At 62.8% G+C, this 170532-nt stretch carries 130 protein-coding genes and 2 tRNA genes; 75 read left to right on the forward strand and 57 right to left on the reverse strand.

Translation table 11 applies throughout. From position 1 onward, the window contains the following. Positions 1 to 716 precede the first annotated feature (716 nt). The 10 genes from HY962_03385 to HY962_03430 all read right to left on the reverse strand — a co-directional run bounded on the left by HY962_03385 (position 717) and on the right by HY962_03430 (position 18827). Complete coding sequence (locus HY962_03385) at positions 717 to 1832, reverse strand: site-specific DNA-methyltransferase (GenBank protein ID MBI5645950.1); 1116 nt, start codon at positions 1830 to 1832, stop codon at positions 717 to 719. Between the two features lies 1 nt (position 1833). Beyond that, positions 1834 to 3513: a HEAT repeat domain-containing protein gene (locus HY962_03390; GenBank protein MBI5645951.1), complete on the reverse strand. Its 1680-nt coding sequence runs from the start codon at positions 3511 to 3513 to the stop codon at positions 1834 to 1836. 478 nt (positions 3514 to 3991) lie between these two features. Further along, a complete protein-coding gene (locus HY962_03395) occupies positions 3992 to 5065 on the reverse strand; it encodes a hypothetical protein (protein MBI5645952.1) in 1074 nt (357 codons plus the stop codon). Between the two features lie 6 nt (positions 5066 to 5071). Then, positions 5072 to 6061 carry a PorV/PorQ family protein gene (locus tag HY962_03400; protein ID MBI5645953.1) on the reverse strand — a complete coding sequence of 330 codons (990 nt, stop codon included), beginning with the start codon at positions 6059 to 6061 and terminating at the stop codon, positions 5072 to 5074. Between the two features lie 11 nt (positions 6062 to 6072). After that, complete coding sequence (locus HY962_03405) at positions 6073 to 8868, reverse strand: TonB-dependent receptor (GenBank protein ID MBI5645954.1); 2796 nt, start codon at positions 8866 to 8868, stop codon at positions 6073 to 6075. 515 nt (positions 8869 to 9383) lie between these two features. Continuing rightward, complete coding sequence (locus HY962_03410; protein ID MBI5645955.1) at positions 9384 to 10874, reverse strand: hypothetical protein; 1491 nt, start codon at positions 10872 to 10874, stop codon at positions 9384 to 9386. Between the two features lie 13 nt (positions 10875 to 10887). Further along, positions 10888 to 14019 carry a M4 family metallopeptidase gene (locus tag HY962_03415; GenBank protein ID MBI5645956.1) on the reverse strand — a complete coding sequence of 1044 codons (3132 nt, stop codon included), beginning with the start codon at positions 14017 to 14019 and terminating at the stop codon, positions 10888 to 10890. A gap of 59 nt (positions 14020 to 14078) precedes the next feature. After that, positions 14079 to 14555, reverse strand: coding sequence for a hypothetical protein (locus HY962_03420; GenBank protein MBI5645957.1), 477 nt, complete (start codon positions 14553 to 14555; stop codon positions 14079 to 14081). 8 nt (positions 14556 to 14563) lie between these two features. Then, positions 14564 to 16699, reverse strand: coding sequence for a T9SS type A sorting domain-containing protein (locus HY962_03425; protein ID MBI5645958.1), 2136 nt, complete (start codon positions 16697 to 16699; stop codon positions 14564 to 14566). 28 nt (positions 16700 to 16727) lie between these two features. Further along, positions 16728 to 18827: a hypothetical protein gene (locus HY962_03430; GenBank protein ID MBI5645959.1), complete on the reverse strand. Its 2100-nt coding sequence runs from the start codon at positions 18825 to 18827 to the stop codon at positions 16728 to 16730. A 500-nt stretch (positions 18828 to 19327) separates the two neighbouring features. On the opposite strand from HY962_03430, the gene HY962_03435 reads away from it, so the two are divergent. Further along, a complete protein-coding gene (locus HY962_03435) occupies positions 19328 to 21460 on the forward strand; it encodes a protein kinase (protein ID MBI5645960.1) in 2133 nt (710 codons plus the stop codon). Between the two features lie 159 nt (positions 21461 to 21619). Further along, complete coding sequence (locus HY962_03440; protein ID MBI5645961.1) at positions 21620 to 26611, forward strand: protein kinase; 4992 nt, start codon at positions 21620 to 21622, stop codon at positions 26609 to 26611. 96 nt (positions 26612 to 26707) lie between these two features. Here HY962_03440 and gdhA read toward each other — a convergent pair whose 3' ends face one another. Further along, complete coding sequence (gene gdhA, locus HY962_03445; protein ID MBI5645962.1) at positions 26708 to 28048, reverse strand: NADP-specific glutamate dehydrogenase; 1341 nt, start codon at positions 28046 to 28048, stop codon at positions 26708 to 26710. A 319-nt stretch (positions 28049 to 28367) separates the two neighbouring features. On the opposite strand from gdhA, the gene HY962_03450 reads away from it, so the two are divergent. From HY962_03450 to HY962_03535, 18 genes are all read left to right on the forward strand, one after another. Beyond that, positions 28368 to 29045: a metal-dependent hydrolase gene (locus tag HY962_03450; GenBank protein MBI5645963.1), complete on the forward strand. Its 678-nt coding sequence runs from the start codon at positions 28368 to 28370 to the stop codon at positions 29043 to 29045. Between the two features lie 78 nt (positions 29046 to 29123). Next, a complete protein-coding gene (locus HY962_03455) occupies positions 29124 to 29990 on the forward strand; it encodes a glycosyltransferase (protein MBI5645964.1) in 867 nt (288 codons plus the stop codon). Beyond that, entirely contained in the window at positions 29987 to 31810 is a 1824-nt protein-coding gene (locus HY962_03460; protein ID MBI5645965.1) for an ABC transporter ATP-binding protein, read from the forward strand. The genes HY962_03455 and HY962_03460 overlap by 4 nt, the downstream gene beginning before the upstream one ends. Positions 31811 to 31822: 12 nt before the next feature. Continuing rightward, positions 31823 to 32998, forward strand: a complete 1176-nt coding sequence (locus tag HY962_03465; GenBank protein ID MBI5645966.1) for an O-antigen ligase family protein — start codon at positions 31823 to 31825, stop codon at positions 32996 to 32998. Beyond that, complete coding sequence (locus HY962_03470; protein MBI5645967.1) at positions 32995 to 33759, forward strand: glycosyltransferase family 2 protein; 765 nt, start codon at positions 32995 to 32997, stop codon at positions 33757 to 33759. The genes HY962_03465 and HY962_03470 overlap by 4 nt, the downstream gene beginning before the upstream one ends. Positions 33760 to 33805: 46 nt before the next feature. Next, positions 33806 to 34018 carry a hypothetical protein gene (locus HY962_03475; protein MBI5645968.1) on the forward strand — a complete coding sequence of 71 codons (213 nt, stop codon included), beginning with the start codon at positions 33806 to 33808 and terminating at the stop codon, positions 34016 to 34018. Between the two features lie 48 nt (positions 34019 to 34066). Next, positions 34067 to 35911, forward strand: coding sequence for a HAMP domain-containing protein (locus HY962_03480; GenBank protein MBI5645969.1), 1845 nt, complete (start codon positions 34067 to 34069; stop codon positions 35909 to 35911). Next, positions 35908 to 37233 carry a sigma-54-dependent Fis family transcriptional regulator gene (locus tag HY962_03485; protein MBI5645970.1) on the forward strand — a complete coding sequence of 442 codons (1326 nt, stop codon included), beginning with the start codon at positions 35908 to 35910 and terminating at the stop codon, positions 37231 to 37233. The genes HY962_03480 and HY962_03485 overlap by 4 nt, the downstream gene beginning before the upstream one ends. A gap of 288 nt (positions 37234 to 37521) precedes the next feature. After that, positions 37522 to 37878: an STAS domain-containing protein gene (locus tag HY962_03490; GenBank protein MBI5645971.1), complete on the forward strand. Its 357-nt coding sequence runs from the start codon at positions 37522 to 37524 to the stop codon at positions 37876 to 37878. 33 nt (positions 37879 to 37911) lie between these two features. After that, positions 37912 to 38640, forward strand: a complete 729-nt coding sequence (locus tag HY962_03495) for a MotA/TolQ/ExbB proton channel family protein (GenBank protein ID MBI5645972.1) — start codon at positions 37912 to 37914, stop codon at positions 38638 to 38640. A gap of 27 nt (positions 38641 to 38667) precedes the next feature. Beyond that, on the forward strand, positions 38668 to 39129 hold the full coding sequence (locus HY962_03500) for a biopolymer transporter ExbD (GenBank protein ID MBI5645973.1): 462 nt from the start codon (positions 38668 to 38670) through the stop codon (positions 39127 to 39129). 10 nt (positions 39130 to 39139) lie between these two features. Then, positions 39140 to 39637 (forward strand): biopolymer transporter ExbD, encoded by a 498-nt coding sequence (locus tag HY962_03505; protein ID MBI5645974.1) that lies wholly within the window; start codon positions 39140 to 39142, stop codon positions 39635 to 39637. A 16-nt stretch (positions 39638 to 39653) separates the two neighbouring features. Next, on the forward strand, positions 39654 to 40406 hold the full coding sequence (locus HY962_03510) for a TonB family protein (GenBank protein MBI5645975.1): 753 nt from the start codon (positions 39654 to 39656) through the stop codon (positions 40404 to 40406). Positions 40407 to 40609: 203 nt separating this feature from the next. Further along, on the forward strand, positions 40610 to 40825 hold the full coding sequence (locus HY962_03515) for a hypothetical protein (GenBank protein ID MBI5645976.1): 216 nt from the start codon (positions 40610 to 40612) through the stop codon (positions 40823 to 40825). Then, positions 40818 to 41738 (forward strand): substrate-binding domain-containing protein, encoded by a 921-nt coding sequence (locus HY962_03520; protein ID MBI5645977.1) that lies wholly within the window; start codon positions 40818 to 40820, stop codon positions 41736 to 41738. The genes HY962_03515 and HY962_03520 overlap by 8 nt, the downstream gene beginning before the upstream one ends. A 4-nt stretch (positions 41739 to 41742) precedes the next feature. Then, the gene (locus tag HY962_03525; protein MBI5645978.1) at positions 41743 to 43395 is read left to right on the forward strand and encodes a tetratricopeptide repeat protein; all 1653 of its coding nucleotides are present in this window, start codon (positions 41743 to 41745) and stop codon (positions 43393 to 43395) included. A gap of 93 nt (positions 43396 to 43488) precedes the next feature. Further along, positions 43489 to 43890, forward strand: coding sequence for an energy transducer TonB (locus tag HY962_03530; protein MBI5645979.1), 402 nt, complete (start codon positions 43489 to 43491; stop codon positions 43888 to 43890). Positions 43891 to 44015: 125 nt separating this feature from the next. Next, the gene (locus HY962_03535) at positions 44016 to 45026 is read left to right on the forward strand and encodes a hypothetical protein (GenBank protein MBI5645980.1); all 1011 of its coding nucleotides are present in this window, start codon (positions 44016 to 44018) and stop codon (positions 45024 to 45026) included. 176 nt (positions 45027 to 45202) lie between these two features. Here the strand turns inward: HY962_03535 and tsaA are convergent, their stop codons facing one another. Next, entirely contained in the window at positions 45203 to 46024 is an 822-nt protein-coding gene (gene tsaA, locus HY962_03540; protein MBI5645981.1) for a tRNA (N6-threonylcarbamoyladenosine(37)-N6)-methyltransferase TrmO, read from the reverse strand. Positions 46025 to 46327: 303 nt separating this feature from the next. Between tsaA and HY962_03545 the strand changes: the two genes are divergently transcribed. Continuing rightward, the gene (locus HY962_03545) at positions 46328 to 47275 is read left to right on the forward strand and encodes a magnesium transporter CorA family protein (protein ID MBI5645982.1); all 948 of its coding nucleotides are present in this window, start codon (positions 46328 to 46330) and stop codon (positions 47273 to 47275) included. 207 nt (positions 47276 to 47482) lie between these two features. Next, positions 47483 to 48184, forward strand: coding sequence for a T9SS type A sorting domain-containing protein (locus HY962_03550; GenBank protein MBI5645983.1), 702 nt, complete (start codon positions 47483 to 47485; stop codon positions 48182 to 48184). A 6-nt stretch (positions 48185 to 48190) separates the two neighbouring features. Here the strand turns inward: HY962_03550 and HY962_03555 are convergent, their stop codons facing one another. The 4 genes from HY962_03555 to HY962_03570 are packed head-to-tail and all read right to left on the reverse strand — an operon-like array spanning position 48191 to position 51715. After that, positions 48191 to 48964 carry a 4-oxalocrotonate decarboxylase gene (locus HY962_03555; protein ID MBI5645984.1) on the reverse strand — a complete coding sequence of 258 codons (774 nt, stop codon included), beginning with the start codon at positions 48962 to 48964 and terminating at the stop codon, positions 48191 to 48193. Then, the gene (gene dmpG / locus HY962_03560; protein ID MBI5645985.1) at positions 48961 to 49986 is read right to left on the reverse strand and encodes a 4-hydroxy-2-oxovalerate aldolase; all 1026 of its coding nucleotides are present in this window, start codon (positions 49984 to 49986) and stop codon (positions 48961 to 48963) included. The genes HY962_03555 and dmpG overlap by 4 nt, the downstream gene beginning before the upstream one ends. Next, positions 49983 to 50933 (reverse strand): acetaldehyde dehydrogenase (acetylating), encoded by a 951-nt coding sequence (locus tag HY962_03565; GenBank protein MBI5645986.1) that lies wholly within the window; start codon positions 50931 to 50933, stop codon positions 49983 to 49985. The genes dmpG and HY962_03565 overlap by 4 nt, the downstream gene beginning before the upstream one ends. Beyond that, complete coding sequence (locus tag HY962_03570) at positions 50930 to 51715, reverse strand: fumarylacetoacetate hydrolase family protein (protein MBI5645987.1); 786 nt, start codon at positions 51713 to 51715, stop codon at positions 50930 to 50932. The genes HY962_03565 and HY962_03570 overlap by 4 nt, the downstream gene beginning before the upstream one ends. 266 nt (positions 51716 to 51981) lie before the next feature. Here HY962_03570 and HY962_03575 point away from each other — a divergent pair, with 266 nt between their 5' ends. Next, positions 51982 to 54819 (forward strand): hypothetical protein, encoded by a 2838-nt coding sequence (locus tag HY962_03575; protein MBI5645988.1) that lies wholly within the window; start codon positions 51982 to 51984, stop codon positions 54817 to 54819. Positions 54820 to 54899: 80 nt separating this feature from the next. Here the strand turns inward: HY962_03575 and HY962_03580 are convergent, their stop codons facing one another. Continuing rightward, positions 54900 to 55886, reverse strand: a complete 987-nt coding sequence (locus HY962_03580; protein ID MBI5645989.1) for a malate dehydrogenase — start codon at positions 55884 to 55886, stop codon at positions 54900 to 54902. A gap of 162 nt (positions 55887 to 56048) precedes the next feature. On the opposite strand from HY962_03580, the gene HY962_03585 reads away from it, so the two are divergent. After that, the gene (locus tag HY962_03585) at positions 56049 to 56588 is read left to right on the forward strand and encodes a hypothetical protein (GenBank protein ID MBI5645990.1); all 540 of its coding nucleotides are present in this window, start codon (positions 56049 to 56051) and stop codon (positions 56586 to 56588) included. Between the two features lie 24 nt (positions 56589 to 56612). Here HY962_03585 and HY962_03590 read toward each other — a convergent pair whose 3' ends face one another. The 3 genes from HY962_03590 to HY962_03600 form a co-directional block, all read right to left on the reverse strand. Then, positions 56613 to 58133, reverse strand: coding sequence for a hypothetical protein (locus HY962_03590; protein ID MBI5645991.1), 1521 nt, complete (start codon positions 58131 to 58133; stop codon positions 56613 to 56615). A 70-nt stretch (positions 58134 to 58203) separates the two neighbouring features. Further along, positions 58204 to 58608 carry a hypothetical protein gene (locus HY962_03595; GenBank protein MBI5645992.1) on the reverse strand — a complete coding sequence of 135 codons (405 nt, stop codon included), beginning with the start codon at positions 58606 to 58608 and terminating at the stop codon, positions 58204 to 58206. A 68-nt stretch (positions 58609 to 58676) separates the two neighbouring features. Next, positions 58677 to 59186 carry a histidine phosphatase family protein gene (locus tag HY962_03600; protein ID MBI5645993.1) on the reverse strand — a complete coding sequence of 170 codons (510 nt, stop codon included), beginning with the start codon at positions 59184 to 59186 and terminating at the stop codon, positions 58677 to 58679. A gap of 205 nt (positions 59187 to 59391) precedes the next feature. Between HY962_03600 and HY962_03605 the strand changes: the two genes are divergently transcribed. The 7 genes from HY962_03605 to HY962_03635 all read left to right on the forward strand — a co-directional run bounded on the left by HY962_03605 (position 59392) and on the right by HY962_03635 (position 73782). Beyond that, complete coding sequence (locus HY962_03605; GenBank protein MBI5645994.1) at positions 59392 to 62346, forward strand: TonB-dependent receptor; 2955 nt, start codon at positions 59392 to 59394, stop codon at positions 62344 to 62346. Between the two features lie 45 nt (positions 62347 to 62391). After that, positions 62392 to 65637, forward strand: a complete 3246-nt coding sequence (locus HY962_03610) for a T9SS type A sorting domain-containing protein (protein ID MBI5645995.1) — start codon at positions 62392 to 62394, stop codon at positions 65635 to 65637. Positions 65638 to 65649: 12 nt separating this feature from the next. Further along, positions 65650 to 66735 (forward strand): PorV/PorQ family protein, encoded by a 1086-nt coding sequence (locus tag HY962_03615; GenBank protein ID MBI5645996.1) that lies wholly within the window; start codon positions 65650 to 65652, stop codon positions 66733 to 66735. Positions 66736 to 67154: 419 nt separating this feature from the next. After that, on the forward strand, positions 67155 to 70358 hold the full coding sequence (locus HY962_03620; protein MBI5645997.1) for a choice-of-anchor D domain-containing protein: 3204 nt from the start codon (positions 67155 to 67157) through the stop codon (positions 70356 to 70358). A gap of 14 nt (positions 70359 to 70372) precedes the next feature. Beyond that, on the forward strand, positions 70373 to 71152 hold the full coding sequence (locus HY962_03625) for an outer membrane beta-barrel protein (protein ID MBI5645998.1): 780 nt from the start codon (positions 70373 to 70375) through the stop codon (positions 71150 to 71152). Positions 71153 to 71164: 12 nt separating this feature from the next. After that, entirely contained in the window at positions 71165 to 72991 is a 1827-nt protein-coding gene (locus tag HY962_03630; GenBank protein MBI5645999.1) for a PD40 domain-containing protein, read from the forward strand. Next, positions 72988 to 73782, forward strand: coding sequence for an SDR family oxidoreductase (locus HY962_03635; GenBank protein ID MBI5646000.1), 795 nt, complete (start codon positions 72988 to 72990; stop codon positions 73780 to 73782). Before HY962_03630 ends, HY962_03635 begins: the two co-directional genes overlap by 4 nt. 638 nt (positions 73783 to 74420) lie before the next feature. Here the strand turns inward: HY962_03635 and HY962_03640 are convergent. Then, positions 74421 to 76547 carry a T9SS type A sorting domain-containing protein gene (locus HY962_03640; protein MBI5646001.1) on the reverse strand — a complete coding sequence of 709 codons (2127 nt, stop codon included), beginning with the start codon at positions 76545 to 76547 and terminating at the stop codon, positions 74421 to 74423. 127 nt (positions 76548 to 76674) lie between these two features. Here HY962_03640 and HY962_03645 point away from each other — a divergent pair, with 127 nt between their 5' ends. Continuing rightward, positions 76675 to 78684: a peptidyl-prolyl cis-trans isomerase gene (locus tag HY962_03645; protein ID MBI5646002.1), complete on the forward strand. Its 2010-nt coding sequence runs from the start codon at positions 76675 to 76677 to the stop codon at positions 78682 to 78684. A gap of 33 nt (positions 78685 to 78717) precedes the next feature. Here the strand turns inward: HY962_03645 and HY962_03650 are convergent. After that, positions 78718 to 78791: transfer RNA gene (locus HY962_03650), tRNA-Pro, on the reverse strand. 67 nt (positions 78792 to 78858) lie between these two features. Further along, entirely contained in the window at positions 78859 to 79467 is a 609-nt protein-coding gene (locus HY962_03655; protein ID MBI5646003.1) for a sigma-70 family RNA polymerase sigma factor, read from the reverse strand. 145 nt (positions 79468 to 79612) lie between these two features. Here HY962_03655 and HY962_03660 point away from each other — a divergent pair, with 145 nt between their 5' ends. From HY962_03660 to HY962_03695, 8 genes are read left to right on the forward strand one after another with little or no spacing between them, the layout of a single operon-like run. After that, positions 79613 to 80416, forward strand: a complete 804-nt coding sequence (locus HY962_03660; protein MBI5646004.1) for a TIGR00282 family metallophosphoesterase — start codon at positions 79613 to 79615, stop codon at positions 80414 to 80416. A 2-nt stretch (positions 80417 to 80418) separates the two neighbouring features. Beyond that, positions 80419 to 81306: a bifunctional methylenetetrahydrofolate dehydrogenase/methenyltetrahydrofolate cyclohydrolase FolD gene (folD, locus tag HY962_03665; protein MBI5646005.1), complete on the forward strand. Its 888-nt coding sequence runs from the start codon at positions 80419 to 80421 to the stop codon at positions 81304 to 81306. Positions 81307 to 81358: 52 nt separating this feature from the next. Further along, the gene (locus HY962_03670; GenBank protein MBI5646006.1) at positions 81359 to 82474 is read left to right on the forward strand and encodes an alanine dehydrogenase; all 1116 of its coding nucleotides are present in this window, start codon (positions 81359 to 81361) and stop codon (positions 82472 to 82474) included. 54 nt (positions 82475 to 82528) lie between these two features. Next, positions 82529 to 83842 carry an acetyl-CoA hydrolase/transferase family protein gene (locus HY962_03675; GenBank protein ID MBI5646007.1) on the forward strand — a complete coding sequence of 438 codons (1314 nt, stop codon included), beginning with the start codon at positions 82529 to 82531 and terminating at the stop codon, positions 83840 to 83842. Between the two features lie 2 nt (positions 83843 to 83844). Continuing rightward, positions 83845 to 84672 (forward strand): hypothetical protein, encoded by an 828-nt coding sequence (locus HY962_03680; GenBank protein ID MBI5646008.1) that lies wholly within the window; start codon positions 83845 to 83847, stop codon positions 84670 to 84672. Between the two features lie 5 nt (positions 84673 to 84677). Further along, positions 84678 to 86279 (forward strand): PD40 domain-containing protein, encoded by a 1602-nt coding sequence (locus HY962_03685; protein ID MBI5646009.1) that lies wholly within the window; start codon positions 84678 to 84680, stop codon positions 86277 to 86279. A gap of 18 nt (positions 86280 to 86297) precedes the next feature. Continuing rightward, entirely contained in the window at positions 86298 to 88394 is a 2097-nt protein-coding gene (locus HY962_03690; protein MBI5646010.1) for a VWA domain-containing protein, read from the forward strand. 2 nt (positions 88395 to 88396) lie between these two features. Beyond that, positions 88397 to 90457, forward strand: coding sequence for a VWA domain-containing protein (locus HY962_03695; GenBank protein MBI5646011.1), 2061 nt, complete (start codon positions 88397 to 88399; stop codon positions 90455 to 90457). A gap of 5 nt (positions 90458 to 90462) precedes the next feature. On the opposite strand, the gene HY962_03700 is transcribed toward HY962_03695, so the two are convergent. Beyond that, complete coding sequence (locus tag HY962_03700) at positions 90463 to 91095, reverse strand: RNA methyltransferase (protein ID MBI5646012.1); 633 nt, start codon at positions 91093 to 91095, stop codon at positions 90463 to 90465. Positions 91096 to 91212: 117 nt separating this feature from the next. On the opposite strand from HY962_03700, the gene HY962_03705 reads away from it, so the two are divergent. Next, a tRNA-Met gene (locus HY962_03705) sits at positions 91213 to 91288 on the forward strand. 238 nt (positions 91289 to 91526) lie between these two features. Continuing rightward, on the forward strand, positions 91527 to 92954 hold the full coding sequence (locus HY962_03710; protein MBI5646013.1) for a hypothetical protein: 1428 nt from the start codon (positions 91527 to 91529) through the stop codon (positions 92952 to 92954). Positions 92955 to 93080: 126 nt separating this feature from the next. Here the strand turns inward: HY962_03710 and HY962_03715 are convergent, their stop codons facing one another. Both HY962_03715 and katG read right to left on the reverse strand, forming a co-directional pair. Next, the gene (locus HY962_03715; GenBank protein ID MBI5646014.1) at positions 93081 to 93509 is read right to left on the reverse strand and encodes a DUF1801 domain-containing protein; all 429 of its coding nucleotides are present in this window, start codon (positions 93507 to 93509) and stop codon (positions 93081 to 93083) included. Between the two features lie 125 nt (positions 93510 to 93634). Further along, on the reverse strand, positions 93635 to 95827 hold the full coding sequence (gene katG, locus HY962_03720) for a catalase/peroxidase HPI (GenBank protein ID MBI5646015.1): 2193 nt from the start codon (positions 95825 to 95827) through the stop codon (positions 93635 to 93637). Positions 95828 to 96088: 261 nt separating this feature from the next. Between katG and deoC the strand changes: the two genes are divergently transcribed. Genes deoC through HY962_03735 form a run of 3 tightly spaced genes read left to right on the forward strand, consistent with a single transcriptional unit; the run spans position 96089 to position 97888 of the window. Next, entirely contained in the window at positions 96089 to 96832 is a 744-nt protein-coding gene (gene deoC / locus HY962_03725) for a deoxyribose-phosphate aldolase (protein ID MBI5646016.1), read from the forward strand. A 15-nt stretch (positions 96833 to 96847) separates the two neighbouring features. Further along, positions 96848 to 97402, forward strand: coding sequence for an SPOR domain-containing protein (locus HY962_03730; GenBank protein MBI5646017.1), 555 nt, complete (start codon positions 96848 to 96850; stop codon positions 97400 to 97402). Then, positions 97403 to 97888 carry an SPOR domain-containing protein gene (locus HY962_03735; GenBank protein ID MBI5646018.1) on the forward strand — a complete coding sequence of 162 codons (486 nt, stop codon included), beginning with the start codon at positions 97403 to 97405 and terminating at the stop codon, positions 97886 to 97888. It abuts the gene before it with no gap. A 19-nt stretch (positions 97889 to 97907) separates the two neighbouring features. Here HY962_03735 and HY962_03740 read toward each other — a convergent pair whose 3' ends face one another. The 11 genes from HY962_03740 to HY962_03790 all read right to left on the reverse strand — a co-directional run bounded on the left by HY962_03740 (position 97908) and on the right by HY962_03790 (position 111239). Continuing rightward, complete coding sequence (locus HY962_03740; protein ID MBI5646019.1) at positions 97908 to 99596, reverse strand: Ig-like domain-containing protein; 1689 nt, start codon at positions 99594 to 99596, stop codon at positions 97908 to 97910. Further along, positions 99586 to 101160, reverse strand: coding sequence for a hypothetical protein (locus HY962_03745; GenBank protein MBI5646020.1), 1575 nt, complete (start codon positions 101158 to 101160; stop codon positions 99586 to 99588). The genes HY962_03740 and HY962_03745 overlap by 11 nt, the downstream gene beginning before the upstream one ends. Then, positions 101157 to 102167 carry an endolytic transglycosylase MltG gene (mltG, locus tag HY962_03750; protein MBI5646021.1) on the reverse strand — a complete coding sequence of 337 codons (1011 nt, stop codon included), beginning with the start codon at positions 102165 to 102167 and terminating at the stop codon, positions 101157 to 101159. Before mltG ends, HY962_03745 begins: the two co-directional genes overlap by 4 nt. Next, positions 102151 to 103191 carry a tRNA (adenosine(37)-N6)-threonylcarbamoyltransferase complex transferase subunit TsaD gene (gene tsaD, locus HY962_03755; protein ID MBI5646022.1) on the reverse strand — a complete coding sequence of 347 codons (1041 nt, stop codon included), beginning with the start codon at positions 103189 to 103191 and terminating at the stop codon, positions 102151 to 102153. Before tsaD ends, mltG begins: the two co-directional genes overlap by 17 nt. A gap of 8 nt (positions 103192 to 103199) precedes the next feature. Beyond that, complete coding sequence (locus tag HY962_03760) at positions 103200 to 104525, reverse strand: DUF4921 family protein (GenBank protein ID MBI5646023.1); 1326 nt, start codon at positions 104523 to 104525, stop codon at positions 103200 to 103202. 102 nt (positions 104526 to 104627) lie between these two features. After that, positions 104628 to 104822 (reverse strand): 30S ribosomal protein S21, encoded by a 195-nt coding sequence (gene rpsU, locus HY962_03765; protein MBI5646024.1) that lies wholly within the window; start codon positions 104820 to 104822, stop codon positions 104628 to 104630. Positions 104823 to 104948: 126 nt separating this feature from the next. Next, positions 104949 to 106139 carry a PLP-dependent transferase gene (locus HY962_03770; GenBank protein MBI5646025.1) on the reverse strand — a complete coding sequence of 397 codons (1191 nt, stop codon included), beginning with the start codon at positions 106137 to 106139 and terminating at the stop codon, positions 104949 to 104951. Positions 106140 to 106263: 124 nt separating this feature from the next. Beyond that, positions 106264 to 108324, reverse strand: coding sequence for a hypothetical protein (locus HY962_03775; protein ID MBI5646026.1), 2061 nt, complete (start codon positions 108322 to 108324; stop codon positions 106264 to 106266). Beyond that, positions 108324 to 109328, reverse strand: a complete 1005-nt coding sequence (locus HY962_03780; protein ID MBI5646027.1) for a GNAT family N-acetyltransferase — start codon at positions 109326 to 109328, stop codon at positions 108324 to 108326. The genes HY962_03775 and HY962_03780 overlap by 1 nt, the downstream gene beginning before the upstream one ends. A 10-nt stretch (positions 109329 to 109338) precedes the next feature. Continuing rightward, positions 109339 to 110211: a hypothetical protein gene (locus HY962_03785; GenBank protein ID MBI5646028.1), complete on the reverse strand. Its 873-nt coding sequence runs from the start codon at positions 110209 to 110211 to the stop codon at positions 109339 to 109341. Positions 110212 to 110219: 8 nt separating this feature from the next. After that, a complete protein-coding gene (locus HY962_03790; GenBank protein ID MBI5646029.1) occupies positions 110220 to 111239 on the reverse strand; it encodes a hypothetical protein in 1020 nt (339 codons plus the stop codon). Positions 111240 to 111487: 248 nt separating this feature from the next. On the opposite strand from HY962_03790, the gene efp reads away from it, so the two are divergent. From efp to radC, 8 genes are all read left to right on the forward strand, one after another. Then, complete coding sequence (efp, locus tag HY962_03795) at positions 111488 to 112048, forward strand: elongation factor P (protein MBI5646030.1); 561 nt, start codon at positions 111488 to 111490, stop codon at positions 112046 to 112048. 33 nt (positions 112049 to 112081) lie between these two features. Then, positions 112082 to 112570 carry an acetyl-CoA carboxylase biotin carboxyl carrier protein gene (accB, locus tag HY962_03800; GenBank protein ID MBI5646031.1) on the forward strand — a complete coding sequence of 163 codons (489 nt, stop codon included), beginning with the start codon at positions 112082 to 112084 and terminating at the stop codon, positions 112568 to 112570. Positions 112571 to 112620: 50 nt separating this feature from the next. Beyond that, positions 112621 to 113961 carry an acetyl-CoA carboxylase biotin carboxylase subunit gene (gene accC, locus HY962_03805; GenBank protein ID MBI5646032.1) on the forward strand — a complete coding sequence of 447 codons (1341 nt, stop codon included), beginning with the start codon at positions 112621 to 112623 and terminating at the stop codon, positions 113959 to 113961. Between the two features lie 44 nt (positions 113962 to 114005). Then, positions 114006 to 114383: a glycine cleavage system protein GcvH gene (gene gcvH / locus HY962_03810; protein MBI5646033.1), complete on the forward strand. Its 378-nt coding sequence runs from the start codon at positions 114006 to 114008 to the stop codon at positions 114381 to 114383. A 121-nt stretch (positions 114384 to 114504) separates the two neighbouring features. Further along, positions 114505 to 116049: a glutamine-hydrolyzing GMP synthase gene (gene guaA, locus HY962_03815; GenBank protein MBI5646034.1), complete on the forward strand. Its 1545-nt coding sequence runs from the start codon at positions 114505 to 114507 to the stop codon at positions 116047 to 116049. A 7-nt stretch (positions 116050 to 116056) separates the two neighbouring features. After that, positions 116057 to 116929: a tetratricopeptide repeat protein gene (locus HY962_03820; protein MBI5646035.1), complete on the forward strand. Its 873-nt coding sequence runs from the start codon at positions 116057 to 116059 to the stop codon at positions 116927 to 116929. Positions 116930 to 116931: 2 nt separating this feature from the next. Then, positions 116932 to 118680, forward strand: coding sequence for an ABC transporter substrate-binding protein (locus tag HY962_03825; protein MBI5646036.1), 1749 nt, complete (start codon positions 116932 to 116934; stop codon positions 118678 to 118680). Positions 118681 to 118707: 27 nt separating this feature from the next. Beyond that, positions 118708 to 119400, forward strand: coding sequence for a DNA repair protein RadC (gene radC / locus HY962_03830; protein ID MBI5646037.1), 693 nt, complete (start codon positions 118708 to 118710; stop codon positions 119398 to 119400). Here radC and HY962_03835 read toward each other — a convergent pair. The 9 genes from HY962_03835 to HY962_03875 form a co-directional block, all read right to left on the reverse strand. Continuing rightward, on the reverse strand, positions 119395 to 120699 hold the full coding sequence (locus tag HY962_03835; GenBank protein MBI5646038.1) for a replication-associated recombination protein A: 1305 nt from the start codon (positions 120697 to 120699) through the stop codon (positions 119395 to 119397). The two genes, radC and HY962_03835, sit on opposite strands and share 6 nt — an antisense overlap. Before the next feature lie 10 nt (positions 120700 to 120709). Next, entirely contained in the window at positions 120710 to 121528 is an 819-nt protein-coding gene (locus HY962_03840) for a hypothetical protein (protein MBI5646039.1), read from the reverse strand. A gap of 9 nt (positions 121529 to 121537) precedes the next feature. Beyond that, the gene (locus HY962_03845) at positions 121538 to 122116 is read right to left on the reverse strand and encodes a sigma-70 family RNA polymerase sigma factor (protein ID MBI5646040.1); all 579 of its coding nucleotides are present in this window, start codon (positions 122114 to 122116) and stop codon (positions 121538 to 121540) included. 81 nt (positions 122117 to 122197) lie between these two features. Beyond that, the gene (gene holA, locus HY962_03850) at positions 122198 to 123265 is read right to left on the reverse strand and encodes a DNA polymerase III subunit delta (GenBank protein ID MBI5646041.1); all 1068 of its coding nucleotides are present in this window, start codon (positions 123263 to 123265) and stop codon (positions 122198 to 122200) included. Positions 123266 to 123280: 15 nt separating this feature from the next. Further along, positions 123281 to 124102 carry an undecaprenyl-diphosphatase UppP gene (gene uppP / locus HY962_03855; protein ID MBI5646042.1) on the reverse strand — a complete coding sequence of 274 codons (822 nt, stop codon included), beginning with the start codon at positions 124100 to 124102 and terminating at the stop codon, positions 123281 to 123283. Between the two features lie 25 nt (positions 124103 to 124127). Then, complete coding sequence (locus HY962_03860) at positions 124128 to 126314, reverse strand: bi-domain-containing oxidoreductase (protein MBI5646043.1); 2187 nt, start codon at positions 126312 to 126314, stop codon at positions 124128 to 124130. A 71-nt stretch (positions 126315 to 126385) separates the two neighbouring features. Next, positions 126386 to 126871: a hypothetical protein gene (locus HY962_03865; protein MBI5646044.1), complete on the reverse strand. Its 486-nt coding sequence runs from the start codon at positions 126869 to 126871 to the stop codon at positions 126386 to 126388. Positions 126872 to 126936: 65 nt separating this feature from the next. Further along, positions 126937 to 127587 carry a zf-HC2 domain-containing protein gene (locus HY962_03870; GenBank protein ID MBI5646045.1) on the reverse strand — a complete coding sequence of 217 codons (651 nt, stop codon included), beginning with the start codon at positions 127585 to 127587 and terminating at the stop codon, positions 126937 to 126939. Further along, a complete protein-coding gene (locus tag HY962_03875) occupies positions 127562 to 128128 on the reverse strand; it encodes a sigma-70 family RNA polymerase sigma factor (protein ID MBI5646046.1) in 567 nt (188 codons plus the stop codon). The genes HY962_03870 and HY962_03875 overlap by 26 nt, the downstream gene beginning before the upstream one ends. Positions 128129 to 128322: 194 nt before the next feature. On the opposite strand from HY962_03875, the gene HY962_03880 reads away from it, so the two are divergent. The 9 genes from HY962_03880 (at position 128323) to HY962_03920 (ending at position 140508) form a co-directional block, all read left to right on the forward strand. Then, the gene (locus tag HY962_03880) at positions 128323 to 130356 is read left to right on the forward strand and encodes a PAS domain-containing protein (protein MBI5646047.1); all 2034 of its coding nucleotides are present in this window, start codon (positions 128323 to 128325) and stop codon (positions 130354 to 130356) included. A 16-nt stretch (positions 130357 to 130372) separates the two neighbouring features. Continuing rightward, entirely contained in the window at positions 130373 to 131785 is a 1413-nt protein-coding gene (locus HY962_03885; protein MBI5646048.1) for a sigma-54-dependent Fis family transcriptional regulator, read from the forward strand. Between the two features lie 79 nt (positions 131786 to 131864). Beyond that, entirely contained in the window at positions 131865 to 133943 is a 2079-nt protein-coding gene (gene metG, locus HY962_03890; GenBank protein ID MBI5646049.1) for a methionine--tRNA ligase, read from the forward strand. A 2-nt stretch (positions 133944 to 133945) separates the two neighbouring features. After that, positions 133946 to 134464 carry a hypothetical protein gene (locus HY962_03895; GenBank protein ID MBI5646050.1) on the forward strand — a complete coding sequence of 173 codons (519 nt, stop codon included), beginning with the start codon at positions 133946 to 133948 and terminating at the stop codon, positions 134462 to 134464. A gap of 100 nt (positions 134465 to 134564) precedes the next feature. Further along, complete coding sequence (locus HY962_03900) at positions 134565 to 137084, forward strand: NTP transferase domain-containing protein (GenBank protein MBI5646051.1); 2520 nt, start codon at positions 134565 to 134567, stop codon at positions 137082 to 137084. 37 nt (positions 137085 to 137121) lie between these two features. Then, positions 137122 to 137592 carry a PTS sugar transporter subunit IIA gene (locus HY962_03905; GenBank protein ID MBI5646052.1) on the forward strand — a complete coding sequence of 157 codons (471 nt, stop codon included), beginning with the start codon at positions 137122 to 137124 and terminating at the stop codon, positions 137590 to 137592. 164 nt (positions 137593 to 137756) lie between these two features. Then, complete coding sequence (locus HY962_03910; GenBank protein ID MBI5646053.1) at positions 137757 to 138152, forward strand: hypothetical protein; 396 nt, start codon at positions 137757 to 137759, stop codon at positions 138150 to 138152. 4 nt (positions 138153 to 138156) lie between these two features. Next, positions 138157 to 138990, forward strand: coding sequence for a prolipoprotein diacylglyceryl transferase (locus HY962_03915; protein ID MBI5646054.1), 834 nt, complete (start codon positions 138157 to 138159; stop codon positions 138988 to 138990). A 72-nt stretch (positions 138991 to 139062) separates the two neighbouring features. Beyond that, entirely contained in the window at positions 139063 to 140508 is a 1446-nt protein-coding gene (locus HY962_03920) for an insulinase family protein (GenBank protein MBI5646055.1), read from the forward strand. Positions 140509 to 140661: 153 nt separating this feature from the next. On the opposite strand, the gene HY962_03925 is transcribed toward HY962_03920, so the two are convergent. Both HY962_03925 and HY962_03930 read right to left on the reverse strand, forming a co-directional pair. Continuing rightward, on the reverse strand, positions 140662 to 140925 hold the full coding sequence (locus HY962_03925; GenBank protein MBI5646056.1) for a hypothetical protein: 264 nt from the start codon (positions 140923 to 140925) through the stop codon (positions 140662 to 140664). 274 nt (positions 140926 to 141199) lie between these two features. Then, entirely contained in the window at positions 141200 to 144838 is a 3639-nt protein-coding gene (locus HY962_03930; GenBank protein MBI5646057.1) for a T9SS type A sorting domain-containing protein, read from the reverse strand. 250 nt (positions 144839 to 145088) lie between these two features. Here HY962_03930 and HY962_03935 point away from each other — a divergent pair, with 250 nt between their 5' ends. Both HY962_03935 and HY962_03940 read left to right on the forward strand, forming a co-directional pair. Then, positions 145089 to 145883, forward strand: coding sequence for a biotin--[acetyl-CoA-carboxylase] ligase (locus HY962_03935; GenBank protein MBI5646058.1), 795 nt, complete (start codon positions 145089 to 145091; stop codon positions 145881 to 145883). After that, the gene (locus HY962_03940) at positions 145880 to 147079 is read left to right on the forward strand and encodes a cysteine desulfurase (protein ID MBI5646059.1); all 1200 of its coding nucleotides are present in this window, start codon (positions 145880 to 145882) and stop codon (positions 147077 to 147079) included. The genes HY962_03935 and HY962_03940 overlap by 4 nt, the downstream gene beginning before the upstream one ends. Here HY962_03940 and HY962_03945 read toward each other — a convergent pair. From HY962_03945 to HY962_03970, 6 genes are all read right to left on the reverse strand, one after another. After that, a complete protein-coding gene (locus HY962_03945; GenBank protein MBI5646060.1) occupies positions 147034 to 147957 on the reverse strand; it encodes a Ppx/GppA family phosphatase in 924 nt (307 codons plus the stop codon). The two genes, HY962_03940 and HY962_03945, sit on opposite strands and share 46 nt — an antisense overlap. Before the next feature lie 9 nt (positions 147958 to 147966). Beyond that, positions 147967 to 148839: a 50S ribosomal protein L11 methyltransferase gene (gene prmA, locus HY962_03950; protein ID MBI5646061.1), complete on the reverse strand. Its 873-nt coding sequence runs from the start codon at positions 148837 to 148839 to the stop codon at positions 147967 to 147969. Positions 148840 to 148878: 39 nt separating this feature from the next. Continuing rightward, positions 148879 to 149889 carry a M28 family peptidase gene (locus HY962_03955; protein MBI5646062.1) on the reverse strand — a complete coding sequence of 337 codons (1011 nt, stop codon included), beginning with the start codon at positions 149887 to 149889 and terminating at the stop codon, positions 148879 to 148881. Positions 149890 to 149964: 75 nt separating this feature from the next. Next, positions 149965 to 152985: a hypothetical protein gene (locus HY962_03960; protein MBI5646063.1), complete on the reverse strand. Its 3021-nt coding sequence runs from the start codon at positions 152983 to 152985 to the stop codon at positions 149965 to 149967. A 67-nt stretch (positions 152986 to 153052) separates the two neighbouring features. After that, positions 153053 to 156028 carry a T9SS type A sorting domain-containing protein gene (locus HY962_03965; protein MBI5646064.1) on the reverse strand — a complete coding sequence of 992 codons (2976 nt, stop codon included), beginning with the start codon at positions 156026 to 156028 and terminating at the stop codon, positions 153053 to 153055. A 49-nt stretch (positions 156029 to 156077) separates the two neighbouring features. Then, positions 156078 to 157139, reverse strand: a complete 1062-nt coding sequence (locus tag HY962_03970; protein ID MBI5646065.1) for an ABC transporter ATP-binding protein — start codon at positions 157137 to 157139, stop codon at positions 156078 to 156080. A gap of 245 nt (positions 157140 to 157384) precedes the next feature. On the opposite strand from HY962_03970, the gene HY962_03975 reads away from it, so the two are divergent. From HY962_03975 to HY962_03985, 3 genes are read left to right on the forward strand one after another with little or no spacing between them, the layout of a single operon-like run. Further along, positions 157385 to 159025, forward strand: a complete 1641-nt coding sequence (locus HY962_03975) for an acyl-CoA carboxylase subunit beta (protein ID MBI5646066.1) — start codon at positions 157385 to 157387, stop codon at positions 159023 to 159025. Further along, positions 159022 to 159702, forward strand: a complete 681-nt coding sequence (locus HY962_03980) for a hypothetical protein (GenBank protein MBI5646067.1) — start codon at positions 159022 to 159024, stop codon at positions 159700 to 159702. Before HY962_03975 ends, HY962_03980 begins: the two co-directional genes overlap by 4 nt. Positions 159703 to 159711: 9 nt before the next feature. After that, positions 159712 to 161076 (forward strand): sigma-54-dependent Fis family transcriptional regulator, encoded by a 1365-nt coding sequence (locus tag HY962_03985; protein MBI5646068.1) that lies wholly within the window; start codon positions 159712 to 159714, stop codon positions 161074 to 161076. A gap of 26 nt (positions 161077 to 161102) precedes the next feature. Here HY962_03985 and HY962_03990 read toward each other — a convergent pair whose 3' ends face one another. Next, positions 161103 to 161393 carry a DUF4296 domain-containing protein gene (locus tag HY962_03990; protein MBI5646069.1) on the reverse strand — a complete coding sequence of 97 codons (291 nt, stop codon included), beginning with the start codon at positions 161391 to 161393 and terminating at the stop codon, positions 161103 to 161105. Between the two features lies 1 nt (position 161394). Between HY962_03990 and HY962_03995 the strand changes: the two genes are divergently transcribed. Then, complete coding sequence (locus HY962_03995) at positions 161395 to 162303, forward strand: DMT family transporter (GenBank protein MBI5646070.1); 909 nt, start codon at positions 161395 to 161397, stop codon at positions 162301 to 162303. Here HY962_03995 and HY962_04000 read toward each other — a convergent pair. Further along, the gene (locus HY962_04000) at positions 162300 to 163622 is read right to left on the reverse strand and encodes a hypothetical protein (protein ID MBI5646071.1); all 1323 of its coding nucleotides are present in this window, start codon (positions 163620 to 163622) and stop codon (positions 162300 to 162302) included. The two genes, HY962_03995 and HY962_04000, sit on opposite strands and share 4 nt — an antisense overlap. After that, complete coding sequence (locus HY962_04005) at positions 163619 to 165184, reverse strand: TldD/PmbA family protein (GenBank protein ID MBI5646072.1); 1566 nt, start codon at positions 165182 to 165184, stop codon at positions 163619 to 163621. The genes HY962_04000 and HY962_04005 overlap by 4 nt, the downstream gene beginning before the upstream one ends. Before the next feature lie 75 nt (positions 165185 to 165259). Here HY962_04005 and HY962_04010 point away from each other — a divergent pair, with 75 nt between their 5' ends. The 7 genes from HY962_04010 to HY962_04040 are packed head-to-tail and all read left to right on the forward strand — an operon-like array spanning position 165260 to position 170345. Next, complete coding sequence (locus HY962_04010; GenBank protein MBI5646073.1) at positions 165260 to 165532, forward strand: acylphosphatase; 273 nt, start codon at positions 165260 to 165262, stop codon at positions 165530 to 165532. Positions 165533 to 165537: 5 nt separating this feature from the next. Beyond that, on the forward strand, positions 165538 to 166017 hold the full coding sequence (locus HY962_04015; GenBank protein MBI5646074.1) for a 2-C-methyl-D-erythritol 2,4-cyclodiphosphate synthase: 480 nt from the start codon (positions 165538 to 165540) through the stop codon (positions 166015 to 166017). A 4-nt stretch (positions 166018 to 166021) separates the two neighbouring features. Continuing rightward, a complete protein-coding gene (locus tag HY962_04020) occupies positions 166022 to 166648 on the forward strand; it encodes a DedA family protein (GenBank protein ID MBI5646075.1) in 627 nt (208 codons plus the stop codon). Between the two features lie 4 nt (positions 166649 to 166652). Further along, positions 166653 to 167249 carry a phosphatase PAP2 family protein gene (locus tag HY962_04025; protein MBI5646076.1) on the forward strand — a complete coding sequence of 199 codons (597 nt, stop codon included), beginning with the start codon at positions 166653 to 166655 and terminating at the stop codon, positions 167247 to 167249. Between the two features lie 15 nt (positions 167250 to 167264). Further along, positions 167265 to 168896 (forward strand): apolipoprotein N-acyltransferase, encoded by a 1632-nt coding sequence (gene lnt, locus HY962_04030; GenBank protein MBI5646077.1) that lies wholly within the window; start codon positions 167265 to 167267, stop codon positions 168894 to 168896. After that, on the forward strand, positions 168893 to 169924 hold the full coding sequence (locus tag HY962_04035; protein ID MBI5646078.1) for an aminotransferase class I/II-fold pyridoxal phosphate-dependent enzyme: 1032 nt from the start codon (positions 168893 to 168895) through the stop codon (positions 169922 to 169924). The genes lnt and HY962_04035 overlap by 4 nt, the downstream gene beginning before the upstream one ends. Before the next feature lies 1 nt (position 169925). Beyond that, positions 169926 to 170345: an acyl-CoA thioesterase gene (locus HY962_04040; protein MBI5646079.1), complete on the forward strand. Its 420-nt coding sequence runs from the start codon at positions 169926 to 169928 to the stop codon at positions 170343 to 170345. Positions 170346 to 170532: the final 187 nt, after the last annotated feature.

A 170532-nucleotide genomic window follows, 5' to 3' on the forward strand; every position in this document is an offset into this window, starting at 1 on the left:
TGGCAAGACGCCGATGCAGACCTTTCTCGATTCCATACCGCTTGCAAAAGAAAAACTCCTCGATACATTACCAACATCTTTTGAGTCTTCGAATAAGACAGACCAACCTACCGTCTGTCAGGTCTAATCGTAGCTAGTACACGTGATGAGAGCAGCGTTTGTCAGCGTTGAAATGCTGCTTCCAAGTTGCTGTACACCGGTCGTGCAACGCGGACACCGTGTCAGGGAGGTGGGAGAGTCGGTTGCCTGTGGCGGAGCACGGGATCATGTCATCGGACTGTATTTCTTCCGACAGGGAGCGTGTGTCGGCAGATTGTGACACTGTGCGCACTGCCGTGGAATGTGTACTCCGCTCAGTATATCACGGAACCGGCCAGTGCAACAGACGTTTGTTACGTGCGGAATCCGTTCCGTTCAGAGGGGAGGGTGTTTTGCCGGGCTTGGTGGAAGGGATGTGCGGGGCACTCTCTCTGCATACATATTCAAACAACCGTTCGTCGCTTTGTATTGCTGCATTGTCACCCACGCCGCGCTGTTTCGCTTCATACATGCACCGATACTACGATGCAGCCCGTCTTTTGATTCCATCACCCTTGATCTCATTCAAGATCAGGGTCGTAATTCATCAGGCCCCATCATCAGGGTTGTACAGTTGGGGTTGGCCGCGACATCAATTTGGGTGATGATACGTGCCCAATTAAATCAAACGTCAGCCTTCACGCTGGCGGTTTACCGCGCCGCCTTCTTGTAGTGCTTTGTCGTGCTTGATACTTTCCCTCTTCCTCAAGCAGCACCATCTGTCTTGTTTCTTCTTGGGTGGCAATCAAGTCAACTCGTGTCACCTTTGCGTTGGATCCATTCGCTAGATTGCATACCACGTCTTCAAGGATAACGTTGGCGTCATCCGACGCCAAAGCTGAGAGAATCCTTCGAACGACCTCGACCGGTCTTCCCTCAAGAAAACGGAATACCGAGGCCACCAAATAGTCTCTGCGTAGATCGAACGTCATCCATTTGCGACCCAGCGCCTCTGCGGTAAAACCTGTTGTATTCGATCCCCCGAAGATGTCAAGCACCGTATCCCCTTCGTTCGTTAACATCTTGATAAAGAATGCCGGCAATTCTGCTGGAAACCGCGCTGGATGTCGTTCCAGACCGAATTCCTTACACAGCCAAAGATAGGATGAATTACTGTCGGTATTCGGGATACTCAGCAGATTCGACGGTATCGCGCCGCCGTTATCCTTACCGAAACCGGCGCTAATGTCGTGCCCTGATGGGCGCTTCTTCGGTTGATAGAAGCTTTCAGGGTCTTGAATCAGTTTCTTCATTCTGTCGGAGTACGGTGCGAGCACTTTCCGAACGTCAGCCTTTGGGAAGTCGGTCTTACTGAACCACCAAATCGTATTGACGGAGTCTTTTGCGCGAATCTTCCGCTTGTTCACCCACTCGATGGGAGAGGGGAGTTTTGCCGGATTGAACCAATAGAAATCCTCGGCTAAGTGAAAACCCACTTCGTCGCAAAGCGTCAGTAGCACTCGAAAATTGTATAGCGAACGAGATGGCACCCCTGCGCGATACGCCCCTCCAAGGTCAAGTACAAAACTTCCAGTCTGTTTCAGAACCCTGAAAACTTCCTTGGCGAATGGCACGATCCACGCCACATACTCGTTCTCCTCAACATTCCCATACGATTTCTGCCGCCTCAGTGCAAAAGGAGGTGAGGTCATCACAAGATCGACGCTTTCGTCTTGGAGTTCACCCATGAGCGCGAAAGCGTCTCCTACAACGGCACGACCATATCGGGTAGTGTATAATGGTTGGGATTGCATCCTAAACCTCGGTCAGCCCATCAACCCAACTATCCAGAATCTGCCATAGAACGCAGGCAGCGAAATAGACCTCTGGATCGGACTCTTGGATAGCTTCAATATCGCTCTTGGAAAATCGGGCCTTGCCGTATCCAAGAATGTAGCTGATCCATCTTCTGAGATTTGCATCCGCAGATACGATCACGGAGTTCAAATCGAAACCGCCTGATCTAGCGAGGACCCATGAAATGCCGTCCCTCTGGTCAGGTGAGCATTTCCTGAGCAACTCGGCGACACTGTCGACTTGGGGCCCCGTGATTTTGAGTAGCGCTCTGGCTGCCTCCGTCTTCACGTCAAGTGCATTCGAGTTGAATGCGTCCACCAGTGCGCTTGCTGCAGTGCGGGTGGCACATTGTCCAAGTGCCCAGGCCGCACCTGCGCGCAGTTCTTCATCTCTCGTTGCATCGCGTAAGATCTCGATAAGGAGGTTCTCGCTCCTGATATTCGGAATTTCAGAGATGACAATGACAGTTTCCAATTGAGTCTCAAGGGGGACATCCAGCACTGCACTGCGCAGCTTACTCTCGATGAACGCCCATCCTTCGGGATAGTTATGTGCAGCAAGTGCAGCAGCTGCCTCAAGTTGTACGTAGATGTCTTCTTCGGCGTGGATAATTCTGCCCGCTAGTGCAGGACGTGCAGACAAGTAACCTCGGTAGCGTAATGCCTTGGCGGCGGCATAGCGCTCGCTCAAGTTGATACTGGTGAGCTTGGCTACGAAAAAGTCTTCATCAACCGAGGAAGGGCGGGCAACGGCGACTGCTACTGGAACAGCGGCTGCAACGATCTGGTTTGATTCTACCGTATCCCCAACACGCACCTGCGGCTCCAGCGTGTTCTCCCCTTTGTTACGAACCAACTGAACGGTCTGAATATGTCCAGTAGGAGAATGTGTCAACCTGATTCGCTTTTCCGACACCTCGGTCACAGTTGACGGCTGGTTTGCTATTGCAGCCGTCCAAATTACGCGGATTTCTGAACCTTCCTCAACCCCCTTCGGCGTAGTGATGGACACGCGCTTTTGAGTAAATGCGTCGCGTAAGTCCTTTACCTTTACGAACTGTACCGGTGAGACGCGTGTCACATCGATGGGGGACTCGGCGCTCTGCTGGAAGACGACAATCGAAACGAAGTCATCGTCGCGCATTCCCGCATCCCACGCGCGCTTCGGGTCTTTCAGCGAGTGGGACATCGAAATTTCCGGCTTGGTCTTGCCTCTGGATTCAAAACGCAGTCCCGTCTGGAGGCATAAAATGTCGGGTACACGGACGCGTTTGATCTTGATCTTCTTCCAAATCTTAAAGCCGGTCGAGCCGCGTTCCAACTCAATCGGCTTAAAACCAAGCTCCTTCAGGCGGTCTATTGTTGCATTCGTCCCAGCGGCACCCACTGCAAGTTTTCTTAGGAAGCTATCATCACTCTTGAAGTTTGCCGCCACCATACCCCCTGCACTCTCGTATTCTTGCCTGTAGTTTCGTTGTGTTATTTTTTTCGCGTGATCGCGGTGAAAGTCATGACAACCATATCCGTGTGGTTTATCCCTGTAGACACACGTCAAAGTGTCAGCAGACGCGAAACGCAGCACCACAGCACCTTGATACGATGGCTCACCTACTTCGATCGTTTCGAGGAAGATAGCCACAGGTGCTCAAGTCCTTCGATTCGATGTTCCGAATCTATGGACGAGTTTTGTTGTTTACAATGCCACTGTGAGAAATAATCGAGTCAGCGAAACGGCCTGCGAAACGCGGGGTGATTGATTCATCGTCTTCCCCCGCCCGCGCACCTGCGGCGCTTCGGGGGGCAGGCCTTCTGAACTCCCAACTCAGCAGTATCATCGCGCTTTCCCGCTAGCGGGACTCAGCGAGACACTACTTAGATGTGCCGCTCCGTCTTCCCAGTACCCAGTTCCCAGTACCAAGTACCCAGTGTCGTCGCACTTTCCCGCTAGCGGGACTCAGCGTGACACTACTTAGATGTGCCGCTCCGACTTCCCAGTACCCAGTGCCGTCGCACTTCGACTTCGCTCAGTGAGACACTACGTTGCTGTCTCGCTCTCCCATGTCCGAACTCCGAACTCCCAACTCCCTACTCCCAACTCCCCACTCCCGACTCAACAGCTAGCGCAAATCGGTCGAGAGAATGAACCGCAGTATCCGATTGTTCTGTGTATCTGCGACGTAGAGCGTTTTGTCGAAGACGGCGATGCCTTCGGGGGCGTTGAACTGTGTGCGGCCACCGAAGGCCTGTGTGATAAAGCCGGAGGAGTTGAAGCGATACACGCTGTCGGTTTCGGCGTCAACGACAAAGACGTTGCCCGCGGCGTCGACGGTGATGTCCTCGGGGCGTTTAAAGAGGGCGGGGCGCAGGAAGTCGATGGCGCCGTCGCGCGCGGGGGTGTAATACGATTCCCATTGCGACACGTCGCCGGTGGTGCGCATGGTGATCCACTGCGCGCGGAACAACGCGTTGCTGCCGCGTTGTGTGAAGAGGAAGTCGCTTGTGCGCCGCGGGAAGGTGGCCAGGGCCGTGGGGCGTGTGATGGCGGTAAGGCCCGTGCCGTCCACATTCAGCAGCGGCCAGGTGACACGTGGCTGCAACACACCGTTTTTATCGAAGAGCAACACGGCATCGTCGGGATCGACGATGCTGCTGTTGTTCGGTCCGGTGCGCGCCACGTAGAAACTGTTGTCGGCCAGCACGCCGATGCCCGTGTAGCGGCGCTGCGGCGCGAGCGGATCGAAGTACAGCCGTGTCACCGCCGCGCGGGTGATGTTGTGTGAGGCCGCAACCATATCGAGCGCGTACACGGCGCCGAAGGTGACGGTGGCGCCGTCCACCAGCGTGTCGAACTCCGCACACACCAGCAGGCGCAGGCGGTAATCCTGCGCCATCGCCACGGGATTCCGTATTTCGCGCGACGCGCCTATCACGGCGCCCGCAAGATCCATCATCACGATACGGTTGTTGCCCGCGTCACACACGTACAGGAAGGGCTCGCGGCCGGCCAGCACGTCGGTGGGACGGTTGAAGCCGGTCCACACGGGCTGCTGCAGCACGTAGGAGGTGTCGCCGTACTGCGCGCCCGGTTTGGTTTCCCCGAGGTCGTCGAGTTCGAAGGGATCGCCGCATCCTGTGCCGAGGGCAAGCAGGAGGCAGACGGCGGGGAGCAGTATAGGGGAGTATCGGCGCATCGTGGCTCAGAATCCGAGTGTCAGGGAAAGCCGGTGCACCGCGTCGAGCGTCTCGTGTGCGGTGAAGGCGTAGTCGAAGGCGGCGCGTGCAAAACCGACGGAGGTGGACATACCCGCGCCTAGGGCGAATTGTTCCTCGTCCACATTGATCTTGTAGCCGCCGCGGAGGTGGAAGAGTTTGCCCCAACTGTACTCGAGTCCCAGCGACACGTTCTCGCTGTTGTCGTTCGGGTGATTGAGCTGCACGGAGGTGGTGAGGCGGTGTGTGTCGTCCTCGTAGGGCTCGAACGCAAAACCGATGCGGAACAGGGTGGGCGGCGAAAATTCCTGGAACGACGACACCGGCGCGCCGCGCTGTGGTGTCACGGTGCCTTCGGGCGACACGTTGCCGCCGAAATTGGTCACGGCGACCGAGAACCGTGTGCTGCCGAGTCCGGTGTGATAGGCGGTGCCGAGATCCAGCAGCACCGCGCGTGTGTGCAGGCGGTCGATGGTCTCCTCCACATAACGCACCGTCGCGCCGAACGAGAACTGCTGCGTGAGCGCGCGCGCGTAGGTGAGTCCCACGGCCATGTCGCCGTACGAGAAGTAACGGCCCGTGCCGCCGGGTTGTGTCTCGGTGGTGATCTCCATGTCGTCGGTGGAAAGCGAGGTGAACGACACACCGACGGCGTCGGCGGACGACAGACGGTACACCGCGCCCACAAACGCGTGACGCAGATCGACAAACCAGGAGGTATGGGAGAAATGGACCTGATTCTCGGCGATGTTGGCGATGCCGGCGGGATTGTAGTGCAGCGCCGTCGCGTCGTCCACCACGGCCACGGCGGCTTCACCCAAGGCCGCGGCGCGTGCGCCGACGCCGATCTTGAGGAATTGTAACGACGAGATGCCCGCGCGCTGTCCGCCGAGCAGGGGAATGACCTGCGCGCGCGTGGGGGCCGCGGCGCAGCACAGGCACACGAGAAGGACGGGGAGGATGTGTCTACGTTTCATGGGCGCCGGCGTCAGAAGGTAAGGGAGAATCCGGCGCGGATGTTGCGCGGCGCGAGGTAACGGGCCGTGTTGTACGGATACGGATTCAGCGGGGCCTGCAGATCGGGGTACAACGGATCGTTGTACGAGCCGGGAGTCGGATCGCCGTATTCGTAGGCGCGGCCCGTCACGGGATTGATGATGGTCGGATTCTTGCGGTCCAGCAGATTCGTGATCTCCACCTGCAGCGCCAGATCGAGTCCCCACACACGGATACGTTTCTCGAGATTGACATCGATCCAGAACCAGTCGTCACCCACAGCGCCGTTGAGCCGCGAGCGGTCGCGGTCGTACACGGGACGTCCGCTCAAGGGATCGGTACCGATCTGCAGTTGCGGCGTGTAGCGTTTGCCGGACTGATAGAACAGCCGCACATACAGCGACACATCGTCCAGCCCCGCTACGCCGAACAGCGGTGCATCTTTTGCGACGAGGAAGTTCGTCCACAGCGAGGCCTGCAAGGGACGGTCCCAAATCACATAATCTTCCTTGATCGATTCCTCGAGATCGCCACGCTGCACCAGCGCGCCCTCGTCGGCCGAGGAACTCTTGCCCGTCGCCAGCGAATAGGTAAGCGACGCGCCGCCGCGCAGCCAGCGGCCGATACGTTTTTTGTACTCGGCCTCCATGCCGCGTGTGCGCGCGTAATCCTGATTGACATAAGTGATGTACGATCCGCCCGCGAAGCGGCTGCTCGTGATTTTTGCGGAGCGGGTGGACACGTAGTCGAAGATGTCGCGATAATACGCGGTGAGGGTGAACACGTCGTTTTCGGTGAACTGATTGCGCAGACCCAGTTCATACGACACGGTGGTTTCGGGATTCAGATCGGGATTGCCGAATTTCTGGAAGGTGGATTTGGCGGACACCGGATTGAGTTTTGCGTACACAAACTGCGGCCGCGGCAGCTTGGTGAAATGTCCGTACGAGAAAAACAGCGTCTGATTGTCGCTCACGGGATGCGAGATGCCGAGGCGCGGACTCACACGCGCCTTGAAGCGGCGGCCGAAGAGTCCGAAGGTGTTGTCCATATACGAATCGCGCACGCTCTGCGGTATCGTCACGACGTCGGGATTGGCCACCGCGTCGTCGACAAATTTGCCCGGCATCCACCAGTCGAGCCGCGCGCCCACGTTGAGGATCATGCCGCTGAAGTTGATGTTGTCCTGCGCGTAGAAGGCGCCGCGCGCGGGATACACTTTGTACACGTCGTTGTTGAGTCCGAGTTCGCCGATCCACGGTTTGTAGATGTCCACCACCTGCATCTCGCCGAAGGTGGCCTCGAGACCGGCCTTGAACTTGTTCTTTTCGGTGAAGGCGCTGGTGTAATCGCCGCGCAGGGTGTATTCCTCCACATGGTGATCGTGCCAGGTGAAACCGTTGCCCGTGTCCCAGAAGCCGTCGCCGGGAATCACACCCACGGTGTCGCGGTCGAGGTTGTAGTATTCGACGGGGAAACGCACGAGGTCGCGCGGTTCGGTGTACGAGCGCCAGTCCTTGCCGTTTGCGTCGGCGCGCAATTGCGTGAAGAAACGGCTGAAGCGGATCTCGTAAAACGACTTGGTGTCGATGGTGTGCGTCCAGCTCAGTGAATGGAAAATGGTGTTGTGTGTGTACGTGTTGGCGCCGTCGAGGATGTTGACAAATTCGTAGGGGAAGCCGGGGCTGGGTTCCACGTACTCGAGATTTGTCTGCAGCGACTGCGAGTTCTGATTGATGGAGACGGACTGGTTGTACGAGTAACGCAGCTTCATCGTCGGCGCGACGGCCCAGGTGAGTTTGCCGAGCCAGTACCAATTGTTGTCCTGCCGCGGCGCAAATCGTGTGCCGCCGAATATCGACGAGTTGAGCTGCGACGCGGTTGCGACGCGGTAGGCGCCCGTTTCACGTCCGCCCGATATCACGGGCACGAGGCGTGTGAAACCGTCGGAGAGTCCGGAGTAAAAGCTGGTGAAGAACGAGAGTGTGCCGGGCAGATCCACACCGATCGCGGGCAGCAGTGTGCTGGTGATGGGTTCGGGTCCGCTGAGTGTTGCCTCGCGTATGTCGGTGTTCCAATTCGAGCGCGAGTCGCTGTTGAAACCGAGGTCGTCGCGTTTCCACGAGAAGGAGCCGCGGTAGCGGTCGCTCGCGTCGCGTGTGGTGACGTTCACGACGCCCGAGGTCGCCTGTCCGAACTCGGCGTTGAAGCCGCCGGTCATGACTTCGATTTCCTCGATCGAGGCCGCGCTGAGCTGCAGGCCGAAACCCGTGCCCGCGAGCGGATCCTGCACCGACACGCCGTCGAGCAGAAAGGCCGCCTCGTGTGAACGTCCGCCGCGAATGTGGATCTCATTGTCCGATTTTACTACGCCCGTCTGCTGCGACACGACGTCGGTCACGTTTTCTATCACCGCCACCGCGATGTCGTCGGCCGATACGGTGCGGGAACTCGAGGTCTGTTCGATGTCGAGCAGGGGTTTCTCGCCGATGATCACCACTTCCTCGCTGAGCGACAGCATGGTCTCCTCGAGCGAGAAGTCGATACGTGTGGCCTTGCCCGCGCTCACCGTCACGCCGGTCTTCTGCACCTTGGTGTATCCGAGCAGCGACACGTCGAGTGTGTATTGCCCCGGATTCATGTCGCGTATCGTGTAACTGCCGTCCACCTTGGTCGAGGCACCGTAATAGGTGCCCTTCACGAGCAGGTTCACTCCGATCAGCGCCTCGCCCGTCTTTGCATCCCGCACTGTTCCCGTGATCGATCCCTTTTGCGCGTAGAGCGGCATCGCGAGTGCGAGCGCGAGTATGATGAGCAGGGGGAGTAGGGAGTGGGGAGTGGGGAGTAGGGAGTTGGGAGTAGGGAGTTGGGAGTGGGGAGTGGGGAGTAGGGAGCGGAACAACGACCCGGTGTCTCGCTGAGTCCCGCTAGCGGGAAAGCGCGACGGCACTGAGGAGTTGGGAGTTGGGAGTAGGGACGAGGGACGAGGGACGGGGGAGCGGAACAACGACCCGGTGTCTCGCTGAGCGAAGTCGAAGCGCGACGACACTGAGGAGTGGGGAGTGGGGAGTAGGGAGTGGGGAGTAGGGAGTAGGGAGCGGAACAACGACCCGGTGTCTCGCTGAGCGAAGTCGAAGCGCGACGACACTGAGGAGTGGGGAGTTGGGAGTAGGGAGTGGGGAGTAGGGAGTAGGGAGCGGAACAAGGACTGAGTGTCTCGCTGAGCGAAGTCGAAGCGCGACGTGGACGCTGTGTCTCGCTGAGCGAAGTCGAAGCGCGACGTGATTTGATTGAGGCAGCGTTTCATCGGGCGCCGAACTCCTGGGTGAAGATGCGCGAGATGACGTCGCCGGTGTTGCCGAGGCCGTCGAAACGATTGAGCGGTATGGAGAACAGCACAAAACGTTTGTCGCCGCTGCGTACGGCAACGACGGGATTGCCCTGCCAGCGTGTGTCGCTGCCCAGCCGGTACAGGTTCCGCGCGTTGATCTTGCGCGAGAGTCCGCGCACAAACGCCACGGGCTGTCCGCGTGTGTCGCGCTTGAGCTGTGGATAGCCGGGCGATTCGGTATCGGGCTCGAGCGGCGTGTTCATCGGAATGAACTGTATGGGCACGGGCGCGATGCTGTCGACCGGTGTGAAGTCGGTGATGCCTCCGCGCGGATCGACGGCGCTCTCGGGAAACGACGCCGTGTACAGCACGGTTCCGCCGGCCTGCTGATACTGCGGCAGCGAGAGCTGCGCGAGGTCGAGCGTGGGATTGTTGTCGCTGTACCAGATCACGTGTTTAAAGAGTTTCAAGGTCTCGATGAAGGTCGGATTGATGTAGGGCGGCACGTTGACACCCTTCTTTGTGGATGTCGCGCCCGCGCGCACGTCCAGCACGTCGGCGTTGCGGAAACGTCCGCCGAGCAACGTGTCGGTGATGGTGCGGTAGAATTGTCCGGTCTCGTCGATGGGACCGTAATCGTCCACGATAAGCAACTCGGTGCGTGGGAGGCGGACCTGCCACACATCACCCTCCGCGGGCATACGCACGATGCGGCTTTCGGCGCCGGCGATATCGACGGCCTTGATGTAGAACACGTTTGCGCCCTCGCGTATGCCGTCACGCGCGAAGAGGGTGAGGAAGGTCTGCGAGCGTGGCAGCGTCTTCCACGATGCGGCCGCAACGGTGTCGTTCAACGCGTAGCGGTATTCGCGTATCGATTCGTCGCCGTCAAGATCGGTGCCGGTCCACGCAAACGATGCCACGGGAAATGTGGTGTCGGGCACATCGGATCCCTTCACAAACTGCACCACGGGCGGAGAGTTCCGCACGGGGATACGCAGCTCGGCGGGTGTCGGATCGGCGAGGCCGAGATCGGTGAACGATTCGGCTGCATCCCTCACGCCGTTTTTGTTTGTGTCGCTGTACGGTTCACCCGGATCATACACGCCGTTGCCCTGATCGTCCACCGCGCGCACGCGGAACACGTAGGCGCTGTCGGTGCCCGAGAGGGTGAGGGCAAAGACGCTGTCGTTTTTTGTGGTGAAGCTCCATGTCGCGCCGTCGAGACTCACGAAGTAGCCGCGCACGAGGCCGTCGGGATCGTCGCCCCACCAGTGCAGGTGCTGCCTGCTCGGCGTGGTGCGTAATGTGCTGTCGGGCACAAGCGACAGATGTGTCTCGGGCGCCAGATTGTCCGCGCCGGGTCCGCCGGGTGTGTCGGTGCACGACACCAACAGCAGGGCGCAGCCGAGTGCGAGCACTAGCTGCCGCATGGTGACTGTGAAGGGTGCAGTGTGTGTCACGTCCGCTCCCGCGTCACTGTGCAAGCAGCATGTGCAGTGTGGAAACACCCTTAGCGTTGCGCAGGCGCGCGATGTAGAGTCCCGAGGCGCAGGCGCGGCCTGACGCGTCGGTGCCGTCCCACTGCACGATGTGTGTGCCTTCACTCACCGTGCCCGAAAGCAGCACCGCGATTTCGCGTCCCATCACGTCGTACACACTCAGGCGTACATCACCCGCGCTCGGCGCTGTGAATCGTATCGACGTGGACGGGTTGAACGGATTCGGGTAATTGCCTTCAAGGATCCATGTGCCGCGTGCCGGAGCCGTTTCACCGATGGCGCTGGGCCGTAATCCGCGGCGGTACCAGATCGGATAGATGCCCGAGGGAACAAAACCCTGCGGCGCGCCCAGCGCCGTGACACGGTCGGCCGCCACATCCACGGTGTAAATGGAATCACGTCCGCTGCTCGACAAGGCGCTCGACGAGAACGACACGACGCGGTCGTCGCCGCGATACGACGGCGTGCCGGGTTCTGTGTGTGCGACGCGCGCGATGAGGCTTACCTCGTCCGTGAGCAAGTTTGCTGCTGCGATAGCACCTTCGTTGCTGCCGTTGTCTTTCGCGTCGAAGACGATCACGTTCTGCGAATTGCGCGCAAACGTGGCGTTGCCGAGATCGATGCCCGTCTCCTGCGGGAACAGGCGATAAATAGTACCGGATCCGAAACTCGTGTTTTTGGCATCCCACACCGACAGGAGGTTGATCTCCCAGAAACCGATGGGCGCCGTGCCGACGGTGATTTCGTTGTACACGTCGTACAGCAGCGAGGTGTTGTCGGGACTGAAGTCCATCGCGTCGGGATATTTCGCCACGTCGGGGAGTCCCTCGCCCGAGTATGTCGGGCAGTACAGAGTGAACTCGCGCGCGTCGGGTGTGGCCGCGCCCAGATCGATCACGTAGATGCTCGGTTCCTGCAGCAGCGAGGTGAGCGCAAGCAGGCGCTTGTCGCGGCTCAGCGCCAGCGAACCCCAGATGCCGCTGCTGTCGATGATCTGTTCGTTCGGGGCAGCCGGATCCAGACTCACCGCGCGGATGTTGCCCTCGAAGTCGATAAACACCGCGACGCTGCCGTCGTCGGCGACGGACGGCCGCGAGAAAACGGGCGTGCTCGAGATGGATGTAAAATCGCTCGGTCCCGCGGGCGGCTGTACCGTCCACAGGTACACAGGATCACTGACGTCGGTGCTGACAAAGAGCAGACGATCCGCGCCGTTGACGGGCGGAAGATCCGCCGGCGGACGTGTGCCGCTGCCGTCCACGATGCCGACCTGATCACACGCAGCCGCACACGCGGCGCTTTCGGGAGATCCCGTGCCGTGCAACTCGTCGGCGCTGCGTATGAGGGCCAGGCGGAAATCGACAAAACGCGACTGCATGGTGAGTTTGGTCGTGAGGGCGCGGTACAGGATTTTTTCTGCCTTCTCCCTGCCTATCGATTGCGATAGCAGATATGCCGCGTGATTCGGGATGCCGCTGTTCACATGTACGCCGCCGTTGTCCTCGGCGTCCGACAGTACCACAAATTCGTTCATGTGTTTGGGCTGCCAGGCGGGCGAGCCGCTCGAGGCGCCGTTGTGCGGGTCGGCCATGTCGCGCAGCGCGCCCGAAGGGTATGGCGTGCCGGTGCGGACCACGTCCTCGCCGATGCGCCAGTCGTCGCGGTCCACCATCGCGGCGAACATGTCGCTGAAGGCCTCGTTGAGGGCGCCGGACTGGCCGAGATACATCAAGCCCGCGCTGTGTTCCGTGACGCCGTGTGTCATTTCATGCGCCGCAACATCGAGTGCTCCGGCGAGCGGCTTGAAGGTGGCGCCGCCGTTGCCGTACACCATCACGCGGCCGTTCCAGTAGGCATTTTCCATCGGCTGCCCGTTGTCGGTGGCATTGACGATCGAGATGATCGTGCTGCCGCGGCCGTCGATGCCGTTGCGGTTGTGCGTGGCGCGGAAGTACTCGTAGGTGTCGCCCGCGAAGGCGTGCGCCGACACGGCCGAGGCATCGGTCCATGTGTTCGAGGCCGAGGTCACGTGACGGACGGAGGCGAGGTCGGTGTTCTGCGCGTCGAGTGTGAGAATGGCGCCCGCGGGTCCGTCGGGTATTGTGCTCTCACCCGCGCGGTACATGGGCCGCGAGGCGTCCAGCATGTAGTAGTTGCCCTGATGCAGATACACATCGATGTCGCGGGTGCGTCCGAGCAGATCCGTGGCGCTGCCCTTGGCCGGACCATCGGCGCACGCGGCATTGTAGCGCAGCAGCACGCGGCCGTCGAGCGCGTCGACAAACACGATCCAGCGCGACGAGGCGGTGGGCGTGAATTCCACCTCGTAGGCGAGCGCCGCGGCATCGGAGGCCTCGCGCGCAAAACAGACGAGCCGTGCCTCGTGTTCAAAGCCGGGTGTGTTGGCCCCCGGCAGCGAGTTGTGCGCGGTCACCATCGCGTTGTACCGTGTAAGCGCGGGTGTGACGGAACACACGGGCGTGGGCCGCGTGCGTCCCATATACAGCACCAGGTCGCCGCGCGCGCTGAACTGCAGCACGGCCTCGGAACCCCACACGGCGACGCCGTTGTGATACTGCGCAAAACGCGCGTGGGACGCGCCCGATTCATCACGCGTGAGCGAGAGAAGACGGAATTCGTCGCTCGCGGCGTTCAACCGGAACAGTCCGGCAAAATCACTGAAGAACTGCGCGGCAACCGCCTCCACATCCGCCTCGGCGGCCTGCGAGTATCCACGCGCAAGCACGGGGGCCGCGATGCTGATGGGCAGCGCGCCGCGCTCGTCCCACGACACGCGCAGTCCGGCCACACGTCGCGCGATGCCGTCGTAGGCGAGGATCTGCGCGGGCGTGAGTCCGCGCGCCGCGCGCAATTCCGGACGCCGCGAGAGAACCTCCGACGATCGTGTCCATTCGCGCAGCGAGGCGCCCACCTTCTCCGCGGCGGCCGCATCGGCGGTGCCGTGAAAGGCCGCGCGGCGCTCCATGATGCGGCGTTTAAATGCCGCCGGCTGCTGGGCGGGCACGGAGGCGGCAAACGTCGCGAGCAGTGCCAGGATCAGGCCCGGCCGCGCGGATGCGAGGAAACGAAGGATGTGTGTGTACATGTCGGTGTCTCTCCTCGGCGGACGAATCCGTCCGGCACGTCTATCGGATAAAACGGTCTTTAATTCTGTTGTGTGTGCGCGGCGAGTGTGGAACGGAGCCGTTCCACCAGCGGCCGCAGCGGCGCGGGGACGGTGTCGGGATCACTTTCCGTTCCCGGCCAGGACCAGGTGTACACCCGCTCGCCGCGTTCGATGGTCAGCGTGGTGGTCATGTTTCCCGTGTCCGCAAGACGCAGATCAAATATGCCCGCGCTGTCGATCAGCGACGTCAGTGCGCGCAGCTCGTCGGTGTGCAGGCGTCCGGCCGGACGCACGGCGTCCTTCTTGCCGTACAGGCCTTCCCACCGCGTCACCACACCCCGCGCGTCGATAACCGCGCCCGTGTGCATGCCCGAAAATCCTCCGCCTGTCGAGAGGCCGACGACGTACGGGCTCGCGTAGTCATCCGCTCCGCGGGTGCCGTGGCATGCACACGCGGCCATCACACAGGCGACGGCCGCGGTGCATATGCCCAGGACAAAACGACGATACGGCATGTCGCCGGTCAGCGGATGATCAGCGATCCGCGCAGCAGCGCGGAACCGGCGAGAAGCTGGTAGTGATAGACGCCCGGCGCGAGCGACGCGGTGTTGAAGGGCACGCTGTACTGGCCCGGACGCGTCTCACCCTCGAACAGTGTGACGACGCGGCGGCCGAGCGCGTCGAACAGCGCAAGGGAGGCGCTGCCCGTTTCCGCTGTCTCGAAACGCAGCGTCGCGACTGATCCGGCGGCGACGGGATTCGGATAGCTCGCGTGTAATGTGGCGCGTGCGGGGCTGGCCGGTGTGTACGAGATGCCGGTCACGCCGTCGAAATCGCCCGCGTTGCGCGGCTCGAGTTTGTAGTTGCCGAAGTTGAAGAACATGATGCCCGTCAGCGAGGCAAGGCGTGTGCCTTCCTTCAACAGTGTGAGCGTGGTCTTGCTGGAATCGGTAGTGTACACTTTTTTCCACGAACCGAAATCGTCCACACGCATGTCGCCGCTGCCGTCGGTCACGAGGAATTCGCCGAAGTTGCTCCCGGCGGGTGCGTCGGCATTACGTGCGGTGACGGTGAGCGTCGCGAAGCGCACAAGCATGCCTTCCCACTGTTCGGCGTCCGGCGTGCCGTCGGTCACCACGCCGCTGCGGAAGGCGCCGGTCGTGAGATTCACGGGTGCGGGCACCGCCGCGGTGCCGTGTTTGGTCACAACTGTCGCGTCGATGATCGCGGTGTTGCCGTTGGTGGCGCTGCTGTAGCCCTCGGCCACCTTGCCGCTGACGGTCACGTCCTCGCCGAGCGCGAGTGCGCGGATGGCCGCGTCGCCGCGCACCATGATGCCCGACCAGGGGGCGGTGTCGTCCATGATGTACACGAGACTGAGCGATGTCGAGTCGGCTGCCGACACGACGGTGCCGCGCACGCTCACGGTGGCGTCGAGACAGCCCGGCGCGCCGTCGCTGTACGGCGTGTACTGGATGTCGCGGATGCGGGTCGCGCCGTTGCGCACGATGAAGAACGGACGCGCCTTCGCGCCGGCTGCGGGATACAGCGCCGATTCATTCTTGTCGTCGGTGGCTTTGAGGGTGTACCAGATTACCGCACCGTCGGCCTGCGCCGGAATCTTTCCCGTCGCGAGTTTGCTGGTGGCGTCCCATGTCATCGTTACTTTGCCCAGACTCGTCGCGCCCTGGCCGTACTCGAGTTCGGCCGTGGCGATGCTGCCGCCCGGACGCGCGGTCTCGACGGTTGCCGTGACGGTCACTTCCTGCGAGGAGGTCGGGATGCCGATGTCGCGCTTCAGACCACGGATGGTCGGCGGGAAACTGCCGAGCACGATGTCGCCGGGATAGATCGGGGCGATGACGATGCCCTGGCCGGAGCTGGTGATGACGCCGCGGATGTAGGTGAGCTGTGTGCCCGCGGGAGGCGGTGCCCAGTTCGGATCGAATCCCTGTGAACCACCGCGGAAATACACGCTCTGATCGTACACGCCGATCGAGTTGCCCTTGCCGTCGGTGACTGTCCACGTGTAGCGTCCGGTCGAGGTGTTTTTTGTCACCGTTCCGACGCTCGCGTCCTTGATCACCACATACGCGCCTTCCCACTGCTGCGATGCGGGAATGAAGGCCTTCGGGTCGCCGTTGACGAGGTCCGTGATCTTGATCTCTGTCGGTTCCGGACGGCGCGGTTTGGTGTCGAGCACCTCCACCTGGCGGTCGGCATTCCACGAGGCGATCTTGCCGATCTCGAACTGTGTGGTCGAGAAATACTGTGTCACAACACCCGTGATGCGCACCACGAAGCCCGTGTCGACGGCCGTGAGCAGCGTGCTTGCGGAGGCGACGGAGTCGGACGCGCGCACGTTGAGGCCGCTCCATGCGCCGCCGTTCTCATCGACGATATACATCGTGTTGGCGTTGCCGAGAGCAAAAAGCAGCGGACCGCCCGGGCTGATGCGCGGCGCGGCGATCACGATGCCGGTCACGGTGACGGTGTCGCCGACGTACAACGAATTCTGTTTGCCCGCATTGAGCGAATCGTCGGGAACGTACTGCAACTGTTTGATGGTGAGTGTGTCGGAACGGAGCTGCGCAGAGGTGGTGAACGTACCTGCGAAGCACAGGACCGCGGCGAGAAGAAGACCGGCGCGAAGTTTCATGGAGTTTCCTGTGTCGTTGTCGTGAGGATTATTTGATGATTGCGAATTTTCCGCGGGTGATGTCGCCCGTGTCGAGATTTTTGACGGTGAAGAGGTAGAGGCCCGTTGCGACGGCCTGATCGTTGTCGGTCACAAGATCCCACGCGTGTTCGCCGCCGGCCAGAATCTGTGTGCCGTCGGCGTAGCGCGAGAACCACTGCACGTCCGATCCGGTATACGTTGCCGCATCGTGCGACAGCGTGCGCACCAGATCGCCCGCGAGCGTGTACACGCGTATCTCGGCGCGCGCGGGGAGATTGGCAAAGTAGATTTTCCGCTGCCGCTCGCCGCCGCCGTCCCACACGGCATTGGCGTAATAGGGATTCGGATACACGCGCGGTTCGCGGCCTGCGGCGTCGGCCGGCGTGGTGCCGGGGAAAATGCGCCGCGCGTTCTGCAGGCGGCTGCTCTCGAGACTCTCGACGTTGTTTGCGGGATCGCCGCCGTCGAAGGCCGTGACCGAATAGAGGTACTGCCAGCCGTTGAGTTGATTGGGAATGTGGAATCGATACCAGTACTCGCGCGGATCACCGTCGAAACGTATCGGCGCGGGCAGACGTACGGCGCCGAAACCGGTGTTGTAGAAGACGGTGTTGCCGGGCGTGTCGAATTCTCCGATCAGGACCAGCTTATCGCTTAATGCTCCTCCCGCGGCAAGATCCGCTCCGGCGTTCGAGCGGTAGATGCGGTAGCCCTCGAAATCACGTTTCCCCGAAATCGGGTCGACCGAGGACTCGGCGTCGCGGTCCCAATACACGGTGACGCTGCGGTCGCCGGGAACAACACGCACGTGCGGGGCTGTCGGCGGGGCAGGGAGCACAAACCGTGTCAGGCGGCCGTCGCCGTCGAGGTCCTCGCCCGGATCAAGCGTGTTGTTCCGGTTCTTGTCCTCGCCGTCGTAGGCCTGCTGCGCAAAGGTCCATGCACGCATGAGATTCACCCGCGCGTTGTCGGTGTCGAGCGCGGTTGCCTCGGCGCCGTATTTCTTCGCGCAGATCACCGCGTACACAATCTCGGTCGATTCGCCCGGAGCCAGCGAACGGAAGGGTCCGGTGGAGAGAAGCACCGAGCGGTTCGAGGGCGACTTGAGTCCGGGCAATTCCGACGCCGGCAGCGGCACACTCAGTTTTTCATAGCGCTCACGATCGGTCGCGGGCGAGAAGTAGAGCGGATCGGTGGTGTTGCGGAACTGCCAGGTGTTGAAGATGCCGTTGCTGCCCGGCGAGCCGCCGGGGAGGGTTTGCAGCGGCGTGCTGCCCAGCAGCGACAGGCCGATATACGAATCGGTGAAACCAGGATCGCCGTCGACGTCGAACTCGTACGCGAGGCGCGCCGAATCGATGTAGCCGTTGCCGCCGCGCGCAAAGTACGCGCTGCCGCGCGGAGGACTGATGTTGGTGTTCCGCACGACCATGTCGAGCCAGATGCCCGTGTACACGCTGTCAAGCTGTGTGGTCCCGGTGTTGCGCACGATGTAGCGCAGAAGGACAAAATTCTCCGCGAATGAGAAATTCCACGCATAGGCCTCGAGCCGCACTTCCACACCGAGAGGATTGTCGTGATCGGGTATGGGGGTGCTTGTGCCGGGCACCACGGTATTCGAATCGGTGAAGACCGCCACAAGATCCTGATGGCTCACAGCCGTCGTGCTGTAATAGCGTGAATCGGGCAGGGTGGATCGTTCCTCCATCCTTGCCCCGGGTGCGTTGGTGAATTCGAATCCCGCGGCAATGTCGCGCACCGAACTCACGTCCACCGCGCCCGTGCTGACGAAGGGTCCGCGTCCCGCCTTGAAGGCGCCGATCCAGAAACCGCCCTCGAAAATGTGCTCGATACCCGATCCGGCCGGGTATTCGCAGTTCGGCTGCTGCGGCCAGCGGTTAAAACCGTGTCCCAGTGTGCCGAAGTTCGACAGAGTCAGGCGCAGATTGCCCACGTTGGTGAAATGGGATTCGTCGTCGTCGAGGGCCTTGCGCAGGCCCGAGGGACGTCCCTGTTGTGCGTGCAACGTCACCGCTGCAAGCAGCAGCAGGACGGGCAAAAGGGCGGCGGCACGGCGCCGGAGGGGTGTCGTTGGTTCTGGAATCAAGGAACTGATATCGGAGAGAAAAACGGAGGTTGCATTCACGTGTTTCGAAGCTGAAAGCTATACACAGGGGGGCTGAAAAACAAGGCGGGAGAACGGTGAATCACCTCAATTATACTTCCTCACTCCGGCTCCCTGTCCATCGCCGCCGTTTACCCTGATTCGACGCGGGCGGCGCGAACCGCCGAAATCAGCACAAAGGGTGAAAAATATTCAGCGGCACAGGTCCGGCGCCTGTTCACGATCGTTTCGGCTTGAAATACCTTGCGAAAAAATCGGCCGTATAAGCTCAAAGAAAATAAGACGCATTTCATGTCCGAATATTACAGAATTGTGTGTTCTTCTATACGACGTAATCTTTGGTACGGGAATTGAAGCAAACGGTGGTGGTTTGGGTTCACATTTTGCAACAACGGAGACGGGCAGTTCCGCGTCGAATGCTTCAACAAGGCCTCATAATATCAGAATTGTTTACACTTCTTGAGCGCCAGCATGGTGGCAGAATGGCCGAGGTGTGGCAAGCGAAGGAGGGGGATGCCTGTGTCGCGTTGAAGTTTTTTGAACCCGGGAAAGAACTCGATCCCGTCGTGCTGCAGTTGCTCGCGACGGAATTCCTCTCGATGACCATCAAACATCCGAACGTGCTCATGCCCCAGGGGGCTGCGATGCACAACGATATGCCCTATCTGCGCATGCCGTACATGTCGCGTGGATCACTGCGGGCGTATCTCCGCACCCGGACTGCACACAAACGTATCGGCGAAGATCAGCTCGTGCGTGTGCTGGGCCAGATGGCGGCGGCCGTCTCGTTTCTGCATAAAAATTCCTTTGTGCATCAGGATATCGCGCCCGAGAACATCCTGTTTACTGACAGCGGACACCTGGTATTGACGGATTTCGGGATCAGCCGCATCCTGCACAACATGTTGGGACACGACCTGGGTCCGAACCGCATCTTCCATCCGGCCTACGCCTCGCCCGAGCGCTTTGTCGCCACGTCGGCCACCTCCGCCGACGACATCTTCTCGATAGGGGCCATCATCTATGAAATGTGCACGGGACGGCCGCCTTGGGGCGACGACGGCGGCGCGGCACTGCTCGAGGACGAGACGGCGCCCTCCGTGCCCGGCGAATATTCGGATGATCTTATCGGAATTGTGGAGTCCTGCCTCAGCCTGCGTCCCGAGAGCCGCCCCGTCGCGGCCGACCTCGAACGCTGGGCGGAGGAGTATCCGCAACGTATGCGCGCGCTTCAGACGAAGTCCCACGGTGCGGTGCACGGATCCGAACACACACGCGCGCGCGCGGGCAGGCAGGCGGAACAGGCGCAGAAGCCGCGCACGACCTCCGTGGCGGCGTCGGAAGCGGTAGCGACCGGCGCGGCGCAGACGGCACGCGAAAACCATACGCCTGCGATGGAACATGGCACCCGTGAAAACGCAAGCGCGCGAGTGGAACAGGAAGAGGCGGCGCGTCTCGCGCGGGAGGCCGACGACAGGAAGTCCGTGATCGATTCCGTCCGCAAGGCGCGAGAGGAGGCGGAACTGCGCCTGCGCCAGGATCTCGAGCTGCAGCTCAAATCGGAGTTCAACGACCGGCTTCAGGCGGTTCTGAGCGAAGTGCACACACATGTGGAAAAGCGCGTCGGGGAGGCGGAGCGCAGCGCGCGCGAGGCGATGGCGCGGGCGGAACGCGCGGAGAATGAGATGCGCGCGCGCGAGGCGAACGAGCGGCGCATGCGCAGCGAACAGCAGCGGCAGGCGCGGGATGCGTCCGTGCGCAATGCCGCGCTCGAGGCGGAGCGGCGCGCGCGGGAGGAGTCCGAGAAGGTTCGCCGCGCGGAGGCCGAACGAAAGGCGCGCGAACTGTCGGCAAAACACACGCGGGAAGAGGCGGACCGGGTTGCGCGCGCCGAGGCCGAAAAGCAGCGCCGCGCCGAGGCCGAACGACTCGCGCGCGAGGAAGCGGAACGACAGGCGCATGCGGAGACCGAACGCCGGCGGAACGAGGAGAAGATCCGCGCCGAGCGCGAGGCCGCCGTAAAGCAGGCGCGTGTGCAGGAGGAGGAACGCGCGCGGGCCGAGGCCGAGAAATGGGCGCGCGAGGAGGCCGAACGACGTCGACGGCTGGACGAGGAACATGCCGCACGGGTCCAAGCCGAACGGCGCGCCAGGGAATCCGAGGAAAAACTCGAGCGTGAACGCGAACTCGCACGCGTGCGCGAGGACGCGGAACATCGTGCCCGGGCCGAGGCGGAACGGACGCTGCGCGAGGAACTCGAACAGTCGCTGCTGCCGGTTTTGCAGGAGCGCGCGCGGACCGAGGAACGCGCGAAGGCACGCGAGGAGTATGAACAGCGCCTGCGCGAGCGGGAAGAGCAGTGGCTGCGGGAAAAAACCGACATCCTGCTGCGCGCGAGACAGGAACGCGCGGCCCGCGATGCCGAATCGCTGCGTGTAATGTCCGAACTTGAACGCCGCGTGGCGGAGGCGGTGGCGCTGGTGTTCCGTGAAGAAACTGAACGTGTGCTGCTTGCGCTGCAGAAACACGAAACCGAGGCGTCCGACGACGTACGCCGCATGGTCGAAACACGTCCTGTCCCGCCGCTATTGTCGGAGTCCCGGCCCTCCGCGTGAGAGGCGGACGAAGTATGTGCACCGCCTCGGGAAACGGTGCGAAGTTTGTTGGAGCAGATTTTGAAGGATTTGCAACGAGACTGTGATTTGGGCCTGTCCGGACCTTGCGCGGGCACTATCTTCAATCAGGATATGAACACGGTGAATAGCTGAGAACTCATGGATATCAAGGCGGGATCATTGTTCGCGAATCGTTTCCGGCTCCTCGAGAGGATCCCGGGAGGGAATCGCACGCAAGTCTGGCGCGTGGAGGACGCGAAAAAGAGCAATGCGGTGTTTGCGCTGAAGCTCTTCGAATCAGACAAGGAACTCGATCCGGTCATCGTGCAGCTTCTGACAAACGAATTTCTCTCGATGTCGCTGAAGCACACGAATCTGCTCATGCCCGCGAGTTTTGCCGCCTCCGGCAGTGTTCCGTATCTGGTTCTTCCCTATATGGAAAAAGGTTCGCTGCGAGGCCAGCTCCAGCGGTCGCCCGCGGGCGGCCGCGTGGGTGAAAAACAGATCGTACCCTTCCTTGCACAGATCGCCTCGGGACTCGCAGTCCTGCACAAAAACAACTTCGTGCATCAGGATATTGCGCCCGAAAATATTTTTCTCGGAGAGGGGGGCGTGTTCCTTCTCGGCGATTTTGGCATCAGCCGTATCCTGCACAACACGCTGTCGCATGAAGTGGGTCCGAACAAGATATTCCACATCGCATACGCCTCACCCGAGAGATTCATCTCGCGTTCCGCGAATCCGCCCGACGACATTTTCTCCGTCGGTGTGGTGCTGGTGGAGATGGCGATGGGCAAGGTGCCTTTCGACGGACAGGGCGGCAAACCGATTCTCGAGGAGCAGGAGCCGCGGAAGTACCTCGATCTGAGCTTTTCGGATGAGTTTATCGAGATTGTGCAGTCGTGTCTGCAACGTAATCCCGACAAGCGTCCCACCGCGGCGGAACTCGAGAAGTGGGCGTTGTCGTTCACGCCACTGAGTCCGGAGGAACTACGTGCCGCGCGCGCGGAGAAGGCGCGGAAGGAGAAGGAGGCCGAGGAAGCCAAGGCCCGTCGCGCGGAGGAAATCAAGAAACAGACCGAATTGCAGCGCAAGTCGAAGGAGGATGTCGACAGGCGCATACGCGAGGCGGGCGAGAAAAAGGCCGCGAAGTCAAAGCCGCAGAAGACGCTGGCGGACTACGTTCCAGGGGCCGCGGCGGACGTCGCCGCCGAGAAGGAACAGCGCGCGCGCGAGGAAGCCGCCCGGAGCGAGCAGGAACAGAAGGCGCGCGAGGAGGCCGAGCGCAAGCTCCGCGAAGCGACTGAACGCGCGATACGCGAGGAGACCGAGAAGAAGGTCCGCCAGGAAACGGAACGCGCCCTGCGCGAGGAGGCCGAACGCCGCGCGCGCGAGGAGAAGGAACGGCGGGCACGCGAGGAGGCCGAACGCAAGGCACGGGAGGAATCGGAACGGCAGCAGCGCCGCGCGTTTGAAGAGCAGTTGAAGAAGGAACTCGACTCGAAGCTGCAGGAGGAACTCTCGCGCATTCGCAGCGCCGCCGAAACGCAACTGCAGGAAGCGGAGCGTCTTTCGCAGGAACTCGCGGAACAGCGCGCACGCGCCGAGGCGGAACGCAAACACCTCGCGGAAGAACAGCAGCGCCTGCGCGACGAGGCCGAACGCAAAGCCCGCGAAGAAGCGGAACGACAGGCCCGCGAAGAAGCGGAACGACAGGCCCGCGAAGAAGCGGAACGTCACGCACGTGAAGAAGCGGAACGCCAGGCCCGCGAAGAAGCGGAACGACGGGCGCGTGAAGAAGCGGAACAACGGGCGCGCGAAGAAGCGGAACGACAGGCGCGCGAAGAGGGTGAACGACAAGCGCGCGAAGAGGCCGAACGACGGGCGCGCGAAGATGCGGAACGCCAGGCGCGCGAAGATGCGGAACGCCAGGCGCGCGAAGAAGCGGAACGTCAAGCGCGTGAAGAAGCGGAACGTCAAGCGCGTGAAGAAGCGGAACGCCAGGCGCGCGAAGAAGCGGATCGCAAGGCGCGTGAAGAAGCGGAACGACTAGCGCGCGAAGAAGCGGAACGCCAGGCGCGCGAAGAAGCGGAACGACAGGCGCGCGAAGAGGCCGAACGACAAGCGCGCGAAGAAGCGGAACGACAAGCGCGCGAAGACGCCGAGCGTCAAGAGCGGGAACGTGCTGAACGGCGGGCACGTGAGGACGCCGAGCGTGCGGAGCGTGAGGCCGCGGAGACGCGTGTGCAGGAAGAAGCGGCACGCACGGCAAGGGAAGCGGAAGAACGCAACGAGGCCCAGTCGGCCATGCGCCGGGCGCGCGAGGAACTGGCGCGCCTGGAAAAGGCGGAGGCGGAACGACGCGCACGGGAGGCCGAGTCCATGCACGTTCGCGAGGAAGCCGACAGGCGCCTGCGTGAAGAGACGGAACGTCGTATTCGTGAAGAGATGGAGAAGAAACTCCGCGAGGAAGCGGAGGCGCGCGCGCGGGTGGAAATGGAAAAACGTCTGCACGAGGAGACGGAACGCCTGCTCCGCGACGAGGCCGAACGCAAAGCGCGTGAAGAGGCCGAACGCAAAGCGCGTGAAGAAGCCGAGCGCAAGGCGCGCGAAGAAACCGAACGCGCGGCACGCGAAGAAACCGAACGCAAGGCGCGTGAAGAAGCCGAACGCAAGGCGCATGAAGAAGCCGAGCGCAAGGCGCGCGAAGAGGCCGAGCGGTGGGCGCGTGAGGAAGCCGAGAAACGTGTGCGCGAAGAGGCCGAGAAGAAGGCAAGAGAGGAAGCCGAGCGGCTCATGCGCGAGGAAATTGAACGCCGCGCGCGTGAGGAGGCCGAGAGAATTGCGCGGGAGGAGACGGAACGCCGGCTGCGCGCGGAATTGGAAAAACGTGACGCGGAGGAGCGTGAACGGCGCGTCCGCGAGGAGGCCGAAAGGCGGCAACGCGAGGACGAGGAACGCCGCGCGGGCGAGGAGCAGGCGCGACGTCTCCGCGAGGAGATCGAGCAATCGATCCGGTCGGAACTGGAACAGCGCTTCTCGGCGGAACTGAGCCGCGTGCGCAACGAGACCGAGGAGCGGGCCCTGCGCGAGGCACAGCAGCGCGAGAAGGAACATGCGGAACTCGTCGCGCGTGAAGCGGCGGAGAAGGAACGTCTTGCGCAGGAGGCCCGGCGGGCCAAGGCCGAGGCGGAACGCCTGGCGCGCGAAACCGAACGTCTTGCGCGGGAGGAGACCGAACGTGCGCGGCGGGAGGAGGAATTGCGGGCGGCTATCGCGGAGACCGAACAGCGCATTCGCGAGGAACTCGAGGCCCGGCTGCGCGACGAATCCCTGCGCCGCGCGAAACTCGAGGAGGTCCGCTCGGCCTCGCCTCTCGCAACAGGCGCGCTGCCCGAGGATCTGGTCGCCTCCATGCAGCGCGACACGGCGCGGCTGCGCGAGGAATTGGAGGCGCAGCTCCGCGGCGAGGTGCAGCGCGAACTCGATGTGAAACTCGCCACACTCGCGCCGGTCGAGGTGCCCGTCCATACAAACGGACATGGTCACGAACCTCCGGGTCCGCCGCCACCGTCAGGGACGGATGCCGGCATGCAGGCGCTGCTCGACCAGATACAGCGGTCCACCGCGATTGTACCCGGACTGCCCGCGACCACGGCGCCCTTTGCTCCGGCCGAACTGCACGCGATGCAGGCGGAAGAAGCGGCTGCGAAGGTCGAAGAGCCGCGACGCAGGAAGGCGCGCAGCGAGGCGCCGAACGACGAACAGCGACGCGAGCGCCAGACGCTGCTTGCCGACGACACGCCGCTTCCGCCCAGCCCCTTCGACTCGCGGAACTGGCAGCGCGGTATCAAGATCGCCATCACGCTGGTGACCGTGGCCGTCATCGGATTTTTCTTGTACGGCGAACGCGATGTGTTGATGGATTCGAGACAGGTCGTGCGCCTCGGCGCCACCGCCGATCAGCGCGACCTCGCGGAAGCCATCGCCCGCGCGTGGCTGACGGAACGCGGAGTGCCTGCCCCGCGGTCGGCGACAAACGACGACGGCTCGCTGCATCTGGAAGGCGCGGGCGCGGCCGACTCGGTGTTTGCCGTCGATGTGCTCGCGCTGGCGGACGATGCATTTTATCAGACAAACGGATCCGATATCGACTTCCTGTTTGCGGGCGGACTCTCGTCCGGCGACGCGCGGCTGGTCGCGGCCACGCCGGAACTGTTCGACTACCAGACCGTACTCGGACTCGATGCCCTTGCCGTTGTGGTGCATCCCGCACAGAAGATCGACGCCATCGACGCCGGACAATTAACCGCCATCGCAAAGGGCGATGTGCGGGACTGGTCAGATCTCCGCGCGAAGCGCGGCCCTGTGACACTCTATCTGCCGGAGCGCGGCACATTCACCGGCCAGGCCATCGCGGCGCTGTTCCCCGAGTGGGGTGATGCCGCGGGCACACGTGTGAATGGCGACGCCGCGGTGCTCGATGCGGTGCTTGCGCAGCCGGGAGCCATCGGTATCGTCCGTATCAAGGATGCCGCGCGCGCCAGGATCCTCGCCGTCGGCGGCTTTGGTTTGGAGCCGGTCGCTCCCGATCCGGCACGTGTGCGGCTCGGACTCTATCCGCTCGCCGCCTCGCTCAGCGCGTACAGGCATACGGGTGCGCGTTCCGAGACCGCCGATCGGTTCCAGCGTTTCCTCGCGGGTGACGCGGTGCAGGAACTGGCCGCGGCGAGAGGTTTCATCGATCTGCGTCTGCGCGAAGTGCCGGACAACGGCCGCGCCGTGAAGGGCGCCTTCGCGGATGCGACACGTGGCGCGCGGCGGCTTGGAGCCGATCTGCGCCTGCGTCCCGGCGCGTCGGATTTCGACGCGCTGGCGCGCGGCGACATCGAGCGCCTTGCGGCCTACGTCCGGTCGCATCCCGGTGAATCGATTCTGCTCTTCGGATTCTCCGACGCGATGAGCGCGGCGGAGACGGAAAAGCTCGCCTCGGAGACGCTTGCCCGGAAAGCCGCGGGCCGTCTGAAGGAACTCGGCGTGGACGCCGCAGCCGCCGAGGGATACGGAACGTTGCGCGCTGTGGCGCGGGACGACGCGGCGGGCGGCCGCGACCGCAACAGACGGGTCGAGATCTGGATCACGCGCCGCTGAGCGCGCGGGAAGGCGGGGGAGAGGCCCAAATGAAGATCGGCCGGTCCGGAAATTCCGGACCGGCCGATGCGGTATCCAACACGAATGGTTCGCGGCTTACACGATGCCCTGCGCCATCATGGCGTCGGCAACCTTCACGAAGCCCGCGATGTTCGCGCCGTTCACGTAGTTGCCCGGCGTGCCGTATCGCGCTGCTGCGTCGATGCAGGCCTTGTGGATGTTGATCATGATCTGGTGCAGGTGACGGTCCACTTCTTCCGCCGACCAGGTCATGCGGATGGAGTTCTGCGTCATCTCGAGACCCGAGGTCGCAACACCGCCCGCGTTTGCCGCCTTCGCCGGACCGTACAGAATGCCGGCATCCAGGAACACCTTCGCGCCGTCGGGTGTGGTGGGCATGTTCGCGCCTTCACACACGCAGTAGCAGCCGTTTGCAAGAAGCGTCCTGGCATCGTTCTCATCGAGTTCGTTCTGCGTGGCGCAGGGGAGTGCGATGTCGCATTTCACTTCCCACGGACGCTTGCCGGCGACAAATTCCACACCGAAACGCTCGGCGTACGGCTGCACGATGTCCTGATTTGACGCGCGCAGTTCGAGCATGTAGTCGATCTTCTCGCCCTTCACTCCGTCGGGATCGAAGATGTAGCCGTCGGGACCGGAGAGGGTCACGACCTTCGCGCCGAGTTCGCCGGCCTTGATCGCCGCGCCCCAGGCCACGTTGCCGAAACCGGAGACCGCGACCGTTTTGCCTTCGAACGACTTGCCCTGCGACTTCAGCATTTCGTCGGCGAAGTACACAACGCCGAAACCGGTCGCTTCCGGACGGATGAGGCTGCCGCCCCACGTGATGCCCTTGCCGGTCAACACGCCTTCGTACACGTTGCGGATGCGCTTGTACTGCCCGAACATGAAGCCGATTTCCTGGCCGCCCACACCGATGTCGCCCGCGGGCACGTCGGTGTTTGCGCCGATGTGACGGTAGAGCTCGGTCATGAAGCTCTGACAGAAACGCATGATTTCATTTTTCGATTTGAACTTCGGATCAAAATCCGAACCGCCCTTGCCGCCGCCCATAGGAAGCGTCGTGAGACTGTTCTTGAAGATCTGCTCGAAGCCGAGGAATTTCAGAATGCTGAGCGTAACACTCGGGTGGAAACGCAGACCGCCTTTGTACGGACCGATGGCGCTGTTGAATTCGATGCGGTAGCCGCGATTGACGCGTACTTCGCCGTTGTCGGCCACCCAGGGCACTCGAAACATGATCTGACGCTCGGGCTCGACCATTCGATCGATGATCTTCGCTTTGCGGTACTCGGGGTGCTGGTCCAATACGGGGACCAAGGATTCGACGACTTCCTGAACTGCCTGGTGGAATTCCGCTTCGTTCGGGTTTTTCGCTCTGACTTCGGCCATGAAGTCATTGACAAAGGTCGACATGGATGTCCTTGAGGTTGTTGAATGAGGTGGGACGTATCGGATAGATCGTGTTCAATCCATCGTACAAATGTAGCAGAAACCGTCGTGAAAAACAAAGTAAGTCGTGAAATAATTCCCGAAACGGGCGCGGGATCGTCTGCTGACGGGGTAATACGGCGTTGTCGTGTTGCGCGTGCTCAGGATATTTCCTCCAGTCCTGGTAAATAGTGCGATTTTTCGCGCAAATATCCTGTGTGATATACGGCGGTATGCCGCGTGGCAGTTTGTAACTCTGCCGCGTATGGACGAAATTTTCACCTCATACAATTCAGGAGATCGTATGCCCACCCTGCGCTATTTCAGCCATTCGTCCTTCGCGCTTTCCGACGGGAAATACACCGTGCTGATCGATCCGTTCTTCACCGGCAATCCGACCTGTCCCGTGCGCGCCGAGGATGTGAGAGCCGATTTTATTGTGCTGACACACGGGCACGGCGATCACATCGGTGACGGCTTCGCCATCGCCAAACGCGACGGAGCGACGGTGATCGCGGTGAACGAGCTGGCGAATTTTGCGGCGGAGGAGGGGTGCAGCGCGCACAACATGCACATCGGCGGCGCGTATACCTTCCCCTTCGGCCGGGTCAAATTCACCATCGCGCATCACGGTTCGGGAGCGCCGGACGGCCGCTACATGGGCGAACCCGCGGGTGTGGTGCTCAGCATCGGCGGACGCACGGTGTATCATACCGGAGACACAGGTCTTTTTCTCGACATGCAGCTCATCGGCAAGCGCGACGCAGTGGACGTGATGCTGCTGCCGATCGGCGACAACTTCACGATGGGCATCGACGACGCGCTTGTTGCGGCCGAGTTCGTGCGTCCGCGCCTGGCCATACCGATGCACTACAACACCTTCCCGGTGATCAGCGCCGATCCGCATCTCTTCGCCTCGCGCGCGAAGGAGGAGGGCATCGACGCCCGCGTACTCGAGTACGGAGAGACGATCGAACTGTGACGCGGCGCCGTTTTGCCGCGCCGCACAAATCCGCTAGATTGGAAGGATGTTTCTTCAACACACCATAGCGGCGTATCCGTGAGCGGCGGACGCGGGGAAAAGACGGCGCAGTCGCTGTCGCTGATCGTCGCGGTGTACAACAGGCCCGACGCTCTGCGTCTCGTGCTCGCCGCCTGCGCGTTGCAGACCCTGAAGCCCGCGCAGATCGTCATCGCGGACGATGGATCCGGACCCGCAATTGCGGAAACAGTATACGACGCCCGCAATCAATATATGCTCGACATCACCCACGTACGCCACGACGATCTGGGCTGGCGCAAAAATCGCATCCTCAACGACGCCGTGCGTGCGGCGGCGCGCGACTATCTCGTGTTCATCGACGGCGACTGCGTGCCGCACCGCCGCTTTTTCGAGGATCATGCCGCCGCGAGCGCACACCGCACCGTCGTCTGCGGACGGCGCGTGGAACTGAGTCCCTCGTGGACAGCGCGTATCACCCTCGACACAATACGCAGCGGCGCGTATCAGCGCATCGGACCGGCGGCACTGTGGGAGGGAGTCCGCGGCCGCGCGTTGCGTCTCGAAGACGGCCTGCGCCTGCCTCTGCTCGCGCGGCTCGCGCATCGCGGTGCGCGCGGCATGCTCGGCAGCAATTTCTCGCTCTGGAAAGAAGATCTCGAGTCCATCAACGGCTTCGACGAAGAGTATGCCGGACCCGGCTGCGGCGAGGACTCCGACGTCGAGTACCGACTCGGCCTCGCGGGTGTCGCACCGCGTGTGGTGCGCCATCGCGCGATCCAATACCACCTCTGGCATCCGCGCGGCGTGATGTCGGAACAGTCGATCGCGCGTTTCGCCCGCGTGCGCGCAGAGGCGCGCGCCGTATGTGAACACGGGCTCGCCGAACGCCGTGTCCACGCGGCGCGCGCGGAGGAGCAGGCGTGAAAAACGTCGTCCGCATCGTCCGCTATCTGAAGCCGTACAAGCGCAACCTTTCGCTTGCCTCGCTCTCGATGTTCCTCTTCGTCGTGTTCAACATGGCGACGGTGGTGCTGATCATCCCCTTCATCAATGTGCTCTTCGACCGCTCGGCGCCCGTGGTGCGTCCCATGCCCGCGCTGTCGCTCGACACCTTCCGTGAATGGGCGCTGACTGGCCTGAGCAATCTGCTGGCTTCGAGCGATCCGGTCACGGCCCTGAAATATCTGTGCGGTCTTATCGTTCTGAGTTTCGTGCTCAAGAACATCTTCCATTATCTGCAGACCTGGTTCATGGGGCCGGCCGAGCACGGCATCGTGCGCGACCTGCGGCAGCAGCTCTTCGAACATCTGACGAAGCTGTCGCTCAGCTATTTTTCGGAGGAGCGCAAGGGCGTGCTCGTGTCGCGCATCGTCAACGATGTGAAGATGGTGAACGACTCGGCCATCGCCGTCGTGAACAGCGTGTTCCGCGATCCGCCGCAGATCATCACCTACACGATCATTCTGTTTGTCATCGACTGGAAGCTCACGCTGCTCGTGCTCGTGATGCTGCCCGTGACGGGATTCATCCTCGCAAAAATCGCGGAGAAACTGCGCCGTGAAAGCGGGCGTCTACAGACGGCCATGGCCGACATCACCGCCGCTCTCGACGAGGCGCTCACGAGCATGCGCATCATCAAGGCCTTCCGCACCGAGAAGCTCGAAACCGAACGCTTCCGCGTGCACAATCAGAATTACTACCGCACCTACGTGGGCATACTGCGCCGCAGCGAACTGACCTCGCCCATCACCGAGACCATCAGCGTGCTGGTCGTGGTGATCATACTGTGGTTCCTGGGCGAATCGATTCTGAAGGGCAGGGGAGGCATGACCAGCGGCGTGTTTGTGGCCTACATTTTTGCGATGCTGCAGATGATGCAACCGCTGAAATTTTTCGGGCAGATGATCAGCAGTCTGTCGCAGGGTCTCGCGGGCGCGCAGCGAGTGTTTGCCGTGCTCGACATTCCGCCGCGCATCGTCGATGCGCCCGGCGCCACCGCCATCGAGCGCTTCACGGGGAGCATCGAATTTCAGGACGTGCGTTTCCGCTACGACACGGGCGACGAAGTGCTCGCAGGGGTGACACTCGAGATACGCGCGGGTCAGACCGTCGCCGTCGTCGGACCGAGCGGCGCGGGCAAGAGCACCCTGGTCGATCTGGTGCCGCGTTTCCACGACATCACGGGCGGGCGCATCCTGATCGACGGCCGTGACATCCGCGACGTCACCGTCTCATCCCTGCGCGGCCTGATGGGCATCGTCACGCAGGAGACCTTTCTCTTCAACACCACCATCCGCGAGAACATCGCCTACGGCATGCCCGACGCGACACTCGACGATGTCGTGGCGGCGGCGCGCGCGGCGAACGCGCATCAGTTCATCATCGAGTCGGCCGAGGGCTACGAGACTGTGATCGGCGATCGCGGCGTGAAACTCTCCGGCGGTCAGCGCCAGCGCATTTCCATCGCGCGCGCGATACTGAAAAATCCGCCGATCCTGATCCTGGACGAGGCCACCTCGTCGCTCGACACCGAGTCGGAGGTGCTCGTGCAGGAGGCGATAGAACACCTGATGGCGGGACGCACCTCGATAGTGATTGCGCACCGGCTGTCCACCGTGCAGCGCGCCGATGTGATCTACGTGATCGACGCGGGGAAGGTGGTCGAAAGCGGATCACATGCCGAATTGATGGAGCGCGCGGGCGGCATGTACCGGCGGTTGTACGAACTGCAGTTCCTCGTCTAAGCGGACGGCGCGATGGTGCTCGGGACACTCGACAGGAAACTTGAAGCGGCGCTGTGGATCTGCGTCGCGGCCACCCTCGCCACGCTCATCTTCTCCACGGCGTTGAGTCAGGCGGGCGCCTCGCTGTCGGTGCTGCTCTGGATCGGCCTTGCGGCGCGCGGCCGTGTCACGTATCCGCCACGAATGCTTGTGGTGCCCTTCACCGCGCTGTACCTGACGCGTGCCGCGAGCATCGTCTTTTCCGTTGTGCCGGACGAGAGTGTGCGGCTGCTCTACACCGAAACGGTGTTCGGGATTTTTTTCTTCGCCGTGTATTCGGTGCTTGCATCCAGGACGGAAGCGCGCAGCATTCTCCTTCTGCGCATCCTGACCGCTGCAGGCGCGGTCGCGGCGCTGGTCGGTCTCGCGAGATACATCTTCGTCGAAGCCACGCGCATCACCTCCACCACCTCGGGGTACTACACACTGGGTATGTTCCTGCTGGTGGTGTTGCTGCTGCTGCTCGCCGTCGGACCGTCAAAACGCCTGCTGCCGCACCCGGCGCTGTGGTGGATTTCGAGCGGACTGATGTTCGCGGGCATTGTCTTCACGCAGAACCGTATACACATGGCCCTCGCGGGTGTGGCGGTGCTCGGATTTTCGCTGCGGCGTTCGCCGTGGATGGCGCTGGTCTTTGTGGCGCTTGCGGCCGGCTTGTATTTCGCCAGCCCTGATTTCCTGCGGCAGGCGGGGGAACGGTCGATGGCTCCGGGCGCGATGTCGGGCCGCGAGGTTTTATGGTCCACCGCGTGGGATATGGCGGGCGACAGACCCCTGACCGGCTACGGGCCGCGCAGCTTCCGCAGCATATTCCCGCGCTTCGACGATCTGGCCGACAAGGGTGTGGGAAGCTGGCACAACGACGCGATTCAGGCCTATATGGACAGCGGCGCCATGGCCCTCGCCGCGATGCTCGCATTGTACGCCGCGGCGTTCGTTGGTTTTGTGCGGGCGTGGAGGCGGACCCGCGACGGACACACACGCGACGTGCTGCTCGGCAGCGCCGCAGCCATTGCCGCCTATTTGCTCGCCGGTGGAATATTCGACGTGCTGCTCTCGCTGCTGTTTTTCACCGTGCTCGCCATCGCCGCGGCAGCCGCGCCGCCTCTTGATGCCGACGCGCGCACCACATCCTCGGAGGCCGCATGAACCCTGTGTCGGTAATTGTGATCGCGAGGGACGAGGAGCGCAATATTGCCGCATGCCTGGAAAGTGTCGCCTGGGCCGCGCAAGTGATAGTGGTTGTCGACGACCGCAGCACCGACGCGACCGCCGAACTGGCTCGGAAGAGCGGCGCCGACGTGTATGTGCGCCCGTGGCTGGGTTACGCGGGAATGAAGTCCGCCGCTTTGCAGCACGCCTCACACGAATGGGTGCTGTGGCTCGACGCCGACGAGCGCGTGCTGCCCGAACTCGCGCGCGAGATTGACACGGTGCTCGCAACATCACCTCCCGAGACCGCATTCCGTGTTGCGCGCCGCGCGTATTTCCTCGGGAAATGGATACGCCACTGCGGCTGGTATCCCGGCCATGTGACCCGCCTGTTCCGGAAATCACACGCGCGCTTCAGCAGCTCGGCCGTGCACGAGCATCTCGAGGTGGACGGTCCTATCGGCACACTGCGCAACGACTTGCTGCACTTCACCGACGACGATCTCGAGCACTATTTCGAGAAACTCAACCGTTACACCTCACTCGCCGCGCAAGAGCTTGTGGAGGCCGGCCGCCGCGTGCGCGCGCGGGACCTGCTCCTTCGGCCCTGGGCCATCTTTGTGAAAATGTACGTGCTGCGCGGCGGTTTTCTGGACGGCACACACGGCTATCTGCTCTCGCGCCTGTCCGCCGCCTATGTTCTCACCAAGTACGCCAAGGCCTGGCAGTCGCAGCGTGACGCCGGGACAGGGTCATGACTCCGCGGGCCGGGCACTCACAGAAAATATCAGACACACCGCTCCGATGTCCAACGAGAAAGATCCTCGCGTCCTCCGTCCGCCGTTTCCAAACGCCGAGGCGATTCCGCCCCATTGTGATTTTTCCTGCCAGTACGCCGCCTTCGGCGATCCCTCCGCCGTGGGCGCCTGCAGGCGCGATGTGGGCGTCTGGTGCAAGGCGGCGATGCGGTACAACAACAAACACGCGCGCTGCCTGTTCGGGGGCGAGACGCGCTGAGAGCGGGGCATTTCCCGCTGGTCCGCGAAAGCGCTACCTTGCCGTGTCATGAGAAGTCTGCGAATCAAGATCGGCCTGGGATTTTTTGTGATCGTGGGCATCAGCATCGCGACCGGAGTGCTTGTGCTCGTGAACGTGCAGGCGCTGCGCGACGAGATGGAGCGTGTGACACGCACGCGCTACGGCGCGCTCATCGCGGCCGAAAACATGGTGAAGGCGGTGCAGCTTCACGAGAGCGCGCATTTCACGATGCTCGTGCAGGACGTGGACATGGGCCGCATGATGCTCAACGAGAACCGCGACCGCTTCCTGGCGTGGTACGACCGCGCGTATCGCTCGAGTGTCGAGACCGACAGGCCCACGCTCGACAGTCTCTTTGCCACGTACCGCGACTATCTGGGCACCGTCGATTCGCTGCAGGTGATGATCGAGGCGCACCGCCCGATGGCTCTGCTGCGCGACTTTCAATTCTTTGTGATACGACCGCTGGCGGAGCGGCTCAAGGAACTGTCGTTCCACGTGCTCGATCAATCCCAAAACGCGATCGTGCGCGCGAACCGCGAAGCCGAGGAAAGCGCCAAACAGTCGGCGTTTATCATCATCGGCGCCGCGGCCATCAACCTCGCGCTGAGCCTGATCGCCGCGCTGTCAACCACACGCACCGTCGTGCGGCCGCTGCTGCGGCTCACCAATTCCGTCCGCGCGATAGGCAGCGGACGCCTCGATCAAAAAATCGACGTCAGCTCGAACGACGAGATCGGCGTGTTGAGCGTCGAATTCAATAAAATGACCGAGCGGCTTCGCGCCTTCGAACAGCTCAACATCAACGCGATCATCTCCGAGAAGACACGCGGCGAGGCGATACTCGAGAGCATCAGCGATCCGATCATCGTGACAAACGAGGCGGGCGCGGTGCTGCGCATGAACCATGCGGCGCGCGCGCTGGCCCTGCTAGATGCGGGGACCGACGTCACCACACGTCCGCTCGCCGACGTGCTGCCCGACGAGTCGTGGGCGCGGCATATCGGACCGCATGAACCCGAGCGGGATCCCTCGCACGAGGACCTTGTGCAGCTCGAACACGATGGACACGTCTCGTACTATCGTCCCGTGCGCCGCGCGGTGAAAGGCGGCGGGGGCGCCATGGCGGGTGTGGTGACCCTGTTCCAGGACGTGACGCGGTTCAAACAGATTCAGCAGATGAAGTCCGATTTTCTCGCGGCGGTCTCGCACGAGTTCCGCACGCCGCTGACCTCGATATCCATGACCGTCGACATCCTGCAGCAGGGGCTGCTGGGCCCCTTGAACGAGCGGCAGACCGACCTGCTCGAGGGTGCAAAGACCGACACCGAACGCCTGAAAAAACTGGTCGAAGAGCTGCTCGCACTCTCGAAGCTCGAGTCCGCGCGCGGCAGTGTGGCCGCGGCTCCGGTCTCGCTGCGCCGTGTGGTCGAGGATTCGCTGCGTCCGTTGCGCCACCCCGTCGCCGAGAAGGGTCTCGACGTTCGTGTGGAGATCGACGACACAGTGCCCGACGTGCGCGGCGATTTCCAGCAGCTCTGCTGGGTGTTTGTCAACCTGCTCAGCAACGGCGTGCGCTATTCGCCCGCGGGAGGGCTGCTGCGCGTGTCCGCCCGCCGCGAGGGGCGTCACGTGCTGGTGGCCGTCGCGGATCAGGGCCGCGGGATTGCGGCCGAGGATCTCGAATCGATCTTCGACAAGTTTGTGCAGATCAAGCATCCCGACGATGTGACGCCCGGCAGCATCGGTCTGGGCTTGACCATCGCGCGGCAGGTCGTCGACAATCACGGCGGACGCATCTGGGCCGAGAGCACGCCGGGCGCGGGCAGCACCTTCTGTTTCACGCTGCCCGTCGCGGAGGAGGGAGCATGAGCGCCGACAGGCCCCTGGTGCTCGTCGTGGACGACGAGGTGAATATCCTCAAGACCATCGGCATCAGTCTCGACGCCATCGGTTACGACTGCGTGCAGTTCTCGCGGCCGCAGGACGCCGTCGAGGCGCTGCGCATCCGCCGTTTCGACCTCGCGTTTGTCGATCTCAAGATGGCGCCCATCGACGGCATGCAGGTGCTCGACGAGATCATGACACATTCGCCCACCACCACCGTCGTGATGATGACCGCGCACGGCAGCATCGACAGCGCCATCGCGGCCGTGCGCAAGGGCGCGTTCCACTACCTGCAGAAACCGTTCGACCTCGCCGAGCTGCAGCTCTTCGCGCAGAAGACGCTCGAGCATCACCGGCTGGCGATGGAGGTGCACGACCTGCGCGAACAGCTCGAACAGCGCAACGACGACGAGGAACTGATCACACGCAGCCGCGGCGTGCGCGAGCAGCTCGACCTCGCCGCGCGTGTCGCCGACAGCACGATGAGTGTGCTTATCGAGGGCGAGAGCGGCACGGGCAAGGAACTTGTGGCCTCGTACATCCATCGGCGCGGCAACCGCGCCGACAAACCCTTTGTGCGTGTCAACTGTGCCGCGCTGCCCGAGCAGCTTCTCGAAAGCGAACTCTTCGGCCACGTGCGCGGCGCCTTCACCGGGGCGGTGCGCGACCGCGAGGGGCGCTTCGAGGCGGCGGACGGCGGCACAATCTTTCTCGACGAGATCGCCGAGCTGTCGACGGCACTGCAGGTCAAACTGCTCCGCGTCCTGCAGAACCGCGAGTTCGAGCCCGTGGGCACGAATCAAACGCGCCGCGTGGATGTGCGTGTGATCGCCGCGACAAACCGCAATCTCGACCAGGCCCTGAGCGAGGGCAGCATCCGCGAGGATCTCTTCTACCGCCTGAATGCCGTGCGCATCAAACTGCCGCCGCTGCGCGAGCGCCCCGAGGATATCCCGCTGCTGGTCCAGCATTTTCTGAACCGCTTTGGTCCGGAAAAGGCCATTCGTGTATCGGACGACGCGCTGCGCGCCCTGCGCGCGTACCGGTGGAGCGGGAACGTCCGTGAACTCGAACACGTGATCGAGCGCGCGGTGCTGCTCGCCGTCAACGGGCTCGTCGATCTGACGCAGTTGCCGCCGGAAATCCAGGAGCACGCGAACCAGGTGGCGCCGCTGTCGCTCGAGGAGATGGAGAAGCAGCACATTCGGCGTATACTCGCCACCGCGCGCGATTACGACGAAGCAGCCCGCATCCTGGGTATCGACCCGGCCACCCTGTGGCGCAAAAGGAAAAAATACGGATTGTAGACGGCAGCGCGGAGTGTGCCCCCATTGCATTTTGCACGGCACCATAACCGCTGTAATATCAACGCTCTGGACGCCATGGGGGAGTACGGCCGGAAAGGGGATTGCATTTTGCACGATGGGACCGTTTCCAAGCGGAAAAACCTGCGTTTTTTCGCTGATTTAGGCAAGAATTTATGGCCCCAGATTTGAAGTGGTGCAGGTGGAGCGGGTCGACAGCCCGCGCCGCACAGCCCCGAACAAGACGATACAGAGTTTCAACGTCGAACTCATCTATAGAGGAGCCACATCATGGCAATCAAATCCACAACGTTCAACAATCTTCAGATTGCGGTGCTCGAGCCGCGCGGATCGATCATCGGAGGGGACGAAACCGACGAGCTGAAGCAGAAAGCGAAGGATTTCCTCGATCAAGGGAACAAGAAGCTCATCCTCGATCTCTCGAACGTGACGTACCTGAACAGCTCGGGTATTGGCGCGGTCGTGAGCATCCACACCGCGTACGCCAAAGCGGCGGGCAAGGTGAAGGTGTGCGGCCTTGACAAGGGCGTCAAAAACGTGTTCGTGATCACCAGTCTGACCCGCGTCATCGACGTCGAGGAGACCCGTGACGACGCATTGAAAAACTTTGAAGTCGAAATTCAATAACTACTCCCATTTCACCATCCGAGGTAGAGACACATGAAACAGTCACTCTTTATCACGCTCCTGCTGATCTTCGCCTTTGTCGTCGCAACGTTGATCTTCATGTTCGCGCTGCCCGATTTCATCAAGGACGGCGGTCCGCTCGTCATCGCGCTTATCGCGCTCACAATCATGGTCGTCGCGTTTATCCTCGAACGCGTGTTCTCGCTGCGCAAGGCCCAGGGCCGCGGCTCCCTCACCGCCTTCCTGAAGAAGGTCCAGACGGAAATCAACGCCGGCAACATCGACGCCGCCATCGAAGCATGCGACAAGCAGCGCGGTTCCTGCGCCAACGTGCTCCGCACCGGACTCGAGCGCTACAACATGCTCCATCTCGCCGGCAAGCTCCATGAGGAGAAGGAAGTGATGGAAGACGTGCAGGGTGCGATCTCCGAAGCGATGATGCTCGAAGTGCCCCTTCTTGAGCGCAACCTCGTCGCCATGTCGACGATCGCCTCGATCGCAACCATGGTCGGTCTGCTCGGCACCACCATCGGTATGATCCGCTCGTTCCGCGCGCTCGCGAATGCAGGCGCCCCGGACGCGATCCAGCTCTCGATCGGTATCTCCGAAGCTCTTATCAACACCGCGGGTGGCCTTATCGCCGCCATCGCCGGCATCGTCGCGTACAACTTCTTCACGACGAAGGTCGACAATTTCACGTACATGATCGATGAAGCCAGCTACTCGATCATCCAGTCCCTCGCAATCCGCGGCAAGAAATAATGCGGCCTCCGCGCAAGTGAGGACCCAATGGTACGCAAGAAAAAACGCATCAGCATCAAGATCGACATGACGCCCATGGTGGACGTGGCGTTCCTGCTGCTGACATTCTTTATGCTCACTACGCAGTTCAAGGCGCCCGACGACGTGCAGCTCATCCTGCCCTCGTCGCACTCCGCCTTCAAACTGCCGGAGACCGACGTCATGGTCATCTCCATTGAGAAAAACGGCAAAATCCACCTCGGTGTGGACTCGCCGAATGTCCGCGTAAAACTCTTCGGTCCGGCCGGCGTGAAGACGCTGAGCGCCGAGGTCGATGTGAAGGATCTCCCGAACCTCCTGATCCAGGCCCGCATGGCGAATCCCAAGCTGCGCACTGTGATCAAGGGTGACAAGGAAGCCCCGTATGGTCCCGTCGAAGACGTGATGAACATCCTGCAGAAAACCAAGATCACGCGGTTCAACCTCGTGACCGATCTGGAACGCACCTGAGGAGACAGCCATGGCAGACGTCGAAGTAAAAGAATCAGCGGCCGCGAAACGCGGCGGTAAAAAGAAAAAACATCGGATCAATATCCGCGTGGATATGACCCCGATGGTGGACGTGGCGTTCCTCCTCCTGACGTTCTTCATGCTGACCACCGTGTTCAGCAAACCTCAGACGATGGAGATCAACCTTCCGCCCGACGCGGAGACCAAGGTCGAAGTCGCCGAGTCCAACCTCCTGACCCTCCGTGTCGATACTGACGGCGTCATCTGGTTCAACACCGGAACGGACGAGGTGAAAAAGGTGGAGTTCAAGAATCTGCGCGCCCTTCTCGTCGAGCGTATCCGCGCGAATCCCAAACTGATCACCCTGATCAAGGTTGACCGCGACGGGAAGTACACGATGATGGTCGACATCATGGATGAATTGAACCTCGCGAACATCACCCGCTTCACCCTTGCGCCGATGCTGCCGGAGGACAAGGAAATGATCAAGAAAGCCAAGACGGCATAAGGAAGGAGTGTGGGTTATGGCACAGGACGCATTTGTCATAAACACCGGCCCGTACGGCGGTGTCGACCTGAAGAGGAACTACCAGAAATACATGTCCTTCGCACTGTTTCTCGCCGCGCTGTTCCACATCGTCGGCGTGAGCGGATACTGGCTGACCATCTGGCTGACCACCGAAGACGAACCCATGATGACGGTGCGCATTCTCAAGTACAGCGAGCTCGGTCCTCCGCCCTCGCTGACGAGTGATGCGCCCGCCGTCGCGGTGTCGGGTCCGGCCGTGAAACCGACCATCGGTATTCCGGTGCCGGTGCCCGATGCCGAGGTGAGTCCGGAACAGACCATCGCCACGCAGGCCGAACTCGGCGCGATGTCCGCACCGGGCGACGGCACGGGCGCGGGCGGCACCCAGATCACGCAGGATCTCAAGATCGATGAATCGGTCGCGAAGGACTTGCAGCTCGACGCCGAGCCCGAGGACTTTGTCGCCTACGAGAACGAGCCGACGCCGGTGAAACAGGTGCAGCCCAAGTACCCCGACATCGCGCTCCGCGCGGAACTCGAGGGCACCGTGTACCTGAAGGTGTGGGTCACGAAGGAAGGCAAGGTCAAGAAGGCCGTGGTCCTAAAAACGGACTCCGAGGTCTTTAATCAGTCGGCCATCGACGCCGCGATGCAGTGGGTGTTCACACCCGCGTTGCAGCAGAAGAAGCCGGTGGACGTGTGGGTTGCGATTCCGTTCCGTTTCCGTCTCAAGGACGCGGGCAGGTAATCGCGCGTATGTATCCGAGGAAGGGCGCCGTTCCGTCCGTCGGGACGGCGCCCGGCCCGGAGCAAAAAGGGGACAGGCCGCGTCCCTGATTCAGGACAGCGCAGCGTTGATACACCCCGGAAACGTCCGCAGCGGCCTTGTGGACGCGGATACGGCCGGGCGCCATCCGGGCACGGTGTTTGCGACTCGATACGTGAAGCAACATGGCACAGAGCAGATTCCATAGGACATTCGGTTACTCCCTCGCGGTGATCACCGCGGCCACGGCCGTGGTCATCATCACGGGTTTCCTTCTGCCGGACGGAGTACCCTCGCAATTCCGCATCATGTTCGGCGTGGTGTTGTTCCTGCTCGCCGGCTACCGTGCCGTCATCACCTATTTTCAATCCCGCCAGACGGACCGAGGCAGCCATGAATAATCCGCGCATTCTTCCGGCGCTCGCAGTGCTGGCCGTGCTCGTATTCGCCGCCGGCTGCGAGGAGCGGAAAAAGGACGAGACTCCGACGAGCGGCAAGCTGCAGATACTTGCCTGCGAGTCGCAGTCCGAAATCATGCGCGAGCAGGTGGATCAGTTCTCGCGCCTGTATCCTCAGGCCGCGCTGCGTATGCAGACGACATCGACACGCGACGCCATCGTGCAACTGCTGAACGACAGCGTGCGGCTCATCTGCGTCGACCGCGCCCTGAACGACGAGGAACGGGCCGTGGTCGAGCGCGCCGACATCGACATCGAACAGGTGCATGTGGCGCAGGACGCCCTGGCGTTTGTCGTGCATCGCGACAATCCGGCCACGCGTATTTCACACGCGTCGATACGCAACATCCTCGCGGGCAATGCGCGCGACTGGAAGGAGATTCCCGACTCGGAAGGCAGGGGGCGCATCCTTCTCGCGACGACGGGCCGCAACTCTGGCACCTTCGAGCTGCTGACCCAGCGGTTTTTCCCGGGCGATTCGCTGCCCAAACTTTCCCATATCGGCAAGACCCAGCGCGACGTGCTCGACTTCGTGCTGCGCAATCCGCGCGCGCTGGGAGTGGTGTCGGTTGCCACCGTGCGCGACACGTCGCTGCCGTTCCGCGTGCTCCAGGTCGAGCATGTCGATTCGGCCACGAGCACCATCTCGTACGTGCGCCTGCATCAGGCCAACATTTACCAGGGAACCTATCCCTATCAATATCCGGTGTACGTGTATTATTCCTCGCGGAAGGTCGGGCTCCCGACCGGGTTCAGCACCTTCATCGCGAGTACGCCGGGACAGAAGATATTCTTGAACGCGGGTCTCGTTCCCATGAGGCAACCCGTTCGATTGGTTCAACTACGTGAGGAGTAACGTCATGAAAGCACTTCGCTGGATCATTGCCGCCGGGCTGTTCTGCATTGCGCTGCCCGCGATCGCGCAGGTCGATCTGCAGCGGCTTTCGGATCTCGTGCGCGTCGGTCGCGCGGCCGAAGCAGTGCCTGAACTGCAAAAATATCTCGGCACCAATCCCAAGAGTGTCGACGCCTGGTCGATTCTCGGCAGGGCATTCATACAGCTCGAGCGCCTCGACGAGGCCGCCACGGCGGGCAAACAGGCGATCGATCTCAACGACGAACGGCCCGAGGGCTACATCGTCATGAGCCGCGTGCAGGTGCTGCAGAAGAAAAACGCCGACGCCTACGCGACACTTCGCACGGGCCTCAAGAACAAGAAAAACGATCCCTCGCTGCAGACCGAGATGGGCTTTGTGCTGCTCGCCATGGATTCGCTGAGCCAGGCCGTCGTCGTGTTCACGCGGGCGAAGGACAACGATCCGAAAAACATGCGCGCGGTCGAGGGACTCGGCGATGCCTACATGCAGCAGAACATCCCGACCATGGCCGCGCTGCAGTACGAGCAGATCATCGCCGTCGATTCGCTCGACGCCGAGGTGAACTACAAGCTCGCCAGCTCCTACATGAAGGAGAAGCGCTACGGTGAGGCGGCGCTCGCCTACGAGCGTGTGCTCTCGCAGGACAGCACCAATCAGACGGCGATCCTCAACCTCGCGAAGCTCACCTTCGCGGCGGGTCAGTACGAGCGTTCCGCGGGGCTGTTCAAAAAGCACCTCGAGCGCAAGCCCGACGACAAGGACATGCTGCCGATCTACATGGAGGCGCTCTATCTCAGCCGGCAGTTCGAGCAGGTGCTCGCCGTCGCCGAACGCGTGCTCGCCAACGATCCCTCGAACGTGAAGGCGCTGCGTCGCGCGACGCGCGTCTCGTACGACATGAAGAATTGGGAAAAGGCCATCGGGTATCTGGGCCGTCTTGAAAAGCTCGATTCACTCACGCTCGACGAACTGTACCAGTACGGACGCTCGTACATCGAACTCAAGAACGACTCCCTCGGCGTGATGCAGCTCGAACGCATCATCATGCGCGACCCGAAGCAGGACCGCGTGCTCGGCGAAATCGGCGCGGGCTACATGCGCATGAAGAAGTTCGACCTGGCAGCGGACGCTTTCGAAAAGCGGTACAAGCTCGATCCGAATTCCACGGGTTCGATATTGAACTACAGTCTGTCGTGCATGCAGCTCGGTCGTTGGGAACAGGCCCGTGTCGCACTGCGCCAGGTTACCGTGCAGAAGCCCGACTACCTGCCCGGTCATCTGAATCTCGGCCGCTGCCTCTCGCAGATGGACTCGCTGAAAAACGCGGTGCCCGTGTACGAGACGGTGCTGACGCTCGGCGCGGCCGATCCTGAGAAGTTCAAGATGGAACTTGCCGAGGCATACAAGATGATCGGCGTGTACAACCTCATCAACAAGGCCTACGAGAAGGCGCTGCAGAACCTGAACAAGTCGATTCAGCTCAGGGACGATGATGCGCAGACCCACTTGTGGAAGGCGCAGACACTGCAGAACCTCAACAAGAAGGATGAGGCAGTGAAGGAGTACAAGAAAGTGCTCCTGCTCGATCCCAAGAACAAGGAGGCGAGGAAGGGCCTCGAGGTTCTCGAAAAGTAACCGCGACCGCCGCAGCCCCCCGAGCGACACGCCGGGGGGCGCGTTATTTTCCGTCTCCCACAAAACCGCCCACATTTATTCTGGAGGCCTGTGATGAACACACGCCGCGTGACCGCCATTGTCCTTCCGGTGCTGTGCCTGCTCGTTTGTCTGTCGATACAGGTGCGTGCACAAACCGATACGTCAAAGTCCGCCTCCGGCGCCCCCGACTTCGATACACCGCCGCGCGTCACCATTCAGGCCCCCGCCACCTATCCGCCGCAGGCGTTGAAGGACGGCACGGAGGGCACGGTGTACGTCCAGGCCGTGATCACCGAGAAGGGCCGCGTGCAGTCGACCACGGTGTTGAAGACCGAAGCCGAAGTCCTCAACGACGCCGCCTGCGCCGCGGTGAAAAACTGGCGCTTCACTCCCGCCACCAAGGACGGGAAAAACGTCGCGGCAACCGTCACCATTCCCTTCAAGTTCAAATTGAACAAGGACGGATCGAAGTAGGCGGCGGCTGAACGCAGCTTCCGCGTGGCGCGGCGCGGGAGCGGTCCGCGCGCGTTTTTTTTCCTCCCGCGTCGTATCTTTCGTTTTCCCGTGACTCATCCATCCACTTTCAACCCGACCCGATCATGAAATCTCTTCGTACCGCCGCGCTGTCCCTCCTCGCGCTCCTCGTTGTCGCAGGTTGCGGCAAGAAGGCGGAGCCCGTCAGCATCGCCGCCTGGGACCAGTACACGGATCCCTATTACCGCATTTCGTTCAGCCATCCGCAGGGCTGGAACGTCAGTGCCGACGGCAGCATTTTCAAGGTCTATTCCTCGCAGGAAGCGGCCGAGAAATTCTTCGATCCGTACTCGAACAAAAAGGACGGCGTGGAAATCGTCGTCGGTCGGGAAAAGCTCGACACGCTGCAGACGCTCGAAGGGTACATGAACGCGTACAAGGAAGAGCGCACAGCCGCGCAGTTCCTGGTCAAGACCGTCGAGCCGAAAAAGCTCGAGGACTTCGACGGCATGATGATCGTGTACTCCGGCGCGTACACTAAGGAGAATAAAGTCACAACCGCCCGCGTGGTGACGATTCAGGATTCGACGATGTACTACGTGCAGTACTCGGGCTTCAACGAACTGTACGATTCGTACAAGGTCGTGTTCGACTCGCTGCTGGCGTCGGTGCGTTTGCCCAAACCGAAGAGCGCGGCCGAGACCGCCGACCCGAGCATCCCGTCGTCGGAGTTCGACACCTTCGACAACTTCGCGGTGAAGTTCCAGTACCCGAGCAACTTCGACGTGGCCACGCCGCGTCCGAAGGGCGAGAACACCTTCTCGGCCGAAGTGAAGGGTATGCGTCAGGATTGTTCGATCCGCATCGACATTTTCCCCGCGAAGGGTCTGTCGGTCGAAAAGGTCTTCGAGCAGAATGAGAAGTTCTACCGTGCGACGGGCAAGGGATCGTCGACCATCGACGGTCTGAAGGCCCCGTATCTCAGCTACGCGCCGATGAAGGGTGTGGACAGCCGCGCATACTTCGTCGTGAAAAACGACAAGGTGATCCGCACCATCGTCAACTACCACTCGCCGATGAAAGCCCAGTTCCTGCCGGCCTTCGAGCGCACCGTGCAGTCGATGAAAATCAAATGACGGTTGGAATGGTAGATGGTAGATAGTAGATGGTAGACGGTAGTTTCGGAGACGGAAGTATACGTGCCGTGTCACCTTGAGTCCCGCGAAGCGGGAGAGGGTGGAACGGCACGATACTTTGATAGTGAATCCCCCTCCTCCGTTCCTCCCTGTGCAAACGTGCACCGAGCGGAGAACTACTCACCGCGCCAGGCGATGAAGGCGCGGTGGAGCTGTTTGTCGGCGTACGGATCGTCAGCGTCCGGCGCGAGTTCGGCGGCGGTATAGCCCGAGCGCACACCCAATACTGTGACGAGGCGCGCGGGCTCGTCGATGTGATACACGATGCGCCAGGTGCGGTAGGCGATGGCATGTGTGGCATCGGTGAGACCATATAGCCCCGGGGCCGCGGTGATGCGCTTGCGGCGTGTGTTGTGCGGATCATGCCGCAACTGCACGTCGATGAATCCCGCGAGATTGATTCCGGCCTCCGCGCGGATCCATGCGATCTCCGTTTCGGCCGCGGAGTCGAGCCGCAGATCGTACTGTTCGTCGAGCGCGTCGCGCACCCAGGCCGTGCCCGCGTCGGGAAAGGAATCCGCGTAGGGGAGGTACGGTTTGACATCGAGCACCGGCGTGCCGTCGAGCAGGTCGCATTCGCTGACGCGCAGAAGCAGGCCGTCGCGGCCCTCGACACGCACGCAGGAAAGTCCGATTGGATTCGGCCTGTACGGAGCGCGCGTTGCGAAGACGCCCACCTTGTCGCTGCGGTGGCGCGGCACACGCACCTTCGGGCGCCAGCCCGTATTGCGGTGGAACACATACACGATCCACAGACGCTCGAATTGTTCGAGTCCCTCCAGCGCCTGCTCGAAATTTCGATGCGGCGCGAACTCGATCACACCCCCCGCGTCCCGCGCCAGCACTCCCTGCCGTGGCGTTTCGTAGCGGTACCTGCGCTCGCCGTGAAACACGCCGACCGCCTCGAAGTGTATCACCATGTCCGCCCGTTCCTTCATGCCCCAAACTCGCCCCCCGCCGCATGGGAAACAAGGGAGTAGGGAGTGGGGAGTGGGGAGTAGTGAGTAGTGAGTAGGGAGTTTTTCCTCCTGTCTCCTTTCTCCTGTCTCCTCACACGATCTACGCAGATCCATCTACCCTCTACCTATCTACCAACTACCATCTACCGATCCACCGATCCACCGATCTACCCGCCTTGTTCATTCAACCAAGAAGATCGATATTACACGATTCCTCCCGTGAGTGTCCGCGCAGTCCGGGCACTCGAATCCCCCCACCTTGTCGTATCGGGAATTGACGCGATGATCGAATTCTTCTACTCCTCGGAAAGCGAGCGCTTCACGCCCATCGAGCAGATCCGCAAGGGCTGCTGGATAGACATGCTCGCGCCGACGGAAACGGAACTGCAGGAGATCTCGCGACTGCTCGAGGTGGAGCTCGATTTTCTGAAGGATCCGCTCGATTCCGAAGAACGCTCGCGCGTGGAATTCGAGGAGGGACAGATGCTGCTTATCTTCGACATCCCCATCGTGGATTTTTCGGGCGAAGGCGAGGCGACGGACTTCACCATCGAAACGCTGCCGCTCGGCGTCATTTTTCTTCCGGACCACATCATCACGGTGTGCCTGAAAAAAACGCCGATCATCGAGGAATTCAAGATGAACCGGATCAAGCAGTTCAGCACGCGGAACAAGAACCGCTTCCTGCTGCAACTGCTGCAAAAGACGGCCACCTACTACCTCCGCTATCTCCGCCATATCAATCGCAAGACGGAGGAAAACGAATTCAAGCTGCATCAATCCACCAAAAACGCGGAACTCTTCGAACTCCTCAACCTCGAAAAGACGCTCGTGTATTTTACCACGTCACTCCGCTCGAATCAGAACGCCATACGGCGCTTGACGCGTTCGCGGCTGTTCCATTGGACGGAGGAGGATGAGGAACTGCTCGAGGACGTGACCATCGAATTCGATCAGGCCATCGAGATGACGCAGATCTACAGCAGCATCCTCACCGGCCTCATGGACACCTTCGCCTCGGTGATTTCGAACAATCTCAACATGGTGATGAAGCTGCTCACGTCCATCACCATCGTGCTCGCCATTCCCACCATGATATCGAGCTTCTTCGGCATGAATGTCGGGCTCCCGATGCAGGACCATCCGTTCGCGTTTCTCGGGATTATCGGCCTCACCATCGTCCTTGTCGCGGGCGCCGTGTTCTACCTGAATCGGAAAAACTTGTTTTAATTGTGGGATAATACCTGCTGTCTTCTGGGAAGGATGGCGAGGGATAAGAGCTTGCTGTATAACGAATTACGTTGCGCAGTTCGAGTCCGTTGTAGGATGCGGTCCGAATTTTGCTCTTGAAACGCAGTATCCAATTGTACAGATTGTGTGATCGGCACGCTTCCGTCCGGAAGTCCGTATTACGCATGTAGACAAGGAGAGGAAACGATGCGGGCGATGATACTGGTTTGCTGCCTGATGTGGGTGTACACGGCGGCCGCGCAGGAGAAGGAATATCTCGAAATCTCGATCTTCAACGACAGTGTGGTGGTGGCGAATGTCAATGTGTACGAGAACTGCGCCGCGCGTTTCGACGTACGGGTCGATACCACCGAGACGGGATTTTTAATCACACAGACCGACACCGTACGCGAGAAGATGCGTTGCATGTGTGTGTTTCGGATCGAAACGGTTTTCCGCGGACTCGAGCCCGGGATGTACCCCGTGCGTGTACGGCGGCAATACCTGACGAAGTACGGCTACCCCGCGGATTCGCTCCGTTTTATTCAGGACGGCACCATCCTCGTCTCGTCACGGCGCCTGGCGCGGTCCATCGACTCGCGGCAAGGTCCGTGTACTCCGCTCGGTCTCGATCCTGTGATCACACCGCGGGCGCCGGTGCTGACTGTGCATCCGAATCCTGCAACAGATTTTACGTCGCTTCAGGTAACCCTGTCCGAAGCGCGTCGTGTTGATGTGACCTTGTTCACGGTGGAGGGCGCGCGGATCCGCAGCCTGTATTCCGCTGAGTGCACGGGCGGATCCACCACGATATCACTCGACACGGGCATGCTGCCCGCGGGTGCGTATTATCTGGTGGTGGAGAGCGGCGACGGAATCAACGCGGCGCCGTTACACATCGTCCGTTAAACGCGCCTAACGCGCGGCGAGCGCGATGTGGCCGATGCCGCCGAAGGTGGCCGACACGACATCGCCCGGCGCGACGGGCACTGCTTCGGTGATGCCACCGGTGAGAAGTACAAAGGACGGCGGCAGTTCCACGCCATGCTCCGCAGCGAGGTTCAGCACAAAGGCCGCCGAGGCGAAGGGGCTGCCGAGCACCGCGCCGGGTGTGCCCGTGTGCACGATGTCGCCGTTCTTGCGCAGCACCACACCCGCGAGGTTCAGCTCGTCGAAGGGGAGCGGCTGCAGATCGGGCGACACGATATACCGGGAGGACGAACAGTTGTCCGCAAACACGTCGGCGGCGGAGAACTTGAATTTGCGATAGCGGCTGTCGATCACCTCGAGGGCGGGGGCAAACGCCGACGCGGCGAAGGCGACATCCACCGCCGTCATGCCCGGCGTGTAGTCAAAGTTGTGGAAAAAGAGCGCAATTTCCGGTTCGACGCGCGGGTGAATCAGTTCGCTGCACACGATGGAGTCTTCGCAGCGCATGAAGGGCAGCAGCGTGCCAAAACCCGGCTGGTCGACACCCATGGCCTTCTGTTTCGCCGCGCTGGTGAGCGCGGCTTTCAGACCGACAAGCGGCTGATCGTAGAGCGCGACCAGCGCGCGCTGAATGCGGTAGGCGTCGGCCGTGCCGAGCGCGGGCCATTCGGCGATGAGCGGATCGATGTCGCTGCGTGAGCGTTCGGCGTCGTGCAGACGACGCGCGGCGTCCTGTATCTGATCGGGCGTAAGTGTCATGATGCGTCCTTGTTTCGGGAGAGTTCCACGGCTACGTCGAGAATCATGTCCTCCTGGCCGCCCACCATGCGCCGGCGGCCGAGTTCCACGAGTATGTCGCGCGCGTCGAGGCCGAAGCGTTCGGCGGCGCGCTGCGCGTGGAGGAGGAAGGAGGAATAGACGCCCGCGTAGCCGAGCGAGAGGCTGCGTCCGTCGATGCGCACCGAGCGTCCGGCGCGCTCGAGCATGGGGCGGACGAGTTGGTCGGCGGCGTCCATCAAGGCGTAGAGTCTGCATCCGGTCTCGAAGCCCTCGCGTTCGGCCACGGCGGCGAACACCTCGAGCGGCGCGTTGCCCGCGCCCGCGCCGAGTCCCGCCAGCGAACCATCGATGCGGGTCGCGCCGTGCCGGGCGGCGATGATGGAGTTGGCGACCCCGAGGCCGAGATTGTGATGCGCGTGATACCCGACCTGGCACGACAGGCGCTGCCGCAGCGCATCGACACGATCGGCCGCGTCGCCCATGAGCAGGGCGCCGGCCGAATCGACCACGTACACACAGTGTGCGCCGTAGGATTCCATCAGCGCGGCTTGCTCGGCGAGTGCCGCGGGGGGAATCATGTGCGACATCATGAGGAAACCGACGGTGTCGAGTCCGCGCCTCACCGCGTACCGTATATGCTGCTCGGCGATGTCGGCCTCGGTGCAGTGCGTCGCGATGCGCACGGTGCCGATGCCCCAGTCCGCCGCGCGCTCGAGATCGTCGATGGTGCCGATGCCGGGGAGGAGCAGGGCGGCGAGCTTCGCGTGTTGCAGGACGCCCGCGACCGACACGATGTATTCTTCCTCGGTGTGTTTCGAAAAGCCGTAGGTGAGGGCGTTGCCACCCAGCCCGTCGCCGTGCGACACCTCGATGATGTCGACACCCGCGTCGTCGAGCGCGCGCGCGATGGCGAGCATGTCGTCGAGTTCGAAGCGGTGCGACAGTGCATGCATGCCGTCGCGCAGCGTCACGTCGCTGATGATGAGCCGCTGTGTGGTCATGGCTGCGCTCCCTCCGCGCCGCGTCCCGCGCCGGCGAACAACTCGCCCGTGCGCAGCGCGGCCGCGGTCATGATGTCGAGATTGCCCGCGTAGGCGGGCAGGTAATGCGCCGCGCCTTCCACCTCGAGCAGCACGCTCACCTTGAGGCCGCGCAGCGTCTCGCCGCCGGGCAACACGACGGGCGCCTGTTCAAGATCCTCGAAGAGGGGAGGCGCCACAAACCTGTAGCCCGGCACATAGGCGCGCAGGGCCGCCTCCATGTCGGCGAGCGAGGAGCGGATGGCGGACTCGTCGCCATCGGGCACAACGGCGTACACGGTGTTGCGCATGATGCGCGGTGGTTCGGCCGGATTCAGGATGATGATGGCCTTGCCGCGCGCGGCGCCGCCCACGCTTTCGAGCGCGCGCGCCGTGGTCTGCGTGAACTCGTCGATGTTCTGGCGTGTGCCCGGACCCGCGCTTTTGCTCGCGATCGAGGAGATCATCTCGGCATAGGTCACGGGCGCGGTGCGCGAGATGGCGTACACGATGGGAATCGTCGCCTGCCCGCCGCAGGTGATCAGGTTTACGTTTTGTGCGTCGAGATGCGCGCCGAGATTCACGGCGGGCACGATGGGCGGACCGACCGCGGCGGGAGTCAGATCGATGGCGGTCTTGCCATGCGCGGCCAGTATGCGCGCGTGCGCGTGATGCGCGGCCGCCGAGGTTGCGTCGAACACGATATCGATGGAATCGAACAACGCGGCGTCGGCGAGCAGGCCCTCGAGTCCACCATGCGTCGTCGCGACACCGAGACGTTCCGCGCGCGCGAGACCTTCGGACGCGGGATCGATGCCCGCGAGCGCCCGCAGCGACAGCGACCCGCGGCTGCGCAGCACCTTGATCATCAGATCGGTGCCGATGTTGCCGCTGCCCAGAATGGCGCAGCCGACGGACGCGGTGCTCATGCCTCGAAGCGCGCCGCGACGATGCCGAGCGTCTGCATGTGCATCTCGATCCAGTCGCCCGCTGCGGGTATCACCGGCGCTGCGAGTCCGCCCGACAAGATGACGTCGCCTGCGCGCAGCATGCCGCCGTACCCGCGCAGCGTGTTGGCGAGCCAGGCGACGGCGGCAACCGGATTGCCGAGGCAGGCCGCGCCCGCCGCGGTGGATATCAGCGCGCCGTTGTGAAAAAAGCTCATGCCGATGTGGCGCAGGTCGAGTCCGTCCACCGGTGTCGCAGTACCGCCCAGCACAAACATGCCGCTCGAGGCGTTATCGGCGATGGTGTCGCCGAGTGTGATGCGCCAGTCGGTAATGCGGCTGTCGATGATCTCGAGGGCCGGCATCACGAAGGCGGTGGCGCGCAGCACGGTGGCTTCGTTCACGTACGGGTCGTCGAGATCCCGGTCCAGCACAAATGCAATTTCGCCTTCTACCTTCGGCTGTATGAGAGCGGAGAGGGGCACGGGCCGGTGTTCCGGCACATGCATGGTGTCGAGCAGCACGCCAAAATCGGGTTCGTCGACGCCGAGCGCGGTGCGTATGGCGGCCGAGGTCAGGCCGATCTTTTTTCCGACCACTCGCGCACCCCGCGACTTGCGGCGCGCGATAAAGGCGTCCTGCACCGCGTATGCCGTCGCGAGGTCGAGCACGGCGCCGCGCGCGCTCAGGGGCTCGATGGGCTGCCGCGCCCCGAGGGCCTGGTCGAGTTCTTCGGCGTACTGTTCCACACGCTGTGATGTCATGCGCTGCTGTCCTTTCGGTGATCCGCTGCCGCGGAATTCTTGGTCGGAGGAAACGTAAAATGTACGATTCCGCTGCGTTTTTCCCAACTGGATAGCGCGTGTCAGGATTTGCGGCGTAGCGTGGTCACAGGCGGAAAGCAGCGCCGACATCCACCGCGGATCCGCGTCACGTACCCGCGCCGCGGATGCGCCGTCGCACCCGCGGACAGTTGCGAATGAGACCGCGGCGTCCCATTTTCCGCCGTCAATCCTATATCGGAGTTCCCATGTCCCATCTACACGAGAGGTTCCGCCGCGCACGCACCGCGTACGCTCTTGCCCTTTTTGCAGCGCTGCTTCCCGTCGGAATCCATGCGCAGCCGTCGCAGTGGACCCTGACCGGACCCGGCGGCGGAGGCGCCTTTTACCTGCCCAGCATCAGCCCGCACAATCCCGCCATACAGTACGTGGGCAGCGACATGAGCGGCGCCTACCGCAGCGTCAACGCCGGTCGATCCTGGACGATGCTCCCGCATACACAACTGCAGGGAGGCAACACGGGCGCGCGCGTGGCGTTTACGAGTGATCCCGCGGTGCTCTACGCCGTGACCACCGCGCACGACCTGCGCGTGCCGGTGAAAAGTCTTGACGCGGGACAGACGTGGTCCGCACTCGCATCGGATCCGACGGGCGGCGGCGTGTACAGCATCTGGGCCGACCCCGCCTCCACGCAGCGTGTGCTGCTGTCGGACTATACGCGGCTCTATTTTTCGAACGACGGGGGCGCGACATTCTCGCAGAAGTTTTCGAGCAACACCAACGGATCCGGCTGCCATATCGGCGGCGTGCACTTCGAGGGATCGAACATCTGGATCGGAACAAATGCCGGACTGCTGCTCTCGACGAACAGCGGACAGACGTTCGCGCTGACCGCGGTGAGCGGCATACCAGCGGCACAGTCCATCGTGTCGTTCGCCGGCGGTTCCTCCAACGGCATCACACGGTTTGTCGCCGTCACGCTCGGCGTCAACGACGTGTACGCGGGTGTGACAGGGGCCGAGTATGCGAACTTCGAAGACGTGTACGTCCTGCAGGCGGGTCAGAATACATGGATCCCGGCGAACAATGGGATATCCGGAGCCGATTATCCGTTTTTTGCGGGCATGGCCTCGAACGACGCGAACATCATGTACCTGGCCGGAGGCAGCGACGGCAACGCCCCCATCGTGTACCGCAGCACAAACGGGGGACAGGTCTGGACGCCGGTATTTCTGACGGGAAACAACCAGAACATCAACACCGCGTGGTGCGGTTCGGGCGGCGACCGCGCATGGTCCTATCCGGAATACGCACTCGGATTCGCGGTGGGGCCGCGTGATGCGTCGACGCTGATGTTCACCGACCTCGGCTGCGTCCACGTGAGCAGCAACGGCGGGCAGTCGTGGGCGCAGGCCTATGTCGATCCGCGTGATGAAAACCCGGCGGGTTCGCCGACGCCCACAGGCCGCGCCTACCGCTCCAACGGACTCGAGGACACAAGCGTCTGGTGGCTTGCGTGGACCGATCCGCAGAAAATATTCGCCGGGTACACCGACATTCGCGGCGTGCTCTCCACCGACGGCGGCGTGAGCTGGTCGTTCAACTACACGGGACACACCAACAACACGATGTATTGCGTGGTGAAACACCCGGGCAGCGGAAACCTGTACGCGGCCACATCGTCGATACACGACCTCTATCAGAGCACGTATCTGCAGGATTCACGCATCGACGTGGGCGCGGGGCGCGTGCTGTTTTCGACCAATGGCGGCAGTGTCTGGCAGACGCTGCACGACTTCCAGCATCCCGTGGTGTGGGTCGCGCTCGATCCGGCGAATCCGAACCGTCTCTATGCCTCCGTGGTGCACAGCAGCGCCGGCGGCATCTACGTGTCGAGCAACATACAGCTCGGCGCGGCGTCCACCTGGGCGCGGCTCGCATCACCTCCGCGGACGCAGGGGCATCCGCTCGCGATACATCTGCTGCGCGACGGTTCGCTGCTCTGCACGTATTCGGGCCGGCGCGCGGGCAGTCCTCTTGCGTTCACCAACAGCTCGGGTGTGTTCCTGAGCAGCGATGGTGGCGCAACATGGAGCGACCGATCCGGACCATCGATGGTGTACTGGACGAAGGACATTTCCATCGATCCCGCCGACGCGACACAGTCCACCTGGTACGCCGGTGTGTTCGGCGGCTGGGGCGGTCCGCCCAACGGTCTCGGCGGCCTGTACAAAACAGTGAACCGCGGCACGACATGGATCAAGGTGTTCGACAACAACTACGTGGAGGGCTGCGCCTTTCCGCCCGCGCAACCCGGCGCGATGTACGTGATGACCGAGCAGGACGGGCTCTGGCACACGACAAACCGGAACGCCGCAACACCCGTGTTCACGCAGCTCGCGGCCTTTCCGTTCCGCCATCCGCTGCGCATGTTTTTCGCGCCGCTCGATTCGACCGAGATGTGGGTGACCACGTTCGGCGGCGGGTTGTGGTACAGCGGCGGGCAGAAGGTGCCCGTGGAACTCACGTCCTTCGCCGCGACGGCCGAGCGCGAGGGCGTGCGGCTGCGTTGGACCACGGAATCGGAAACGAACTGCCTTGGCTTCGACATCGAGCGCCGCGTGGCTGCGGAAAACGGCGTGGCGCCCGGAGCGTGGATGGTCTGCGGCGCGCGCGCGGGACAGGGCACAAGCACGGCGCGGCACGACTACGAGTACTTCGACAACACCGCGCCCGGCGCCGGGTTGCTCGACTATCGCCTGAAGCAGATCGACGCCGACGGCGCGTTCCAGTACTCGCGCGTTCTCACACTCGCGCGTGAAGCACCTCTGGATTTGCGCATCCGCCACGCCGAGATACACAACCGGCGCGTCGTGGAACTCGTGCTCGAAGCACCGTTCGATGCCACCGTCACCATGCGCCTCGTGGCTCTCGACGGACGCGTGCTTGCACAACAGACCGTATCCTGCAGGACGGGAATTCAGACGCTGAACATGCCTCTGGGCACGGCCACGTCGGGAGTCTACATCGTGACCGCGGAGGGCGGCGGCCGCGCACATTCGACACGTGTCGTGCTGACGCAGTAAAGGCCTGCTTCACAGAACCGCTATAAAACAGGAACGCCCCGCAAGACGGGGCGTTCTTGTGAGCGGGATGGACGCGGGAATTATCCGAGCAGATCGGCCACCACGGTTTTTTCGTCGCGGAGTTCCTGCAATGTCACGGCAATCTTGCCTTTCGCATACTCGCTGAGCGGCAGACCCTGCACGATCTCGTAGTTGCCCGCGCCGTCGTAGCGGACGGGGAAGGAGAAGATGAAGCCCTCGTCGATACCGTAGCTGCCGTCGGAAGGCACGGCCGCGGAGACCCATTCGCCGGCGGGTGTCGCCGTGATCGAGGCGCGCACATGTTCGATGGTTGCATTGGCTGCCGACATGGCCGAGGAGCTGCCGCGCGCATTGATGATCGCCGCGCCGCGCTGCTGAATGATCTTGATGAAGTCGCCCTGCAGCCACGCAGTGTCGGTGATCACGTCGGTAAGCGGCTTGCCGCCAATACGCGCGTTCTCGACATCGGGATACATGGTGGCCGAGTGGTTGCCCCAGATCGCGACATGCGAAAGTTCCGTTGTGTCGACGCCGGCCTTTTTGGCGAGCTGCGCGACGGCGCGGTTCTGATCGAGACGTGTGAGGGCGCTGAAGCGCTCCTTCGCGACGCCCTGCGCGTTCGCCATCGCGATAAGCGCGTTGGTGTTGCAGGGATTGCCGACCACCACCACGCGCACGTCCGACGCCGCCTTGCTGGCGATCGCCTTGCCCTGGCCGACGAAGATCGGACCGTTGTCCTTGATCAGGTCGTTGCGCTCCATGCCCTTGGTGCGCGGTTTCGAGCCGATGAGCAGCGCCCAGTTCACGCCCTCGAAGGCCGTTTCGGTCTGATCGGTGAGCACCACGCTGTCGAGCAGCGGAAAGGCGCAATCCTCGAGTTCCATCGCGACGCCTTCCAGCGCGCCCATCGCGTGCGGAAGTTCCAGCAGACGCAGTGCGACGCGTGTGTCGGGTCCGAACACCTGTCCTGATGCGATGCGCGGCAGTATCGCGTATCCGATGGCGCCCGCGGCGCCGGTCACTGCTACATGTACGGTCTTGGCCATGACGATCCCGTTCCTCGTGAAATGTGAAAGTAATCCGTGAAGTGGAAGAGAAGAATATCGCTTCAATAGCGATCAGTAATGTAGGGATTTCCGCAGAACGATGGAAGAGGCCGCGGCGGCGGGGATGTTCCGAATCACCGGGGAATTGCGCACCTTGCGCGCATGAGTGCTTCCGATCACATTGCAGACGGTGCGACCATGCGGCGACACGTGATGCTGCTGTCCCTGCTCGTCCTGACCGCGGCGGCCTGCCTCGGCTGCGGCGGCGGAGCGGACGCCGAGGCGGTGAAAACCTATGCCGACAACACGCTCCCGCCGTTGCGCGAGAGTCTGAACGCGGCGCTGGAACGGTACGACAACGTCTCCGGCGGAAATTTTGTGGACGAGGCCACGACCTACGAGACCGTGCGCGACATGATTCTTCCCGGTTTGAAGGAACTTGTCCTGCAGGCCGAAGCGGTGCATCCCGCCACGGCCGATGTCACGCGTGTGCACGATTCGTTCCTCGCCGCGGTACGCCGCTATGTGTCGGCCTTCCAGCTCTTCCTTCTCTCACTCGATCAACAGAACATGGCCAACACGGCGGTCGCCCTCGAGGAACTCGAGGAGGCGCACATTCTCCGGCGCACGTTTGAGCAGCGCTTCGAGGATGTGTGTGGCGAATATGGGATAGTGCTTGGAGCCCCCGCACCCGCGCGTTGACGCCGCGGCGGCGCCGCCCAAGGATCAGAGCGGCGGCAGCAGAATTGTTGCGGAACCCAGCCCGGCGCTTTCGAGCGTCACATACAGCATCAGACGGGAAACGGTGCCGCGTGTGATGGATACTTCGTGCTGTCCCTGCGACGGCACACCGACGGAGCGCGCAAAAACAAGACGCCCGAGCGCGTCATACACCCGAACCTTCGCCTCACACGCGCGCGGCGCTGTGAAACGGAGGATGGCCGCGCCGCGGGATCCGGAGGGACGCACACTCTCGATCCGGAAGCCGCTTCCGCCGGGAGCCGGCGGCGGCGTGGCGTCGGTGCGCAGCAGCATCGCCCGCACGGCGGTACCGGTGGGCGACAATGCGTTGAGCACGATGTTGCGCGCCGCGACACTGTCGGCGGTGCGGAAGGCGGCGGCGGGGGGCAGCGCGCGTGTGCGTGTGTCGTATTCCACATAGCCGTAGAAGAAACGCATCCAGAACAGCGAGGCGAAGTCCATTCGCGTCAAGTGCGCGAGACCGTGTATCAGTTCCGCAAACTGTATGTCGAGCGGACTCCAGAAACTGAAGATGTCGCGCGCGAACACGTCGGCCGCCGTGGCGGCGGGTCCGCCCAGTTCGCTGTCGCGGACCTTGTACAGCCAGGATTCACCGAGGACGAGACGTTTGTTCGCGCGCGCGACGAGTGCCGCGATGTCGGCGACACGTTCGAGCACGAACTCGCGCTGAATCGGATATACGTGCAGGTCTATGTAGTCGAGCGACGTCTCCTGCGCGAGGCGTCGGCAGAACACCGGATCGTCCCACGTGCCCGCGCCCGCGCCCAGTTTCACGTTACCGCGCTGCACGGAATCCGTTATCGTGTGCACGATTCCGAGCACGGTCTCGACCGTGAAGGGGAGTCCCGTGTTCATCTGCATCGTCTGCGGTTCGTTCTCGATGGTGAGATAATCCGGACCGATCGATCCGATAATATCCCTGACCATGCGGATCTTGTCGCGCGTGTATTTCTCTATGGTGAGGCCGCTGTAATCGACGGGAAGACTGCTGAAGGCGGGATTCGGGAAAATGGTCTGCGCGCCGATATGCAGGGACATGCCGCGGCTGCGCACTTCCTGCGCCACCCGGCGGTAGAAGTCCAGATACTCGGCCGCGCGTGGAAACTCCGGAACGAGGATGGGGTAATCGACGGCAATCGAAATACCGCGAAAGCCCATGTCCTTGAGCCGGTCGAGTGTGAGTGTCACGCCTGTCATGGTCTGCGGCGCGAGCAGTGCCTCTCCGCGGTTGCTGTTCGCGACCAGCAGTTCCGTCGCCCAGGTCACCGGATGTGTTGCGCCCGCGCGCCGCGCGCTCACGGCGCTGTCGAGTGCCGCGAGCTGTGCGTCGAGTTCGTCGTACATGGCGCGGTATTCAGCGGGCACCTGCGCCGCGGATGAAGGGATCGCGCCGCTCTGCGCGTGCAGCGCAACAGGAAGCAGAAACAGGACGGCAACGAGAATGCTCGAGGTTCGCGCCGCGGCGTTGGCGCAACGCGGTCCCAAGACGGTTGCTGCGACAGCGTGCTCGAAAGTGAGACCCAGGATCCGCATCGTGAGGTACGTATGACAGGTGTTACCTGTCGCCCCGGCGTTCGCGGAAACGCTCGCGGCTCTTTTCCCGGATCTCCTCTTTCACCTTTTCGAAGGGCTCCTTCTGCGCCTCGGTGAGGTGCACCGCGATCGAATCGTACATTGCCGCGCTGCGTGTGCGCATGGATTCCATCATGGCCTCGCGGTCGCCGCGCAGCGCCTCGCGGTCGGCGCGCAGTTCCTCCTGCCAGCGTTCGATGATCTCCTTCACCTTTGCGCTCTGATCGTCGCTGAGCGAGAGGCGCTCCTTCATCAGATCGAGCATCTCCTGCGCGCGTTGCGACCGACCGCCGCCGTCGGGCTGCGCGAGCAGGGGGCGGGAGAGAAGCACGCTGAATACCAGCGCGGCGAGGACAAAGAGAGCGGTGTGCAGCGTTTTTCCAGGCATGGGTGCTCCGGCGAAAGGTGAATACAGGACTGCGTGCTCCCTTGAAGACACACGCGCGCCGCGCGGGTTTAATCCATCCCGTGACGCAACTGACGCGGGGAGGTCCAGAACTGCAGCGTACAGCCCCCTGGCTGCGCCGCCTCACGCCATGTCGCGGCGGTGCTGCCAAGACAGGCAACGGCGCAGGTGGGCATGTGCCGCGGCGGCTCGCTGGTGAGCACGGCCGAGGCGTCGCCGATGCCCGGACTGTGCGCGACAAGCATGATGGTGTCGACAGTGTCGGGACATGCGGCAACAGCGGCAAGAATGTCGGCGGCAGGTGCGAGATACAGCGAGGGCAGTGTGTGGATGCGGGCGGCATCCACCGACATGGCGTCCGCCAACGCCTGCGCCGTGCTTGTTGTGCGCACGGCGCTGCTGGCGAGGATAAGATCGGGGCGAATGCCGCGGGCGAGCAGGTGCGCTCCCATCGCCGGCGCATCGTGTGCGCCGCGGGAATTCAGAGGACGGTTGTGATCCGAACCGTCGAGGTTGTCCCACGCGGATTTGGCGTGGCGCACGAGCAAAAGTTTCTTCATCGGGTGTGGGGTAGAGCGCCCGTGGGCGCGGTGTCTCGCGTAAATATACGAAAGAAGCGGGCGCACGCTGCCAGGTCGTGTTACCTTTCCGCGGCTCTCGTGTCTTGCATGTGAGAACGCGATCAAGGCGCGGGACAGGGGACGCAGGACCCGCGCGTCATTCATTCACCATTCCTCATCATCGATGTATGCTGTGGAGGACGTCATGCACATCCGTGTACCAGGGTGTATTCTGTTCATTGTCCTGTTGACCGCCGTTGCGGCGGCGCAGACGGGAAAAATTTCGGGAAAAGTTTTTGACGACGAGACGGGTGATCCGATCTGGGCAGCCAACGTCCGAGTCGAAGGCACCTCACGCGGCGCTTCCACGGGCCAGGGAGGCGAATTTGTGATTCTCGACGTGCCCGTCGGCAAGGTCACGCTTGTTGTGACACACGTCTCGTATCAGAAGATGACCGTGCGCGACGTGCTCGTGAAAAGCGGCGAGACGGCCTTCCGCGAAGTGCGCCTCTCGACAACCGCCAAAACCGTCGACGAAGTTGTGGTCGTCGCCGTACGCCCGCTCGTGGATCCGGGGCAGGCCACAGGCAAGGAGACGCTCACGATGGAGGATATCGAGAACCTCCCAGTGCGCAGCATCGAGGGGATCATCGGCATGCAGGCCGGTGTAGTCGCGACAGGCGGCGGGCTCAGCATACGCGGCAGCCGCACCGATGAAACCGGGTATGTTGTGGACGGGTACAACGCGAGCAATCCGCTGTTCGGCGGGCGCACGGTGAGCGTGATCAACAATGCCATCGCCGAAATCAACATGCAGGCCGGCGGGTACTCCGCCGAACACGGCGGCGCGAACGCGGGACTCATCGGCACCACGACACGCACGGGCGGCCCGCGCCTGCGCTTCGAGGCCGAAACGTACACCGACCATTGGGCGGAACCGGGCAACAAGACACTCGGCACATACAGCACGGGCAGCAGCGTGCATGTGCTCACGGCGGGTGGTCCGATCGTGGGTCCGCTGCGCTTTTTTATCGCCGGCCAGAACGCGTTTTCACGCACGCCGGCATCCGGTTTCCAGCTTCCGTACAATCTCACCGACAAGTACGACGCGCTGCTGCGCAACACGCCGGCGCATGCGCTGCTCTCGCCCGAGGAACAGGCCAAGCCGGGCATCTTCGATCCGCAGCTCGGCTCCTCTGCGAAAAAAATCGACTACCGTTTCCCCGGCGGCATGCTTCTCAACGCCGCGAGCGAGTCGTGGACCTTCAACGGCAATATCACCGCCGACCTGGGCAACGTGAATCTGCGCGCGATCGGTTCCTACGCCTTCTCGAGCGGCAGGGGCGGCGCGGGACTCACGACGCGTGAGAACGAGCGGCGCGCCTCGCTGTCGGAGAGCGAGGATTACAGCGCAACGATGAAGCTGACGCATTTTCTTTCGACAAACACCTTCTACGAATTGTCCGCCGTGTATCTCGGAAATTTTGCCGTGACGATGGACAACGATCACCGGCACAACATCTTTTCGTACGGCGATTCGATCGCCAACGCGCAATACGGCTATCAGTTCCGCGCGGACGGCCTGCCGCAGCTTGCGTCGACGCTGTTCGGCGCGAATTTCACGCCGTTCGGATCACCCATGGCCGGCTACGGGAAAACCCGCTTCACGTCGATGCAGGCGAAGCTGAACCTCCTGCACCAGATCGGGAACACGCACGAGATCAAGACGGGCGGCGAAGTGGTCACGTACAGCATTCGCAGCTTCGGCATCGACGCCTTCGGCCTGAAGAACTTCATGCGTGAAAATCCTGATGCCACCGCCCTCGAAATAGCGGGAAGCGCGGGCACGAACTACTACGGCTACGACATGTACGGCAGGGAAGTGGATAGTGGACCCGACGGTCCGAAAAGGCCGGTGTTCGGATCCTTCTACGCGCTCGACAAAATCGAGCTTGCGGATCTGGTGCTCAACGTGGGTGTGCGCTACGATTACATCAACACCGCGTCGAAGGAATTTGTCGATCCGCACAACATCAAGTTCACGAGCGAGGGGCTTGTGGATCAGAGCGAGGCGAACATGAAGTCCGTCGCCGCGTCGCACACGCTGAGTCCGCGCCTCGGCTTCTCGTTCCCCGTGACCGAGCGCACGGTGTTTTATGCGCAGTACGGCGTGTTTGTGCAGCAGTCCCGTCTGCGCGACATCTACCTCGGCAACGCGGTGATTTCGAGCAACCTGAAGGGCGGGTACGCGGTGTCCGCGCCCGTCGGTTTCGGCCTGCGCCCCGAGCGGACCACGCAGTACGATTTTGGTTTCCGTCAGCAACTCGGCGAGAATCTCGCCTTCGATATCGGCGCATATTATCGCGACATCCGCGACCTGATTCAGCAGCGCCAGATCACGGCCGCGCCGGGCGCGGAGCATCCGGCGTATTACGCGTGGGTGAACGGCGACTTTGCCACGACGTCGGGCGTCTCGCTGCGCATCGACGTGCGGCGGGTCGAGCGCGCGCAGGTGTCGGTGGATTACACGTACGCCGATGCCCGCGGCACCGGGTCGAGTCCGTCGTCGGCCTTCCGCGCGCTGTGGCTCTCGCCCACCGAAACACCGTTCCTGCCGAAGTATCCGATGCTGCTCGACTTCGACGTGACCCACAAGGGTTCGATGAATCTCGACTACCGGTTCAGGGCCGACGATGGTCCCGCGATCGGCGACATCTACCCGTTCGAGCGTATGGGATTGAACCTCGTGTTCGCGTTCAACAGCGGCAGACCGTACACACGCGTCAACGAGTTCAGTTTCGGCGACCGCCGCACGCCGGTCGAGGCGATCAACTCGTCACGCACGCCGTGGACGTTTCAGCTCGACGGCCGTCTCGACCGCTCGTTCCGCGTCGGACCTGTCGACCTCAACGTGTACCTCTGGGTCGTGAACATTCTCAACACCAAGAACGTGACCGGCGTGTACGCGACATCCGGCAGCGCGAACGACAACGGCTTCCTCTCGACCGACGAGGGGCAGAACCGCATCGCCAACTACAGCCGGTACGGTGATGTGTTCGGCGAGTTGTACAAGGATTTCTACTACCAGTCGTATCTCATGAACGCGGGCGTGTATGGCGCGCCCCGCAGAATTTACCTCGGTCTCCGCGCCACGTTCTGAGACGCAGCGAGTCCTCCATCCAGCGATAGCACACCAGGAGCCATCATGATACGTATCACACCGTTTCTCCTGTCCGCGCTGCTTGTGTTTCCGCTTGCTGCCGCGGCCGAAAATCCGGAAGGCCCCCAGAAGGGTGGCCTGTCGAAAACCCTTTCGAACGACCAGTGGGACTTCATTTCCGTCAACAACATCCTGATGTGGATGTCGAACAACGGGCGTATGTCGCACAATCCGCTGTCGGATCAGTCCGGCTGCGAATGGCCCAAGCGCAGCGCGAAGTACGTGATCTTCACCGACGGCATCATCTGGGGCGGGAAGATACAGGGTCAGCGGCGCGTGGGCGGCGCCACGTACAATGCGGGCCTGCAGGCCGGGCCGATACTGCCCGACGGCAAGGCCGCCGATCCCAGCGATCCGCGCTACCGCATCTTCAAGATTCAGCGCGTGAATGCCGAGCAGTTCGCGGCGCTGTCGGCCGCGGATCAGCAGCGGCTGCAGAAGGACTTCGTGGAATGGCCCGCGGGTCCGCCTCCCGGTGGATCGGGTGCGCCGTGGCGCGACAGGAACGGCAACGGCATCTACGAGCCGAATTTTACGGACTGGCTGCAGTACGGCGATTCGACACGCAGCGACATACCGCTGCTGCCGGGCGACGAGAACATCTGGTTCGTGTCGAACGATCTCGACTCGCGCCGCACCGTGAACCTCTACGGATCACCGCCCATCGGTATCGAACTGCACACGCTGGTGTGGGCGTACAAGCGCACCGGACCACTTTCGAACATCGTGTTCACGCGATACACCATCATCAACAAGGGCACCGACGATCTGCTCGAGGCGTATTTCTCGAAATGGTCCGATCCCGATCTCGGCGACGCGTGGGACGACTTTGTGGGTATCGATACAACGCTCAGCCTGGGTTACGCCTACAACGGTCTCTCGAAGGACGAAGTGTACGGCGTGCCGCCCGCGGCGGGATACGATTTCTTCCAGGGGCCGATCGTGCCCAGTCCGGGCGATTCTGCGCGATACAATTTCGGCATCCGCACGGGTGTGAAAAATCTGGGCGTGTCGAGCTTCGCATTTTACATCAACGGCAGTTCCGTGTACCGCGATCCCGATCTGAAGGATCCTGCGGGAGCGGAGCAGATGTACAACTACATGCAGGGGCGCCTCTACAACGGAAGGCAGTATGTGGATCCCACCACCGGGCAGATCGTGCGCATGTGCCTGCCGGGTGATCCAATCACCCGCGCCGGATGGATCGACGGCATCGTGTCGACACCGGGCGACCGGCGTTTCCTGATGACGTCGGGTCCGTTCACGCTGGCGCGCGGCGACACGCAGGAGGTGGTCGTCTCGACGATCGTGGGCCGCGGATCAGACCGGCTCAACAGCATCAAGGTGCTGAAGTACTTCGACCGCTACGCGCAGATCGCCTTCGACAACAATTTCGACCTGCCGCAGGCGCCGCCCTCGCCCATCGTGCGTGCGTCGCTGCACAACCGCCAGGCGGTGCTTACTTGGGGCGATCCCGACATCGTGGCGCGTGTCGAGAAACACAGCGACCGCGGCTACCGCTTCCAGGGGTACAACGTGTATCAGTTCCGCAAGGCGAGCGATCCGCTCGACGACGCCGTGCGTCTCGCGACCTTCGATGTTGTCGACGGAACGTCGATCATCTTCGACGAAGTGCTCGACGAGAAATCGGGCATCGTGCTCGACGTGCCCGTGCAGTTCGGCACCGACGGAGGACTCGAGCGTTCCTTCGAAGTGACCAAGGATTTTCTGCTCGACCGTCCGCTGGTGAACAATCAGCCGTACTACTTCGCCGTCACGGCCTACGCGTTTAATCCCAATCCCGACGCCACGCCGCGTCAGCTCGAATCGACTCCGGTGATCATCGAAGTGAGGCCGCAGACGACCGATCCGGGCGTGCGTTTCGGCGAACCACTGCGCAACCGCATCGTGCCCGTGCACACCGGAGGCACATCCACCGGTTTTGCGGAAGTGGAGGTGGTGGATCCGCTGCGCCTGACAGGCGACACATACGAAGTGTCGTTCCGCAGCACGGGAAATGTCGCGACGACATACGATCACACGATGGACGGCGGGACGGTGGACACGCTGCACGTGCCGTCTTTCGACACGTGGGTGCTGAAGAATGTGACCAAGGGCACAACACCGGTGACCGGGGCCACGGGCTTCCACGGCCTGCAGACCGACTATTACGTGGTGGACGGATTCAAGATCGGCGTGCGCGGTTCGAGTTACTACACGCAGTACAACGCGCGGGAGTACGATCCGGCCAATCCGCGCCTGCATCACGACGAGATACTGCTCCGCGAATGGATCGGCGGTCCCGAAGTGTTCACGCCCTACGAGCGCGGATCGAAGGACAGCGGGCGTTGGTGGGAATGCGGATACAACGGCGAGTTCGGCAGCAGTCTGAAGGGGTATCAAGTGGACCGCATTGTCGAGATCCGCTTCGATTCCACGAAGCCGCAGAAGGGGTACATGTTCCTGCGCGGCGCGTCGCCGAACTACGGCTACCGCGGGTATTTCGATTCGCCCATACAGGTGTGGGATGTGACCGACGCCGATCCTTCCAAACATTTCCAGCTCTGTTACGCATGGGTCGAGCAGTTCGGCCGACCCGCGCAGGACAACCGCTGGGGACCGACGACGGATCCGAACGACCGCGAGATGTTGTACATCCTGAACGAGCGCTACACCGGCACGCCGAATCCCGCATGGACCGATCCCAGTTTCCGCCTGAACACCGGCGCGCGGAACATGCCGATCCTGTACTGGTCCTGGCATCTGCTCAAGACCGACTACGCGGGTCAGCGTGATCCGTGGCAGCGCGGGACGATATGGCGCATCACGCCGAAGGTGGCTTTCTCCGAGCGTGACACGTACACGTTCTCGACGATACCGCCGACCTTCTCGAAGGAGCAGGCCAAGAGTGACGTGTCGGCCGTGAACGTGTTTCCGAATCCCTACTACGCGTCGAACACGCGCGAGCAGAACAAGTATCAGCGTTTCGTGACCATCAACCATCTGCCTGCGCGCGCGTCATTCAAGATTTACACGCTGTCGGGCGTGCTCGTGCGTTCCTTCGAAAAGAACGACGCGAGCCAGTACGCGACATGGAATCTGCTCAACGACAACGGCCTGCCGATCGCGAGCGGCCTCTACTACATCCATATCGAGATGCCCGATCTGGGACTCGAGAAAACACTCCGTCTCGCGGTGGTGACGGAGACACAATTCCTCGATCGTATCTGAGCGGAGGCAGCCATGAAACTCGTTTCGAATGCAGCAACAGCATCGCGCGTGCGCGGCATGTCCCTCCTTGTCCTCCTCGTTGCGGCGGCAGCGTTGCTGCCGGGCGTGAGCAGCTTCGCCGGCGGAGGCAACCGGCGTGGCACCGCGGCAGCCGACCAGCTCCTCGTGCCGGTCGGGGCGCGCGGTATCGCGCTCGGCGGCGCGCCGCTGTCGGGTATCTCCGGCACCGAGGCCATATACTACAATCCCGCCGGACTCGCCGGCATGTCCACGTCTGTGGACGTCCGTTTCTCACACATGAGCGGCTTCGACGCCGACGGTCTGAACTACGCTGCGGTCGGCGCGTCTTTCGCCGGCTTCGGCCATGTCGGACTGTCGATCAAGTCGTTCTCGTTCGGCGACATCGTCTACACCGACGAACGTAATCCCGACGGCACAGGCGCCGTGTTTGCTCCGACCTTTGTGGATCTCGGCATCACATACGCGCGCGCTCTCACCGACCGCATACGCGCCGGACTGACCGCGCATATCGTGTCGGAGGAATTGAACCGCGTGTCGTCGTCGGGCATCGCGTTCGACATCGGCGTGCAGTATCACGGCCTCGCCAACGTACGAGGCCTGCAGCTCGGCGTGGCGCTCAAACATCTCGGCAGCGCGATGGCGTTTGATGGACCGGGCCTGTACCGCACGGTGAACGAAATCGGATCGGATCGTGAAGGACAACTGCTGAAAATCGAGGCGGCGGGATTCCAGATGCCCACCTCGATCGAGATCGGTATGGGGTATGTGCGGGATCTGGCACCCGAACACGTGCTCACCGTCTCGTCATCCTTCGAGAACAACAACTTCCTGCCTGATCAGTACCGCATGGCCGTCGAATACGGATACATGAATCTGTTTTTTGCGCGCGTCTCGTACACACTTGCGGGTGGTGACGCGGCGGACGTGAACGGCGAGTCGTCGTATCTTTTCGGCCCCTCCTTCGGTGCGGGCGTCCGCCAGAACGCAGGCAGTATCGCCTTCGAATTCGATTACGCCTACCGGACCGCGAAAGTATTCAAAGGTTCTCATGCCTTTACGCTGGGTATAACGTTTTAGCATCCCGAAGCACATATCCTCCACATGCGGGGAGTCCTTTGCGGGACTCCCCGCGTCGTTTTATGCAGGGTGCTTGGTGGAGACAGGGAGCACGATATGTAATGATCGCATGAGGATTCAGGAGAAAGGAGACAGGAAACACACACAGACACGATTGCCTCCTGTCTCCTGTATCCTGTCTCCTCACACGAGCATGAGGATTCAGGAGAAAGGAGACAGGAGACACGCATAGACACGATTACCTCCTGTCTCCTGTAGCCTGTCTCCTCACACGAGCAGAATAGACCGATCTACCATCTACCCACCTACCACCTACCACCTACCAGGATACGGTTTCCTACGGATAAACTTATCCGTACATTATTCAATCCGATCCATCCCTGTTACTCGACCTTCGCAACAAACCCAGAGGAATCCCCATGCCCTGGACGCATCGTTGGAGCGCTATGTTTATCGTGGCAGCGTGCCTGAGCATCGCTGCTCCGGACGCGCGGACGCAGCCGCGTCTCGTCGGCCCGGTACTGCAGATACAGACCACACCATTGGATTTCGACACCGTGCGCTGCGGCACACAGAAGTGCCTGCAGCTCACCCTGCGCAATATCGGCGACGGACCGATGAACGTCGGAGCGTCGGCGCTTGCGGCACCGCCGTTTACGGGTTCCATAGCGGCCGCGACAGTTCCGCCCGGCACATCGCGCATGTACCAATTCTGTTACACAGCCGCGGCGACCGCGTCCGTCGACAGCCAGCGTGTCACATTCCGCGCAGACTCGCGGCTTCCCGTGTCACTGGGCCTTGTGACCGATGTCAGCGCGTCGATGAGCTCCGCCTTCGGGTCCACCACGCGCATTCTTGCAGCACAGGCCGCGTCGGACAGTCTTTTCAACGACCTGCTCTTCACCCCCGCCATACGCGACGAAGCCGCCGTATACAGCGCGGGCGCCGCTACCACGCTGCTTCAGGATTTCACCTCGACACGCGCCACACTCACGGCGGCGTTGCCCGGAACCGCGGGGGGCGCCGATGCCTGCCTGTACGATGCCGTGCTGCGCGCGGTCAACGACACACGCGCGCGCAACGGCGTGCCTGTGGTGGTGCTCATCACGGGCGGACAGAACACCTGCGCGGGAAGTCCGACACAGATAGCCGCGGTCATCGCCGCCGCACAGGCCGCATCCGAACCCGTGCGCATCTACACCATCGACATGGGGCAGACGGCCGTGGCGGAGCTGCAGCAGCTCGCGACGCAGACCGGCGGCATGTATCAATCCGCCACCGATCCGGCGGGCCTCACCGCCGCATTGCGCGCGATTGCGACCATGCTCAGCATCAACACGTCCTTCGACGTACTCCTGCGCGCCCGCACCGTTTCGCCGCAGATCACACTTTCGCCCGCCGAATGCGATTTTGGTGCGGTGCTTGTCGGCTCCTCGCGCTGCCAGACCGTCGCCGTGCAGAACACCGGCAATGCGCCGCTCGACATATCGTCCGTCACTGTGCCCGCTCCGTTTGTGATACAATCGGCTCCGGCCTCACCCGTGCCTCCCGGAGGCAGCGCAAATATGACCGTCTGTTACGCGCCCGCGGCGCTGGGCTTTGTGCAGGCGCAAGGGCGTCTCACCAACAGCTCGTGTAATGAACCGTCGCTGCAGTTTGCCGTGCGCGGCGTGGGCATGCCCACATCAAACGCCGTCCTCGGTCCCATCCTGCAGATCGTGCCGTCGCCCGTGGACTTCGACACGACGTTGTGCGCCACAACAAAATGCCTGACAGTCACCTTCGCCAATGTCGGCGACACTGCCCTCACGGTGCGGAACGTTCCCGCGCCGCCTCCGCCATTCAGCGGTCTCATCCCCACGCCCTTCAATCTCACGCCGGGACAGTCGCGGTCGTTTCAGGTGTGTTATCAGCCGCCCGACGCTCCGCGCATCGATTCGGCGGTCGTGACACTCAACGCCGACACACGCGTGTCGATGAGCATCGGGATGCTGTTCGACGTCAGCGGCAGCATGACACTGGCCATATCCGGCGCCGACGCGACACAGCGCATCGCCGCCGCGCGCAGCGCGGGCATGGACTTCGTCTCGAGTCTTATCGACACGCTGGGCGTGCGCGACGAGGCCGCCGTCATGACATTCTCGAACACCTTCGCCGTACCGCAGACGTTCACGACCGACAAGACCGCACTGACATCCACCATCGCCGGACTGACGGCGAACGGCGGAACCCGGCTCTATTCATCCCTCGTCGACGCCATCACCACGCTGGCGGTGCGCGGCAACCGCAAGGTGCTGATCGTGCTCACCGATGGCGAGGACAATCTTTCTACGCACACGCCCGCACAGGTGATTGCCGCGGCGCAGGCGGCGGGCATCACCATCTTCACGATCGGCATCGGCGAGGCAAACGCCACGATACTCACGAACATGGCCTCGACCACGGGCGGCCGTTTCTTCAGCGCGTCCACAACCACCGACCTCGTCGGTGTGTACAGGCAGATCGCGGCGCTGCTCGGACAGAACAGCACCACGACGTACCGCCTGCGCGGACGCGGCATACGGCCGGTGATACAGGTCGTTCCTACCGTACAATTCGATTCCACCATGGTTGGTGACACACGGTGCATCGACATTCTCGTGGGGAACACCGGCGAGGCACCGCTGCGTGTGACGGGAGTGGCCATCGGTAATCCGCCGTTCAGCTTCGACACGCCCGTGCCCTTCGCTGTGCTGCCCGGAGCCACGGCGAGCGTGCGCGTCTGTTTCTCGCCAACGCGGCTCCGCCTGTTGCGCGACACCGTGACGTTCATCTATCAGGGCTGCGGTCAGGAGAGACGCGATGTGCTGCTTGAGGGTATCGGCTACGACAGCGTGGCAGTGTGGCTGCAAGGCGCGTACACCGCCAAACCCGGCAGCAGCGTGCGATTCCCGATCCGGCTAACACGGAGAATTCCTGCCGAGTATGAGGTGAGTTCGTACACGCTACGACTTCGATACAACAAGACGTTGCTCGCTGGTATGCGTCCATCGGGAATGCAGCCTTCCGTTCCTGCACACACGGCGGGAACATTGAGCAGCGGTTTGATTGTTGCTGCGGCCGCCGAGACCGCAAACTTCGCCGAGGCGGATGCCACGCTTCGTTTGGATGTGTCCGGATTGCTCACAAATCCTGTCGACGACAGCGTGCTTATTATGGCCGACCTCCTCGCTCTGCTTGGAAACAGCCGTACGACGGACGTATCCATACTCTCCGCGCAATTTGCCGACGGCAATCCGCGCGCGGGCATTTTCTCGCCCGCGGTGTTCCGTATCGACAGTCTCTGTTACCTCGACGCGCGCCTGCTGGAAACGCGCGGTCGCGTGGGAATGCTGAAAGAAGGCCGGCCGAATCCATTCACGGAGACGACCAGGATACCCTTTGTGCTCGCGGCCGCCTGCCGCGCGCGCCTCAGCGTGCTCGACGCCTACGGGCGCGAACTGCGCGTGTTGCTCGATGCGTGGACCGAGGAAGGGGAGTACACAGCGACCTTCGAGGCGGCCGGATTGCCCGCGGGCCTGTACTTCGCGCGTCTCACCTGCGACGGACAACCCGACACGCAAAAACTGCTGCTCGTGCGCTGAGAGGAGATCCCGCAATGAAAACCACCATCATCACCACGCTCTGTCTCCTCGCCATCCTGTGCTCCGCCGCGCCCGCGGGCTCCGACGGACCCATACATCCCGAAGACCGCATCCTCTTTCCCGGCGCCGCGCGATTCATTTTGGCCGGACCCTACGGCGGCATCGACGCCGCGTTTCACACGGGCCGCTTCTCGACCACGTCCAACGGCCTGTTGTGCTGTTCCTTCGACGAGGGCGACGGCATCGGCCTGGTCGCGGGCTTCAAGGCCTTTATTCCCATCGGCGGACGATTCGACCTGTCACCACGCATCCTGTACGAAAATCCCGGGGGTGATTTCACCGCCATACTGCAGCAGTACCCGATTCGCGGCAGAAACAATGCCGTCGAATTCGTGACGCTCGACAACACGCTGGAAGTGACACTGCACATGCTGAGCGCTGAACTGCTCGCAACCTACACCTTCACGTCGTTCGGACTCTACGCGGCGCTGGGGCCGTCCGCGGGATTCATACTCGGAAACCGATTTGTCAAGACCGAGACCATCGCCGGTCCGCCGGGCGTGACCTATCTCGACGGAAGCACGTCGAAGGAGATGTACGCCGGCTCGAGCGACATTGTGCGCGGGTCGGTCTTTACGCTGCGCGGCGGACTCGGCGCTAAAATTCCGATATCCCGATCCATTACTCTGAATCCCGAAGTCCTGTACGGATTTCCGCTCAGCACCGTCTCGACCGACGGGAACTGGAAAGTATCCACACTTCAGGCGACGCTCGGCGTCCTTTTCCCCTTGTAGGAGACGGCACTCATGAAAACTCGCATGTGCATCCTGCTCTGCCTCGCCTTCTCGGTCTCCGTTTCCGCGACCGCGCAGAATTTCAGTTCCTATCCCATCGTCGTGCGGCCCATCGACACCGACATCAACACGGCCGAGAACGACTACGCGCCGTTCCTCAGCATCGACCGCGGCACGATGTATTTCACGTCGTACCGCGGCGCGGGCTCGCGCGGCGAGGCCGACATTTACCGCGCCGCGCGCAGCGGCGAACGCTGGGCCGCCGCCGCGAACGCGGGCGACGTCTTTAATACGGGCGATAACGACGGCGCCCTCGCGATCGCGGCCGACAATACCAGCGTCGTGTTCGCGTCCGAGGAACGGCCCGGCGGCCTGGGCGATACGGACCTCTGGCTCGGGCGTCTCGTGAACGGCGTCCTATCTGATGTGCGCAATCCCGGAGCTGTTGTCAACAGCACCCGGTGGGATTCGCAGCCCACACTCTCGGGCGACGGCACCACACTGATATTTTCGTCGGACAGACCCGGCGGGAAGGGCGGGGCGGATCTGTGGATCGCGACCAGCGACAACTGGGGCACGTTCCGCGAGGCGCGGCCACTCGGTACGCTGCTCAACACATCCGGCAATGAATGCGCCCCCTACCTTACGCCCGATGGCGGCACGTTGTATTTCGCCAGCGACGGGCACGGCGGTTATGGCGGCTACGATATCTGGATGTCGATACGTGAAGGCGACACATGGACGGCGCCCGTCAATCTCGGCCCCGTCATAAATTCCGATGAAGACGATCTGTTCTTCCATGCTCCCGCGAAAGACCGCGAGTTCTTCCTCGCCTCCGCGCGACGTGGTGGCTACGGCGGACTCGACATTTACGCGGGCACACCGAACGTGTTCGGGGCGGGTATGTTCCGCATGGTTGTGCGTGTGATCGATTCCGTGAGCGGCGCACCGCTGCCGAGCATCGTCACCGTGACCGACGCGGAGACCGGCGGCGTTGTCGCGTCGTTCGTCACCAATTCGCAGGCCGACGAATACGCGCAGTTGCTGCCCGCGGCGCGCGCCTACAAGGTCGAGGCCAGCATACGCGAGTATCCGCCGCGGTCCGCTCTGGTCGTATCGACACCGCCGAACACCGAGGCCGTCACCGTGCTGCGCTTCGGACCCATCACTGTCGCGGAATTCGATCTCGGCAAATACAACGTGCCGTTTTTTGTCACCGGGTATTACCGGCCCAACACAAAACAGAATCTTGCGGAACTGTTCGGCAAACTGTCAGGACCCCTCTCGCAGGCCGGCTACATCGAGCGTTTCAAGGAGCAGTCGAAGCGCCATCAACAATACCAGGCCTATGCGGAGACTGTCGAGGGGATTTTCCAGACTGTGTACACCGCAGGTGTGGACGAGATTTTTCCGCGCTTCAAGGCCGCGGCGCTGCCGGGCGAGGCGCTTGAAATCCGCGTCATCGGTTATGCCGATCCGCAGCCCATCGTCGGGGTATTTCACGAAGAGCACCGCGTCGATTTTGTGGATGTCTCCGGTGTTGCACATTCGGTGGACAAGGGCGAAAGCCTCGACAACTTGAAGCTCTCAGGACTGCGGGCGCATTTCTCGGCCGAATATCTCGACGAGCTGTTTTCGGCATCCGCCGCGAAGGGTCTGACAACATACAAGGAATTACGCGATGCGGGACGTATCCGCTACGTGGTTGTGGGCGGCGATGTGAGCCGCGACCAGAACGACTTTGCCGCCCAGCGACGCATCCGCATCACGATGAGCCGCGTCGGAACCGCGCCTCGCGGAGCCGACAGCGACTTTGATCTCAACAAGAGGTACAAATGACGGTACAAGGAACACAGGCGCCGCGCGAAGGCGCGGATATCTGGACGCTCGCAGGTAAGCGCGCTCTCGTCACCGGCGCCACCCGCGGCATCGGTGAGGCCATCGCGGGCGAGTTGCTGGAGCGCGGCGCCGAGGTGCTGCTGGTGGCGCGCAGCGCGGATTCCGTACACGCCGCCGCGGAAGGTTGGCGCGCGCGCGGCTTTGCGGCCGTGGGCCTCGCGGCTGATGTGTCGCAAGAGAAGGGACGGGACACACTCGCGCGATTTGTGCAGGACGAGTGGGGCAGTCTCGACGTGCTGGTCAACAATGTGGGCACCAACATCCGCAAACGCACGCTCGAGTACACCGGCGAGGAGTACGCGTTTCTGCAGAACACGAACCTGGTGTCTGTCTTCGAACTCTGCCGCATCTTCCACCCGCAGTTGCAGGGCGGTGGAGCCATCGTGAACATTGGATCAACGGCGGGACTCGCCGCCTTGCGCACGGGTCTGCCGTATGCGGCCAGCAAGGCGGCGCTGCACCACCTCACGCGTTACCTCGCGGTCGAATGGGCCTCCGACGGCATTCGCGTCAACGCCGTCGCACCGTGGTATATCCGCACGCCGCTCGTCGCGTCGCTGCTCAGCAATGAGACCTATCTCAACGAGGTGCTCGCGCGCACACCCGCTGGACGTGTGGGTGAAGCGCGCGAGGTGGCCGCGCTGGTGGCATTTCTCGTGATGCCCGCATCGTCCTATGTCACGGGACAGGTGATTGCGGTCGACGGAGGATTTTCGGTGTATGGATTTTAGTTAGGAGTTAGGAGTTAGGAGCTAGGAGTTAGGAGTTAGGAGCTGGGAGGAGTGGGGAGTAGGGAGTTGGGAGTTGGGAGTGGGGAGTTGGGAGTAGGGAGTTGGGAGTAGGGAGTTGGGAGTAGGGAGTGGGGAGTTGGGAGTAGGGAGTTGAGCGTTGGGAGTTGGATAGCGGGGATTGTGTCATGCCGAGCTCGTCGAGGCACGACGGGACAGCGAGTCAGCGCACCCTCACCCCGGCCCTCTCCCGTTCTGGGCGAGGGTGACTGATCTGTTCTGGGCGGTGTTATATGCGTGTATCGTGGCAGTGTCGGGCGACCGCCGGTCACCCCTGTCAGAATCCACACGCGGCCAGCGCACACGCAGATTGGATCGCGGAAAGAATCGGATCGCTGTGTCGTTTTTTCGTCCGATAGTCTAACCGTCTAATCGTCTGATCGTCTGATCGTCTAATCGTCTAATCGTCTGATCGTCTGATCGTCTAATCGTCTAATCGTCTGATCGTCTAATCGTCTGATCGTCTGATCGTCTGATCGTCTAATCGTCTAATCGTCTAACCGTCCAACCGTCCATTCGTCCATAAGAAACGCGGGCATGGGTTTGAAACGATCCATGCCCGCAGCTCCGGAATGTGTGTGTCACCTGCCGGCGATTACAAAACGCGCCGAGGTTGTGCGCGTGGCGGACTGCACCTGCACGGTGTATACGCCGCCCGGCAATGAAGGCAGTTCGAGTGTTGCACGCGAGGAGCCCTGTGTTAATGTGCCCGTGTATACGACGCGTCCCAGCATATCGACAACGATGCAGCGCGCCGCGGACTCGAGCGCGGTCGTGAGTGTTACCTGCAGCGCACCCGACGATACCACGGGATTCGGATACAGTGACAGTTCCGTTGTCGAGGGAAGGGCGGCCGGAGCGTCGGCGATTCCGGTCGGCACACGGTCGATGATGAAGATGCCGTTGCCGTCCGTCCCCGCCAGCAGCGCGCCGTTGCTGTTCACGTGGAAGGCGAGGATCGACTTGTTGAACAGACCCGTGTTCGCAGGCAGCCAGTTGCGCGCGGCGGCATCGTAGTAGTAACATCCCTTCACCTCCATGCCCACGGCGGGTCGGCCCGATGGCGCGATGGCGATGGCGTACACCGACGCCACGGGAAGATCGTTGGTGATGCGCGTCCATGTATCACCGCGGTCGGAGGACACATGCACTTCGCCGTAGCTGCCGTGATACAGCCCGTAATTCTTGCTGTAACAGAGCGATGTCACAAGAAGTCGATTCAAACCTTTCTGTATCGACGACCAGGTCGTGCCGTTGTCGAGCGACCGGTACAGCCCCGCCGTTTCAGTGCCGGCAAAAATCACCCCGTCTTCGGTGAAGATCATGGTCGAGATCTCGCCGTTGCCGAAGGTTTCGTTGATCAAGGACCAGGACTGTCCGTAATCGAGCGAGCGGTACAGCTTGCGGCCGAAACACGAGGCGAAGATCGCGCGGGTCGGACTCACGGCAACAAGCCGCACATTGCGGTTTGTCATGCCGGTGATGTCCTGCGTCCATGTCGCGCCGTCGTCGGTGCTGTGGTACACGCCGTTCGGTGTGCCGACGTACAGGTAGTCGTTCTCGGGCATCACGCAGGCGGTGCGCACGGTGCGCGTCTGATTGCCGTTGGCGATGGTCCAGGTGTTGCCGCCATCAGCGGATTTCATCACGTCGTTGAAGGTGGGATTCACCATGAAGATCGTGCCCTTGCTGTTGGACGTGAACGCGGGCACGGTGAGATTGATGAGGCCCGCGGTCATGTCGGTCCAACTCGTGGGATCGATATCGCCGCGCATCACGCCGTCCCAGGCGGTTCCTGCGGCGAAACTGTTCTTGAAGGATGAGAGACTCAGAATGCTGCCGCCGTGCGCGGAGCGGCGCATCTGCCTCCAGCTCGCGGCGGAATCGCGCGTGAGATAGACGATGCCGTTCGCACCGCCGGCGAGCACAGGACCCGAGGATGTCGCACACAGCGCGGTGATGTTGGCCGTGGTGTTGGTGTCGTTGAACCAGGTGAGGCCGTTGTCGCGCGAGATGCTGATGCCGAGTCCGCTCGTGCCCGCGTAGATCGCACCGTCGGCTCCCACGGCCGTGCACTTCACGGTGACGGCGTCGAGGTCGGCATGCGCCAGCGCCCAGTTTGCGCCCTGATCACTCGAGCGATACAGGCCGCGGTTCTGATGGCCGGAGTAGATGTTGCCCGCGGCATCCACTGCCACGGTGTTGACAGATACGTTCGGCAGGCCGCTCATGATTTCGGTCCACGATGTGCCGCCGTCGTCGGATTTATGGAGTCCGGCCCAGCCACCGAGATAGAGTGTGCCGGACGGACTGAATGCGATGGCGAATCCGTTTTGACTTGAGGGCAGGGCCTTGATGGTCCACGTGGCTCCGTCATCGGTCGAGATCGCGAGATTGTATTCGAGTCCCGCAAAGAGACGTCCATCGGGCGCGCGTTTGAGCTGATAAATCGACGTCCCCGCCAGGGAGGCCGTTGCATAGGGTTCCCACGGCTGTGTTGCGTCGGTGCAACGGAAGAGTCCGCCGCGTTCCGTTCCGGCAAGCAGGCTTCCGTCCGGCAGCTCGAGCAACGACAGGACTTTGCCTGTGAATGGACCTCCGACCTGCCGCCATGTATCGGCGGTGCTGGGGGATTGCGCGTGAAGGGACGAGAGCGCGAGCGCAAGAAGGGCTGCGATCGCCGCGGAGAGGAAGGAACGCTGAATCATGGGGGGCTCCGTGCACAGGTGGGTATCGCCCCAACTTACATCGCGAAGGGATTCCCTCAAAGAAGGCCACGTTGTCCGATACAATGCGACATTGCTACACACGGGTTCGTGGTGCGGGAGGAAACGCGTGCTTTTGTACATTGCCGCGGATTACCACGACACAGCACGTCCCGCGGCCGTGTCCTGCAACGGAACATGCACAGACACACCCACAGCAGAGATGATTTCGAGATACGAGGAAATGGTGGCACAGTTCAAGCACAGCATGCTGCACGCCGATCCGCTGGCGGCCCTGCGGTCGTCCCGCCGTGGTGCCGCGCGGACATACATCCTCGTTGCGCTTGCCGCCATGCTCTGCGCTTCGGCCGCCCGCGCGCAGCGGGTGGTGGCCACCGTGGACGGACGGCCGGTGACCGACGACGAACTGCGCATGCGCGCGGCGCTCACCGTGTTCCCGGGCCGCGAGCGCGCGGGAGCGGCCGAGACCTTCAAGCGCGAGTTCCTGCTCTCGATCATCGCCGAGCGGCTGCTCGCCGCGGAGGCGCGGAAAAACGCGCTGGCGGGCGAGAGCACCTTCACGGCCTCGCGCGCGCGCGCCGAGGCGATGTTTGTGCGCGACAAATTGTACCGCGACAGCGTGCGCGCGCGTGTGACGATTCCCGAGGCGGAACTGCGCGCCGAGTACGCGCGGCTGCTGCGCGAAACGGAATACCGCTACATCGTGACGGAGTCCGACTCCGCCGCGCGTGCCCTGCACGCGGCGCTTCGCGCGGGTCTGCCCTTCGACACGGTGCTCACGACCTGGCAGGGGAGCGACAGCACACGCGCCGCTGCGGCGGTGCCGGTCACGGAGCCGCTCGAACGGTCTCTCGCGGCGGTGCAGCGACGTCTGCGGCCCGGCGCCTTCTCGGAACCGGTGCGCATCGCGGCGCGCTGGTACATTGTGCACCGCCGCGATGTGGCGCGCGAGATTGCGTCCGACGAAGACTTCGCGGCGCGAAGCAGGCGCATCGAAAACGATCTGCGCGGCGCGCGTGAGGCCGCCCGCGCGGCCGACCTTGTACGGCGTCTGTGGACGGGTCGGAAAGCGGTGTTCGGTGATTCGTTGTACCGCGCACTCGGCGATGCCGTGGTGTCGGCTTTGCGCGCGCAGCTTCATGCCGACTCCACCACCATCGCGGCTCTTGGAGCCGGATGGTTCGACGACATGCGCGCACGCGCCGGCGCGCGCATCGACAGCCCCTTTGCGCGTATCGACGGCGAGGCGCTCTCGTACGGCGCGGTGCTCGAACTGCTCGAGGGCGCGGGTGTACGCGCGGGGCGGACGATGTACCGCCGCCTTCCCGACGTGTACCGCGCAGCGGTGAAGGAGGCGCTCGACAGGCACATCCTCACGCGCGAGGGCTACCGGCTCGGTCTCCAGCACAGCGATGCCGTGCGCGCCGATATGGCGCTGTGGGAGGAAAGCGGCCTCGCGCATTCACTGCCCGACGTGTTATTCGAGCGCGCAACGGCGGTGGACGACAGTGTGTGGGCCCTGTACGCACGTTATCCCGATCTGTTCGGCGGACCGCCCCGCGCGCGTATCGTCGAGGTCCTGACGCGAGACCGGGCACTCACGGCCGAGGCGCTCGCCGCCGTCGGCGACACCGCCCGCTTCCGGCGCCTGGCCGCGACCAGATCCGAACGGCCCGGTGCGGCGGAAAGAAACGGAGAATACGGTCCCTTTATCCTGTTTGATGAAGGCGCGCTCGGCAAGGCGGTGTTTGCCCTGCGTCCCGGCGGCGTCGGCGGACCCGTGTCCCTCGGCGAGCAGGTGTCGGTGTTCCGCCTTCTCGCGCTCGAGACCCCGGGCGATTCCCTCCGCGACATGCGCACACTCCGCGCGGCGGTGGACTCGCGCCTGCGCGCGCCGCTTTCGGCGCGGCTTACCGCGGACCGCGTCCGCGCGCTCGCCGCCCGCGCCGACATACGCATCAACGAGGAGGAACTGCGCGCGCTCTCGCTGCCCACCACGCAGATGTTTACGCTGCGCTTTCTGGGTTTTGGAGGACGCATCCCCGCGGTGCCTGGACTTGCGCCGCTCTTTGGTCCCGTGTTCGAAGGGATGAGTGCTCCCGTGCGCACCGCCCCATAAAGGAAAACGGCCGCCATCCTTGGCGGCCGCTTGTCGGGGCGAGAAGATTTGAACTTCCGACCTCTCGGTCCCGAACCGAGCGCTCTACCGGGCTGAGCCACGCCCCGATTCGTCTCCTAATATAGCGATCCGAGCGGCGGCGCGCAAATGCGGCGTGAAATTTCCCGCCGACTCTTAATAATCCCCGACGCGGCCCTTGAGACTGCGGTACAACAACTCGCGCGCGCGGAAGATGTGCGCCTTCACGGTGCCCAGCGGCAGGCCCAGGTCCTCGGCGATTTCCTCGTAGCTCTTTTCCTGCTGATGGCGCATCACAATCACGACGCGGTACTTGTCGGGCAGGTTTTCGATCGCCGCCTCGATCGTGCGCGTCTGCTGCGCGCGCAGGATGTTCTGGTCGGGCACGTAGCTCGTGTCGGGAATCTCGAAATGCTGCTCGCCGTCGCTGTTCGGCAGGGGCTTGTCGATCGAGACGAGTTTCACCTTGCGCTTGCGCAGGTGGTCGATGGCGTTGTTCGTCGCGATCTTGTACAGCCAGGTCGAAAACGAGAATTCGTCGTTGAAGGACGCGAGCGAGTTGAACGCCTTGATAAAGGCCTCCTGCGTCAGATCCTCGGCCTCGGGCGTGAAGCCGATCATGCGGACGATCAGGTGATAGATCGCGTTGCGATACTTGCGCATCAGGCGTTTGTACGCGTCCTGATTGCCCGCAAGGGCGTCGCGGATCAGGTCCTTGTCCTCGGCCCGCGATTGTTCTCTTCGTTCTTCCGGCGTCTGATACATCCGCTTCCGTGTGTTGTCGGCCCCTAATCTACACGCCGGGGCCGGGCAAAACAATACGCGGACACACGGAGCCGCGTGGTGATTGATCCGATTGGCAATGAGGGCGGGATATCGTACTTTTGGCATCTTACCCACACGACGCACCATGCACAATCCCTCCCAGACCATCACCATACTCTTCATAGGCGACATCGTCGGAACTCCCGGCATGAACGCGGTCGCCACCTTCCTTCCCGCGCTTGTCAGAGATCATCACGTCGATTGCGTCATCGTCAACGGCGAAAACGCGATGGACGGCAAAAGCATCAGTGAAAGCCAGCTCGCGCAATTGAAGGGACTTGGCGTACACGCCATCACCTCGGGTAATCACATCTGGGAGAAGTGGCACATACAAAAACTCATGGCGGCCGAATCGATGCTGCTGCGCCCCGCGAATTATCCGCGCGAAAATCCGGGCCGCGGCTGGACGGTGGTGGATCTGAAGGAGAAGGGGAAGGTCGCGGTTCTCAATCTTCAGGGCCGCACGTACATGAGTCCCATCGACTGTCCCTTCAAAACCGCCGACTGGGCCGTGCCGAAGCTGCGCGAGGAGACCGCCGTCATCGTGGTCGACATGCACGCCGAAGCGACAGCAGAAAAGATCGCGATGGGCTGGCACCTCGACGGCAGGGTCAGTGCCGTGATAGGCACACACACGCATATACAGACGGCCGACGCGCGCGTTCTTCCGATGGGCACCGCCTACATCACCGATGCGGGCATGACCGGCCCGTACGACTCTGTCGTGGGCATGCGCAAGGACATCGCGCTGCGGCGTTTCATACGGCAGACCGCGCACAAGTTCGAGATGGCCGCCGACGACGTCCATCTCTCGGCCGTGCTGCTCACGGTCGACACCGAGTCGGGCCGGGCCCTCTCCATCCGTTCCTTCATGTTTCCGGAGTTTTGATCATGAGCGCGCAGATACTCGACGGCGCGGCCCTGGCCGCGGTCATCAAGGAGGAGGTCCGCCTCGAAACGATCACCTTGCGTGAACGCCGCGACGTGCGTCCCGGCCTCGCCTTCCTCCTCGTCGGCGACAATCCCGCGTCCCGCTCCTACGTGCGCTCAAAAGGCCGCGCCTGCGACACCTGCGGATTTCATTCGACCACGGTCGAAATGTCCGCGGAGACGACGCAGCTTTCCGTGCTCGAACAGATCGACGCCTGGAATCTCGATCCCGACATCCACGGCATCCTTGTGCAACTTCCGCTGCCCGCGCATATCGACGAGGACAAGGTGATCAACGCCATTTCACCGCGCAAAGACGTGGACGGTTTCCATCCCGTCAACGTGGGACGCCTGGTCATCGGGCAGACCGCGCTGCGCCCCTGCACACCCGCCGGCATTCAGGAACTGCTCGTGCGCAACGGCATCGAGACCGACGGCCGCCGCGTCGTGATCGTGGGGCGGAGCAACATCGTGGGCAAGCCGCTCGCCAACATGCTGATGCAGAAGGGGCCGGGCGCAAACGCCATCGTCACCGTGGCGCATTCCGGCGCCGAGGATCTCGCCGCCGTGACACGCGAGGCCGACATACTGATCGTCGCCATCGGCCGCCCCGCGTTCATCACCGGACACATGGTGAAGGAGGGCGCGGTGGTGATCGACGTGGGCATCAATCAGGTCGATGATCCCGATTCCGCAAAGGGCTACCGCATTGTGGGCGACGTACACGCCGAGTCGGTGTCGGCCGTCGCATCGGCCCTGACACCCGTGCCGGGCGGCGTCGGACCCATGACCATCGCGATGCTGATGAAAAACACGCTGCTCGCCGCGCAGCGCTCCGTGGCCGGCTGAGTCGGCGCAGGCACACACAACGAAGAACCTGTACCACCGATAGAGGACCATCATGACCATCGGAATTCTCAAAGAACGCTTCGAGGACGAACAGCGCGTCGCCCTCTCACCCTTCGGCGTGGAATCGCTCGTGAACGCGGGCGCCACCGTCGTCATTCAGAGCGGAGCGGGGGAGGGATCCCGCTTCGAGGACGATCTCTACCGCGGCTCGGGGGGCACCATCGTGTATTCCGCCGAAGAGGCGGCCGGCCGCGCCGACGTGATCCTCAAGGTCATGCCGCCGGTGAAGGACGAGCTGGAACTGCTCACCGAAGACAAGACCCTGCTCTCGTTCCTCATGCTCGGCATGGGACAGCGCTGGTTCGTCGATCATCTCATGCAATCGAAATGCACCGCCGTCGGACTCGAGCTGCTCCGCGGAAAAGGAGGATCCTATCCGATTCTCCGACTCATGAGCGAGATCAGCGGACAGATCGCCGTGCTCGTCGGCTCGCGCTATCTGCGCAGCGACCAGGGCGGACGCGGCGTGCTGCTCGGCGGTGTCGCGGGCGTCGCCCCCGCGGCCGTCGTCATTCTCGGCATCGGCGCCTCGGGCTACGCGGCAGCGCAGACAGCGCTCGGTCTCGGCGCGCAGGTGATCGTGATGGACAACGATCTCGAGCGTCTGCGCGAAGCCGACAAACATCTTGGCAAGCAGATCACGACCGTGATGGCCACACCCGAGAACATCCGCCGCGGCGTGAAGATCGCCGACGTGTTCATCGGCGCCATCGCCATCAACGACGAAGCCAGCCACCACCTCGTCACCGAGGACATGGTGAAGACCATGAAACCCGGCGCCGTCGTGATCGACATCTCCGTGACGCAGGGCGGCTGCATCGAGACCATCCGTCCCACGACGATCAAGGACCCGACCTTCGAGAAATACGGCGTCATTCATTACGGCGTGCCCAACATGCCCTCGATGGTCGCGCGGTCGTCGACCTACGCGCTGACAAACGCGACACTGCCTTTCCTTCTGTCGTTGTCAAAAAACGGCGTCGACGCCACCATTGCGGCCGAGAGATATTTCCGCTGCGGCGTGGTGACGCATCACGGCGTGCCGGTGCATTCCCTGCTCAACGACATCTACGACATCCCGGTCGAGCCGCTCGACTGCAATTGCTGACCCACTCCCACACCGTACCTCTCCCGCAGAACCTGAAAGTAGAAGGACGTTCCCATGCAATGGCTCTCGAGCTATCGAAAAAAAGTGACGACCGCTGAAGCGGCCGTGCAGGTCATAAAATCCGGCGACAACGTGTACGTGCATCCCGGCTGCGCCGTGCCCGAAGTGCTCATCAAGGCGATGATCGGCCGCGGACACGAACTGTCGGACGTGAAAGTGCACCACATTCTCACGGTCGGTGAATCCGGCTACGTGTCGGAGGAAATGCAGGGGCATTTCCGTCACAACGCGCTGTTCATCGGCCACAACGTGCGTGACGCCGTGAAGAACGGCCTGGCCGACGTGACACACATCTACCTCCACGAAGTCGCCTCGCTGTTCTACAAAAAAATCATCCCCGTCGACGTGGCCCTCATTCACGTGTCGCCGCCCGACGAACACGGCTTCTGCAGCTTCGGCGTCGGCGTCGAGATGACCAAGCCGGCCTGCGAGATGGCCAAACTCATCGTCGCGCAGGTGAATCCGCAGATGCCGCGCGTGCTCGGCGACTGCTTCATCCACATCAACAAGATCCACCACATCGTGGAAGTGGACGTGCCGATCAAGGAACTCCCGCAGGTCGGAGAAATCGCCGACGAGAAGGAGGCCGAGGTGTATCGCAACATGGGCGCGTACATCGCGGATCTGATCGAGGACGAATCGACGCTGCAGATGGGCATCGGCAGCATACCCGACGCGGTGCTGTCGTTCCTCGACAACAAGCGCGACCTCGGCATTCACACCGAAATGTTTTCCGACGGCGTGATCAAACTCGTCGAACGCGGCGTCATCACGAACGAAAAGAAGACGCTGCACCCCGGCAAGATGGTCGCTTCGTTTGTGCTCGGCGAACGCGGAATCTTCGACTTCATCAACAACAATCCCATCGTCGAGTTCCACCCGAGCCATTACGTCAACGACCCGTTCATCATCGCGCAGAACAAAAAGCAGGTGGCCATCAACTCGGCCCTGCAGGTGGACATCACCGGCCAGGTCTGCGCCGATTCCATCGGACCGCGTCTGTACTCGGGTTTCGGCGGACAGGTGGACTTTATCCGTGGCGCATCGCGTTCGCCGGGCGGCAAGCCGATCATCGCGCTGCCGTCCACCGCGCGTAACGACGAGATCTCGCGCATCGTGCCGCATCTCACCGCGGGCGCGGGCGTGACCACCAACCGCGCCGACGTGCACTATGTTGTGACAGAATACGGCGTGGCCTCGCTGTTCGGCAAAACCGTGCGTCAGCGTGTCAACGAATTAATTCATATCGCGCATCCGAAATTCCGCGACGAATTGCGTGCGTACGCGAAAAAGCAGAGTTATATTTGAGCATGCGACGACATTCTCCCGTACTCCTCGCGCCTCTGGCGCTTCTCCTGCTTTTGCTTTCCGGCGTCCCTGCGCGGGCACAGTTCCGCGCCGACGCGGCGGCTCCATCCTTCACACCCGTTCAGCCCGACGTGCTGTATCCGGCACCGCGCATCTGGCGTCTCGGTCTGATACTCGGCATGGGACTCAATTCACACGGCGGAGATTTTATTCCCGAGTGTGACGAGTGCCGCTTCACCGACGGATCGGGATCCGGCATTGTCGGAGGCCTGCAGCTCGAGCACATGATCTCACCCTCTATCGGCATCGCCCTGCGCGGGCTCTACGAGGATCAGCGCGCGGAGTATTCCACGATCATGCTCAAGGTGCGCCGCGGCGTTATGGCGGGCCCGGGTGATCCTTCGGGCGCCGACACCGCGGTCATCGACGTGGAGCGGATCATGAACGTCGATCTCGTGTACTTTACCATCGCGCCCGTGCTCGAACTGTATCCGCTGCGCGATCTCTACGTGTCCATCAGTCCGGGCATCGGCATACCGGTAAAAAATTCGTACCGGACCGTCGAGCGCCTGCTCGACGACCGCTTCGTGTTCATGGCCACGGGGACAAACGAGAAGTCGCTCGGGACAAAGGACGTCTTCGACATTCCCGACGTCACGACCCCGCGCATCGACGTGCGCGCGGGCATCGGATACAATCTGCGGCTGAGCCCCGGCGTCATGTTTACCCCCGAGGTCTCGTACGTGTACCCGCTCACCAACATCTCCTCCGACGACAACTGGTCGGCATCATCCATCCACGTCCTCGCGATTCTCAAGTTCCGCCTCTAAGAGCCATGACTGCACGCATCCGTTTCGCCCGCGTTCCCGCCGGAGTCTTCCTTCTCCCGGTCATTCTGCTTGCACTCGCCGGCTGCGGCGGCACACTGCAGGAGGTCCGCACCTTCGAGTCCGCGGTCATCCGCAATCTGGGCTCCGAGGTCAATTCCGACCGCGACGACTACGCGCCGTTCCTGCACGGGAGCCGCTTGTATTTCACCTCGAACCGCCCAACGGTCGAAGGGTACATACAGGGCGACGACGTATGGTTCTCCGACATCGAGAACGGTGTGTGGACGCGCGCGCTGAATCACGGCGGCACGCTGAACAGCGTGAACGACGAGGGCGCGCCCTTTGTCACGCCCGACGGCGCCACGATGTACTTTGTGCAGTGCTGGAGCGAGGACGGCATCGGCGACGGCGACATCTACACCTCGACGATCGACGCGCGGCGTGCATGGCAGCGGCTCACCAACGCGGGAGAGACCATCAATTCGAAGTATTGGGATTCACATCCGTATCTCTCGCCCGACGGCGAAGAACTGTACTTCGTCTCCGACAGGCCCGGCGGTCAGGGCGGCACCGACATCTGGGTTTCGAAGCGGCTGCGGAACGGCAAGTGGGGAACGCCCAAGAATCTCGGTCCGACAATCAACACCTCAGGCGATGAGAAGAGTCCGCTTGTGACACCGAACGGCATGATGCTCTTCTTTGCGAGTGACGGTCACGACGGACTGGGCGGCATCGACATCTTCGTCTCGTCGCGCGATCCGAAAAAAGGATGGCTCGCTCCGAAAAATGCGGGCCGGCCCTTCAACTCCGCCGGCGACGACATGTTCTTCCGCCTCTCGGCGCAGGAAGACACCGTGTTCATCTCGTCCACGCGCGAGGGCGGACTCGGCGGCCACGACATCTACAGCATCGGTCCGAATCCGTACAAGGACACGACACGGTACACCTTCTACCTGGCGCTCACCGTGCAGGATTCCGTGCGGCGCAAGAGTGTCGGCGGCGCTCGTGTGATCATACAGACTCCGGCCGGCGGCGCCGACACCGCGCGGGCCGACAAGCAGGGGCGCCTGCGTTTCGAGACGACCCCCGGCGCGCAGTACACATTCACCGCGATGGCCGACGGATATCATGCCGGATCGCGTACCGTGAACGTGCCGCAATCGCTCGGATCCAACGTGTATCAGACGCGTGTGTATCTCGCGCCCATCATTGTCGACACGCCCGTCGTGAAAACACCAACGGAAACCGTGCCGACCGTGTATTTCGAATTCGACAAAGCCGACGTGACCGACGAGAACACGGCCTCTCTGAACGCTTTTGTGGCGGATCTGCTGGCTCCGCTTCTCGCCGCCAAAACCGATTTCGAGCTGCAGCTCGATGCGCACACCGACGACTCGGGCAGCGACGATTACAACATCGCTCTCTCTCGGCGCCGTGGCGCCGCGGTGAGCCGCTTCTTCATCTCGAAGGGTGTGCCTCGCGCAAACATCGTGATGAATGCCTACGGCGAGCAGCGTCCCGCCTTGCCGAACGATTCGGACCAGGGCCGGCAGAAAAACCGGCGTGTGGAAGTCAGATTACTTTCCGAGCCGCTGAAGCAGCAATAGCGAAACAAGGAGGGCGCGATGAGGCGCCGTAGTATTCACGCACGGGGACGTCTGCGCATAGCCGCCGCGTTGACCGTTGTCCTGTTGTCCTGCGCGGCTGCTGTGAGCGTTGCGCAGTTCCAGATGCAGCTCCGGCCGCCGGACGTGCAGCGCTGGCCCGAGGTGCGCATACCGCTGCGCGTCACCGACAATTCCGCGACGATACGCACCATCGCGCCGGAAAATTTTGTGGTGTTCGAAAACGGCGTGCGGCAGGGTCCGCTGCGCGTCGAGTGTGAGAACGACTCGCTGACCAACGTCGTGCATTTTATGTTTGTGCTCGACGTGAGTCTGAGCATGGCGTTTATCGAAGGCACACGCGACTACGATCCCGACAGCGTGAAGTGGCGTCGCGCGAAGCAGGTGTTCGTCGAATCGTTCCGGCGCCTGCGGCCCATCGATTACGGCGCCTTTCTCTCGTTTGCGCGCACCTCGGCGCTGCATCAGAATTTTACACACGACGCCGACCGCCTCGCGCGTGTAATCGAGTCGCTCTCGCTGCGATCCGGCACCGCCATATACGACGCCGCGCTGATGGCGCTCGGATACTGTGATGCCGATACAGGGAAGACCGTCATGATCCTCCTCACCGACGGCAGCGACCAGTCCTCGATTTCCAGCATCGACGATGTCGTGAACATGGCGCGCACAATAGGCGTGCCCATCTACATGATCGGGCTCGGCGTGGATTCCATCGATGTGCCGGGCATGCGCAGCATGGCCGAACGCACCGGAGGGGAGTTTTTCCTCGCCCCCACATCCGAGCAACTGTCGGATGTGCTCGGCCGCATCATGCGCAGCGTGGTGCTGAGCGAATGTGTGCTGTCGTACACCTCGGCCGACACGTGCCGCGCGGGCGGCATGCGTCAAGTGGATGTCACCGTCACCTTGAACGGCAACACCCAGACCGGCACTGTCGATTACACCGTGCCCGACTTCCGATCGCGGCTGGCCGTACGTCCCGTGCTGCCCGACACCGTCGAGGACAACCGCCTACTGCGCGTGCCGCTGCGTGCGGACGGTGAATTGCGGGCGGGCGAACAGATCGACATCGAACTCGAGTATCTCTACGATCCGGCGCTGCTGCGCTACGAACGTGTGGAAACGGTGGGGGACGTGTGTGATGGAGTGCCGCTGAACGTCGACGCGGGTACGCCGGGCATGCTGCGTATCACCGCTGCGGGAACGCCGGTTGCGCGTGGCGTGCGCCGCCCGGTGGCCGACACGTTGTTTCATGTGGTGTTCACCGTGCTCGAACGGCGCTCGAACATGGAGGGCCGGCTCGAGGCGCGGGTGCGGCATCTCCGTCAGCAGTGCGAAGTGCTTGCCGACGGTAGCGCGAGCACCTTCGTCGTGAACGGCTGTCCCGCGCTGCTGCGCCTGCACCTTCCCGTCACAGCATATCCGACCCGCGAGAACATCGTGGGCCTGCGCGTGGAACTCGACGACACCATCGACACGCAGCAGCCGCTGGGCTATTCGTTCCATGTGTCGTACGACGCGGGTCTGATGACCTTCGACGCCGCGTACACCACGGGAACCATGAGCGCGCTGGCGCAGGTAGTGACGCGTGAGGACGCGCCGGGCGAGCTGGACGTGTCCGTCGCGCCGTCGCCCGTTCCGTACGGTTCCGGCACGCTCGTGATGCTTCTGTTCCGGCCTCGTTACCAAAACACCCCTTCGCGTGTCTCTTGTGTGATACGCAATCTCCGAGTCTCACAATCCTGCGAGCCGCGAATTGAATTCACCGGCTCTGACGTCATGCTCGACGGATACTGCCAACCACTTCTCGTGAAACAAGAGTCCTTGAAACTCCACGCGATTTCACCCAATCCGCTGCAGGCGGGCGGCCACGGGGTCGCCACCATCCTGTATTCGGTGCGCGGCACCGACAGGGCGCGGCTCGAAATCACGACGATGGAGGGTGAGGTGGTGCGGGTGCTGGTGGACGCGTATCTGCCGAAGGGCGAACACAACGCGGCATTGCCCGTGGGTGATCTGCCGAGCGGATCCTATCTCTGCACGCTGCGCGAGGGCTACTCGCTCGCCACCAAGCTGCTGCTCGTCACGAGGTAGCCATGTGCCGGGTGCTGCTGCGCTGCGCGGTCCTTGCGGTGTTTCTGAGTGTACTGCCGCTGCGCGCGCAGAATGCGGCCGCGGGTGATTTCCGCATCACGGCGGTTGATACCAGCGACTTCCCGCGAATCGAACTGCGGCTTGAGGCGCCGGGGCAGAGCGCCGCGATGCGCGGACTCTCGATCCGCGATCTGACGCTGACGGAAAACGGCATAGCGCAGCGCATCGAGTCGCTGCTCTGTCCCGGCGACAGTCTCACGCGCTTCTCGGTGCTGCTGCTCCTCGATCGTTCGGCGAGCATGGCACGGCTTCCCGACGACAGTCCCGACATCGACAGCACAAAACTTCGCGCGGCGAAGCGCGCCGCGTCGGTGTTCCTGCGCGCGCTCGAGCCGCGCGACGAGGCCGCGGTCTGCAGTTTCTCGTCCGAGACGCCCGACGGATCCGGCACGCGTTTCTTCGTGATGAATCATCCTTTCTCGCGCGATACCGCTGCGCTTGTGCGTTCTCTTGTGCCCATCACCGCCGCGGGAGGCACCTGGCTGTGGCAGGCGGCAACAAGCGCCCTCGAGCAGCTCGCCGCGCGGCCCGGCCGCCGTGTGTTGATCGTGCTGACCGACGGCCGCAACCAGGGCGACGAGCGCCTGTATTCGAGCGCGAGTGTGATCGACCGCGCCACCACACTCGGCATCCCCGTGTTTGCCGTCGGCCTCGGCAGCGATGTGGACCGGCCCGTGCTCGAGAACGTGGCACGCGCCACGGGAGGCCGCAGCTTTTTTGCGCCGCGCCCCGAGGAATTGGAACGGGAATTCCTCGCGTTGGCGGACCATCTTCTTACCGACGCCTGCCTGCTTCGCTACACATCCTCGCACGCCTGCCTCGATGGTTCACGCCGCGACATCGAACTCATGATACGCGCGGGAACAGCATCCGACGAATGTACTGCCACCTACACTGCGGGCGCCATGCTTGTCCCCGCAGTGGTGTCGCTGTCCGTCGATGGACCAGTGGACGCGGGCTCCGTGTTCCGCACGCCGCTGTCCGTCGCGCGCGCGGTTTCGACCACGTACACACTGTCCGCGCGTTTCGAGATCGCCTACGACACCACGGCGCTGGAATTCGCGGGCCTCGCGCAGGAATTAACGATATTCCCCTCCGAAATATGCAATCTGACGGTGCAGGACGGCATCCTGCGTGTCAGCGCGCCGGCAGCGGTGCCGCTTTTCGCCGATGCACCCTTGTGTGTGCCCATGTGGCGCGCGCGGCTGTCGTCCCGCGACCGCTCGGCCACACTCGCGCTGCTCGATGCGCAGGTCGAGCAGTACTGCCTCGCCACACGCACCGTCGAGGGCGGGACCGTCGATATACGGGCCTGCGTGCGCGCGCACAGCATCGGGTCCACGGGTCTGTCCGTGACGCGCGACGGGCTGCTGCGTGTGCCTGTGGTGGTGTTTCCTCCCGTGCCGATGGACGAACCATTCCGCCTGCACATGACCGTGGATTTCGACACGCGTTCGCTGTCGTACCGCGGTCTCGAGGCCGACGACGCGCTCGCCCTCGACGCCGCAGTGACGGCCACCGCGGTGAAGGGCGCGCTGTCGATCGACATGCAGGGACGCGCGCGCGCCGAGCGCGGACGTGTGGCGACACTGCTGTTCACCACCGAGAATCCGCCGCGCGCCGGCACACGCGACTCGCTGCTGCTCCGCGACGTGTACCTCGAAACCGCCTGCGCCGCGGCGCTGTCGACGAGCCCCATCCAGATCCTGCTCGACGGACTCTGCGCGCCGCTGCTGCAGCGCCGGGCCGGTGCGCTGTCGGTATCACCCTCTCCGTCGCGCGGACTCCTCACCGCGCGATTCACCCTCGCCGAGGCCGAGGTGGTTATACTGCGCATCTATGACGGGCAGGGAAGGGAAGTCTGGCTGCGCGACCTGGGGATGCTGACCCGCGGCGAGCACACAGTGCCGCTCGACAACACGGCTCTGCCGGCGGGGCAGTACACGCTGATACTCGGCACCTCGACGTTGCGCGCCGCCGCGCCGCTGCTGCTGTTGCGGTAGGGGCGCTACTTGCGCGCCCAGTCCTCGAGGCGTTCCCGCACACGTTCCTCGTCGGCGGGACGGTCGTAGAGGCCCGCGGTGAGGCGCTGGCGCAGCACCTCGTAGAGCGTGACGGCGGTGGCCACCGACACGTTGAGACTTTGCACCATGCCCATCATGGGGATGTGATACACCACATCGGCGGCGGCGAGCAGTTCGTCCGACACGCCGCGGCTCTCGTTCCCGACCACAAAGGCGTGTTTCCCCGTTGCATCGATTTCGTAGAGCGGCACGCTGCGTGTGGTGAGATGCGAGACGCAGATCGAATACCCGCCCGCGCGCAACGCCGCGACACAGGCCTCCACCGAATCGTGCACATGGAAACTGAGCCACTTGTTGGCGCTGGCCGAACTCTGTTTGCCGATGCGCCGCACGTTGGGGAGTTTCTCCACGTGATACAGCAGATGGACGTCCTGTATGCCCACGGCGTCGGCCGTGCGCAGTATGGCGGCCACATTGTGCGGATCCCACACGTTCTCGACCACCAGCGCGGCGTCGTGCTGGCGCCGCCGCAGCACACCCGCGAGTTTCTCGCGCCGCGTGTCGGTGATGGTGTCGATGCTGCGTCCGCGCTTGATGCGCTGTGCGTCTGCCGCCATGGGAAGTCCTGCCGTGTTGTCGAGAGTGCGCGCGGCCGCTGCCGCGTGCCTGCAAGATACAAAATCGGGACGCTGTTTGCGGAAAACACCCGCGCGTTGTACATTGCATTTCTCTGCGGCGGGTTAGCTCAGTCGGTAGAGCAATGGAATCATAATCCATGTGTCGTGGGTTCAAGTCCCTCACCCGCTACCAGATACACACAACGGCGAAAATCTCACGGTTTTCGCCGTTGTTTTTTTCAGGGAGCCCCTGTCATCATCGCTCCACAGCAAGGCCACGTGCACCGGATGCCTGCACAGCCCGAGCCGCGCGGGAGACGGTGTTTGTTTTGACGGGAGTGCTGTGCTACGTTGGCAATAACACACATCCGGTTCGAATGATGGAGGCGGGATGTTTCTATTCTCAGCAGTTGTGGCTGTCGGGTGTCTCTTTGCTGCGAGTCTTGCAAGGGCCGATGCGGTTAAGCCGTTCGCGGCTCCGCACAGTCTGTATGGGAATGATGGTAGTTGTGATCAGATTCTCCAGCATGCCCTCTGATCTAAAAGTCCTACCCCGCGTTTTCCTTGCGGCATCTGCGGTGTGTCTCATGCTCGCCGGGGCTTCATGCACCGACGATCCACCTGTGTTGCCGCACCCGCCGGGCGACGGGGAAAAGATCACATTGACACTGGCGAACGTTGGAATGAAGGACGTGACGTTACACGTGAGGTACAGGGATTCGATTTCGTCCTGGACGCTCTCCCTCGTGCGTGACGGCCGGACAATTCGAACCGTGACAGTGTTCGCGCAGGATACACTACTTACGAATGGGGGCTTGCTGCCGGCCCACACGTACACATTCTCCGTCGTGCGCCGCGTTGACACCACCGTGATGGAGAGGAGCAACGAACTCCGCGTGACGACAGTGCCGCCCACATCCTCGGCATTTCAGTGGAGGATCGATTCGTTGGGTGGGGGAACTTCGAGTTCCCTGTATGACGTGGCTATCATCCGAACGGATCCACCATTGATTTACGCAGTCGGTGAATTATATCTCCCAGGTGAGATCCAACGGTATAACCTCGCAGTGTGGTCTGGATCCACTTGGTCGCTCAAGAGAATTCCATACAGGTATGAAGGAAGGGACTTCTATAGTCCCATTACAACGGTACTTGCGTTTGACAGTACCGATATTTGGTTCGCCGGTAACGGCGTTCTGCACTGGGACGGTTCGCGGTACATACCCATGCCGCTGCCCTCCGATGTGTGGGGAGCTTACCAGATCAACAAAATATGGGGATCTTCCTCATCAAATATCTACATCGTGGGCAATAATGGATCCATCGCCCACTACAACGGGAGCACATGGCGCAGAATCGAGAGCGGCACGACACTCCCGATACAAGGCCTGTACGGAGCTATGAAGGAGGATGGGAGCGGATACGAGATCCTCTGCGTGGCCGACAGTTACATGGAGCCGGAAGGCAGCAAGGTCATCAAGATCGAGAACGACCAGGCGACCGTGGTGTGGAACGACCACCGCGATTCCGGCCTTGATGATATCTGGTTCATCCCTGGAAAAAGGTACATCGTCGTTGGCGACGGATTCTGGGATACGGAATCGCTGGATAAATCCTTCACGGAAAACAGGGATATTGCAGTTTTAAATTCGGCATACATGCATACTATCCACGGGGTTAATGCGCGTGACATTGTTGTTGCAGGGTCCTACACAGTGCTGGGTCATTACAACGGGTACAAATGGACGTCTCTGTATCCGTGGACCAATGGCGCTTGGGGTGCAAAAATCAAGGACGACCTCATAGTCGCCTATGGTTGGATCGGGCGATATGCGCTCGTGGCGGTCGGGAGAAGATAAGGTGACCGGAAACGAACGTTGTACATGTCGTAGTTCTATTTTCAAAAGGCGGCGGAACCTACGTCCTTCGGCTTTTACCGCCCGGATCACGGTGAGAAGGAATACCCTGTACTCACGTATCGATCTTCACTCCCCACCACGCGGATACATGCGCCGGGCTTCGGCATAGGCGCGGGTGAGCAGGGTTTCGAGGACGGGCAGTTGTACGTCGGATAGGCGTTTGATGTAGAGGCAGGCCACGCCGGTTTTATGTTTGCCGAGTTCGGCCAGCAGATCCTGCGCGCCGGAAAAGCCGGGTATGAGATAGAGCGTGATGTCGGCTTTGCGTGACGAGAATCCGAGCATACACGAGTCGCCCTCGTGACCGCTTGCGTACTTGTAGTGGTAGGTGTCGAACCCCACGATGCTCGGGCCCCACATCGCGGGTTTGCAGCCCGTCACCTTCTGCATGAGTTTTGCCAGCGCCTTGCAGTCCTTGCGCCGCTGTTCGTCCTCGATGGCCTGCAGATACGCAACCACGCTGGCCTTGGTGGGTTTGGTTTTGGCTTCGTACATCTGTGTATCCTTTTTGTATGTGTTTGGCCGTGACAGGAACGTGCGCGGCGCGCGGGCGCCAGGGGAGTACGAGAACGAGGAGCCGCACCAGACGGCACGGCTCCCCGTCACGTGTATGCTGCGTGTCAGCCGAGGTCGAATCTGTCGAGATTCATCACCTTATTCCACGCGGCGATAAAATCCACGACAAACTTCTCCTGTCCGTCGGACGAGGCATACACTTCGGCAATGGCTCGTAATTCGGAATTGGACCCGAAGACGAGATCCACCCGCGTCGCCGTCCACGACACGGCGCCCGTGGCGCGGTTGCGGCCTTCATACACACCCGCGGCTGACGCGGAAGGGACCCACTCGGTGGACATGTCGAGCAGATGCACCAACACATCGTTGCCGAGCACACCCGGCCTTTTGGTGAGCACACCGTGCGACGAGCCGTCGGCATTGGCCTGCAGAGCCCGCAGACCGCCGAACAGCACGGTCATTTCGGGCGCGGTCAGTGTGAGGAGCTGCGCTCTGTCGAGCAGTAGTTCTTCGGGATTCGCCGACACACCCGGCCGCACGTAATTGCGGAAGCCGTCCGCAAGCGGTTCGAGCACGGCAAACGACGCGGCGTCGGTCTGCTCCTGCGAGGCGTCGGTGCGTCCGGGCGTAAAGGGCACCGTGACGTCGTGGCCCGCCGCGCGCGCGGCACGTTCCACCACCGCACAGCCGGCGAGCACGATGAGATCGGCGAGGGAAATTTTCCGTCCGTCGTGTGATGTTTGAAACTCGCCGCGCACCTTTTCAAGCCCCTGCAGCACCGCGGCCAGCTCGGCGGGATTGTTCACCGCCCAGTCCTTCTGCGGCGCGAGCCGGATACGCGCGCCGTTGGCGCCGCCGCGCATGTCGGAGCCGCGGAAGGTGGACGCCGAGGCCCACGCAACACGCAGCAGGGCTGCGGGTGCGAGCCCGGTGGCAAGCACCGCCGCCTTGAGCTGTTCGATGTCGGTGTTGGTGACAAGCGGATGATCGACGGCGGGCACAGGGTCCTGCCAGATCAGTTCCTCGGCGGGGACTTCCGGGCCGAGATAGCGGACACGCGGACCCATGTCGCGATGTGTCAGTTTGAACCAGGCGCGGGCGAAGGCGTCGGCAAAGGCCGCGGGATCCTTGTGGAAGCGGCGCGCAATCGGTTCGAAGCCCGCATCATAGCGCAGCGACAGATCGGCCGTGGTCATCATCGGGCGGTGTTTTTTCGATAGATCGTGCGCGTCGGGAATCAGGTGTTCCTCGCGCACATCCTTCGCGAACCACTGCCACGCGCCCGCGGGACTCTTGACGAGTTCCCATTCATAGCCGAAGAGCATGTCGAAGTAGCCGTTGTCCCAGCGAGTCGGATTCGGCTTCCACGCGCCCTCGATGCCGCTGCTCATGGCGTACACACCCTTGCCTGTACCCATCGTGTTTTTCCATCCAAGACCCATCTCCTCGATCGAGGCGCCCTCGGGCGGCGCGCCGATGTACGACGGATCCACCGCGCCGTGGGCCTTACCGAAGGTATGTCCGCCCGCCACGAGGGCGACGGTTTCCTCGTCGTTCATGGCCATACGCGCAAAGGTGTCGCGCACGTCGCGGCCCGACGCCACCGGATCGGGATTGCCGTTGGGGCCCTCGGGATTTACGTAGATCAGACCCATCTGCACCGCGGCAAGAGGATTCTCGAGTTCACGGTCGCCCGTGTAGCGTGTATCGCCGAGCCACTCGGTTTCGGAACCCCAATACACATCCTCCTCGGGTTCCCAGATGTCGGCGCGTCCGCCGCCGAAGCCGAACGTTGCAAAGCCCATCGATTCGAGCGCGACGTTGCCCGCGAGAATCATGAGGTCGGCCCAGGAAATGCGTTGCCCGTATTTCTGTTTGATGGGCCAGAGCAGGCGGCGGGCCTTGTCGAGGTTGCCGTTGTCGGGCCAACTGTTGATGGGTGCGAAACGCTGATTGCCCGTGTTTGCGCCGCCGCGTCCGTCCATCGCGCGATACGTGCCAGCGCTGTGCCACGCCATACGGATGAAGAGTCCGCCGTAGTGGCCCCAGTCCGCCGGCCACCAATCCTGCGAATCGGTCATGAGCGCGAGCAGGTCCTGCTTGAGCGCGGCGTAGTCGAGTTTCTGAAACTCCTCGGCGTACGAAAATCCCGCGTCCATCGGATTGGACTTGGATGAATGTTGATGCAGGATTTTCAGGTTGAGCCGCTTCGGCCACCAGTCCCGATTCGATTGCACACCCACCATGGTGCGCGCGCCGTGTACCCCGGGGTAGGGGCATTTTCCTTCTATCGACATGGAAATCTCCTTCAATGAAAGTGAAAAAAACCGAGTTCTTCCGCGTGCGGTTGCTGAACGAGGGAAGACTCCCGCGTCTCCGGGGCGTCGTTCCCGCGAGGGATGCTACGAAGTGCTGTGATGTGCTGAACACAGCGAATGTAGGGGAGAGCGCGTCGGGACGCAAGGCGGGAAATCCGCACATCACACGGCGGACGGGAAACGAGACACATCATGGCCCTCACGATTCCATTCCACATGTGCAATCCGTATCTTCGGTGCATGTATCGAATCGACGAAGAAGTGCGGAGCATCCTCGACACGTTCCAGGGGATGATGGACGCCGGACTGAGCGCTTCACGCGCGTGGCGGGAACCGATAGCGCCCGTGATCGATCACACCAATCTGCGGCCCGAGGCCGCGGAGCCCGACATCCGCCGTCTGTGTGAGGAGGCGGGGCAGCACGGGTTTGCGTCGGTGTGTGTGTATCCCTGTTTTGTGCCCCTGTGTGCGGAACTGCTGGCGGACGCGGCTCCGGCGGTGTGTACCGTTGTCGGATTTCCGCACGGCGCGTCCACGAGCAGCACAAAGGCGGCCGAGACGCGGCTTGCCGTGGAGGCGGGCGCGCGCGAGATCGACATGGTGCTGCGTATCGGCGCGCTGAAGGAAGGGAGACTGCAGGTGGTGTTCGACGACATTCGCGCAGTGACGGACGCGGCGCACTCGGCGCACCCGGATACAATCGTGAAAGTGATACTCGAGACCTGTCTTCTCGACACGGAACAGAAGATCTCCGCCTGCCTGCTCGCCCGTGACGCGGGCGCGCACTTCGTCAAGACCTCGACGGGATTCTCGACCGGCGGCGCCACGGCGGCCGACGTGCGGCTCATGGCCCTTGCCGTGGGCGGGCGCCTGCGCGTGAAGGCGAGCGGCGGCATACGCACACGCGCGGACGCGCTACTGATGCTCGGACACGGCGCCGACCGCCTGGGCAGCAGCGCGAGTGTTGTCATCATCGAACCTTAACACGTGGAGTACCACATGAATCATCAGATGAATTTCCGCCACGGATCCGTGCTGCGCGCGTGCGTGCTGGCAGCGGTGCTGTTCATGACCGGGTGTAGCGCAAGCGAGGACACGGCCAAGGAGAACACCGGCACGCCGGGTGAATTCACCTCCACCGACAAGCGCGAGGTGGTGATCCCCGCGACGGATCAGCCGCCGAAGGCGACCACGATCGATCCCGCGCCCGTGCAACCCGCTACCGTGCGTGATGCCGAGGCGGCCGAGCCCGAGAAGGTGGGGCAGCCGCCCGTGCCCGAGGCGGCGCAGGCCAAACCCGAGGCGCAGAAGACCGGCCTGATGATGTGGAGCGTGCAGATAGGCGCCTTCAAGAGCGAGGCGGGCGCGGCCGCGCTTATCACCGAGGCGCGATCAAAATTCAACGTGCCGGTGTACAAGGATTTCGACGCGGTGTCGGGTCTCTTCAAAGTGACGGTGGGATCCTTCCCCACGCGCGAGCAGGCATCGCAGTTCAAGGAAGACGTGCTTGCGAAGGGGTACACCGGCGCATTCACAACCGAAGTCCGCCGGTAGATGTCGTTCCATCGCGCGGCACCGTTCCTGAGTCTGTGCGCGGCGCTGCTTGTTGCCGCGTGCGCGGGAACACCGCCCCCGCAGCGTAGCTCGCAGCCCGACTCCTACACGAAGGACGAGGGCTCGTTTGCTCCGGGCCGCTACCGCACGCTCGGCGATTCCGCGTCCGCCGCACGGCAGAACGAGCCGCCAGTGTCACATGACACCCAGACTCCCGCGCGTAATGAGCGCGCCGTGCGTGTGATGGGTTTCAAGGTGCAGGTGCTCTCGTCCACCGAACTCGGCGAGGTCGAGCGCGTGCGCGATTCACTGCGTGTGGCCTTTCCGCAGGAAGGTGTGGACATCACCTTCGACGCGCCGCGCTACAAACTGCGCGTGGGCAATTGCGCCGATCGCGCGGCGGCCGAGGAACTGCGCCGTCTCCTGCTCGAGCAGGGCTGGTCGCAGGCGTGGATCGTGCCCGACATGGTGCTGCGCAACCGCTGATCGCACGGCGCAACACGGTTCAGCGCAGGCGTATGGTGACGTCGCGTGTTTCCCAGCGCGCGCGCACACGCACCGTATCGGTGGCGAGACCGAACCGTTCCGACGGTGTAAACGGCGACGGGCGGCCGGGGCTCCATGTGCCGTTGCCGTCGTCGTCCACAAAGGCCTCGAGCAGGTAACTGCCCGCCGGCATTTCGGGCAGCGAATACCGACCATCGGCCGCGGCCCGCGTGGCCTTGCCCGGCAGACGTTTCTCGGTGCCGCGCGCGCGGACGAGCACACGCGGAGCGGCGAGACTGTCGGCTCCGCGCACGGCGCCCGTGATGCTGCCCGCGGCCGCGTCCTTCGCGGTCGTGAAGCTGTGGCACAATGCAGAATCCGCGAGCGACATGCCGCGGATGGTGTCGCGCAGCGCGGTGCCGTCGAGGCAGAGCGTGTACGTGTGCGCGCCCTGCAGCGGGGCGTGCGCCACCTGCGCGTGCAGGGGTGTGGTCCACACCACCGGCAGTGTCGGCAGAACCGCGCCCGTGCTGTCGCGCAAGATTAGCGGAAGTGCGCGGGACATCGGATGTGAGAAGGTGAATTCGAAGGGCGCGGCGGGATCGACGTCCTTCTGTCCGCGCGCGGGAGTGATGGAGGTCAGACGCAGGCGCGCCGTGTCGCTGTCGGTCACGGTTTCGAAACGCAGCGAGACCGCCTCGGGCGGCGCGATGTTGCCCGCGCGGTCGCGCAAGGAGTCGATGCGCAGGAACAGCGGACCCTGAGGCAGAACCGATCCGAACCATATCACAAACGCGTAGCGCGCATCACGCGCGCGCTCCACGGCCATCGCGGGAAAGGATCGCCCGGTGCTGGAATCCTGCACGGCGATTTGTGCGGTGATGAGTGTGTCGGGATCCTCGTTCAGGCGCAGCAGCACGGCCTGCGCATGCAGGGGCTTCACACTCTGCAGCGATGGCCGTGTTGTGTCCTCGGTCGCGAGGCGCAGGGTCACGGCGGGCTGTGTGGAATCACCCTCGATGACGCGCACGTCGTGCAGCGGTACGCCGTAAGCATCGGTCTCCGCGTCGTAGAGGTAGTTGTTCTGCTTGTCGCGCACGGCAAGAACACGGTACAGCCCGCCCGCAATGTTTGTGAAGCGGAAGCTGCCGTCGGTGCCGCTCTGCACAGCGTAGTCGGGACGCGTGCGCGCGGGCGAGAGTGTGTCGCCGGAACGTGTGTCGAGCCGGTAGGCAAAGACCGACACGCCCGACGGTTTGTCGTCGACGACGCTGCCCGCGAGTGTACCCGCGTCGATTCGGTCGCCGGTCGAAAAGGCGAGTGTGACGGTCTGCCCGAGCTGATTGCCCGCGCGCACGTCGCGCACGGTCGATCCGACCGTCGCCACATACGTGGTGCTGTCGCGCAGCGGACGCCCGAGGGTCACCACAACACGGCGCCCGCTCCAGGAGAAGGCCGGGGGTGTTTCGGCGACAGGGGAGAGATGGAAACTCTGCTCGAAGGACTGCCGGTCCACATACTCGTCGAAGGTGAACGAGATCGATTCGCCGGCAAAGTGTGTGCTGCCCGGCGCGGGTATGGTTTCGATCACACGCGGCGGTTCGGCGTCGACAGGTCCGCCACCCAGCGGTTTCGGCGTGGCGCAGCGCGAGGCGAGGAGTGCGCAGACGAGCAGCGGCAGCAGGGCCGCGAGACGGTTATGCGGCATGCCGCGCTCCGGATCTGCGTCGCGCCGCGAATGCCTGCAGCGCCTGTGTGATGAGTTCTGTCACGAGCAGATAGAGGAAAAAGTGAAGGGGCTGACCCGACAGCGCAATATGCAGGATGATCGTCGTCAGGACAAAAGGCATCACAACGAGAAATTGTGTGAAGCGCTGCAGCGTGGCGATGTGGGATTCGATCATCGTGAAGGGCACGCTGCCGCCGCGCACGTTCAGCGCCGCTGTCTGCAACCGTCCGGCGATCACCAGGAAGGCCGCCTGCGCGAGCGCCTCGAGCGGGGGCATTGTGACGGTGAAGATACACCCGAGTATCACCGCAATCGGCACGGTGATGCGCGAGGTGACCGAGAGCCGCACGCCCCCTGCAAAGCCGCGCTGATCTGCCGGTGCAAAGAACTGCAGCAGCCACACGGTGCCGGGATGCACCGCCTTCTGCAGCGACTGCTCGACGTGCCGCACGGAAAACAGGAAAAACACGATCACGGGCACATGCATTTTTGATGCGGCCGTGATCAACGCGCCGTCAAAGGGCGATCGGAGTCCGCCCGTGATAAGACCGTACACCGCCACCGCCACGGGCATCATTACGATGGGAATGATGTTGAAGCGCAGCGTGCGGTCGCGCGCGAGCAGCGCGGCAAAAAGATCGAAGCCCGCGCGGCGGCGCTGAGCCATGGGCAGATACCGGGCGAGCGAGAAACCCGCGCGCGGCGGACCCGCACTGACCGCGTCGGCAGCGGCGCCCGGTCCCATGTCGGGTAGGAGCATGAAACGGGTGCGTGAGATGAGGGCGAGCAGCAGGGCGGTGCTTGCGGCGAGTATCGAGAGCAGCGCCTCCTGCGGCAGCAGGCCCTTGCCGAGGATGAGACTGAACACCGCCACAAACCAGTGCGAGGGCAGCAGCGGCGCCCAGGCCGAGGAGAGGAACGAATTCCACCACGCGTTGGCATTGGCGAAGGCGGGGAGTCCCTGGTAAAAAAACAGCAGCAGGAATACCAGCGCCGACTGCAGCACGGCGAGCAGCCGCGACGACCCCGAGAAGCGCAGGACCAGCGCGTTATACAGCGCGAGCGCGTATCCCGTGGTCCACAGAAACACCACGGCGAGTATCAGCGCGAGCAGGGCGGTGCCCGCGAACGAACCCGTCTTGGCGAAGTAGGTCACGGCCAGCGGCATGATGAACGGTGTGCTGAGCAGCGACGAAAACATGAACAAATTGAAGATACGGGAGAGGAATATCGTTTTTCCCGACAGCGGAAACTGCTGCAGGATGCTGCGTTCGTCGGCGTCGAGCAGGATGATGGAGTACGAGCTGATGACGGTGTAACACGCGAGGTACATGGTGACGAGCACCGACAGCGTCACATAGGCCTGCTCGTGGAAGTTCCTGCCGAGCGTCCACGCGAGATACAGCGAGGCGATGCCGTAGGAGATGGTGATGGAGAGGGCGCGCCCGTACTGCGAGCGTCCCGTGCGCCCGCGCGCGTTGATGCGCGCCGCGACACCCACGAGGGTGCGCACCTGCTGCCAGTTGACGGCGTCGCTGCTCACCGGGCCTCCCTCTGCAGCGCGCGATAGTCGCGCACGGCGCGTTCGTGTTCGGCGGCGGTGCGGCTGAAGCGATGCCCGCCCGTTCCGTCGGCCACAAAAAAGATGTACTCGTGTTTTTCCGGATCGAGCGCGGCGCGGATGGCGGCGAGGCCGGGATTGTTGATCGGTCCGGGTGGCAGTCCGCGGTGTTTGTAGGTGTTGTACGGCGAGTCGATGCGCAGATCGCGGTACAGGAGGCGGCGCGGTCCGTCGGGAATGATGTATTGGACGGTGGGATCGGCCTGCAGGCGCATGCCCCGCGCGAGGCGGTTGTAGTACACGCCCGCCACACGCGCGCGTTCGCTGCCGAGCCGCGTTTCACCCTCGACGATCGAGGCCATGGTCAGGATCTCGTGAAAGCTGCGGCGCATGGTCCGCGCACGCGCGCGCATGTCGGCGGTGACGGAGGCGCGGAAACGCGCGTGCATTTTCTCGAGCGCGCTGAGCGCGGTCTCATCAACACGGAACAGGTAGGTGTCGGGAAACAGATAGCCCTCGAACGAGGAGGCGCGTATGCCGTGGGAACGCAGCAGCGAGGGATCGCGCGTGAGCCGCAGAAAGGCGGTGTCGGACAGGCGCAGGCGCGCGGCGAGGATGCGCGCGATGGTCCGAGTGGTGGACCCCTCGGGAATGGTGATCCACACCTCCACCTGATAGTGTCCCGCCGCTATCGCGTCGATGATGCCGGCCATGGTAAGGTCGTCGGGGAATCGGTAGGTGCCGCTCTGCATGCGCCCGCCCTTGCCCGAAAGTTTTGCGGCCAGCGCAAACAGCGTGCCGCTCGACACCGCGCCGCTGTCGTCGAGCGCGCGGCCTATGTCCCACAACGACGCGCCGCGTTCGACGGTGACCGTGCGGCCCTCGCCGGTGTGCGGACCAAACACGAGCGCGCCGCCGAGTATCGCCACCGCCGCGCAGAGCGCCGCCGCGGTCGCGAGGGGCCGCGGTCGGCTACGCCGTCGCCGCATCCGCGCTCCCGTGTTGCGTGCGCGAGTAGGCGGGCGCGTGCAAGGTGCCCGTGTGTCCGCGCGCGAGCAGCATCCAGGCGCATTGCGCCACCATCGCCGCGTTGTCGGTGGTGTAGGCGGGCGCGGGCAGAAAGACGCGCAGGCCCGCCGCCTCGCCGCGCGTCCGCATACGGCGCCGCAGTTCGGAGTTGGCGGAGACGCCGCCGGCGAGCACGATGTCGCGGAGCTTCCACGCGGCCGCCGCGCGCAGCGTCTTTTCGACGAGCACGTCCACCACGGCCGCCTGAAACGCGGCGCATATATCGTTCAGGTATTCCTCCGGCGGAGGAACACCCTGCGCGAGCGCCTCGGGCGCCTCGCGGCGCAACTGGTACAGCACGGCGGTCTTCAGGCCGCTGAAGCTGAAACGCCAGTCGCCCGAATCGAGCAGCGGTCGCGGAAGCGTGATGCGTGTGGCGTCGCCGCGGCCTGCGCGCCGGTCGATCTCGGGTCCTCCCGGAAAACCGAGCCCGAGCATTTTCCCGACCTTGTCGTAGGCCTCGCCCGCCGCGTCGTCGATCGTGGCGCCGAGTATCTCGTGATCGTCCACCGCGCGCGCGAGCATGAGCTGCGTGTGGCCGCCCGACACGACCAGGCACAGATAGGGGAAGGCGGGATGCGGCTCCTCGAGGAAGGCCGCGATCATGTGCGCCTCGATGTGATTCACGGGAATGAAGGGCAGGCCGCGTGAGAGCGCGAAGGCCTTGCCGAAATTGAGTCCGACGAGCAGCGAGCCGATCAGGCCCGGTCCCTGCGTGGCGGCCACGTGTGTCACCTGCTCGATACCGATGCCGGCGGTGTCGAGCGCCTCGCGCACGATGGGCACGATGGAGCGCAGATGCGCGCGCGACGCGAGTTCGGGCACGATGCCGCCGTAGCGGTGATGGAAGAGCTGCGACGAGACAATGTTCGCGCGAAGCACGCCGTCGACGGACACCGCCGCCGAGGTCTCGTCACACGACGATTCGATCGCCAGTATGATCACGGCGCCCGTCAGGTGTGCCGGTAGTACTGCAGCGGATTCGGCACCACGCGGCATTCCTCGGCGATGCGTATCGCGCCGTTGATCCGTCCGCCCGCGCGCAGGTCGTACATGCGCGGCACGAGGCGGTCGCGCAGGTCGATGGGCGTCAGCGGATTGATGAAGATGTTTGTCCCGCCCTCGAAGCCGGCCGGCACGTTGATGCGCTGCTTGATGTTGATGTGCCAGGGCATGCGGAAGATGGAATCGATGGGCGTGTAGTACCACTCCTCGTTCACCGACACGTCGCTGCCGATGGCCGCGTGGCAGGCGCGCACGATGTCGCTGACGCCGCGCACCTCGTCCTCGGTGTGTTCGTAGGGACGTGTGTGCACGGACTTCGAGTAGATCTCGACGGTCGGATACCTGTGTCCGATGCCCACCATCGCGAGCGCGTGTTCGTTCTCGGCGAAGATCAGGTTGTGCATGGCCGCGAAGTTGGGGCCGTAGGTGTTGAAGACGTTTTTGTCTTCCACGATCATCTTGATCTGCCGCTGAATGCGTTCGCCCCATTCGTCAAGCGCCACGATCTGCGTGTGCAGATGATCGAACGACGCGCCCGCGGGTTTGAGCCAGTTCTTGAACACGCTCAGATACCGCACATAGCGGTTGTTTGCGATGATGTCCGACATCGCGTCGATGATGAAGAGGAAGTATCGGAAATGCTCCTCGTCGGTCATGTCGCCGGTGGCAAACAGATCGGTGGACAGGGTCGCGTCGCGGCGATAATGCGGATTGGCGATGATGAGTTCGTGGCAGCCGCCGAAAAACGCGTCCGCGATTTGAAGTTTCTCCTCCACCGGAATTGCCGAAATCTCCTCGTCGCAGCGGCCGGATCGGCGAAACTTGTAATCGAGCACGTCGAGCACGTGGCGCACGCCTTCCTGCGAAGCCAGGTACTGCTTCTTCCACTGTTCGTTCATCGGCGAGAGCCGGTAATCGTAGTTCTTGATCCAGTAGTTGATCGAGACGATTTCGAACAGGTTCGGGACGCGGCGCAGCACCGGCGTCTCGGTGAAGTACTGGTCGGGCAGCACATGACGCAGCGTCGTGGCGACGCCGTTGCGCAACACCACGCGCGATTTTTCGGGCGCGGTTTCGAGCATGCGCTTTTCACAGAACGCGCAATAATCCTCCCTCGGATGATGCGTGAACGGCTGCGCGTCGGGCGCCTTCTGGGTGTCGCTGGGGACGCGGTTCCCGCGCTCGGAGACGGTCCACACCTCCGTGCCGGTGAAAGGATTGACTTGTTTCACCGTGCCGTCGGCCATCGTGTAATAATACAAATGGTAATCCATCGCGGCCGCTCAAGCTTCCGGGAGACGTGGTGTTGGGGTAGTACGAAATTGCCGAATGGCAGGGATGGCCGCGTTACACGGCCGGGATGCTCCCGTTAAGGATCAATCCGACTCTTCGACGGTGCGCTTCGAACGGCGGATCGCCTTCATCTTCTTCATGCGCTTCTTAACCGACGGCTTGGTGAAATAGGTCCGCTTCTTGAATTCTTTCAGGACGCCGGAACGCTCGTATTTTTTCTTGAACCGCTTGATCGCGCGATCGATGGGTTCGCCTTCCTGTACAATGATACCGACCAAGAACATCTCCTTTGTTTAATGCGTGAAAAACGCGTTGAAAAACACGAACTCAAATATACTTCACTTTCGATGAAACTCGCAAGTCCCGCGAATCGAAGGGTCGATTTCGGCAGCCACGTTTTCTTATTATCCGCCGCACCGCGAGAGGGCCTGGTCGAGGTCGGCGATGATGTCGTCGGGATCCTCGATGCCGATCGAAAGCCGCACGAGGCCGTCGGTGATCTTTGCCTGTTCGCGCTGCTCCTTGGTCATCGTGGCGTGTGTCATCGAGGCGGGATGTTGGATCAGCGTCTCGACGCCGCCGAGACTCACTGCGAGGGCGCAGAGCGACACCGAATTCATCAGCACGCGGCCCGCTTCGAGTCCGCCCTTCAATTCGAAGGCGATCATGCCGCCCGGTCCGCGCATCTGCCTCTGCGCGATGTCGTACTGCGGATGTGACGGGAAACCGGGGAACAGCATCCACTTCACCTTCGGGTGTGTGTCGAGATAGGTGGCCACGGCGGTCGCGACTTCGTTGTGGCGTTTCATGCGGATGGGAAGCGTCTTGAGTCCGCGGTGCACAAGGAAGGAGTTGAAGGGATCGATCACGCCGCCGACGAGGTTCAGAGTCTTGCGGAACAGGGGATACCGCTCGATGTCCTTTACGACGATGATGCCGCCGATCACATCGGCGTGGCCGTTCAGGAATTTGGTCATGCTGTGCACGATCACATCGGCGCCCAGTTCGAAGGGACGCTGGAGCACGGGGCTCATGAACGTGTTGTCCACCACCAGCGTCGCGCCGTGCGCGTGCGCGATGGCTGCGGCTCCCGCGATGTCGCTGATGACGAGTGTGGGATTGCCCGGCGTCTCGACAAAAACGACGCGTGTGTTCGGCTGCATCGCCGCCTCGATGGCGGCAAGATTGGCAGTGTCGACAAAGGTGACGCCGACGTTGAACTTCGCGCCGATGGTGCTGAGTATCGTGGCGGTTGCGCCGTAGACGGATTCGCTGCACACGACATGGTCGCCCGACGACAGCAGCGCGACCAGCGCGGTGTGGATGGCCGCCATGCCGCTGCCGCAGCCCAGTGCCTTCGCGCCGCCCTCGAGCGCGGCCACGGCGTCTTCCATGGCCTCGACGGTGGGATTGCGCATGCGCGTGTAAATGTAGCCGTCGCCCTCGCCGCTGAAAAGCTGCGCGCCGTGTTCGGCGTTACGGAACTTGAAGGTGGACGTCTGATATATCGGCGGAACAACGGCGCCGAAAACGTCTTCATAAATTCCTGCATGAACGGCGAGTGTGTCGAGGGCGAGTCTACGATCCGATTCCACGGGATTCTCCTTGAGGGACTGCGAAAAGGAATGGGTGGGGGGCAATACGAACGCAGGGCGGAAGCGTCCCGCGCGGGGGAATTCCTAAAATAGCCACCGGGGGCTGCGCGACAAAATCGCGGACTCAGTCGAAGAGCAGCCAGTCCACGCCGAAGCGCAATTCGCCGCCCGGCATGGGATGGAAACCGGTTGTGACACTCTGTGTGTCGGTGATGTTGTCCCACACGACATGCAGCGTCGCGGCGTCCTTGATTGTGGCAAAAAGAAAGAGCCGCGCGGTGTACGTGTCGGTGAATGTTGCGGCGCCCGATGTGCGTCCTGTATGGTACGGCGTCGAGAACGCGCCCGTAGAGGGATCGAACAGTGCCGGTGCAAAGGCGCTGCGCCAGGTGAGCCCCGCGCCCGCCTTCACGCGCAGCGTGCCGTCGATGATGATGCCGCGATAGTAAATCTCGGCGTCGTTGCTCCACACGGGGGTCGACGCCACACGCGCCTCGTCGCCGGCCTGGTCGTTGGTGATGGCGTCGAAATGATTCTCCCACACAAACTGGTGGACGGTGAGACGCGTCTGCAGCGCGGCGCCGAATACGCGGACGGTCCGCGCACCGTACGTGACCACGGGCAGGAATATTCCTCCCGCTTCGGACACATGAATGCCGTAGGGACTGCGCACGGTGCGCGCGTGCAGCCGCAGGTCGGTTTCGAAGACGCGTCCGCCCGCGCGCAGACCCGCTTCACCCACGAGCAGGGTCTCGTTCTCCTCACGCCCGGGATCGCGATACGAAAGTAGCGGATGCGCGTCCAGCGCACGTTCGAAGATGGTGGAGGCACGCCGCGCGACGGAGACACCGCACCACTGAGACACGATGTCGGAGGGGAAGACGAGTGTGGCACCCGCGCCGACTCCGCCACCCGCGGCCTGCTTATCCGCGCTGCCGAACAGGGAGAGCCGCGTGAAGCCGAGAGGCACCTCGAGCAGGGCGCCGAGCCGCGCGGTGAGGACCTCATCGGAAGCGGAGGCCCATCCGTCGTGCGTCAGCAAACCCGCGGCACCGCGCAGGTGCAGCGTGGCCCACGGAAGCTGCGAACTGTGATTCGCGCGAAGTTCGGTCACATTCCAGGTGCGGGCCAGGTCGTGGCGCAGTGTGGCCGCGCTATCGCTTGTCCACGCGCCTGTGCTGTCGTACAGCGGTATGGTGATGGCAAGCCGGTCCGAAAACTCGCGTCTGTTGCTCGTGTGCGTCAGCGTCAGGCGCGTCTCGTGCCGGCCTTCGTCCCATTGCAGCACTGCGCCGAGTGCCGCCTCGTTGCGTGTCACGCGTGTGCGAATCGTGGGATTGACGAGTTCGGCGAAGATGGGATCGAAGGCCGATGAGGCAAAGTCGTTGTTGTCCTCTCCCGGATACAGCGGGAAGAACATTGTGCCGGCGAGCGGCGTGGCCATGCCGCCGTTCATGTACACGATGTGGTCGTTGTAGTAGTCGGAGAGTGTCAGCAGCACAGAGGGTGAGAGGCGCAGCTCGTACCTGCCGCGCAGATCCCAGCTCTCCGCGCGGGTGAAGGGGAAACGCGCGGTGTTTTGATAGTCGTTGCTGCCCGTGGTGCGCCGCGTCGCGCCGAGGCGCAGACGGTCGCCCTCGCGCGGATCCATGGCGAATTGCACGTCGGTGAACAGATGATCGTAGGATCCCTCGCTGTGTATGAGTCGCGTCACGGGCTGTGGCGCCGCGCTGTCGGGCGATTCCAGTTCGACGGCGCTCAGGACGCCTGGACCCGCCAGCCACAGCGCCTGATGCGCGGGCCAGGACACGATGCGGCGCGTTTCGTCAATGGAAAGGAGATACGGATCCGAAAAACCTGTAACCGGATCACGCAGCGTGGCGCCGTCGCGCAGCAGCGCACCCTGATACGGCGTCGCTGCGAACGCGCCCGCCCACACGGGCTGCCCCGGTGAGCCCAGTTCCCACACCCGCATGCCGGGCAGACGGCGCAGCGCCTCGGCCGCGCCGCGGCGCTCGAAGAGCGCAAGCGAATCCGCGCCCAGCATCACGCGCTCGGGCGCCGGGGCTTCATCATGCGTCAGCGCCGCGGCGCGTGCGCTGTCGGGCGCCTGCTCCTGCGCCTGCGCCGCCGCAGCAATGCCGGCAAGCAGCACTATCACGCAAGTCATCACACGTCGTGGCATCACCATCCTCCCCGTCTTCTGCGCGTCGTGTTGCGCAGCGCCTCCGCGACGCGCACCATTGTGTTCCGGTACTGCACGGCCGCGATGTACGGCACACGTGTCCCGCCGAAGAGTTGTTTAAAATCCGATATCCCCGGCGTGTTCGCGCCCATGAAGTCGAACGTTGTCATCCCACACTCCGCGTATTCCTCGACGAGTTGATCCACCAGCCAATGCGAGGCCGACAGGTCGCCGAGCGACAGATCGGCTCCCGCAATCCAATCGTACACCGTGCCGTTAAACGGAATCACCACACGCGCGGCCGCGGGAGCGCCCTCGGCGCTGCGTGCGCAATGAATGTCCACGAGTCCATCCTGCACAAGCCCGTCCAGCCATCGTTCGAGGAGCGCGCGCGGAAAGGGCGGCGCGCTGCCGTGCCGTTCATAACTGCGCAGATGCAGGTCGAGCACGGTGCCGACCGCCGCGTCGCGGTCGCGACACACTCCGCGTTTCCCGGCCTTGCGTATATGCCTGCGCAGCGACGGACTGTACGCAGCGCGCGCACGGGCGGGATCCGCGATGGCGACATGCAGGGTCTCCTGCGCGCGAAGCGACCAGTGCCGCTGCTCGAGCGCCGCGCGCGCCCAGGGCTCCTCGCGGACGGACAGGTGCGCGAAGTGGCAGACCTTGCCTGCTTCGGCAAGAACGGCCGATGCGAGGGCGACCGCTTCGCGAGTGTCGGCGGCGGCGACCGCCGGATCGAGCAGCAATCCGCCATACAGCGAAATGGGCGCGGGCGGCGATATCATGAAGGGACCGCGGCGGCGGAGCAGCAGCACCGCGCCCGCGAGGAAGCGTCCGTTATCCTCGGCGGCAAGCAGCATCGCCGTGTATCCGAAAGCGCGCTCGATGTGCCCGAGCCAGGCGCGGCTCGCGAAACAGCCGCCCAGGGGCTGCGTGGACGCGAGAGCGTCCCACGACTGCGCCTCGGCGGGCGCGAGTCGAACTACGCGAGCGGACGGCACCGCGCGGACCTCAGCGACCGGACGCGATGATGGTCGCCGCGATGTAGTCGACGATGCGGTAGAAGTGTTCCATCGCCGTCGCCATCTGATGGCCGATGCCCTCGCGCGCCGAGGTGCGCGAGATCATGCTCGAGTATATCTGCTTCACCTGGTTGCGCTTTGTCACGTCGAGCGAGAAGGCCCAGACCTGGCACACTTCAAAGGTGCGGTACATGCCGTTGAGGAAGAGGTCCTCGCCCGTCTCTGCCGCGCCGCGGCCCTCGGCGTACACTTGGTCCACCTGGTCGATGTGTCCCGCGAAGACGCTATCCTTGTCGAGATCCAGAAACACGGCCTTCGAGAGATGGAAACAGTCGTCGGCGAGCTGCCCCAGCAGGGTGGCGCCGTCGGCGCGTTCCTTCATCAGACGCTGAATCGTGCTGCTCATGGTGTCGAGAGTCAGCATCCTGTCAGCGCGGTTCGCGTAGCGCATGCCGTACATGGTCTGGAACATATCATGCACGCCGAGCATGCCGTTGACGATTTTCCCGCTGCGGCCCGCGCGTGTCGCGTCCTCGCGAATGAACTCCTGCTCCTTCCCGTCGATGATCTGTTTCCAGCTTCCGTCGAGATCCCACGCGCGTGCGAGTGTGGCGAGCACCTTGGTCGTGGCGTAAGCCGCGTTGGCGAGTCGGTCGGCCTCGACGGTGTCCTTCGTGGAGTTCATGGATTCCCGCACCGTGTTGAGCACCTTCTGCAGGTTTTGCAGACGCGCGGCCGTGCCGCTTGTGTCGCGGGCCGTCTGCGCCGCGGCGCCGCTGTTCGGGTCGGCGTTCTGCGTCCGTCCGCAGGAGGGAAGGAGGGTGGCGAACAGACAGAGGAGAAGTGTGGTGCGGAGAAGCATGATAGGTGTCAGGGTTGTGGTGTGATGGATTCGAGTATGAGGGTAAGGACGGACTGATAGTTTGCGAGTGTGCCGAGCGCCTGATTGACTCCGCCGAACATCTTCACGACCTGGCCGGTCTTTGTGTCGGCCAGAGTGTACACGCGCCCCGCAAGCGCCGCGCCGTCGGTAAACATGACGTCCTCCTTGCGGAGCACGACGAAGCGCGACGAGTCCTGCGCGGCGGGCAGCTCGGTGAGCGGCGGCAGTTCGGGGATCCACACACGGACCACGGCCTCGCGGTCCATCGTTCCCGGATTCAGGTAGCTGAGTTCGACACCTGTCTGCGGCGCCGTCTCGCCCGGCACGCGGAAGGTCCGCTTGTCGGCCGCGTCCCAGGTCAGAGGATACAGCAAGTCGAGCCCGAGCGACGAGGCGTTGAGCCGCGCCATGCCTTCGCCGCGTTTCAGGGTCGAGAACTTGCCGTCGTGCTGCCACCACGAGCGCTGCCAGGTGCCATCGTCGCCGAAGGGCACCTTCCACGCGCCGCGTTCACGAAGCAGAAAAAAGGATCCGATACTCTCAATCTGCCGGCCCGGCACGTCGGCTACAAAACTAGCGGTGACGATGGCGCGTGTCGAGTCGCGCAGGTCGATGTCGAGGATGTCGATGCCCGAGAACGTGAAATAGAAGGGCGTCTCCGCGCGCGCCTGGCGCTCGCCGAGCCACGCGGCGTAAGCCTTCGCGTCCGCGACACCCGCGGTGCGCAGGGCGGCGCGGGTCCGTGCCGTGAGCAGCGTGTACGCATCTGCCGCGAGGTCGGGCCGGCCGAAACACTTCATCCACTGCAGAAAGGCGCCGCGGGCTTCGCGGTACTGGACCAGTTCGGGCGGCGGCGTGTTCGGGGTGCCGCGTTCCTCGGGCGCGATCTCGCGCTTCCCGCCGCAGGAGGGGAGCATCGCGGCAGCCGCGGCGAGGCAGATCACCAGCACCCACGCGTGGCGGGTGTGGCGCCCGGGGTCGATGCGGCTTGTGCGGAGCGGTATCATAGGGAGGAATCTCTGATAGTCGTGAGCGGGGGATGGGTGCGCGGCGGCGGAGACGGTCCGCAGGCCGCGCGGTGTTCCCGGCCGGCAAAACATGAACACGAAAAGTACGGTTTTTCCCGACGATGCGGAAGTCGCTTGCCCGTCGCCTGCACGGCGCACGGACAGGGCGCCGTTGTTGCTTTCGGAGGGGATATCCCGTACATTTACCATGATATAAGTAGTTTTTTCAATGATTTTTGCAGGAATGTATGGGTTCGACCACAGACTTCAGGAATGGCCTCATTATTCGTTTTAACGGCGATCTGCACCAGATCGTCGAGTGGAGGCATCACAAGCCCGGTAAGGGCCAGGCGATGGTGCAGGCCAAGCTCAAGAATCTCCGCACGGGTTCCGCGTTCGAGAACCGTTTCCGTCCGGGCGAGACTGTGGACATCGTCCGCGTCGAACGCCGCAAGTTCCAATTCCTGTATCCCGAAGGTGAAGACCTGTGTTTTATGGATCAGGAGACCTACGACCAGATTCACGTCTCGCGCGAGTTGTTCGGTGATTCCGTCCGTTTCCTCAAAGAAGGGGAGATCTGCGAAATTGCTCTCGACGGCGAGACGCCGATCGAGGGCGAGCTGCCGATCACGGTGGAACTGCAGGTGACAGAAACCGATCCGGGTCTGCGCGGCGATACCGCCACGGGCGGCACAAAACGCGCCGTGGTCTCGACGGGCGCCGTGGTGAACGTGCCGCTCTTTATCGACGAGGGCGAAATGCTCAAGATCGACACGCGCACGGGCGCCTATCTCGAACGTGTGAAGTAAACCCGAGCCACACACATGCCATCGGAGCCGACAATGGATATCCAATACATCCGGAAACTGATCAAGCTCGTCACCGACTCCGATATCGAGGAGCTGGAGATCGAGGAAAGCGGCGCGCGTGTGCGTGTCACGCGCGGACGTGCCGCGGACGAGACTCCCGTCTCCTTCATGCCGTATCCGCAAATGCCCATGCCGCAGCACGCTCCGCCGGCCGCGCCCGCGGCTCAGGCGGCACCGGCACCCGCGGCGGCACCCGCCCCCGCGAAGGACGACGCGTCGCTGTACACCGTCGTATCGCCCATCGTCGGCACCTTCTATCGCGCGCCCGCCCCTGATGCAGATCCGTATGTGCAGGTGGGGCAGTCCATCGCATCCGGCGCCGTGGTCGGCATCATCGAGGCGATGAAGATCATGAACGAAATCGAATCCGAACGCGGCGGCAAGGTCGTGAAAATCCTCGTCGAGAACGGCCAGGCCGTCGAATACAATCAACCGCTCGTGGTTCTGGACCTGAGCGCGTGAGCGCCGGCAGGCCTGCGCGTCCCGCTCACCTGATTCCGGAAAGGTTGCCCGTGTTCTCCAAAATCCTGATCGCCAACCGGGGTGAAATCGCCCTTCGAGTCATCCGAAGCTGCCGCGAGATGGGCATCAAGACGGTGGCCGTGTACTCGACCGCCGACGAGGACTCGTTGCACGTGCGTTTCGCCGACGAGGCGGTGTGTATCGGTCCGCCCGCCTCGCGCGAGAGTTATCTGAACATCCCGCGCGTGATGGCGGCCGCCGAGATCACCGGCGCCGAAGCCATTCATCCCGGCTATGGTTTCCTTGCCGAGAACGCGAGCTTTTCTGAGATCTGTCACGATTCGGGCATCAAGTTCATCGGACCCTCGCCCGACATGATTCACGCGATGGGCAACAAGTCCCTCGCGAAGAGCACGGTGCAGCGCGCCCAGGTGCCCACGGTGCCCGGCAGCGACGGCGTGGTGGATTCGCTCGAGCAGGCCGTGGCCATCGTCGATCACATCCCGTTCCCGATCATCATCAAGGCGTCGGCGGGCGGCGGCGGCAAGGGCATGCGCATCGTGCGCGACCACGAGAGTTTCGAGAAACACTTCCTGATGGCGAAGGCCGAGGCCGAGAAGTCGTTCGGCAACGGCGACCTCTACATCGAGAAGTACATCGAGAGTCCGCGGCACATCGAGATACAGATCCTGGGCGACCAGCACGGCAACGTAGTGCATCTCGGCGAGCGCGACTGCTCGATACAGCGCCGTCATCAAAAACTGATCGAGGAATCGCCCTCGCCCGCGGTGGACGAGGCCCTGCGCCGCAAGCTGGGCGACGCCGCGGTGGCCGCGGCAAAGAGCATCAACTACGAGGGCGCGGGCACCATCGAGTTTCTTCTCGACGGGGACGGGCGTTTTTATTTCATGGAGATGAACACACGCGTGCAGGTCGAACACCCCGTCACCGAGCAGGTGGCAGGCCTCGACATCGTCCGCGAGCAGATCCGCGTCGCCGCCGGCGAGAGTGTCGAACACATCGTGTTCCGCCCGAACGGCCACGCGATCGAATGCCGCATCAACGCCGAGGATCCCGCGCACGATTTCCGTCCCTCGCCGGGCCGCATCGTGAGCTGGCATCAGCCGAGCGGCTATGGCGTCCGCGTCGATTCACACGCGTACCAGGGCTACGCTATCCCCTCGCACTACGATTCACTGATCGCGAAACTCATCGTGCATGCCGACACGCGCGAGGAGGCCATTCGCCGCATGGCGGGCGCGCTCGACGAGTTCGTGATCGAGGGCGTCAAAACCACCATACCGTTTCACCGCGCGGTGATGCGCCACGAGGCGTTCCGCTCGGGTGTCTTCGACACGCATTTCCTCGACACGCACGACGTGTCGCTGTAATTCAGAGCGTCTTCCATTTCTTTCATCTCGCACAGGAGCACATTATGGAATTCCCGGTCGATCTCAAGTACACCGACACGCACGAATGGGTCAAGGTCGAGGGCGACATCGCCACGGTCGGCATCACGGCATTTGCAGCCGGCGAACTTGGCGACGTGGTGTTTGTCGACATCCCCGAAAAGCGCCGTGTCGCCATGGGTGAATCCTTCGGTTCGATCGAAGCCGTGAAGACGGTGTCGGATCTCGTCGCGCCCGTGTCGGGCACGATCACCGAGATCAATCCGGGACTCGAGGGCGCGCCCGAATCCGTCAACAGCGATCCCTACGGCGAGGGCTGGATGGTGAAGATGAGCATCGAGAACGCCGCGGAACTCGGCTCGCTTCTCTCGGTGGACGACTACAAGGCCAAAATCGGCAAATAACACCGGCCGTGCGCTTCTGGAGGCAGGGAACGGTGTTGCGCCTTACCCTGCCTCCGCTGTTTCCGGACCCACCCCCTGATTTCGGATATTCGTATCCGGCACATCCATCATTGGAGGATCGATGCACCACCACGAGTGGATCTGTGTCATAGATTTCGGTTCGCAGTACACGCAGCTCATCGCGCGGCGCGTCCGCGAACTCGGCGTGTATTCCGAAATACACCCGCCGCACTCCGCGCCCGCAAAAATCCTCGCCTCGCCGCCCCGCGGCATCATCCTGTCGGGCGGACCCAGCAGCGTGTACGAGGACGGCGCGCCGAACGTGGACCGCGCGGTATTCGAGACCGGGGTGCCCGTGCTCGGCATCTGTTACGGGCTGCAGCTCATGGCGTCACATTTTGACGGCAGCGTCGACCCCGCGGCGCGGCGCGAATTCGGCAAGGCCGAGCTCGTAATCGACGACGCGACCGACGATCTTTTCCACGGCATTCCGCAGCGCTCGCGCGTGTGGATGAGCCACGGCGACTCGCTCTCGCGCATCCCGGCGGGATATGAGAGCATCGCGCACACCGACAACGCGCCGATCTGCGCCATCCGCAACGCGGCCAGACGGCATTACGGCGTACAGTTCCATCCCGAGGTCGTGCACAGCCAGCACGGCACACAGGTGCTGGGCAACTTCCTCACCCGCATCTGCGGCTGCGAGGGCGGCTGGTCGCCGCGCTCGTTCATCGAGCAGAGCATCAGCGACATCCGCGCCTCCGTCGGCGAGGGCGACGTGATCTGCGGCCTCAGCGGAGGAGTGGATTCGGCCGTCGCCGCCGTGCTGCTGCACCGCGCGCTCGGCGAGCGACTGCGCTGCATACACATCGACAACGGCGTCATGCGCAAGGACGAGAGCGCGACTGTCGTCTCCGCCTTCCGCGACGTGTTCCACATTCCGCTCAAACATGTCGACGCGAGCGCGCTCTTTCTCGAACGCCTGCGCGGCGTCACCGATCCCGAGAAAAAGCGGAAGATCATCGGCGCCACGTTCATCGACGTGTTCGAGACCGAGGCGGCCGAATGGCGCGACGCCGCCTGGCTCGCGCAGGGCACGCTGTATCCCGACGTCATCGAATCGGTGAGTTTCAAGGGGCCGTCGGCCACCATCAAATCGCATCACAATGTGGGCGGACTTCCCGAACGCATGCGCCTGAAACTCGTCGAGCCGTTCCGCGAGCTTTTCAAGGACGAAGTGCGCCGCGTCGGCGTCGAACTCGGCATGCCGACGTCGATGATCAACCGCCATCCCTTCCCCGGACCCGGCCTCGCGATACGCATCATCGGCGACATCACCGAGGAGCGTCTGCGTATTCTGCGAGACGTCGACGAGGTGTTCCTTGACGAGATCACGGCGGCGGGGGAATACGACAACATCTGGCAGGCCTTCGCCGTGCTGCTCCCCGTGCAGTCGGTGGGCGTGATGGGCGACTCGCGCACGTACGAGTTCACCGTGGCGCTGCGCGCCGTCACCAGCGTCGACGGCATGACCGCCGACTGGGCGCGGATCCCGTACGACATTCTCGAGCGTATCTCGAACCGCATCATCAACGACGTCCGCGGCGTCAACCGCGTCGTGTACGACATCAGTTCCAAACCTCCAGCGACCATCGAATGGGAGTAATCGCGCGATGAATGAACACCGCATCTCGCATTTTCTCGACAAGGCGCAGTACTGCGAGGACCATCAGCTCTGGCTCGAGGCGGCGCAGTATTACCAGCGCCTCATCGCCGAGGCGCCCGAGACGCTCGAGTTCCATCTGCGCCTGGCCGCGGTGTACGGCGAGATGGGCAACGTGCACGCCGCGGAGCGGGTGCTGCTGAAACTGCTGGCGTTGGACGCGCCGAAACAGGACGTGCTCCTCGCGCTTGGCACACTCTTCTACAAGCACGAAGATCTGGACAAGGCGCTCTTTTATTTCGAGCAGCTCGTCCCGTTCCGCGTGCCGCAGGCGCATGTGACCATGGGTGTCATCGCGTACCGCCGCGGTGATTTTGTGACCTCCGAGCGACACTTTGCGCGCGCGCAGGAGTTGGATCCGGCCGGCGCGGGCATACGGCTGCTGCACGCCGAGGTGCTGATCACCATCGGGCGACCCGAGCAGGCGGAAAAGATACTGCGGAAACACGCGAAGGAACAACCGGCCGATTGGAAGGCGCTGCATCTGCTGGGCATCGCGCACGGCGCGCAGCACGACTGGGAACGCGCCGCGCTGGCTTTTGCCGCGGCGCTCCGCGCGCAGCCCGACGACATCGATCTGCTCTGCGCCAGCGCGGGAGCCCTCATGCAACTGCGCCGCATCTCCGACGCGGAACAGCAGCTCCGCGCGGCCTATCAGCTCTCGCCCGACGCGCCCGCGGTGCTGAACAGTCTTGGAGCGCTCGCGCTTCTGAAGGCCGACCGCGAGAAGGCCATCACGTTTTTTTCGAAGGCCCTCGAGATCGATCCGACCAATGTTGTGGCGCTCGAACACGTGCGCCTGCTTTCGTCCACGGGGCGCTAGCCATGCGCGGGCGCAGGGGATGCGTCGCAGCCGCCGCGGTGGCGGTCCTTCTCTGCCTGCTGCCCGGTCCGCGCGCGCATGCGCAGGACGAGGATGCGGTCCGTCAGCGTGTGGAAGCAGCGTTTCGCGCGGCCCTCGTACATTTCGAGCAGCACGAGTACGTCGATGCCGGAAATGAATTCGATTGGATTTGCGCGGCCGAACCGCCGCACGTCCGTTCGACCGCCGCCTGCATCATGGCGGCGCGGGCCTGGTTTCTTGCGGGAAACACCGGACGCGCGCGCGCGATTCTTCTCGAATTTGAAAGGCGGTTCCCGAAGAGCAGCTACGCGGCCGAGGCCGTGCTCCTTCTCGGGGAGGCGGCCGCGCGACTCGGAGATCATTGCACCGCGCTGCGCGCATTTTTGGATGCACACGCGGCGGCCACCGATCCGGGGCTGCGGCGGTACATAGAGACGCAGGTCGATTCGGCCGTCATCGGCGGTGTGGAGTGGGCCGATCTGCACGCGATGATTCTCACGGCGAATCCGGAAATCGCCTCGCTGGCAATACTGCGCTGGGCGGATCTGGAGGCGATGAACGGAAGGGCGTCGAACGCGCGTCTCGCATTGCTGCACATTCCGCGCACGCCGCTCTCGCGCCGCTTCGCGGAACTGCTCGAGCAGGTGCATTACCGGCTCGCCGAACCGGGCGACTCGCTTATCGTTGCTGTCGCGCTGCCCGAACCCGCCGACTCAAGCGGCGAGGCGGCGATGCTGCGCGATATGGACGCGGGCATCCTGACGGCCTTTCGTATACACCATGCGCGCGGAGGACTGCCGGTGCGCGCCGTACACCCGCCGAGCGCGGCATTCGACACGCTCGACGGGTATTTCCACACGCTGCGCGGAGACCGGCGCGTGGTAGGCATCATCGGCGGCATGTTCAGCGCCGACGCAGCAATCATCGCGCGCGCCGCCCGCGGCACGGGCATCCCGTGTATCATCCCCGCCGCCACGGCGGCGGATCTCGTGACCGTCTCGCCCAACATCATCCAGCTCAACACGCCCTTTGCCGCCCGCGGCTCGTTGTTGGCGCGGCATGCGGCGCGCACCTTCCCCCGCGCGCGCTACGCCGTGCTCGCCCCGCTCGAAGGATTCGCGCGTCCTATCGCCGAACGTTTTGTCGAGACGGGACGCGCGCTGGGACTCGACATCTCCGTCGTTTCCTGGTATGCGTCGGGAACAAAAGACTTCCGAGCGCAGTATAAGACTGTGACGGAGAAGATCGGGCGCCCCGATTCCACCGTGGTGCTCTTTGCTCCCGTTGCCTCGACGGACGATCTGTTGTCCGTTCTCGCTGCATACAAACAATCCGGATGCAGGGCTGTGCTGCTCGGCGCCGGCGACTGGAACCACCCTGAACTGCTCGAGCGGTACGCGACACCCGACATGACCATCATCTTCGAGTCCGACTACGCCGTAAATCCGGGATTCTCGCAATACCGGGATTTCTTCTACGCGTATCGTGGCGAGACGCGGCGCGAACCTTCGCGCAGCGCGGTATTCGGCTATGATGCGGCGCGGTTTTTTCTCAGTGCCATGTCCGGTGGTTCGCTGCTGCGCGACGACATCCTGATCCGCATGCGCACGAATTTCCTCGGACTGCGGTCACCCATCGATCTGCGGGACCAGAACGTGAACATGGGCATCAATGTCATGGCATTTGAACGCGGCAAGGTGGTGCGCATCGCGACGGTACCCGACGAGTAGCGGTCCGCGCCGGCAAGGGGGAGACCGATGCCGGACAAAGACACACGTTCCATTCCATCGTGGCCTCGCAACGAAAGGCCGCGAGAAAAACTGCTCGAGCGCGGACCGGAAGCACTGTCCGACGCCGAGCTGCTCGCGATCGTGTTCCAGACCGGCGGTCACGGCCGGACGGCCGTCGATCTGGGGCGCGCGCTGCTCGCGACCTACGGGGATTTCCGCGAACTCTCCCGCCGACCCGTGCTCGAACTCCGCGAACACCCGGGTATTGGCTCCGCCCGCGCGGCCATCATACACGCGGTGTTCGAGATAGGGCGGCGTCACGCCTCGCTCCGCATCGATGCGGGCGACGCCATCGCCGGACCGGAGGACGTCGCGCACATGTATGTGCCGCGCATGCGTGATCTGCCGCGTGAACGTTTTATCGCGCTGCTGCTCGACAACGCGGGCCGCGTCATCAAGGAGAAGGTGATTTCGGAGGGCTCGGTGAACGCGAGCATCGTGCATCCGCGCGAGGTGTTTCACGCGGCGGTGACGGAGCTGGCGAGCGCTGTCATTCTCCTGCACAATCACCCGAGCGGCGTGCGCACGCCCAGCCGCGAGGATCATGCCATCACAAAACAACTGGTCGAAGCCGGGCGCCTCATGGACATACCCGTCCGTGATCACGTCATTATCTGCGGCAGCAGTTACGTGAGCTTCGCCGAGAACGGCTGGTTATGACTTCTTGTCGCGGCGTCCCGGCCACAGGGAGTTCAAGCGCTCGCGCAGAGTCGCTTCGCGTCCCGAATCCACGGGATTGTAATACACCGTGTCGCGCAACTCCTCCGGCAGATAATTCTCTGCCACAAAATGGCCGGGGTATTCGTGCGGATAATTATAGCCGGCGCCGTAGCCGATTTTTTTCATAAACGTGGTCGGCGCGTTGCGCAGATGCAGCGGCACATCGTAGGGCGGCTTTGTGGCGGCGTCACTCATGGCCGCGTCGATGGCCGTGTACGCGGCGTTGCTCTTCGGAGCGCAGGCGAGATAGGCGGCGGTCTGCGCGAGAACGATGCGCGCCTCGGGCATGCCGATGGCATGAACCGCCTGAAAACACGAGGTGGCCAGCAGCAGGGCGTTCGGCTCGGCATTGCCGATGTCCTCGGAGGCAAGAATGATGAGCCGCCGCGCGATGAACAGAGGATCCTCGCCGCCGTTCAACATGCGCGCCATCCAGTAGATCGCCGCATCGGGATCGCTGCCGCGCACCGATTTGATGAAGGCCGAAATGATGTTGTAATGTTCTTCGCCGCCCTTGTCGTACTTGGCAAAGGCGCGTTGAAAGGCCTCCTCGAGCACCTGTTTCGTGACATGTACACGCCCGTCCTGCTCGGCGAGCAGGCAGCACATTTCCAGCCCGTTGAGCAGCGCCCGCGCGTCCCCTCCGCTGTAGGCGATCAGCATGCCCGGGTCATCCAGGACTATCTCGAGCGAGGACAGATAAGGATCGGATTCAATGGCGCGCTGCAGGACGGTGGCCAGGTCCTCGGGCGTGAGCGGCTGCAGCACAAACGTTTTTGCCCGTGACCGGAGCGGACCGATGACTTCAAATGATGGATTCTCAGTCGTGGCACCGATAAGTGTGATATCGCCTTGCTCAACTGCTTGCAGGAGCGCGTCTTGCTGGGATTTGCTGAAGCGATGTATCTCGTCGATGAAGAGTATCGTCCCAGCGCCCTCCTCGGCGGTGGCGGCGTTGCGGGCAGTGTCGATAATGGCACGGATATCCTTGACACCAGAGGACACGGCGCTGATTTGATGGAAATGCGCTTTCACGCGCTCCGCAAGGATGCGCGCGAGTGTCGTTTTTCCCGATCCGGGCGGTCCCCACAGAATCATGCTCACCACACGACCGCGCTCGTACATGCTGCGCAGCGGTTTGCCCGGCCCGAGAAGGTGAACCTGGCCCACGTAGCTGTCGAGTGTCCTGGGCCGCTGTCGCTCCGCCAGCGGTATGGATGTCTCAGGCCACGAACTCATCTCCCGTTTCCTACTTGCCGACGCGCTGTGTGTCTGCGGCGCGTTTTGCGGCGCGGGTGCTGTCGGTGGTTTTTAGAAGGCCGGAGTCTTTGCCCTGAACGGGGGTGTATTCATTCTTGAATTCCACGGCGCCACCGACGGCGGTGCGCTGCCGCGACTCATCGGTGCTGCTTGGCTGCGTCTCCCGCATTTTTTCGGACCTTTCGGCGGCGGGAGCGGCCTGGTCGGCCTTATCGGATATGTTTGCTTTAACGTCTTTCAGCGCATCCTCCGCTTCCGTCGGATTCGCGGACGAGGGGTTGGGCGCGTCGGCTTCACCGCTTCCTGCTCCGTGTCCTCCCGGGGTGTTGTCGCTGCGATACAGGAATTGGTACTGAGCGGGGGGCACGTTTCTCTTGAGCTGCGGTGAAATGCCGTTGATCGCGCCCTCGTTCTGCCGCGGCTGTGCTTCGCGTTCCGGTGCCACGGGAGTTTGTGGAACCGACGTCGGCGGAGAGGGCACAAACTGCGGGGTGGTGTGCAGATCCGGTGCGGCATGACGTGTTTCCGGCGACTGCAGGAAACGGATCCCGAGAATGAGGAGAAATACCACTGCAAGTGATCCGGAAAGCACACCGAGACGGCTGCCCTTGAAAAGGAATTCCTGAAAAACGAAGCGTTTCCCTCCGCGCCGTCCAGCGTCCGGTTCCGCCGCAAGACGATCCAGTACACTCTGCTCGAAATCGGCCGAGGGGCTCACCATCGGCAGGGATTTCAGATCCCGCAGCATCGGATCCAGATCGCGTCCCGTGTGCGGATCCAATTCCTGACTCGGTCCTGGAGATTTCATACGCGGCTCCTAGTCATAAATATCTTTCAATAGATCGCGTAACATCGTTCGACCACGGAAGATACGCGATTTCACCGTGCCTTCTGACACACCTGTGATTTCGGCGATTTCTTCGTAGGAGAATTCCTGCACGTCGCAGAGGATCACTGCCTCGCGATAGTTGGGCGGGAGTTGTACCAGTGCTTTTTGAATGTATCGATACTTGAATGCGTTGTCGGCGACACGGTCGGGCATGGGTTCCCCATCGACAAGCGGGAGGTACTCCTCGTCCCCCGCGTCGGGTTTCCAGGTCAGCGGTCGCGAGAAGCGCGTCCAGGGCCGACGCAACTCGCTTCGGCAGTAATTGCCTGCGATCGTGAACAGCCAGGTTGAAAATCGTGCGCATGATTTGTACGTGTCGCGTTTCTGATACATACGGATGAAAACTTCCTGAAGGACATCCTGCGCAACGTTCATCGATCCGATATACCGGAAGATGTACGACATCAGGGGGTCCTTGAACCGTCGCATCAGCTCCACCAGCGCGTCTTTCCGATCAGCTTGAAGCAGGCGCGCGAGATCCTCGTCGGAGGCGCTTCTCAGATTCACGGGGGCGTCAGTTGCCGGGTCTACTACTTCTACGCTTGCAATCGAAAGTTGTTCCCGGGATAGGGTCATCTTGCTGTTTTTTCAAACGTGCCTAGCTTCGACAATGATCTGGTACAGCAGGCGCGGAATCACCATACGCTCCAATGCCGATTTTTCGCTGCCGCGCGATTTTAATTCCAGATCGGCCGCAAGAAGATATCCAAATATTTTTTCGAATTCGAAGTCATTTTTTACCGACCCGCGCACTTTCTTCAATTGCTGGTAGTAATACGTCGAATTGACGCCGAGTGCCCGGGCTTCGGCCTCGTCGTTTGTATTACCGGAATTGAGGGGGATCTGCCAAATCATGGAGTACTGCTTTGCCAGATAGCCGATCAGGGCCGTGGCGCTGCCGGTTTCCAGATACCCGAGAGCGGTCTTTTCAGCGGCGGGAAGATTGCGCTCACAGAGCCGGTCCCACACCGCAAACATGTTCGAGGACGGGGACGCACCCACAAAGGTGAGCACGTCGGACTCGGTCACAACGCGCCTTCCCGCGACCGCGGCATGGAGTTTTTCGCATTCACCAACAAGCGTGCGCGTGTGCAGGCCTTTCAAGGCCAGCAGCACACCTATTGCGCCGGCCGAGGCATCGTGCCCGAGCCGCGCGAGTTCCTGGCGCACTATGTCGGCCGCGCCTGGCTCCTTGAGTTCCTTGTACTCGAGCGTGACATCGGCCTTGAACACGTTTTTTGGGTCTTTCAGGTAGGCCACAACATCAAAGGCCGGACCCGATTTTTTCCCGTCGCTTTTTTTCTTTGCGGAGCGGGGAAGCGTCTCCGCGGTGAGTATCAGAACCGTATCCGGCGAGGGATTCTGCACATATGCGGCCAGAGCGGGCTCCGGAAGCAGTTTCACCGCGTTGCGCACCACAACTACACGTTTTTCCGCCATGAACGGAAATGCGTTCGCCGTGTTCACCACCTCGGCGGCCGAGCACTCTGTGCCGTAGAACACCGTGTAGTTGAATGAACGGTCGCCATCACCGATGGCCGCGTCGGCCAGTTTGCGCATGTCGCGCTCGATCAGGAAGTCGTCGACCCCGTACAGGTAATAGACCCCCGCAAAGTGGCGCCTGTCGATGTGGTTCTTTAATTCACCGGGCGACATGGTTGCGGGCTCCGATCAGGGGTGCACAATGCCGGCCGACAGAAGCGCAAGCAGCACACCCGCGAGTACGATGCGATACACAACAAAGACGTAGGTGCTGTGTGTGCGGAGATAGCGGAGCAGAAACTCGATTGCCAGAAAACCCACCACCCCCGAGACGACGGTTGCCACAAGCAGCGCCACTCCGAATTCCGAGACGAGTGTTTCGCGCAGTTTGTAGAGTTGGTACACACCGCTGAGAGCCACGGCGGGCACGCTGAGGAGAAAGGAGAACGCCGCGGCGGACTCGCGTTTCATGTTGAGGAAAAGACCCGCCGTGATGGTGGTGCCGGAACGTGACGCGCCTGGAATGAGCGCGACCGCCTGCGCAACACCGATGAGCATCGTGTCGAGCAGCGTCAGATCCGCCTCGCCCCGCGCGCGTTTGGAGACACGTTCGGCCGCGACGAGGAGCAGTGACAGAATTACCAGACTCGCGGAGATCACGTAGAGCGAGCGGAATGTGGTTTCGATAAGGTCCTTGAACACGAGTCCGCACACGGCGATGGGAAGTGTGCCGAACACGATCCACCATGCCATCGCGGAATCGCGCGTCGCGAAGGGTTTGCCGCGCAGTGTCTCGCGCAGACCAGCGGCGAGCAGCCGGCCGAGATCGGCGCGGAAGGCGACGAGTACCGCGGCGAGCGTCCCGATCTGTGTGACGGCGGTGAAGGGCGCGCCCGGATCCGGCCAGCCGAGCAGAGCGGGCACGACGCGCAGGTGGGCCGTGCTGCTCACGGGCAGAAATTCGGTAAGGCCCTGCACGGTGCCGAGCACTATGGCCTCGATGATGCTCATGTCCGCCTCGGATCGCCGCGTCGGGTCACAGCGTGACGATCTCGTTCCATTGCAGGGAATCGAGAATGCGGAAGGTGGCGCGTGTCGTCGCGATGAGACTCTCGACCGGGATCACACTCCCGCTCCTGTTGCGTATCGCCTGCAGGAAGCTGCGCACTTCGTCGCGATGTCCCTTGTCGCCGGAGCTTTTTTTCACCTCGCGTTTTCCGCCGCGGTACAGTTCGAGCGACATGAAGTTGTTGAGCACGGCCGTGGAGCCGGCATTGGACATGGTGATGCGCTCTTTCGGAACCCCGTTGTCGCCGTTGGACACGTAGGTGATGATGCCCAGGGAGCCGTCACTCATACGCATCGTGATGTTGAGCGTGTCGCAGTTCGTGACGGCCTCGCTCTCGGACGCGATTCGTTCAGCGTGTACACGCGCGGGAGCGGAACCGGTGAGAAACTGTATGGTGTCGATGAAGTGGCAGACCTCGCCGACAATGCGGCCGCCCCCGTCGATGGGGTCGTGCGTCCAGTGATCGGCGGGCAGGAAGCCGGCATTCACGTAGTAGTGAATCACCGAGGGTTCCTTCGCGCTCGCAAAAAACGATTTCATGTCGCGCACGAGAGGCGCGAAGCGGCGGTTGAATCCGACGAGCAACTGAAGGTGCCCGTTGCTGCTGCCGGCGGAGGCCAGCAGCGGCTCGAGTGTCGCGAGCTGCGCCTCGTTGAGGGCGAGGGGTTTCTCGACAAACACGTGCTGCCCGCGTTCGAGCGCGCGGCGTGCGAGCTCCGCATGATCGCCGTGGCGCGTGGCGATGAAGACGGTGCCGATGCGTTCGTTGTGGAAGATCTCGTCGGGATTTGTGCTGTGATTGCGGAAGCCGAATTTTGTGGCCATGTCGGCGCTCGTGAGGCCCGACCGGTTGCAGACCGTGTCGAGTGTCACACCCTCGGCCTCCTTGAGGTGGGGGAGCAGGTAGCCGCTGGCGAAGTTGCCCGCGCCGATGAAGCCGATGGTCAGCGATTCGCGCCGCTGGGAAATCTGGATATGTGGATCGGATTTACCCGCATTTTGCACGGCCGCCAGCTCCTCGGGGGCGAGGTCGTCATATGTGAGGACGATGCCGATGTACGGCTCGCGCTTTTCGCCCTCGATCAGCGCGTACGCGTCGAGGGCGCGGTCCACCGGGAAGCGGTGCGTGGTGAGCCGCTCGGTGCTGACCCGTTTGTTTTCGAGCAGATCGAGATAGGCCTGCATGTTGCGGTTTTCGGTCCAGCGCACATATCCGATAGGGTAGTCGAGACCGTCGAGTTCGTAGTCGGCGTCGTAGCGGCCCGGACCGTAGGAGCGCGACATGCGGACGTCGAGCTCCTTCTGATAGGCGGGGGAGCGGGGCAGATCCAGCGGCGTGGCGCCGACGAGGACGATGCGTCCGCGTTCGCGGGTGATTTTGCCGGCGAGCACCATCGGATCGTTGTCGTGCGTGCCCGCGGTGATGATCACCGAATCGGCGCCGTGGCCGCGCGTGTGTGAGGCCACCAGGGCTTCGACCGGGTCGTTGTGCCGGTGATACGCCGCCGCCGCGCCCGAGGATTTTGCGAGGTCGATCACGACGGGATCGATGTCGATGCCGATGACGGTGCATCCGTTCGCCGCGAGGAACTGCACGGTGAACTGGCCGAGCAGCCCGAGGCCGATGACGACGACGGTTTCGCCCAGCGTGGGCTCGGCCTGACGCACGCCCTGCAGCGCGATGGCAGCGATGGTCGAATACGCGGCCGATTCCATCGACACGGTCGGAGGAATTTTTGCGACGAGATTCCGCGGCACGACAACGATGTCGCTGTGATGCGCAAATTCGGCGCCGGCGCAGGAGACGCGGTCGCCGATCTCGATGTCGCGCACCCACTCGTCCACCGCCAGCACCACGCCGGCGCTGCTGTATCCGAGCGGCGCCGCGCTGTCGAGCTTCGACATGATGCGCTTGTAGGTGGTCAGAAGTCCGGTGCGGCGCACTTCGTCCACCACTTTGCGCACCTCGTCGGGCTGGCTGCGCGCGCGCTGCACCATCGACGATTTGCGGGAATCGATTGTTGTTTTTTCCGTCCCCGCGCTGATCACGGAGAAATAATTTTTCACGAGCACCATGCCGCGTCTCAGTGCCGGAGGGGGCACGGAAGCCACGTCCATCTGGCCTGTCCGCTTGTTTTGTGCGATCTGTTTCATCGCGGAAAACTACGGATTGACCGAGTCTTTTCCTATCTGAAGGACGGAGCGCGACGCCGCCTTCACCCCGCTTACCTGTTCAACAGGCGGCGGCCCTTCTGCGATTCGAGGATGCGCCGCACTTCCTTCATGAACGTGTCCTCGAACACGACGAGCTGCGCGATCTGTTTGGTGGAGAGGAGGTCCTTCAACCCGAGGACGTAGTCGCGGCGCGCCGCGGCCATTTCGGCGGCGATGTTTGTCAGCGCGGTGATTTCCTTCTGGACGTCGGCTTCGGAAGGTGTGCCTTTCGAGAGAGTGCGCAGCCGCGCGAGAATGTCCTGCCGCTGCTCGGCGCGGGCCTTTTCCGACGCGCGGAATTCCTTCTCGCGGGCGAAGAGCCGTATGGCCTGCTCCTCGTTCAGGTCCAGCGCCTCGATCATCTTCAGATGCCGGTATTGCTCCAGTCGCTGCCGGCCGTTGACGCCGCCCGGCTCGTCGTCTTGCGCGCAGGCGTTTGCGGTGAGGATCAGCGTGAGCGGAAGGAGGAGGAGGAGGGGAAAATATCGGGTGTTCATGGTGACTCCTGTTTGGCAACAGAGTGGGGGCGTCGAATGCGGGCGTGGGAAGTGTTCCCGATGTGTTACTGGGCCGGGACCGATGGAGCGGCGCTGTCGATAGCGTCGGCGGGCAGCAGCTCGAACAGGGTCTCGTCGTCGAGATACGCGCTTCCGGCGCGCACAAGCTCGGGGTATGCGACATCGGAGAACAGGACGCCCGTGACATCGAGTCCTTCGAGGGCCGCGTCGGAGACGGCGGGCAGCGTTGTTGTGGCGCCGCCATCGGCCGCGTTTGCCGCGACGAGTTCACCGCGCAGCGAGTCGCGCTGGGTTTCGTCGAGACTACCCAGGATGGTGCTGATCTCGTGCGTCGAGACAAGCGTGTCGTCGGACGGCGGTATATTCGGACCAAAAAGTATGATTCCCACGAGCAGGCAGGCCGCGGCGATACCTGGAAGCGCGAGGCGCGTGAACAGGGGGCCCGGCCTCCAAGCCCGCGCGCGCGGCGCGTCGATGCGCGCGTTGACCGCGACGATGAAGGAGGCATCGGTGAACATTGGACGCGGCGCCCGCTTCTCAACGGAGAGTATCGTGAAGAGGGGACGCAACTCGTCGACACGCGCGCTGCAATCCGCGCATTGCGCCAGATGCGCTTCGACCTCGCGCGCGGCCTCGTCGCCGAGGGCGCCGGCAAGATAGTCGGGCAGTTCAGATTGAAGGGATGTGCATCGCATGTTTGACATGCTCCTCGATTTTGCGCACGGCGTGAAAATAGTTGGCCTTGAGTCCGCCCACGCTTGTGTTCAGCAGCGCGGCGATTTGTTCGTAGGGCATTTCTTCGTAGTAGCGGAGCAGGAACACCTGCTTTTGTTTTGTTGGTAGTGTGTCGATGGCCGCCTCGATGAGGGTGCGCGTCTCGCTCTGTTCCATCGTTGTGTCGGGCGCGTCGGCCGCGTCGGAGGGCGCGGAGTCGATGATGCTGTCGATGTGAAAAAAGTTGCGCAGGTTTTTCCGACGAAGGTGGTTGAGACTGAGATTCCGGGCGATGGTGTACAGCCATGTGAAGATTTGTGAATCGCCGCGGAAATCCGCCACGCCGTGGTAGGCGCGCACAAAGACGTCCTGCGCGATATCGAGGGCGTCGTCATGGTCCGACACCAGACGCCGGACCAGCCAATACACCTTGTCCTGATACCTCCGCACGACCTCATTGAACGCATCGCGCCTGCCTTGCCTGCACAGCGCGATCAATTCCTGGTCGGTTCGGTTTCTCATTCGTGTGCTTTTCTGGTCCGCAATTTAGAAACATGTGCCGCATCTGGGTTTAATCTCGATAACATCATGTCACGAATCAAATCAAAACCCGATGGAATAGTGTTGTAATTCTTTCAATAGCGCTTGCTTTTGAGTTTGTCTTAGCTGATTTTTGTTGGAGCATCATCCACATTCGCCCCACTTCTACGAAATAGTTGCAAACCTCAAAGTCACACGCTCCGTCACTGGGTGCCTCGGAGCAGGCAGCCAATATTTGTGCGTTCCTCGGTTCGCCGGTTCTGTTCTATGACAGACAGACCGGTATACACGCAGCGAACGCCGAAGGTGTGGCGTGGCTCGAGCGGCACGAACTCCGGGAGGGGATGCCGGGCTTCGAGAAGCTGTTCCTGCCGGAAATCGGTAGTGAGACACTGGCCGAGGGTTTCGAGGCGGTGGCGGCGGGCGCGGGTCCGCGTCTGCAGCGCTGCGCGCAGCTCGATGCCGACGGCGCGAGTGTGCCGTTTCTGTTCCTGCTCTCGCCCGCGTCCTTCGAGGGGCGCGATTCGGTATGCGTGCAGCCGCTGGACGTGCCCATGCCGCAGCACGAGGAACCGCGGGGCGATCTCAATCTGCTCGTGAAAGAACGCACGGCGGAGATCTCGGAATTAAACGGCTTTCTCACGGCAATTGTTGACAGCAGCACCGAAACGTGCATCATCGCCATCGGAACCAACGGCACGATACTGAGTTTCAACGAGGGCGCCTGCCGCATGTTTCTGCATATACGCGCCGACGTGGTCGGACGCATGCATGCGTCACGGCTTTTCGACCAGGCGGCGGAGGAGGACGGGACGTACGCCGCGCTCGAGCGCGAGGCGCGCACGCGCGGCAAGTGTCAGCGCATGGTGACGCTGCGGCGCCGCGACGACGGTGTGTTTCCGGCGCTCATCGACCTGACGCCCCTGCTCAGCGCCGACGGTTCGCTGCTCGGCACCCTGCTCATCGGGCGCGATGTGACCGAGACGTTGCGCACACAGCGCGCGCTCGAGGAGAAAAAGGACCAGCTCGAGTTCATGAACCATCTGTCGCTGGGCATCAGCCAGACCCTGGAACTCGAGGCCATCTGCTCCATCGCGCTGCAGCGCCTCGTCGAAAAATTCAACGGCGTGCTGGGCGGGATCTTCCTGAAAAATCGGACGGACGGCTCCCTTGCGCTCGTTGTCAGCGAGCCGCGCGCGCTGCGCGGTCGGTACGCGGAAATGCTCACGCCGTCGCCCGACGACCGCGTGCTCGCGGAAGAGGGCGAGGTGCTGCTGCACGACTTGTCGCACATGGCGATTCTGACAGCGGCCGACGGCACCGCGCATCCGCGCTCGAAACTCATCCTGCCCCTGCTGCCGAAGGCCTCGTTCCTCGGCATGCTCGTGATACTCGTCAAGGAGCCGCTCACACGGTCGGAGGAATTCCTCAGCTTCCTCTCCGCGCTCGGCATGACGGTGGGAGGGGCCATCGAGAACGCCATCCTGTACTTCGAGTCGCTCAAGAAATCCATCGAGATCAAAAAGCAGAACCAGGAACTCGACGAGTTCGCCTACGTGGTGTCGCACGATCTCAAGGAGCCGCTTGCGGGCATTTCGTTCATCTCGAACCTGCTGATGGACGAGTACTACGACACACTCGACGACACGGCGAAAGTGTACATCAACAACCTGAAGGACTTCTCGCAGAGGCTCGGGTCGCTCATCGACTCGCTGCTCGAGCTGTCTCGCATCGGCCGCATGAATCAACCCATGGAGGCCGTGAAGATCATCGACGTGATCAGCAGCGTGAGCCAGAGTCTGAGCTTCAGGATCTCCACCAAGGAGACGCAGATCACACTTCCCGAGGAACTCCCGCAGGTGCACGGCGAACGCACGCGTGTCGAGCAGGTGTTCTTCAACCTTCTGAGCAACGCGATCAAGTTCAACGACAAGGACAAGGTTGTCGTGGAAATCGCGTGGAAGGAATTCGACGAACGCTTCTACGAGTTTTCGATCCGCGACAACGGTATCGGCATCGAACCCCAGTACTTCGAGAAGATCTTCAAGATCTTCGAGCGTCTGCATCAGCGCGAGGAGTACGAGGGTAACGGCGCGGGTCTCACCATCGTGAAAAAAATCGTCGAACATCACGGCGGCAGAATTTGGCTGCAGTCGGAACTCGGCATGGGAACCGAATTCCATTTCACCCTCCCCAAGACACCTCAATGAACGCGCGAGCGAAGCAATGACCGGCAATGAACCGAAAGCAAAATCAGGCGCATCCATCCTGGTTGTGGACGACGAGAAACTGTTTCGCGATGTCCTTACTGCGAAGCTTATCGAAAACGGCTACGTGTGCGACAACGCGATCAACGGAATCGAGGCGATAAACAAGATCCAGCGCCAGCAATACGACGTGATCCTCCTCGACATCAAGATGCCGCGCGTGAACGGCATCGAGGTGCTCAAACACATCAGCGAGAACACGCTGAGTTCGGAGGTGATCATGCTCACCACCTTCACCGACGTGCGCACCGCGGTCGAGACCGTCAAACTCGGCGCGTACGACTACGTGACGAAGCCGTACAATCTCACGGAACTGCTGCAGACGATCGAGCGCGCACTCGACCATCGCAAGCTGAAGCTCGAAAACGTGCTGCTCAAATCGGAACTCGAGCGCCGGCATCAGGCGAAAAACGTGATCGGCACGAGTTCCGCGTTCCAGCAGGTGCTCGACACCGTGTACAAGGTGGCGCCGACCGACAGCAACGTGCTCATCACGGGTCCGAGCGGCTCGGGCAAGGAGGTGGTCGCGAACCTGCTGTACAAGATGAGCAGCAGGAAGGACAAACCCTTCGTGGCGCTCGATTGCGCGTCCATTCCCGAGAACCTGCTCGAGAGCGAGCTGTTCGGGCACGAGCGCGGCGCATTCACCGACGCGATGGTGCTGAAACACGGCATGGTGGAAGTGGCGAACAACGGCACCATGTTCCTCGACGAAATCGGGGAGATCAGTCTGTCGATACAGCCCAAGCTGCTGCGCTTCCTGCAGACGGGTGAGTTCCGCCGCATCGGCGGCACGCAGGCCATGAAGGCCAACGTGCGTGTGATCGCCGCGACGAACAAGAATCTGAAAGAAATGGTGAAGCTCGGCACGTTCCGCGAGGACCTGCTGTTCCGCCTCAACGTGATCGCGCTCAACCTTCCGCCGCTGGCGGACCGCAAGGAAGACGTGCCGGATCTGGTCGAGCATTTCCTGCAGGCCAAGTCGCGCGGGAAGGAAACGAAGCAGTTCAGTCCGGCCGCGATGCAGAAACTCGTCAACTACTACTGGCCGGGCAACGTGCGCGAACTCGAAAACGTGGTGGAGCGCGCGATCATCCTGACCAGCGGCGACGTGATCGAACCGGCTGACATCATGCTCGATTACGCGAACGGCAACGAAACCATGGGCGCCCCTTCGAGCGAAGTGGCGAAGATGTCGCTGAGCGACATGGAATCGATACACATCGAGCGCGTGCTGAAGGAGCAGAACTACAACAAGCGCGCAGCGGCCGACATACTCGGCATCAGTCTGCGCACCCTGTACACGAAGATCTACGATTATCAGATACACATTCCGTCCGGCCGCGGCGGGGGAAGCAACGCTCATTCCTGATCCCGACTCCGGCGACGATCACCTGCGCGCGGACGCGACAGCCGTCGCTCCGCGCGCGGCACACACGACAGCGACAATCATGCCTGACTGGAAACGCCTTCTCGTCACATCCGCCCTGCCGTACGCAAACGGCGCGGTGCATCTCGGCCATCTTGCGGGCGCCTATCTGCCCGCCGACATCTACGTGCGGTATCACCGCCTGCGCGGCACGGATGTCGTCTACATCTGCGGCTCCGACGAGCACGGCGTCAGCATCCTGATCTCCGCGACGCGGGAGGGGAGCACGCCGCAGACGATCATCGACCGCTATCACGACATCAACCGCAGCGCCTTCGCGCGCGCGGGCATCAGTTTCGACAACTACTCGCGCACGTCGCTGCCGCTGCATCACGAGACGGCGCGCGAGTGGTTCCTCGATTTTCATTCGCGCGGACTTCTGCGCAGCGCCGTCGAGCAGCAGCTCTTCGACGAGCACGCGGGCATGTTCCTGCCCGACCGCTTTGTGACCGGCACCTGCCCGCACTGCGGCTACGACCGCGCGTACGGCGACCAGTGCGAAAACTGCAGCAAGTACTACGCGCAGACCGAGCTGCTCAATCCGAAGAGCCTGCTCTCGGGCGAGACGCCCGTCGTGCGCAACGCGACACACTGGTATTTCCCGCTCGGCGATTATCAGGAGCGGCTCGAGGCCTTTGTCGACGGGCACGAAAACGACTGGAAGGACACCGTGCTGCAGCAGGTGCGGAGCTGGCTGAAGGCCGGGCTGTCCGACCGTCCCATCTCGCGCGATCTTGAGTGGGGCGTAAAAGTGCCGCTCGACAACGCGGCGGGCAAGGTGCTCTACGTCTGGTTCGAAGCCGTGCTCGGGTATATCTCCTCCACGAAGGAGTGGGCGGCGGCACAGGGTGATCCCGAGCGCTGGAAACAGTACTGGTGCGACGAATCGACGCGCTACGTCGCGTTTATCGGCAAGGATAACATCGTCTTTCATTGCCTGATGTTCCCCGCCATGTTGATGGGGAAGGGCGGCTACATCCTTCCCGACAACGTGCCCGCGAACGAATTCCTCAATCTCGAAGGACAGAAGTTTTCGAAGAGCAGAAACTGGTCGATCGAGGTCGATGAATTTCTCGACCGTTTCCCCGCCGATCCGTTGCGGTACACGCTCACGATGAACATGCCCGAGACGCGCGACAGCGATTTCACCTGGCGCGATTTCCAGGCGCGGAACAACAATGAACTCGCCGACATCGTCGGCAATTTCATCAACCGCACGGTCCACTTCGCGCATCGCAATTTCGAGGGACGCGTTCCCGCCGCCATCGAAGCTGACGAAGCCGACCGCGCCTTCCGCGCGGAATTCGGGGCCGCGGCCGAAGCGGTGGGCGCAGCATTCGACCGCTTCAAATTCCGTGACGGTTTGCAGGCGGCGATGAACTTCGCGCGGCTCTGCAACAAGTACTTCAACGACGCCGAACCCTGGAAGCGGGTGAAAGACGATCCCGCGCGCGCGGCCTCCACCATCCGTACCTGTCTCGACGCCGTGTACGCGCTCGGCATTTTGCTCGCGCCGGTGCTGCCGGAAACAGCCGAACGGATCAAACGCCTGCTGCAGCTTCCTCCCGAGGCGCCCTGGTCGTGGGAGGCAATACAGTCCTGCACACTCGCGGAAGGGCAGACCATCGGCGCGCCGGAAATCCTCTTCACCAAAATCGAGGACAGCGCCATCGAGGCCGCAACGGCGCTGCTCGGCGCGGGTCTCGACACCGCCGCGCCTGCGCAGGAAACCGCGCCCGCCTCGGCGCCCGCTCCGGAGTATGCGCCGTTCAAGGACCAGATAGGCATCGACAGTGTCGGTGTGCTCGATCTGCGTGTGGGGCTCGTGCTCGAGGCCGAGCGTGTTCCAAAATCGGACAAGCTGCTCCGATTAAAGGTTGACATCGGCTGCGAGACGCGGCAGATCGTGGCCGGCATCGGCGCGCGGTACGAGGCGGCGGACCTCCCCGGACGCAAGGTGGTCGTCGTGGCGAACCTCGCCCCCGCAAAAATCCGCGGCGTCGAGTCGCAGGGTATGCTGCTCGCCTCATCCATCGGTGGCGAGGCGCCGCTGCTTGTCGCGGCGGACCCGGCGGCCGTACCGGGAAGTGTGGTGAAGTAGGCATGAGCGGCGCGCACACACGCGGCATTCTCGCGACAGGCCTCCCGCTGATTTTGTTCGCCTGTTTCGCCCTGTCGTGCGACCACGGGCTTTCGCCCGACATGGCGCGCGCGTCCGCCTCGGAGACGCCGGGTTTCGAAGGGACCATCACCGTCACCTCGCGCTGGCCCGCGGCCGACAGTCTGATGGACCTGCGCGTCGTGGCCATACGCGTGTTCCCGCCGACAAACATCCTGCAGGAGTACCTCAACGGGACTCTCCTTTTTTCGGATAAACTGGTCCTGAATCAGGACACGCAGACCTACACGTTGCGTATGCCCGGGCTCAGCGGCGTTTTCCAATACGTGGCGGTCGCGCAGCAGTACGCGGCGAATCCGTTTGCCGACTGGCGCGTGGTGGGCGTGTACACCATGACGGGCAATCCGGCCGCGCACGCGCCGGTGGACCTCGGCGCGGGGGCGTTCCGCCGCGGTATCGACATCACCGTCGATTTCGTGAATCTGCCGCCGCAGCCCTTCTGAGTTTGTTGGCTCTGCGCGGCCCTTTTTGTAGCTTGTGTCGTCCGGGAGAATCACCGGCGAGACCCCCACACAGCGTATTCCACGTTTCCTTGAGGATCACATGAAGGCTGTCATCATGGCCGGCGGGTTCGGCACCCGCCTGCGTCCGTTGACCTGCAACATCCCGAAGCCCATGGTGCCGATGCTGAACAGGCCGATGATGCATCACATCGTCGAGCTGTTGAAGCGGCACGGGTTCGACGACATCGTCTCGCTGTTGTTTTATCATCCCGCGGCCATCCGCAACTTCTTCGGCGACGGGCACGATTTCGGCATCACGATGCAGTACATGCAGGCCGAGGCCGATTTCGGCACCGCGGGCAGCGTGCGTAACGCGGCCGAGAAGCTCGGCGACGGGCGCGTGCTCATCATCAGCGGCGACGTGTTGACGGATTTCGACCTCAGCGCGGCGATGCGCTACCACGAGGAGAAGGGCGCCGACGCGACACTGGTCCTCACCCGCGTGCCCAATCCTCTGCAGTTCGGCGTCGTGATCGTCGACGACGAGGGGAACATCACACGTTTCCTCGAGAAGCCGTCCTGGGGTGAAGTGTTCAGCGACACCATCAACACGGGCATCTACATTCTCGAACACCACGTGCTGGATCTGATTCCCTACAAGCAGGATTTCGACTTCAGCAAGAATCTCTTCCCGCTCATGATGCAGGAGGGACTGAAGCTCTGCGGGTATATCGCCGAGGGGTACTGGCGCGACGTCGGCACACTGAACGAGTATCAGGAGGCGTCGATGGATTTCCTCGCGGGCAAGGTCGGTCTCGACAAGCCCGGGATCGCGCAGGGGTCGGCCGTGGTGGGCACCGAGGTGCAGTGGCAGCCCGCGAATGTGATTATCGGCGGAACCGTCGTGTTGGGCGACCGCGCGCGTGTCGCCGACACCGCCCGCCTCACCAACTCGGTGATCGGCAGGGATGTCGACGTGGCCGCGGGCGCGGTGATACAGAACTCCGTGATCTGGGACGGGTGCCGCATCGACGAGAACGTGCATATTTCGGATTCGGTGATCGGATACGAGACGGCCGTATACACGGGCGCAACAATCGCCGAGAACGTCTTCATCAGCGACCGATGCACGATCGGCCGCGAGGCCTATCTGCAGCCGAACATCAAACTCTGGCCCGACAAGGTGGTGGAGGACGGCGCGACGTTGTCGAAGAGTCTGGTGTGGGAAGACAAGTGGCTGAAGGAACTCTTCACCGACGCGCGCATCACCGGCATCACCAACATCGAAATGACTCCCGAGTTCGGGGCCAAGGTCGGCGCGGCGCTCGGTGCGGTGGTGGGGCAGGGACGCCTCGTGCTGTCGAGCCGCGATCCCGACAATGCGAGCCGCATGCTCAAGCGCGCGATCACCTGCGGACTGATGTCGGCCGGCGTCTCGATCGTCGACATGCAGACCTCCTCCATTCCCATGGTGCGGCAGGAGCTGCGCAACGGGCGCTGCGCCGCGGGGTTCCACGTCCGCAAATCCCCCTTCGACAAGCGGTCGATGGACGTGATCTTTTTCGACGGCAGCGGCAAGGATCTCGCGACCGCGCGCACGAAGGCCATCGAGCGGCAGTTCTTCTCGGAGGACTTCACCCGCGCCGACTACTCGTCGATCGGATCCATCTCCTTCCCCGAAAGGACGACGGAGACCTATCGCAGCCGCATCTTTGCAACACTCGACCGGCAGGTCATCAAGAGCCGCGCGTTCAACGCCGTGGTGGACTATTCCTACGGCATCGCCTCCACCGTGTTCCCGAACATTTTGGGCGACATCGGCACACAGGTGGTGAGTCTCAACGCGTACATCGATCCCGACAAACTGACACGCAGCACCGAGGAATTCCAGGCGGCGTGTGAGCACATCTCGGGCATCGTTCGCTCCCTGTCCTACGACACCGGTTTCCTTATCGACGCCGGGGCCGAGAAGATATTTGTCGCCGACGAGGCGGGGCGTTTTCTGCCCGACGACCGTCTGCTCGCCATCGTTGCGAAGCTCGTTCTCGAGGCGGCACGCCGCAGCGGAACACCCGTGAAGAAGTTCGGCTGTCCCGTCACCGGCACGGGCGTGATGGACCTGCTGGCCGCGGAATACGGCGCGGAACTGGTCCGCACGCAGACGACACATCTCGGCATGATGAACGCCGTGATCGACGATCCGGAACTCGCCTTTGTCGGCGGCACGCGCGGCGGATTCATCTTCCCGCAGTTCTCCTTCGCAACCGACGCCATGTACAGCATCGTGAAACTGCTCGAGCTGATGGCGGCAACCGGATGGAAACTTGGCGACGTAAACGCGCAGCTCGAGGTCCTGCATACGGCGCAGAAGGACGTACACTGCGACTGGGACGCGAAGGGCCGCGTCATGCGCTACGCCATGCGCGACAGCGAGCAGCAGCAGCGTGTGCTCATTGACGGAATCAAGATTGTGTTCGACGTGCGCAACTGGGTGCTTCTGCTCCCGAGCAAGGAGACGACGCTGTTCCACATCTACGTTGAGGCCGAGAGTCCCGAGCGCGCGCGCGCGATCGCCGAGGAATATGAATCGAAAGTTGTGCAATGGCGCGATAATGCGTAGATTCGTGAATCATTTGTCGTATTGACGACGAGACCCAATGAAAATCAGCAGCATACTCAACGAAGAACTCATCAGCGTCAAGATTGCGGGCGAGTCGAAGGAAGACGTGATCAACGCGATCATACAGCTCGCGGCGTCGTCTCCCAAGGTGAAGGACCTCGAGAAGGTCCGCCAGGCGATCTTCGAGCGCGAGAAGATCATGTCGACCGGTGTCGGCAAGGGCTTCGCGATTCCGCACGGCAAGACCGACGCTGTGTCCGACATCGTCGCGGCCTTCGGCATCACAGAACAGCCGATCGATTACGAGGCCCTCGATCACGAGCCCGTCCGTCTCCTGTTTCTGCTCATCGGAAAGGACAGCCTGGTCGGCGCGCACATCAAGCTGCTCAGCCGCATCTCGCGGCTTATGAACAAGGAAGAACTGCGCAACCGCCTCTTGCAGGCGGCGAGTTCGAGCGAAGTGCTCGAGATACTGCGCGAAGAGGAGATGAACTACCTCGACGTATAATCCGCAGTGTAGCACGAAACCGCAGGGCATGCTCGCGAGGGCATGCCCTGTTTTGTTCCGCGCAGGCGATTCCCAACTGCATTGTCGAATTTCCACCGCGTTTTGTACCTTGCAAAGATGTTGAAAACCACCTCTGTTTTTCCTCCACACCGGCTCGGACGCGTATGTTCCCCCGCATAGACAAGGGGCCCATCGAATACACGCTTGACGTCTACCGCGCGTTCAATCCGCGCGAGAAGAGGGAGTGTGTGCGTTTCCATTTCCACACGGTCGAGGAATTCAACCATTTCCGCTACGAGATCACCGTCGAGCAGCGTGTTGCGGGCAAACGCATCGAACTCACGCTCAAGGGACTGCGCGCGCGGGGCATGCTGCTGCCGGCTTCGGGGAGCGCGGAGGGCATGGTGGACCTGTTCGACCTGACCGGCCGATACGACGTCGCGCTGATTAAGCCCGGTCCGGTGACCAACGAATGCGTGATTCATGTGACAGACTCAAGCGTCCGTATCGTCACAGCAGTGCCGAAACGCGGCGCATTCATAGAAGTGCACACGCGGTGACACGATGTACCCTGAACTTCTGAAAATCGGCCCGATCACGATCTACAGCTACGGCCTCATGCTGGGGATCGCCTTCCTCGTCGGCAATCTTTTGCTCACCGCGGAATTGCGGCGGCTCGGACGTGATCCAGGTCTGGCAACCACTGTCACCATGCTCGGCCTTATCGGCGGCGTGGCGGGTGCCAAGCTGTTTCACATCCTTGAGAACTGGAGCGAATTCCTCGCGCGGCCGACCGAGACCCTGTTCTCGTCGGGAGGGCTCACGTTTTACGGCGGTTTTCTGCTTGCGACGCTGTTCATCTTTCTCTACTTCCGCTCGCGGAAACTCTCGCTGCTGTCCTTTGCCGATGTAGCCGCGCCCGCGCTTGCCATCGGCTATGGTTTCGGCCGCGTCGGGTGCCAGCTCGCGGGAGACGGCGACTACGGCATCCCCACGGACCTGCCTTGGGCAATGACATATCCCCACGGAACAGTGCCGACATTATCGAGCATCAACACGCAGCTCGCCGACGCCTACGCGCGCATCTTCCCCGGGCAGCCCATTCCCGCCGACATCCCGGTGCATCCGGCGCCCGTGTACGAAATACTGCTGGCGACCGCGTTGTTCCTGTTCCTGTATCTGCGCCGCACAAAGACGCTGGCGCCGGGGAATCAGTTCGGCTGGTTTCTGGTGCTGCATGGCACGGCGCGTTTCCTGGTGGAGTTCATCCGGCTCAACCCGCTGCTTTTTGCCGGCCTCTCGCAGGCGCAGCTCGTGTCGCTGGGCCTCATCATCTGGGGCATCTATCTGCTGATGCGCGGCCGGAATCTCCCCGAACCCGCGCAGCGCAAACGCTGAGCCCTGCGGCCGCCGCGCAGTACGGTAACCTCTCCATCACCTCACGCACCGAACACAGGACACATACTCTTCATGCGCTCCATCCTCCTCGCCCTCCTCGCTGTCATTCTTCTCGCGCTTCCCTTGTCCGCGCAAAAGCGGAAACGGACCGCCACGGCGCCTCCGCGCGCGGCCGTCACCTACCCGATGCCGGCGGTGCGCACCGACTCGATGGCCAACGGAATGCGTGTGCTGCATGCGCGTGTGAACAACGTGCCCGTGGTCGAGGTGAACCTCATGATCGACGCGGGAATCAATCGCGAGGCGGCGGGCGAGGAGGGGCTTGCGCAGTTGACGAGCCGCCTGCTGTTTGCCGGCACGCCCACGCGGCGCCGCGCCGACATCATCAGCCAGTTGTCGACCATCGGCGCGACGATGAGCACCTACACCACGCGTGAATACTCGCAGGTGTATCTGCGCTGTCTCACGCGGCATCTGCCGCGCGCCCTCGACGTGATGGCCGACATCGTGATGAACGCCGGCTTCCCGGCGGGCGAGGTGAACCGCGAATCGCAGCGGCTGCAGCAGGCGATGGCGGGTTGGGACCCCAACGCCGGTGAGCGCGCGTCCCTGGAACTCTTCTCGGCGCTCTACGGACCGCGGCATGCGCTCGCACGCCCGCTGCTCGGAGGCCAGAACGCGCTGAGCGGCATCGGTCCGGCCGACGTGCAGCGATATCATCGCACCTGGTACCGGCCCGAGCACGCCACACTTTCGGTGGCCGGCAATGTGGATCCGGGCATACTCGTGACACTCGTCAAGGACCGCTTCGGCGCATGGACGCGCGGCAACAAGGCGGCCGCAGCCGAAGCCGAGAAAATGCCGGTGAATAAAGATCCGGAAATCCGGATCATCGACAACGCGACACAGGCGTTCGCCCAGATACGATGGGGCGTTAAGGCCTGCGGCCGCGCCGACGCGCTCTTTGTGCCCACGCTGGTCATGAACCAGATACTCGGCGGCGGACGCGGATCGCGCCTGCAACGGAAACTCTGGGATGAACATCCCGTGCTTCCATCGTTCTTTTCCACCTACGGCGTGTACGGACGCGGCGGCAGCATCGTCCTGGGCGGATCCGCTCCCGCGGCGCGCATCGACAGTGTGCTGCTGTGGATGGACGAAGCAATTCACGACATGGTGCAGCGTCCTCCAACGGATACGGAACTCGCCGCAGCGAAGAGGGAATTGACACGCAATCTCGAGTTCATGTACGAGACCAACAAGAAAATGCAGGAGCAGCTTCTCGACGTGGTGGTGTACGGCATCTCGCCCGAACTCGTGCGCGGTTTCGGAGACGCGGTGCAGCGTGTGAGCGCGGCCGAGGTACAACGCGCAGCCCGCGAGGCCTTTTCAGGCACGCGCCGCGTCATCGCCATCAACGGCAACGCCGGGTTATTTGTCGAGGCGCTGAAAGCGCGCTACCGCGGTCAGGTCACACTCAGCACGCACGACGGCGTACCGGGATCGCAGGGCGAATAGCCGTGTGACCTTGTGGGAAGCAGGACCAGGCGGGGGCAACTCGGGGCTCGCGGTGCGATTAGAAGTGTGACCATCTGAAAAAGCAAGACCCGGCGGGAGCAGCGCCGGGTCCTGTGTTCAGGAGTATATGGAAAAAATCGGTAGGGACGAGAATCAGATAACCTTCACCGTGTAGTCGTCGGCCATTTCGTCTATCATGATGCGAACGGTGTCAGCGCCATCGGTGTACGTCCAGCGCTCAAAGTCCACAGGACATACGCCGTACACTTTCATTTCGTCTTGAAACACGCGGATCAGCCACGTGAACGACGCGCGCGAAACCAGCAGCGCGTGCGGCTTCATCCGCATGATGTGGCGGAAGGAGGCGAGCTGTTCCTGTACAGTGTTGAGAAGGTCGAAATGTTGCTGCTTGATCACGGGGTACTTCCTTTCTGGTGTTCTGCCCCTTTGTTTGCAAGAGCCGTGCCAGAAGGGAAAATCAGCGTTTCCAGCAAGAATAAAGCATTTTCGACTGCCGTACGCCCGCCCGCGGCTATTTTCTGCATCACTGCGTGCATCCCACTTCACACACGCGAGCACCACATGGGGAATGTTCGCTGTGTGTGCGCAGGTTCATGCGCGGGGAAGACGGATTTCCCGTGGAGCAAAAAAAAAGTCCCGCCGAAGCGGGACCTTTTTTCGGATGTCCTGATTATTTCGACAGCGTCATACGAATCGTCCGCACGGCGTTTCCGGCGCGCAGGACGGCCGTGTACACGCCGCTGGGGTGATCACCCGCATCGAAGGTTACTGCGTGATTGCCGGCCTCCTGAATGCCCTTGTAGAGGGTTTCCACGGGGCGACCCAGCGCGTCGAACACTTCGACCGTCACCTGGCCCGAGACGGGGAGGGTGTAACGGATCAGCGTCGACGGATTGAACGGATTCGGATAGTTCTGATGCAGGACGTATTCGCCCGGCGCGGCGGGAAGCTCCGTCGAGTTTTCGATGTCGAAGGTGACGATGTCTTCGTCGGAGTGGATGCCGTCGGTGCCGATGATTTTTAGCTTGTAGCCGCGGCCCTTCGGCGCGCGGATGATCGATTCGGTGAGCTGCGATTCGAAGGCGATAAGCTTCCACGTCAGGCCGCCGTCGGTGCTGAAGTACACCGTGTACCAGAATTCGGTGTCGCCGTCGGGATCGGTCGCGCCCCAGCGGGCGATGAAGGATCCGCCCTCGGGCACCTTGTCGCTGTTTTTCGGATACGTGAAGGAAACAACCGGGGGATTCGCCGAGACGTTGCGCTCGATCACCACCTGATTGTCCTTTGTCACCACCACCTTGCGGACCTGATCGTTGAAAGGCATCACAAACGCGAAGTACTCCTTCTCGAAGAACGGCTGGTCGGCCGCTTCATCGAGGCCGAGAGCCGTGAAGGTCGGACGGTAGTAGTAACGCGCGAGTTCGGTTCCGTTGCCGTCGAGGGTCTTGAAGATGTGTGTCGCCCAGGCCGAATCGACCATGTTCGACGCGGTCGCGTTGTCGAGTGTCATCCACGGGCCGAACGTGAAGGCCTTGGTGGTGGAATCGACGCTGCCCTCGATGAACACGCCCTTCGCCACAGTGGGCTTGCTGAACGAGCCACCATTGCCGCGGAAGGTGTGGAAGGTGTTCTGCAGTTTCGCATGGTCGACGTCGCAGATCCAGATGTTGAATTTGTTCGATTCGCCCGGGATCTTCGTGTTGCCCATGAAGCAGTAGGCCTTCTGGAGATACCCCACCTTGTTCTTGAGTCCGTAGTGGATGATGCGGAGCGAGAACGGATCGACGGCCTCGTACACTTCCTTGCCGACAAAGTAGTTGTAATACTCTTCCTGCGTGTCGGGGTCGGTGCTGCCGAAATCATGCCTGCGCAGGCCGAAGGAGTGTCCGAGCGAGTGGGCGAGATACTTGTAACTCTGCGCGCTCACCAGCATGAGGTCGTAAATGCCCGACCAGCTCAGCGTCTGCGACAGACGATGCGGGAAGTCGATGGGATGCAGGCGCGTGCCGAACCAGTCGCGATCCACCGCGAAGACGTAGCGGTCGTACGCGGGCTGTGACATGCGGAGCTGCTTGTAGGACTTCATCAGGTAATACTGCCAGGTCTCCGCGCGGAGCGTGTCGGGATTGAGCCAACTGTAATCCGCAACCGTGCTGTCGGTCGTGAATGAAATCTGGCCCGCGTTCATCGGCCAGGACGATTCGATGAACGACTTTGTCGTATCGGTCGTGCGGCGCATGAACTCGAGTCGGTTTCTGGAGAAGCCGTCGATGGCCTGCACAAAGACGTTGGCCCCCGAGGTGCCCTCGTTGCCCCACTTTGTTGCCGCGACGGTGAATGGGACGGATATATCGTTGTTGGTCTCTATCGGCTCGACGACGCGACCTTTCGGATTCTGCGCATCGGTGGGATCGACAGTCACAACCACCTGATAACTGCCGACGCCGAGTCCGGTTTCATTGATCGGGAAGTACAGCGTGGGGGATTCGCCCTTCGGGAGATTGATTTCCGTGAGCGGATTCTCGAGCTGGTACTCGAGGCCGAGACTCTTGTTGTCGAACACGTAGAAGGTGTCGTACACGTGATTGTTGACGGTCACATGCACCTTGAACTTGGTGGTGACCGGCTCCTCGGTGTAGAGCATGGCCTTCACCATGAAGGGTTTGTTGGCGGTCAGCGATGTTTCACCTGTGATCGCCTGCTGCACGTAGGCCTCCTGCACCTGCAGGTCGGAACCGGAGGGTTCGCTCACCATCAGGATGTAGGCCATCTGAATGCACTGGATGCTGGTGAAGTACACTTCGGCCGAGATTGCCGTGCGGTACTCGACCGGGATTTTCACCGACAGGGTGCACATGCCGTTGGCGTCCATCGTCAGCGTGCCTTTCTGCACTTCCTTGCCGAGCACACGCACGAGGTAGTCGACCGTTGCGCCCGCGGAATCCTGCTCGGTGATCACGTTCCAGAAATGGCCCGTGAAGACCACCTCATCCTCGCCGTCGGCGATGATGTTTTTCTTGCTCGGGGAGATGTCGAACCAATACGACGTGGCCGGATACTTCGCGCGAAGGAAGGGATCGAAACGCGCTGCGCGGCCGAGCCGTTCGGACGAGGTCGGTCCCGTGCAGTTGCCCCAGTAGTTTTTCGTGACGTCGATCGTGTCGGTCTTGACGGTCGACAGGATCAGCGAGAGCTGTTCCTCGCGCTGGAATTCGTTGAAATTGATGCGCACCTTTTTCACGTCGGCGGAATCGAAGCCGCCCGCGATCGACGAGAGTGTCAGCGTGGTGCCGTATTCCATCGTGTTGAATTCGACCACGGACTGGTTGCTGATGTTCAGGCTCGAGTTGCTTGTGCCGCCCTTGAATGTCGAGTTGCGGCACGAGGTGGGCTCGTTGATCGGACGCAGGTTCAACTGTCCGTTGCTGCGGAACATGCTGTTCGTCACGTCGGTCGCCGTCAGCACGCCGTCGTACTCGATGGTCATGCGGTCGGCGCGGATGGCGCCGATCATCTGGCACTCGTCGCGCACGGTGGTGAGCGATACATCCATCATGTTGTGGTCGTGCACAAAATACGAGAAGTCGTTCCGGCCCTGATCCGTGTTATAGGTGAGCTGGCAGTTGGTGATGACGCTCGGGTATTTGGAATACATGAAAATGTCGGACCCGACAAAGGTCATGCCGTGCAGCGGACCCGCCTGGCCCCAGCAATGCGTGTTGATGTCCTTGATGCGGCCGCCCGAGGAGGTCATCTTGCCCGGAGGAAAGGACGGGCTTTCGGTGTCGTAGATTTTAATGCCCGATACTTTGCCCGACATCGCAACGCTATAGGTCAGATCGCAGCCGGAGGCGAAATGCAGATGTCCGCCGGGTACCGACACTTCCGGATTCACGGGACCGCCGGGGAAGATGAAGACGCTGTCGATGAGGACGGTGTTGATCGAGATTGTGTCACGCCGCGTCAGAATGCCGCGGATTTCACCGCCGATGATGAAGCCGAGTCCGACCTGGCCCTGAAGGAATCCGCCCGTTGTACGGTGGGCGCGGAATTCATACTGGTAGGCGACGCCTTTGCTCAGGCCGTAATCGGTGACGATGCCGCCGTTGGGTCCGCCGTTGGTGATCTCGCCGAGCTTGCGCGCTCCGCGGAAGAACTCCACCTTGGAGTAGTTCTGATCCGTCAGTTTTCCCATATACAGATCGGCTGACGACTGTCCGGTGTAGATGATAACGCCGAACTGAGCTGACGCGCTCCCGCCCGCAAGCAGCAGGAAGGCCAGCAGGAGAATGGTTGTACCCTTGGTCATGGAAACCTCAGCTATGGATGAAATACCGGAATTTGCAGTGTGAAAGTGAGGCAGCGTGTCGCGTGCAGGGGAGGGAAAAGAAGGCGGATCGACAAGCGAATGTGGCATCTTCGACGCATGAACACACTTCTTTTCAAACTAGCGGAATGGGCACGAAAAAACAAGGAAGAACGACGCGCCCCGGCCTGTGTACGGGGAGCTTGGAAGGCTGCGGATGCGCACTGTATTTTGTCACCATGAAGGACAAACCATGATCGATAAACCTGACATTGTGCTGGGCCGGCCGCGTTCACATTTCGAGGTGACGGACTCGACCAACGCCGTCGCGAAAAAACTCGCGGCCGAAGGCGCGCCCGAGGGCAGCGTCGTCACCGCCGCGTTTCAAACCGCGGGCCGCGGACGGTACGAACGCGAGTGGCTGTCGGCGCCCGGAAGCAGCGCGCTGGTTTCGTACATTCTGCGCCCGCGACGCGATCCGGAGGAATGGTCCGGGCTCTCGCTCCTCGCGGGGGTCGCCGTCGCCGACGCGATACGTGCATGCGCGGATCTGGAGACGAAGCTGAAATGGCCGAACGACGTCCTGCTCCAAGGATGCAAGGTGGCCGGCATACTGCTCGAATCGGGCGGTCACGGCACGGATCCGTTTGTCATTGTCGGCATCGGCGTCAATCTCACGCAGCACGAGTTTCACGGCGACTACGCCGTGCCCCCCGTCTCGCTGCGCGGCGCGGGCGCGCGCAGCGACGATGTTGAGATATTTCTCTCGTATTTGTCCGAAAAAATGACCGACTGGTACCACGTGTGGGACGAGAGGGGCGCGGGGCCCGTGCTCGAGGCCTGGCGCGCGCGCAGCGACATGATCGGGAGCATGGTGACGGTGCGTGAACGCGCGGATCTCGGCGCCGTGCGCGCGGTGGACCTCGCCGCCGACGGCGCCCTGCTGGTCGAATGTCCGGACGGCGCCATCCTGGCCATACACGCGGGTGATGTGCTCGCGATTCCCGCGGACGGTAGTACGGCCTTCGGGGAGGGGGCACGCGGATGAATGCGGGCGCCGTCTACCTCGACAACGCGGCAACGACACCCGTCGATCCCGACGTCGTTGATGCGATGCTGCCATATCTGCGCGAACATTTCGGCAACGCCTCCTCGGTGCACGTCTTCGGGCGGCGGGCAAAGGACGCGTTGGAGGAGGCGCGCACTCATGTCGCATCCCTGCTCGAAGCGGATCCTGCCGAAATCGTCTTTACATCCGGCGGCACGGAGGCCGATACCTTCGCGATGTCGCTCCTTGCGCACGCGTCCGACCGACGGGGCATCCGGCGCATCGTGACGAGTGCGGCCGAGCACCACGCGGTGCTTGCAATGCTCGAACGACTGGAGCATGAGGGTTTCGCCATTGTCCACGCCCCTGTCACACCAAGCGGCGCGGCGCGTCCCGACGACGTGATGGCCCGACTCGACGAAGGAGCGGGAGGTGTGGCGCTGCTGCACGTGAACAACGAAACGGGCGGCATCACCGATGTCGGAACCATCGCCGCGGCGGCGCGCGCGCGCGATATTTTCATGCATGTTGACGCCGTGCAGTCCGCCGGCAAACTCCCGCTCTCGAGCGTCGAAATTCCCTTCGACACGGCGGCGATGTCGGCGCACAAGATTCACGGACCGAAGGGCATCGGCGCGCTCTTCATCCGCAAAGGCACCGAGGTCGAACCGCTGTTCCCGGGCGGTTCGCAGGAGCGCGGCAGGCGCGGCGGCACCGAGAACGTCGCGCTCGCGGTCGGGTTCGGCGCGGCGGCCGCGAAGGCCCTGCGGGAGAGGGAGGCGCGACACGCGCGGTGGGAGACGCTTCGGGCGGATTTCCTCGCGCGTTTGCGCGCGGTGTTCCCGCATGTCGTATTGAATGGCGGCGGAACCGTATCGATGCCCAACATCGTGAGTCTGTCTTTTCCCGCTCAACACTACCCGGTGGACGGCGAGTTGCTGGTTGTAACGATGGACCTCGAAGGTGTCGCGGTGTCGAGCGGCAGCGCCTGCACATCCGGCAGCGTCACCGCGTCACACGTGATGCGCGCGATAGGACACGACGACGCGACGGGAGCCGCAACAGTGCGTGTATCCTTTGGTGCGACGACGGACTCAGCGGACGTCGAACGCGGCGCCGACGCCTTGATCCGGGTGGTGCACCGGCTCACTCAGGCGGTGAGCGCGCGCGACGCTTCCCGCAGCGCTATGCCGTAGCGCAGGCCGCGCTCGCTCACCGTCAGCGATTCCACGCCGCGTTCCCGCATGAAGGTGCGCAGGATCAGTATGCCGGCGACGATGATGTCCGCCCGGCCCGGATCCACGGACAATTCCGTGTGCAACGCGTCCTTCCCCAGCTTCGACATCTGTTCAAACAGCCGTTCGACGGCCGCCAGCGTCAACTGATGGCCCGCCACGGCTTTGCGATCGAATGTGCGAAGTCCGAGTTCGATGGCCGCGAGTGTGGTCACAGTGCCGGCGACGGCCACGATCGCGCTGCGCGCGCCGTCGATGTGCGGGAGTCCCGCGAGCGCCTCGCGCGCGGCGGCCTCGGCCGCATGAAGTTCCTCGTCGCGGGGTGGTGCGCTGTGAAGAAATTTTTCCGTTAGACGCACGGCCCCGACATCCACGCTGCCATGGATCAGGTCTCCGCCTCGGCTGCCGACAGCGAGTTCGGTGCTGCCTCCACCGATGTCGAGCACCGCGCAGGATGCGTGTGTGCCGATGCCCGATACCGCGCCGGTCCACGTCCACAGCGCTTCGGCCTCGCCGCTGAGAAGCTCGATGCCGAATCCTGTGGCCTGCTTCATGGCCGCGATGAATTCGTCGCGGTTCGCCGCGTCACGCAGCGCGCTGGTGCCGGTGGCGACGATGTGATCACAGGCGAGGTAGCGGCACGTTTCGGCGTGCGCGCGCAGAATGGTCTCGCAGCGCCGGAAGGTGTCGGGCTGTATGCGGCGCTCCGCATCCACGCCTTTGCCGAGCCGCGCGATGGCCTGTTCATCGGTCACAACTGTGAGGCCGCCTCGCGCGTCGACATCGGCGACAAGGAGGAGTATGGTGTTTGTGCCGATATCGATGGTGGCGATGCGCATTGTGGGGCCTCAGGTCCGCTGTACGGCGGCGCCGGGTGAAGTGAGCATGTATGAGGCCGCAGCCCACTCGTCCTCGAAGAGGCGTGTGCGCGGAGCGAATCCGAGCTTGTGTGCCGCGGCGTCCACATCGGGAAGATCTTCCTCATAGAAGCCCGAGACCACCAGCATGCCGCCCGGCTCGAGGAGGGAAGCGTACTGCGGGAGCATGGCGATGTTGTCGTTGCGCGTGATGTTGGCCGCGATGAGCTGGAAGCGCCCGTCGGCCGCGTCGAGGGAGCCGTGCCTGATCTCGACGCGTCCGTCCGCCACATCGTTGCGCTCGAGATTCTCGACCGCGTTGTCGCGCGACCATTCGTCGGTGTCCACACCCAGCGCCTGCGCCGCTCCGAGTTTGATCGCGGCGATTGCGAGCACTCCGGTGCCCGTGCCCACATCGAGCACGCGTTCACCTCCGCGGACGCAGCTCTCGAGCAGCCGCACCATCAGCCGTGTCGTGGCATGATAGCCGGTGCCGAACGACATCTTCGGATCGATGATCAGCCGTATGCCGTCTGCAGGTGTGTCGAACGAATGCCATGAGGGCGAAATCACGAAGCGGTCGGAGACGCGGATCGGTGTGATGGTCCGCTCCCACTCCTCGTTCCAGTTGCGCTGCATGACCTCGAGGAACTGGAAATTCGCTTCGGGCACCGTCTCGCGCATACGCGGGAGCAACTCGCCGGCGATGCGCCGCACCCATTCCTTCTCGTCGTAGTAACAGTACCACGCGTCGTCGTCCTCGTGCAGGCCGAGCGGATCGTAGAGGTACAGGAGCGGTTCGATGCGTTCCTTCGACGTGAAGTCCTCGAAGCGGAGTTGTATGTACGCGCGTTGTGTGGTCATGATCTCAGGTGCCTGCAACTGTGCAACGACATGTCCGTTTCATGCCGGCCTTGTGCCGAGAAGCACGTGCAGCAGCACGCGGCCGACGTTTTCAAGGGTTTTCGGCGAGCAGTTCTCGGGTGTGTCGCGGTGTGTGTGCCAGTATTTCCGTCGCGGTTCGGCGGCCTTGTGGCCGACAAGCTCGGCGTCGATGATGTTGATCGTCTTGATACCCGCCGTGGTGTTGAGCGCGATGTGATCGTCGATGATACCCTCGTGCGCCTCGACGCGGAAGTTGCCCGCCGACAGTGTACGCGCGGAGGTCCACACCAGTTTGACGATGTCCGGGGCGTAGCGCACCGACATCTCCTCCTGCGGGAATCGCGCCTCGATGTCGCCGACGAGGTCGAGCAGTATGCCGAATGCGGGTTTCAGACCCGAACCGACACTCGCCGCATAGTACTTGCTCCCGATGCAGTACATGGCGTCGTCGCCCTCGCGTCCGTAGTCCTCACCGTCGAAAAGCACGATGTCGATGCCGATGGCAGGAGGCGAGGCGGCGAGGATTTCGGCGAGATGCAGCAGCACCGCCACGCCGCTCGCGCCGTCGTTGGCTCCGAGTATCGGACGCGCGCGGTCGGCCTCGTTGGTCTCGCGGTCGGCGCGCGGACGCGTGTCCCAATGCGCGGCGAGCAGCACGCGGAATTGCGCCTCGGGTTTGAAACGCGCTATCACGTTTGTGAGCGAGAGCCGCTCACCGTCGTAGCCGGGCATGTCGAACTTCTGCGTCGTCACCGTGTCGGCAAGCGGCGTGAGGAAATCGATGAAGTACTGCAGGCAGGCGGCGTGTCCCGCGCTGCCGGGTACGCGTGGTCCGAACGACGTCTGCTTCACGAGCAGCTCGAAAGCCCTGTCGCCGCTGTAGGCCGGCATGGTTTTCGGCGCGACGAATTGCATGGTCTGCGGCGGGGGCGGCGGCAATTCCGGATTTTTCTTTCCGCATGACGCAAGCACCAGGCACAGGGCTCCGGCAAGGACAAAACGCGGGAAAACGTGAAGACGGAGAAACATGGCGTGTATCGGGCGAATGAAAAGAAAGCGGCAGCGCAGTATGCGCCGCCGCTGTGAATGTACCGAAATTGCGTGTTATTTCATCAGGGTCATGAACATCGTGCGGATTCGTCCCTCGGATTCGAACACGCAGGTGTACGTGCCGCTCGCGAGCCGCGATCCGTCGAAGGCAACGCGGTGCCGTCCCGCCGGCGCGACGCTGTCGAAAAGGGTGGCGACAAGCGTGCCGAGCGGGGAATACACCCGCACAGCCGCGCGTGCCTCGGCCGGGATGGAGAAGGTGACGGTGGTTGCCGGATTAAAGGGGTTCGGATAATTCTGCTCGAGTCCGAATGCCAGGGGCATGGTGTTGTCTTCCACGCCCACGAGCGACGGATCGATGTCGAGGATCTCGAAATCGTCGACGGCTGCTTCGACGAGACTCGGCTTGTCGGTCACGCTGTCGGCGGCCGAGAACTTGACCATCAGGTCCGCCGTGAGATCCACGTGATCCTTCAGGCGGAAGATCTTCGCACGCCACGCCGCGTCGGCCTCGTGTGTGTCTTCGAGGAACTTCCACGTGGTGCCGCCGTCGCTCGAGATGCGCACATACCAGGCGTCGATGTTGGGATTCATGCCCTGGTCATTGGAGTACCAGCGGTAGTAACGGAGCACGGGATTGCTCATCGCGCTCACGTCGTATTTGCGTGAGATCAGGTCGTTCGAGCCGTTGTCGACGTCATTTTCACCCAGTTCCGATCCCGCGGGAGCGTTGCCCGTCACCCAGCAGCGCAGCTTGTCGACGCCGATGGTGTGGTCCTCGTTCGGCTGTACCCACGGCGCGTCGGGCGGAGTGCCGAGTGCGCTGTTGAAGGTTCCTATGGGTGCGGCGCGCAGCCACTTGCCCGTCTCGCACTCGGCTTCGACGGTCCAGCCGTCGGTCACTTCCGCGTCGTTGTAGAATTTGGTCTCGTATCCGACGAGCATCATAAAATCCTCGGCCGGCGCGTTCAGCGGAACACTCACCACGCTGCCGTAATTGTCGCGGCCTTCGAAATAGTAGCGGACGATGGTGCCGGCACGCTGCGCGGGGAGCAGTCCGGAGAAGGTGCGCGTCTGATCGTTCACCGTCATCGGGATGCGCGAGGAACTGCCCCATCCGTCGGTGGTATAGACGAGATCGACGGTATTGATCTTGAGCAGATTGCGGTTGATCGATGCACCCACGTAGATGGTGCCGCCGATCGGATAAGGATCGGTCACGTTCTTCTGGTCGCGCAGCGCCTCGTGTTCGAGACGGAGCCCCGAGCCAGGAATGCCGTGTTTCAGGAAGGCGGGAATGATGCCGGCCGAATTCGGCGTGCCGTTGGCGAGATTTGCGTCGTCGTCGTCGGCGACGAGGATCTCGATGAAATAATCCGCGAAGGCCTCGCCGTCGGTGGTCGCGTCGGGCGTGCCGTACAGCGTGAAGTGTGTGAGTGTGCGCGTGATGTCGAGGCCGATCGCCTTGCGCATGTCCCACACCGCGCCGGTCAGGATCTGGCCGTTGTCGTGGTACTCGGGGAAAATGTCCTTTGGATAGACGTAGTTGTTGTCGGCATTGCGCAGCGTCCCCTCGTTCGGGCCGTCCACAAAGAAGCCGATGCCCAGGCGGGGATCGTCGCGGATCATCATCGCCACGATGTCGGACATCGCCTCGCCCAGCGCCTGATTCGAAATGCCCGAGCGCCGGATCTTCGTGTACATGAACTGCTGTATGCCGTGCCCGAATTCATGGTAGACGACGTCGGCGATCTCGCCGGTGTTGCCGCAGCGCTGTGCGCCGCTGCCACCCGCCTTGAAGAAGTTGAGCGTGGTCTTGGCCGGATCCCAGAACGCGTTGCAGGTCTGGTTCACGTTGACGATGCCCTGAAGCTGCCGGTCGAGATCCGACAGCGTGGCCGAGGTGTCGAGCGCGCGGAAGTAGTTGCGGAAGGCGGTCATGTGATAGAAGACATTCCGCTCCGATGCGGCGGAATTGGCATCATCCCACAGAATGTTGTAGTCCTGTCCCGTCGGGGCTGTGACACTGATGCGCGCGTTGCGGATGCTGCTGCTCGAGTCGGCGCGTCGCGCCACGGCGTAGGGTCCTGCGAGACGCGCCACAAGCGGCGCGGTGAGTTCGGTGCCGATGTCGGCGGTGTAGCGCCCGTCCTTGTCGGTGATGTACTGCTTGCCGCCCACCCACACGAAGGCATTGGGCAGCGGCACCGTGGTGGCGCCCTTCACGTACGAGTCCTTGAAAATCGAGACGGACACGGTGCCGGTGATTGTATTGGCGGTTGCGCGGACGGGTCCGCCCGGCTCGCCGTGCAAGTTGTTCACGAGATTGCGGCGCCAGAGGATCGAACCGTTGTGCGCGTCGACGTAGGTGTCCCACAATTCCTCGGGGGAGGCGTCCACAATGAAGCGGTACACAAGGCGGTAGTCGATCCGTGTGCCGTATTCAAGCGGCAGTACGAAGAGGGTGCCGTCGCTGATACGGTCGGACGCGGGGGGCTGCGCGAGTCCCGCCGTGGCGTTTGCGGCCGCGGCGGCCTTGCTCACGGTCGGAAGCACGGAGACGGAGATCGACGGATGATAATCGGATCCGAACATGAACACTTTGCCGTTGCCTGCGATGCGCAGTTCGATGTACGAGTTGAGCACGTCGATGCCTTCGTGCACCTGCACGTACTTCTGGTAGATTTTCCCGTTGACGGGCACCGACGACAGCAGGCGCAGTTTCGCGGGATCGGCGCGGAGCAGATCCGCGTGCGCGCGGATGAAGCTCATACCCGCGGCGTGTGCGTTGCGTTCGTCGACACGCGTGTAGCCATCGATGGAAATGCCCTCGCCCCAGGCGCGGTGCGGATTGCCCGTGAGTGTGTTGTAGTGCATCTCCCATGTGGGGTGCGCGTCGAAAAAGGCCCCGAGCGCGGCACTGGACTTCGAGAAGGAGGCACCGCGCTGCAGATGCACGGGAGCATAGACGGTGGCGGATCCGGGAAGACGCACTTCCGGACCTTCGTCGCCGCGGGCCCGCAGTGTCGCGGTGCCAACGGTGAGCAGCAGGAGGGCAAGGAGGAATCGTGTCACGAGGCGTTCCTTATGAGGAGTGAAACAGTCGGTTGTCAATGTGTGTCCAATGCGGCAAAATGCGGGGTCAGCGGGTCACGAGCAAACGTGTGTGCGCGCGGCCGGAGGCGGTCTGCGCGCGGATGATGTAGGCGCCCGGCCGCAGGACGCCGGAGGGTATCGCGGCGCTGAACGTGCCCGCGGCGGCCGCGCCGTCGCGGAGCAGCAGCACTTCCTTCCCGAGCGCGTCGTACACGGACAGACGCAGCGTCGTGGCACGGTCGAGTCCGAGACGCACGGAGGCGCCCGCGGAGGCGGGATTCGGATGTACCGCGATCCGCAATACCGAGGGCAGCGGCGCCGCGCGGCCCGCGTCGAGCGCGCCGTCGAGGTCGAGCACCTCGAAGTCGTCGAGGGCCGCCTCGACGATCGATTCGGGCTTGTTGTCGGTCGCGAGGAATGCGAGACGCATGCCGGGACCGGGTTCGAAATAGTCGCGGACACGGAAAATTTTCATGGTCCAGGACGGCTCGGGACGTGTGGTGTACTCGATGTTCTTCCAGGTCACGCCGTCGGGCGAGATGCGCACCAGCCACGGATCGGATCCGGGGCTCGACACCGACGCGGTGTTGGTGAACCATCGGTAGTAGCGGATAATCGGATCCCGATATCCGCTCATATCCATCACCGGTGTATGCAGAGTGGTGCGGCCGCTGTCCACATCGTCGAAATCGTGCCCGAGCGTCGTCGCGGCGTTTCCGGTGACCCAGCAGATGGTCTCGGCCGTGCCCGGCGTGTGGTCGAGATTCGTCTGGATGTACGGGGCGTTCGGCGGCGTGCCTTGCTGCTTGTTGTAGGTACCGTTCGGCGTGGCGCGCACCCATCTGCCCGTAGCGCATTCGTCCACCTGCGTCCAGCCGTCGGCGCTTTCGAAGGTCGCGAGGGTCTGCGAACGGTAGCCGAGAAGGAAGACGTAGTCCGTCGCCGGGGCGTTGTAGGGAAGACGCGCGACGGAACCGAAATTGTCGTTCGCCTCGATGAAATACCGCACCACCGCGGCGCGGGCGAGCGGCGGGAAGGCGCCGGTGAAGGACTTCGAGGCCGCGTCGTAACTCAGGGCCACGGTGTCGGATGTGAGCCACAGATCGGTGCTGTACACCAGCCGCGCACCGCCGATGGTGAAGAGATTGCGCGCGACGGTCTCCTTCGTGTCGGCGGTGCCGTACACGCCGATGCTGGTGAACGCGTCGCTCTGGTCGGCGATGGGCGTGTGTGTGAGCACGATGTTGTTGCCCACGATGCCGTGCGCCACGAAAGCGGAGATGATGGCCGCCGCGTTGGGGGAGCCGTTCGAGAGGTCGCCGTCGTTGTCGTCGGCGATGAGTGTCTCGAGGAAGTAGTCGAAGAAGGCCTCGCCGATGGTCTTGCCGTCGGGCGCGCCGTAACGCACTTTGTGTGTGAGACGGCGGGCGGTCTCGATGCCGATCGCCTTGCGCATGTCCCACACGGCGCCGGTGAGGATGCGTCCGTCGAGATGGATTTCACCCGCGAGATCCCTCGGGTACACGAGGGTGTTGTTGGAATTGCGCAGCGTGCCCGCGCCCGCGTTTTTGTAGAAGCCGATGCCGATCCGTTCGTCATCGAGAATCATGTTCGCGGTGATGTCGGCCGAACCCTCGCTCACAGCTCCGCTGCGTATGCCCTGGCCGTTGAGTTTCGGATATGTGAAACTGTTGATCGCGTGCCCGTACTCGTGGTAGATCACGTCGGCAATTTCGCCGGTGTTGACGCAGCGGTCGCTTTCACGGAAGAAGTTGATCGTGCGGCCGTTCCAGTTGGCGTTGCACTCCTGATTGATGTTCACCACGCCCACCATCTGTTTGTCGACATCGGCAAACAGCGAGGACGTGTCGAGCGACCGCACGTAGTCGCGGATGGCGCGGATATGGAAGGCAGCCATACGCTCGGCCATCGTCGAATTGCCGTTGTCCCACACGAGTTCCAGCGGCTGGCCCGGACGTATCGTCGAGACCACACGCGCGTTCGGTGTCCCGCTCGCGGAATCGGAGCGGCGAGCCAGGGAGTGCGGACCGGCAAGCCGCGCCACTAGCACGGCGCTGTCGCCCGTAATAGTCGCGCTGAAGGTGCCGTCGTCGGCGGTCACCACTTCCTTGCCGCCGATGTTCACGTACATGCGCGGCATTGGCTGCAGGGCCGGAGGAGTCAATAGATTCTGGCTGTACACCGACGCGGTGACACGTCCCGTGACGATGGCCGTCGCCGCCTTCTCGCCGCCCTCGTGCCCGAAACTGTGCACGAGCGACGTGCGCCAGAGAATACGTCCGTCGGTGGCGTCGATATAGGTATCCCACGCTTCCTCGTCGGAGACCGTCACTTCAAAACGGTACACAAGGCGGTACTCGGCCTTGTCGGGATATATCAAGGGAAGGATGAACAGCTCGCCGCCGCGCACGTCCATCAGTGCCGGATCGCCGTCGAGGCCCGCGCGGGCGAAGCGCCCGGCCGCGCCGCGGTCGAGGCCCGGCGCCACGTCCACATCGAGTCCCGGATGAAAATCGGATCCGAACATAATGACACGTGCGTCGGACGAGATGCGGACGTCGACTCGCGCGTTCAATACGGGAATGCCGCGATGGCGCTGCCTGTAGATGACGTAGCCGGTGCCGTCGTACACCCGCGCCGACAGCAGTTCCAGCGTGGCGGGTTCGGCGCGCAGTACGTCGGCGTATGCCGCGACAAAACGCGACGCCGCGTCGGCGAGATTTGTGACGTCGATGTGTGTGAAGCCCTCGATGCTGAGGCCCCGGCCCCACGCGCGATGCGGGGTACCCGTGACGGGATTCCACGTCGCCGTCCAATCGCGGTGTGTTGCAAAAAAGGCGGTCGCTCCCGATTTCGCCAGCGGCGCGCGGAAGGCGGCCGAGGGTGAGTACACGATATCCTCGTCGGGAAGGCGCACCTCGGGTCCGGAATGCTGCGCATGGAGCATCGTGGCGGTGAACAGGGCACACAGACAGAGGGCGATGGTCGAAAAATGCTTCATGGGGTCCTTGAGCTGATGTGGGCGGCATGTGCCGCGGAGCTGAAAAATGTCATGCGACGGGATGCGCGTCTCGGGCCGCGCCGGATGCGTAGTCTGACGGATTCTCCGTCGCGCGCTCGAACACCGCCGCGGCGAGTCGCTGCCAGTGCCAGCAGGCGGTCAGCCGTTCCGCGCCCGCGTGGGCGAGCGGCGGTTCGTGCATGGCGCAATTCTCGTCGGCAAGTTCGCAGCGTGTGCTGAAATGACAGCCGGCGGGGTAGGCGGTGGGACGCGGCACCTGGCCGGCAATAATCGGCAGGCGGCTGCGCCGCGGATGCCGGGCGGGGACGGACCGCAGCAGCGCTTCATTGTACGGATGCAGCGGCGCGCTGAACAGATCGTTGGTGCGCGCGACTTCGACAAGCCGCGACGCGTACATGACGGCAACTCTGTCGCAGGTCTGCGCCACGATCGAAAGGTCGTGTGTGATGAGAAGGACGCCCATGCCGAATTCGTGTGTGAGGCGGCGGAGCAGGTCCAGGATCTGCGCCTGCATCGTCGTATCGATGGCCGTCGTCGGTTCGTCGGCGATGAGAATATCAGGCGAGCAGAGCAGGCTCATCGCGATGAGCACGCGCTGGCGCAGGCCGCCGGAGAGCTGATGCGGATACGCGTCCATCACACGCGCGGGATCGGGGATGCCGACATGCTGCAGCATTTCGATGGACCGTGTCCGGGCCTCGATCCGTGTCATGTTCCGATGATGCAGCAGGACCTCGTTCATCTGCGCGCCGACGGAAAACACGGGATTCAGCGCGGTCATCGGTTCCTGGAAAATCATCGCGATACGATTGCCGCGGATGTCGCGCAATGCGCGCTCGTCGAGCCCGCGCAGGTCGATTCCGTTGAACAGGATGGCTCCGTTGGTGACACGGCCGGGGTGGCGGACGAGTCCGAGCACCGACAGGGCGCTCACGGTTTTACCGCAGCCCGATTCACCCACCAGGCCGAGCATTTCTCCCCGCGAAATGGAAAAAGAGACGTCCTGCACGACGGGAGCGGGTCCGTCGGCTGTCTCGAACACCGTGGTGAGGTGCTCGACCGATAGAATTGCGGGACTGTCTTTGTACACGCGATCAGGTTTCTGTGCGCGGCGCGGGCCGCGGGAATTTCCTCGCGGCGGGGAGGCCGAATGCGGCACATTTTTTTAATATACGCCATGCGGGGCCCTGAACATACCACGCGGCCCCGCACACCAAGAACGACAACCGCCGGCGCCCCGACGTTACACGCGCGCGGGACGGCGCGCGGGACCTTGTCACAGCGGGTCCGGCGCGCTATCTTGTCGCTTTCCCTCACCCTCATCCGTTTCACGCCATGAACGACCGCGCCGCAGCCCAGTTTCACGAGTACGAAGACTTCCACAAAAACGCGCTGCGCATTCTCGACGCGCGCGCGGAGAAGGTGAAACTCGGGGGCGGGGCGAAGGCGATCGAGCGACATCATTCCCGCGGCAAGATGACCGCGCGCGAGCGCATCGCTGCGCTGGTCGACGACGAGGCCTCCTTCCTCGAAATCGGCCTGTTCACCGCCTACGGCATGTACGAGGAATACGGCGGCGCGCCCTCGTCGGGCACGGTGTTCGGCATCGGACGCATTCACGGACGTGATTGTGTGATCGTGGCGAACGACGCGACGGTGAAGGCCGGGGCGTGGTTCCCGATAACCGTGAAGAAGAATCTCCGCGCGCAGGAAATCGCCATCGAGAACGCCATCCCGATCATCTACCTCGTCGATTCCGCGGGAGTGTTCCTGCCGATGCAGGACGAGATCTTTCCCGACAAGGAACACTTCGGACGTATATTCCGGAACAATGCCATCATGTCGTCGAAGGGCATCGTGCAGATCGCGGCGATAATGGGGTATTGCGTCGCGGGCGGTGCGTATCTGCCCATCATGAGCGACGAGGCGATGATCGTCGACGGCACGGGCAGTGTCTTTCTCGCGGGAGCGCATCTTGTGAAGGCCGCCATCGGCGAGGAGATCGACAACGAACTGCTGGGCGGAGCCCGCGTGCACTCCGAACAGAGCGGTGTGACGGATTACCGTATGCCCGACGACGCAACCTGTCTGGCCGCGATACGCGACCTTGTCTCGAAACTCGGCGCGACTCCCGCCGCTGGCTTCGACCGCGCGCAGCCCGTCGCCCCCGCGCGGCCTGTGGACGACACGCTCGGCCTGCTGCCCAGGGACCGCACCAAACCGTACGACATGTTTCAACTTCTCGACACCGTGATCGACGCGGGCAGTCTCACCGAGTACAAGGCCGATTACGGACGCAGTCTCATCTGCGCCTACGCGCGTATCGACGGATGGGCCTGCGGCATCGTGGCGAATCAGCGGTCGATCGTGAAAAATGGTCGCGGCGAAATGCAGATCGGCGGCGTGATTTACAGCGACAGCGCCGACAAGGCCGCGCGCTTCATCATGAACTGCAATCAGAAAAAGATCCCGCTCGTGTTTTTCCAGGACGTCACGGGCTTCATGGTCGGCAGCAAGGCCGAACACGGAGGCATCATCAAGGATGGCGCAAAACTCGTGAACGCCGTGGCCAACAGTGTGGTGCCGAAGATCACCGTTGTTGTGGGCAACAGTTACGGCGCGGGCAACTACGCGATGTGCGGCAAGGCCTACGATCCACGCTTCATCTTCGCGTGGCCGTCGGCGCAGATCGCCGTCATGGGCGGCGCGCAGGCCAGCTCGACGCTGCTCGAGATACGCCTCTCACAGTTGAAACACCAGGGTCGTGAAATCAGCGAGGCCGAACAGCAGGAACTTCTGCGCGGCATTCAGGAGAAATACACCGAGCAGACGAGTCCGTACTACGCGGCGGCGCGGCTGTGGGTGGATGGTGTCATCGATCCGCGCGCGACGCGCGACGTGGTGTCGCGCAGCATCGCCATCACCAACAACAATCCTGAGATTCCGCGCTTTAATCCCGGAGTGATTCAGACGTGACCGCTCGCGCCGCGCTCGCGCTGTGCGCGGCAATCGGCGCGGCGCTTCTCGCGCAGCCCGAATCGGCGCGCGCGCAGAGCCGCGGCCTGACGGAGAGGATCGCCGAATTTTTCCTGCCCGATATTCTCGGCGAGGTGCACACCCTGCGCGCCGCGATCGCCGCCATGCCCGACACACTTCCCGCGGGACGACACGCGCAGCTCGAGCGCGTCGACGCGATCTACGACACGGCGCTTGTCATTTGCGAGGGAGCGCCGCGCGAGGCCCTGCTGGCCTGCGCCATCGCCACGTTGCCGTACCGCAGTTTCCCCGCCGTGCTGCCGCTCGCGGGACTCGTCGTGCGTGTGCCCGTCTCGACGGAGAGTGTCGCGGAATTCGAGGCGCGGCGCGCGCGACTGCCCGTGTTGCTGCTCGCGGACGCGGGCGGCGCCGGTGCGGACAAGCTGCCGCACTTTTTCGGCTCAGCGTATCTGCGCCTCGTGCTCGGCTCTGCTGAACTCGCGGCGCTGGCCGGCGTGTGTGTCGAATGGGGTGAAGCGCTGTTCAAACTCGAGGGCTTCGAAGACGAAATGGATCTGCGCGCGAACGCGCTCGGCGTCTGTTTTGCGGAACACCTGCGTCTCCATCCTGCCGCGCGTCCCTCCGACGTCTTGTTTTCGGGGTCCGCCTGCCGGTAAATTAGTTGTATGAACGATCGCATCCTGGTTGTAGACGACGAACGCGGCATCCGCGAGATGCTCCGCATGACGCTCGAGTACGAGGGTTTCACCGTGCACGAGGCCGACACGGGCGCGGGCGCCCTCGAGGCGCTTGGCGGCGCGCAGTTCGATGCCGTGCTTCTCGACGTGAAAATGCCCGGCCTCGACGGAATGGAGACACTGGCGAAGATACGCGAGCGCGACGACGCCGTGCCGGTGATCATACTCACGGGGCACGGATCAATCGAGACGGCCGTCGAGGCGACGCGGCGCGGCGCCTTCGACTTCCTCTCCAAGCCGCCCGACCGCGAGAAAATCCTCATCACGCTTCGCAACGCGCTGACGCAGACGCAACTCCTGCGTGAGAACCAGCGCATGCGTCGCGAGATCGAGGGCACCGACGACATCATCGGGACGTCGAAAGCGATCACCGACCTGATGTCCACCGTCGAGCGTGTCGCGCCCGCCGAGGCCTTCGTGTTGATCACAGGTGAGAACGGCAGTGGCAAGGAACTGATCGCGCGCGCGGTGCACCGCCGCAGCGCCCGCGCGGGCAAACCGCTTGTCGAGGTGAACTGCGCCGCGATCCCGTCGGAACTCATCGAGTCCGAACTGTTCGGTCACGAAAAGGGATCGTTCACGGGAGCCACGAATCAGCGCATCGGAAAATTCGAGCAGGCGCACACGGGCACAATACTGCTAGACGAGATTGGCGACATGAGTCTCGCGGCGCAGGCGAAAGTGCTGCGTGTGCTGGAGGAGGGCACCTTCGAGCGGGTCGGCGGCAACCGGCTTATCACCGTCGATGTGCGTGTGATCGCCGCGACAAACAAAGTGTTGCAGACCGAGATCAAGGAGGGGCGCTTCCGCGAGGATCTGTTCCACCGGCTCAATGTGATTCCGCTGCACGTGCCGCCTCTGCGCGAGAGGCGCGAGGATATCCCGCTGCTCATCGCCCACTTTCTGCAGGACGCCGCAAAGCGCAACAAACTGCCCGTGCGGCCTGTCGACCGCGAGGCGGTGTCGGCATTGCGCGAGATGCACTGGCCCGGCAATGTGCGCGAATTACGCAACGCGGTCGAACGGCTGGCGATACTCGTGGCCGGACCCATCACGCTGGCCGATGTGCAGCGCTTCGTCGAGGGCAGCTCCGACGCCATCGACGCGCTGTTCAGCGCCGAAATGACGTTTCAGGAATTCAAGGACAAGGCCGAGGCGCTGTTCCTCGGCGCGCAGCTCGAACGGTTTCAGTGGAACGTGAGCCGCACCGCCGACGAACTCGACATACAGCGCAGCCACCTGTACACGAAGATCAAGAAGTACGGACTCATGCGCGACGTGCCGGAGGACTGAGCATGTCCGCCGCGCGCGGCCGCGTGTCAGGGCCGCTTCAACGAATCGCCGCGACGTTCGAGTCGCCCGATGATCTCGTCGTACAGGCGCGCCCGCTCCTCGGGGTGTTTCGCGTACCATTCCGCCGCGTGCCGCACCGACGCGGTGTCGATGCCGTGCGCCCGGTAGATCGAGTCGATCGTGCGCACGCGCGCGACGCTGTCGCTGTGAAGGAGCTGCGCCGCGACGAGCGCGTCGGCCTGCGCGGCCGCCAGGCGTTCGCGGGGAACAGGAGGCGCGGAGTCGCCGCCGCAGGCGGACAGCGCGAAGGAGAGCACGGTGAGTGAGACGCCGCAGAGCCACGAGACGGGCGTGTTTCCGCGGGGCGAACGGTATCTTCTTGCTGTGACGCTCATCTGGGGTTCAACGTTCAGTGTGACCAAGGTCGCGCTCGACGACATTGCCCCGCTGATGCTGCAGGGGCTCCGCTTCGCGCTCGCGGCGTGTATCGTCGGAATCTATACCTGGCGCGACATCCGCGCAAGCACGCGCGAATCGCTGCGCGCGGGACTCATGCTCGGCGTGATGCTCGGCGGCGGTTTCGCGCTGCAGACAGTGGGCCTTGTCGAAACCACCGCATCGAAGGCAGGTTTCCTCACGGGCACACTCGTGGTGTTCACGCCGCTGCTGCAAATGGCCGTCGAACGGCGCATGCCCACATGGGGCAATCTCGCCGGCGTCGTGATCGTCGCGGTCGGACTCTACATCTTCACCTCGCCCGACGGCGCCACATTCAACACCGGCGACGCGCTGATACTCGGCTGCGCGGTGGTTTTCGCCTTCCATGTCGTGTATCTCGACGTGTTCACCAGCGCGGGATTCCGACGCGAGATCGTGTTTTACCAGTTCGCCGTGACCAGCGTCATCGGCTTCGTGGCCTATCCCTTCGTGTCGCAGCGAGCAACGGTGTTCACCGGTCCGGTTGTCCTGTCGATCGTGTATCTCGCCGTGTTCGCGTCAGCGATTGCGATCTTTGTCCTTTCCAAATACCAGCGAGAAACGACGCCGACACGCGCGGCGCTGATCTACACGATGGAACCCGTCATGGCCGCGGCCATCGCGGCGCTGTTCATCGGCGAGAGACTCGAGGGCGAAACCGCGCTCGGCGGCGCCATCATGCTTGCGGGACTGCTGACATCCGAATTCTCGACGCTCGCCGGACGGCGGCGTGCAGGGCGCGTGGATTAAACTGTTCCGCTGAGTCCCTCGAAATACACGTCCTTCACACGCATCGGCGGAAGCAGCATCGGGAAATGGGTGTTGCGCGGCTGCACGGGTTGCGCAGGGCCCATCGCTTCGATCGACTTGAAGATGTGCGCTGCCGATTCGCGCATCACCAGATTGCGCACGCCGCGTGTCACCTTGCCGTCCACGATGAGAAACAAGCCGTCCTTCGTCGGTGCCGTCAGGGTGCCGGACGGTGGATCACTGATCATCGCCGATCCGAATCCGTGGATCAGCACGCCGTGTTTGGTGGAGGCGATGATGTCGTCCAGCGTCTGCGTCCCTCCCTCCATGATGAGATTGGTGGGGAAGGGCAGCGGATCGGAGCGCCGCTGCAGTGCGCGGAAACGCGAGAGTGTCGCGTGTTCAACAACACCCGCGCGCACCCAGGAGACGGGTTCGAGACGCTGCCCGTCGAGTGTGAACGGCATGGACGGTACGCGCGGATCCATCGGATCGGATCGGAGAGTCACTTCAGTTGCGAAGAACTCGCTGCCGATCCGCGACGTGCCGTCGAGCTTGCGCAGCATGCTGCGGTTTTCGTCGACGGCCTGCTGATCGAAGGCGCGCAGCACGGGCAGCATTAGATCCGCCAGCGCCTCCGGAAGAAAGATGGCGGTGATGCGCGCCGGTTTGAGTTCCACGGGCTCTTTCCACGCGCGCGCCGTTTCCACGGCCTTCCGCGCGAGGTCGAGCGGATCGATGTCGCGGAGCCGATGCGAGCGGCGTTCGGTGAATGCCGCGCTGCCGCCGTCGGGGGTGTGGACACGCACCTGGCAGAAGGCCTGCGTCCAGGGCTGATACGCGAAGAGTCCCTTGCTCGACGCGATGGCGAGTGACGAACGCGATGAGACGAGTTTCGCGGAGACAAGCGTGCCGCTGTCGCGTCCGAGTGCGCCGAGGGCCGCGATGGACGCTCGCCACGCGGTTCCATCATTACGCGTGAAGGTGTCGGTCATGGGCGCTTCGGCGATATCGAGACTGCCGGGATACGGCAGCACGGCCTGTGCAGGCGGCAGAAGGGCGGCGGCTTCGGCGGCGTCGCGCGCAAGGGCCGCGAGTCCCTCGTCGTCGCTGCGGCCGGTTGCGGCGGTGGCGTAATGATCACCGACACGCACGCTGAGCTGTATGGTCCTGTCGTGCAGCGCCGAGGGCTGCTGCGGATGATTCGCGGCGATTGTGACGCCGGCGCTCTCGATGTCGGAGACGGTCACAAAACTTTCGTCGGCCTTCGACGCGCTCAGCGCGCGCGTGCAGATGTCGCGGGCTTCCTCGCGTGTCATCGTTTCTCCTCCTGCGGCGGCACGACGGCGACCGAGACAAACTTGGCTGCGGGAACGCGCAGCGAGAACGGGACCTCCCACTGCGGATTGACGGTGTTCGGGAAGAGATCGCCACCCGTTTCCAGTGTCGACGCGCCTCCCAGGGCATTCAGGCTGCTCCAGAAACTTTCGAGCGAGGCCTCGTATTCGGCGTCGCGCACCATCCCCGCCTTCTTTCCGTTTTCGATGCGCCAGACGCGCTGGCCCCCCGCATGAAAATACCTGCGGTTGATGCTGTGTGTCATGCTGCCGCGGCCTTCGATGAGCAGACCTTTTTCGGTGGACTGTATCAGCGCCTCGAGTGTCGTGTCCTCGTCCGCGGGGGCGACGGCGATATTGGGCATCGAGAAGCGCGGCGCACTCTGCCAGCCGCCTGCACGCGACCATGCACCGCGCCACGGCGCGGTGATGGCGTTCAATTCGTCCGATCCGGGGATGCCCGTGATGCGGCCCTGCTCGACGATCGGGTATGTTGCAGCCGGCCGACCCGTGTCGTCCCAGCCGCAGCTCGCGAGTCCGCCCTCCATGGCCGTGTCCCACGAGATGTTCAGCAACGGAGATCCGGCGCGGGACTCGGCGAGTCTGTCGAGTGTGAACACATTCGCCACGGGATTGTCGCCGTCGAGGCCCGCCAGGCTCAGCGGATCGAGGTGGGGGAGCAGTGTCTCGAGCAGCACGCGGCGCATGTGCGAGGGGGCGAGCACGAGGTCGTAACTGCCAGGTTCCACGGGACGCGCGGCCTGCATCTCGAGCGCCTCGTCGGCGGCCTGCCAGACCTCGGTCTCGAAAGTGCCGGTGGTTGCGAGTTCCCAGCCGCCAAGGCGCGCCTCGCGTGAACCCGAGCGCGAATCGATGCGTCCGGTCCGCTGATCGAAGGCGGTGACGGCGAAGTTCGGATACGTGATCGTGGAGGTCTGTTCGGCCGTCGCGTCGAGTGATGAGACGAAGATGCTCTCGCGGCGCACCTGGAACAGATTCGACACGGCGTACGCCACGTTTTTGTTGTTTGCCGCCGGCCGAAGAATTGAGAGGAGGAAGTCCTTTTTTTCCTTCAGCGGGATATCGAACGGATTCACGGTGCAGGGACCCTGCCAGCGTACGGAGGTGTCGCTGATGCGGCCCTCGGTTGAGAAGGGGATACGGTCCGGACCCGCGGCTTCACCGGCGAGCGCGCAGGCCTCGCGGGCCATGGCCTCGGGATCGACGGGTGCCGGGTAGCGCGTCGACACCGACGCCCATGCTCCACGGACATGGACACGCAGGTTCACACCCATGCTGTCGTTGTTTGTGACGGAGTACAGGTAGTCCTTGCGCACTTGCAGCGACTGCGTGCGCAGCCGTACAAAACGCGCGTCGGCATAGTCCGCGCCCGCGTCCACGGCTTCCTCGACGAGGTCCTGCAGCAGAGCGACGGGATCACGGTCGCCTTTTTTCGGGGTCCATACGCGGGCGTAGCCGTGCAGGGGCGCGACTGTTGCGACGCCGAGCAGCCCGGCGGTTTTTATGAATGATCGTCTGTTCATGGCGGTGTAATTCTCCGGCGACAAGATAGGGAATTTTTGATATTCAGCACCCGGGGCCTATCTTCAAAGATTGAGATGACTTCGCTCCATGCCGTCATATCGGGCCTCGTGCAAGGGGTCGGGTTCCGCTACTTCGCTGCGCAGACGGCGTCGCGTTTGGACATATCCGGCTTCACGCGCAATCTGATCACGGGCGAGGTGGAGGTGCACGCAACGGGCGAGCGCGAGCGGCTCGAGGAATTCCTCGTGGCTCTGCGCCGGGGGCCGCGCGCCAGTATGGTGCGTGATGTGCGCGTGCAGTGGGACGAGGCCTCGCACGCGGGGTATGTCGGATTCGAGATACGCTGAGACCCATGGAAACGCGCATCGGGTACGGGTACGACGTCCACCAGCTCGCGGAGGGTCTGCGGCTCACACTCGGCGGCGTTGTGGTGACGGAGGAGTTCGGCTGCGTGGCGCATTCCGACGGCGACGTGCTGCTGCATGCGGTCTGTGACGCGCTGCTCGGCGCCGCCGCACTCGGCGACATCGGGCACCACTTTCCCGACACCGATCCCGCGTACAAAGGCGCGTCGAGTCTGGCGCTCCTGCGTGCGGTGTGCGCGCTGCTCGCGGAGGCGGGCTGGGCGCCGGTGAATGTGGACGCGACGCTCGTGCTCGAGCGGCCCAAAATCGCGCCCTTTGTCGCAGAGATGCGCGCCAACATCGCAGCGGCGATGGGTGTGGACGAGGACGCCGTGTCGGTGAAGGCCACCACGTCGGAGCGGCTCGGGTTTGTGGGCAGCGGCGAGGGTGTGACCGCGCACGCGGTGTCATTGCTTCGGAGGATCTAAACGCGTGGATGCGGTCGTCACCTGGATCACGGGACTCGACATCGGGTACATCTACCTCGCGGTGTTCCTGATCTCGTACATCGAAAACATTTTCCCGCCGTTTCCGAGCGACGTTGTTGTGGTTTTCGCCGGATCGGTTGTCGGCCTCGGCGTGGGCAGCGCGCCCGTCACCGTGCTGCTTGCCTCGATCGGCAGCACGCTCGGATTTCTGACCATGTACGAGATCGGACGCAGGGTGGGCGACCGCGTGCTCGAGACAGGCCGCATCAAGTTCATCTCCGTCGAACTCGTGCGGAAGGTCGAGGACTGGTTCCGCCGCTGGGGCTATTGGATCATCGTGCTGAACCGCTTCATGGCCGGGACACGGGCCGTGGTCTCGTTTGGCGCCGGCATGTCGGAATTGCGTCTGCTGCCGACACTCGCGCTGTCGCTTGTCAGCGCCGCCCTCTGGAATGTGCTGCTCGTCACACTCGGCGCCGCGATGGGCGCGAACTGGCGCGACATCGGCTCGTACCTCTCCACCTACAGCGGCGTCGTCAGCATCGTGATTGCCACGGGTCTGCTCGGCTGGGGTCTGGTCGCGTGGCTGCGCTCGCGCAAACGCAGGCAGAACGGCGCGGGAGGGGCCTGACGCGGTGTTCGAGATCTTTCTCGTTTGGGACGAGGCCCTGTTTCGCTGGATCAACACCACGTGGGCGAGTGGCGCGGGCGACGCGTTTTTTGTGTTTGTCACCGAGACAAAAACGATGGCGGTCCCGTATCTCCTCCTGATCATCGGCATTGTCGTGGCGGGAAAGCGCAAGGGTCTTGCCGCCGTGTTGCTGCTGGCCCTTGTCATTCTCTGCTGCGATCAGTTCAGCAGTTTTGTCCTCAAGCCGCTCGTCGGCCGCGTGCGGCCCTGCACGGCGCTCGAAGGGGTGCGTCTGCTCGTCGGCTGCGGCGGCGGCAAATCCTTCCCCTCGTCGCACGCGGTGAATAATTTCGGAGCGGCCTATCTTATTTCCGCATTTTTTCCGCGTATGCGCGCGCCCATGTACGCGCTCGCCTCTGCCGTGGCGCTGTCGCGCGTATACGTGGGTGTGCATTATCCCGCCGACGTTGCGGCCGGCGCATTTATAGGGACGGGCATAGCGGCCCTGCTGGTGCTGCTCTACGACGTCGTGCAGAAACGCATTCCCGCAACACCCTGGATTCCCGCGCGGCGGACGCTCCCCGTCCCGGTGGCAGGGTAGTAACGCGGAACGATGATGCAGCGCAGAAAGATTGAACGGGGCGACCGTCGCCGCCTTTTCGGACTCGCGGGAATGACGGGTCTGCTTCTCGCGGCGGCGTTTCCTCCCGTGCCGACGGGCATCACCGCCTTTGTCGCACTGATACCATTTCTGTTTCTGCTCGACGCGCTCGCCGGCGACAGTGCGGGGCGCGTGTTCCGCTACGTGTACGTCGCGTTCCTCGTCTTCAACGCGGGCACGATATGGTGGGTCAGTGGCTGGTGGGGGCAGGATCCATGGCTCAAGGCCGCGGGTGTCGCGGTGAATCTCGTGCACCCCGTGCTGTTCACGGTGCCGGCCCTCGTGCTGCATCTGCTGCGCCGCCGCCTGGGCACGACACCGACCCTGGCCGTCTTCCCGTTTCTGTGGACGGCCTGGGAGTATCTGCTGCATCTTCCGGAACTGTCCTTCCCCTGGCTGCTGCTCGCAAACACACAGTGTTTCGACATCGAGAAGGTCCAGTTCATCGAGTACACCGGCGCCTTCGGCGCGTCGTTCTGGATCGTGTCTGTCAACGTGCTGCTGACGCTCGCGGCGCGGACCCTTCTCGAAGGCGGTGCGGCCGCGTGGCGCCGCGCGGTACGCCCGCTCGCCGCCGCGGCGATGCTCCTTGCCGCGCCCGAGATCCACGGACGCATCGTGCTTGCGGAACCGGTCGGCGGATCCGCCCTGCGTGTCGCTATCGCGCAGCCCAACATGGATCCGTACGAAAAGTGGGGCGCGGGCGAATCGGCGGCGGACAAACTGGCCAACCTGATGCGGCTCTACGACTCCAGCGTCACGTTCGCCCGGCCGGATCTGGTGCTCTTTCCCGAGACGGCGATACCATTCTACATCCGTCAGCCCTCGTACAGCGCGGAATGGGCATGGCTCCGCGCGCATATCGACAGCGCGGGCGTGCCGCTGCTGACGGGATTTCCGGATCTCGCCTGGTACGAGCGCGACGCACCCGCGGGCGCGCGCAAACTGCCGGAACAGGACGTCTGGTACCAGTCGTTTAATTCCACGATGGTGCTTCTGCCGGGCGACAGCCGCGTGGGTGTGTATCACAAGTCGCGCCTCACGCCGATGAGCGAGCGCATCCCGTATCTCGACATGCTGCCGTTCCTGCAGGACGCGTTGACGTGGGGCGTCGGTATCAGCAACTGGGGACTCGGCAACGACACCACCGTGCTCGCGCTCGATAGGCGCAGGAAGGATGCGCGGATCTGGGCGATGATCTGTTACGAGACGCTGTACCCCTCGTTTGTCGCAGGATTTGTGGCCCGCGGCGCGAACGCGCTGCTGGTGGTGACCAACGACGGCTGGTTCGGAAACTCGTCCGGACCCTATCAGCTTCAGCGCTACGCCGTGCTGCGTGCGATCGAGACCCGCCGCGCGGTGGCCCGCTGCGCAAACAACGGCATTAGCTGTTTTATCGATCCGTACGGCCGCGTCTCGCAGGAAACACAGTTCGGCACACGTGGATGGATAGCCGGCCCGCTGCCCCTGCGCGCCGACACGACCGTGTTCGCGGCGCACGGCGACTGGTTCGCGCAGCTCTGTCTCGTTCTCGCCGCCGCCGCCACTCTCGCGGCGATATTTCTCCGCAGGAAAAAAGAGCAATGAATCCGAAATATGATCTCCGCAGCGACACCGTGACGCGTCCCACCTCCGCCATGCGCGAGTACATGCTGCGCGCGGACGTGGGGGACGATGTGTACGCCGAGGATCCCACTGTCAACGCGCTGCAGGAACGTGTGGCAGCGATGTTCGGCAAGGAGGCGGGCCTGTTTGTGCCCACGGGCTCCATGTCGAATCAGCTCGCCATCAAGGTGCACACGCGCCCAGGGGAGGAGATTCTCTGCGAGGCGGGTGCGCACATCTACTACTACGAGACTGGCGCGCCCGCGCTCATATCCGGTGTGCAGGTGTGGCCGCTGCAGGGGGTGAACGGCGCGCTCGACGCGGATCAGGTGGAGGAGGCGGTACGGCCGCCGGCGTACTACTATCCCCGGACGCGGCTTGTCTGTCTCGAGAACACGCACAACAAGGCGGGCGGACGTCTGCTTCCCATCGAGGGCATGGAAGCGGTCTCCGCGCGCGCACGCGGGCTGGGGCTTGCCGTGCATCTCGACGGCGCGCGGATTTGGAACGCCCATGTCGAGACCGGCGTTCCGCTCGCGCGTTACGGGGCGTTGGCCGACACCGTGTCGGTGTGTTTTTCGAAGGGACTCGGGGCGCCCGTGGGATCGATGTTGCTGGGTCCGCGCGCGCTGCTCGTCGAGGCGCACAAGCTGCGCAAGATACTCGGCGGGGGCATGCGTCAGATCGGGATTCTCGCGGCCGCGGCCGACTACGCGCTCGATCACCATCTGGCGCGGCTAGCCGACGATCATGCGCACGCGCGCAGTTTCGCGGCGGCGCTGTCCTCCAAAACGAGTTTTCGCACCGATCCGTCCGAAGTTGAAACCAACATGGTGATGCTGCGCTTCCCCGCGCGGCAGGATGCCGCCGACGCCGCCGCGGTGCTCGCCGCCGCGGGCATCGCGACCGGCCTGAGCGATCCCTTCACCGTGCGCGCCGTGTTTCATCTCGACATCTCCGCGGCGGATACCGCCGACTGCATCACCATTGTCACACAACTCTTCGACTGACATGGACCTCGACCTCTCCCAGTTTCCGCATGTGTATCCCTTCCGTGTGCGCTCCTTTCATGTGGACCGTCAGAACGTCGTTCACAACATCTGGTACTTCTTTTTTCTCGAGGAGGCCCGCGTCGAATTCATTCGCGGCATCGGCCTGCCGATGGATGCCGAGACGTTTGTCACCCACTCGCGTTTCTATGTGGCGCGCAACACCTGCGACTACCGCGCGGCGGCCTTTTTTGACGATGAGCTGCTGATCCATTCGCGTGTTTCCGCCGTCGGCGATTCGTCCATCACCTTCGAACACGCCATCACCAAACAGGCCGACGGCACGCTCGTCGCCACCGCCACACACGTCCTCGTGCACATCGACATCGCCAGCAACCGCCCCTCGCGTATTCCCGACACCCTGCGCGCCCTGCTCCCGTAGCGGGACAGCGGGACAGCGGGACAACGAAATGGTGTCTCGCTGAGCGGAGTCGAAGCGCGACGGGACAGCGGGACAACGAAATGGTGTCTCGCTGAGCGGAGTCGAAGCGCGACGGGACAGCGGGACAACGAAATGGTGTCTCGCTGAGCGGAGTCGAAGCGCGACGGGACAGCGGGACAACGAGACA

Source organism: Ignavibacteriota bacterium (assembly GCA_016218045.1).
Taxonomy (GTDB): Bacteria; Bacteroidota; Ignavibacteria; order SZUA-365; family SZUA-365; genus JACRFB01.

Excerpts from the sequence above, each read along its gene's own strand:
- HY962_03415 (MBI5645956.1), bottom strand. The coding sequence starts at position 14,019 with ATGTACACACACATCCTTCGTTTCCTCGCATCCGCGCGGCCGGGCCTG.
- HY962_03930 (MBI5646057.1), bottom strand. The coding sequence starts at position 144,838 with ATGACCAAGGGTACAACCATTCTCCTGCTGGCCTTCCTGCTGCTTGCG.
- HY962_03420 (MBI5645957.1), bottom strand. The coding sequence starts at position 14,555 with ATGCCGTATCGTCGTTTTGTCCTGGGCATATGCACCGCGGCCGTCGCC.
- HY962_03515 (MBI5645976.1), top strand. The coding sequence starts at position 40,610 with ATGGCACAGAGCAGATTCCATAGGACATTCGGTTACTCCCTCGCGGTG.
- HY962_03555 (MBI5645984.1), bottom strand. The coding sequence starts at position 48,964 with ATGACACTTACGCCCGATCAGATACAGGACGCCGCGCGTCGTCTGCAC.
- HY962_03475 (MBI5645968.1), top strand. The coding sequence starts at position 33,806 with ATGTCCAACGAGAAAGATCCTCGCGTCCTCCGTCCGCCGTTTCCAAAC.
- HY962_03585 (MBI5645990.1), top strand. The coding sequence starts at position 56,049 with ATGAGTGCTTCCGATCACATTGCAGACGGTGCGACCATGCGGCGACAC.
- HY962_03510 (MBI5645975.1), top strand. The coding sequence starts at position 39,654 with ATGGCACAGGACGCATTTGTCATAAACACCGGCCCGTACGGCGGTGTC.
- HY962_03630 (MBI5645999.1), top strand. The coding sequence starts at position 71,165 with ATGAAAACTCGCATGTGCATCCTGCTCTGCCTCGCCTTCTCGGTCTCC.
- HY962_03785 (MBI5646028.1), bottom strand. The coding sequence starts at position 110,211 with ATGCTTCTCCGCACCACACTTCTCCTCTGTCTGTTCGCCACCCTCCTT.
- HY962_03505 (MBI5645974.1), top strand. The coding sequence starts at position 39,140 with ATGGCAGACGTCGAAGTAAAAGAATCAGCGGCCGCGAAACGCGGCGGT.
- gdhA (MBI5645962.1), bottom strand. The coding sequence starts at position 28,048 with ATGTCGACCTTTGTCAATGACTTCATGGCCGAAGTCAGAGCGAAAAAC.
- lnt (MBI5646077.1), top strand. The coding sequence starts at position 167,265 with ATGCAGCGCAGAAAGATTGAACGGGGCGACCGTCGCCGCCTTTTCGGA.
- HY962_03570 (MBI5645987.1), bottom strand. The coding sequence starts at position 51,715 with ATGACATCACAGCGTGTGGAACAGTACGCCGAAGAACTCGACCAGGCC.
- HY962_03885 (MBI5646048.1), top strand. The coding sequence starts at position 130,373 with ATGACCGGCAATGAACCGAAAGCAAAATCAGGCGCATCCATCCTGGTT.
- HY962_03385 (MBI5645950.1), bottom strand. The coding sequence starts at position 1,832 with ATGCAATCCCAACCATTATACACTACCCGATATGGTCGTGCCGTTGTA.
- HY962_03895 (MBI5646050.1), top strand. The coding sequence starts at position 133,946 with ATGAGCGGCGCGCACACACGCGGCATTCTCGCGACAGGCCTCCCGCTG.
- holA (MBI5646041.1), bottom strand. The coding sequence starts at position 123,265 with ATGTCGCCCGGTGAATTAAAGAACCACATCGACAGGCGCCACTTTGCG.
- accB (MBI5646031.1), top strand. The coding sequence starts at position 112,082 with ATGGATATCCAATACATCCGGAAACTGATCAAGCTCGTCACCGACTCC.
- HY962_03680 (MBI5646008.1), top strand. The coding sequence starts at position 83,845 with ATGCGACGACATTCTCCCGTACTCCTCGCGCCTCTGGCGCTTCTCCTG.
- HY962_03575 (MBI5645988.1), top strand. The coding sequence starts at position 51,982 with ATGTCCCATCTACACGAGAGGTTCCGCCGCGCACGCACCGCGTACGCT.
- tsaA (MBI5645981.1), bottom strand. The coding sequence starts at position 46,024 with ATGAAGGAACGGGCGGACATGGTGATACACTTCGAGGCGGTCGGCGTG.
- HY962_03485 (MBI5645970.1), top strand. The coding sequence starts at position 35,908 with ATGAGCGCCGACAGGCCCCTGGTGCTCGTCGTGGACGACGAGGTGAAT.
- HY962_03615 (MBI5645996.1), top strand. The coding sequence starts at position 65,650 with ATGAAACTCGTTTCGAATGCAGCAACAGCATCGCGCGTGCGCGGCATG.
- HY962_03465 (MBI5645966.1), top strand. The coding sequence starts at position 31,823 with ATGGTGCTCGGGACACTCGACAGGAAACTTGAAGCGGCGCTGTGGATC.
- efp (MBI5646030.1), top strand. The coding sequence starts at position 111,488 with ATGGGTTCGACCACAGACTTCAGGAATGGCCTCATTATTCGTTTTAAC.
- HY962_03450 (MBI5645963.1), top strand. The coding sequence starts at position 28,368 with ATGCCCACCCTGCGCTATTTCAGCCATTCGTCCTTCGCGCTTTCCGAC.
- HY962_03685 (MBI5646009.1), top strand. The coding sequence starts at position 84,678 with ATGACTGCACGCATCCGTTTCGCCCGCGTTCCCGCCGGAGTCTTCCTT.
- HY962_03715 (MBI5646014.1), bottom strand. The coding sequence starts at position 93,509 with ATGTACGAAGCCAAAACCAAACCCACCAAGGCCAGCGTGGTTGCGTAT.
- HY962_03760 (MBI5646023.1), bottom strand. The coding sequence starts at position 104,525 with ATGGATTACCATTTGTATTATTACACGATGGCCGACGGCACGGTGAAA.
- HY962_03920 (MBI5646055.1), top strand. The coding sequence starts at position 139,063 with ATGCGCTCCATCCTCCTCGCCCTCCTCGCTGTCATTCTTCTCGCGCTT.
- prmA (MBI5646061.1), bottom strand. The coding sequence starts at position 148,839 with ATGACCACACAACGCGCGTACATACAACTCCGCTTCGAGGACTTCACG.
- HY962_03635 (MBI5646000.1), top strand. The coding sequence starts at position 72,988 with ATGACGGTACAAGGAACACAGGCGCCGCGCGAAGGCGCGGATATCTGG.
- HY962_03840 (MBI5646039.1), bottom strand. The coding sequence starts at position 121,528 with ATGAAATCTCCAGGACCGAGTCAGGAATTGGATCCGCACACGGGACGC.
- HY962_03900 (MBI5646051.1), top strand. The coding sequence starts at position 134,565 with ATGAAGGCTGTCATCATGGCCGGCGGGTTCGGCACCCGCCTGCGTCCG.
- HY962_03565 (MBI5645986.1), bottom strand. The coding sequence starts at position 50,933 with ATGAGCACCGCGTCCGTCGGCTGCGCCATTCTGGGCAGCGGCAACATC.
- dmpG (MBI5645985.1), bottom strand. The coding sequence starts at position 49,986 with ATGACCACACAGCGGCTCATCATCAGCGACGTGACGCTGCGCGACGGC.
- HY962_03405 (MBI5645954.1), bottom strand. The coding sequence starts at position 8,868 with ATGCCGCTCTACGCGCAAAAGGGATCGATCACGGGAACAGTGCGGGAT.
- gcvH (MBI5646033.1), top strand. The coding sequence starts at position 114,006 with ATGGAATTCCCGGTCGATCTCAAGTACACCGACACGCACGAATGGGTC.
- HY962_03735 (MBI5646018.1), top strand. The coding sequence starts at position 97,403 with ATGTCGTTCCATCGCGCGGCACCGTTCCTGAGTCTGTGCGCGGCGCTG.
- HY962_03965 (MBI5646064.1), bottom strand. The coding sequence starts at position 156,028 with ATGAAGCATTTTTCGACCATCGCCCTCTGTCTGTGTGCCCTGTTCACC.
- HY962_04015 (MBI5646074.1), top strand. The coding sequence starts at position 165,538 with ATGGAAACGCGCATCGGGTACGGGTACGACGTCCACCAGCTCGCGGAG.
- HY962_03955 (MBI5646062.1), bottom strand. The coding sequence starts at position 149,889 with ATGTTTCTCCGTCTTCACGTTTTCCCGCGTTTTGTCCTTGCCGGAGCC.
- HY962_03945 (MBI5646060.1), bottom strand. The coding sequence starts at position 147,957 with ATGCGCATCGCCACCATCGATATCGGCACAAACACCATACTCCTCCTT.
- metG (MBI5646049.1), top strand. The coding sequence starts at position 131,865 with ATGCCTGACTGGAAACGCCTTCTCGTCACATCCGCCCTGCCGTACGCA.
- HY962_03820 (MBI5646035.1), top strand. The coding sequence starts at position 116,057 with ATGAATGAACACCGCATCTCGCATTTTCTCGACAAGGCGCAGTACTGC.
- HY962_03975 (MBI5646066.1), top strand. The coding sequence starts at position 157,385 with ATGAACGACCGCGCCGCAGCCCAGTTTCACGAGTACGAAGACTTCCAC.
- HY962_03520 (MBI5645977.1), top strand. The coding sequence starts at position 40,818 with ATGAATAATCCGCGCATTCTTCCGGCGCTCGCAGTGCTGGCCGTGCTC.
- HY962_03400 (MBI5645953.1), bottom strand. The coding sequence starts at position 6,061 with ATGAAACGTAGACACATCCTCCCCGTCCTTCTCGTGTGCCTGTGCTGC.
- HY962_03740 (MBI5646019.1), bottom strand. The coding sequence starts at position 99,596 with ATGCCGCATAACCGTCTCGCGGCCCTGCTGCCGCTGCTCGTCTGCGCA.
- HY962_04005 (MBI5646072.1), bottom strand. The coding sequence starts at position 165,184 with ATGAACAGACGATCATTCATAAAAACCGCCGGGCTGCTCGGCGTCGCA.
- HY962_03470 (MBI5645967.1), top strand. The coding sequence starts at position 32,995 with ATGAACCCTGTGTCGGTAATTGTGATCGCGAGGGACGAGGAGCGCAAT.
- HY962_03395 (MBI5645952.1), bottom strand. The coding sequence starts at position 5,065 with ATGCGCCGATACTCCCCTATACTGCTCCCCGCCGTCTGCCTCCTGCTT.
- HY962_03935 (MBI5646058.1), top strand. The coding sequence starts at position 145,089 with ATGATCGATAAACCTGACATTGTGCTGGGCCGGCCGCGTTCACATTTC.
- mltG (MBI5646021.1), bottom strand. The coding sequence starts at position 102,167 with ATGCGGCGACGGCGTAGCCGACCGCGGCCCCTCGCGACCGCGGCGGCG.
- HY962_03730 (MBI5646017.1), top strand. The coding sequence starts at position 96,848 with ATGAATCATCAGATGAATTTCCGCCACGGATCCGTGCTGCGCGCGTGC.
- HY962_03875 (MBI5646046.1), bottom strand. The coding sequence starts at position 128,128 with ATGAGAAACCGAACCGACCAGGAATTGATCGCGCTGTGCAGGCAAGGC.
- HY962_03435 (MBI5645960.1), top strand. The coding sequence starts at position 19,328 with ATGGCCGAGGTGTGGCAAGCGAAGGAGGGGGATGCCTGTGTCGCGTTG.
- HY962_03535 (MBI5645980.1), top strand. The coding sequence starts at position 44,016 with ATGAAATCTCTTCGTACCGCCGCGCTGTCCCTCCTCGCGCTCCTCGTT.
- radC (MBI5646037.1), top strand. The coding sequence starts at position 118,708 with ATGCCGGACAAAGACACACGTTCCATTCCATCGTGGCCTCGCAACGAA.
- HY962_03670 (MBI5646006.1), top strand. The coding sequence starts at position 81,359 with ATGACCATCGGAATTCTCAAAGAACGCTTCGAGGACGAACAGCGCGTC.
- HY962_04000 (MBI5646071.1), bottom strand. The coding sequence starts at position 163,622 with ATGACACGCGAGGAAGCCCGCGACATCTGCACGCGCGCGCTGAGCGCG.
- HY962_04040 (MBI5646079.1), top strand. The coding sequence starts at position 169,926 with ATGGACCTCGACCTCTCCCAGTTTCCGCATGTGTATCCCTTCCGTGTG.
- HY962_03580 (MBI5645989.1), bottom strand. The coding sequence starts at position 55,886 with ATGGCCAAGACCGTACATGTAGCAGTGACCGGCGCCGCGGGCGCCATC.
- HY962_03860 (MBI5646043.1), bottom strand. The coding sequence starts at position 126,314 with ATGAAACAGATCGCACAAAACAAGCGGACAGGCCAGATGGACGTGGCT.
- HY962_03495 (MBI5645972.1), top strand. The coding sequence starts at position 37,912 with ATGAAACAGTCACTCTTTATCACGCTCCTGCTGATCTTCGCCTTTGTC.
- HY962_03790 (MBI5646029.1), bottom strand. The coding sequence starts at position 111,239 with ATGATACCGCTCCGCACAAGCCGCATCGACCCCGGGCGCCACACCCGC.
- HY962_03500 (MBI5645973.1), top strand. The coding sequence starts at position 38,668 with ATGGTACGCAAGAAAAAACGCATCAGCATCAAGATCGACATGACGCCC.
- HY962_03480 (MBI5645969.1), top strand. The coding sequence starts at position 34,067 with ATGAGAAGTCTGCGAATCAAGATCGGCCTGGGATTTTTTGTGATCGTG.
- HY962_03440 (MBI5645961.1), top strand. The coding sequence starts at position 21,620 with ATGGATATCAAGGCGGGATCATTGTTCGCGAATCGTTTCCGGCTCCTC.
- HY962_04035 (MBI5646078.1), top strand. The coding sequence starts at position 168,893 with ATGAATCCGAAATATGATCTCCGCAGCGACACCGTGACGCGTCCCACC.
- HY962_03600 (MBI5645993.1), bottom strand. The coding sequence starts at position 59,186 with ATGAAGAAACTTTTGCTCGTGCGCCACGCCAAATCCGCGTGGGACAAC.
- katG (MBI5646015.1), bottom strand. The coding sequence starts at position 95,827 with ATGTCGATAGAAGGAAAATGCCCCTACCCCGGGGTACACGGCGCGCGC.
- HY962_03530 (MBI5645979.1), top strand. The coding sequence starts at position 43,489 with ATGAACACACGCCGCGTGACCGCCATTGTCCTTCCGGTGCTGTGCCTG.
- HY962_03605 (MBI5645994.1), top strand. The coding sequence starts at position 59,392 with ATGCACATCCGTGTACCAGGGTGTATTCTGTTCATTGTCCTGTTGACC.
- HY962_03595 (MBI5645992.1), bottom strand. The coding sequence starts at position 58,608 with ATGCCTGGAAAAACGCTGCACACCGCTCTCTTTGTCCTCGCCGCGCTG.
- HY962_03640 (MBI5646001.1), bottom strand. The coding sequence starts at position 76,547 with ATGATTCAGCGTTCCTTCCTCTCCGCGGCGATCGCAGCCCTTCTTGCG.
- guaA (MBI5646034.1), top strand. The coding sequence starts at position 114,505 with ATGCACCACCACGAGTGGATCTGTGTCATAGATTTCGGTTCGCAGTAC.
- HY962_03550 (MBI5645983.1), top strand. The coding sequence starts at position 47,483 with ATGCGGGCGATGATACTGGTTTGCTGCCTGATGTGGGTGTACACGGCG.
- folD (MBI5646005.1), top strand. The coding sequence starts at position 80,419 with ATGAGCGCGCAGATACTCGACGGCGCGGCCCTGGCCGCGGTCATCAAG.
- HY962_03905 (MBI5646052.1), top strand. The coding sequence starts at position 137,122 with ATGAAAATCAGCAGCATACTCAACGAAGAACTCATCAGCGTCAAGATT.
- HY962_03425 (MBI5645958.1), bottom strand. The coding sequence starts at position 16,699 with ATGAAACTTCGCGCCGGTCTTCTTCTCGCCGCGGTCCTGTGCTTCGCA.
- HY962_03910 (MBI5646053.1), top strand. The coding sequence starts at position 137,757 with ATGTTCCCCCGCATAGACAAGGGGCCCATCGAATACACGCTTGACGTC.
- HY962_03865 (MBI5646044.1), bottom strand. The coding sequence starts at position 126,871 with ATGAACACCCGATATTTTCCCCTCCTCCTCCTCCTTCCGCTCACGCTG.
- HY962_03870 (MBI5646045.1), bottom strand. The coding sequence starts at position 127,587 with ATGCGATGCACATCCCTTCAATCTGAACTGCCCGACTATCTTGCCGGC.
- HY962_03610 (MBI5645995.1), top strand. The coding sequence starts at position 62,392 with ATGATACGTATCACACCGTTTCTCCTGTCCGCGCTGCTTGTGTTTCCG.
- HY962_04010 (MBI5646073.1), top strand. The coding sequence starts at position 165,260 with ATGACTTCGCTCCATGCCGTCATATCGGGCCTCGTGCAAGGGGTCGGG.
- HY962_03835 (MBI5646038.1), bottom strand. The coding sequence starts at position 120,699 with ATGAGTTCGTGGCCTGAGACATCCATACCGCTGGCGGAGCGACAGCGG.
- HY962_03490 (MBI5645971.1), top strand. The coding sequence starts at position 37,522 with ATGGCAATCAAATCCACAACGTTCAACAATCTTCAGATTGCGGTGCTC.
- HY962_03700 (MBI5646012.1), bottom strand. The coding sequence starts at position 91,095 with ATGGCGGCAGACGCACAGCGCATCAAGCGCGGACGCAGCATCGACACC.
- HY962_03620 (MBI5645997.1), top strand. The coding sequence starts at position 67,155 with ATGCCCTGGACGCATCGTTGGAGCGCTATGTTTATCGTGGCAGCGTGC.
- HY962_03655 (MBI5646003.1), bottom strand. The coding sequence starts at position 79,467 with ATGTATCAGACGCCGGAAGAACGAAGAGAACAATCGCGGGCCGAGGAC.
- HY962_03525 (MBI5645978.1), top strand. The coding sequence starts at position 41,743 with ATGAAAGCACTTCGCTGGATCATTGCCGCCGGGCTGTTCTGCATTGCG.
- uppP (MBI5646042.1), bottom strand. The coding sequence starts at position 124,102 with ATGAGCATCATCGAGGCCATAGTGCTCGGCACCGTGCAGGGCCTTACC.
- HY962_03775 (MBI5646026.1), bottom strand. The coding sequence starts at position 108,324 with ATGCCACGACGTGTGATGACTTGCGTGATAGTGCTGCTTGCCGGCATT.
- HY962_03825 (MBI5646036.1), top strand. The coding sequence starts at position 116,932 with ATGCGCGGGCGCAGGGGATGCGTCGCAGCCGCCGCGGTGGCGGTCCTT.
- HY962_03675 (MBI5646007.1), top strand. The coding sequence starts at position 82,529 with ATGCAATGGCTCTCGAGCTATCGAAAAAAAGTGACGACCGCTGAAGCG.
- HY962_03915 (MBI5646054.1), top strand. The coding sequence starts at position 138,157 with ATGTACCCTGAACTTCTGAAAATCGGCCCGATCACGATCTACAGCTAC.
- HY962_03940 (MBI5646059.1), top strand. The coding sequence starts at position 145,880 with ATGAATGCGGGCGCCGTCTACCTCGACAACGCGGCAACGACACCCGTC.
- HY962_03545 (MBI5645982.1), top strand. The coding sequence starts at position 46,328 with ATGATCGAATTCTTCTACTCCTCGGAAAGCGAGCGCTTCACGCCCATC.
- HY962_03695 (MBI5646011.1), top strand. The coding sequence starts at position 88,397 with ATGTGCCGGGTGCTGCTGCGCTGCGCGGTCCTTGCGGTGTTTCTGAGT.
- HY962_03625 (MBI5645998.1), top strand. The coding sequence starts at position 70,373 with ATGAAAACCACCATCATCACCACGCTCTGTCTCCTCGCCATCCTGTGC.
- HY962_03690 (MBI5646010.1), top strand. The coding sequence starts at position 86,298 with ATGAGGCGCCGTAGTATTCACGCACGGGGACGTCTGCGCATAGCCGCC.
- HY962_03985 (MBI5646068.1), top strand. The coding sequence starts at position 159,712 with ATGAACGATCGCATCCTGGTTGTAGACGACGAACGCGGCATCCGCGAG.
- deoC (MBI5646016.1), top strand. The coding sequence starts at position 96,089 with ATGTATCGAATCGACGAAGAAGTGCGGAGCATCCTCGACACGTTCCAG.
- HY962_03660 (MBI5646004.1), top strand. The coding sequence starts at position 79,613 with ATGCACAATCCCTCCCAGACCATCACCATACTCTTCATAGGCGACATC.